At 34.8% G+C, this 230686-nt stretch carries 198 protein-coding genes, 9 tRNA genes, 1 other RNA gene and 1 riboswitch (2 of these 209 only partly in view); of the genes, 120 read left to right on the plus strand and 88 right to left on the minus strand.

From position 1 onward, the window contains the following. On the plus strand, positions 1–187 hold the 3' end of the coding sequence (locus H3T83_RS01100; RefSeq protein ID WP_065578100.1) for a GntR family transcriptional regulator. Its footprint begins 497 nt before the window's first position; only the last 187 of its 684 coding nucleotides appear in the window; its start codon lies off the left edge, out of view; the stop codon is at positions 185–187. Between the two features lie 33 nt (positions 188–220). Beyond that, on the plus strand, positions 221–499 hold the full coding sequence (yccX, locus tag H3T83_RS01105) for an acylphosphatase (protein WP_065578099.1): 279 nt from the start codon (positions 221–223) through the stop codon (positions 497–499). 96 nt (positions 500–595) lie between these two features. Here yccX and H3T83_RS01110 read toward each other — a convergent pair whose 3' ends face one another. Further along, positions 596–1189 carry a CHAP domain-containing protein gene (locus tag H3T83_RS01110; RefSeq protein ID WP_198214840.1) on the minus strand — a complete coding sequence of 198 codons (594 nt, stop codon included), beginning with the start codon at positions 1187–1189 and terminating at the stop codon, positions 596–598. Between the two features lie 412 nt (positions 1190–1601). On the opposite strand from H3T83_RS01110, the gene lptC reads away from it, so the two are divergent. The 4 genes from lptC to H3T83_RS01130 are packed head-to-tail and all read left to right on the plus strand — an operon-like array spanning position 1602 to position 4874. After that, positions 1602–2168, plus strand: coding sequence for an LPS export ABC transporter periplasmic protein LptC (gene lptC, locus H3T83_RS01115; protein WP_198214841.1), 567 nt, complete (start codon positions 1602–1604; stop codon positions 2166–2168). Positions 2169–2171: 3 nt separating this feature from the next. Beyond that, positions 2172–2726 (plus strand): lipopolysaccharide transport periplasmic protein LptA, encoded by a 555-nt coding sequence (gene lptA / locus H3T83_RS01120; RefSeq protein WP_081300035.1) that lies wholly within the window; start codon positions 2172–2174, stop codon positions 2724–2726. Next, complete coding sequence (gene lptB / locus H3T83_RS01125; protein WP_034902834.1) at positions 2727–3452, plus strand: LPS export ABC transporter ATP-binding protein; 726 nt, start codon at positions 2727–2729, stop codon at positions 3450–3452. Positions 3453–3458: 6 nt separating this feature from the next. Then, positions 3459–4874: an RNA polymerase factor sigma-54 gene (locus H3T83_RS01130; RefSeq protein ID WP_110453334.1), complete on the plus strand. Its 1416-nt coding sequence runs from the start codon at positions 3459–3461 to the stop codon at positions 4872–4874. A 137-nt stretch (positions 4875–5011) separates the two neighbouring features. Here H3T83_RS01130 and leuD read toward each other — a convergent pair whose 3' ends face one another. The 6 genes from leuD to H3T83_RS01160 form a co-directional block, all read right to left on the minus strand. Beyond that, positions 5012–5614 (minus strand): 3-isopropylmalate dehydratase small subunit, encoded by a 603-nt coding sequence (gene leuD / locus H3T83_RS01135; RefSeq protein WP_086360200.1) that lies wholly within the window; start codon positions 5612–5614, stop codon positions 5012–5014. An 11-nt stretch (positions 5615–5625) separates the two neighbouring features. Next, positions 5626–7035: a 3-isopropylmalate dehydratase large subunit gene (gene leuC, locus H3T83_RS01140; RefSeq protein ID WP_034884246.1), complete on the minus strand. Its 1410-nt coding sequence runs from the start codon at positions 7033–7035 to the stop codon at positions 5626–5628. A gap of 65 nt (positions 7036–7100) precedes the next feature. Further along, positions 7101–8180, minus strand: a complete 1080-nt coding sequence (gene leuB, locus H3T83_RS01145; RefSeq protein ID WP_086320929.1) for a 3-isopropylmalate dehydrogenase — start codon at positions 8178–8180, stop codon at positions 7101–7103. Positions 8181–8249: 69 nt separating this feature from the next. After that, on the minus strand, positions 8250–9797 hold the full coding sequence (gene leuA, locus H3T83_RS01150) for a 2-isopropylmalate synthase (protein ID WP_065578095.1): 1548 nt from the start codon (positions 9795–9797) through the stop codon (positions 8250–8252). A gap of 333 nt (positions 9798–10130) precedes the next feature. Further along, positions 10131–10862, minus strand: coding sequence for a hypothetical protein (locus H3T83_RS01155; RefSeq protein ID WP_198214842.1), 732 nt, complete (start codon positions 10860–10862; stop codon positions 10131–10133). A 139-nt stretch (positions 10863–11001) separates the two neighbouring features. Continuing rightward, positions 11002–11745 (minus strand): hypothetical protein, encoded by a 744-nt coding sequence (locus tag H3T83_RS01160; RefSeq protein ID WP_198214843.1) that lies wholly within the window; start codon positions 11743–11745, stop codon positions 11002–11004. Between the two features lie 369 nt (positions 11746–12114). Between H3T83_RS01160 and nfsB the strand changes: the two genes are divergently transcribed. Beyond that, entirely contained in the window at positions 12115–12759 is a 645-nt protein-coding gene (nfsB, locus tag H3T83_RS01165) for an oxygen-insensitive NAD(P)H nitroreductase (protein WP_034902671.1), read from the plus strand. A 611-nt stretch (positions 12760–13370) separates the two neighbouring features. On the opposite strand, the gene H3T83_RS01170 is transcribed toward nfsB, so the two are convergent. After that, the gene (locus tag H3T83_RS01170) at positions 13371–13685 is read right to left on the minus strand and encodes a hypothetical protein (RefSeq protein WP_198214844.1); all 315 of its coding nucleotides are present in this window, start codon (positions 13683–13685) and stop codon (positions 13371–13373) included. Between the two features lie 221 nt (positions 13686–13906). Between H3T83_RS01170 and ettA the strand changes: the two genes are divergently transcribed. Next, the gene (gene ettA / locus H3T83_RS01175) at positions 13907–15574 is read left to right on the plus strand and encodes an energy-dependent translational throttle protein EttA (RefSeq protein WP_086320926.1); all 1668 of its coding nucleotides are present in this window, start codon (positions 13907–13909) and stop codon (positions 15572–15574) included. 71 nt (positions 15575–15645) lie between these two features. Here ettA and H3T83_RS01180 read toward each other — a convergent pair whose 3' ends face one another. The 4 genes from H3T83_RS01180 to H3T83_RS01195 form a co-directional block, all read right to left on the minus strand. Beyond that, entirely contained in the window at positions 15646–17268 is a 1623-nt protein-coding gene (locus tag H3T83_RS01180) for a DUF2813 domain-containing protein (RefSeq protein ID WP_198214845.1), read from the minus strand. Positions 17269–17283: 15 nt separating this feature from the next. Continuing rightward, a complete protein-coding gene (rfaP, locus tag H3T83_RS01185; protein ID WP_086357474.1) occupies positions 17284–18087 on the minus strand; it encodes a lipopolysaccharide core heptose(I) kinase RfaP in 804 nt (267 codons plus the stop codon). Further along, positions 18080–19201, minus strand: a complete 1122-nt coding sequence (locus H3T83_RS01190; RefSeq protein WP_198214846.1) for a glycosyltransferase family 4 protein — start codon at positions 19199–19201, stop codon at positions 18080–18082. Before H3T83_RS01190 ends, rfaP begins: the two co-directional genes overlap by 8 nt. A 385-nt stretch (positions 19202–19586) precedes the next feature. Next, positions 19587–20513 (minus strand): TIGR01212 family radical SAM protein, encoded by a 927-nt coding sequence (locus H3T83_RS01195; protein ID WP_198214847.1) that lies wholly within the window; start codon positions 20511–20513, stop codon positions 19587–19589. A gap of 365 nt (positions 20514–20878) precedes the next feature. Between H3T83_RS01195 and glyA the strand changes: the two genes are divergently transcribed. Further along, positions 20879–22135 (plus strand): serine hydroxymethyltransferase, encoded by a 1257-nt coding sequence (gene glyA, locus H3T83_RS01200; RefSeq protein WP_198214848.1) that lies wholly within the window; start codon positions 20879–20881, stop codon positions 22133–22135. Positions 22136–22182: 47 nt separating this feature from the next. On the opposite strand, the gene H3T83_RS01205 is transcribed toward glyA, so the two are convergent. After that, positions 22183–24354: a MerC domain-containing protein gene (locus H3T83_RS01205; protein WP_198214849.1), complete on the minus strand. Its 2172-nt coding sequence runs from the start codon at positions 24352–24354 to the stop codon at positions 22183–22185. Between the two features lie 199 nt (positions 24355–24553). Here H3T83_RS01205 and H3T83_RS01210 point away from each other — a divergent pair, with 199 nt between their 5' ends. Next, positions 24554–26488, plus strand: coding sequence for an ABC transporter ATP-binding protein (locus H3T83_RS01210; protein ID WP_198214850.1), 1935 nt, complete (start codon positions 24554–24556; stop codon positions 26486–26488). A 27-nt stretch (positions 26489–26515) separates the two neighbouring features. Here the strand turns inward: H3T83_RS01210 and H3T83_RS01215 are convergent, their stop codons facing one another. After that, positions 26516–27679: a sugar transporter gene (locus H3T83_RS01215; protein WP_198214851.1), complete on the minus strand. Its 1164-nt coding sequence runs from the start codon at positions 27677–27679 to the stop codon at positions 26516–26518. Positions 27680–28193: 514 nt separating this feature from the next. Between H3T83_RS01215 and H3T83_RS01220 the strand changes: the two genes are divergently transcribed. Continuing rightward, on the plus strand, positions 28194–28934 hold the full coding sequence (locus H3T83_RS01220) for a phosphatase PAP2 family protein (protein ID WP_198214852.1): 741 nt from the start codon (positions 28194–28196) through the stop codon (positions 28932–28934). A 75-nt stretch (positions 28935–29009) separates the two neighbouring features. Here H3T83_RS01220 and apbC read toward each other — a convergent pair whose 3' ends face one another. Then, complete coding sequence (gene apbC / locus H3T83_RS01225; RefSeq protein ID WP_198214853.1) at positions 29010–30077, minus strand: iron-sulfur cluster carrier protein ApbC; 1068 nt, start codon at positions 30075–30077, stop codon at positions 29010–29012. Between the two features lie 254 nt (positions 30078–30331). On the opposite strand from apbC, the gene metG reads away from it, so the two are divergent. Then, positions 30332–32359 (plus strand): methionine--tRNA ligase, encoded by a 2028-nt coding sequence (metG, locus tag H3T83_RS01230; protein ID WP_198214854.1) that lies wholly within the window; start codon positions 30332–30334, stop codon positions 32357–32359. A 795-nt stretch (positions 32360–33154) separates the two neighbouring features. Here the strand turns inward: metG and H3T83_RS01235 are convergent. Next, the gene (locus H3T83_RS01235) at positions 33155–33298 is read right to left on the minus strand and encodes a hypothetical protein (protein WP_198214855.1); all 144 of its coding nucleotides are present in this window, start codon (positions 33296–33298) and stop codon (positions 33155–33157) included. 5 nt (positions 33299–33303) lie between these two features. Here H3T83_RS01235 and H3T83_RS01240 point away from each other — a divergent pair, with 5 nt between their 5' ends. The 3 genes from H3T83_RS01240 to H3T83_RS01250 all read left to right on the plus strand — a co-directional run bounded on the left by H3T83_RS01240 (position 33304) and on the right by H3T83_RS01250 (position 40045). After that, entirely contained in the window at positions 33304–34680 is a 1377-nt protein-coding gene (locus H3T83_RS01240) for a hypothetical protein (RefSeq protein WP_198214856.1), read from the plus strand. An 819-nt stretch (positions 34681–35499) separates the two neighbouring features. Continuing rightward, positions 35500–36933 carry a hypothetical protein gene (locus H3T83_RS01245; RefSeq protein ID WP_198214857.1) on the plus strand — a complete coding sequence of 478 codons (1434 nt, stop codon included), beginning with the start codon at positions 35500–35502 and terminating at the stop codon, positions 36931–36933. Between the two features lie 1735 nt (positions 36934–38668). After that, positions 38669–40045 carry a hypothetical protein gene (locus H3T83_RS01250; protein ID WP_198214858.1) on the plus strand — a complete coding sequence of 459 codons (1377 nt, stop codon included), beginning with the start codon at positions 38669–38671 and terminating at the stop codon, positions 40043–40045. 369 nt (positions 40046–40414) lie between these two features. Here H3T83_RS01250 and H3T83_RS01255 read toward each other — a convergent pair whose 3' ends face one another. Together H3T83_RS01255 and H3T83_RS01260 are read right to left on the minus strand one after the other, a co-directional pair. Continuing rightward, positions 40415–41200, minus strand: coding sequence for an SDR family oxidoreductase (locus H3T83_RS01255; protein WP_198214859.1), 786 nt, complete (start codon positions 41198–41200; stop codon positions 40415–40417). Positions 41201–41316: 116 nt separating this feature from the next. After that, a complete protein-coding gene (locus H3T83_RS01260) occupies positions 41317–41982 on the minus strand; it encodes an NADPH-dependent F420 reductase (protein WP_110453105.1) in 666 nt (221 codons plus the stop codon). Between the two features lie 102 nt (positions 41983–42084). On the opposite strand from H3T83_RS01260, the gene H3T83_RS01265 reads away from it, so the two are divergent. Further along, positions 42085–42975 (plus strand): LysR family transcriptional regulator, encoded by an 891-nt coding sequence (locus H3T83_RS01265; protein ID WP_146207904.1) that lies wholly within the window; start codon positions 42085–42087, stop codon positions 42973–42975. A gap of 112 nt (positions 42976–43087) precedes the next feature. Here the strand turns inward: H3T83_RS01265 and tolC are convergent, their stop codons facing one another. After that, the gene (gene tolC, locus H3T83_RS01270; protein WP_065650751.1) at positions 43088–44434 is read right to left on the minus strand and encodes an outer membrane channel protein TolC; all 1347 of its coding nucleotides are present in this window, start codon (positions 44432–44434) and stop codon (positions 43088–43090) included. A 140-nt stretch (positions 44435–44574) separates the two neighbouring features. On the opposite strand from tolC, the gene nudF reads away from it, so the two are divergent. Continuing rightward, a complete protein-coding gene (gene nudF, locus H3T83_RS01275; RefSeq protein ID WP_034902117.1) occupies positions 44575–45204 on the plus strand; it encodes an ADP-ribose diphosphatase in 630 nt (209 codons plus the stop codon). Between the two features lie 161 nt (positions 45205–45365). Next, on the plus strand, positions 45366–46196 hold the full coding sequence (gene cpdA / locus H3T83_RS01280) for a 3',5'-cyclic-AMP phosphodiesterase (protein ID WP_198214860.1): 831 nt from the start codon (positions 45366–45368) through the stop codon (positions 46194–46196). A gap of 33 nt (positions 46197–46229) precedes the next feature. On the opposite strand, the gene cls is transcribed toward cpdA, so the two are convergent. The 5 genes from cls to fldA all read right to left on the minus strand — a co-directional run bounded on the left by cls (position 46230) and on the right by fldA (position 49846). Next, on the minus strand, positions 46230–47693 hold the full coding sequence (cls, locus tag H3T83_RS01285) for a cardiolipin synthase (RefSeq protein WP_065614485.1): 1464 nt from the start codon (positions 47691–47693) through the stop codon (positions 46230–46232). Between the two features lie 5 nt (positions 47694–47698). After that, a complete protein-coding gene (gene yciA, locus H3T83_RS01290) occupies positions 47699–48157 on the minus strand; it encodes an acyl-CoA thioester hydrolase YciA (protein ID WP_086364318.1) in 459 nt (152 codons plus the stop codon). 27 nt (positions 48158–48184) lie between these two features. Next, positions 48185–48727, minus strand: coding sequence for an inner membrane-spanning protein YciB (locus H3T83_RS01295; protein ID WP_198214861.1), 543 nt, complete (start codon positions 48725–48727; stop codon positions 48185–48187). A gap of 69 nt (positions 48728–48796) precedes the next feature. Beyond that, positions 48797–49255, minus strand: coding sequence for a ferric iron uptake transcriptional regulator (gene fur, locus H3T83_RS01300; protein WP_034902110.1), 459 nt, complete (start codon positions 49253–49255; stop codon positions 48797–48799). 78 nt (positions 49256–49333) lie between these two features. Beyond that, positions 49334–49846 (minus strand): flavodoxin FldA, encoded by a 513-nt coding sequence (gene fldA, locus H3T83_RS01305; RefSeq protein ID WP_034902105.1) that lies wholly within the window; start codon positions 49844–49846, stop codon positions 49334–49336. Between the two features lie 177 nt (positions 49847–50023). On the opposite strand from fldA, the gene sucC reads away from it, so the two are divergent. The 11 genes from sucC to hslU all read left to right on the plus strand — a co-directional run bounded on the left by sucC (position 50024) and on the right by hslU (position 59936). Further along, entirely contained in the window at positions 50024–51196 is a 1173-nt protein-coding gene (gene sucC / locus H3T83_RS01310; protein ID WP_198214862.1) for an ADP-forming succinate--CoA ligase subunit beta, read from the plus strand. A gap of 24 nt (positions 51197–51220) precedes the next feature. Further along, the gene (gene sucD / locus H3T83_RS01315; protein WP_198214863.1) at positions 51221–52087 is read left to right on the plus strand and encodes a succinate--CoA ligase subunit alpha; all 867 of its coding nucleotides are present in this window, start codon (positions 51221–51223) and stop codon (positions 52085–52087) included. A gap of 117 nt (positions 52088–52204) precedes the next feature. Continuing rightward, positions 52205–53776, plus strand: a complete 1572-nt coding sequence (locus H3T83_RS01320; RefSeq protein WP_198214864.1) for a cytochrome ubiquinol oxidase subunit I — start codon at positions 52205–52207, stop codon at positions 53774–53776. 19 nt (positions 53777–53795) lie between these two features. Continuing rightward, positions 53796–54932: a cytochrome d ubiquinol oxidase subunit II gene (gene cydB, locus H3T83_RS01325; RefSeq protein ID WP_065578541.1), complete on the plus strand. Its 1137-nt coding sequence runs from the start codon at positions 53796–53798 to the stop codon at positions 54930–54932. 9 nt (positions 54933–54941) lie between these two features. After that, positions 54942–55052, plus strand: a complete 111-nt coding sequence (locus tag H3T83_RS01330; protein WP_086320090.1) for a cytochrome bd oxidase small subunit, CydX/CbdX family — start codon at positions 54942–54944, stop codon at positions 55050–55052. Between the two features lie 185 nt (positions 55053–55237). Next, a complete protein-coding gene (gene ybgC, locus H3T83_RS01335) occupies positions 55238–55633 on the plus strand; it encodes a tol-pal system-associated acyl-CoA thioesterase (RefSeq protein WP_086365196.1) in 396 nt (131 codons plus the stop codon). A 51-nt stretch (positions 55634–55684) separates the two neighbouring features. Then, a complete protein-coding gene (gene tolQ / locus H3T83_RS01340) occupies positions 55685–56305 on the plus strand; it encodes a protein TolQ (protein WP_065578639.1) in 621 nt (206 codons plus the stop codon). Further along, on the plus strand, positions 56302–56727 hold the full coding sequence (gene tolR / locus H3T83_RS01345; protein WP_370527996.1) for a colicin uptake protein TolR: 426 nt from the start codon (positions 56302–56304) through the stop codon (positions 56725–56727). The genes tolQ and tolR overlap by 4 nt, the downstream gene beginning before the upstream one ends. Positions 56728–56750: 23 nt before the next feature. Next, entirely contained in the window at positions 56751–57887 is a 1137-nt protein-coding gene (gene tolA, locus H3T83_RS01350) for a cell envelope integrity protein TolA (RefSeq protein WP_370527988.1), read from the plus strand. Between the two features lie 165 nt (positions 57888–58052). Further along, positions 58053–58580 (plus strand): ATP-dependent protease subunit HslV, encoded by a 528-nt coding sequence (hslV, locus tag H3T83_RS01355; protein WP_025316169.1) that lies wholly within the window; start codon positions 58053–58055, stop codon positions 58578–58580. A gap of 27 nt (positions 58581–58607) precedes the next feature. Beyond that, positions 58608–59936, plus strand: a complete 1329-nt coding sequence (gene hslU / locus H3T83_RS01360; protein ID WP_034902086.1) for an HslU--HslV peptidase ATPase subunit — start codon at positions 58608–58610, stop codon at positions 59934–59936. Positions 59937–60012: 76 nt separating this feature from the next. On the opposite strand, the gene asmA is transcribed toward hslU, so the two are convergent. The 3 genes from asmA to mltA form a co-directional block, all read right to left on the minus strand. After that, positions 60013–61893, minus strand: coding sequence for an outer membrane assembly protein AsmA (gene asmA, locus H3T83_RS01365; protein WP_198214866.1), 1881 nt, complete (start codon positions 61891–61893; stop codon positions 60013–60015). Between the two features lie 33 nt (positions 61894–61926). Next, on the minus strand, positions 61927–62508 hold the full coding sequence (gene dcd / locus H3T83_RS01370; protein ID WP_198214867.1) for a dCTP deaminase: 582 nt from the start codon (positions 62506–62508) through the stop codon (positions 61927–61929). 68 nt (positions 62509–62576) lie between these two features. After that, positions 62577–63656 (minus strand): murein transglycosylase A, encoded by a 1080-nt coding sequence (gene mltA / locus H3T83_RS01375; protein WP_086354374.1) that lies wholly within the window; start codon positions 63654–63656, stop codon positions 62577–62579. A 201-nt stretch (positions 63657–63857) separates the two neighbouring features. Here mltA and cycA point away from each other — a divergent pair, with 201 nt between their 5' ends. Continuing rightward, entirely contained in the window at positions 63858–65231 is a 1374-nt protein-coding gene (gene cycA / locus H3T83_RS01380; protein WP_198214868.1) for a D-serine/D-alanine/glycine transporter, read from the plus strand. A gap of 48 nt (positions 65232–65279) precedes the next feature. Here the strand turns inward: cycA and H3T83_RS01385 are convergent, their stop codons facing one another. Beyond that, positions 65280–66302, minus strand: coding sequence for a TerC/Alx family metal homeostasis membrane protein (locus tag H3T83_RS01385; protein WP_198214869.1), 1023 nt, complete (start codon positions 66300–66302; stop codon positions 65280–65282). Between the two features lie 179 nt (positions 66303–66481). On the opposite strand from H3T83_RS01385, the gene dacB reads away from it, so the two are divergent. Then, positions 66482–67915 carry a serine-type D-Ala-D-Ala carboxypeptidase gene (gene dacB / locus H3T83_RS01390; protein WP_198214870.1) on the plus strand — a complete coding sequence of 478 codons (1434 nt, stop codon included), beginning with the start codon at positions 66482–66484 and terminating at the stop codon, positions 67913–67915. Between the two features lie 50 nt (positions 67916–67965). Here the strand turns inward: dacB and H3T83_RS01395 are convergent, their stop codons facing one another. Both H3T83_RS01395 and H3T83_RS01400 read right to left on the minus strand, forming a co-directional pair. After that, positions 67966–69801, minus strand: a complete 1836-nt coding sequence (locus tag H3T83_RS01395; protein ID WP_198214871.1) for an ABC transporter ATP-binding protein — start codon at positions 69799–69801, stop codon at positions 67966–67968. A gap of 252 nt (positions 69802–70053) precedes the next feature. Beyond that, positions 70054–70737, minus strand: a complete 684-nt coding sequence (locus tag H3T83_RS01400; protein WP_034902075.1) for a LexA family transcriptional regulator — start codon at positions 70735–70737, stop codon at positions 70054–70056. A gap of 655 nt (positions 70738–71392) precedes the next feature. Between H3T83_RS01400 and tatA the strand changes: the two genes are divergently transcribed. Together tatA and H3T83_RS01410 are read left to right on the plus strand one after the other, a co-directional pair. Further along, positions 71393–71569, plus strand: coding sequence for a Sec-independent protein translocase subunit TatA (tatA, locus tag H3T83_RS01405; RefSeq protein WP_081300038.1), 177 nt, complete (start codon positions 71393–71395; stop codon positions 71567–71569). A gap of 12 nt (positions 71570–71581) precedes the next feature. Continuing rightward, a complete protein-coding gene (locus H3T83_RS01410; RefSeq protein ID WP_198214872.1) occupies positions 71582–72766 on the plus strand; it encodes an FAD-dependent monooxygenase in 1185 nt (394 codons plus the stop codon). A gap of 43 nt (positions 72767–72809) precedes the next feature. Here H3T83_RS01410 and H3T83_RS01415 read toward each other — a convergent pair whose 3' ends face one another. From H3T83_RS01415 to raiA, 5 genes are all read right to left on the minus strand, one after another. Beyond that, positions 72810–73850 carry an NADH:flavin oxidoreductase/NADH oxidase gene (locus H3T83_RS01415; protein WP_198214873.1) on the minus strand — a complete coding sequence of 347 codons (1041 nt, stop codon included), beginning with the start codon at positions 73848–73850 and terminating at the stop codon, positions 72810–72812. A gap of 126 nt (positions 73851–73976) precedes the next feature. After that, positions 73977–75182 (minus strand): MFS transporter, encoded by a 1206-nt coding sequence (locus H3T83_RS01420; RefSeq protein ID WP_198214874.1) that lies wholly within the window; start codon positions 75180–75182, stop codon positions 73977–73979. A gap of 73 nt (positions 75183–75255) precedes the next feature. Further along, entirely contained in the window at positions 75256–76293 is a 1038-nt protein-coding gene (gene mutY / locus H3T83_RS01425) for an A/G-specific adenine glycosylase (RefSeq protein ID WP_198214875.1), read from the minus strand. Positions 76294–76301: 8 nt separating this feature from the next. Continuing rightward, positions 76302–77453 carry a bifunctional chorismate mutase/prephenate dehydratase gene (gene pheA / locus H3T83_RS01430; RefSeq protein ID WP_086357319.1) on the minus strand — a complete coding sequence of 384 codons (1152 nt, stop codon included), beginning with the start codon at positions 77451–77453 and terminating at the stop codon, positions 76302–76304. Positions 77454–77555: 102 nt separating this feature from the next. Next, positions 77556–77882: a ribosome-associated translation inhibitor RaiA gene (gene raiA, locus H3T83_RS01435; RefSeq protein ID WP_065578552.1), complete on the minus strand. Its 327-nt coding sequence runs from the start codon at positions 77880–77882 to the stop codon at positions 77556–77558. 251 nt (positions 77883–78133) lie between these two features. On the opposite strand from raiA, the gene trmJ reads away from it, so the two are divergent. Beyond that, a complete protein-coding gene (gene trmJ / locus H3T83_RS01440) occupies positions 78134–78871 on the plus strand; it encodes a tRNA (cytosine(32)/uridine(32)-2'-O)-methyltransferase TrmJ (protein ID WP_198214876.1) in 738 nt (245 codons plus the stop codon). Between the two features lie 56 nt (positions 78872–78927). Here trmJ and cysS read toward each other — a convergent pair whose 3' ends face one another. The 5 genes from cysS to mog form a co-directional block, all read right to left on the minus strand. Then, positions 78928–80319, minus strand: a complete 1392-nt coding sequence (cysS, locus tag H3T83_RS01445) for a cysteine--tRNA ligase (RefSeq protein ID WP_065614499.1) — start codon at positions 80317–80319, stop codon at positions 78928–78930. Positions 80320–80545: 226 nt separating this feature from the next. After that, positions 80546–80788: a GlsB/YeaQ/YmgE family stress response membrane protein gene (locus tag H3T83_RS01450; protein WP_065578554.1), complete on the minus strand. Its 243-nt coding sequence runs from the start codon at positions 80786–80788 to the stop codon at positions 80546–80548. A 342-nt stretch (positions 80789–81130) separates the two neighbouring features. Next, the gene (lysC, locus tag H3T83_RS01455; RefSeq protein ID WP_198214877.1) at positions 81131–82492 is read right to left on the minus strand and encodes a lysine-sensitive aspartokinase 3; all 1362 of its coding nucleotides are present in this window, start codon (positions 82490–82492) and stop codon (positions 81131–81133) included. Positions 82493–82566: 74 nt separating this feature from the next. Next, positions 82567–82741, minus strand: a riboswitch (Lysine riboswitch). 111 nt (positions 82742–82852) lie between these two features. Further along, the gene (gene argR / locus H3T83_RS01460) at positions 82853–83311 is read right to left on the minus strand and encodes a transcriptional regulator ArgR (protein WP_034905059.1); all 459 of its coding nucleotides are present in this window, start codon (positions 83309–83311) and stop codon (positions 82853–82855) included. 196 nt (positions 83312–83507) lie between these two features. Continuing rightward, a complete protein-coding gene (gene mog / locus H3T83_RS01465; RefSeq protein WP_065614501.1) occupies positions 83508–84086 on the minus strand; it encodes a molybdopterin adenylyltransferase in 579 nt (192 codons plus the stop codon). Between the two features lie 150 nt (positions 84087–84236). Here mog and H3T83_RS01470 point away from each other — a divergent pair, with 150 nt between their 5' ends. Together H3T83_RS01470 and H3T83_RS01475 are read left to right on the plus strand one after the other, a co-directional pair. Continuing rightward, positions 84237–85175 (plus strand): ABC transporter ATP-binding protein, encoded by a 939-nt coding sequence (locus H3T83_RS01470; RefSeq protein WP_065650766.1) that lies wholly within the window; start codon positions 84237–84239, stop codon positions 85173–85175. Next, positions 85168–85938 (plus strand): ABC transporter permease, encoded by a 771-nt coding sequence (locus H3T83_RS01475; RefSeq protein ID WP_065578558.1) that lies wholly within the window; start codon positions 85168–85170, stop codon positions 85936–85938. The genes H3T83_RS01470 and H3T83_RS01475 overlap by 8 nt, the downstream gene beginning before the upstream one ends. A 52-nt stretch (positions 85939–85990) precedes the next feature. Here the strand turns inward: H3T83_RS01475 and H3T83_RS01480 are convergent, their stop codons facing one another. From H3T83_RS01480 to accB, 3 genes are all read right to left on the minus strand, one after another. Next, entirely contained in the window at positions 85991–86629 is a 639-nt protein-coding gene (locus H3T83_RS01480) for a bifunctional 4-hydroxy-2-oxoglutarate aldolase/2-dehydro-3-deoxy-phosphogluconate aldolase (RefSeq protein ID WP_034904782.1), read from the minus strand. 66 nt (positions 86630–86695) lie between these two features. Then, the gene (gene accC / locus H3T83_RS01485; RefSeq protein ID WP_198214878.1) at positions 86696–88042 is read right to left on the minus strand and encodes an acetyl-CoA carboxylase biotin carboxylase subunit; all 1347 of its coding nucleotides are present in this window, start codon (positions 88040–88042) and stop codon (positions 86696–86698) included. Between the two features lie 41 nt (positions 88043–88083). After that, positions 88084–88539 carry an acetyl-CoA carboxylase biotin carboxyl carrier protein gene (gene accB / locus H3T83_RS01490; RefSeq protein WP_065578561.1) on the minus strand — a complete coding sequence of 152 codons (456 nt, stop codon included), beginning with the start codon at positions 88537–88539 and terminating at the stop codon, positions 88084–88086. A gap of 373 nt (positions 88540–88912) precedes the next feature. Between accB and H3T83_RS01495 the strand changes: the two genes are divergently transcribed. The 6 genes from H3T83_RS01495 to H3T83_RS01520 all read left to right on the plus strand — a co-directional run bounded on the left by H3T83_RS01495 (position 88913) and on the right by H3T83_RS01520 (position 95157). Beyond that, on the plus strand, positions 88913–89956 hold the full coding sequence (locus tag H3T83_RS01495; protein ID WP_065562215.1) for a rod shape-determining protein: 1044 nt from the start codon (positions 88913–88915) through the stop codon (positions 89954–89956). Between the two features lie 115 nt (positions 89957–90071). Then, positions 90072–90914, plus strand: coding sequence for a rod shape-determining protein MreC (gene mreC, locus H3T83_RS01500; protein ID WP_065614506.1), 843 nt, complete (start codon positions 90072–90074; stop codon positions 90912–90914). After that, a complete protein-coding gene (mreD, locus tag H3T83_RS01505) occupies positions 90901–91392 on the plus strand; it encodes a rod shape-determining protein MreD (protein WP_065614507.1) in 492 nt (163 codons plus the stop codon). Before mreC ends, mreD begins: the two co-directional genes overlap by 14 nt. Before the next feature lie 12 nt (positions 91393–91404). Next, on the plus strand, positions 91405–92880 hold the full coding sequence (gene rng / locus H3T83_RS01510) for a ribonuclease G (protein WP_065578564.1): 1476 nt from the start codon (positions 91405–91407) through the stop codon (positions 92878–92880). 99 nt (positions 92881–92979) lie between these two features. Next, positions 92980–94437 (plus strand): metalloprotease TldD, encoded by a 1458-nt coding sequence (tldD, locus tag H3T83_RS01515; protein ID WP_198214879.1) that lies wholly within the window; start codon positions 92980–92982, stop codon positions 94435–94437. Positions 94438–94467: 30 nt separating this feature from the next. After that, complete coding sequence (locus H3T83_RS01520; protein WP_198214880.1) at positions 94468–95157, plus strand: DedA family protein; 690 nt, start codon at positions 94468–94470, stop codon at positions 95155–95157. 2 nt (positions 95158–95159) lie between these two features. Here the strand turns inward: H3T83_RS01520 and rnpB are convergent. The 3 genes from rnpB to H3T83_RS01535 all read right to left on the minus strand — a co-directional run bounded on the left by rnpB (position 95160) and on the right by H3T83_RS01535 (position 96598). Beyond that, positions 95160–95548, minus strand: an RNA gene (gene rnpB / locus H3T83_RS01525) — RNase P RNA component class A. Positions 95549–95747: 199 nt separating this feature from the next. Next, complete coding sequence (locus tag H3T83_RS01530; RefSeq protein WP_065578567.1) at positions 95748–96110, minus strand: hypothetical protein; 363 nt, start codon at positions 96108–96110, stop codon at positions 95748–95750. A 215-nt stretch (positions 96111–96325) separates the two neighbouring features. Next, on the minus strand, positions 96326–96598 hold the full coding sequence (locus tag H3T83_RS01535; protein WP_198214881.1) for a helix-turn-helix transcriptional regulator: 273 nt from the start codon (positions 96596–96598) through the stop codon (positions 96326–96328). 178 nt (positions 96599–96776) lie between these two features. Between H3T83_RS01535 and H3T83_RS01540 the strand changes: the two genes are divergently transcribed. The 9 genes from H3T83_RS01540 (at position 96777) to H3T83_RS01580 (ending at position 105613) form a co-directional block, all read left to right on the plus strand. Further along, the gene (locus H3T83_RS01540; protein WP_065578569.1) at positions 96777–97133 is read left to right on the plus strand and encodes a DNA-binding protein; all 357 of its coding nucleotides are present in this window, start codon (positions 96777–96779) and stop codon (positions 97131–97133) included. Between the two features lie 66 nt (positions 97134–97199). Next, positions 97200–97736 carry an RNA chaperone ProQ gene (proQ, locus tag H3T83_RS01545; protein ID WP_065578570.1) on the plus strand — a complete coding sequence of 179 codons (537 nt, stop codon included), beginning with the start codon at positions 97200–97202 and terminating at the stop codon, positions 97734–97736. A 9-nt stretch (positions 97737–97745) separates the two neighbouring features. After that, entirely contained in the window at positions 97746–99818 is a 2073-nt protein-coding gene (gene prc / locus H3T83_RS01550; protein WP_065578571.1) for a carboxy terminal-processing peptidase, read from the plus strand. A gap of 29 nt (positions 99819–99847) precedes the next feature. After that, the gene (locus tag H3T83_RS11480) at positions 99848–99937 is read left to right on the plus strand and encodes a YnhF family membrane protein (RefSeq protein ID WP_198214882.1); all 90 of its coding nucleotides are present in this window, start codon (positions 99848–99850) and stop codon (positions 99935–99937) included. 67 nt (positions 99938–100004) lie between these two features. Then, positions 100005–100092: transfer RNA gene (locus tag H3T83_RS01560), tRNA-Ser, on the plus strand. Between the two features lie 150 nt (positions 100093–100242). Then, on the plus strand, positions 100243–101136 hold the full coding sequence (gene prmB / locus H3T83_RS01565) for a 50S ribosomal protein L3 N(5)-glutamine methyltransferase (protein WP_198214883.1): 894 nt from the start codon (positions 100243–100245) through the stop codon (positions 101134–101136). A 34-nt stretch (positions 101137–101170) separates the two neighbouring features. After that, the gene (gene aroC, locus H3T83_RS01570; protein WP_086363025.1) at positions 101171–102238 is read left to right on the plus strand and encodes a chorismate synthase; all 1068 of its coding nucleotides are present in this window, start codon (positions 101171–101173) and stop codon (positions 102236–102238) included. 2 nt (positions 102239–102240) lie between these two features. Further along, the gene (locus H3T83_RS01575) at positions 102241–102993 is read left to right on the plus strand and encodes a TSUP family transporter (RefSeq protein ID WP_198214884.1); all 753 of its coding nucleotides are present in this window, start codon (positions 102241–102243) and stop codon (positions 102991–102993) included. Between the two features lie 1267 nt (positions 102994–104260). Further along, on the plus strand, positions 104261–105613 hold the full coding sequence (locus H3T83_RS01580; RefSeq protein WP_198214885.1) for a hypothetical protein: 1353 nt from the start codon (positions 104261–104263) through the stop codon (positions 105611–105613). A 656-nt stretch (positions 105614–106269) separates the two neighbouring features. Here H3T83_RS01580 and H3T83_RS01585 read toward each other — a convergent pair. After that, positions 106270–107634 carry an MFS transporter gene (locus H3T83_RS01585; RefSeq protein WP_110453126.1) on the minus strand — a complete coding sequence of 455 codons (1365 nt, stop codon included), beginning with the start codon at positions 107632–107634 and terminating at the stop codon, positions 106270–106272. A gap of 319 nt (positions 107635–107953) precedes the next feature. Here H3T83_RS01585 and H3T83_RS01590 point away from each other — a divergent pair, with 319 nt between their 5' ends. The 8 genes from H3T83_RS01590 to H3T83_RS01625 all read left to right on the plus strand — a co-directional run bounded on the left by H3T83_RS01590 (position 107954) and on the right by H3T83_RS01625 (position 118992). After that, positions 107954–108742: a helix-turn-helix domain-containing protein gene (locus tag H3T83_RS01590; RefSeq protein WP_198214886.1), complete on the plus strand. Its 789-nt coding sequence runs from the start codon at positions 107954–107956 to the stop codon at positions 108740–108742. A gap of 293 nt (positions 108743–109035) precedes the next feature. Then, positions 109036–112188, plus strand: coding sequence for a type I-F CRISPR-associated helicase Cas3f (gene cas3f / locus H3T83_RS01595; RefSeq protein ID WP_198214887.1), 3153 nt, complete (start codon positions 109036–109038; stop codon positions 112186–112188). Between the two features lie 522 nt (positions 112189–112710). After that, positions 112711–113010, plus strand: coding sequence for a hypothetical protein (locus tag H3T83_RS01600; RefSeq protein ID WP_198214888.1), 300 nt, complete (start codon positions 112711–112713; stop codon positions 113008–113010). Between the two features lie 68 nt (positions 113011–113078). Then, entirely contained in the window at positions 113079–114458 is a 1380-nt protein-coding gene (gene csy1, locus H3T83_RS01605; protein ID WP_198214889.1) for a type I-F CRISPR-associated protein Csy1, read from the plus strand. Next, positions 114458–115375 carry a type I-F CRISPR-associated protein Csy2 gene (gene csy2 / locus H3T83_RS01610; protein ID WP_198214890.1) on the plus strand — a complete coding sequence of 306 codons (918 nt, stop codon included), beginning with the start codon at positions 114458–114460 and terminating at the stop codon, positions 115373–115375. Before csy1 ends, csy2 begins: the two co-directional genes overlap by 1 nt. Positions 115376–115409: 34 nt before the next feature. Continuing rightward, positions 115410–116420: a type I-F CRISPR-associated protein Csy3 gene (gene csy3, locus H3T83_RS01615; protein WP_198214891.1), complete on the plus strand. Its 1011-nt coding sequence runs from the start codon at positions 115410–115412 to the stop codon at positions 116418–116420. A 4-nt stretch (positions 116421–116424) separates the two neighbouring features. Continuing rightward, positions 116425–116994: a type I-F CRISPR-associated endoribonuclease Cas6/Csy4 gene (gene cas6f, locus H3T83_RS01620; RefSeq protein ID WP_198214892.1), complete on the plus strand. Its 570-nt coding sequence runs from the start codon at positions 116425–116427 to the stop codon at positions 116992–116994. Positions 116995–117507: 513 nt separating this feature from the next. After that, entirely contained in the window at positions 117508–118992 is a 1485-nt protein-coding gene (locus H3T83_RS01625) for a hypothetical protein (RefSeq protein ID WP_198214893.1), read from the plus strand. 475 nt (positions 118993–119467) lie between these two features. Here the strand turns inward: H3T83_RS01625 and H3T83_RS01630 are convergent, their stop codons facing one another. After that, positions 119468–119635, minus strand: a complete 168-nt coding sequence (locus tag H3T83_RS01630; protein ID WP_198214894.1) for a hypothetical protein — start codon at positions 119633–119635, stop codon at positions 119468–119470. Between the two features lie 64 nt (positions 119636–119699). Between H3T83_RS01630 and H3T83_RS01635 the strand changes: the two genes are divergently transcribed. Continuing rightward, complete coding sequence (locus H3T83_RS01635) at positions 119700–120941, plus strand: hypothetical protein (RefSeq protein WP_198214895.1); 1242 nt, start codon at positions 119700–119702, stop codon at positions 120939–120941. A 470-nt stretch (positions 120942–121411) separates the two neighbouring features. On the opposite strand, the gene H3T83_RS01640 is transcribed toward H3T83_RS01635, so the two are convergent. Beyond that, positions 121412–121564: a hypothetical protein gene (locus tag H3T83_RS01640; RefSeq protein ID WP_198214896.1), complete on the minus strand. Its 153-nt coding sequence runs from the start codon at positions 121562–121564 to the stop codon at positions 121412–121414. Positions 121565–121643: 79 nt separating this feature from the next. Here H3T83_RS01640 and H3T83_RS01645 point away from each other — a divergent pair, with 79 nt between their 5' ends. The 6 genes from H3T83_RS01645 (at position 121644) to H3T83_RS01670 (ending at position 129901) form a co-directional block, all read left to right on the plus strand. Next, positions 121644–122897: a hypothetical protein gene (locus H3T83_RS01645; RefSeq protein WP_198214897.1), complete on the plus strand. Its 1254-nt coding sequence runs from the start codon at positions 121644–121646 to the stop codon at positions 122895–122897. A 240-nt stretch (positions 122898–123137) separates the two neighbouring features. After that, entirely contained in the window at positions 123138–124061 is a 924-nt protein-coding gene (locus H3T83_RS01650) for a LysR family transcriptional regulator (RefSeq protein WP_065578586.1), read from the plus strand. Between the two features lie 147 nt (positions 124062–124208). Then, positions 124209–124478 (plus strand): 30S ribosomal protein S15, encoded by a 270-nt coding sequence (gene rpsO / locus H3T83_RS01655; RefSeq protein ID WP_065578587.1) that lies wholly within the window; start codon positions 124209–124211, stop codon positions 124476–124478. Between the two features lie 317 nt (positions 124479–124795). Continuing rightward, a complete protein-coding gene (pnp, locus tag H3T83_RS01660; RefSeq protein ID WP_110453337.1) occupies positions 124796–126910 on the plus strand; it encodes a polyribonucleotide nucleotidyltransferase in 2115 nt (704 codons plus the stop codon). Between the two features lie 24 nt (positions 126911–126934). After that, entirely contained in the window at positions 126935–127786 is an 852-nt protein-coding gene (gene nlpI, locus H3T83_RS01665) for a lipoprotein NlpI (RefSeq protein ID WP_110453134.1), read from the plus strand. Between the two features lie 348 nt (positions 127787–128134). Then, a complete protein-coding gene (locus H3T83_RS01670; protein WP_198214898.1) occupies positions 128135–129901 on the plus strand; it encodes a DEAD/DEAH family ATP-dependent RNA helicase in 1767 nt (588 codons plus the stop codon). A 50-nt stretch (positions 129902–129951) separates the two neighbouring features. On the opposite strand, the gene H3T83_RS01675 is transcribed toward H3T83_RS01670, so the two are convergent. Continuing rightward, positions 129952–131349 (minus strand): MFS transporter, encoded by a 1398-nt coding sequence (locus H3T83_RS01675; protein WP_198214899.1) that lies wholly within the window; start codon positions 131347–131349, stop codon positions 129952–129954. A gap of 151 nt (positions 131350–131500) precedes the next feature. Between H3T83_RS01675 and H3T83_RS01680 the strand changes: the two genes are divergently transcribed. From H3T83_RS01680 to recB, 3 genes are read left to right on the plus strand one after another with little or no spacing between them, the layout of a single operon-like run. Continuing rightward, on the plus strand, positions 131501–131797 hold the full coding sequence (locus H3T83_RS01680; RefSeq protein WP_086354127.1) for a YfcZ/YiiS family protein: 297 nt from the start codon (positions 131501–131503) through the stop codon (positions 131795–131797). Between the two features lie 25 nt (positions 131798–131822). After that, a complete protein-coding gene (sixA, locus tag H3T83_RS01685) occupies positions 131823–132266 on the plus strand; it encodes a phosphohistidine phosphatase SixA (protein ID WP_232351085.1) in 444 nt (147 codons plus the stop codon). After that, the gene (recB, locus tag H3T83_RS01690) at positions 132245–135724 is read left to right on the plus strand and encodes an exodeoxyribonuclease V subunit beta (RefSeq protein ID WP_198214901.1); all 3480 of its coding nucleotides are present in this window, start codon (positions 132245–132247) and stop codon (positions 135722–135724) included. The genes sixA and recB overlap by 22 nt, the downstream gene beginning before the upstream one ends. A gap of 196 nt (positions 135725–135920) precedes the next feature. Here the strand turns inward: recB and H3T83_RS01695 are convergent, their stop codons facing one another. Beyond that, positions 135921–136925: a substrate-binding domain-containing protein gene (locus tag H3T83_RS01695; protein ID WP_198191824.1), complete on the minus strand. Its 1005-nt coding sequence runs from the start codon at positions 136923–136925 to the stop codon at positions 135921–135923. Between the two features lie 629 nt (positions 136926–137554). Here H3T83_RS01695 and H3T83_RS01700 point away from each other — a divergent pair. From H3T83_RS01700 to H3T83_RS01725, 6 genes are all read left to right on the plus strand, one after another. Next, entirely contained in the window at positions 137555–138169 is a 615-nt protein-coding gene (locus H3T83_RS01700) for a TIGR04211 family SH3 domain-containing protein (protein ID WP_065578593.1), read from the plus strand. Further along, positions 138170–139267 carry a multifunctional CCA tRNA nucleotidyl transferase/2'3'-cyclic phosphodiesterase/2'nucleotidase/phosphatase gene (locus H3T83_RS01705; protein WP_110453138.1) on the plus strand — a complete coding sequence of 366 codons (1098 nt, stop codon included), beginning with the start codon at positions 138170–138172 and terminating at the stop codon, positions 139265–139267. Between the two features lie 117 nt (positions 139268–139384). After that, a tRNA-Met gene (locus tag H3T83_RS01710) sits at positions 139385–139461 on the plus strand. 37 nt (positions 139462–139498) lie between these two features. Next, positions 139499–139583, plus strand: a tRNA-Leu gene (locus H3T83_RS01715). 26 nt (positions 139584–139609) lie between these two features. Then, positions 139610–139684 (plus strand) — tRNA-Gln (locus H3T83_RS01720). Between the two features lie 130 nt (positions 139685–139814). After that, positions 139815–139889 (plus strand) — tRNA-Gln (locus tag H3T83_RS01725). Between the two features lie 266 nt (positions 139890–140155). Here the strand turns inward: H3T83_RS01725 and H3T83_RS01730 are convergent. From H3T83_RS01730 to H3T83_RS01740, 3 genes are all read right to left on the minus strand, one after another. Continuing rightward, complete coding sequence (locus tag H3T83_RS01730) at positions 140156–141553, minus strand: hypothetical protein (protein WP_198214902.1); 1398 nt, start codon at positions 141551–141553, stop codon at positions 140156–140158. Between the two features lie 341 nt (positions 141554–141894). After that, positions 141895–142695: a YdgH/BhsA/McbA-like domain containing protein gene (locus H3T83_RS01735; RefSeq protein WP_198214903.1), complete on the minus strand. Its 801-nt coding sequence runs from the start codon at positions 142693–142695 to the stop codon at positions 141895–141897. 299 nt (positions 142696–142994) lie between these two features. Beyond that, a complete protein-coding gene (locus H3T83_RS01740) occupies positions 142995–143618 on the minus strand; it encodes a CoA pyrophosphatase (protein ID WP_198214904.1) in 624 nt (207 codons plus the stop codon). A gap of 108 nt (positions 143619–143726) precedes the next feature. Between H3T83_RS01740 and H3T83_RS01745 the strand changes: the two genes are divergently transcribed. The 15 genes from H3T83_RS01745 (at position 143727) to H3T83_RS01815 (ending at position 163860) form a co-directional block, all read left to right on the plus strand. Further along, positions 143727–146198 carry a class I adenylate cyclase gene (locus H3T83_RS01745; RefSeq protein ID WP_198214905.1) on the plus strand — a complete coding sequence of 824 codons (2472 nt, stop codon included), beginning with the start codon at positions 143727–143729 and terminating at the stop codon, positions 146196–146198. 203 nt (positions 146199–146401) lie between these two features. After that, positions 146402–146974: an RNA polymerase sigma factor RpoE gene (gene rpoE / locus H3T83_RS01750; protein ID WP_065614532.1), complete on the plus strand. Its 573-nt coding sequence runs from the start codon at positions 146402–146404 to the stop codon at positions 146972–146974. 35 nt (positions 146975–147009) lie between these two features. Further along, complete coding sequence (locus tag H3T83_RS01755; RefSeq protein WP_065578600.1) at positions 147010–147570, plus strand: RseA family anti-sigma factor; 561 nt, start codon at positions 147010–147012, stop codon at positions 147568–147570. 99 nt (positions 147571–147669) lie between these two features. Further along, positions 147670–148578, plus strand: a complete 909-nt coding sequence (locus tag H3T83_RS01760) for a MucB/RseB C-terminal domain-containing protein (protein WP_165754909.1) — start codon at positions 147670–147672, stop codon at positions 148576–148578. Positions 148579–148705: 127 nt separating this feature from the next. Further along, positions 148706–150502, plus strand: a complete 1797-nt coding sequence (lepA, locus tag H3T83_RS01765) for a translation elongation factor 4 (RefSeq protein ID WP_065614535.1) — start codon at positions 148706–148708, stop codon at positions 150500–150502. 20 nt (positions 150503–150522) lie between these two features. After that, positions 150523–151524: a signal peptidase I gene (gene lepB, locus H3T83_RS01770; RefSeq protein WP_198214906.1), complete on the plus strand. Its 1002-nt coding sequence runs from the start codon at positions 150523–150525 to the stop codon at positions 151522–151524. Positions 151525–151535: 11 nt separating this feature from the next. Further along, entirely contained in the window at positions 151536–152210 is a 675-nt protein-coding gene (gene rnc / locus H3T83_RS01775) for a ribonuclease III (RefSeq protein ID WP_065578604.1), read from the plus strand. Then, positions 152207–153112, plus strand: a complete 906-nt coding sequence (gene era / locus H3T83_RS01780; protein WP_065578605.1) for a GTPase Era — start codon at positions 152207–152209, stop codon at positions 153110–153112. The genes rnc and era overlap by 4 nt, the downstream gene beginning before the upstream one ends. A gap of 175 nt (positions 153113–153287) precedes the next feature. Further along, the gene (purH, locus tag H3T83_RS01785) at positions 153288–154880 is read left to right on the plus strand and encodes a bifunctional phosphoribosylaminoimidazolecarboxamide formyltransferase/IMP cyclohydrolase (RefSeq protein ID WP_198214907.1); all 1593 of its coding nucleotides are present in this window, start codon (positions 153288–153290) and stop codon (positions 154878–154880) included. A 27-nt stretch (positions 154881–154907) separates the two neighbouring features. Then, complete coding sequence (purD, locus tag H3T83_RS01790) at positions 154908–156194, plus strand: phosphoribosylamine--glycine ligase (protein WP_198214908.1); 1287 nt, start codon at positions 154908–154910, stop codon at positions 156192–156194. A gap of 384 nt (positions 156195–156578) precedes the next feature. Further along, the gene (gene aspT, locus H3T83_RS01795) at positions 156579–158279 is read left to right on the plus strand and encodes an aspartate-alanine antiporter (RefSeq protein ID WP_198214909.1); all 1701 of its coding nucleotides are present in this window, start codon (positions 156579–156581) and stop codon (positions 158277–158279) included. Positions 158280–158308: 29 nt separating this feature from the next. Beyond that, complete coding sequence (locus tag H3T83_RS01800) at positions 158309–159910, plus strand: bifunctional aspartate transaminase/aspartate 4-decarboxylase (RefSeq protein ID WP_198214910.1); 1602 nt, start codon at positions 158309–158311, stop codon at positions 159908–159910. Positions 159911–160133: 223 nt separating this feature from the next. Continuing rightward, the gene (locus H3T83_RS01805; protein WP_198214911.1) at positions 160134–162152 is read left to right on the plus strand and encodes a TonB-dependent receptor; all 2019 of its coding nucleotides are present in this window, start codon (positions 160134–160136) and stop codon (positions 162150–162152) included. Between the two features lie 185 nt (positions 162153–162337). Beyond that, positions 162338–163552, plus strand: a complete 1215-nt coding sequence (locus H3T83_RS01810; protein ID WP_198214912.1) for an MFS transporter — start codon at positions 162338–162340, stop codon at positions 163550–163552. Positions 163553–163611: 59 nt separating this feature from the next. Next, a complete protein-coding gene (locus H3T83_RS01815; RefSeq protein ID WP_198214913.1) occupies positions 163612–163860 on the plus strand; it encodes an ATP-binding cassette domain-containing protein in 249 nt (82 codons plus the stop codon). Between the two features lie 404 nt (positions 163861–164264). Here the strand turns inward: H3T83_RS01815 and H3T83_RS01820 are convergent, their stop codons facing one another. The 5 genes from H3T83_RS01820 to H3T83_RS01840 all read right to left on the minus strand — a co-directional run bounded on the left by H3T83_RS01820 (position 164265) and on the right by H3T83_RS01840 (position 170031). Next, positions 164265–164726 carry a Mov34/MPN/PAD-1 family protein gene (locus tag H3T83_RS01820; protein WP_110453156.1) on the minus strand — a complete coding sequence of 154 codons (462 nt, stop codon included), beginning with the start codon at positions 164724–164726 and terminating at the stop codon, positions 164265–164267. After that, positions 164714–166426, minus strand: a complete 1713-nt coding sequence (locus tag H3T83_RS01825; protein ID WP_110453157.1) for a ThiF family adenylyltransferase — start codon at positions 166424–166426, stop codon at positions 164714–164716. Before H3T83_RS01825 ends, H3T83_RS01820 begins: the two co-directional genes overlap by 13 nt. Beyond that, on the minus strand, positions 166426–167658 hold the full coding sequence (locus H3T83_RS01830; RefSeq protein WP_110453158.1) for a cyclic GMP-AMP synthase DncV-like nucleotidyltransferase: 1233 nt from the start codon (positions 167656–167658) through the stop codon (positions 166426–166428). Before H3T83_RS01830 ends, H3T83_RS01825 begins: the two co-directional genes overlap by 1 nt. After that, positions 167658–168689, minus strand: coding sequence for a CBASS cGAMP-activated phospholipase (locus H3T83_RS01835; protein WP_110453159.1), 1032 nt, complete (start codon positions 168687–168689; stop codon positions 167658–167660). Before H3T83_RS01835 ends, H3T83_RS01830 begins: the two co-directional genes overlap by 1 nt. A 748-nt stretch (positions 168690–169437) precedes the next feature. Beyond that, complete coding sequence (locus H3T83_RS01840; protein WP_198214914.1) at positions 169438–170031, minus strand: hypothetical protein; 594 nt, start codon at positions 170029–170031, stop codon at positions 169438–169440. A 348-nt stretch (positions 170032–170379) separates the two neighbouring features. Here H3T83_RS01840 and H3T83_RS11485 point away from each other — a divergent pair, with 348 nt between their 5' ends. Both H3T83_RS11485 and H3T83_RS01850 read left to right on the plus strand, forming a co-directional pair. Continuing rightward, a complete protein-coding gene (locus tag H3T83_RS11485) occupies positions 170380–171735 on the plus strand; it encodes an SWIM zinc finger family protein (RefSeq protein WP_198214915.1) in 1356 nt (451 codons plus the stop codon). Next, positions 171725–175039 (plus strand): hypothetical protein, encoded by a 3315-nt coding sequence (locus H3T83_RS01850; RefSeq protein ID WP_198214916.1) that lies wholly within the window; start codon positions 171725–171727, stop codon positions 175037–175039. The genes H3T83_RS11485 and H3T83_RS01850 overlap by 11 nt, the downstream gene beginning before the upstream one ends. Before the next feature lie 752 nt (positions 175040–175791). On the opposite strand, the gene H3T83_RS01855 is transcribed toward H3T83_RS01850, so the two are convergent. Next, positions 175792–176610, minus strand: coding sequence for a helix-turn-helix domain-containing protein (locus tag H3T83_RS01855; RefSeq protein WP_034902177.1), 819 nt, complete (start codon positions 176608–176610; stop codon positions 175792–175794). A 222-nt stretch (positions 176611–176832) separates the two neighbouring features. Here H3T83_RS01855 and H3T83_RS01860 point away from each other — a divergent pair, with 222 nt between their 5' ends. Beyond that, a complete protein-coding gene (locus H3T83_RS01860; RefSeq protein ID WP_198214917.1) occupies positions 176833–177036 on the plus strand; it encodes a hypothetical protein in 204 nt (67 codons plus the stop codon). A gap of 410 nt (positions 177037–177446) precedes the next feature. Here H3T83_RS01860 and H3T83_RS01865 read toward each other — a convergent pair whose 3' ends face one another. After that, entirely contained in the window at positions 177447–178976 is a 1530-nt protein-coding gene (locus tag H3T83_RS01865) for a DHA2 family efflux MFS transporter permease subunit (RefSeq protein WP_198214993.1), read from the minus strand. 8 nt (positions 178977–178984) lie between these two features. Continuing rightward, positions 178985–180160, minus strand: coding sequence for an efflux RND transporter periplasmic adaptor subunit (locus H3T83_RS01870; RefSeq protein ID WP_110453164.1), 1176 nt, complete (start codon positions 180158–180160; stop codon positions 178985–178987). A gap of 599 nt (positions 180161–180759) precedes the next feature. Between H3T83_RS01870 and H3T83_RS01875 the strand changes: the two genes are divergently transcribed. Continuing rightward, a complete protein-coding gene (locus H3T83_RS01875) occupies positions 180760–180915 on the plus strand; it encodes a hypothetical protein (RefSeq protein WP_165755233.1) in 156 nt (51 codons plus the stop codon). Between the two features lie 264 nt (positions 180916–181179). Here the strand turns inward: H3T83_RS01875 and H3T83_RS01880 are convergent. Next, positions 181180–181267 (minus strand) — tRNA-Ser (locus tag H3T83_RS01880). Positions 181268–181460: 193 nt separating this feature from the next. On the opposite strand from H3T83_RS01880, the gene H3T83_RS01885 reads away from it, so the two are divergent. Genes H3T83_RS01885 through H3T83_RS01910 form a run of 6 tightly spaced genes read left to right on the plus strand, consistent with a single transcriptional unit; the run spans position 181461 to position 184964 of the window. Next, positions 181461–181778 carry a TusE/DsrC/DsvC family sulfur relay protein gene (locus H3T83_RS01885; RefSeq protein ID WP_034902173.1) on the plus strand — a complete coding sequence of 106 codons (318 nt, stop codon included), beginning with the start codon at positions 181461–181463 and terminating at the stop codon, positions 181776–181778. A gap of 21 nt (positions 181779–181799) precedes the next feature. Beyond that, positions 181800–182093, plus strand: a complete 294-nt coding sequence (ftsB, locus tag H3T83_RS01890; protein ID WP_065614553.1) for a cell division protein FtsB — start codon at positions 181800–181802, stop codon at positions 182091–182093. A gap of 8 nt (positions 182094–182101) precedes the next feature. Next, positions 182102–182797: a 2-C-methyl-D-erythritol 4-phosphate cytidylyltransferase gene (gene ispD / locus H3T83_RS01895; RefSeq protein ID WP_198214918.1), complete on the plus strand. Its 696-nt coding sequence runs from the start codon at positions 182102–182104 to the stop codon at positions 182795–182797. Positions 182798–182809: 12 nt separating this feature from the next. Continuing rightward, positions 182810–183283 (plus strand): 2-C-methyl-D-erythritol 2,4-cyclodiphosphate synthase, encoded by a 474-nt coding sequence (gene ispF, locus H3T83_RS01900; protein ID WP_065614554.1) that lies wholly within the window; start codon positions 182810–182812, stop codon positions 183281–183283. 26 nt (positions 183284–183309) lie between these two features. Continuing rightward, entirely contained in the window at positions 183310–184332 is a 1023-nt protein-coding gene (truD, locus tag H3T83_RS01905; RefSeq protein WP_086360594.1) for a tRNA pseudouridine(13) synthase TruD, read from the plus strand. A 5-nt stretch (positions 184333–184337) separates the two neighbouring features. Further along, entirely contained in the window at positions 184338–184964 is a 627-nt protein-coding gene (locus tag H3T83_RS01910) for a protein-L-isoaspartate(D-aspartate) O-methyltransferase (protein ID WP_198214919.1), read from the plus strand. Positions 184965–185035: 71 nt separating this feature from the next. Here the strand turns inward: H3T83_RS01910 and pnuC are convergent, their stop codons facing one another. Both pnuC and nadR read right to left on the minus strand, forming a co-directional pair. Continuing rightward, a complete protein-coding gene (gene pnuC, locus H3T83_RS01915) occupies positions 185036–185740 on the minus strand; it encodes a nicotinamide riboside transporter PnuC (protein WP_065614590.1) in 705 nt (234 codons plus the stop codon). A gap of 5 nt (positions 185741–185745) precedes the next feature. After that, a complete protein-coding gene (gene nadR, locus H3T83_RS01920) occupies positions 185746–186978 on the minus strand; it encodes a multifunctional transcriptional regulator/nicotinamide-nucleotide adenylyltransferase/ribosylnicotinamide kinase NadR (RefSeq protein WP_198214920.1) in 1233 nt (410 codons plus the stop codon). Positions 186979–187490: 512 nt separating this feature from the next. Here nadR and recD point away from each other — a divergent pair. Continuing rightward, positions 187491–189347 (plus strand): exodeoxyribonuclease V subunit alpha, encoded by a 1857-nt coding sequence (gene recD / locus H3T83_RS01925; RefSeq protein ID WP_198214921.1) that lies wholly within the window; start codon positions 187491–187493, stop codon positions 189345–189347. 74 nt (positions 189348–189421) lie between these two features. Here recD and H3T83_RS01930 read toward each other — a convergent pair whose 3' ends face one another. The 9 genes from H3T83_RS01930 to rsfS all read right to left on the minus strand — a co-directional run bounded on the left by H3T83_RS01930 (position 189422) and on the right by rsfS (position 196563). Continuing rightward, positions 189422–190147 (minus strand): amino acid ABC transporter ATP-binding protein, encoded by a 726-nt coding sequence (locus H3T83_RS01930; protein WP_034902152.1) that lies wholly within the window; start codon positions 190145–190147, stop codon positions 189422–189424. Then, a complete protein-coding gene (locus tag H3T83_RS01935) occupies positions 190144–190845 on the minus strand; it encodes an ABC transporter permease subunit (RefSeq protein ID WP_034902150.1) in 702 nt (233 codons plus the stop codon). Before H3T83_RS01935 ends, H3T83_RS01930 begins: the two co-directional genes overlap by 4 nt. A gap of 1 nt (position 190846) precedes the next feature. Then, entirely contained in the window at positions 190847–191581 is a 735-nt protein-coding gene (locus tag H3T83_RS01940; protein ID WP_065578633.1) for an amino acid ABC transporter permease, read from the minus strand. Between the two features lie 82 nt (positions 191582–191663). After that, entirely contained in the window at positions 191664–192572 is a 909-nt protein-coding gene (locus H3T83_RS01945; RefSeq protein WP_034902147.1) for a glutamate/aspartate ABC transporter substrate-binding protein, read from the minus strand. Between the two features lie 226 nt (positions 192573–192798). Continuing rightward, positions 192799–194340, minus strand: coding sequence for an apolipoprotein N-acyltransferase (gene lnt / locus H3T83_RS01950; protein ID WP_198214922.1), 1542 nt, complete (start codon positions 194338–194340; stop codon positions 192799–192801). Further along, a complete protein-coding gene (corC, locus tag H3T83_RS01955; protein ID WP_198214923.1) occupies positions 194333–195205 on the minus strand; it encodes a CNNM family magnesium/cobalt transport protein CorC in 873 nt (290 codons plus the stop codon). Before corC ends, lnt begins: the two co-directional genes overlap by 8 nt. 87 nt (positions 195206–195292) lie before the next feature. After that, positions 195293–195757 (minus strand): rRNA maturation RNase YbeY, encoded by a 465-nt coding sequence (gene ybeY, locus H3T83_RS01960; RefSeq protein ID WP_198191794.1) that lies wholly within the window; start codon positions 195755–195757, stop codon positions 195293–195295. Between the two features lie 13 nt (positions 195758–195770). Next, positions 195771–196241 (minus strand): 23S rRNA (pseudouridine(1915)-N(3))-methyltransferase RlmH, encoded by a 471-nt coding sequence (gene rlmH / locus H3T83_RS01965; RefSeq protein ID WP_198214924.1) that lies wholly within the window; start codon positions 196239–196241, stop codon positions 195771–195773. 4 nt (positions 196242–196245) lie between these two features. Beyond that, positions 196246–196563, minus strand: a complete 318-nt coding sequence (gene rsfS, locus H3T83_RS01970; protein WP_034902136.1) for a ribosome silencing factor — start codon at positions 196561–196563, stop codon at positions 196246–196248. Positions 196564–197239: 676 nt separating this feature from the next. Between rsfS and H3T83_RS01975 the strand changes: the two genes are divergently transcribed. Further along, positions 197240–198514, plus strand: coding sequence for a hypothetical protein (locus H3T83_RS01975; RefSeq protein ID WP_198214925.1), 1275 nt, complete (start codon positions 197240–197242; stop codon positions 198512–198514). Positions 198515–198985: 471 nt separating this feature from the next. On the opposite strand, the gene H3T83_RS01980 is transcribed toward H3T83_RS01975, so the two are convergent. Further along, positions 198986–199138 carry a hypothetical protein gene (locus H3T83_RS01980; RefSeq protein ID WP_181414548.1) on the minus strand — a complete coding sequence of 51 codons (153 nt, stop codon included), beginning with the start codon at positions 199136–199138 and terminating at the stop codon, positions 198986–198988. 79 nt (positions 199139–199217) lie between these two features. On the opposite strand from H3T83_RS01980, the gene H3T83_RS01985 reads away from it, so the two are divergent. Then, positions 199218–199508, plus strand: a complete 291-nt coding sequence (locus tag H3T83_RS01985; protein ID WP_198214926.1) for a hypothetical protein — start codon at positions 199218–199220, stop codon at positions 199506–199508. After that, the gene (locus tag H3T83_RS01990; RefSeq protein WP_198214927.1) at positions 199481–200509 is read left to right on the plus strand and encodes a hypothetical protein; all 1029 of its coding nucleotides are present in this window, start codon (positions 199481–199483) and stop codon (positions 200507–200509) included. Before H3T83_RS01985 ends, H3T83_RS01990 begins: the two co-directional genes overlap by 28 nt. 474 nt (positions 200510–200983) lie before the next feature. Here H3T83_RS01990 and H3T83_RS01995 read toward each other — a convergent pair whose 3' ends face one another. Next, entirely contained in the window at positions 200984–201136 is a 153-nt protein-coding gene (locus tag H3T83_RS01995) for a hypothetical protein (RefSeq protein ID WP_198214928.1), read from the minus strand. A 79-nt stretch (positions 201137–201215) separates the two neighbouring features. Between H3T83_RS01995 and H3T83_RS02000 the strand changes: the two genes are divergently transcribed. Then, positions 201216–202511: a hypothetical protein gene (locus H3T83_RS02000; RefSeq protein WP_198214929.1), complete on the plus strand. Its 1296-nt coding sequence runs from the start codon at positions 201216–201218 to the stop codon at positions 202509–202511. Between the two features lie 230 nt (positions 202512–202741). On the opposite strand, the gene cydC is transcribed toward H3T83_RS02000, so the two are convergent. The 5 genes from cydC to H3T83_RS02025 all read right to left on the minus strand — a co-directional run bounded on the left by cydC (position 202742) and on the right by H3T83_RS02025 (position 209494). Beyond that, the gene (cydC, locus tag H3T83_RS02005; RefSeq protein ID WP_198214930.1) at positions 202742–204373 is read right to left on the minus strand and encodes a cysteine/glutathione ABC transporter ATP-binding protein/permease CydC; all 1632 of its coding nucleotides are present in this window, start codon (positions 204371–204373) and stop codon (positions 202742–202744) included. Next, positions 204367–206106, minus strand: a complete 1740-nt coding sequence (gene cydD, locus H3T83_RS02010) for a cysteine/glutathione ABC transporter permease/ATP-binding protein CydD (RefSeq protein ID WP_198214931.1) — start codon at positions 206104–206106, stop codon at positions 204367–204369. The genes cydC and cydD overlap by 7 nt, the downstream gene beginning before the upstream one ends. A gap of 15 nt (positions 206107–206121) precedes the next feature. After that, positions 206122–207075 carry a thioredoxin-disulfide reductase gene (trxB, locus tag H3T83_RS02015; RefSeq protein ID WP_065651774.1) on the minus strand — a complete coding sequence of 318 codons (954 nt, stop codon included), beginning with the start codon at positions 207073–207075 and terminating at the stop codon, positions 206122–206124. A gap of 542 nt (positions 207076–207617) precedes the next feature. After that, on the minus strand, positions 207618–208271 hold the full coding sequence (locus H3T83_RS02020; protein ID WP_034902787.1) for an NAD(P)H-dependent oxidoreductase: 654 nt from the start codon (positions 208269–208271) through the stop codon (positions 207618–207620). 8 nt (positions 208272–208279) lie between these two features. Continuing rightward, positions 208280–209494, minus strand: a complete 1215-nt coding sequence (locus H3T83_RS02025) for an AmpG family muropeptide MFS transporter (RefSeq protein WP_198214932.1) — start codon at positions 209492–209494, stop codon at positions 208280–208282. A 322-nt stretch (positions 209495–209816) separates the two neighbouring features. Here H3T83_RS02025 and H3T83_RS02030 point away from each other — a divergent pair, with 322 nt between their 5' ends. The 4 genes from H3T83_RS02030 (at position 209817) to H3T83_RS02045 (ending at position 215875) form a co-directional block, all read left to right on the plus strand. Then, on the plus strand, positions 209817–210806 hold the full coding sequence (locus tag H3T83_RS02030) for a 2-hydroxyacid dehydrogenase (protein ID WP_198214994.1): 990 nt from the start codon (positions 209817–209819) through the stop codon (positions 210804–210806). Positions 210807–210861: 55 nt separating this feature from the next. Next, positions 210862–211935 (plus strand): lytic murein transglycosylase B, encoded by a 1074-nt coding sequence (gene mltB, locus H3T83_RS02035; protein ID WP_065613446.1) that lies wholly within the window; start codon positions 210862–210864, stop codon positions 211933–211935. A gap of 756 nt (positions 211936–212691) precedes the next feature. Then, complete coding sequence (locus H3T83_RS02040; RefSeq protein WP_198214933.1) at positions 212692–214074, plus strand: hypothetical protein; 1383 nt, start codon at positions 212692–212694, stop codon at positions 214072–214074. A 457-nt stretch (positions 214075–214531) separates the two neighbouring features. Then, positions 214532–215875 (plus strand): hypothetical protein, encoded by a 1344-nt coding sequence (locus H3T83_RS02045; protein ID WP_198214934.1) that lies wholly within the window; start codon positions 214532–214534, stop codon positions 215873–215875. 141 nt (positions 215876–216016) lie between these two features. Here the strand turns inward: H3T83_RS02045 and H3T83_RS02050 are convergent, their stop codons facing one another. Next, the gene (locus H3T83_RS02050) at positions 216017–216823 is read right to left on the minus strand and encodes a sulfite exporter TauE/SafE family protein (protein WP_198214935.1); all 807 of its coding nucleotides are present in this window, start codon (positions 216821–216823) and stop codon (positions 216017–216019) included. A 276-nt stretch (positions 216824–217099) separates the two neighbouring features. Between H3T83_RS02050 and H3T83_RS02055 the strand changes: the two genes are divergently transcribed. The 3 genes from H3T83_RS02055 (at position 217100) to H3T83_RS02065 (ending at position 218769) form a co-directional block, all read left to right on the plus strand. Continuing rightward, complete coding sequence (locus H3T83_RS02055) at positions 217100–217519, plus strand: OsmC family protein (protein WP_198214936.1); 420 nt, start codon at positions 217100–217102, stop codon at positions 217517–217519. A gap of 259 nt (positions 217520–217778) precedes the next feature. Next, positions 217779–218015: a hypothetical protein gene (locus H3T83_RS02060; protein WP_198214937.1), complete on the plus strand. Its 237-nt coding sequence runs from the start codon at positions 217779–217781 to the stop codon at positions 218013–218015. 127 nt (positions 218016–218142) lie between these two features. After that, entirely contained in the window at positions 218143–218769 is a 627-nt protein-coding gene (locus H3T83_RS02065; RefSeq protein ID WP_198214938.1) for a LysE/ArgO family amino acid transporter, read from the plus strand. Between the two features lie 36 nt (positions 218770–218805). On the opposite strand, the gene H3T83_RS02070 is transcribed toward H3T83_RS02065, so the two are convergent. Further along, complete coding sequence (locus tag H3T83_RS02070) at positions 218806–219762, minus strand: SEL1-like repeat protein (protein ID WP_198214939.1); 957 nt, start codon at positions 219760–219762, stop codon at positions 218806–218808. Between the two features lie 397 nt (positions 219763–220159). Here H3T83_RS02070 and H3T83_RS02075 point away from each other — a divergent pair, with 397 nt between their 5' ends. Next, the gene (locus H3T83_RS02075) at positions 220160–222121 is read left to right on the plus strand and encodes a glycoside hydrolase family 3 protein (protein WP_198214940.1); all 1962 of its coding nucleotides are present in this window, start codon (positions 220160–220162) and stop codon (positions 222119–222121) included. Between the two features lie 115 nt (positions 222122–222236). On the opposite strand, the gene H3T83_RS02080 is transcribed toward H3T83_RS02075, so the two are convergent. From H3T83_RS02080 to H3T83_RS02095, 4 genes are all read right to left on the minus strand, one after another. After that, complete coding sequence (locus H3T83_RS02080; RefSeq protein WP_198214941.1) at positions 222237–222854, minus strand: tetratricopeptide repeat protein; 618 nt, start codon at positions 222852–222854, stop codon at positions 222237–222239. Positions 222855–223154: 300 nt separating this feature from the next. Continuing rightward, positions 223155–223230: transfer RNA gene (locus H3T83_RS02085), tRNA-Lys, on the minus strand. 16 nt (positions 223231–223246) lie between these two features. After that, a tRNA-Val gene (locus H3T83_RS02090) sits at positions 223247–223322 on the minus strand. Positions 223323–223357: 35 nt separating this feature from the next. After that, positions 223358–223433: transfer RNA gene (locus H3T83_RS02095), tRNA-Val, on the minus strand. A 203-nt stretch (positions 223434–223636) separates the two neighbouring features. Between H3T83_RS02095 and H3T83_RS02100 the strand changes: the two genes are divergently transcribed. From H3T83_RS02100 to tusA, 6 genes are all read left to right on the plus strand, one after another. Then, positions 223637–224581 (plus strand): PilN domain-containing protein, encoded by a 945-nt coding sequence (locus H3T83_RS02100; protein ID WP_198214942.1) that lies wholly within the window; start codon positions 223637–223639, stop codon positions 224579–224581. Beyond that, a complete protein-coding gene (locus tag H3T83_RS02105) occupies positions 224574–225047 on the plus strand; it encodes a hypothetical protein (RefSeq protein ID WP_065651282.1) in 474 nt (157 codons plus the stop codon). The genes H3T83_RS02100 and H3T83_RS02105 overlap by 8 nt, the downstream gene beginning before the upstream one ends. Continuing rightward, positions 225044–225415 carry a hypothetical protein gene (locus H3T83_RS02110; protein WP_065651281.1) on the plus strand — a complete coding sequence of 124 codons (372 nt, stop codon included), beginning with the start codon at positions 225044–225046 and terminating at the stop codon, positions 225413–225415. The genes H3T83_RS02105 and H3T83_RS02110 overlap by 4 nt, the downstream gene beginning before the upstream one ends. A 29-nt stretch (positions 225416–225444) precedes the next feature. Then, positions 225445–226737, plus strand: coding sequence for a secretin N-terminal domain-containing protein (locus tag H3T83_RS02115; protein ID WP_198214943.1), 1293 nt, complete (start codon positions 225445–225447; stop codon positions 226735–226737). A gap of 116 nt (positions 226738–226853) precedes the next feature. Continuing rightward, positions 226854–227660, plus strand: coding sequence for a Cof-type HAD-IIB family hydrolase (locus H3T83_RS02120; protein ID WP_110453183.1), 807 nt, complete (start codon positions 226854–226856; stop codon positions 227658–227660). 26 nt (positions 227661–227686) lie between these two features. Further along, positions 227687–227917 carry a sulfurtransferase TusA gene (gene tusA / locus H3T83_RS02125; protein ID WP_034902442.1) on the plus strand — a complete coding sequence of 77 codons (231 nt, stop codon included), beginning with the start codon at positions 227687–227689 and terminating at the stop codon, positions 227915–227917. Positions 227918–227956: 39 nt separating this feature from the next. Here the strand turns inward: tusA and H3T83_RS02130 are convergent, their stop codons facing one another. Next, on the minus strand, positions 227957–228361 hold the full coding sequence (locus H3T83_RS02130) for a protein YgfX (protein ID WP_110453184.1): 405 nt from the start codon (positions 228359–228361) through the stop codon (positions 227957–227959). A gap of 437 nt (positions 228362–228798) precedes the next feature. On the opposite strand from H3T83_RS02130, the gene H3T83_RS02135 reads away from it, so the two are divergent. Continuing rightward, positions 228799–230686, plus strand: the 5' portion of a protein-coding gene (locus H3T83_RS02135; protein ID WP_370527991.1) for a penicillin-binding protein 1A. It continues 653 nt past the right edge of the window; 1888 of the gene's 2541 nt are visible here — the first part of the coding sequence; it begins with the start codon at positions 228799–228801; its stop codon lies beyond the right edge, outside the window.

Consider the following 230686-nt stretch of genomic DNA (forward strand, 5'->3'; position numbering starts at 1 on the left):
TCGATATCTCACCTTAGAAGATATATCTCCACCAGAGGATTTAGTCAAGCAGCATGAAAAAATCGTTATTGCACTAAAAAAACATGATCCGGAAATGGCGGCATTGGCGCTGCATGAACATCTATCTACTATTTTACACACAATAAAAATAGTGTCACAACAACGGAATGATTGGTTTGTTGATTAGCTTATTAGTAAATAATAATTGAGACTTTCTATTATGATACGACAAGTTAAAATTCGAGTGTGTGGTCGTGTACAAGGCGTTGGTTTTCGCTTTTTTACTTATCAACAAGCGACCAAACTAGGTTTAGTTGGTTATGTTAAAAATTTAGATAATGGTGATGTAGAAATAGTCATACAAGGGGATAACATATCAATCGCTAAATTAATACAATGGCTTGAACAGGGCGGGCCAGTTTCAGCCCGTATAACTGCAGTGAATGTTATGGAATTAATTCCTGAAAGCCAGTTAGTCGGTTTTCATATCAAATATTAACTTTATAAATTATATGTTTTATTGCAATAATAATTAGTTGGCTAATCAACGCTATGATATATGGCTAATATTTATAAAGCATTATTTAATTAATATTTAACGTTTACGCAAATAGCCGAAAACACGATAACCTTCGATTTTCCATAATCCATCTTTATAAATTAACGGGAAAGTTACTCGGCTACTTGCGTTAGGGCCAGGATTTTGCTGAACAATTTCAATTTCATTGTCGCTAACTTTACTGATAATAGCAACATGACCATATTGAGACCATCCCAGTACGATAATATCTTCTACTTTGGGTTTGGTCGTTGATCCATTACGGAACTGAAGTAAATTACGTCTGGTATTTATTTTACCGTCAGGAATGGAATCATCGAAAAAATCTTTTGCATGGCCATAACTATCTGGCATTTTATGATTGAAACGTTCGTAATAGTAGCGTTTAATGAATTCAACACATTGATATTTAAGACCTAAATTATAACCATCTTTAGCTACATTGCGACTACTAACATGATTGATATTGCCATTATAGTAGACTTTAACACCATTAAACTCGTCGATGACCGTGCCAATTTTACTCTCATTAACATTTAAATCAGCATAAGCATAATGATAAAAACTACCTACTTCCAGCATGAATAAAACAATTAATAAATAGAGACTGTTTTTTAATCTAAATAACATATTGATTTCCTATTGATATTTTTTTTATCCTTATTAGGTGATTATGTCTAAATTTTAGCCTTAAAAATTAATTATAATAGTTATTTATTAGTAAAAAATGTATATATTAATTGCTATATCTGAGCAATTAATTTTTCAATTAAAAAATAATATTTTATTTAAATTAAAAGAAAAGCTCATTGTTATGTATTCATTATTAAACACTGTAAAACGTATCTATTAAGATGCTTTGAGACCGTTATCTTATTAATACTAATGTTTATCAATCATTATCAGAATGTCATTTAACTTCTTGCAATGTCAGATATTAATTTAATAAAAAATAAAGTAAAATGAGCTAATATTTAGATGATTTGTCATAATAGTGTGCCTGCGTTATTGATTAATCTTATAAAGGTAATTAACGTAAAGTATGAATAAAAAAAATTTAATCTGTTTCTTACTTCTTATTTTGATAATTGGTGTTTATTATAGTTATCAAAAAGATGATGAGGTGTCGAGCTCGCCATCAAATGCAAGTCTGCCGGAAACACCAATTTATCAAAGTGATGATATGGTAACCAATGTCTATGATTTATCAGGTAATATGGTATATAAAATTGAATCTGGCAAAGTAAAGCATTTTGATAATAATGAAAGTACTGATTTTGATTTACCTAATGTGACACTTTACGATCAGGATCATGCGGCTACTTGGCATATTAAAGCAAAACGCGCAACTTTGACTAATGATAAATTGATCTACCTTTATCAAGATGTCGTGTTAACAAATTTAACCCCAGAATCGCAATTACAACAAGTGTTAACTGATAATGCTATAGTTGATTTAAAAACACAACTGGTAACGTCTGATGATCCAGTAAAAATTAAGGGAGTTGGTTTTTTCTCAACTGGTTTGGGTTTAATCGGTAATTTACGAGAAAAAACGGCAAATATACTTGAGAATATAAAAACCTTTTATAATAGTGAGGCTCAATAAAAAATGAGATCCAAAAAACAGAAATTTTTTCCGTTATTTTTTATGCTATGTGCATCATTTGCTTGTTTTGCTGATGAGCCTAATGAAGCCGCTTCATCTGCCTCAAAAGATCAAAAGATGTTTGTCGATAATAAACCTATTACAGTTGATGCAGATAATCAGCAAATAGATATTGAAAAAAATATTATTACTTTTAATGGGAATGTCCAGATTATCCAAGAAGGTTTGACCATATGGGCAGATAAAGTGGTAATTACTGATATGCAAGACACCAGTAAACAAAAAATAACTGCATATGGTAAACCGGTAAAATATAAACAAATTCTTCCACAAAATAATAAAATTGTGACCGGTCATTCACAACAGGTTATCTATAATGTTAAGGAAAATAACATAGTATTACAAGGTAATGCAGAACTATTTCAACAAGATAATCATATCAGTAGCTCAATCATTACTTATGATGTGAAAAAACAGCAAATTGTTGCACAACCAGGCAAAAAAGGTCGGGTAAAAAGCACTATTATTCCAAGTCAAGTAAAAGAGATGAATAAATAAATGGCAATTTTAAAAGCGGAAAATCTTGCTAAAGTTTATAAAAAACGACGAGTTGTTGAAGATGTTAGTTTAACAGTAAACTCAGGTGAAATTGTTGGTTTACTTGGCCCTAACGGTGCTGGTAAAACTACCACTTTTTATATGGTGGTTGGCATTGTGACTTTAAATGCTGGTAAAATCTACCTTGATGAGCATGATATCAGTATCTTGCCATTACATGAGCGAGCGCAAAAAGGAATAGGTTATTTGCCTCAAGAAGCGTCAATATTTAGAAAACTTTCAGTTATTGATAATATTATGGCTATTTTAGAAACGCGTAATGATATTGATAAAAATGAAAAGATAAATCGAGCAGAAGAGCTACTTGAAGAGTTTCATATTACCCATATCCGAGACAATGTTGGTCAATCATTATCTGGTGGCGAACGACGACGAGTTGAGATCGCTAGAGCATTGGCAGCAAACCCTAAATTTATCTTACTTGATGAACCATTTGCTGGTGTAGATCCCATTTCGGTTATTGATATTAAAAATATTATTAAACATCTACGTGATCGTGGTTTAGGGGTACTGATTACTGATCATAATGTTCGTGAAACACTTGATGTTTGTGAACGTGCCTATATAGTGAATAAAGGACATTTAATTGCTGAAGGTACACCAGACAGTATATTAAATAATGACTATGTTAAACGTGTTTATTTAGGACATGAATTTAGATTATAGATTATGATAAAACAAGGCTTACAACTGAAGGTTTCACAACAGTTGTCAATGACGCCACAATTACAATTAGCTATTCGATTGTTGCAATTGTCGACTTTAGAATTACGTCAAGAAATTCAAACTGTACTTGAAAACAATCCATTATTAGAGATTGCCGATCAGTATGATGAGGTTAATGTTGAACAAGATGAACTAAACGAAAATATTGATACCCGTGAAGCATTGGATAGTCAAGAAATTCCTGAAGATATTCCGTTAGATGCCTCATTAGATGATATTTACACTGCAGGTACACCCTCAGGAACCTATTCAGATTATCGTACTGATGAATTACCAATCTATCAAGGTGAAACACATGAAACCTTGCATGATTATTTAAAATGGCAATTAGATTTAACACCATTTAGTGACATTGATCGTGCAATTGCTGTTTCGATTATTGAAGCTATTGATGACAGAGGTTATCTAACCGTTTCAAGTGAAGAAATTCTAGAAGAACAAGGTAATAGTCAAATTGAACTTGATGAGGTTGAGGCTGTTTTAAAGCGAATTTGGCATTTTGATCCAATCGGAGTTGGAGCCAGATCGTTACAAGAATGTTTATCTATTCAAACTCAGCATCTAACTCCGCCGGTATTAGTTAAACAGATTATTGATAACTATTTAGATTTATTAGCAAATCATGATTATCGAACATTGAAAAAACGCTTAAATGCTACCGATGAACAGTTAAAAGAGGCGATTGATTTTATCCAGCATTTACAACCTTATCCTGGTGATTCGGTCAATACTTTACCTCCGGATTATGTTATTCCTGATCTTGTGGTAAAAAAGATTGATGGCAAATGGATTGCTGAATTAAATAACGATACTGTTCCGACTCTGCGTATTAATCAACAATATGCGGCAATGGAAAAAATTAGTAATGAAAGCGACAGCCAATATATTCGCGCACATTTGCAAGATGCAAATTGGTTTATTAAAAGCGTCGAAAATCGTAATGAGACACTATTAAAAGTGAGTCAATTTATTGTTGAGCATCAACAAGCTTTTTTTGAAAATGGCGCTGAATATATGAAACCAATGATTTTGTCTGATGTTGCCGAGGCAATTGATATGCATGAATCGACAATATCACGAGTAACAACACAAAAGTATTTACAATGCCCAACTGGCATCTTTGAGTTAAAATTCTTTTTCTCAAGCCATGTTAATACTGAATCTGGTGGCGAAGCCTCGTCCACAGCCATTCGGGCATTAATTAAAAAATATATTTCCGAGGAAGATGCAAAAAAACCTTTGAGTGATAGCAAATTAGTTTCAATCCTTGAAAATCAAGGCATAATTATTGCTCGGCGAACGGTAGCAAAATATCGTGAGGCATTGTCAATACCACCTTCAAATCAACGCAAACAGCTTTAATATCAATAAACTATTTTATTAATTAGATTAAATATTTCTATTCCCTTTGAATGCGATTGTGTTAATAACTGATTGATTTTGATGATTTAAATATATTATCAATAATTGAATTAAAGGCGCTTACGCGCCTAAATAAACTAATTTAAGAATCTAGGAATTTTATGCTCAAATGAGCTGATAGCATCTTCATGTTGTAGGGTTAAACCAATATTATCTAAACCATTTAATAAACAGTGGCGTTTGAAAGCATCAATTTTAAATGAATATTGTTTGTCACCAGCAATGACGACTTCATTAACTAAATCAATAGTGAATTCAATTCCCTCATTGGCTTCAACCAATTTAAACAACTCATCTACTTCTTCTTCGGATAAGTTAACTAATAATAGTTGATTATTAAATGAGTTATTATAAAAGATATCAGCAAAGCTCGAGCCAATAATAGTTTTAAATCCATAGTCGGTTAATGCCCATGGTGCATGTTCACGCGATGATCCACAACCAAAGTTTTCACGAGCTAATAAAATACTCGCACCTGCATATCGAGGTTTATTTAATACAAATTCTGGATTAGGTTGTTTGCCAGCGTCATCCAAAAATCGCCATTCATGAAATGCATGTTGTCCAAATCCGGTACGAGTAACTTTTTGTAAAAATTGTTTAGGAATAATAGCATCAGTATCAACGTTCGCCGCATCTAAAGGAACGACCAATCCTGTATGTGTTGTAAATTTTGCCATGACAAGTCTCCTTAAAACGGTTTGCGAATATCAGTAAAATGACCAGTAATGGCCGCCGCTGCTGCCATTGCCGGGCTAACTAAATGTGTTCTTGCATCACGACCTTGTCGTCCTTCAAAATTACGATTACTGGTAGATGCACAGCGATCACCCGGGGCTAATTTATCATCATTCATCGCTAAACACATTGAGCATCCTGGTAAGCGCCATTCAAAACCAGCATCAATAAAAATCTTATCTAATCCTTCAGCCTCTGCTTGTTCACGCACCGGACCGGAACCCGGTACGACAAGGGCTTGAACGCCATCGGCGACTTTACGACCTTTAGCAACTTCAGCTGCGGCACGCAGATCTTCAATACGGGAATTAGTACATGATCCTATAAACACTTTATTGATCTTAATATCAGACATTTTAGTTCCCGCGGTTAACCCCATATAGGCTAATGCGCGTTCAGCTGAATGTTTTTCAATTGGATCGGAAAAATCTTGAGGATTTGGTACTTGAGAATCAATAGCTGTTACTTGACCAGGATTAGTTCCCCAAGTTACTTGCGGAGCAATATCTTTTGCTTCTAAAGTCACAATCGTATCGAAATGTGCTCCTTCATCGGTTTTTAAGGTTTTCCAGTAAGCAACAGCTTGCTCAAAATCTTCTCCTTTAGGTGAGAATTGACGACCTTTTAAATATTCAAATGTGGTTTCATCTGGTGCAACTAATCCAGCTTTGGCACCCATTTCAATGGCCATATTACATAATGTCATTCGGCCTTCCATTGACAAAGAGGTAATTGCTTCGCCACAAAACTCAACTACATGACCTGTACCACCAGCACTGGTGGTTTTACCAATGATCGCTAGAATAATATCTTTGGCGGTAATGCCATCAGCGACTTTGCCTTTGACCTCAATTTTCATCGTTTTAGCGCGACCTTGTTTCAATGTTTGGGTGGCTAAAACATGTTCAACTTCCGATGTCCCAATACCAAAAGCTAATGCGCCAAAAGCACCATGTGTTGCGGTGTGTGAGTCACCACAAACTATTGTCATACCGGGTAATGTCATCCCTTGCTCAGGGCCAACAACATGCACAATTCCGCGTAATGGACTTTGTAAACCGTATAAAGAGACGCCAAACTCTTCTGCATTTTTAGCTAATTCGGTTAGCTGAATTCGTGCCATCTCACTACAAGCGCTTAAATCATTACTTTTCGTTGAGGTGTTGTGATCCATTGTGGCGAAGGTTTTATGCGGTTGTCGGACTTTACGATTCATTGCTCGTAAACCATCAAAGGCTTGAGGAGAGGTGACTTCATGAACCAAATGGCGGTCGATATACAAAATAGGCGTTTCATTAGGTGCTTCATAGACAACATGTGCATCATATAATTTTTGATACAATGTTTTTGGTTTTGTAGACATTGCTTATATTCCTTTAATATTCTTGCAAAAGGGTTAATACGATCGATTAACCCTTACTTTAAAAATTAAATTAAACGACAAATGGTATCGCCCATTTCATCGGTAGAAACATAACTACCACCACGAGCAAGATCAATAGTGCGAGTACCTTGTTCTAAAGCTTTGTTAACTGCATTTTCAATAGCTTTAGCAATATCATCACGTTTTAAACTATAACGAACTAACAGTGCTAATGATAAAATTTGTGCAGCAGGATTAGCAATATTTTTACCGGCAATGTCAGGCGCACTACCACCAGCAGGTTCGTATAAACCAAAGCCATCTTCATTTAAACTGGCAGAAGGTAACATTCCCATTGAGCCGGTAATCATGGCGCATTCATCTGATAGGATATCACCAAATAAGTTAGAACAAAGTAATACATCAAATTGCGCAGGATCTTTCACTAATTGCATAGTGGCATTATCAATATACATATGCTCTAATGTGACATCTGGGTACTGTTTAGCTACTTCACTTACAACTTCACGCCACAAAATAGAAGTTTGTAGAACATTTGCTTTATCTACTGACGTTACTTTCTTGCGACGGATTTTCGCTGCTTCAAATGCCATACGGGCAATTCGTTCAATTTCAAAGCGGTGATAAACTTCAGTATCAAAAGCACGCTCTTGGGGGCCAGTTCCTTCACGCCCCTTAGGTAAACCGAAATAGATACCACCAGTTAACTCACGCATACATAAAATATCAAAGCCACGTTTAGCGATATCTTCACGTAACGGACATAACTCTTCTAAACCTTGGTATAAACTAGCAGGGCGCATGTTGGCAAATAATTTAAAATGTTTGCGTAATGGTAATAGAGCACCGCGTTCAGGTTGTTGGTCAGGTGGTAAATTGGTCCATTTTGGACCGCCAACCGAGCCAAATAAGATAGCATCAGCTTTTTCACATCCTTCTAACGTCTCTTTTGGTAATGGGCAACCGTGAATATCAATTGCTGCACCACCCACATCATATTCACTTGTTGTAATGGCTAGGTTATATTTTTGACGAATAACTTCTAACACTTTATAGGCTTGTTTCATCACTTCTGGGCCTATACCGTCACCAGGTAGTACTGCAATATGGTAATTTTGTGACATATCTATTCCTTAACAATCTAATTATATTTTAAATATTTCGTCATTAAGTAACGAAACAATATTTACTTTTTAGTATTGGTGCAATTTTTGTTTTTGTTCTGCAACCTGATTTGCTCTATAAACATTATTTAACACATTAATTAATGCTAATGCTGATGAATGAACAATGTCGGTAGCAAGCCCAACTCCATGGAATTTACGTCCTTTATATTCGGCAACGATATCGACTTGACCCAAGGCATTTTCACCCTGTCCTTTAGATGCTAATTGATATTTCACAATTGAAATAGGTTCGCCAGTAATACGATTTATCGCTTGATAAACAGCATCAACAGGGCCATTACCTGTTGCTGCATCTGAATATTTTTGATCGCCAATAATTAAACTAACTGAAGCGGTTGAAACGACAGTAGAGCCAGATTGTACATTAAAATAATCCAATACATAATGCTCTTCATCATCTTTAATTTGATTAATAAAAATTAATGCTTCTAAATCATAATCAAAAACCTGGCCTTTTTTATCGGCAAGTTCTAAAAAGGCTTGGTAAACTTGATCTAAATTATAATCATTATCCTGATAACCTAATTCAGCTAAACGATGTTTTACTGCAGCTCGGCCTGAACGGGAAGTTAAATTTAATTGGATTTGATTTAAACCGATCGACTCAGGGGTCATGATTTCGTAAGTTTCGCGATTTTTTAACACGCCATCTTGATGGATACCTGATGAGTGCGCAAAGGCATTACTACCAATAACCGCCTTGTTAGACGGTATCGGTGTATTGGTAATTTGGCTGACGATTTGACTGGTACGATAGATCTCTTGATGATTAATATTGGTGTGAACGTTTAAGATATTTTGACGGACTTTGATCGCCATAATGACTTCTTCTAAAGCCGTATTGCCCGCACGTTCACCTAAACCATTCATCGCCCCTTCAATCTGCCTAGCACCTTCTTGAATCGCGCTAATCGAGTTAGCCACCGACATGCCCAAGTCATCATGACAATGAACAGAGATAATCGCTTTATCAATGTTCGGGACACGTTCAAATAAGGTATGAATAATGCCACCAAATTGATAAGGGACAGTATAACCGACAGTATCCGGTATATTGATCGTGGTTGCCCCTGCTTGAATTGCTGCTTCAACAATCCGACATAAGTTATCAATTGGGGTACGGCCTGCATCTTCACAAGAAAACTCCACATCATCTGTATAATTACGTGCACGTTTAACACAGTGCACAGCCTGTTCAACGACATCTTCAAATGTCATTTTTAATTTATCTTTAACATGTAACGTTGATGTTGCCATAAAAGTATGAATACGAAATTGATCGGCTACTTTTAAAGCTTCGGCTGCAACATCAATGTCTTTATCAATACAACGAGACAATGCACAAACACGACTATTTTTAATGGTTTTAGCAATAGTTTGTACTGATTCAAAATCGCCTGGAGATGAGATAGGGAAACCAACTTCCATTACATCTACTTGCATTCTTTCTAATGCTAAAGCTATTTGAAGTTTTTCTTTAACACTTAAACTTGCTTGTAACGCTTGTTCACCATCACGTAATGTTGTGTCAAAAATAATAATCTGATCGCTCATTGTTATTTCCTTTATATTTTAGCGCTATCTCGGTATTTCAAGTTAAGAAAACAAAAAACCCGCACTTTAGCGCGGGTTCTTGTTAATTTGTCGAGTTAATTATTAAATCACTTTTACTCCACACACAAGCTATCCGCGCAAACTGATGCGAGGAGGAGGCTGAGTAGGAGGTTAGTAAATTTAATCATTAACTGCTCAATTATTATATTATGAATAAAATATTGACACTATTTCTATCAAAAAAAGGCTCTAATGTCAATAATAAAAATTGATTAAATCAAATAGTCATCTATAACTTATATAGTTATTTTGTTGAAATAGTTCATTCAAACATTAATCAGAAACGCAAATTACTCTTAAACCTTCAATTTCTTGTGGAAGCTTTTTAATACTACCATCGTTGAAATCAATTGCGTAAAACTGGGTTCCTGTTGGGTATCGATTTACAGGGTCTTCATTGCAATTGTCATCATCATCCCATTCATTCCAACCGTTATAACTAATATTGCGTGATTTTATTTTAAATGATCGATTTTTTTTCATTAAATCATGATACTCATCTTGGTCGTTAACCTTTTTCCATGTCCAAAATACATTTGATATTTCATCGCCTTGAGCATTTTTATTAGGATAAACTTCATTAATTGTATTACCCCATTCAGCTAATAAAAAGTTAACTTCACGGATATAATGATTGTTATTATTTTGACCAAATTTGTAATTATCATAAAGAGCATTGGTCAAAATTTCTGGACCTCCAGGATACATAGCTGTTCCTTTACAAGAACAATATTGTTCTGCATATTTTTGTGCTTTGACGGTCTCATTAGAGATATAAAACCAATATTCTATTTCAAAAGAATAAATTACCCTATCACCTACTTTTAATGAAAATTCAGTGTAATTTGCCAAATCAGCATCATCTTCGCTAACTTCTTTCTCAAAATTTGGTCCACTAAATTCAACTCTAAGCTGATTATTTTTACCACTTAATTTTAATTCAACCGGGGAGTCTGATGGTTTTTTTATATAACTAATGTCCTGCCATTTTGCCCCTGATAACACGACATTAAAATATAATTTATCGGCTGCGGTGGTAGGAAACCTCTCCCAAGAATCAATAATCTCGGTAGCTTTAAACCCTTTATTTGGAATCCAAATTTGGGTATCGTCTTTTTCCCATGGATATTTATTAAAAAAATTATCATATTCTTGCTGTGTGTAAGCAAATGGGGGGGGAACCTTTTTCTAATGAAGGTTGTAGCCAACAGACTTTAGGTAAACCAGAACCAGATGATCTAATATAGTAAGTTTTGCTGACGCTAGGATAGTGATTAATATTAGGTAATCCATAAATGGTTGAAAGTTCTGAATCAGTAGTCTCTAAAGTTAATGTATAATAGCCTACACAACTGTCTAATTGATCATTCAGTTTGATCTGATTATTTTTATTATCTTTAATTTCTAGTTTTAAAGTTCCAGTTGCTTTAAATCCATCATCACCATCATTATCTTCAAAATATTGTTTATCAGTTAAAATTGTTTCGAGCTCTACTTGTTCATTTTGATAACCTGAAATTAATGTGACAATTTTATCAAAAGTATCAATAGATTCAGGTAGATCAATTATTTCATCAGGAGAAGAGTTAAAATCAGAGTGATAATAGATTAAGTTTGGGTCTTCAACTGACGTTGGTTCACTACTGGATGGTGTTGTTTGAGAATGATCGCCATTTTTTTTAATAGCTATCCAGAGTAGATCAGAGATATCGGAAGGTGTTCTATCTTGATTTGCTGAAATATAGGGCGGTGTACCATTAATGGCTGAAGCGGTTACTTCAGTTAATGCTGGGACTGAAAAGCTATAAAATAGACTTAATATAACAACAAGAGTATATAATTTTACAGTTACAGTTTTAACTGTAAAAATAACGTATTTTCTATCCATGATGACGTCTTTAAATTAGCACATTTTCCATTGCATTGCTTTTAAGTAAATATTCTTTATAAGTATTTATATTATAATAATATTAATTGTTTTTATTGTAAATCATTTGGCGGTTTATTTTGTTTAAATTATGTTCTTAAAAAAACTAAAATGGCTCGTATCTTTTAGCTACAGTGAATTGTTTAAGTTGACAATATTTCTATATAATAATATTTAATTATAGTAACTAAGTTACTACTAATTAAATTTGATTGATGCTATATTCCTATAAGCATTTAGATCGTAATTTTGGCAAAGATATCTGATTAATCAAATTTAAAATTTCTATTAAGTATTATTTACTCACAATTAATAAGATGGGGTCAAAAGATGAACATTGTCGAAATTTCTCAAAAACGCTATACCACCAAACATTATGATAAAACTAAAAAAATTCCTAAAGAAAAAATAGAACAATTACTAACAGTTTTAAGAAACAGTCCGTCTTCAGTTAATTCACAACCTTGGCATTTTTATATTATTGATAATGATGCTGCTAAAGATAAAATTTTACCGGCCATAGCAGAATTTAATCAGCCACGCGTAACCGATTCATCTCATACTATTTTATTTTGTATTAAATCTCCTTTAGAAGATGCGCATTTAGTTAATTTGCTTAACCAAGAGGAGAAAGATGGCAGATTACCATCATCCGAACTTAAACAAACTCAGGATGAGTCAAGACGTTTCTTTGTCACTAAAAACAGTAAGACAATTGAGTCCCAACAGAGTTGGGAAGGCAAACAAACTTATTTAGCATTAGGACAATTACTTTTTGCCGCCGCTGCTATTGGTGTTGATTCTACCGCTGTGGAAGGCTTTGATTGTGACAAAATGGATGAAATTTTAGAATTAAAACGAAAAGGCCTAAAAAGCCTAGTTATTGCAACATTAGGTTATCGTTCTGAAAATGATGGTAATGCCCATCGTCCAAAATCACGTTTACCAGAAGAACAAATTTTCACTTTTTTATAACAAATTACCGCTATAACTTATCCCACCAGATGAACAGTGGGGTAAGTTTACGAGTGTTATTTTAAATAAAAATTATTATATTGCATTAGTTTATCTTCAAGAACTTGTCGTTGTTGCGGTGTAAAATCCTCGTTATAAAATAGATAACCACTATTACAATTTATAATAAACAGATAACCTTTTTTTACCTTTCTTATTTTGTGTAATTGATCATACTTTATAACAGTAGTACTTAATTGGGTTTTAGCTGTCATTGTAAATCTATCTTCATAAAAAATGACCTTTGAACAAATAAAAATTTTATTACTTGTTTTACACCAATTTTCAGCTGAAAATTTCAAACCAGGTTTGATACTGAAGTAGATTGCAATTGAATATATAATTGTAATACAAACGAAAAATAATGCATGGCTAGAATCTTTTATTAAAAAATAGCACGGTAAAAACATTACAAGTATATAAATAGGAGTCATTATAGATTTTTTAAACAATAAATAATAAAAGCAATAATAGATTCTATTAATATCCATTTTATAGGTGTCTATCTCTGCTATTTGGTTTTCTAAATTTTTTCCTAAATAATCACATAAAAAATCATGAATAATTTCTAGTTAATCTGATTTGAAAGACTGTTGACTAACAAAATAAAAATCTTGATTATTGATAAAAAATAAATAGCCGTTTTCAGTTTTATTAATGCAATATAAATCTTGATAGTAGAAAGTGTTGATTTCATTTTTATCTTTATTAAAAATGACTAATTTTTCATTATTAAACGACATAGTAAAGTGTCGCATATTATCAGGTGTTGAATCATTCAATTTTTGCGCGAACTCATGGTCTAATACGCCATATTTTGCATAATAAGCATCTAACCAATACTGGGTATTAACATAATATTCAATAACTACAGTTTGTTTTTCCATTTTATTCCTTATAAATTATTTAGTATGCTTATACAGATTTTTCAATAAACAATCATATATAAATTGAATATTGAATTATATATTAGTTGATAGTTCTTCCATATTTATAACATAATTCATAAATAACCCTAGACCACACAGCTAGAATCATTACAATATACGCCATCAATCACATAGCAATACTACTTGCTAGTTTTAATTAATTAAACGGATAATGATTTATGGCGCAATATGTCTATACCATGAACCGCGTGGGGAAGATTGTTCCTCCTAAACGCTATATTTTGAAAGATATCTCTTTAAGTTTTTTTCCGGGAGCTAAAATTGGTGTTCTCGGTTTAAATGGAGCAGGTAAGTCTACATTATTACGCATTATGGCTGGCGTAGATACCGAGATTGAAGGTGAAGCTCGTCCGCAACCGGGTATTAAAATCGGTTATTTACCTCAAGAACCTAAACTTGATCCTAAACAGACTGTACGTGAAGCAATTGAACAGGCGGTTGGTGATGCTAAAAACGCATTGGCCCGCTTAGATGAAGTCTATGCCGCTTATGCCGATCCTGATGCCGATTTTGATAAATTAGCGAAAGAACAAGCCGAGCTTGAAGCAATAATTCAATCGCAAGATGCCCACAATCTTGATAACCAATTAGAGCGTGCAGCTGATGCCTTACGCCTACCGGATTGGGATGCGAAAATTGAAAATTTATCAGGTGGTGAGCGTCGTCGTGTTGCTATCTGCCAATTATTACTTGAAAAACCAGATATGTTATTAATTGACGAACCAACCAACCATTTGGATGCTGAATCGGTTGCTTGGTTAGAACGCTTTTTACATGATTATGAAGGTACAGTGGTTGCTGTTACCCATGACCGTTATTTCTTAGATAATGTTGCTGGTTGGATTTTAGAACTTGACCGTGGTGAAGGTATTCCATGGGAAGGTAACTACTCATCTTGGCTTGAACAGAAAGATCAGCGATTAGCTCAAGAAGCGGCAACCGAATCGGCGCGTCGTAAATCAATTGAAAAAGAATTAGAGTGGGTACGGCAAAATCCAAAAGGTCGTCAAGCAAAAAGCAAAGCACGGTTAGCGCGTTTTGAAGAATTAAATAGTAATGATTACCAGAAACGTAATGAAACCAATGAACTCTTCATTCCACCTGGGCAACGTTTAGGTGATAAAGTTATCGAAGTGGCTAATTTAACCAAATCATATGGCGATCGCGTATTAATTGATAACCTCTCATTTAGCATTCCGAAAGGAGCCATTGTGGGTATTATTGGGCCTAATGGTGCCGGTAAATCGACGCTATTTAGAATGTTATCAGGTAAAGAGCAACCGGACTCCGGTACGATCACTTTAGGTGACACAGTACAACTTGCTTCTGTCGATCAGTTCCGCGATAGTATGGATGATAAAAAAACCGTTTGGGATGAAATATCCAACGGACAAGATATTATGCGTATCGGTAATTTCGAAATTCCAAGCCGTGCCTATGTCGGACGCTTTAATTTCAAAGGCGTTGATCAGCAAAAACGTGTTGGTGAGCTGTCTGGTGGTGAACGCGGGCGTGTACATTTAGCTAAATTATTACAAGTTGGTGGTAATGTACTATTACTTGATGAACCGACCAATGATCTTGATGTTGAAACCTTGCGTGCACTGGAAAATGCCTTATTAGAGTTTCCGGGCTGTGCGTTAGTCATTTCGCATGACCGCTGGTTCTTAGACCGTATTGCCACTCATATTTTAGATTACCAAGACGAAGGGCATGTTGAGTTCTTTGAAGGTAATTTTACTGAATATGAAGAGTGGAAAAAACGTACCTTAGGGGCAGAGGCGCTTGAACCTAAACGAGCTAAATATAAACGAATTAGCAAGTAGCTTTTAAGCTCCATTCTATCTACCGCCGATGTTATCGGCGGATTGTCTTATCATAGCCATATAATCAACTTTTAAAGCAATGATTTGGATGTCTTAACCAACTTAGCAAAAGTATCGGTTAATAATCGAGGAATGGCTGTAATACCACGCGCTTTTGCATCATCACAAACCGCAATCGCTAAATCTGGTTTAGAACTTTTGTGGATTGCTTTTTGAATAATTTTCGGTACTGACATATCAATATGGGCAACGGTATTATAAGCAGCTAACTTATATACGTGACTAAAACCATGTTTAAAGAGAAAATTTTCAATGTCACGGGCTGGCAATACGGTGATATAATCATTTAAATTTTCGCCGGGTGCACATTGTGATTGTACCGTCTCAGCATATTTTTTCCCTGCCATATCACCATCAGTAATGACATACCAGCGGATCCCCATTTTATTAGCATAGTGAATTAATGGTTTTAAACCACATTGAGCAAATTCTAACAACTGGATCCCCTCTGAACTTAGATGATAGCCACTTTGTTCGGCAAGCTCTCTGAGTAGCCATACTTCAGTTTCACCTTCAACCAATAACCAACAACGGGCAAATAGCGCAGTAGGGCGTCGATAAAGGACATGGAATAAAATGCGTCGACTATCGCCAACACTTAACCCATGAGGAGCAATATACTTACTGACAATTTGATCGGGTTGGCGGATCAATCGGTAAATACTCTCTAATGGAAACAGAGAAACTAAATCACTTGAGTTAGAGGTAATAATTTTTTGGGTAGGTAAATTTTTTAACAATCGGAAGCCAACCGATAGAATAATTGGATGTAACTGGCTTTCAGGTTCTTCTAAAACTAAAATTGGCACTGAACTGTGAGAGAGAGGATTATCTCCTTTAGCATTAACAATCGAACCAAATATACCTAAAAGTGCGGTGCGAAGATAATCATTATCTAAATCATCTAAGACATTATTGATTCGTTCGAGCGAATTCCAATCCTCGGTTTTCGGGCTATTTTTTTGTGCTAATTGTTTATATTTAGATCGTTGTTGAGAATCAACAAAATAGTATTCTAATAACGAACGAGCAGCTTGTAAGCCACGATTAAGCTCATCTTGACTTAATTGTGCCGAGTGTGCTTTTAATTGATCAGATAGTTGTTCAATAAAGTATTGTGATAAAGGTTCATTTGTGACAGGTAAATCCTTAGCATTCACTGAATTTTTAAGCGGCATGACCGGATTTAAATTAATCAAAATAGCGATTAATAATTTTGGATTATCTAGATTTAACCTTTCACCATATTCATCCAACAAATTATGTTCAGTGATAATAGTATCACCATTTTTTTTGGCATTAATTTGGTAAGTAATTCGATATAGATTGTCTGCTGGTGAGCGATAACTAACTGCTGTCAGAGGCTGATAAGCTTGTTCAGTTAATTGATTTGCATAAGATTCACAATAAACAACATTTATTGAAATGTGATTACCATCATCCTTATCATAATAGAAATCTGAATCTACAAATTGATAAAATTTATTATCTAGAGTTAGCAATTTTAATGCACTGATTAAACTAGATTTACCCCATTGGTTTTCACCAATAAGTACGCTAGATTTAGCATTAAGCTTTAACGAAAGTTGCTTAATCCCCCTAAACCCTTTGATATCAATTTGTTCAATAAACATGCCATTTCCTTATGATTAAAGATGATACTTTTCAGTTCTTTTAGCGATGCGCTCAGCTTTTTGCTTAGCACTAGCAATTAATTTATGTTCATCGCGCAAAATGGTTTTAATTGGTTTATTAAAATAGTTTCTTAAAAAACGCCAAATATCACGTTGGTTAAGTCCAATATTGATTGATGAAAAGTAAAGTCCAATTAAATCTTTATCACGCCAACGGGTAGGAACTTTATTACGTGTTTGTGCACGATGAAGATCAATTACCGAGAGTTTTATTTGCTGATTATTTTCAAATAAAGGTAAATCCAATAAAAAATGACATAAATAACAATCACGATGATTCACGCCTGCTCCATGCATTTTTGCGGTCATATTTGCTAAATAAATAGTTAATGATCGTTTTAAATGGTAGCTAGGTGGGTTAGTTAGCCATGGTTTAGTAAAATCTTCTAAACTGATAGTTGGATTAAGGTCTTTGGTAATAATAAATGAATGTCGAGTAAGTGGATTTAATCCTTTACGCCCAAAAGCTCGCCCATCCATGGTATTGACACCAACTTGCTCTAAACGATGAATTGCATCCCACTCTTGTTTAGCATCTAAAACTGGTAAACGTAGCGAAATGAGGTTTTTTACAATCTCTTTTACCGTTGTACCGCGGTGAATTTTAATGAAATATGATTGATCTTCTAATTGAAAATTAAGGGTTTTACGTTGTTTTACGGCACGGTAAACCTTACCTGAAATTAATTCCACTTCATTAAATGGATCTTTACCTTGCCATAATTGTTGAAAGGGTGATTTAAGTTTAATCTCATTCATAATGACATCCTAAAATAATGTCTGCTGCTCGTTGGGCTAAATGATATAAATCTTCACTATTACCATAAGCAATGGCATTGTTATGCCAATTAAGCCATTGCTCTTTATCTCTAATTGATTGTTCTAACGCTTGATCTAAAATGTTTTGCTTATAAGGTTCTGATAATACAATACCGGCATTAGCTTGGCTAATGTGATAAGCATATCCGGAAATACCTGATACGATCACTGGAACCCCTGCAGCTAACGCTTCAATCAAAACCATACCGGCCGCTTCTTGCCGTGCAGGATGTAGTAATAAATCAGCTGAAAATAAAAAATCAGGAATATCATTACGACCAGAAAAGAATCTCACCTGTTTAGCAATAGCTAATTCATCGGCTAACTTTAGATATGCCTCTGGTTTATCTTGGCCAACCACCAAATAGGTAACTTTTTGCTTGAGGTCATTAGGTAAAGCCGCAATTGCTTTCAATGTGCGATCGACGCCTTTACGTTTAAAATCTGAGCCAATTTGCACAATTACAAAATCATCTTGGCCAATTTGATTAGATTGTCGAAATTGTTGACGTTTTTGAGGAGCATCAACGCTATATTTTCGATCTAAAGCAATGCCGGGCGGTAATAAAAAGAATCGTTCATCTTGAGTATGATAATGGTTTTTAAAATCTTGAATTTGTTGCTTTGTTAACACCATGATTTTGGTGGACGAACTAGGAGCAAATACCGCTTGTTCAAATGCCAAATAGTGTCTACAACGTTTTGATAGTTTATAAAAAAAGCCTTTATGGGCAGCTTTTTCAGCAAAACAAGTATCACCAGCAAAATAGACATCCAAGCCTGGCATTTTGTTAAAGCCTACCACACAATCTACAGGATTGCTTTGTAAGTGAGCCTTTACCCAATGGTAATAAGCTTGATTACGGCTATGGTTAGATAATCCTTTTTTCGGAACGATGATGATATCAAAACCAGCTGGTTTATCGCCTTGCCAATCCAATACATAAACACGGATTTGATGTCCTCGAGCTTGGCAAGCAGTAGCAATTTGCAAAAAATCGCGTTGCAAACCGCCAAAAGGGAAAAATTTATAAATACAAAAAGCTAGTTGCATGCAGATTATCTCAAATAATAAAACATCATTATATACTTGTTGTTAACAAAGGTACAAAAATACCCAGATGTTAATAATTATTTCAAACATATTGCTATGTAGCAATATACAATAAACCTATTGTTTTAACAGTAACGAAACGAAAAAACACTAGATTAAATAGCCTATTATTCCTAATACATAGCTATATTTTAATTTATTAAAACGTATTCTGATGAATTTATAAGTTCAATATCTAACGAGTAAATATGTTGGCTAAAAAATTTGAGGAGAGGGGTTTTTGAAGCGGAAATTTATATAATTTAATTAACAAATTCAGTTTTTATCGCAACTATCAGTATTAAAAATAGGCTTTCCTCAAAATTTTTAAAATATTAATTATACTTTATTGTTTGAAAGAATAGGTATCACCAATAGCACTACCTTGAGCACCAAATTGTCGTAAATTATGATCAACTGCATTCATTGATTGCCAATGGTTTTCACACCAATCAGGGGCTAGTAAGGTTGGTTTTCTGGCATTGGCTGAAATCCTATGGTATAAAATATTGGCTGGTGTTTGTCGAATAATATCACCGGCAATATCGACATAATCTTCAAGAGATAACACATTGATCCGCCCAGCTCGCCATGCTTTGGCCATAATACTGCCTTCAACAATATGTAACGGATGAATTTTTAAACCATCAACGCCACTGTCTAATACTTTGTTTAAAGTGACGAGATTGTCTGGTTTAGTCTCTTTGGGTAAGCCAATAATAAGGTGAGTACACACTTTTATACCTAATTGTCGTGCTTTTTGTACCGTTTGGTGATAATCCGCAAAGGTATGACCACGATTAATATGGTGTAATGTATTGTCATGAGCGGTCTGTAAACCGAGTTCTAACCAAACTTCGTAACCTTGATTTTGATAATCAGCAAGCAAATCTAATGCTTCTTGGGGTACACAATCAGGACGTGTACCAACACAAAGACCAACAATGTCGGCACTGTTCAGCGCTTCTTGATACATATTTTTAAGAATTTCAACTTCAGCATAGGTACTAGTATAAGCCTGAAAATAAGCAAGATAACGTTTAGATTTTTTCATCTGTTGCGCTTGGGACAAAAGCTGATCTGAAATTGATTTAATCTGTATAGACTCATCAATGATCGACGCTACATTGCAAAAGGTACAGCCACCCTGACCAATGGTACCATCACGATTGGGGCAGCTAAAACCACCGTGTAAAGTGAGCTTATAGATTTTTTCGCCATAGCGACGTTGCAAATCGGAACCAAATGTATTAACGACTAAATGAAGTTGCATGCGATACCAAATAAAATTTTTGCTTATTCTACCAATATATTTCAGATACTCAATTGCAATTAAGCTAGAGATAATGATTAATAAGATTATTATTCTCTAATACATTGTTTGCATTATCAAACTAGATAATTTATCAATGATAATGGTTTTAAAAATTTTGAGGAAAGGGGTTTTAGTAGGCTAAATGATATTGTGCTGTAAAGCATTTTAATTATTATTCTAACTATCTATAAATATTATTTATAACTTCAAAAAAAGATTGAAATTAAAGGTCGATTAAGTAAGGATAATAGCTCATGATGTTTTTTTGTGCTAATTAAATACTGAAGTCGTTACGTTGATGTAATTGCTTACAAGGAGCCAATATGTTTAATAAACAAATGACGATTGCCGATTATGATCAAGAGTTATGGGATGCCATTAAAGGTGAAGAACAACGCCAAGAAGATCACTTAGAACTTATCGCATCGGAAAACTATACCAGCCCAAGAGTGATGCAGGCGCAAGGTACGCAATTAACTAACAAATATGCGGAAGGTTATCCAGGTAAGCGTTATTACGGTGGTTGTGAATATGTTGATATTGTTGAGCAATTAGCGATTGAACGGGCTAAACAGTTATTTGCTGCAGATTATGCCAATGTGCAACCACACTCAGGCTCACAAGCCAATTTTGCAGTCTATATGGCATTGCTAAAACCAGGCGATACTGTGCTAGGCATGAATTTGTCTCAAGGTGGCCATTTAACTCATGGTTCACCAGTTAGCTTTTCTGGTAAGCTCTACAATGTGGTTGCTTATGGTGTTGACGAAACTGGACATATTGATTATGACCAATTAGCCCAGATAGCCTTAGATTCAAAACCAAAAATGATTATAGGTGGTTTTTCTGCTTATTCTGGCGTAGTTGATTGGCAACGGATGCGCGAAATAGCTGATAGTGTTGGCGCTTTCTTATTTGTTGATATGGCTCATGTGGCTGGTTTAGTGGCAGCCGGTGTTTATCTAAACCCAGTACCATTTGCTCATGTCGTGACAACAACAACGCATAAAACCCTTGGTGGGCCACGTGGTGGTCTTATTTTGGCCAAAGGTGGCAGTGAAGATCTTTATAAAAAATTAAATTCTGCAGTCTTTCCTGGGGCGCAAGGTGGTCCGTTAATGCATGTCATTGCTGCCAAAGCCGTTGCCTTAAAAGAGGCGATGGAGCCTGCTTATAAAGAGTACCAAAAACAAGTTGTTAAAAATGCTCAAGCGATGGTTGATGTGATCATCAAACGTGGCTACAAAGTCGTGTCAGGCGAAACTCAAAATCATCTATTCCTAATTGATTTGGTTGATAAAAAGATAACAGGTAAAGAGGCGGATGCAGCTTTAGGTAGTGCGAATATCACCGTCAATAAAAATAGCGTACCAAACGATCCGCAAAGCCCATTTGTGACATCAGGAGTGCGAATTGGTACCCCAGCTGTGACTCGTCGAGGTTTTAAAGAAGAAGAGTCTCGCGAATTAGCTAACTGGATTTGTGATGTGTTAGATAACATTGATGATGAACAAGCTATTCAAGCGGTTAAACAAAAAGTATTGGCAATTTGCCGACGATTACCCGTTTATCAACATTAATAAGAAAATTTCGCCGACGTAATGTCGGCGAAAAATATTATAGCCTATTAGTTTTTCTGTTCGTTTTGAGTTTGGTTTTGGGTTAACTGTTGTTGCTGCTGTTTAAAATAATTGGCAATATCATTTTTAAACCAAAAAGCCGTACCGACGATTACGACACCTAGTAAAATTGCTGACCAGAATAGTATTCGGGCTTTTTTATTGCGTTTTTTTAAAGGGTCAGTTAAATTACGTCTTGCATTGGCAGGTAATTCGGCTTTACTGGTAAGCAGACCACCAAGCAGTAAATTGATTTTAACTTGTCCATTTATCGCCCAACCAGAAGCTTCAAGTAATGGCCCAAGTGTTCTCCTGCGTAATTTTAACCAAGCCAATATTACTGATGGTCCAGATATAATCAAGAACAAACCTAAAATTACTAATGGGAATTGCCACCATGTAAGCGAGAAGATAGCTTGAAAAATAGTCGCTAAAGCGGTACCAATGGCGCCAATAGCTAAACCAATAGCTGCAAAGATACCAACACTTTTACCAATATCAAATTTGCTTTCAGGATTTTGTACCGCTTGTGTACTGGTTTTCTCAAGGTTAGCATCTTTATTGCTGGCCCATTTATTTATTTGTTCAGTAATTAAACGGCCAATACGTTGATAAGGTGCCCAAATAGCTTGTTGGATACTAATTGGTTTAGTAATCATCTTAACCACATTTGCATCCCAATCATTACCTTCATTATCAATAAAGACGCCATTGCGGCCTTCGATTAATAAATCACCTTGTCCAGCGGTAATTGCTGCAGCAATTGTCTGTTTTTGACCGTGTCTTGTGCATTCACAATAAAGTAAACAAAGTTCAGAGTAATTGGCCATGGTTGAATGTTTGGCGATATTATCAACGGCAACGCAAAGCGTAGCACAGCGACCATCAATATAAAGCTTACCTAATTGAAAAGCCGCATAATGGTCAAGTGAGAAGAACTCAGCAAACGAAGCAAAGTTAATTAATAAACGATAAAGATGTTTTTGAAATAAGACTAGTTTTTCTAATACAAAAACATCTGAGGCTGAAATAGGTGTTTGGTTATCCTGTTCGACCATTTTTTCAAATTCGCTTAATAAATTATCATTAGCTAAATTAGCGATCTGATTGCTAGGAATATCCTCAATACTCGCAGTAGGTTTAGTTGCTACGTTTAATTGCTGCATCTCAGGTTTAGAACTAATTAACGTGGCATAGGCATTAAGACCCGTTTGAATATCTTGCCACTCTTGTGCTGTTAATTGGTTAGGATCGGCTAAATGGGATGCCACTAAAGCCCTAAATCGAATAATTTTAGTTTTCCACAGTGGATTAAGGCCATTAACCAGATCTAATGCGTTATTGGTATCAATTTTAGATAGAGGTAGCTCAGATAAAGCTTCATCAGAAAGTAATCCATTTTGGGTTGGGACAATATATTTCTCGTCAACATTTAACGCTGTTTGTGCCTGAGGTGCGTATTGTGCTAATTCAACACGCAAAAAGTAGTCATCAATTTTTGGCTTTAATTCTTGAACTAATTTCCATATTTCTGAGCGGTTTTCGCCAAAAGGTGTTTCGGTATTACTGATATCAGTTTGCCATTTTTGCCAACTTTTTAAGTTCTTAACAAAAGTTTGCACAATCTCTAAATTAATTCCATCCTGACCACTCATATCTTTTTCGGCACCAGTTGTTTTTATTGCTGCCTGAATAAAATTTTGCATTTCTGGTGATAATTCGGCTGAAGGTGGAAAAATTAAATCGCCATTGTAGAGTTTGCTGGCATTAATTTTAAGTGATTGCTGGACATCATCTTGCGTTAAATAATCGGCTTGGCTCTTATTTAAATTCGCCAAAATACTATGCGCAGTAACTAATAATTTTTTACCTTGTTCTGTTGAATCATCGATTTGCGATAGTGGCAATGTTTCTGAGGATTGTACTATATTATCGAAAGAGACGATTTTATCTTTTGCCCAACTAATTGCATCTAAAATATCGGGAATACGAATACGGCCATCGTTATCAGAATCTAACAATTGTAATGTTCTTTGATCAAAATCTAAACCGGTTGTCGGGCAACTAAGTGCAACCCATAATTTAGGATCTAAATTGGCTAAGTTAATAATGTCATCGGCATTTTTTAATACGACTTGATCTAATCCACCAACACGTTGAAATGTCCAAGTATGACTCATAATCACCTCCATACCGAAATATTATTAATATATTCAATTATTAATAAGTATAACAGTATTCATTTTTTTAGAAGAGAATTGGAATGCTCACGTTTTAAGAGCCGTTAATTGTATCTTTGATAATTGATTTTGGTTGCCAAGCGCAACTTTATGATAGAATACCGCCTTATTATTTAATATCCAAATAAAAACCACAAATATGTCATTAATTAATCTTACCAATGCCTATTTATCATTTAGTGATGCGCCACTTCTTGATCATATTGATATGTCGATAGAAACTAACGAGCGAGTCTGTCTTGTTGGTCGTAACGGCGCCGGTAAATCAACTCTGCTAAAAGTGCTGAATAAAGAAATACCACTTGATGAAGGACAAATTGTTTATGAAAACAACGTTATTGTCTCTCGATTGCAGCAAGATCCACCTCGCGATATTCAAGGTAATGTTTTTGATTTTGTTGCGGAAGGTTTAAAAGAACAAGCGCAATTATTAAAAGATTATTATGCATTGTCACATCTGGTTGAAGCGGATCCCAGTGAAAGTAATTTATCGAAATTAGCTAAAATGCAAGAACAGCTTGATCACCAAAATGGTTGGCAGTTGGATAATCGAATTCGTAATGTTATTTCTTCACTGTCATTAGATGGCGATGCGTTGCTCTCATCATTATCGGGTGGTTGGCTGCGTAAAGCAGCATTAGCCAAAGCACTGGTTTGCCAGCCATCAGTACTATTGCTTGATGAACCAACTAACCATTTAGATATCGATACCATAAAATGGTTGGAAGAGTTTCTAAAAAGCTTTAATGGCAGTATTGTTTTTATATCGCATGACCGATCTTTTATTCGGCAAATGGCGACGCGGATTATTGATTTAGATCGCGGTAAGGTTGCTTCTTGGGGCGGTGATTATGACAGTTATTTGCTAGGTAAAGAAGAAGCGCTGCGTGTTGAAGAGTTACAAAATGCCGAATTTGATAAAAAGCTCGCCCAAGAAGAAGTGTGGATCCGTCAAGGTATTAAAGCTCGTCGAACTCGTAATGAGGGTAGAGTGAGAGCATTAAAAGCGATGCGGCAAGAATATTCACAGCGTCGTCAAGTTATGGGCAATGCAAAAATGCAGATCGAAGAAGCACTGCGTTCAGGTAAAATTGTCTTTGAGCTAGATAATGTCAGTTATCAAATCGATGATAAAGTGTTGGTTAAGGACTTCACGGTACAAGTGTTACGTGGTGATAAAATTGCTCTAATTGGCCCCAATGGTATTGGAAAAACCACATTATTAAAACTGATGCTGGGTAGTTTAGCACCGACCTCGGGAAGTGTTCATTGCGGAACCAAACTTGAAGTGGCTTATTTTGATCAGTATCGATTAGAGCTTGATCCTGAAAAAACCGTTATGGATAACCTGGCAGAAGGTAAGCAAGAGGTGATGGTAAATGGTCGCTCAAGACATGTACTTGGTTATTTGCAAGATTTCCTCTTTCCACCAAAACGCGCTCGAACACCGGTCAGAGCACTCTCGGGTGGTGAACGAAATCGCTTATTATTGGCAAAATTATTTTTAAAACCAAGTAATCTATTGGTGCTTGATGAACCAACTAATGACCTTGATATTGAAACGTTGGAACTATTAGAAGAACTTGTTAACGATTATCAAGGAACGGTTTTATTAGTTAGCCATGATCGGCAATTTGTCGATAACGTAGTTACCCAATGTTGGTTTTTTGAAGAACAAGGCCGAATTGGTATTTATGCTGGTGGTTATACTGATGCTTTACAGCAACAACAGCAAGCTAAACCAGTGAGTGCTCAAGCTACCAATAGTAAGAGTAATGAATCAGCTAAAAGTGACAGCAACAAAACCAATAGCTCAAACCAAACGCCAGAGCAAGCGGCTAAAAAGAAGGTTAAATTAAGCTATAACGAGCAACGAGAACTCGCCCAGTTACCTAATAAAATCGAGGAATTAGAAACAGCTATTGCCGATCTTCAAGCACAAATTGGCCATAGTGACTTTTTCAATCAACCTCATGAAGTCACCAGCCCAATATTGCAATCTTTAGCTGATAAAGAAGCCGAACTTGAAGTAGTCTTTGAACGTTGGGAACAGTTAGAAGCATTAACTCAATAAGCGCTCAATGTGAGCGCTTATGCATGACTACCAAGTTTTTTTGGATAAAAAGTAAAAGAGTATTAGCGCTATAATCACAAAAATAGCACCAACAAAACCAATATAATGAGTGGATAAGTAAACCAATACTTGGCTGCCGACAAAGGCGCCACCACCGATACCGATATTATAAATACCCGAATAAACCGAGGTCGCAATATCAGCTGCATCAGGTGCAGCATCAATAACTTTACTCTGCATCACCATACCAATAATGGTAATCGCAAGCCCCCAAACCATACCTTGTAGTATTGCGGTTATGAGACTAAAAGAACAAACATAAAGCGATAATAAACAAATAATTAATAATATCACCGGCATAACTAAGATGGCGGTTGGATGTGGTTCGGAATATTTGGCAAAAATTAAACTACCAATCATGCCTGAAAAACCGACAGCTAATAATAAGCTCACGACAATTTGTTCACTAAAGCCACCAACATTAAGCATAAATGGCGTTATATAAGTATAAGCGGTAAAATGGCCGGTAATAATAATAGCAGTTAACAAATAAATATTTAGTAATACAGGTCGTTGAAGTACTTTAGGAATGGCTTTTAGTGAAATTGTGTTCATACTAGGCACAGCTGGTAATAAACAAAGTAATGAAGCCATTACACAAAATGCGATAAACCCGATACATAAAAATGTGACTCGCCAGCCAACCAATTGGCCGATCATTGTTCCAATAGGAATCCCTAATACTGTTGCCATTGAGGTGCCAACCACAATAAAGCCCATCGCTTTAGCTTTTTTACCATTGGGTGCTAATCGAACCGCTAAAGGCGTGGTAATGGCCCAAAATACCGCATGGGCGCAAGCAATACCGATTCTAGCAACCATTAAACTATAAAAACTCCAAGCAAAGCCAGCCAAGATGTGACTAGCAATAAATAAACAAAATAGAAATATAAGTAGTTTACGGCGTTCCATTTTTGCGGTTAATACCGTTAAAGGTAAAGATAATAACGATACCGCCCAAGCATAAATAGTTAATAATAGCCCGGCATGCGCAACATCCATCGAAAAACTTTCAGCAATATTCGGCAGTAATCCAACTGGTACAAACTCTGTGGTATTGAATATAAACGCAGCAAGGGCAAGGCAGAGAATCGACGACCAGATTCGAGACCGTTTATTAGCATTATTCATGATTAATGTTATAGAAGGGATTGAGATTCAATAAGCTGATTATAGCTGAATATTATTGACTATTAAACAATGATGGCAAATAAATCATCAGATTAAATTAGTTATTTTTTTGTTTAATCAGTGAGCTATTTTGCGACATTAAAACATATAAAAGTATTAAAAGAATCATTTAAAACCGATTATATTTGGGCTAGTTTATGCTTGCTCGGAGCAGTGTTTTTTATGTTCAAGGATAAAATTATCGCTTAATAGCAATATTCATAGTCAAAATATTATACAACTTGTTTATTCATCGCCATAAATTATGCGGTTATCAAAAATCTTCAGCAATCAATAGTAATGTGCTGTTCTTCATAAAAAAATTTTGCTAACTAGTGTTTACTGTTTTATTATCAAACTGTACTGTATTTATAATAATTATTGCTAATCCCATTATATAAAACTTGCCGTTTCTTTATTGGTTCTATTAAGTTGCGTTGTCATCACTAATTAAAATAGTACTTAGGAGATATTTATGCGTAAAAAGTTTTTATATTCATTAGTAGTATCTATTTTATTTTGTTTTAGTATCCATGCCATTGAGGTTAAAGATGTAACCACAAATCCGAATGATTTTTATCTTACCCAAGAACAAGCGCCAGATAGTTTACATTTATTACCGCCACCACCAGCCTTTAATAGCGTTGATTTTTTAAGAGATAAAGCCATGTATGATTGGGGAAAATCCATGCGAAATACTGAGCGAGGTAAACAAGCTTATCTTGATGCTGATTCGAGTAAAGATAATGTTACTAAACAGTTTTCAGCCGCTTTTGGATATGATATTTCAATTGATACCTCGCCTGAGATTTATAAACTTATTACCACAATGAAAGAAGATGCTGGCGATCTAGCAACTCGATCGGCTAAACAATATTACAACCGCATTAGACCATTCTCATTCTTTAATGAAGCCACTTGTCGCCCTGAAGACGAAAAAACGTTATCGACCAATGGTTCATATCCTTCCGGACATACTACAATGGGATTTGCTATAGCATTGGTCTTAGCTGAAATTAATCCTGCACGGCAAAATGAAATTTTAAAACGAGGTTACGAAGTTGGTGAAAGCCGAGTTATTTGTGGTTATCATTGGCAAAGTGACATTGATGCGGCAAGAGTCATGGCGGCGGCAGTAGTTGCACAGTTACATACTAATTCTGCATTTATTGAACAATTAGCTAAAGCAAAAGCTGAACTGAATCAATTTCAATAGCTATAGGGTGTTTGTGGTAACTAAATCATTTTCTTATATTGGTTGTTATCCTTTAACAACCAATATTAATTTCCGTTATAGCGCCTTAAATGATATATCCGGCAAAATTGTTTCTCCTTGCCAATACAGTTGACTAGCAACTTGTGCGGCAATATTACAATATAATTGCGTAAATTCACTATCAGGATGACTGACTACTGTTGGTTGTCCAGAATCAAGATCTTGGCGTAATAAACGGTGCAGCGGCATTTGACCAAGTAATTTTGTTTGGTATTTTTCAGCTAGACGCTTAGCACCATCCTCACCAAAAATCGCTTCATGGTGACCACAATTTTCACAGATGTGATAACTCATATTTTCAATAATACCAAGAGTTGGAATATTCACTTTATTAAACATCGTGATGCCTTTTTGCGCATCAATTAATGCAATATCTTGTGGTGTGGTAACAATAACCGCTGCTGTAACAGGAATGTTTTGCGCCAATGTTAATTGGATATCACCAGTGCCTGGTGGCATATCAATAACCAAATAATCAAGTTCAGGCCACAGTGTATCTTGTAAAATTTGCAAAAGCGCTTTACTTGCCATTGGTCCGCGCCAAACCATCGCACCATCGGCAGCAACTAAATAGCCAATTGAATTACTAGCAAGGCCATAAGCCATAATTGCTGACATATGTTTATTGTCAGGCGTTAATGGTTGTTCTTTTTCAGTGCCAAGCATGGTTGGGATTGACGGGCCATAAATATCAGCATCTAAAATACCCACTTTAGCCCCTTGTTTTTGTAACGCTAAAGCTAAATTAACTGCAGTTGAGGATTTACCAACTCCCCCTTTACCGGAACTTATCGCAATAATATTTTTGATATTATTAATAGCATGATGACTATTGGCTCGCTTTAATGTGGCAATATTATAGTTAATATTCCAATTCACATTTTCAACACCATCTAATTTAAGTAATAATGGCGTAACTGTTGTTTTCAGATCTTCAAAACCAGTTTGCCAAGCAAAAGGCATGGTCAAGCTAATCATTAGTTCTTGATTAACCCGTTCACATTGGGAAATAGCCCCAAGTTCAATCAGATTTTTCTGTAGAGTAGGGTGACGAAAATTCTCAAGAATTTTTTTTGCTTCCATGTTAATAGACCTTGTATCTAGCTCGTTGGTATATATTCAGTTATTTTACTTCAATTTGTTATAGATATTATCAATAACTTTAATGGACAATAAATTACAAAATTATCGTTTTTTACATTCCAATAAAAATATAACCAGTCCAAAATTGATTGGTTTTATAAAGAAATTTAGGCAAATTATGGCATAAATCTAGCGATAATCACACGATTGTTGTACTATTTCTGCCATTATGAAATTAAAGGTAATAATTTAACATGACAACTCAACGCAAAATATTGGTGACTTGTGCGCTTCCATACGCAAACGGTTCAATTCACTTAGGTCATATGCTTGAACATATTCAAGCTGATGTATGGGTTCGCTACCAGCGCATGCGTGGCAATGAAATCTATTTTATTTGTGCCGATGATGCGCATGGAACGCCGATTATGTTGAAAGCTCAGCAATTAGGCATCACTCCTGAGCAGATGATCGCTGAAGTAAAAGTCGAACACCAACGTGATTTTGCCGGATTTAACATTAGTTTTGATAATTATCATTCAACCCATAGCCCTGAAAATCGTGAAATATCAGAACAAATATATAAACGTTTAAAAGCGAATGGTTATATTAAAACTAAGGTTATTTCACAACTGTTTGACCCTGAAAAACAGATGTTTTTACCAGATCGTTTTGTAAAAGGTACTTGTCCTCGTTGTAAAGCTCCAGACCAATATGGCGACAATTGTGAAGTATGTAGTGCGACTTATAATCCTACTGATTTAATTGATCCTAAATCGGTTGTTTCTGGTGCGACGCCAATTTTGAAACAATCTGAGCATTTCTTCTTTGATTTACCTGAGTTTGCCACAATGTTACAAACGTGGATACGTTCAGGTACATTACAAGAACAAGTTGCTAATAAGATGCAAGAATGGTTTGAAGCAGGTCTACAACCTTGGGATATCAGTCGTGATGCACCATATTTTGGTTTTGAAATTCCTGATGCACCGGGTAAATATTTTTATGTTTGGTTAGATGCGCCAATTGGCTATATGGGATCTTTCCTTAACTATTGTAATAAAAATAATAAAGCGATTTTTGATGAGTTCTGGAATAAAGATTCAACCACCGAGCTTTATCATTTTATTGGTAAAGATATTGTTTATTTCCATAGTTTATTTTGGCCAGCAATGCTAGATGGTAGTGAACATCGCAAACCATCAAATATTTTTGTACACGGTTATGTAACCGTTGATGGCGCTAAAATGTCAAAATCACGTGGTACTTTTATTCAAGCAAGTACCTATCTAAAACATCTGGATCCAGATTGTTTACGTTACTATTATGCCGCTAAATTGTCGCCACATATTGATGATATTGATCTTAATCTTGAAGATTTTGTTCAACGAGTTAATAGCGATTTGGTAAATAAAGTGGTTAACATCGCATCACGTTCGGCTGGATTTATTAGTAAAAGATTCGACGGCAAATTATCTGATAATATTGCTGCACCAGAACTTTACGCCTTATTTGTCGAAAAATCGCAAGTTATTGCTGATGCTTTTGAAAAACGAGAGTCAGGTAAAGCGGTACGTGAAATTATGGCTTTAGCTGACGAAGCTAACCGCTACATTGATGAAAAAGCGCCATGGGTGGTTGCTAAACAAGAAGGGCAAGATCAGCAATTACAAGATATTTGTTCAATGGGGATCCATTTATTCCGTATTTTAATGACCTATTTAAAACCTATCGTACCTTCATTAGCTGAACGTAGTGAAGCATTTTTAAATAGTCAATTACAATGGCATACAATTGATAAAGCCTTAACCGGTCATAAAATTAACAGTTTTAAAGCGTTATTCAACCGAATTGATATGGATAAAATAACAACCATGATTGAAGAAACTAAACAGCAAGCTGCAGCAACTACACCAGCAAAAGAAAAGGTAGCCGAACCAATTGCGGAAACTATAAATTTTGACGATTTTGCTAAAGTAGATATGCGCGTTGCCTTAATCAAAAACGCCAGTTTTGTTGAAGGTTCAGATAAATTATTGCAATTAACGTTAGATATTGGTGATGAAACCCGTAATGTTTTTTCAGGTATCAAACAATACTATCCTGAACCAGAAGTATTAATTGGTCGTTTAACTATTATGATTGCTAACTTGGCACCTCGTAAGATGCGTTTTGGTGTTTCAGAGGGGATGGTTCTTTGTGCTAGTGGTAAAGATGACAATGAAGGTGTTTATCTATTATCACCAGATAGTGGTGCTAAACCGGGGATGCGAATCTCGTAAAGATATGTAATCAATTCTTTAATCTGCATCTTAACAAGCTATTAGGCTTGTTAAGATGCTTAAGTAAAATAATATTACAAATAGAAGTTAGTTCTGTTGCTCAATTGATCGTTTGCTAAACCCAATAATAAAAGTTTATTTTGGCAAATAAGTTTGGTGTATTTAATTTAGCGACATTGGCAATGTGCTGACAACTGAGAGAGGTTAGCATGGCAAACAGGGATGTTTGGCAAGGAGCGTTAAGACCGAACGAAGGCGGAAGGCAGTCACATCGTGACCACTTGCGTAGTCGCCGCGGGAGATTGTAAAGAGGGTTCGCGGCAACCCTCTTAACTCGGACGTAATCACCGTATAGAAACAACCACCAAACAACAAAACGTCCGAAACTAAAAGAATAAAAAAAATTGAGGAACGGGGTTTTTAAAACGCAAAATCCATCCAATAAATCGCTAACGCTAGTTATAACATCAGCTAGTAACCAAAAAAAGTTGAGGAACGGGGTTTTTAAAGCCCAAAAATCCCCCTAAAGTTTCTCCGAAATTGGTTTTAAGGGCGTAATTAAAACATAATATTACGTTAAACTTTACAAAAATTAACAATTTAACAGCCTAAATAAGTTGCATGGTTTTTTGCAATCACTATACTTCTATAGCATATTTATACGAATGGATAAATTTTATGCCATTAGGCTTAAAATTTTAAATAAATCATAAAATTGGATTGACAAGGATATCTGATATGGATTATAATTTTCAACACGCAACACGCAACACGCAACCTGCCCAACCTATAATTTCACCTCTCTAAAGTTAAGCTCACACCGTTTATTATTTCACCGCAGTTTATTATTTCAGCAATTTCCAAAATTCCCAAAATTTCAGCAAAATTTTTCAAAATTTCTTGGTTTAGCCTTTTTATCTCGGCAGATAGTTTTCGCATTAACCGTGGTTGTTTTACTGTCTATCTCTTTTTCTAATTATGCATTAACCACTAAAACGACCAATATTATTTATGGCTCAGCACCTTATTTAACCTTTGATGGTGGTCGAACTCGGGTCACAAATACTGAAGCGCTACTCGGGATATCGCTTTCTGATGGAAGAACATTTACTCCGACAACCAATAATTCAAGTTTAGACAATCCTATTGAGTTACCGGTTGCTGGTCAGAGTTTTAATGATATTGGTATGTTGGTACCAAGGAATACTGATTCTATTGCATTAAGTTCACTTATTGGCGCACCGTATAATTATTGGGGTGATGATGATGGTGATGGTCAAGGAGTTAATGGTATCACCGCTACCGGTAGTTTAAAATTATCTATTGTTGATAAAGACAATAATCCTGTTGCCCGTAATGAAGTGCTGACTAGTTGTAATAACGATAGAGCACCTTATAGATTAACCTTATCTAATACTAACGGTACATTAAAAACACGTTATGGAGTACCTAATGAAAGTCGTTTTAGTGCAGATAATGCCACTTATTATATTAAACCTAAGCCATCGCCAGTGATTTGTTTTGTATTGCCTTTTTATGTTCATGTGGAAGGTCTTTCTGATGCCATTTGGGTATATGGTAAGGGTTATCTACCACAGTCAGTTACACCATCGTCTTATGGTTTAAACTTCCCGACTACTGGTGCTCATAGGTTGCATTTTAGGTTAGATATTGCCGGCACTAATCAGGCTTTATCTTGGGCGCCGGTTTCTCATGGTGGTATTACTGCTACTATGACCAATGAAAGTATCGGCCTTAATGGACACCACTACGTTCGATTCACCCTAACGGGTCCTGCTGTTACAGACCTTAATCAACAGAAATCAGATAATCCAGATAGAATCGATAGACCATCTTTACCGCAGACATTTGAGTTAGTCGGTCGTGATAGCAGTGGTAATGCGGTGGTCAAATATGGATTTAAGTTAAAGCAGTGGTTTGTTAATCGTGGTTATTATAGAAGTACCTATTCTAATCTAGAATCTTGGTGTAATAAGATTGGAGGATACCGTGTTCCAAAGGTCAGGGATTTAACAAATGCGACTTGTCAGGGATACGGTTCAGGTCCTGACTGTCAAGGTGCAGTAGGTGCAACGCCTTCGTCAGATGGTAATTATTTCCGGCATCACATTGGTGCAGGATTTCTCTCGGAATGGGGGAATGTGTACCGTTATTATGTCAACTTCCACCCCAGAGTTTGGACGCAAGATAGGGTGGGTAGTCGTCAAGAGCCTTTTTATGTTAACGTTGACGCGCATGGTGACGTGCATTCCGATTCCGAATTTTTGTCAAATCCCGGCGGAGTCTGTGTCTATCCTTAGCTATTATTTCTTAGTTCTTAGGAATTGAAGCTGAGGATAAGAAAAATAATGTTAGGACATTAAACAAACATTGCCCTGCCAAGGCAATGGTGTTGACGCTGACGAAGTCGGCGATAAAAAGCGATTTTGTGGCGCGACATTGGCAATGTGCTGACAACTGAGTGAGGTTAGCATGGCAAACAGGGATGTTTGGCAAGGAGCGTTAAAAGCGAACGAAGGCGGAAGGCAGTCACATCGTGACCACTTGCGTAGTCGCCGCGGGAGATTGTAAAGAGGGTTGGCGCCAACCCTCTTAACTCGGACGTATTCACCGTATAGAACTAGTCACCAAACAACAAAACGTCCGAAATTCAAACAACTAAAAAATAAAGAACTAAAAATTTTGAGGAACGGGGTTTTTGAAGCCCAAAAATCCCCTAAAGTTTCCCCAAAATCGGTTTTAAGCGAGTAATTAAGCGGTAATATTACATTGATCTTTACAAAAGTTAACAATTAAACCATCAAAAAAAGTTGCATGGTTTTTTGCAATCACTATACTTTTATAGCATATTTATACGAATGGATAAATTTTATGCCATTAGGCTTAAAATTTTAAATAAATCATAAAATTGGATTGACAAGGATATCTGATATGGATTATAATTTTCAACACACAACACACAACACACAACCTGCCCAACCTATAATTTCACCTTTCTAAAGTTAAGCTCATACCGTTTATTATTTCACCGCAGTTTATTATTTCGACAATTTCCAAAATTTCCGAAATTCCGGCAAAATTTTTCAAAATTTCTTAGTTTAGCCTTTTTATCTCGGCCGATGGTTTTGGTTTTAACCGTAGTTGCTTTACAGTCTATCTCTTTTGCTAATTATGCATTAACCACTACAACGACCAATATTATTTATGGCTCAGCACCTTATTTAACCTTTGATGGTGGTCGTACCCGGGTAACAAATACCGAAGCGCTACTCAGGATATCCCTTTCTGATGGTAGAACATTTACTCCGACAACCAATAATTCGAGTTATTACAATCCTATCGAGTTACCTGTTGTTGGTCAGAGTTTTAATGATATTGGTATGTTAGTACCATGGGATACTAATTCTATTGCATTAAGTTCACTTATTGGAACACCTTATAATTATTGGGGGGATGATGATGGCGATGGTCAGGGAGTTAATGGTGTCACCGCTACCGGTAGTTTAAATTTATCTATTGTTGATAAATTCAATAATCCTGTTGCCCGTAATCACGTGCTGACTTTTTGTGACGATAGAGCGCCATATAGATTAACCTTATCTAATGATGGAGGTAGATTAACAACACGTTATGGGGTACCTAATGAAAGTCGTTTTGAGCCAAGGACTGCCACTTATTATATTAAACCTAAGGCAGCGCCAGTGATTTGTTATGCAAGACCTGCCTTAGGTGGGTATATCGGTTTGTCTGAGGCCGTTTGGAAAACTTGGAAGGGTTTTCTACCACAGTCAGTTACACCGTCGTATTATGGTTCAAACTTCCCAACTACTGGTGTTCATAAAATTGGTTTTAGTTTATTTATTGCCGGCACTAATCAGGCCTTATCTTGGGCGCCGGTTTCTCATGGTGGTATTACGGCGACGATGACCAATTCAACAAGTACCAGCGTTCGAGTCACCCTAACGGGTCCTGTTGCTACATCGTACTCAGATAATCCAGGTAGAATCGGTAGACCATCTTTACCGCAGACATTTGAGTTAGTCGGTCGTGATAGTAGGGGTAATGCGGTGGTTAAATATGGATTTGTGTTAAAGCAGTGGTTTGTTAGTCGTGGATATATGAGCTATTATTACTATCCTAGTATGGAATCTTGGTGTAATAAGATTGGATACCGTCTTCCAAAGGTCAGGGATTTAACTAATGCGTCCTGTCTGAGAGATAATACAGGGATTTGTGAAGATTATGCAAATGAAATAAATGCATTAACGGCAACGCCTTCGTCACCTGATAATATGGTTCGTCGTCACATTGGTGGAGGATTGTTCTCGGAATGGGGGACTATGAACAATAACTTTGCCACCTCTGACGACTCTAGCAAATTCCTTCATAATGCTCCTTATTGTACGCAAGATACGGTGGCGGGTACTAATAACCCGAATTCAACTAATATTCTTTCGGTTTTCGATACTGGTGGTCGTAATGGGAATTTGGGTCAAATATATATATATCCTCACACCTCAGGAGCCTATGGCGGAGTCTGTGTCTATCCTTAGCTATTATTTCTTATTTCTTAGGTATTGAAGCCAAGGATAAGAAAAATAACATTAGGGCGATAAAAATCGATTTTGTGGTGCGACATTGGCAATGTGCTGACAACTGAGTGAGGTTAGCATGGCAAACAGGGATGTTTGGCAAGGAGCGTTAAGACCGAACGAAGGCGGAAGGCAGTCACATCGTGACCACTTGCGTGGTCGCCGCGGGAGATTGTAAAGAGGGTTGGCGGCAACCCTCTTAACTCGGACGTATTCACCGTATAAAAACAACCGCAAAACAACAAACGTCCGAAACTCAAACAACCAAAAAATAAAGAACTAAAAATTTTGAGGAACGGGGTTTTTAAAGCCAAAATCCATCCAATAAATCGCTAACGTTAGTTATAACATCAGCTAGTTCCAATAATTAAAGTGTATTTTGCCAAATAAGTTTGGTGTATTTAATTTAGCGACATTCGCAACGTGCTGACAACTGAGAGAGGTTAGCATGGCAAACAGGGATGTTTGCCAAGGCGGTGCTTTGTCAGGAACAAATCACAGCCGGTGCGTTAAGACCGAACGAAGGCGGAAGGCAGTCACGTAGTGACCAGTTGCGTGGTCGCCGCGGGAGATTGTAAAGAGGGTTCGCGGCAACCCTCTTAACTCGGACGTAATCGCCGTATAGAAACAACCACAAAACAACAAAACGTCCGAAATTCAAAGAACAAAAAAATAAAGAACTAAAAATTTTGAGGAACGAGGTTTTTAAAGCCAAAATCCATCCAATAAATCGCTAACGTCAGTTATAACATCAGCTAGTTCCAATAATAAAAGTTTATTTTTATCAATCAGTTTGATGCTTCTCATTTAGCGACATTCGCAATGTGCTGACAACTGAGTGAGGTTAGCATGGCAAACAGGGATGTTTGCCAAGGCGGTGCTTTGTCAGGAACAAATCACAGCCGGTGCGTTAAGACCGAACGAAGGCGAAAGGCAGTCACATCGTGACCACTTGCGTGGTCGCCGCGGGAGATTGTAAAGAGGGTTCGCGCCAACCCTCTTAACTCGGACGTAATCACCGTATAGAAACAACCGCAAAACAACAAACGTCCGAAACTCAAACAACCAAAAAATTCGAGGAAAGGGGTTTTTAAAGCCAAAATCCATCCAATAAATCGTTAACGTTAGTTATAACATCAGCTAGTAACCAAAAAAATTTGCGGAAAGGGGTTTTTAAAACCAAAATCCATCCAATAAATCGCTAACGCTAGTTATAAAATCAACTAGTAACCAAAAAAAGTTGAGGAACGGGGTTTTTAAAGCCTAAAAATCCCCCTAAAGTTTCTCCGAAATTGGTTTTAAAGGAGTAATTAAGACATAATATTACATTAATCTTTACAAAAGTTAACAATTAAACCATCAAAAAAAGTTGCATGGTTTTTTGCAATCACTATACTTTTATAGCATATTTATACGAATGGATAAATTTTGTGCCGTTAGGCTTAAAATTTTAAATAAATCATAAAATTGGATTGACAAGGATATCTGATATGGATTATAATTTTCAACACGCAACACGCAACACGCAACCTGCCCAACCTATAATTTCACCTCTCTAAAATTAAGCTCACACCGTTTATTATTTCACAGTAGTTTATTATTTCACAGTAGTTTATTATTTCGACAATTTCCAAAATTTCCGAAATTCCGGCAAAATTTTTCAAAATTTCTTGGTTTAACCTTTTTATCTCGGCCGATGGTTTTCATATTAACCGTGGTTGTTTTACAGTCTATCTCTTTTTCTAACTATGCATTAACCACTAAAACGACCAATATCATTTATGGTTCAGCACCTTATTTAACCTTTGATGGTGGTCGTACCCGGGTAACAAATACCGCAGCGCTACTCGGGATATCCCTTTCTGATGGTAGAACATTCACCCCCACAACCACTAATTCAAGTGACAATCCTATCATTTTACCTGTTATTGGTCAGAGTTTTAATGATATTGGTATGTTAGTACCAACGAATACTGATTCTATTGCATTAAGTTCACTTATTGGCACACCTTATAATTATTGGGGAGATGATGATGGTGATGGTCAGGGGATTGATGGTATCACCGCTACCGGTAGTTTAAATTTATCTATTGTCGATAAAAATAATCGAGCTGTTGCCCGTAATGAAGTACTGACTATTTGTAAAGCGCCATATAAATTAACCTTATCTAATGATGGCGGTAGATTAACAACACGTTATGGTGTACCTAATGAAAGTCGTTTTACGGCAGGTAATGCCACTTATTATATTAATCCTAAGGCAGCGCCAGTGATTTGTTATGCAAGACCTAGCTTAGTAGAAATCTACGGCTCTAAACAGGAAGGTCTTTCTGCTGCCGTTTGGAACCCTGATAAGGGTTTTCTAACACAGTCAGTTACGCCGTCGTCTTATGATTTAAACTTCCCGACTACTGGTGCTAATAATGTGTATTTTGATTTAGATATTGGTGGTAATAATCAGGCCTTATCTTGGGCTCCGGTTTCGCATGGTGGTATTACGGCAACGATGACCGATTCAACAAGTACTAGCGTTCGAGTCACCCTAACGGGTCCTTTTTCTACACGCTCGCAATGGTTTTTACGTAATCCAGGTGAAATCGCCAAACCCTCTTTACCGCAGGTATTTGAGTTAGTTGGTCGTGATAGCAGTGGTAATGCGGTGGTCAAATATGGATTTAAGTTAAAGCAGTGGTTTGTTAATCGTGGTGATTATGAAGCTTGGTCTGGTGCAACACGTTGGTGTACTAATATAGGATATCGTATACCTAAGGTTCTAGAATTAACTAATGCGTCTTGTCGCGGAAGGAATAGTGGTTCTTGGTGCCAAGGTGCAGTAGGGGCAACGCCTTCGTCACCTGATAATTATTTCCGCCGTCACATTGGTGGAGGATTGTTCTCGGAATGGGGATGGTTGGGCAGGGATTCTAATTTCTTCATCGCCGGCGGCGGCTATCGGACGGCTGATCGGAATAATAACCCAACAACTAGTGTCGATAAATATTTTTCGGTTGAAGCGGATGGTCCAGTGTGGGGTGCTTCGACCCCCCCCCTCGAAGTCTGTGTCTATCCTTAGCTATTATTTCTTAGTTCTTAGGTATTGAAGCTAAGGATAAGAAAAATAACGTTAGGACGATAAAAACGATTTTGTGGTGCGACATCCGCAATGTGCTGACAACTGAGAGAGGTTAGCATGGCAAACAGGGATGTTTGGCAAGGAGCGTTAAGAGCGAACGAAGGCGGAAGGCAGTCACATCGTGACCACTTGCGTGGTCGCCGCGGGAGATTGTAAAGAGGGTTGGCGCCAACCCTCTTAACTCGGACGTAATCACCGTATAGAAACAACCACAAAACAACAACGTCCGAAACTCAAACAACCAAAAAATTTTGAGGAACGGGGTTTTTGAAACCCCAAAAATCACTTTAATCGCTTATATTCGATTGTTTATTTCTGATTTTCTGCTGGATTACCAGAATAAGGAAAGATACTATCTTTTAAACTGAATGAAAAATCCTTCGTACTGATCTCGCCAATGATTTTGTTGCTATCATAAAGGGCTAATAAAAATTCAGCCATTTGATCGGCAGAATGATATTTAGCAAAACTTTTATCATAATCATATTCATCAACATTATTGGCTTTTTTGCCAAATTCTGTTTGTGTTGCCGCCGGAGCAAGTACTTTTGCTCTTAATTGGGCTTTAGCTTGTATTAGTTCTTGAGCAAGCCCTTCAGTGAATGCATTAACATAAAATTTTGTTGCGCAATAGGTAACAGCATTTGGCACAATGGTATAGCCGCCGCGAGATGATATATTAATCAACTGAGTATTTGCTTGATCTTTATATTTACGTACATAAAGTGTTGATAGAATGGTTAATGCTTCAATATTTAAATGCAGCATGGATTCGATTTTTGTTAAATCTTGATCATTTACACTGCCATAATGACCAAAACCAGCATTATTAATCCAAGTTTCGATAAAATAATTCTCTAATTCATTGAATAAATGATAATTAGACTGTGTGTTGGTTAAATCACAAACTTTTATAATAACTTCAACTTTGGGATTTATTTCTGCTATTTGTTGTTTTAATGATTCTAAATTTTCTTTTCTTCGAGCAATTACTATCAGATTTTTGTTTCTTTTGGCAAATGCGATTGCCGTTGCATAACCTATTCCCGAGCTAGCACCAGTAATGACTGTATATCTTAAATCTGTTTTGTCCATTTTTTTCATATCCATTTTTAAAATTATTACTTAATTTTGCTTAATTATTAAATTAACTTCTTAAAAATCATCTGTAATTGTAAAGATATTAAGATGATAGGGTTTTAAATTTTAACTTACGATTTCCATGAGTTATGCGGTAATTCAAGTTTTCTATCTGCTTTAGATAATGCCTGCTGTAATTGCTTAAGATTGAGTGGTACACAATAAGCTGGTTTAGCACGTTCAAAACGCCAACTTTCAGATAACTCTCCTACATCGATATAGTCAAATCCGACTTGATTAATTAATTCATATACAGTTTGTTTTGCTAAATCATCATTACCTGCGATAGGAAGTGCTCTTCGATTTGTTTTATCATTTGGTTTTGCATCTTTCAATATATCTCTAGCAAGAATGGCATTAAATACTTTAACTATTTTTGATTTACAAAGATGCTGGGCGACTAATTCACTTGTGGTTGTTTGATAGGAATCTAATTGTTCCATGTGTCCATCACGATCTGGGTAGTAATTCATTGTATCAAGAACGATCTTATTACTGAGAAGATCTGTTGGCAATTGTTGATAATTGATAAAAGGAATTGCAACTAGAATAATATCACTGAAATCAATTGTTTCTTCTTGACTACCAATTTCACACCCCAAGCTGCTTGCTACACTAAATAATGTGTTTTTATCTCGTGAGTTACACAACATGACTTGATATCCAGTTTGAATAAATAATTTAGCCCAAGCTTGACCAACAAATCCAGCTCCGATAATTCCAATTTTTTTTAACATATTAATTCCTAAGTCATAAATGAATTTGTTATATTATTCTCTTAAAATAAAAGAGAATAAATGATATCAAAATTGTTTTATTAACAACTGGAGGTTGGTAATGTGGATCTTTTAAGAAGTATGGAAGCTTTTGTATTGACCGTAAAAACAGGTTCATTTGCAGCTTCAGCCATTTCACTAAATACATCACCACAAATGATCGCCAAATATGTGGTATTTTTAGAAGATTATTTAGGCTTAAAATTACTTAATCGTACAACACGGTCGCAAAAGTTAACTGAGTTTGGTAAACAATATTATGAAAAGTGTTTATTCATCCTTGATGAAGTGAAAAGCTCAAAAACATTAGCGCAACAATTTATTGAGGAACCTAAAGGTCGGCTTCGAATTAGTGCGCCAGTGAGTTATGGACATTTTAATTTAATTTCTGTGCTTAGTCGTTTTATGAGATGCTATCCAAAAGTCAATGTAGATCTTCAATTAAGTGATCGCTATGTCGATTTAGTCAAAGATGATTTTGATATTGTTTTTAGAATTGGCGAATTATCTAATTCAAGTTATATTGCTCGTAAACTCAATTCTTACAAACTTATTTTTGCAGCTTCACCAACTTATCTTGCTAAAAATGGTATACCGGTAACGCCTAATGACATAAAAAAACATCAGTGTTTAATTTATCAATATGTCAATGCTACTAAAAAAGATTATCTTTGGCCTTTTAGTATTAATGGAAAGGTAATCAAAATCCCTGTATCAGGAACCTTAAAAAGTAATGATACTTTAGCTTTAGCAAATGCCGCTGTCGAAGGTTTGGGTATAACTATGTTACCCCAATCAATGCTAAGTGAGCTTATTCGTCAGAATAAATTATTTCCAATATTACAAGATTTTTTACCACCAGCAAGAGAAGTTCATCTACTTTATAAATCTGATAAACAGCAACTTCCTAAACTTAAGATGTTTATTGAGTTTATGGTTAATGCTATGTCTTGATATATTTTGCAATACACTTGGTAATAGAGTTAAATTAGATAAATTAATCACCCAAAATAGAAAAAGCGATCTGATGATCGCTTCTTTATGTTTAATCAAACTATATAGTCGATTATTTTATCGTTGCAATGGTACTAACTTCTTTACCTAACATGTTGTTTAAGTAAACTAAATCACTTGCAGTTAAAGTACCAACAGCATATTTCAACTGTAATAAGCTAGTTAAATAGTTGTATTTAGCATCGGATAGATTGCGTTTTGAGCTATAAAGTTGTGTGGTGGCATTAAGTACATCAACAATAGTACGCGTACCTACTTGATAACCAGAAGATGTGGCTTCTAATGAACTTTGTGCAGAAACCACCGCTTGTTGATAAGCTTTAATCGCACTAATTGATGATGAAATATTGTTATAAGATGAGCGAACTTGGTTAATCACACTACGATTAGTACTTTCAAGTTTTTCACTAAAACTGACAAAATTATGTTGTGCTTGTTGCACTTGTGATACGGTCGCCCCACCAGAGAAAAGCGGTAAACTTACACTCACACCAACTCTATTATCCCCTGAATATTTTTTGCCAGCGGTATGACGTTGATAATTGGTGTTACCATAGCTATCAGATTTATTTAAGTTAGTGGAGGCATCAAGACTTGCCGTAGGCATAAAACCTGATTGTGCCATTTTTATTTGATCACGAGCAATCTCTTGATTTAACTTCATAGTTAGTAAGTTAAGATTGGCGGTTTCAGATTGTTTTAACAGTGTGTTAATTTGTGTTGGTGCTTGAGTTTTAAAAGTTTTGGTATCAACACTGGCTAGCTTAGAATAAAAGCGACCACTTACTTGACGCAATGATTCAATCGCGTTATTTAAATCATTTAATGCGTTAACTTGTTGCGCTACCGTTAAATCGTAATTTGCTTGCGCGTTTTGTACATCGGTAATAGCTACTAAACCGACTTGATGTTGTTGACGAGTTTGTTCTAATTGACGACCAATTGCTTTTTTCTGAGCATCGATAAAGCTTAATGCATCAAGGCATTTAAGTACATTGAAGTAAGCAACAGAAGTGTTTAAAATTAATGTTTGGCCTTGGTATTGGTAAGAAATATCTGCAATAGTTGCTTGTTTTTTCGTGATATCTAAAGCTTTCCAATTAGAAAAATTGAAGATACTTTGCGAGACTGCGACTTGATATAAGCTACCGCTTTTAGTCTTAATTCCACTATTGTCTCGACGTCCATGGGCTACTCCATAAGAAGCACTTAAGCCTACTTGTGGCAATAAGCTTGCACGAGAACCTGAAATTGCTGAATAAGCTTTATCTTTTTCAGCCAATGAACTGCGTAAATCTGGATTGGTTTCTTTTGCTTGTTCATAAACTTGAACTAAGTTTTCAGCAAATACAGATTGACTTAATGCTAAGCCAATTAAAAAGGTTAAAGTTTTTTTCATCAATCTTTCTCTTTAAAAGCAATAAAATAGAATAATATTTTTCAATTGCATAATTTTAACAGATAATTAGCATATAGAAAGTGTCCATATTAGTTATTCGCACTTTTTATTAAAATTTAGCTTAAAATCGAGAACTTAATATGAAATATAAACCTACTCCAGTAATTTTTAACAAAAAAGATGTGTTTAATTTAACTAAACGAATTTTATATAAAGGTTTTTTTTCGTTGTTTGAATATCGTTTTCAATATCGTAAATTTGATGGTTCAGTGAGTGAAATGGTTTCGCGTGAAATTTTAGAACGTGGTCATGCGGTGGTACTTTTAGCTTATGATGATAAACGAGATGAAGTCGTCCTTATTGAACAAATTCGTATTGCAGCGATTGATACCCAAGCTAGTCCATGGATATTAGAGTTGATTGCTGGCATGATGGATCATGAGAATGAGTCGACAGAAGAAGTTGCAAGACGAGAAGCTATGGAAGAAGCGGGTATAGTCATTGGACAATGTAAGCCGATCATAAGTTATTTAGCCTCACCAGGTGGCTTAACTGAGCAGTTGCATATTTTAGTTGGTCAAGTTGATTCTTCGACCGCAAAAGGTGTACATGGCTTGGCTGAAGAGAACGAAGATATTAAGGTTCATGTGGTGAGTCGTGAACAAGCGTATAAATGGGTTGAAGAAGGGGTAATAAATAATGCCGCCTCAATTATTGCGCTACAGTGGTTACAACTTAATCATCTGACATTAAAGAATGAATGGAAATAAGCAGTTTTTTGTTAAACTAAGCAATTATTACTTTCCTAAAAATAGAATTTATTTTACAATTTAAGTTAACATCATGATTTAAAAATAAAAATTGTGATGTTGATCACAATATCAATTCTATTGCTGACATGATTTCATATAATAAATGATAGAGGTAGATTTTGGAGTCACTTTTAAAGCTTCAAATACGTAATAAGCATTGTGCAAAAATACTGCATATTACCGATACGCATCTGTTTGCTGATGATAATGGCGCATTGCTAGGCGTTAAGTCAAATGCCAGTTTTTTATCAGTTATTGCTGAAATTGAGCGCAGCAATAAGAAGTTTGATTTGATTGTGGCAACAGGTGATTTTGTCCAAGATGGTGCTAAGAAATCATATGCACGCTTTGCTGAGCAAATTCAAAAGTTTGCTACACCATGTGTTTGGTTAGCGGGTAATCATGATAACTATAGTTATATGCAAGAGGTATTTTCGAATTATCAACTTGCTGAAAATAAAAGTATATTACTCGGTGATAACTGGCTAATTGTGTTATTAAATAGTCAAGTGGTGGGTAAGGCTTATGGAATGCTACCTGAATCTGAATTGCAGTTTTTACAAAATACTTTAACTGCGCATACCGATAAAAATGCCCTAGTATTTTTACATCATCATCCGATTCCTTCGGGTTGTGATTGGCTGGATGAACATATTTTAAAAAATAGTTATAAACTTGAAGAAATTATCAAACGTTTCCCTAATATAAAAGGAGTAGGGTGGGGACATATTCACCAACAACAAGATCATATTTGGCATAATTGCCATGCATTTTCGACGCCTTCTACATGTTTTCAATTTAAACCTAATTGTTATGATTTTCAGTTATCTAATGCAGATGCACCTGGGTGGCGAGAAATTATTCTTAATCAAGATGGAGTGATTGAATCTAACGTTTTTCGTATTGTGGATAATCAATTTTTACCCGATATATCACAAAAAGGTTATTAGGGTATTTTTTGCGCGTTAATTTTTTCAAATTGATTAGAGTAAAGGGGCAAAAAAGTAAAATAATCGTTCAATAACCCGCTGCCAGATCGGTCGCTTTTTCCATTTTTGGATATTAATTTCTTCTGACTGTGATAAATATTGTTTTAGTAGCTGTGATAGTGATTTGGCAAATTGAGCGTCATCAATTACAGTAGTAATTTCAAAATTCAACCATAAACTGCGCATATCTAAATTAACCGTTCCAACTAGACTAAGTTGATTATCAATTAGAACACTTTTTGTATGTAATAAATTATCATTAAATTGATAAAGTTTAACGCCACTACTTAATAATTCCGAAAAGAAAGCTCGACTAGCCCATTTTACCATTAATGAGTCGTTCTTTTTCGGCGTAATGATGATGACTTCAACACCACGTTGGGCGGCAGTACATATTGCATGTAAAATATCATCACTAGGTACTAAATAAGGTGTAGTAAAAATAATTTGTTCTTGAGCAGAATAAATTGCTGTCAATAACACTTGATGGATCATGTTTTCGGTATAACCAGGGCCAGAAGGAATAAGCTGCATAATATGTTTCTTTTCTTCTGGTGGTTCGGCAAAATCAGTGATTTGTGGAAGGGCTAAATATTTACCTGTTTCAAGTTCCCAATCACTAGCGTATATAGCCCCCATTAAGGTGGTAACCGGTCCATTCATTCTAATCATGATATCAACCCATTCTCCAACATGCTTATTTTGTTTGAAGAATCTAGGGTCAACAATATTCATACTTCCGGTATAGGAGATATAGTTATCTATTATGGCTACCTTACGGTGTTGACGCAAATCAAGTCGTCTAAACATAAATCTTAATAGATTAACTTGTAACGCCTCTATAATGATAATACCTGCATCACGCATTCTTTGGCAGGCTTTCGATCGAATAAAATGTCTACTTCCTGCTGAATCAATCATTAATCGACAGGTAACGCCTCTTTGTGTGGCTTGTATTAGTGCTTGTTCAACATCATCCGCTTTACCGCCTTCATTCCAGATATAAAATACCATTTCTATGTTGGAGTTGGCATTATTGATATCGTCAATAAGACGATTAAAAATTGTGTCGGTATCACTTAATAATTCAATATGATTACCTTTTATACCATCAAGTCCTGTTTGATGTTTACAAAGTTGAAAAATAGGCTTACTGACCTGGCTTACTTTAGCAGTAAAAATGTCTGGGAAAGCGCTTAATTGATTAATAAATTTGGCGATAGTTGGGCGCATTTTTTGCGCACGCTTAGCTCGCTGTTGCCCTAAGTGGGTTTCGCCTAAGGCGAAGTAAAGAATAATGCCAATAATAGGTAATATATAAATGACCAACATCCATGCAATCACATAAGTAGTTGGTCTTCTTTTGAAGACAATACGTAGCGTGGTCGACACAATAAGCAACCAGTAAACGAGAAAAATTAATGTACTTATTAATGCATGGAATGATGTAAATTGCATATTTATCAGCTATAAGTTAAGTTTAATTTGCTAATAGGATCTTTAGTACAATCATAATGTTGAAATATTTCTGGCAAAGGTTTTGGATTATTGTGTTTATCTACAGAAACATAGGTAAAAGTAGCATCAGTGATACGAAAACGCTGTGTAGCAATTTCTGAATCGGTTACTTTTTTAATCCAAACTTCAATTTCGATGGTAATCGAGGTAGTGCCAGTTTTTATACAATGAGCATAACAACATACTACGTCGCCAACCATTGCCGGTTTGTGAAAAGTAATACTACTGGCATTAACTGTCACGACTCTTCTTTTGGCAATTTCTTTAGCTAAAATACCACCAGCTAAGTCCATTTGCGACATGATCCATCCACCAAAAATATGGCCATGTGGATTAGTGTCTGCCGGCATAGCTAAGGTTCGTAATACTAATTGTCCTTTAGGGTTGTTATCATTTTGTGTCATGTTGTTAATACTCCTACCAGTATAATCTTATCTATTTTCAGTAGTCTTACTCATATTTCGGTAAATATAAATTCCCGATATTAAAGACATTATTAATGATGCTGCCGGTAAAATAAATATTTTAATAATCCAGAAGAAGTCATCTGCTACATAATATGTTGCAATTAAACTGAAAGTTCCACAGGCAATAAAAAATACAATCCACATCAGATTTAACTTATTCCAGACTGTTATATCAAGCTGTATCTCTTTAGCTAATATTTTTTGTATTAGATTTTTCTTGAAAATAAACTGACTAACAGATAAAGCAGTAGCAAATAAAAAGTTAATAATGGTCACTTTCCATTTCATAATATTTGAATCTTTTGTATAAAGTGTTATTCCACCAAAAATCATCACCATCAGATAAGATATCAGCTCAACTTTATTAACTTTTTTATAGATAATAAGGATAGTTAAAAAAGATATTGTTGCAGCAATCATTAATGCTTGGACACCGACAAAAATATTGTAAATCGTTAAAAAAATAAAAAATATAAGAAGAGGGATATAATTTAAAAGCTGCTTCATGTGATTATTAACCTGACAGATAAAAGTATGTATTATTCTTAATAAGTAAAAAAAGCCTATAAAATAGGCTTATTTTTTAGTATGAAGTTCCGGATGAGCTTTACAGTTACCAGCCTTACAATGTCCGTAAAGGTATAAGCTATGAAAAGTGAGGGTAACGCCATATTGTTCTGCGATTTCTTTTTGACGTTGATTAATTATTTCGTCTCGAAATTCAAACACTTCGCCACAATCTAAACAAATTAAATGATCGTGGTGTTTTTGTGAGGCAAGTTCAAAAACAGCTCTGCCACCTTCAAAATTATGACGAGTTACAATTCCGGCATCGTCAAATTGATTCAATACTCGATAAACCGTTGCAAGGCCAATTTCTTCGCCCATATCAAGTAGTTTTTTATAAAGATCTTCTACAGTAATATGTTGGCATGAAGGGTCTCGTAATAATTCTAAAATTTTTAATCGTGGTAAGGTAACCTTTAAGCCGGCACTTTTCAGTGCTGCATTATTATCTTTATCATGATTCGTCATATTACATTCCAGTTGAGTTGTTTAATAAAACATATTACAAAAATATGTACGGAAAATAAAATAAATCACTTTGATAGATCAAATATTCATTTCGGTTTTTACTTGTTTTACCCAATTATTAATACGTTCTTCGGTTAATTCTGGTTGACGATCTTCATCAATGGCTAAACCAACAAAATGATTATCATCAACTAAACTTTTCGATGCTTCAAAGCTGTATCCTTCTGTCGACCAATGACCAACAATTTTTGCCCCTTTAGGTTCGATAATATCGCGAATTGTTCCCATTGCATCACAGAAATATTCAGCGTAATCTTCTTGATCACCACAGCCAAAAATTGCTACAGTTTTACCATTAAAATTAATTTGTTCTAAATTAGGGAAAAAATCGTCCCAATCAGCTTGAGATTCACCGTAATACCAAGTTGGGATACCAAAAAACAAGCAATCATATTTTTCGATATGTTCTTTAGTAGTTTTTGCAATATCGAAAAGATCTGCTTTATCTGTACCTAAAATTTGTTGGATTTGTTTAGCTACATTCTCTGTATTACCGGTGTCACTACCAAAAAAAATTCCAACTTGTGTCATATTTTTACCTTTACTGTTTTTACAATATCAATATATTTTATGAGTATATCATTGTCGGTAGGTATCAGCAATAATTCTCAATTACTATAAACATAAGTAATTATTTACTACACAATTTTTACATCTTGCATTAAAATTAGCCACTATTTTTGGCAATCAGAGCTTTGGGATTTATTTATGAACCTGCATGAGTATCAATCAAAACACCTATTTAGACAGTATAATTTGCCAGTGCCAGAAGGTTATGTATGTAACTCTATCGATGAAATACAAGATACATTGGCTGAAATTTCCTCGCAAACAACGACTAACGCTTGGGTGGCAAAATGCCAAGTACATGCAGGGGGACGAGGCAAATCTGGCGGGGTCATTTGTACTAAGGATTTTAATGAAATAAAACTGTTTGCTGAAAAATGGTTAGGTCAGTATTTAGTCACTTATCAAACAACATCCAAAGGCCAACCTGTTAATCAGATTTTAATTGAGAAGGCTTCAAATATAGCTAAAGAGCTTTATTTAGGTGCAGTAATTGATCGTAGTAGCAAACGTATTGTGGTGATGGCGTCGACTGAAGGTGGCGTTGAAATTGAAAAAGTTGCTGAAACTTCACCACATTTAATTCATAAAATATCGCTAGATCCATTAACTGGGCCATGTGGTTATCAAGGTCGTGAGCTTGCTTTCAAACTCGGTCTTACTGGTAAACTCGTCAATCAATTTGCCAAATTATTTGTCAATTTTGCTAATCTTTTTATTAATAATGATGTTTCATTAGCGGAAGTAAATCCTTTAGTTATTACTGATTCCCAGGAATTAATTTGTTTAGATGCTAAAGTGGTTTTAGATGATAATGCCATGTTCAGACATCCTGATCTAGCAATATTAAGAGATTCAACCCAAGAAGACGAACGTGAATCAATTGCAGCTAAACAAGGTATTAGCTATGTTTCACTGGAAGGTAATATTGGTTGTATGGTTAATGGTGCCGGCCTTGCGATGGCAACAATGGATATGATCAAACTTTATGGTGGTGAGCCAGCGAACTTTTTAGATGTAGGTGGTGGTACGACTAAAGAACGTGTTGCCGAAGCCTTCAAATTGATTCTTTCAGATAAAAATGTAAAAGCTATTTTAGTCAATATTTTTGGTGGTATTGTTCGTTGTGATCTTATTGCTAATGGCATTATTGATGCCATTAAAGAGATTGGTTTGACAGTGCCTGTTGTTGTTCGTCTTGAAGGTAATAATGCTGAGCTAGCAAGAGAGATTTTGGCTAAAAGCGAATTGAATGTTATTACCGCGAAAAGTTTAGTCGATGCAGCCCAACAAATTGTTGCTGTTGCACAATAATAGTATGGGTGGAGAATAATTACTATGTCAATTTTGATTAATAAAGAAACAAAAGTGATTTGTCAGGGATTCACTGGTAGTCAGGGGACTTTCCATTGTGAGCAAGCAATTGCTTATGGAACAAAAGTCGTCGGAGGTGTAACACCCGGTAAAGGCGGTACCACGCATTTAGGTTTACCTGTATTTAACACGGTTAAAGAAGCTGTAGCAGCAACAGGTGCAACAGCAACAGTAATTTATGTTCCTGCTGCATTTGGTAAAGACTCGATTTTAGAGGCAATTGATGCAGGTATCAAACTAATAGTATGTATTACAGAAGGTATTCCAACTCTGGATATGCTTATCGTTAAACAAAAATTAGTCGAACATGATGTTGTTATGATAGGACCTAATTGTCCTGGAATTATTGTTCCTGATGAGTGTAAAATAGGTATTATGCCTGGACATATTCATTTGGCAGGAAAAGTAGGTATTGTTTCTCGTTCTGGTACTTTGACTTATGAAGCAGTCAAACAGACTACCGATATCGGATTAGGCCAATCAGTTTGTGTTGGAATTGGCGGCGATGCTATTCCGGGTAGTGATTTTATCTCCATTCTAAAATTACTTCAGCAAGATCCTAAGACTGCAGCTATTGTTATGATAGGTGAAATTGGTGGTAGTGCTGAAGAAGAAGCCGCTAATTACATCAAACAAAATGTCACCAAACCTGTTATTGCTTATATTGCTGGTGTTTCGGCACCTGCAGGTAAACGTATGGGCCATGCAGGGGCAATTATTTCTGGAAACAAAGGAACTGCTGCCGATAAAACCAAAGCACTACAGGCAGCTGGAATCATTGTTGTGAATAGTTTAGCGGAAATCGGTGAAACGGTAAAAATGCACCTTTAATTTTATTTAATTTCATTTTTTTGACATTCATCAATTTTTATTCTTAAAATAATATTGTAAAATACAATAAATAACGACAAAAAATTTGTGGGTATTTAAGGATAAAGGGAGCACGTTATGTTTGATATTGTAGAATTATCAAGACTTCAGTTTGCACTCACCGCAATGTATCATTTTATTTTTGTTCCATTAACGCTAGGTATGGCGTTTATGCTTGCAATTATGGAAACAGTATATGTGGTTAGTGGCAAGCAAGTTTGGAAAGATATGACTAAATTCTGGGGTAAACTATTCGGTATTAATTTCGCCGTTGGTGTTGCTACCGGTTTAACCATGGAGTTCCAATTTGGTACTAACTGGTCTTATTATTCGCATTATGTAGGTGATATATTTGGTGCACCGCTGGCGATTGAAGGACTAATGGCATTTTTCTTGGAATCAACTATGGTTGGTTTATTCTTTTTTGGCTGGGATAGACTAAGTCGTGGTAAACATCTAATGGTTACTTGGTGTGTAGCCTTTGGTTCCAATTTCTCTGCACTTTGGATTTTAGTTGCCAATGGTTGGATGCAATTTCCTATCGGTTCTGACTTTAACCCGATTACCTCTCGTATGGAAATGGCCAATTTCTTTGAATTAATTACTAATACTGTAGCTCAATACAAGTTTGTTCACACTGTTGCTGCAGGGTATTTGACTGGTTCAATCTTTGTTTTAAGTATTAGTTCCTATTATCTATTAAAAAAACGAGATTTGCCTTTTGCTAAACGTTCTTTTGCTGTAGCAGCTGTGTTTGGTTTTATTATGTCAATTGTTGTTGCAATTATGGGCGATGAAGCCGGTCATGAGTTGACAACTGTACAACCAGTAAAACTAGCGGCAATTGAAGGTGAATGGGAAACTCAACCAGCGCCAGCATCATTTAATGTTATAGCGTTCCCGTCGCAAGATAAGAAAGAAAATGTATTCGCTTTGGAAATCCCTTACATAATGGGGATCATGACAACTCGTTCATTCGATACTCAAGTTACTGGTTTACGAGATATTTTAACTAACAATGAATCTCGAATTCGTAATGGTATTTTAGCTTATACTAATTTGGAAAAAATTCAGAAAGGTAATCAGGACCCAGCTGTTTTAAAAGCCTTTGAAGACAATAAAGTGGACTTAGGTTACGGTTATTTAGTTAAACGCTATACCGATCGTGATAACTTAACAATTCCTGAAGCGACTGAACAACATATTAAAGCGGCAACTGAAGATTCAATCCCTACTGTATGGCCACTGTTCTGGGCATTTAGAGGTATGGTTGGTTTGGGCTTATTAATGATTTTAGGCACTGGGCTTGCTTTATGGACAACCTATAAAGGTCGAATTGGTGAAAAACGATGGTTATATCGTTTACTACTGTTATCTTTACCATTCCCATGGCTTGCATGTGAATGCGGTTGGTTTATTGCCGAATATGGTCGTCAACCTTGGGCAATTCAAGATATTTTACCAACAGGTGTAGCTAATTCATCATTAACTCCAGGTGAAGTATTATTTACCATGGTTCTTATTTGTGGACTTTATACTTTGTTCTTGGTTGCTGAATTGTTCTTAATGTTTAAATTTGCACGATTAGGGCCAAGTTCATTAGGTACTGGCAGCTACCATTATGAAAAAACACAATCAATATCGGAATAAGGCATAGGGAGTATATACAATGATTGATTACGAAATTGTACGCGTCATCTGGTGGGTGTTGATTAGTGTTGTTTTAATCGCTTTTGTTATCACAGATGGCTTCGATATGGGTGTCGGAATTTTATTACCTTTTATTGGTAAAACCGATACTGAACGCCGAATCATGATAAATGCAATCGCACCACACTGGGATGGTAACCAAGTTTGGTTAATTACTGGTGGTGCAGGTATTTTTGCTGCATGGCCTACGGCTTATGCGGTATCTTTTTCCGGTTTTTATATTGCGATGGTTTTAGTGCTCTGTGCGCTATTTTTTAGACCAATTGGTTTTGATTACCGTAGTAAACTGGAAAATACTAAATGGCGTAATATGTGGGACCTCGCGATCTTTTTTGGTAGTTTTGTGCCTGCTCTTGTTTTCGGTGTTGCTTTTGGAAACTTATTAGAAGGTGTGCCATTTAGATTTGATATTAGTAAACGTGCTTTTTATGATGGTTCATTCTTTGAATTACTAAACCCATTTGCAATATTAGCCGGTATTGTGAGTTTGATGTTAATCGTTGCTCATGGTGGCGCTTGGTTGCAAATGAAAACTTCTGGTGAACTTTATTTAAGAGCAAGAAAAGCAACACAAATAGCAAGCTTGGTAATGCTAATTGCTTTTGTTTTAGCTGGAGTTTGGATTGCATTTGGCATTCATGGTTATGAAATCACAAGTGCTATAGATCATAATGGAGTATCGAATCCATTAGCTAAAACTGTATCAACAGATTCTACATGGTTAAATAATTACATGAATTATCCTATTTTATGGGCAGTTCCAGCATTAGGCGTATTATTACCATTATTAACTATTTTCTTTTCTAGTGTGAATAAAAATGGATTGGTGTTTTTATCTTCTTCACTAACTATTGCTTGTGTATTACTTACCTATGGAATTGCAACATTCCCATTCATTATGCCATCAAGCATTATGCCAAACGCTAGTTTGACTATTTGGGATGCAACTTCTAGTCAGTTAACACTTAATATTATGTTTGGTGTTGTGGTAATCTTTTTACCAATTGTTCTTTTCTACACTATCTGGTCTTACATTAAAATGTTTGGACGTTTAGACAAAAACCATATAGAAAATAATAAACATTCACTTTATTAAGGATTAATTATGTATTACGTTTTATGGTTCATTGGACTAATTGCTGCATGTATGTTAGCTGTTGTTACTGGACTTTGGGTTGAAAACTCTAGTAATGAAAAAGAAACTAATAATAAATAAAATATTAAAAAACTAATATAAAGGTGGCAAATAGTCACCTTTTTACTTATTTATAAGTCTGAATAAAATATAAATAATTCACAAATGATAATTGTTTTCATTTGACTATTTTTATATCATAGTGCAGCGAATTTCATATTCAGATATAATATGGTCAATTTTTTAGTCTAAATTAGATCTAACATATGAAACAATTCAATTGGAATGCAAGAGTCTATTATGAAGACACAGATGCTGGTGGGGTAGTTTATCATGCTCGGTATCTTGCTTTTTTTGAACGAGCTAGAACAGAAATGCTAAGGCAACTTGATATTAGTCAACAAAAGTTACTGCAAGAAGGTATTGCTTTTGTTGTTAAAAAGATGGATATTAGCTACGACTTCCCAGCACGTTTAGATGATATGTTAACTATCAGCACTAAGATTGAGCAAATTCGTAAGGCGTCTATTATTTTTAAACAGACAATTTTAAACCAGAATAAGCAAATTATCAGCAACGCTGATGTGGTGATTGCTTGTGTCAATATGACTAAAATGAAGCCTTGTGCGCTTCCAAAGTCATTATTTTTGGAGTTAATTTAAGTGAATATTATTGATCTATTTTTACAAGCAGGACTTTTGGTGCAAGGCGTTATGCTATTGTTACTTATATTTTCTGTTATGTCTTGGGCTTTCATTTTTCAACGTAGCAGCATTTTAGGCAAAGCTAAAAAACAAGTTGAACAATTTGACAATAGTTTTTGGGCCGCTGATGACTTAAATGTGCTCTTTGATAAAGCAAAATTCAATAAAGAAGAGATCTGTGGTACAGAACATATTTTCTATTCGGGATTTAAAGAGTTTTCTCGTTTATATCAAATTAATCCAAATATGCCAGAAGCAGCGTTAGATGGTGCGTCTCGTTCAATGCGTTTAGCGATGAATCGTGAATTAGATAATTTAGAATTGCATATTCCTTTTTTAGGTACTGTAGGGTCAATTAGTCCGTATATTGGTTTATTTGGTACGGTTTGGGGAATTATGCATGCTTTTATTTCACTTGGAGAAGTCAAGCAAGCAACATTGCAGATGGTTGCTCCGGGTATTGCTGAAGCGTTAATTGCGACCGCTATTGGTTTATTTGCCGCGATTCCTGCTGTTTTAGCTTATAACCGATTATCCTTACGTGTGAGTCGAATGGAACAAAGCTATTTGAATTTTATTGATGAGTTTTCATCAATTTTACAACGTCAAGCAGTAGCTGTTAGGAAATAATTATGAGCAGACGTTCACGTTATTCAACAAAATCAGAGATCAATATTGTACCTTTGTTAGATGTATTATTGGTATTAGTATTGATTTTTATGGCTACAGCCCCAATAATAAGCCAAAGTGTTGAAGTTGATCTTCCAGAAGCGACAGAATCAAAAACTGTATCTCCTTCTGATAATAAACCTATAATTATCGAAGTATCTGGAATAGGGGAGTATGCAATTATTATAGATCAGAATCGACAATCGAATATTCCTCAAGAGCAAATTGTTGCAGAAGTTAAGCAGCAAATGTCACTTAATGATAAAGCTGTTTTTTTAGTTGGTGGTGCGAAACAGGTTCCTTATGAAGAGATTATAAAGGCTTTAAATTTACTTCAATCAGCAGGTGTCAAATCTGTTGGTCTGATGACTCAACCAATTTAACTTAACAATTATTAAAAATAAAAATGTCAGCAATGTCTAATAAGTTAAACTCAAAATTAAGTTTACCGGTTATCATTTCCATTCTTTTACATGGCATATTAATTATTGCCTTGGGATATAAGTTTGTCAGTGATACTGGTGAAAACTACGGTAGTATCAATGGTAATTCGATTGATGCTATCATGATTGATCCATCGGTTATGACCGAACAATATCAAAGACAATTGCAGACACAAGTTAATCAACAAAAAGCAGATCAAAAGACCCAAGAACTGCTAGATAAGCAAATAAAAGAACTCGCTGAAAAAGCAGAAGCAGAAAAAGCCGCGGCTGAGAAAGCTGCAGCAGAAAAAGCCGCTGCTGAAAAAGCCGCAGCAGAAAAAGCTGCTGCTGAGAAAGCTGCAGCAGAAAAAGCCGCTGCTGAAAAAGCCGCAGCAGAAAAAGCTGCTGCCGAGAAAGCGGAAGCAGAAAAAGCCGCTGCTGAGAAAGCTGCAGCAGAAAAAGCAGCTGCTGAAAAGGCTGCAGCAGAAAAAGCCGCTGCTGAGAAAGCTGCAGCAGAAAAAGCTGCTGCTGAGAAAGCTGCAGCAGAAAAAGCTGCTGCTGAGAAAGCTGCAGCAGAAAAAGCCGCTGCTGAAAAGGCTGCAGCAGAAAAAGCTGCTGCTGAAAAGGCTGCAGCAGAAAAAGCCGCTGCTGAAAAAGCTGCTGCTGAGAAAGCTGCAGCAGAAAAAGCCGCTGCTGAGAAAGCTGCCGCTGAAAAAGCCGCAGCAGAAAAAAAAGCTAAACAGAAGGCAGAGCAAGCTAAAAAAGATAAAGCACTCAACGATCTTTTGGGTGGGCTTACCTCTGGAACACCAAGTTCTGGAGGAGTTGCCAGTCGTAAAGGTGTATCTGATGGTGAGCTAGATAAATATAAATCGTTAGTACAAAATGCAATAAGTAATAAATTTATTAACCCACCAAATGTTTATCGTGGCAAAACTTGTGAACTACAAATTCAGATAGCACCAGATGGACTATTACTTAATGTTACCTCAAAAGGTGGTGATGCTGATCTATGCAGAGAAGCGCTTGCTGCAACTAAATTAGCAGTTATACCAAAACCAGCAAGTAGTTTGTATAATGAAGTAAAAACCATGAATATTGAATTCCAACCAAAGTAAATAATTTGATAGTTCTTTGATTTTTAAAATTTATTTATGTTATGTCATTTATTAATGAATAAATATTCCGCATCTTGATAATCTGATATTGAAAATTTACTAATCACCCCAATATATTTCCTATTCATTCCGAATTAAGTTTTTATGTAAAAGAAGGAGCAGAATATGACAACAATTGTCAGTGTCCGTCGTGAAGGTCAAGTTGTTATTGGTGGCGATGGGCAAGTCACATTAGGTGAACGCATTATCATGAAAGGTAATGCGCGAAAAGTTCGCCGATTATATAACAATAAGGTGATTGCTGGATTTGCTGGCGGTACAGCAGATGCTTTCACACTATTTGAATTATTTGAACGAAAATTAGAAATGCACCAAGGGCATTTAACTAAAGCAGCGGTTGAATTAGCCAAAGATTGGCGAACCGATAGAATGTTGCGTAAATTAGAAGCATTACTTGCCGTTGCTGATGAAAGCGCATCATTGATTATCACCGGTACTGGTGACGTAATTCAACCAGAAGATGATTTGATAGCGATTGGATCCGGTGGACCTTATGCTCAAGCAGCTGCAAGAGCTTTATTAGATAATACCTCATTATCTGCACATGATATTGTGCAAAAATCGCTATCAATAGCGGGTGATATTTGTGTTTACACGAATAACTTCCAAACTATTGAAGAGCTTAATTACTAATTAATCTGATTTAAGAGAAAAACTACTATGTCTGAAATGACTCCTCGCGAAATTGTAAGCGAATTAAACCAACATATCATTGGACAAGATAAAGCAAAACGTTCTGTTGCTATTGCTTTACGTAATCGCTGGCGTCGTATGCAACTTGATGAAGCATTACGTCATGAAGTTACGCCAAAAAATATTCTTATGATTGGCCCTACAGGGGTGGGTAAAACTGAAATTGCTAGACGATTAGCTAAATTAGCTCATGCACCTTTTATTAAAGTAGAAGCGACCAAATTTACTGAAGTTGGTTACGTTGGTAAAGAAGTTGACTCGATTATTCGAGACCTTACTGACTCTGCTGTGAAAATGATTCGCCAAGAAGCTATCGAAAAAAATCGTAATCGAGCTGAAGAATTGGCAGAAGATCGTATTTTAGATGTGCTTGTTCCACCAGCTAAAGATGGTTGGGGACAAGTTGAAAATAATAATGATTCAACAGCTAGACAAGCATTTAGAAAAAAATTGCGTGAAGGTGCGCTTGATGATAAAGAAATTGAAATTGAAGTAGCTGGCGTCAATATTGGTGTTGAAATTATGGCTCCTCCAGGTATGGAAGAGATGACTAACCAACTACAGTCGATGTTCCAAAATTTAGGTGGTCAAAAAACTAAAGCACGTAAAATGAAGATCAAAGATGCCTTCAAACAGCTAATAGAAGAAGAGGCTGCGAAGTTGGTTAATCCTGATGATCTTAAACACGAAGCCATTGAAGCTGTTGAGCAAAATGGGATTGTATTTATCGATGAGATCGATAAAGTGTGTAAACGAGGTAATTCATCTGGACCTGATGTTTCTCGCGAAGGTGTGCAACGTGATTTACTACCACTTGTTGAAGGTTGTACCGTTTCAACTAAACATGGTTCAGTAAAAACCGATCATATTTTATTTATTGCATCGGGTGCGTTCCAAACCGCTAATCCGTCAGATTTAATTCCTGAGTTGCAAGGACGTTTACCAATTCGAGTTGAATTACAAGCGTTAACAAGCGAAGATTTTGAACGGATTTTAACTGAACCGAATGCATCATTGACAGTCCAATATAAAGCATTAATGGCAACCGAAGGCGTTGATATTGACTTTACACCGGATGGTATTCGTAAAATTGCTGAATCTGCTTGGCAAGTTAATGAACAAAATGAAAATATTGGTGCTCGCCGTTTGCATACAGTGCTTGAACGTTTAATGGAAGATGTCTCTTTCGAAGCCAGCGAATTGGGCGGACAAACTATCACAATTGATGCTAAGTATGTTAGCGATCATCTAGATAAGCTTGTTGCAGATGAAGATCTAAGCAAGTTCATTTTATAATAAAAGATATTGTTAAATTAAAAGGTGAGTTAAACAACTCACCTTTTTTATATCTATTATTTAGTTAATGATAAGTTTATTTTTTTAGCAATCCGCCTAATATATCGGTTGCTTTAGACTTTAATTTATCTTTGTCTTTGTCTTTGTGATTTTCCAATTTATCACGGAGTTTATCTAAACGTTGTTGTAATTTATCACTTAACACATCAGACAGTATTTGTGCGATATCTAATTGATAGCGTAAATTAGAAAACTGACCATATATACGTAGTGGTATAGTAACTTTCTGTAATTTGGCAATGGTTTCACTTTTACTATTCCAGCCACCAAGTAATTTGATGTTTAAATTAACATCCAAATCATGATTAAGCATTCCTACTTTGCCAGAACCATCTAGTACATCTAAGGTTTCAGAATTGGCGTTGAGCGAATTAAGTTGTATATTACCTTGGCTTAAATTAGCATTGGTTTTGATGGTATGAAACTCTGTATATTTCTTTTGATTTCCAGATTTATCATTACCGTTGCCATATTTTGCAGCTGCATTTTCAATAATATTTTGGATATTAATATTATTTAATTTAGCATTAGTAATGACGATATTCGCATTACCTTTTAGATTTTCTAATAATTTAGCTGTTGATAATGAATTAGTTTCTAATAACCCAGAAGCATTAAATATACCATCTAGATCATACGCCATATCCATTTGTGTAAAAAATGAATTTAAATTGATATTGCTAATTTTGGTATTAAGTTTAATCTGCGGTGTTTTCTGTTTGCCGTTAGCTGTACCTGTTGCAGTTATATGACCATTAGCAAAATCAAAATTTAAATCTTTGAATGTCGCTATTCCATCCTGATTATCAACGTCTAGTTTAAAATTGTTAATTAAAATTTTATTTGCTTTAACTTCTTTGATGTTTATTGTTGCTTTACCATCAAATGTATTAAGAGCACTTAATTGATTATTATCTTTGACAACACTAGAAACAACAGGTGAAGTTTGTTGCATCGGAGTGTCTTTGGTTGATTTTGTATCTTGTTGTAAAAAAGGCGTTAAATCTAATTTTTCTGAATTCAATTGCAAATCGACGTATGGTTTTTTATCAAAACGCGCATTGATTTTACTGGTGAAATTATTGTCGTTAATAGAAAAAGCTAAGTTTTGACTATTTAATTGCATAGGACTTTGCTGATAATTAAATATACCGGTTGCACTTCCTTTGAGTGGTTTTTCGGAACTCTCTATGCCGTTATAAGTGTAATCTAACTTTTTAAGATCGATAATGGTTTTTTCAGGAAATTGAGTTAAATCGACATTGGCATTCATTGAATAAAATAGGTCTTGCTGATTTTTATCAATATTTCCTTTTAATTCGATTAAAAGATTCTTATCGTTATTTTGTTCTAATAACAAATTGATATTTCGGAAATTGATCAGATCATCATGATATTGCAACGCTACTGTACTATCAGCTATTTCAAATTTATTTAAGCTAAATTTCCAATTAGATGTATTCTTTTTATTTTCAGATATATTTGTGTTTTGTTCCGCTGAAGGTGCTAGAGTTTGGGTATATTTTTTAGCATTATCACCTTTACTTTCGTCAGTAATATTGATTAATGCTGATTTGATAAACACATTTTTAATCGCTAAATTTTTGGAAAAAAGCGGTAGAAGTTCAACATCAAGTCGCATATTGTCAGCAGTTAATAGCGGTTTTGTCGCACCGGTATCAGATAATTTAACTGCATCAGTTAATATGCTGACCTGAGGCCAGACATGCCAGCGTAAATCACCTTCGATAGTTAATTCATAACCGGTTTTATCTTTTACTGTTTGAGATATATATCCGCGAAAATGATTAGGATCAACAAATACAATAAGAGAAACAATGCCGATAACAATAACCAAAATTAAGATAAATAGAATAACCAGTATTTTTTTTATCATATGAATGTTCCTTTATTAAGGTTATAAACGTTATTAGTCTTTATCTATACGACTGGCAACAGCGCCATGTTGGTCTTTATACTTAGCATCTTGTCTTCGATTATATGGTCTTGCAGCTGGGCCACTAAGCGTTTCAAAACTTAGTGCACCAATGGTCATACCAGGTCTTAGTGCTACTGGAATTTTTCCCGAATTGTAAAATTCTAAGACAATTTGACCATGCCAGCCAGGATCAATGCGATGAGCGGTAACGTGTACCATAAGTCCTAGACGCGCTAACGAGGAACGCCCATCTAACCAGCCAACTAAATCATCAGGAATGGTTACTGATTCAAGCGTGACAGCTAAAGCAAGCTCTCCTGGATGTAAATAGAAAGCATCACCTTCAGATAATATCATTTCTTCGCTCATGACTCGTTCTAAAGCAGCAGAAACTTCTTCTTTGGGACCACTTAAATCAATATAGGGAGTAGTATGTTCTTTAAAAGTACGAAATTGATTACCAAGTCGAACGTCAACAGTTGCTCCATTAATACAACTTAATTCAGGTTGTGGCGTGATTTTTAATTTACCACTATCTAAATATTCTTCTATATCACGATCACATAATCTCATAAGTTATCCTTAATTCTGCTTTTTAACTTATTCTAGCAGGTTCTTTGGTTGGCGTCGATGTTGGTAAATTAAGGTTTTATAACCCAAGCTCGGCCAAAATGATTGTAGTAACCAGCTTGCTTACCTGCTTTATCGCCAATGCCTAAATAAAGATCAAAATGATGGCCTTTAATTGCACCACCAACATCAAGTGCCACCATCAACCGTACTTCTCGTCTACCTCGATACTGACCATCATCATCAAGGAGTGGTACATCGACTAATACAACAGAACCTGTTGGTATTAATGATTTATCTGATGCCACTGAAGCATTTGCAATTAAAGGTACTGCGGCAGAGCCTTTCACTTCAGCATTATATTGTGGTTTGAAAAAGACAAATGATCGGTTTTGAATTAATAGTGCTTTAAGTTGTTTTTCGCTTTTATTTTTAGCCCAATTTTTAATTGCTTGAATGGACATATCTTCCTTGGCAATTTCACCTTGTTCAACTAATAAACGCCCGATACTTGAGTAACCGTGACCATTTTTACCACCATAACAGAAGAAAACTAATGGTGTGCCATCTTCAAAATCAATATAGGCACTTCCTTGTACTTCCATTATAAAGTTATCCATTAATGAATTACTGTAAGCAATTTCGAGACCTTTACCGGATAATGCTCCATTATATATTTGTTCACGACTAGGTAGACGACCTTTGGACTTAGCCGGCATTCTATAAATTGGATATTTAAATTCACCAGTTGGTTGGTGTCTAGCTTTGATTACCGGAGTATAATAACCAGTTAAATGAACATTGCCATATCCGTCCTTACCTGCCATTTCATAGCTTTTTAACCCTACTTTATGGAATTCTGCCGAACCTAATGAACGATTAATCCAAGCGTCAACCGCTTTATAAATATGTTCATTTTTCTGATACAGTGAAGGTGATGTGGTTCTTAATTTTTCAATTTGGATAGTATAGTCAGAAATATTGACCGGTACGGCTAATTGAGGATGGCTAACATTAAGAGCATTTGGTAGTTTCCCATCTCTAAATTGTTTACTTTTTGCATTTGAATCACTTTGACACCCAGTCAATAATGATAGAATCAATAAAATAGATAATAGGAAGATAGTAGATTTGTGTTTGTTTTCTTTCATTTTAAATAATTTTTTGTAATTAGTTATATGATATAGGTAGCTATGCTACACAATTATATTATAAGAAACTATCAATAATTATTATAATGCCATAAAAAGTTTTGATAACGATTCAGCTTGCGATTTAAAGCCATTAACTTTATAGTCTTTCATTCCTCATAAAAAAACAGAAAATTGTAAAAACGACAGGTAATCAACAAGATGAACAGTACGTCTTCAAATCATGATCTTAAGCGAAATCTCTCCAGCCGACACATTCAATTGATAGCAATTAGTGGTGCAATTGGTACGGGTTTATTTATGGGCTCAGGAAAGACGATTAGTCTTGCGGGACCATCTATTATTTTTGTTTACATGATTATTGGGTTTATTTTATTTTTTGTTATGCGAGCGATGGGCGAAATTTTATTGTCCAACTTGAATTATAAATCCTTCAGTGATTTTGCTAACGATTTATTAGGTCCTTGGGCAGGCTTTTTTACTGGTTGGACCTATTGGTTTTGTTGGGTTATTACAGGAATTGCTGATGTTGTGGCTATCGCCGGATATGCACAGCACTGGTTTCCTGAGTTACAAGCGTGGATCCCGATGTTGCTTACGGTTATCGTTCTATTAACCTTGAATTTGTTGACGGTAAAAATGTTTGGTGAAACCGAGTTTTGGTTCTCAATGATTAAAATTGTCGCTATTTTAGCTTTAATTGCTATTGGCCTTGTTTTAGTCTTTACTGCCTATCATTCTGAACAAACCAATACTACCGCTGCATTTTCTAATCTTTGGCAATATGGTGGCTTCTTTCCACATGGTACTATGGGCTTTTTTGCCGGTTTCCAAATTGCAATTTTTGCTTTTGTTGGGATTGAATTAGTTGGAACAACGGCTGCTGAAACCCTCGATCCAAATAAAAATTTACCTCGAGCGATCAATTCAGTGCCAGCGCGTATTATTTTCTTCTATGTCTTTGCGTTGATTATCATTATGAGCGTAACGCCTTGGCAGTTTATTTCACCAAATAAAAGTCCATTTGTTGAGTTATTTACGTTAATTGGCTTACCTGCTGCGGCCAGTATTATTAACTTTGTGGTACTAACTTCAGCAGCCTCTTCTGCCAATAGTGGTATTTATTCAACCAGTCGAATGTTATTTGGCCTTGCTAAAAAACAAGATGCTCCTGAACCATTTGGTAAATTATCAAGACGTTCTGTTCCTGCTAATGGTTTGCTATTTTCATGTACTTGCTTGTTTGGTGGGGTAGTACTGATTTATTTAGTGCCTAATGTTATGGAAGCATTTACCATTGTAACGACTATTTCTGCAATATTATTTATGTTTATTTGGTCGATGATTTTAATTTCTTACATTGCCTATCGTCGTAAAAAAGCTAAATTACATCAAGAATCACAATTTAAGATGCCGGGTGGCGTTTTAATGTGTTTTGTCTGCCTTGCTTTTTTTGCTTTTGTGATTGTGTTATTAACTTTTGAAACTGACACTTGCCAAGCACTTATTGCAACACCTATTTGGTTCATTATTTTAGGTATTAGTTACTATATTCGATCATTAAAACGGGTATAACTTTTTATTCTTAATCGGCAGGTTGCCTGCCGATTATCTTCTCATATCTTATTTTTTCGTTTGGTTAGGCCAAATAACACTCGCAATAATACCTAACAATAAAATACCTAATACCACATAAAGACTGATGGTTGGGCTAATAATAATTCCATAACCAAATAGATGGTCAGTTGCATTTAAAGCAAGTTTTGCGGCAATAAAAAATAATAGGCAAATTACTGCTTTACCTAAATGAACAAGATATTGTTGCATTGTCTCTAAAACAAAATACATAGTTCGTAAGCCTAAAATAGCGAATATCATTGCACTATATACAATTAATGGCTCTTGGCTAACAGCAATTACAGCAGGGACCGAATCAAAAGCAAACATAACATCACTTAACTCAATCACAACAATACATAAGAAGAGTGGTGTTGCATATAATGCACTCTTGGGCATTTTGTTGATTAGTTCACTATTCTCTGGTTTGGCTAGTTCGTTATTGAGTTGCTTTTGCGTTAATAAGAAATGGTGCCCGACTATTTTAGGATAGGAAGGAAAAATACGTTTAGCAATACGATAAGCAAAATGCTCAGAATAATCTTTTATCTCATCATTATGGCCTTGGTTTTTTAGCATCATCAATCCAGTTAAGGCAACCACGACAGAGAATACCAGTTCCATCCAAGGCCCTAAGGATAATAGACCAGTACCAATAATGACAAAAACGGCTCGGAAGATGATTGCACCAATCACTCCCCAATAAAGTAACCTATGGCGATAATTATTAGGGATAGCAAACCAAGAAAACAGTGCCATAATAACAAATAAATTATCAACAGAGAGTGCTTTTTCAAGTACATAACCAGTGATAAACAGGCTAGCTATTTCACTTCCGTGATGTATATACAGATAAAGCGCGAATCCTAAAGCCACGAAAATCCAAAAGAAAGACCACATAACTGCACTAGTTAAGCTAATGGGCTTATCATTATGATGAGCGTATAAATCAATTATAATCGCTGCTAAAGCCAAAACTATAAACATTAGTACGGTTTCAATGGGAAAGCCTAATGAATGTTGAATCATAGCTATGTTACCTATATTAAGTTATTTTTTTGAAATAAATAGAAAAATATTATGAGTATTGATATTTGGAACATATTTTTAAAAGTGATTGAGTATATATTGATAGGCTCAGCAAAAAAAGATATATTTGTTATCTTTATTTAACTAGTTTTATTCAAAACTCATGTGAGCATACGTTCATGACTAATATAAAGGTATCTTTTTTCTTCATTGTTACTTTTTTTTCATGTTTATTATCAGCACAACCAGTGGAACCATATATCTCATCCTTACCTAAAGGAAGTGATTTATCTATTTTAGTACAAACTGTTGATGGTAATCCTAAAACCTTAGCAAAATATAAAAGTGATCAATTTAAACAACCTGCTAGTACGCAAAAAGTTATAACGGCATTAGCTGCACAACTTGAGCTTGGCGATAATTTTCGGTTTATTACTGGCATGTATACCAATGGTTCTCTAAATAATAAACAGCTTAGTGGTGATCTTATTATCAAGTTGAGTGGTGATCCAACTTTTAATCGTGCAAGATTAAAGAATATGATTACTGCCTTACGTCAGAAAGGTGTAGAAAAGATCTCTGGTAATATTATTTTAGATACTTCTATTTTTGCTAGTCATGATAAAGCAGAAGGGTGGTCATGGAATAATTTAACGGCTTGTTACAATGCACCCGCATCGGCAGCAACAATTGATGATAACTGCTTTTATGCAACCATTACCCCAGGTAAAACCGGTTCTAAAGCTTCGATTTCAGTATCATCCAGTATACCGGTTATGGTATCAGGTGATGTCAGAACAATTGCTGCCAATAGTAAAGATTTAAATGATAAATATTGTGAACTTGATGTTAGTGCTGATAAAAATCGCTACCACTTATCTGGTTGTATCGCGTCGAATGCTGATAAAACACCATTAAAGTTTGCGGTAATGGATCCGACTGAATACTTTTCAACAATTTTAAAAAATGAACTAAAACAACAAAATATTACTTATAATGGTCGAGTTGTTGAAAGAAAACAAAAAACATCAGGTGGATTAACATTACTGACTTCAAGTAAATCAGCTCCACTTTCTGAGTTATTAACCGTCATGCTCAAAAAATCAAATAATTTATATGCTGATACTATTTTTAGAACTTTAGGTGCGCATTATTATAATGTGTCAGGGACTTGGCGTAATGGTGGTGATGCGGTAAAACAAATTTTACGCAAGAAAGCCGGAATTGATTTAGAAAATTTAGTTATTGCCGATGGTTCTGGTTTATCACGTCTAAACTTGGTTAGTGCGAATAAATTAATGGAGATTTTGCAATATATTTCTTTACATAATAATCAATTAGCTTTTATTGAAAAATTACCGATTGCTGGGGTGGATGGAACGCTACAAAATCGTAAAAGTTTTAATCAAGCTCCATTTAAAGAAGCAGTAATGGCTAAAACTGGTTATATTCAAGGTAGCTATAATTTAGCCGGATTTATTCAAAAATCAGATGGTCGTTATATCGCCTTTGTTCAGTTGTTATCAGGTTATCGAGCCGATAGTCAAGGTGAGCCTAAAAATGGTGCAATTATGCGATTTGAATCTGAATTTTATAAAAACTTTATTAATTAATATATCGATTTAGTATAAGGGCGATGTTTATATCGCCCTTATATTTTTAGTTAGAAATTATCCGCTAAGAAGCCACCACTTTGATGTTTCCAAAGTTGCGCATAAAGACCATTTTTACTGAGTAACTCTTGATGTGTTCCTTGTTCAATAATTTTACCTTGGTCTAACACGATTAATCGATCCATTGCCGCGATAGTAGATAAGCGATGGGCAATAGCAATAACTGTTTTACCTTCCATTAAGGTATATAAACTTTCTTGGATGGCTTGTTCAATTTCAGAATCCAGTGCACTTGTAGCTTCGTCTAATAACAATATTGGCGCATTTTTTAAAATAACACGAGCAATAGCAATCCGCTGACGTTGTCCGCCTGATAATTTAATTCCACGTTCACCAACAAAAGCATCATAGCCAGTTCTACCATTAGCATCAACTAAACCTTCAATAAAACTGTCTGCATGGGCTTTTTGGGCAGCGATTATCATCTCTTGTTCAGTAGCATGATTATTTCCATATAATAAATTGTCTCTTACTGAACGATGTAACAGCGATGTGTCTTGGGTTACCATGCCAATTTGTGCGCATAAACTTTCTTGATTTACCTTAGTGATATCTTGACCATCGATAGTGATCTCACCATGTTGTAAATCATAAAATCGCAATAATAAATTGATTAACGTTGATTTTCCGGCGCCAGATCTGCCGACTAAGCCGATCTTTTCTCCCGGTTGAATGGTCAAATTTAAGTTATCAATAATGGCATTTTTTAATTTGGCATCATAACTGAAATCTATCTGTTTAAATTCGATTTTGCCGTCGGTCACTTTAAGTGACGGTGCATCAGGTTGATCGACCACGGTTTTAGCGACCGAGAAGGTGTTAATACCATCTTTAACCACGCCAATATTTTCAAATAATGAAGCCATTTCCCACATAATCCAATGTGAAAACCCATTTAATCTTAACGCTACTGCGGTTGTGGTTGCAATTGCACCGACGCCAACTAAATCATTGCTCCATAACCATAATGACAAGCCGGTGGTGCCCAATACTAGGAAAATAGACAATAAATGATTAACAATTTCAAAGCTACTGACTAAACGCATTTGCTTGTTCACTGTAACCATAAATTCATCCATCGATTCCTGTGCATATTTAGCCTCATTACCAGCATGAGAAAATAGTTTTACCGTCATGATATTTGTATAAGCATCTGTTACACGACCGGTCATGGTTGAACGGGCATCTGCTTGCATACTTGCTACTTTACTTAATCGTGGAATGAAGTAATACATCGCAATACCATAAAAAAAACACCAGACCATAAACGGAACTAATAACCAAAGATCTAACTGACCTATAATGGTAGCCATGGTGATAAAGGAAATCAGAACATAAATAAAGATATCTGCAACTAAAAAGCAAGTATCCCTTACCGCTAGCGCGGTTTGCATGACTTTTGCTGATATTCTGCCAGCAAATTCATCTTGAAAAAAACGCATGCTTTGGTTTAGTACTAATCTGTGCAAATTCCAACGCAAACGCATAGGAAAATTTCCAGCTAAGCATTGATGCTTAATGATGGTTTGTAAGGCAATAATAATCGTGCTAGCTAAAATAATAATGGTAAATGCGATTAAGGTTGTTTTTTCTTGTTGCCAAAATTGATTTGGTGATACAGCAGCGAGCCAATCAACAACTTTACCAAGTGCGGCATATAAAAAAGCCTCAAACGCACCTGCTAGCGCACTCAATATTATTAATAGTAATAAGAAGCAGCGAGTTCCTTTAGTGGATTGCCAAATAAAGCTAAAAAAATCTTTAGCCATTGGTTGTGGTTCATCTTTGGGATAAGGTGATACCAATTTTTCAAAAAATCGATACATAGTTGACCTAATTAGTTAAAAGGTTATTCATTAATAATTTATCAATGATATAAAAAAGCGAGGTTTGTTTTGCTATACACTTATTGCTGTAGTTGCAAATATAAATCTGAAATTAGTAAACTAAAATCACTTGAATATATACCTATTAAACTGTTGTTATGAAAAGAGTAACATTTTGAGGAAAGGGGTTTTTTATACTTTCCTCATGTAATAAATTATATATTGAAAAACTTTAGATTACTAATAAATGTCTTAAAAGACATCTTTGATAACTTGCACAACTCGACCGACAATATTGTATTTTTCAAAGTGAGCTTTAGGTACTTCAATTGTCGGATATTGGTCATTATTACAGATTAATATCCAGTTACCGAGTGTTAAGCGTATTTTTCTTAATAATGTAAAATTTTCATATTCTATTAAATAAATAGCGCCATCAATAATTTCGTTTATATCTGTGTTAATAATTAAGCCATTATTATTTTCGATATCAGGTGCCATCAAATCACCTTTAGCCCAGTAAAGAATTAATTTTTTAATATCTAAACCGCGGTGAGATGCCCAGCCCTCAATTACAGGATAATTCATGACGGGTGGTATTTCACGAACATAACGTTGATTTTGTGCTTCTTCTTTGGTTGGTAGCTGTTTTTTATAAACCGGAATACGATAGATATTTTCATTATAGACTTCATCATCGTCTTGCGGATTTAAAATTTCTAGCTTATAACCTGTAGCTAACCAGTTAAATGATACGTTACATTTCTCGGCAATAACTTCTAAACGGGTCAATGATGGATAAGTTTTTCCTGACAAATAATCACGAATAACAGTTTCCGACATATCACATTTTTTTGCAAAAGCAGATACAGATAAACCTTGCATTGAAGTATGGAGTCTGTCTTTAAAAGTTTTGACATTTTTATTTTTAATCATATTTATTTTTGTCTCGTTTTTATTTATTCATCCAGTTTTTGATTATATTGTATTTTTTATGAGTTTTATATAAGTGATTAAATGAATATTCTCAATATTGTAGTTTTTAAATATGAATATTCTTTAAAATTCGTTTTATATTTTGTTATTTTATTGAATTTTCATATAAAAACCAATATTTATTGTTTTTTTTAATAAAATTATTTCATTGCTTTTTTGTTGAGTTTCTTTGTTTTTCTGCGAGGTTGCTTTTGGGTTTATGAACTGAAAATGGCTTTTTTTAGTGGTTAAGTGCTGAATAAATATGCTTAAATTACATTTTTGTCATTTTTTGTTTGTTATGTTAATATTTTATTAATGCTCTTTATTTTTCGTGTAAATTTAGTTATTTTTGCTGAAATCCAAATAAAAACGTTGACTAGAGCGAAAAAAAATGGATAATAAGCAGCGTAAGGATTTTTCATTGTTTTCTTTCCTTATATTCCTTATATTTCATGTTGGCCTGCATAATTTTTATGCAGGTCTTTTTTTTATTTAAAATTAACTTGTCATGAAATCCTAGTTTAAAAAGAGTATAATTAATTCCATTATTTAAAATCTATTTGCGCAGTAATAGAATCCAAATAGAGATATATTTTTAAAAGAGGTTTTAATTATGTCATTTAGCATTCCACATCTTTTGGTCTTTCTAGCTGTAGTTGTGTTAATTTTTGGAACCAAAAAATTACGCAATTTAGGTTCTGATCTTGGCTCAGCATTAAAAGGTTTCAAAAAAGCAATGAATGATGATGAAGTTGAAACCAAAAATGATAATAAGCTTGATAAGCAATAACAAAATATTGATATGAAAACGCAATTCGATGTCGCCATTGTTGGTGGTGGGTTAGTTGGTTTGGCTACTGCCTGTGCACTAAGCAGATACGATTTAACGGTAGCCATTATTGATACTAAAGTTGATGAGTGGCAAGATTTTAAATTTGATGACATAGGTATAAGAGCGTCGGCGATAAATGGTGCCAGTCAGAGATATTTATCTCAAATTGGTATTTGGCATAATCTTTATGCTAGCAATCGAGTTCATTCATTTAGTGAAATTGGTGTTTGGGAAAAGAATGGTTTAGCTCATCTTTCGGCTCATGCTAAAGATTATGGTTATGAAAATCTTGGCTATGTTATTGAAAATAATCTCATCACTTACTATTTGTATCAACTTGCTCTAGCCACAGATAATATTGCTATATTCAATCAGGTGGCTATAGATAATAATTATACTGATGATTATGCCTTTTTGACCTTAGCAGATAATACGACTTTACAAGCTAAATTGATTATTGGTGCTGATGGTGCTCATTCATGGTTACGCAGACATGAAAAAATATCAGTATTTGAGCGTAATTATCTTCACCATGCAGTGATTACTACCGTCGAAACACAATATCCTCATCAAGCTTGCGCCAGACAGATTTTTTACCCGAATGGTATTGTTGCCTTTTTACCGCTTTGGCAAGCTAATAAAAGCTGTTTGGTATGGTCGACTAAACCTGAACAAGCCGCAATTTTAAACTCTTTGACTGAATCTGACTTTTGCCAAGAACTGTTTAAATTAACTGGTGATAAAGTGGGGCAATGTCAGTTGGCTAATCCAAGAATGGTATTTCCATTAAAAGCTCGCTTTGCCAAACAGTTTATTAAGCACCGATTAGCTTTAATTGGTGATGCTGCGCATACTATTCACCCATTAGCTGGGCAAGGCGTTAATTTAGGTTTTCATGATTCGGCATTGTTGGTGGCTACTATCAAAAAGCTTATTGATGAGCAAAAAGATATTGGTTTAGTGGAAAACTTAAAATCATTCCAATTTACTCGTCGTAAAGATGCATTAGTTATGTTAACAGCTATGCGAACGATCCAAGATATGTTTAATGGTGATAATGCCTTTAAAAAGATAGTTAGAACGGTTGGCATGAATGCTATTGATAACTTTACTCCAATCAAGAAACAGTTGATCAAATACGCCATGCAAATTTAATCTATTACTCATCCTGTATTTGTGAACACAGGATGAGTAGCTATTATTTGAAAGATATTTGATAAGACGTTGGTATAAATGGTGACGATGGAATTCGTAACGGCCAATAAGGATCTTTCAATAAACCCCGACCAATCGCAACTAAATCAGCATCTCCAGTGCTTAACACATAATCGGCAACATAAGGATCTTCAAGCATACCAACAGTGATAATCGGTAAATCGGTAACCTGTCTAATTGCTCGGGCTAGATAAACTTGGTAACCAGCATGGAAATCAGGGGTATGTTTAGGATCTAGTTTTCCATCGCCACCACCACTAACATCTAAAACATCGGCACCAGCTTGAGCTAATCGTTTGGCAATTTGGCAGCCATAATCAATATCATAACCGTTAGCACCATATTCTTGGGCGGAAAAGCGCACAATTAGTGGCATATCTTTTGGCATAACTGATTTTGCAGCTTTAATAACTTGTTCAGCGAATAATAATTTATCTTGACCATATTCATCGGTTCTTAAATTGGTTTTTGGCGAACAGAATTGGTGAATCAAATAACCATGAGCACCATGTAATTCAATGGCATCAAAACCTGCTTCCACGGCTCGTTTAGTTGATTGTTTAAATTTTTCGATGATATCGATAATTTCATTTTTGGTTAATTCTCTTGGCATTTGGTATTGCCATTTTGGATTAGCTTCGACGTTGCCATCATAACGAATAGCGGAACAGGAAACCACATCAGATTCGCCTAACGCTTTTCGACCAGCATGGGCAATTTGGATCGCAATTTTGCCATTTTGTGCATGAACAGCATCGACAATACGTTTTAACTGATCGCGTTGTTCATCATTCCATAATCCCAAACAATTTGGTGATATTCGACCATTTGCAGCAACATTGGTCATTTCTAAAATAATTAAGCCGACACCACCAATCGCCCTAGAAACATAATGAACAAAGTGCCAATCATTAGCTAAACCATCTTTTGCTTGATATTGACACATAGGCGGCATCACAATGCGATTTTTGAGTGATAAATTTTTTACTTTAAATGGAGTATTAAGATAAGATATTTTTGCCATAAGTAATTCCTATTTTAATAATGGTTCAAATATTAACTATTTATATTAGCAGATAAATAATATATGGTGTTTAATACCTAAAATTTAAATGAAATAATCGCTAAAAAACCCCGTTCCTCAAAATTTTTAGTTTAATCTAGCCTTATGTTTAGGATGGTGAACGGTTCTAAGATAATAGATCCAACAGAGTATACCCCAAAATCCTAAAACGGTTCCGGAAATAATTATCGCTATCCAACCATAATTGCTATACAAGTAAGTAGAAGCAATAGAGCCTAACATACCGCCAATAAAATAACTGACCATGTAACCAGTATTCATACGGCTACGTGCTTCTGGACGAATTTGATAAATAGCATTCATATTCGATACATGGGTAACTTGCACCGCAAAATCTAATAAGATTACACCAAAAATTAAGGCCACGAGTGAATACTCGGCAATAGATAGCGGTAGCCAAGCAGCAAGTAATAATGTCAAACCAATGGATGTGGCTAACCAGCCTTTTCCTTGATCTGATAATTTGCCAACGATGGGGGAACCTAATGCGCCTGCTGCGCCAGCCAAGCCGAACAAACCGATAATAAAATCAGAATAATGATAAGGTGCATCAGTTAATAAAAATGCCAGTGGTGTCCATAATAATGAAAATAAAGCAAAGGAAATAATCGCTAACAATGACCTGATGCGTAAAACTGCTTCTTGTTTGTACAATGAACCAATTGACAATAACAGTTGGAAATAGTTAATGTCGATGCTGTTTTTATAGGTTGGTAATGATAACCAAAGTAAGAAAGTGACTAAGGTCATAATTGATGAGGCAATCCAATAAACATAATGCCAATCTGCTATTGATGAAACAAAACCTGCAAATGTTCTACCTAGTAGAATACCTAGCAACATACCGCTCATTAGTGTGCCGACAATTTTACCTCGATGTTCAGGACGTGATAGCGTTGCAGCAAAAGGAATGAGAACTTGGGCAACAGTCGAAAATAGGCCTGTCATTGCAGTACCTAATACCAACATCCATAAATTCTTTGATATTGCACTAATTATTAGTCCACAGATTGATAATATCATTAATGTGAGTATTAGCTGTTTACGTTCAATTTTATCACCGAGAGGGGTAATAAATAGTAAACCGACCGCATAACTAAATTGCGCTGCCATAATGATTAAACCGGCATGTTTAACTGCAATATGTAAATCATCAGTTATTGAGTGCAATAGTGGTTGAGCATAATAATTACTTGCGACGGTTATGCCAATGGCAAAAGCCATCAGGAATACTAACCATGCCGATAGACCTTGCGCTTGTTTGCTATTCATAATAAAAAGTTAACTAATAAATGATGGTTAATTATATATCAAAAGTTTATTAGATACTGTTAAATAGTAGCTTTTAAGCTAATTGATTCAATAAATTATAAACAGGCGTAGCTAAGCCAATTTTCGCATTCTCTGAATTGAGCTTATACCAATAACCGTTTGACTCATCCAAACACTTAGTGTTGTTTGTTATCTCACAGTAGATGGGCACAATATCTAAATGAAAATGGCTAAAGGTATGTCGAAATGCAACTAATTGTCTGGGTTTGCTGGTTTTAATACCATGGTTATCTAGCCAGTCAGTTAATGCTTGCTTGCTGGTAAATTGCGGTAAGCAATATAATCCACCCCAAATACCGGCTGGGGGTCTTTTTTCTAACCAAATCATATTGTCCTGTTCAAGCATTAGAAAATAGGCGGTTTTTTCAGGAATGGTCTTTTTAGGTTTTTTGGTTGGATACTGTTGCCAACTATCAGTCTTATATGCGATACATAATTGATGCAAAGGGCATAGACTACATTTAGGCTTAGAGCGAGTACAAACCATCGCGCCAATATCCATCATTGCTTGATTAAATTTTGCAACGTTATGTTTAGGTGTCACTTGTTCACTTAATTGCCAAAGATGATTCTCAACAATTTTATTCCCAGGCCAACCTTCTATTGCAAAAGATCTGGTTAATACACGTTTAACGTTACCATCTAATATGGGGTAATGTTGATTTTGCGACAAAGATAAAATAGCCCCAGCGGTTGAACGACCAACTCCCGGCAAGGCAATCACATCTTCAAATTTAGTTGGAAATTTACCATCAAATTTGTCGGCGATAACCTGTGCTGCTTTATGTAAATTGCGAGCCCGAGCATAGTAACCCAGCCCCGTCCAAAGATGTAAGATATCGTCAATTGGCGCTTTAGCTAAATCAGTAATTTTAGGGAATTGTGCAATAAAGCGCTTAAAGTATGGAATAACCGTTGCTACCTGTGTCTGTTGTAACATGACTTCGGATAACCACACATGATAGGGGCTTTTTTCAATTTGCCATGGTAGTGATTTTCTGCCGTACTGTTCATACCAATCAAGTACGGCATTTGCAAAATTTTTTGTCATGCTAGTCATTACATAATAGCGGTAATTGAATCACTAGGATAACAGCCAAGTACTTTGGTATATAAAGTGATTGCAGCTAATTCTTTAAGCGCGACTTGCATTTCATAATCATGAACATTACCTTGAAGATCAATATAAAACATCTCTTCCCATGGTGTACCATGGATAGGTCGTGATTCAAGTTTTGTCATAACAATATTATGATTACGTAAAACGGATAGGGCATCAACTAAAGCACCAGCTTGTTGGCCAGTTTTCATTAAGATCGTGGTTTTAGCTGGAATTTGCTCGGAAACTTCAATTGGCTCACGCGCTAAAACAATAAAACGAGTAATATTCTCTTTTTGATTAGCAAAATTGTGCTCAAGAACTTGTAGGCCGTATAATTCCCCACCATCTTTGTTACCCATAGCCGCAATATTTGGTTGATTTAATTTCGCGACAGTTTCCATTGCTGATGAAGTGCTATCACAATAAACGATTTTCCAATGTGGATAATTTTCTAGGAAGTTACTGCATTGTTGAAAAGGTTGCGGGTGGCTATAAATGGTATCTATTTGTTCAAGTTTAGCGCTAGGAATGGCTAAAACGCAGTGATCAATCGGTAATGATAGTTCACCAATAATATGTAAATTGGTTTTTTGTAACAAATCATAAACTTCATTGATAGAGCCGGAACTAGAATTTTCTATCGGTAAAATTCCATAATCAACAACTTTTGATTCGACTTTTTCAAACACATCTTTAAAGGTACTGCAGCTTGATTCTGTTAACTGATCAAAGTGAGTACTCGCATAACGGCGGGTTGCCGAATGTGAATATGATCCTTTAGGTCCTAAAAAAGCAATATTTGCTGAGGAAATAGTCCCTTGATTCAGTTTTTCTTGTAAAAGTTTCTGTTGTAATAGCACTGAATCTTCAATAATGATTTGATATAAGCGCTTAATTAAAAGATCATCAAGATTATATTGTTTACCTTGTTCGATTAATGCCTTAATGAGTGAGCGTTCACGAGCTAAATCACGCAAAGGAATGTTAGCCGCTATTTTGGCGTGAATAACTTCGGTCGAAACTTGACGTCTTTCAGCAAGGATTTCAATTAATTTTTGATCGAGTTGGTTAATTTTTTCGCGTAAAGGCAATAAAGGATTGGCAGTCATGTTCATTAATACAATAAAAATAGATGGACAATATTATAGCAAGCAAAAAAATAAAGGCACTATTAAAGTGCCTTTTTATTACTTTTGGACTATTAATTAATATTATTCTTCAACTACTGCATTTTTAATACTGTCAAATGCGCGACGAGATTCGCCTTTATGTTGGATTTTATTCAGTTGTTTTTCCAGTTTAGCAACTAAATCATTAATTGCAGCATACATATCTAAGTGTTTAGCTGAAGCAACTAGTGGTGAACCTTTGGTTGCAATTGTTGCATCAATAATAAATCCATCTGGTTCTTTAGATAAAATAAAGTGAGGGTTAATTAACAGTGCTCTCCATTTATCTAATTTCGAAAATTTATCTTCGAGATAGCTACGAATTGCAGGGGTAATATCCATTTGTTTACTGGTAATGCTTAAAGTCATAATTGACCTCCACTATGTTTACTTACAAATTGAGCTAATACAATTATTCTATTGATTACATTGACAAATTTTTTACATTTCGTCAATAGGTTATTTCAATTTGATTAAACTTTTTGTGAACTTTGTCTAAAATAGTGAATTTCTAGTTATGATTAACCTTTGTGAAACTGCTTTTAAACTATTTTTTATTATATACTGTGGTTTATTTGTGTTAATTTTAAGTATAAGTTGTGTTATTTAATGAGGAATATGTGAATTATTTAAATAATGTTAAGATTGTTTTAGTTGAAACTTCCCATACAGGTAATATGGGTTCTGCCGCTCGTGCAATGAAAACCATGGGATTAACTAATTTATGTTTGGTTAATCCGATAATAAAGCCAGACTCTCAATCTATTTCATTGGCAGCTGGTGCCAGTGATATTATCAAACAGGCACAAATTTTTTCCTCTTTAGAAGAAGCTGTTGCTGATTGTTCTTTAGTTATTGGTACCAGTGCTCGGCCACGAAGCCTACAATGGCCAAATTTAACCCCAAAAGAGTGCGGTGATAAAATAATTGCTGAAGCATCTCATCATGCTCAAGTAGCTTTAGTTTTTGGTCGTGAACGGGTTGGGTTAACTAACGATGAATTACAAAAGTGCCATTTCCATGTCGGTATTCCTGCTAATCCTGACTATAGCTCTTTAAATTTAGCAATGTCAGTACAAGTTCTTTGTTACGAAATTAGAATGTCGATGTTGTCTGCTCAAGACTCACCGTCACAGTTAGCTGATCAAAATATAAATGATACACAATACCCTAACGATGCGGATATTGAACGATTTTATCAGCATTTAGAGCAGACCTTATTACAAACAGGTTTTATTAATCCTAATCATCCGGGGCAAATTATGGGGCGTTTACGAAGATTATTTACTCGTGCCCGTATTGAACAACAAGAGCTGAATATATTAAGGGGAATTTTAACCTCGATAGATAAAAAATAGTTAGTCTATCCCCTAGTAATTTTTCATTAAATCTAGGGGATTTTAGGTTTATTGCATTAACTTTTTTTACGCCAAGTTGTGCCGTTAGCACCGTCTTCTAAAATAATATTCATTTGATTGAGTTTATCTCGTGCCTCATCAGCTAAAGCCCAATTTTTACTAGCACGAGCATCATTACGTTGTTTAATTAATGCTTCAATGAGTTGTGTTTCACTATCATCCTGATTACTACCTTGTAAAAACTTAACCGGATCTTGTTCAAGTAAACCAAGTACAGAAGATAAATAACGTAACTCAGCAGCAAGTTCATTGGCTAGTTGCATATCATTTTCTGCTTTAGCTTTATTTATCTCTCGAGCTAAGTCAAACAAGGTTGAATAGGCTTCTGGAGTATTGAAATCATCATTCATTGCCTGACAAAATTGTCGATAATAATCACTATCAGGTGTGTTATGTGGATAATTAGCATCGGTATCTCGTAAAGCCGTATAAAGTCTTTCTAAAGCGGTTCTAGCTTGCTTTAAATTTTCCTCGCTATAGTTAAGTTGGCTACGATAATGACCTGATAATAAAAAGTAACGCACAGTCTCGGCATCATAATGCTCTAATACATCACGAATGGTGAAAAAATTATTAAGTGATTTAGACATCTTCTCTTGGTCAATCATCACCATACCTGAGTGCATCCAGTAATTTACATATTGACCGTTATGGGCACAGGTTGATTGGGCTATTTCATTTTCATGATGTGGGAACATTAAGTCAGATCCGCCGCCATGAATATCAAAATGATTGCCTAACTGGTGACTATTCATAGCCGAGCATTCAATATGCCAACCTGGACGGCCTTTACCCCATGGCGAATCCCAACTCGGTTCGTTAGGTTTTGACATTTTCCAAAGCACAAAATCCATTGGATTGCGTTTTACATCAACGACATCAACTCGAGCGCCTGCTTGTAACTGTTCTAAATTTTGCCGTGATAAAATGCCGTAGTTAGGATCACTATCGACAGAAAACATGACATCACCGTTATCGGCGATATAAGCATGCTCTTTTTTGATTAACTCTTCTACAAGCTCGATAATTTGCGACATATGACGAGTAGCACGAGGCTCTACATCAGGACGTTTTATATTTAGTGCGTCAAAATCGGCATACATCTCTTTTAACATGCGATCGGTTAATTCATCACAGGTTTCGCCATTTTCAAGCGCACGTTTAATGATTTTGTCATCAACATCGGTAATATTACGCACATAAGTCAGATCGTAACCTAAAAAACGTAAATAGCGAGTAACGACATCAAATGCGACAAAAGTACGACCATGGCCAATGTGGCAAAGATCATAAATGGTAACGCCACAGACATATAGTCCAACTTTATTAGCTGTAATAGGCTGAAATATCTCTTTTTCTCGAGTTAGTGTATTAAAGATTTTTAACATTATTGATTACTGTTCATGTCAGATTATGATTAATTGTTAATATAACAAAAATCAGAGTATGGCGGAATGACTTTTGCTAATCTTAAAGATTAAAAACAGTACAAATAGTGATTGTATTAAGATTGTTTATGGTTTAATCAGTGCAGATTAAAATTGTCAGAAGAAGATTTGATTGAATTTGATATAAAATGACGAGTAAGTCTACTCGTCATTTTATGAAGTAATTTTATTTTATTAATCGATAAATATAAATCAATAAAATAGCACCAAGAACAGAAATAAATAAACTCGGGAAGTTAAAACCAGTTACACTTCCCCAACCGAAGAATGTACTAATGTAACCACCAACTAATGCACCCGCCACGCCAAGTAGAATGGTTTTAAGCACACCAACTTGTCCTAATGGCATAAAAAACTTAGCAATCCATCCAGCAATTAATCCTAGAATAATCCAGCTTAAAATACCCATGATAGTTTCCTTCGTCTAATTAAGTTAAAAGTTACTTTTTGTATAGCTTAAAACATATTGAAGATGAAAATAATCGTTGTGAAAGATATAACTAATTAATAAAACGTAAAATTTACAGCTTTAAAAAAATTGTTATCAAAGAAAGAAGAAAAATGATTAATACTTAGAACTGTGTATAGCCATAGATGTATGCCTAGGTCATTACCAACAACCTTTCATACAAATATTAAGTGTAGTTTACAATTATTTTTTCAAATATTCTAGAAATTTTTAGTACTGCTTAAGTGAAGATTTATATCATCATTTGCTAGGAGCGATAATATAATCGCTCCCGTTAAGTCATTATTCAAAAATAGTTTTGTGTAAAACTTTGATCACATCTTCTGCATCATTACTTCGTGCTAGTAAGCAAAGATTATGCGTGCTAGCGCCATAACAACATAGACGAATAATGAAATCATCTAAAGCTCCAAAAACTTCTTTCGCAATACCTTTAGTTGTGGTCAGATTATTACCAATTATAGCAATCAGCGCTAAATCTTCTTCAACTTCGACATGGCAAACCGTTGATAACTCATCAAATAATGCTTTAGTTAATAAGCTGTTGCCATTGGTATTTGTGCCTGTGGTATCAATGGTTAATGCAATGCTGACTTCAGAGGTTGTTACCAAATCGACCGAGATATTGTGTTTAGCCAATATAGTAAATACATTTGCTAAAAAACCTTGTGCATGTAGCATATTTAAACTGGTTAAGGTTAATAATGTCTGTTGACGACGAAGTGCTAATGCTCTGAACGAAGGTAATGATGATTTAATACTATGAGTATTATAGACAATAGTTCCTCCGTCTTGTGGCGCTTTACTTGAACCGACAAATACCGGAATATTGCTACGCACAGCTGGTACTAGTGTTGCTGGGTGTAAAACTTTAGCTCCAAAAGTGGCCATTTCAGCGGCTTCGGCAAATGATATTTCATCAATACGTTTTGCAGCAGAAGTGATGCGAGGATCGGTGGTATAAATACCAGCAACATCGGTCCAGATATCAATTTGGGTAGCATTTAACGCTTCGCCAAGCAGGGCTGCGGTATAATCGCTTCCACCACGACCTAAAGTTGTGGTTTTACCTGAACTTTCACTACCAATAAAGCCTTGAGTAACCACGGTAGTTTCTGGATTTAATGATTTTAAATGGGCGCAACAAAGTTGTTTAATTTCGTCTATTTTCGGTACTGCTTTACCAAATTTATCATCAGTGCGCATTACTTTACGGACATCAAACCAAATGGCATTTTTTTGTTTTTCTTTTAATATTTCGACAAATAGTTTTGATGACATGATTTCGCCATAACTGACTAATTCATCCGTCAGCGCAGGGGAGGTAGCTAAACTTGCGGCTTCAGATAATGAAGCAATATTGGCAATAATTTGGTCAATTTCAGTGCGTAGAGCTTGATTTTCAGGTAGATTTTCTAAGATATTATATTGAATTGATTGAATTTTAGCGATATGTTTTGCTCTGACGTTGGCATCACGACCTTCAGCTAATGCTACCAGTAAATTGGTTATACCTGCTGAGGCAGATAATACGACTACTTTGACATTAGGATTAGCTAGAACAATATTAGCACTGTTGACCATTGCTGGGTAATCTGCAACGCTAGTACCACCGAATTTAGCAATTATAAATGATGTTTCCATGGATTCCTCATATTAAAAATTCTTATTTTTAACAGAGATAGAGCGGGCATGTCTTACTACCGTTTAAAAAACACATACCGTGAAGCGCTCCACCTGTTAGGGTGACAACCCAAGGGATTCAGCCCTTGTAGCCGATTCAATTGCTTTCTGGAATAACAATCAAACCTCGGCATTACACCCCATTAATCATCTCTTTACGGCTCCAGTTCCTAAAATGATCTACCTGAGTAATGCGCCTCTTCTTTTTTTTGTAATATTGGTTACAAAATCAGTGTCATATAGGATTAACGATTTAACCAAGTGTGTCAATAGCCTAAATATTAAAAAAAATTATCGGTCTGGCTTAAAATAAATTGTTTTTTATAAGCTTCGCTCAAATAATTCAATAATAGTTTGATACAGTTTCTTAACCGAACAATCTTTAGTTGGAGTGCTAAAAATTGTATCATCACCGGCAATGGAGCCTAAAATCCCTTCTGATTTACCAATTGAATCTAACAATCTAGCAATCAGTTGCGCAGCTCCCGGACTGGTACGGATAACCACCATTGAACTATTGTAATCAATATCCAATACTAAATTCTTCAGTGGACTACTAGTGGTTGGTACGCTCATTTCGGCTGGTAAGCAGTAGACCATTTCAGATTTTGCATTGCGAGTTCTTACTGCGCCAAATTTGGTTAACATTCGAGATACTTTGGACTGATTTATATTATCAAATCCTTGTTCCTGTAAGGCCTGTACGATACCTATCTGAGAACTAAACTTTTCTTGTAATAACATTTCTTTAAAAGTTTTAGTGAGATCATTTTGTTTCATACTGTTCCTTTAAATTAAATTTATGACCAATTACGCCAATAGCGTTTATTAATCATATTAACTAGTTATCTAAAATTATCTAATTATAATCTTAAATAATGTCATTATTGGTCATTAAGGTAATATTGCTATTATCAATCTTACCTGCACGCTTAAAACATTTATTTACATAATTATGCATGATATTTGCATAAAATTAAAGGTTAGATTTGCTAGCATTTTTCGGTCGAAAAGCTTGAACAACATGATTATGAGTTTCGATATAAGGGCCATCTAATAAATCAATACAGTATGGAACACTGGCGAAGATACCTGTAACAATAGTATTTCCTTGATCATCTTTCACGCCTTCAAGGGTTTCTTTAATTGATTTAGGCCTGCCAGGTAAGTTTAAAATTAAACATTTTTTTCTAATGACACCGACTTGTCTAGATAAAATTGCTGTAGGAACAAAATGCAAACTAATTTGCCGCATTTGTTCACCAAAACCAGGCATTAATCGGTCAGCAATTGCTAAGGTTGCATTTGGTGTAACATCTCTAATTGCTGGCCCAGTACCGCCTGTGGTTAATATAAGGTGGCATTGCAACTTATCTACCAATTCGCATAAAGTTTCTTCAATGATTAGTTGTTCATCAGGAATAATACGTTGTTCAGTAATAAATGGTGTTTTTAAGGCTGTTTGTAACCATGATAACAATGCTGGAATACCCTCATCTTGATAAATACCTTGTGATGCTCTATCTGATACTGAAACCAAACCAATTTTGACCATAACCTCTAATCCTTAATCTTATATTTATCTAATAATTATATTGTTAGCCTTGAAAATTGAATTATTCTAAAAATCATAACAATATTGTCGATCGGCTAAACATGATATCATATTATATAAATAACAAATTAAGGATTTAGGATTCATTTTATGTCATCAACGCCCGCACTAGAGCTCATAGCGCTCAAGAAAAAATATAAAAATGGTGTAGAAGCATTAAAAGGAATTAATTTAACCGTACAAGCAGGGGATTTTTATGCTTTGCTCGGCCCTAATGGTGCCGGTAAATCAACCACCATTGGTATAATTAGTTCATTAGTTACCAAAACCTCTGGGCAGGTTAAAATCTTTGGATATGATTTAGACAACGATGTTGTTAATGCCAAAAGGCAATTAGGTCTGGTCCCGCAGGAGTTCAACTTTAATCAATTTGAAGAAGTCTTACAAATTGTTACCAATCAGGGTGGTTACTATGGATTGCCACGCAAATTAGCATTGCAACGAGCTGAAAAGTATCTGCGTATTTTAGATTTGTGGGATAAAAGACATAGTCGAGCAAATATGTTATCAGGCGGAATGAAAAGACGGCTAATGATCGCTAGAGCTTTGGTTCATGAACCAAAATTATTAATTCTAGATGAGCCTACCGCCGGAGTTGACATAGAATTACGTCGTTCTATGTGGGAATTTCTCCGCGAGATTAATCAACAAGGTATTACTATTATATTAACCACCCACTATTTGGAAGAAGCAGAAATGCTCTGCCGTCATATTGGTATTATTCAGCATGGAGAATTAATCGCTAACTCATCAATGCGTGATCTGCTAGCAAAAAGTCAATCCGAAACAATCATCATTGATTATGTACCAACAGCTACACCAATCTCTCTTCAAGGCTATCATTATACCGAGGTCGAATCGGGCATGTTAGAAGTTAGTGTAGATAAACAACATGGACTAAATCAGTTGTTTGAACAACTCAATCAACAAAACATAAAAGTAATTAGTGTTCGTAATAAAGCTAATCGATTAGAAGAATTATTTGTAGATTTGGTGCGCAATGATACTAAAGGAGCTATTGATGAATAATTTATATTGGATTGCCTTAAAAAGTATTTGGCGTAAAGAAGTTAACCGATTTTTAAGAATTTGGCTGCAAACATTGATTCCTCCTGTTATTACCATGTCACTCTATTTTATTATTTTTGGTAATCTAATCGGCTCACGTGTTGGTGACATGGGCGGTTTTAGCTATATGGCGTTTATCGTGCCCGGTCTAATTATGATGTCAGTGATTACCAATTCATATACTAATGTCTGCTCTTCATTTTTTAGTGCAAAATTCCAACGTAATATTGAAGAAATACTTGTTGCTCCGGTTCCTACTCATATTATTATTTGGGGATATGTAGGTGGCGGTGTCATGCGCGGTATATTGACAGGTATATTGGTCACAATTGTGTCGTTATTCTTTGTTCGATATCAAGTTTATTCATGGCCATTTGTTATTTTTACCTTATTATTAACCTCAATTTTATTTTCCTTAGCCGGCTTGCTAAATGCCGTATTTGCAAAATCCTTTGATGATATAAGTATTATTCCCACCTTTGTGCTAACTCCGTTAACTTATTTAGGTGGCGTTTTTTATTCAATCACCATGTTACCCACTTTTTGGCAATGGGTTTCTAAAGTCAATCCAATTGTTTATATGATTAATGGATTTCGATATGGTTTTTTAGGCACTAGTGATGTCTCTTTAGTGATCACTTTTGCAATGCTGTTACTTTTTGTGGCTACTTTATATTTTATCGCGTGGCGAGTTATTGAAAGTGGAAGGGGACTCAGGAGTTAGATTAATCTGGATAAAGCTAAACCGCCGACCAATGTCGGCGGTAGGGTAGAACCTATTTTGCACCAGCAACGGCTTCTTTTGCCATTTCAGTAATTTTAGCAAAATCACCTTTAGCAATCGCATCGGTAGGGATAAACCAAGTTCCACCTACACAAAGGACATTATCAAGTGCTAAATAGTCACGATAGTTTTTCGGATTCACACCGCCAGTTGGGCAGAACTTCATATAACCACAAGGACCAGCAAACGCTTTTAACGCAGCAACCCCACCATTTACTTCAGCTGGGAAGAATTTCAATGCCGTTAAGCCATATTCTTGGGCAGTTAATAATTCAGAAATAGTTGCAATCCCAGGAATAACCGGCACAGTACCTTCAACTGCTGCTTTTAAAATAGAATCAGTAATACCCGGAGTGATGATAAATTCCACGCCTGCTTCAGTTGCTTGTTTAAGTTGTTCAACAGTGGTTACTGTTCCTGCACCAACTACAGCTTCAGGTACTTCCTTGATAATTTTTTTAATGGCATCAAGTGCACATTCAGTTCTTAGTGTAACTTCTAGAACTTTAACTCCTCCTGCAATTAATGCTTTTGCTAATGGAACAGCATCTTCTAGACGTTCAATAACAATAACTGGTACAACAGGGCCTAATGTTAAAATTTCTTCAGCAGTTTTTTTCCAACTCTTCATATGCGTTACCTATACTTTATTTACTTCTATACAGCAATAAGCCCTCAAAGTGGTGAGGGCTTATTTTTACTCATAAATACCTAATTTCTTTTCTAAATAATGAATGTTTGTACCACCTTTCATGAAGCCTTCATCATTCATAATTTCTATATGAAGTTCGATATTGGTTTTTATTCCATCGATAACCAGTTCTGCTAATGCATTTTTCATGCGGGCGATGGCGACTTCTCGGGTCTCTCCATAAGCGATTAACTTACCAATCATTGAATCATAATAAGGCGGAACCGCATAACCAGCATAAATATGAGATTCCCAACGAATACCAAATCCACCTGGGGCATGGAAGCGAGTGATTTTCCCCGGAGATGGCATAAACGTTTTTGGATCTTCAGCATTTATTCGACATTCAATGGCATGACCTTTAATTTCAATATCGTCTTGCTTGATAGATAAAGGTTGTCCTGCAGCAATAAGAATCTGCTCACGAATTAGATCAACACCGGTCACCATTTCAGTAACTGGATGTTCTACTTGAATACGGGTATTCATTTCAATGAAATAGAATTCACCATTTTCAAATAAAAATTCAAAAGTACCTGCACCACGATAACCAATCTCAATACATGCATTTACACAACGTTCGCCGATAAATTTACGCATTTTCGGTGTGATGCCAACAGCTGGTGCTTCTTCAACGACTTTTTGATGGCGTCGTTGCATTGAACAGTCACGCTCACCTAAGTAAACGGCATGACCTTGACCATCAGATAGTACTTGAATTTCAATATGACGAGGGTTTTCAAGGAATTTTTCCATATAAACCATGTCATTATTAAAAGCTGTTTTTGCTTCCAGCTTAGTCATTTTGATTGATTGTTCGAGCTCTTTTTCTTCTCGAACAATACGCATTCCGCGGCCACCACCACCGCCAGATGCTTTAATAATCACTGGATAACCAATTTTCTTTGCAATCTGTTTGTTGGTATCCATATTGCTACCAAGTGGACCATCAGAACCAGGAACACATGGTACACCGGCTTTTCTCATTGCTTCAATTGCCGATACTTTATCGCCCATTAAGCGGATAGTATCTGGTTTTGGACCAATAAATATAAAGCCAGAACGTTCGACTTGTTCAGCAAAGTCAGCATTTTCAGATAAAAAACCATATCCTGGATGAATAGCGGCTGCGCCAGTTACTTCGGCAGCAGAAATTAAGGCTGGGATATTAAGATAACTTTTTGCAGAAGCTGCTGGACCAATGCAAACCGTTTCGTCTGCAAGTAAAACATGTTTTAAATCTTTATCTGCCGAAGAGTGAACAGCGACAGTTTTAATTCCAAGTTCTTTACATGCTCGTAAGATGCGAAGAGCAATTTCTCCGCGGTTAGCAATAAGAATTTTATCAAGCATATTCAATCTCTTAATCGTCTAAGTTAATAAATAATTTCTGATTATTCAATAATGAATAGCGGTTGATCGAATTCAACTGGTTGACCATTTTCAACTAAAATAGCTTTAATAGTCCCTGCTTTTTCTGATTCAATTTGGTTCATCATTTTCATCGCTTCAACAATGCAAAGTACATCACCAACATTTACCGATTGGCCGACTTCAACAAATGCTTTCGATTCCGGACTAGGGGTACGATAAAATGTACCAACCATTGGTGATTTTATTGTGGTACCATTAATTGTATTGGTATCTGCGATGACTTCTGCTTCAACAGTTGGAGCAACCACAACAGGAGCTGGTTGAGGAATTTGAATATTTTGCACTGGCGCAGAATAGTTTGCCGCAGGCATAGATCGACTAATTCGAACTGATTCTTCACCTTCAGAAATTTCAAGTTCAGAAATACCTGACTCTTCTACTAATTCAATTAACTTTTTAATTTTGCGTATATCCATGAATTACACCGTGTTTATTTGATATAAATAACAATTATTTTAATGCATACTCAATACCTTAAAAGTTACCTTTTAATACGATACTAAGTTTGTAACTCAACATTAACGCGGAAGGATACACTGTAAATCGTAATTTGTCATTATATATCTCCTTTACAAACACTTGTTATACTATTTTCTAGGTATTATTTTAGAATTGAGATACAATAGTAACCCTTAATTATTATTGAAGCTAGCTGTGGTTTTTATCTGCTAAAAAATCTCTTATTTATCGGATAAAATATAGAAATATATATATTTTGTAGATGCCTTAGTTTGCTTCTGAATACTCAAATATATTCAAACAAGATTAATTCTAGGAAGAGTTTTTATTATGTTCAAAAAAGTTCGCGGCTTGTTTTCAAATGATTTATCGATTGATTTAGGTACAGCCAATACGCTTATTTATGTTAAAGGGCAAGGCATTGTGCTTAACGAACCTTCCGTTGTTGCCATTCGTCAAGATCGCTCTGGAACACCTAAAAGTGTTGCTGCAGTTGGCCATGCTGCGAAACAGATGCTAGGACGAACACCTGGTAATATTGCAGCGATTAGACCAATGAAAGATGGTGTAATTGCCGACTTTTCCGTAACTGAAAAAATGTTACAGTACTTTATTCGACAAGTTCATAGCCATAGTTTTTTAAGACCAAGTCCACGTGTACTAGTTTGTGTGCCTGTAGGTGCTACACAAGTTGAACGCCGGGCTATTCGTGAATCAGCATTAGGTGCTGGCGCACGTGAAGTTTACTTAATTGAAGAACCAATGGCTGCAGCTATTGGCGCTGATTTACCTGTTTCAGCACCGACTGGCTCAATGGTGGTTGATATCGGTGGTGGTACAACTGAAGTCGCCGTTATTTCGTTAAATGGTGTGGTTTATTCAGCGTCGGCACGTATTGGTGGTGACCGCTTTGATGAAGCAATTATTAATTATGTTCGTCGTAATTATGGTGCATTAATTGGTGAAGCAACCGCTGAAAAAATTAAGCACTTTATTGGTAGTGCTTATCCAGGTGATGAAGTGCTTGAAATTGAAGTGCGGGGCCGTAATTTAGCCGAAGGTGTACCACGTAGCTTTACCTTAAATTCAAATGAAATATTAGAAGCGTTGCAAGAACCATTAAGTGGTATTGTTAGCGCGGTTAAAGTAGCACTTGAACAATGTCCTCCAGAACTTGCTTCAGATATTTCTGAGCATGGTATGGTATTAACCGGTGGCGGTGCATTATTGCGTAATATTGATAAATTGTTATCGGCTGAAACTGGTATCCATGTTGTTGTCGCTGAAGATCCACTAACTTGCGTAGCGCGTGGTGGTGGTAAAGCACTTGATATGGTTGATATGCATGGTGGTGATCTCTTTAGTGAAGAATAACGTTAAATAATTACTAATAAGTAACCAACTATTTCATTTTATCCGCCGACATTGTCGGCGGAGTCATATATTAGAATAGTTAACTACTTAGTATATAACAGGTAAATACTGAACAATGAAATTACTTTTTTCTAAACGTTCGCCTCTGAGTGTACAACTATTTATTGCGCTAACACTTGCTCTGACGCTAATGGTATTAGATATTAATTATCGTCCTTTTAAAGAGATTCGTTATTACTTAGATACCATAATTTCACCACTTTATAATGTTTCAAACGCACCAAAATCATCATTTGACTCTCTTTATGAAATGTCAAAAACACAAGAAGCATTAGTTAATGAAAATAGCAAATTGCAAGAAACGTTAATGCAACAGAAAAGTGATCTACTACTACTTGAACATTTGAAACATGAAAATGATCGCCTAAGAGGATTATTAGGTTCACCATTAAGACATGATGAACACAAAATGGCCGCTCAAGTTTTATTAGCTGATACTGATCCTTATGTTTACCAAGTTGTGATCAATAAAGGTGCAAATAATGGTGTTTATGTTGGTCAACCAGTCGTAGATGAGAAAGGAATTGTTGGACAAATTTATCAAACAGCTCAATCAACCAGCCGTGCGATATTAGTCTGTGATTATCAACATGCAATTCCTGTGCAAGTACTAAGAAATGATATTTCTATGGTAGCAGTTGGTAATGGATGTAGTAATGATTTAACCCTTGATTTTTTACCTAATAATGTTGATATCAAAGTTGGTGATGTTTTAGTTACTTCTGGACTTGATGGTCGCTTCCCTGAAGGCTATCCAGTGGCTGTGGTAAGCTCAGTCAAACTTGATATTAGTGATTCAACCCCAATTATTTCTGCTACACCTACAGCGGATTTAAAACGTTTACGCTATTTATTATTACTATGGGGCGAACAAGGAGTAAAACATGAGGGGGAATAGTCGATTTAGTATTTTGATTATCTGGTTAACACTGTTGATAGGCTTATGTTTACAGATTGTTCCATGGTCAGCTGATTATAATATGCTTAAACCGCATTTATTAATGTTAATCATGGCGTATTGGTTAATAGCGCTTCCTCATCGTATTGGAATGGGGATGGCCTTTATATTAGGAATAGTCTTGGATCTATTTTCCGGATCTATTCTTGGTATTCATGCGTTTATTTTTTCCTGTATAGCTTACTTGCTGCTGTTTAAATTTCAGTTGATTCGTAATTTAGCGCTCTGGCAGCAAGCAATTGTTATCTTTGTTGTATCACTTTGTTACAATTTTTTAATATTTTTATTTCAGGTTACTATTTATCACACCATAACGATTTCGCCTTTAATTTTAATATCTAGTTGTGTTGATGGGGTATTATGGATAGTGATTTATCTATTTTTACGAATAATAAGACGGAACTTTGCTATCAATTAAAAAGGAATCATTATGTCTGTTGAATTATTAATGAATGTAACGCCTTCAGAGACTCGTGTTGCTTATATTGAAGACGGTATTTTACAAGAGATCCATGTTGATCGTGAGTCGCGCCGAGGAATTGTTGGCAATATTTATAAAGGAAAAGTGATTCGTATCTTACCTGGTATGCAGGCCGCTTTTGTAGATATTGGTCTTGAAAAAGCTGCTTTTTTGCATGCTTCAGATATTATGCCACATACTGAATGTGTCTCCGATAGTGATCAAGAACAATTTCAAGTTAAAGATATTTCTGAACTGGTTCGCCAAGGTCAAGACTTAATGGTTCAGGTGGTTAAAGATCCTTTAGGAACTAAAGGAGCTAGGTTGACCACTGACATTACATTACCTTCACGATATTTAGTTTTAATGCCGGGGCCAAATTCGACCCATGTTGCTACATCACAACGAATTGAATCTGAAGAAGAGCGAGAAAGGCTGAAAAAAATCGTTGAGCAGTATGTCTCTGATGAAGGCGGTTTTATTGTAAGAACAGCTGCAGAAGGGGCAAATGCCCATGAGCTTGAACAAGATGCTAATTTTTTAAAACGGCTATGGACAAAAATTCAAGAAAGAATGGCTCGTCCGGTTAGTAAAAATTTAGTATATGGAGAGCTAGCTTTATCGCAACGAGTATTACGAGATTTTGTTGGTGATCCAATCGAACGTATATTAGTTGACTCGAAATTAACTTATGACTTGTTAGTTGAATTTACTCAGGAATTTATGCCTGAAGTAACTAGCAAACTAACCCATTATCGTGGCAATATTCCAATTTTCGATCTGTATGATATTGAAAATGAAATTCAAAGAGCGCTAGATAGAAAAGTTAAATTAAAATCTGGTGGTTATTTGATTATCGATCAGACCGAAGCCATGACTACCATTGATATTAATACCGGTGCATTTGTTGGTCATCGAAATTTAGAAGAGACGATTTTTAATACGAATATCGAAGCAACGATTGCCATTGCCCGCCAATTAAGATTACGTAATTTAGGTGGCATTATTATTATCGATTTTATCGATATGCAAGAAGATATTCACCGTGAACGGGTATTACAATCTTTACAAGATTTTTTAGCTAAAGATCGAGCACGAACATCCGTTAATACTTTCTCCGGTTTAGGATTAGTTGAAATGACCCGTAAACGTACGCGTGAAAGTATTGGCCATATTCTTTGTGAAGAATGTCCATCTTGTAAAGGTCGTGGTATTGTTAAATCTGTCGAAACAGTATGTAATGAAATATTGCGTGAGATTGTTCGTGTTTATAAAGCTCATCGCTCTGAGTACTTCTTAGTTTATGCATCAGCCGCAGTAGCCAATGCACTGACCAATGACGAGTCTCATGCTTTAGCCGAAGTTGAAGTCTTTGTAGGCAAACGAGTTGAAGTAAAAGTTGAACCACTGTATATACAAGAACAGTATGATGTTGTACTTATGTGATTAGTTTAACTGTATTAACCATAAAAATAGGTAAAACCTAATCGATAAGTGATTGTCAGAAAAACATTTTTTATTTTTTATCAATAAATTAAGGAATTTATGAAAGTAACTCAAGTGAGTGAAAGGTTACTCCACCCAAATAACTTAAATCAACAAGATATAGCTAATTTACTTGATATGTTAAGTTCAAGAAAAATTGATTTTGGTGATTTATATTTTCTATCCGGTTATTATGAAAGTTGGTCACTTGAAGATAGTATAATCAAAAATGCTTCTTTCCATCGTGATCAAGGTGTTGGTGTGCGAGCAATTATTGGTGAAAAAACTGGATTTGCTTATACCGATCAATTGTCATTAGCTCGCTTGGAACAGAGTGTATTGGCTGCTAATTCAATTACTAAACAGCAAACACCTATAGCCGTTACACCTTTTAAAACGGCGCAAGATATCACGCTCTATCCTTCGATAAATCCAATAAACAGTTTTGCTCAGGAACAAAAGATTGCCATATTACAGCAAGTGGATAAATTAGCCCGATCGATCGATTCAAGAGTAATTGAAGTATCGGCAAGCTTAATTGGTAGTTATGAAGATATCTTAATCGCAGCTACTGATGGTACCTTAAGTGCTGATGTTCGCCCATTAGTTCGCTTATCGGTATCTGTTCTAGTGGAACAAGATGGTAAACGAGAACGAGGTAGCAGTGGTGGTGGTGGCCGATTTGGTTATGACTATTTTTTAACAACTAACCTTAAAACTGGTGAAAGCCATATCGATAGTTATACTCGCGAAGCGGTGCGACAGGCTTTAGTATTACTTTCAGCTAAGCCAGCACCTGCAGGCACAATGCCGGTGGTGTTAGGCGCAGGTTGGCCCGGTGTATTACTACATGAAGCAGTTGGTCATGGATTAGAAGGTGACTTTAATCGTAAAAATAGCTCGGTATTTTCCGGTAAAATTGGTCAGCAAGTTACCTCAGAACTTTGTACTATAGTTGATGATGGTACTATTGCTAATCGTCGTGGTTCACTTTCTATTGATGATGAAGGCACACCTAGCCAAAAAACGGTATTAATTGAAAATGGCATTTTAAAAGGTTATATGTTTGATAAGCTCAATGCAAAATTAATGAATTGTTCTTCGACTGGCAATGGCCGTCGTGAAGGTTACGCATACTTACCAATGCCTAGAATGACAAATACCTATATGCTTGCCGGAACATCGAGTTTTGATGATATTATTCAAAGTGTTGACTATGGTTTATATGCCCCTAACTTTGCTGGTGGGCAAGTTGATATAACTTCGGGTAAATTTGTTTTTTCAACTTCAGAAGCTTATTTAATTGAAAAAGGTAAAATTACTATGCCAGTTAAAGGTGCAACACTTATTGGTTCAGGCATTGAAACTATGCAACAGATTTCAATGGTAGGGAATGATCTAGAATTAGATTCAGGTGTTGGCGTTTGTGGTAAAGCCGGGCAAAGTGTACCGGTTGGTGTTGGCCAACCGACTTTAAAAGTGAATAATTTAACGGTAGGTGGTACTATTAACCACTAATAATAATACATTAATGAGAAATTAAGCTAAATGGATACAATCATTACACTCTATCAAGCATTTGTTCATATGGATCTTGCAACACTCTCAAATCCGAATGTGTTATGGATATTATATGGCATGCTTTTTGTTATCATTTTATTAGAAAATGGTGTGTTACCAGCAGCCTTTTTACCGGGTGATAGTTTATTGTTTCTAACTGGCGTATTAATTAGTCAAAATGTTTTTCATTTTGGTTTAATAAACTTAATTCTAATTGCGGGTGCCGCATTTGGTACATGGCTTGGTTATGCGCAGGGGCGCTGGCTTGGCAATAACAAAATTGTGCAAAATTGGATGGCGCATTTACCCGAAAAATATCATCGTAAATCGGAAGTTTTATTTCATAAATACGGATTACAAGCCTTATTTATCGGACGATTTATTGCATTTGTGCGTACTTTATTACCGATGATGGCAGGATTATCAGGTTTACATAGCCGTAAATTTCATATTTATAACTGGATCAGTGCGACATTATGGATTTTCTTAATTGTTACATTAGGTTATTTATTCGGCTTATCGCCGATTTTCAAAACCTATGAAAAGCAAATCATGTCATTACTTATGTTAATACCGGTAATTTTATTGCTATTAGGTTTGCTTTTTACAATTTGGCTAGCATTTAAACGTTGGTTGAATAATAAAAAGCAAGTGAAACAAGATACAACAGAAAAGTAAAAAAGCGAAATTAACCGATAAGCCGGGTTCTGTCGTGGACAATCATTCCTCTAGGCTAATACTCACGCATTAGCTCAAGCAGTCTACCCGGATTCAACGCGGGCCGCGCCAATGAATCCCTATTTGACCTTGCTCCGAGTGGAGTTTACCGTGCCACAACTGTTACCAGTTGCGCGGTGCGCTCTTACCGCACCCTTTCACCCTTACCTGATCTTATTACTAAGCCATCGGCGGTATACTCTCTGTTGCACTAGTCGTGAATTTTAGCTCGCGCCAAAACCCCCCAGGCGTTACCTGGCACTCTGCCCTATGGAGCCCGGACTTTCCTCCCCTCTGTTTGTCTCCCTTTTGCAAGGGACTACAACAAAGCAGCGATTGTCTGGTTAATTTCGGCAAAGAGTATAACCTAATCGTTATTTTTGTCCAGAACAGAATAGGGATTATGGTTGCAATCTGTGCAAAAGCATTAATTTGAGTATAAGAAAATTGACGTTTGATGAATAAGTAAGTTTAACTATTCTATGTGGTTTAGAGAACATAAACTAAAAAGCACATCAATTTGATGTGCCTTACTTAATCAGTAATGAGAATTACCATTTTTTCTGTTTATTATTTTGATCGTAATTAAACCAAGTAACTACACCTTGGTTAACAATGACTTCTAAAGTACCTTCGACAATATCATACTGTGTTTCACCTAATAAAACATTATTCGTTGAACTCTTTTTAAGATATTTATAAGTCCATTTAGTCTCATTGCTATTAATAACGGTTTTAGCTGTTGGTTCACCAAAAATATGTAAAAGCTGTGTTTCAGTGGTCGAACCTTCTACTATTTTATTCACTTTTTCGTGACTTAGAGGGGCTCCTTGTTCAAAATAATTTTTTTGTGAACATGCTGCTAATGCCAATATTGAAAAAAGAACGACCAAAATTTTACTAAGATTTTTCATGGATTCTTGCCTATTAATTTATGATTTATAACAAAAGATAGCTAATCATAGCATAGCTTTACTGTTGTAGAAAATGACCGAATCATAAATTTCAATAATAATAATTAACCTTAATAATTGATATAAAAGGATAAAACGAATATATGGAAACATTTTAATTTCTTTATGTTTCCATTTTTTTAAAGTGGATAAGATGTTTATCTCTAGTTATTGTTTTATCCTTTATCGTCTTGTTTTTTTCTTAAAACTCGCTTAATTGGTTGTTTTGTCATGGAATTAATATAACGACTTGGCCAAATTTGCGAAGGTTTCAAATTAAGAGCCTTGGCTATAATAGTTTCTCCTTTGGTCCACGGTCTCACTAGTGCGTTGCTTAATGTTGATGAGCTCAAACCTGATTTACGAGATAATTCAGCCAGTGTAGTACCTTTCTTTTTTAATGCGGCAATTATATCTGCTTTGTGCCAGTCGTTGGATTTTATTTCCATTTTTTCTTCCTTCGTAGTTTATAACATTAAATATCTATGTTATGCTTTCATGTTATTAAAACCAGTAAGTTTATAATTTAACTTTTAACATCATTAATAAGTTGTTTCTTATTATTGTAACAAAGTTTCTTTAATTTCTGTAATTTTTTTCTTGTTTCTTAAAAATAGGGTAATTAAAATGAAAGAGTGGTTCTCTCCCAAAGAACTATTAAGCGTTGCTGGAATGCCTTCAACAACGCAAGGGATTAACCGTAAAGCAAGAGCTGAAAAGTGGACTTCTCGAAAACGATCTGGTGTTCGTGGTAAAGCACTTGAATATCATATAAGTAGTTTATCGATAGATGTGAAAAAAGCTTTATGTCTTGAAGAAGAAAGTGCGACTTACGTAGTTTCGCCAATAGATCCGCTACAACTTTGGATGACTGCTTTTGAACAGCTATCTATTGAAGAACAAACAATTGTTAGTTCATGGCTAATGCGTAACGGCATTAAGGATTTTATTACCTTTATTAATAAACATAAAAAAGATAATTAGTGTTATTGTATAAGCTGATATATACTCTAACGTCAGAAAATTTTAGTTGCTACAATGGAATAACCAATGGAAAATAAGTTTCAATTAACGAATAGTAAAGAGATTATTATTTATTTAGCTCAACAGTTTCCGAATTGTTTTACAATTGAAGGGGAAGCCAAACCTTTAAAAATTGGCATCTTTCAAGATATCCTTTCTCATCTTGAAAATAGTGAAATACTTAGTAAAACCAAACTCCGTGTTGCATTAAGAGCTTATACAATGGGTTGGCGTTACCTATATAGTATAAAAGAAGGTGCTCATCGCGTTGATTTAAATGGTAATCCAACTGAAGTTATCACCAAAGAACAAATGGAACATGCACAACAGCAATTGAAAGAAAGCAAAGAACAAGCTAAAGAACGTGCAAAACAAAAACGCAAAGCGACCCCAAAACCAGCTAGAAAACCTCGTACTTTGAAATTAGGTGATTTTGTTAAAGTTAATGTTGGTAATAAACCAATAAAAGGACAAATCATTACAATTGAAAAGGAACATATCAAAGTTAAAGTAGGTGCTGGAATGGAGTTAATGGTTAAACCTGAGCATATTATTAATAGATAGAGAATTTATATGAATAAGCTACTGAAAAGTTTTGTTAAATTCGGTCTCATTTTATGTATTATTAGTACAACTGCTCAGGCCAAAACGCCGGCGACTGAACAAATTCCTGTTTTAAAGCAAGACGAAGTACATCAAGTGGTTGCTAAACGTGTGACCAACTTTTTTACGCAATCACATTACCGTGACTTTTCGTTAGACGGAGCCTTTTCTGCTAAAATTTTCGATCGTTATTTCAAATTATTAGATGGTAATAAAACCCTCTTTCTGCAAGATGATGTAAATAAATTCCGTGATCGCCAAGAGCAATTGGGACAAGAACTGATTGATGGCGATTTAAAAACCGCTTACGATATTTACAACCTATTCTTGCAAAAACGCTACAATCGTTATCAATACGCGCTTGAGGTCTTACAACGTCCTATGGACTTTAATACTAAAGACCAAATAAATTTCAAACGTGAAGATATGGCGTGGCCAACCTCTGAAAAAGAGCTCGATGAATATTGGGATAAACGAGTTAAATATGATGAGTTAAATTTATCTTTAACTGGTAAAAATGAAAGCCAAATTCGTGAAGTTCTAACTAAACGTTATCAACGAGTATTAAAAACGATTGTTCAATCTAATAATGAAGATTGTTTCCAAGTATTTATGAATGCTTTTGCGCGAGAAATTGACCCGCATACCAGTTATTTAGCACCACGTAAAAAACGTGATTTTGATTCAGAAATGAGTCTGTCTTTTGAAGGTATTGGTGCAACGCTTAGCCAACAAGATGATTATACTGTTATTATGTCTTTTGTCACTGGCGGCCCTGCTGAGAAAAGTAAATTATTATCAGTCGGTGACCGAATTATTGGTGTAGGGCAAAGCAATTCTGCTATTGAAGATGTCATCGGTTGGCGTTTAGATGATATTGTTGACAAAATACGTGGACCTAAAAATACCGTAGTAAAATTAGAAATTTTACCAGCGGGTAATAATAGTAAACCGAAAGTGATCGAAATCACTCGTGATAAAATTCATTTTGAAGATCGTGAAGCTAAATTAAAAACTATCAATAATAGCCGTGGAAAAATCGGTGTGATTGAAATACCAAGTTTTTACATTGGCTTGACCAAAAAAGTTGAATCATTAATCTTAGAAGCCAATAGTGAAAAACTACAAGGTCTAGTTATTGATTTACGAGATAACGGTGGTGGTTCATTAGCTGAAGTTATCGAATTAACAGGGTTATTTATTGACAGCGGTCCAGTTGTACAAGTACGGGATAATTTACAAAAGATCACCACTTACGATGACAAAAATAAAGGTATTGAATACACAGGCCCAGTTGTTGTCATGATCAATCGTTATAGTGCATCAGCATCAGAAATCTTCTCAGCAGCGATGCAAGATTATGGCCGAGCAGTTATTGTTGGTGAAACGACTTATGGAAAAGGTACCGTACAAACTTCTCGTAACATTTCATATCCAGTAGATGCGCGATTACACCCTAAATGGCCAGAACTTGGCGGTGCACAATACACGGTACAAAAATTTTACCGTATTAATGGTGGTAGTACTCAGTTAAAAGGTGTTGTACCTGATATCGAAATGACGAAAAGCCAATATGTCGATGAAATGGGAGAAAGATTCTTAGATAATGCCATGCCGTGGGATAAAATTCCATCAGCTGATTATCTCACTGTTGCTAACATTAAACCTTTATTAGCTAACTTAAAATCACAGCACCAAGCTCGAATTGCTAATAATCCTGAATTTAATTATATAGAAGAGGATATTAAGCGGTTTAATGATAAAAAAGATGATCAATATGTGGTTTCTTTAAATAAAAATGAGCGAGAAACCGAACAAAAAACTAACGATGATCGTGATTTAAAAAGAATGAATGAACGTTTAAACCGTGCTGGTTTAGCGCCAATTACTAAATTAAAAGATCTACCTAAAGGTTATAAACAGCCTGATGCATTTCTAGATGAGGCAGTCGAAATCTTACTTGATTTAATACCAAATTATCCTAATCTTGAAGCTAGTAAGGTTAGAGGTGGATTTCTTTCTTTAGATAAACCAATTGAATAGTTATAAACAAAAAGTAAGGAATAAGTATTATGAGTATCAATTTAAAATATGCTTTAGTTACAACGGTTCTTATTTTAGCTGTTTTATTAGTATTCGGAACCATCGTTTACATGAATTAACACTTGATTAATTGTTTGCAGATAATTATAGTATGCACCCTGCTTTCAAAAAGCAGGGCTAAATTAAGGTGAGGTGTCCGAGTGGTTGAAGGAGCACGCCTGGAAAGTGTGTATACGGCAACGTATCAAGGGTTCGAATCCCTTCCTCACCGCCATGAATATTTATTCAGTCATCGAAGGAAAGAGCCATTAGGTTCTTTAGCATTGCCAACCAAATCTATTAATATGGTCTTGGCATTTACCTCAGCTTTAATGACCTGACGTGACGATTAATCTCTTCCTCTCCACGATCTTTCGGAGTTACTATGGAAAACTTACGCACTGTTCAGGATTATATACGCTGGACCACTTCACAACTTAGTCAATCAGACATCTTTTTAGGCCATGGCACCGATAACCCTATCGATGAAGCCAAACAACTTATCTTAGCTACGCTCGGCTTATCACTATTTATTCCTCCAGAATTTTATGCTGCAAATCTGACTAATGATGAAAAACAACAACTAAATGAGATCATCAACAAACGTATTAATGATCGCTTACCAACACCTTACCTAACTAATCAGGCGTGGTTTTGTGGTCATAGTTTTTACGTTGATGAACGAGTCTTAATCCCACGTTCTCCTATTGGTGAACTGATTAATAATCAGTTTAAAGATATAATTAGCAGTAAACCAAAAAATATTTTAGATCTCTGCACCGGTAGTGGGTGTATTGGTATTGCTTGTGCTTATGCATTTCCTGATGCTCAAGTTGATATTACTGATATTTCATTAGAAGCGTTAGATGTCGCTCAAACTAATATTGAACTGCATGATATGCAATATCAAGTTACACCAATTTTATCCGATCTATTTAATCAATTAGAGAACAAAAAATACGACCTAATTGTGACTAATCCTCCATATGTCGATGATGAAGATATGAGTGATCTTCCTGACGAGTTTTTATATGAGCCAAAACTAGCTCTCGAAGCAGGATTTGATGGATTAGACTTAGCAAAAAGAATTCTACACGATGCTTGTGATTATTTAACACCTGATGGAGTATTAGTCTGTGAAGTTGGTAATAGCTGGGTGTCTTTACAACAACAATATCCAGATGTACCCTTTAACTGGATCAGTTTTGAGCATGGTGGATTTGGCGTATTTGCAATCACTCAGGCTGACTTGAAGACTTATCAGCATTATTTTAAATAAATTAACTATAAAATAAAAAATTGGAATAAGAACTATGGCAGGAAATTCAATCGGTAAATTATTTAAAGTCACAACCTTTGGTGAATCACATGGTACTGCACTAGGTTGTATTGTTGATGGTGTGCCACCAGGAATGAATTTAAGCGAATCCGATATGCAACACGATCTTGATCGCCGTCGTCCTGGTTCATCTCGTTACACTACGCAACGTCGAGAAGCTGATCAAGTAAAAATCCTATCCGGGGTATTTGAAGGTGTGACTACTGGTACTAGTATCGGATTATTAATTGAAAACACCGACCAACGTTCACAAGATTACAGCAAAATAAAAGATATTTTTAGACCGAGTCACGCCGATTATACCTACCAAAAAAAATATGGTATTCGGGATTATCGCGGTGGTGGTCGCTCATCGGCACGCGAAACTGCCATGCGTGTTGCGGCCGGTGCTATTGCTAAAAAATATTTACATGAAAAGTTAGGTATTACCATTCGTGGTTATTTAGCACAAATGGGTGATATCCAGTGCCAATTAAATGATTGGCAACAAGTTGATCAAAATCCTTTTTTCTGTCCAGATGAAAGTAAACTAGAGGCTCTTGATCAACTATTAAGACAGCTCAAAAAAGAGGGCGATTCAGTTGGCGCTAAAGTCTGCATTGTTGCTGAAAATGTTCCAGTAGGTTTAGGTGAGCCCGTCTTTGATAAGTTAGATGCTGATCTTGCCCATGCATTAATGAGCATTAATGCAGTAAAAGGGGTTGAAATTGGTGATGGTTTTGCTGCGGTTAATAAACGTGGTAGTGAAAATCGTGACGAAATAACCCCACAAGGATTTTTATCAAATCATGCTGGTGGTATTTTGGGGGGAATTAGCTCGGGTCAAACTATCATTAGCAGCATAGCATTAAAACCAACCCCAAGTATTGAAATTGCCGGACAATCAATTAATATTAATGGCGAAAGTGTCGAAGTTTCAACCCATGGTAGACATGATCCTTGTGTCGGTATTCGAGCAGTGCCTATTGCTGAAGCAATGGTCGCTATCGTATTAATGGATCATTATCTTCGCTATCGGGCCCAATGTAGTGATGTAAAATAATCATGAGTTACGAATTACTGGCTTTACTTTTTTTAATTGCGACGTTAGCAGGCTTTATTGATTCAATTGCTGGTGGGGGTGGACTATTAACGGTACCGGCACTACTGGCTGTAGGATTACCACCAGCTAGTGCGTTAGCCACTAATAAATTACAAAGTTGTGGCGGTTCTTTTTCTGCTAGTTTCTATTTTATTCGCCAACGTATGGTTGATTTAAAACAGCAAAAATGGGCGATTGCTTGTGCATTCATTGGTTCCGCTCTTGGCACATTATCAGTCATGCATATACAAGCGGATTTCTTAAAATTATTATTACCAATATTAACCATTAGCGTCGGACTTTATTTTCTACTATCACCAACAATCGGAGATAGTGATCGTAATAGTCGGCTTTCAATTTTACAGTTTGCTTTGATTCCTGCGTTGGTTATCGGTTTTTATGATGGATTTTTTGGCCCCGGCGCCGGATCATTCTATGCGCTCGCATATATTACTCTGGCTGGATTCAATTTAACTAAAGCAACCGCCCATACCAAAGTACTCAATTTTACCTCTAATTTAGCAGGATTAATCTTCTTTATTGCTGGCGGTGAAGTAGTATGGTCAATTGGTTTAGTTATGTTAGTTGGCCAATTTATCGGCGCAAGATTAGGGGCAAAAATGGTTATAGCTAAAGGACGAAAATTAATAAGACCAATGTTAATTACCGTTTCAACCATCATGAGCATCAAATTAATCTATGAAAACTTCTTTTAATCATCGCTAATAAAATTTAGAACCAGTTTTAGTACCATCAATAAGCTAACAACCAAGAATACATTAGCCAATTAAAAACCCCGTTCCTCAAAATTTTGCGGAACGGGGTTTTTAAAGCCAAAATCCCGCCCAAGTTTCCCCGAAATTGGTTTTAAAACTAAAATTAGCTCGCTATAAACATAAAAGTTTATTTTGGCAAATAAGTTTGGTGTATTTAATTTAGCGACATTGGCAATGTGCTGACAACTGAGAGAGGTTAGCATGGCAAACAGGGATGTTTGGCAAGGCTGTGTTTTGTCAGGAATAAATCACAGCCGGTGCGTTAAGAGCGAACGAAGACGGAAGGCAGTCACGCAGTGACCACTTGCGTGGTCGTCGCGGGAGATTGTAAAGAGGGTTGGCGCCAACCCTCTTAACTCGGACGTAATCACCGTATAAAAACAACCACAAAACAACAAACGTCCGAAACTCAAACAACCAAAAAACTTGAGGAACGGGGTTTTTAAAGCCTAAAAATCCCCCTAAAGTTTCTCCGAAATTGGTTTTAAAACTAAAATTAGCTTGCTATAAACATAAGAGTTTATTTTGGCAAATAAGTTTGGCGTATTTAATTTAGCGACATTCGCAATGTGCTGACAACTGAGTGAGGTTAGTATGGCAAACAGGGATGTTTGCCAAGGAGCGTTAACAGCGAACGAAGGCGGAAGGCAGTCACATCGTGACCACTTGCGTAGTCGCCGCGGGAGATAGTAAAGAGGGTTGGCGGCAACCCTCTTAACTCGGACGTAATCAGCGTATAGAAATAACCACAAAACCGAAAACGTCCGAAACTAAAAGAATAAAAAATTTTGAGGAAAGGGGTTTTTAAAGCCTAAAATCCGCCTAAAGTTTCTTCGAAATCGGTTTTAAGGGCGTAATTAAAACATAATATTACATTAATCTTTACAAAAGTTAACAATTAAACCGCCAAAAAAAGTTGCATGGTTTTTTGCAATCACTATACTTTTATAGCATATTTATAAGAATGGATAAATTTCACGCCATCAGGCTTAAAATTTTAAATAAATCATAAAATTGGATTGACAAGGATATCTGATATGGATTATAATTTTCAACACGCAACACGCAACACGCAACCTGCCCAACCTATAATTTCACCTTTCTAAAGTTAAGCTCACACCGTTTATTATTTCAGCAATTTCCAAAATTTCTGCAATTCCGGCAAAATTTTTCAAAATTTCTTGGTTTAGCCTGTTTATCTCGGCCGATGGTTTTGGTATTAACCGTAGTTGTTTTACAGTCTATCTCTTTTACTAATTATGCATTAACCACAAAAACGACCAATATTATTTATGGCTCAGCACCTTATTTAACCTTTGATGGTGGTCGTACCCGGGTAACAAATACTGAAGCGCTACTCGGGATATCCCTTTCAGATGGTAGAATATTTACTCCAACAACCAATAATTCAAGAGGCAATCCTATCGAGTTACCTGTTGCTGGTCAGAGTTTTAATGATATTGGTATGTTAATACCAAGGAATAATTATTCTATTGCATTAAGTTCACTTATTGGCACACCGTATAATTATTGGGGTGATGATGATGGTGATGGTCAGGGCGTTAATGGTGTCACCGCCACCGGTAGTTTAAATTTATCGATTGTTGATAAAGACAATAATCCTGTTTCCCGTAGTGAAGTACTGACTATTTGTAAAGCTCCATATAAATTAACCTTATCTAATGGTGAAGGTAGATTAACAACACGTTATGGAGTACCTAATGAAAGTCGTTTTACGGCAGGTAATGCCACTTATTATATTAATCCTAAGGCATCGCCAGTGATTTGTTTTGCAAGACCTGACCTAGGAGAGAGAGCCACAAGGCAAGGTCTTTCTGCTGCCGTTTGGGAATATGGTAAGGGTTTTCTACCACAGTCAGTTACGCCGTCGTCTTATGGTTTAAACTTCCCGACTACTGGTGCTAATAATTTGTATTTTGATTTAGATATTAGTGGTAATAATCAGGCCTTATCTTGGGCGCCGGTTTCTCATGGTGGTATTGCTGCAACGATGACCGATTCAACAAGTACCAGCGTTCGAGTCACCCTAACGGGTCCTGTTGCTACATCGTACTCAGATAATCCAGGTAGAATCGACAGACTATCTTTACCGCAGACATTTGAGTTAGTCGGTCGTGATAGTAGTGGTAATGCGGTGGTCAAATATGGATTTAAGTTAAAGCAGTGGTTTGTTAATCGTGGTGGTTATAAAAGTACCCCTTCTAGTCTATCATCTTGGTGTAATAAGATTGGAGGCTACCGTGTCCCAAAGGTCAAGGATTTAACAAATTCGGTTTGTCAGGGAGCTGGGTCAGATCGTTATTGTCGAAGTGCAGTTGGTGCAAGGCCTTCGTCACCTGATGCTTATTTACGTCGTCACATTGGTGCAGGATTTTTCACGGAATGGGGGAGCACTGGAACCAACGTCAGTACCATTAGATATTGGACGAATGATAGTGTTAATTGTGATTATCGTATTTGCCACTTTTTTGTTAATCATATGGGTATTGCAAATCTCACGAATTATAGAGAGTTAAACGGACTCTGTGTCTATCCTTAGCTATTATTTCTTAGTTCTTAGGTATTAAAGCTAAGGATAAGAAAAATAATGTTAGGACAATAAAAGCGATTTTGTGGCGCGACATTGGCAATGTGCTGACAACTGAGAGAGGTTAGCATGGCAAACAGGGATGTTTGGCAAGGCTGTGTTTTGTCAGGAACAAATCACAGCCGGTGCGTTAAGAGCGAACGAAGGCGGAAGGCAGTCACATCGTGACCACTTGCGTGGTCGCCGCGGGAGATTGTAAAGAGGGTTGGCGGCAACCCTCTTAACTCGGACGTAATCACCGTATAGAAACAACCACAAAACAACAAACGTCCGAAACTCAAACAACCAAAAAATTTTGAGGAGAGGGGTTTTTGAAACTTAAATTCCTCCTTATTGCTAACCCTTTTTTTAACTTAAAATAAAATAATTAAAAATCAATATGTTGAAAAATGGATCAAAAAAAGGGTTTTTAATAGTAAAATTGCGCTTTGCCTTTTTGCCAACTGCATTTATAGTATATTGGATTCTAGTTTACTGCCGTGTAGGTAGTTTAGAAAATCTAGAGCCGAATCTATTATGCGTACAATAGGTTCACTGCCGTGTAGGTAGCTTAAAGCTATTGCTAAATAAGCTAAAAACTGAACTCATATGTTCAGTTTTTTTGTATACTAACTTTTTGTATTCACTCGATAAGAGAAAATATAGGCAATAACAGCAATAATACCAAATACAAGAGATAGAAAAAACATTATCTGATAGGCGCAATTTACTGAAATTATTTGATCTAGAGTTAGGTTGATTAATATTCCTGATAATACGCTTCCAAATGCACCTCCAATTTGCTGTATAACACGAGTGATAGCACTTGTGTCCTTAATCTGATTTTTTTTACAAAACTCGAATGGAGAAGAGAGAACAGCAATCGTGGCAACGCCTAATCCGGAGCCTCGAACAGTAAAACCGATGATTTCAGAGACGCTGCCACCAACTTGAATTATTAATATACTTATTGCTGATATTATTAAACCTATACCAATAATTAGAAATGAATTTATCTCACTTAGTGATTTATAAACAAATTTTCTCGCCAACCAAGCTCCTACACCTTGTAGGGCAAGCAACATTCCAATATAAGTAATCGATATATGATCATTTATTGCTTGTATTAAAGGAAAAAAAATCATAAAACCGAAAAAGATAACTGATGTCAGAAATCCCATAATTATTGCCAGAGAGTATTGATGGCAATTAAATGCACTTAAATCGATTAGTTTATTGTCTGACTTATTATTAGTAATAAGTGAAACCATCATCAAACCAATACCTAAAACCAGCATAATAATATTAGAAATATCAAAAAAATGCCCAGAAGTAATATTTTTAATAGAGATAAAAAATAATATTAAAGCAATTAAAAATGTCATAAATACATAAATATTCATATTATATTTAGATGTTTTATTCTCTGGTATTGTCGTCCCACCAAAGAAAAAAGCTAAAAGCGCCAAAGGTATGTTGATAAAAAAAGCTATTCTCCAATTTAATTGTTCCGATAAGATTGCGCCAAAAACTGGTCCTAGTGCTGGGGCAAAGACTGACGGAATAGCAATCAATGCCATAACCGGCTTTAGCCTTTGCTTAGCAAAATGAGTCGCTATTATCGATTGAGTGATAGGTATTAATATTCCTGCACCAAAACCTTGTAGGCATCTAAACAGGATTAAAGAAACCAGATTATATGAAAATCCAACTAATATAGAACTAATAAGAAAAATAAAAATTGAGCTGACCCATGCGTTCTTGAGCCCAAAATTTTCATGTATATAAGGTGATAGCAATATGCCAGCTGCGCAAGCAAGCATATATATGGTAATCGCCAATTGTATATAAGCATAAGAGGCATTAATGTCATTCGAAATTGCGGGTAAAATAACATTAACAATACTGCTATCTAATAATGGCAATATACTAGATAGCGTCATCGCAAATACTAACTTTTTTTCTGAGATGGTCAGGTCTAGCGATTGTTTCATATTAAACCCTTTCCATATTATATTTAGTTGCGCCTTGTGTATCTATTCCGTCGAATGTTGATGATGTAATTTCTTTATAATTTTTATGTTTTCCTTTCATGTATCTGTTTCCTTATTAAAACCAGATTATTAAGCAATTAATAAATTTGAAAATTACCAATTAATTCGTCTAAAAAACGATTATTTTGTTGATTTACAACTTATCTATTTATTGCTAACGTGTTACCTTCAATTTAATTGAGAAGATTTTAGGATAGCCAGTAGAATAGTGTTTTACTAGCCAATTTAAGCCACAAAATATCCCATCGGGGCCATATAAATGAATACTCCACTCATTTCTCCACTGCTTGCTTCTTCTGATAGCGAACCGATGATCATATCGACAGCCAGCCACTCTTCACAAAGAGTGACACAACGTCATGGTCATTCGAGAGGACAGTTACTTGGCACATTACAGGGATTAATTTCAATTGAAGCAGAAAGTAGTCAATGGATAGTGCCCGCAACTCATGCTGTCTGGATCCCCCCGAATGTACAACATAGTCTTCTTGGAACGCATGGACAATTTGAAGGATGGAGCATCTATATACAAAAAAATGCATGTTCTAAACTACCTATCAAACCATGCATTTTAGAATTATCTGATTTATTGCGCGAAGCAATTAACCGAACCATGTCATGGCATAACTCAGAACTGCAACCAGAACAGAAGCGATTAATTGCCGTGATACTTGACGAGATTAGAATCAGTCCGCAAGTTGAGTTAGCACTGCTAATGCCAAAAGATATGCGTCTGTTAAAAATCGCTTTAGCTTTGTCTGATAATCCTAGTGATGATAGAAACGTTAATGAATGGGGCGTTTGGGCTGGTATTTCCCGACGTTCATTAACACGTCGATTTACCAATGAAACCGGATTTAATTTTACCGAATGGCGTCAGAAGCTGCGCATGTTAAAAGCGTTAGAATTGCTAGCTACTGGAAAATCAATTACAGAAATATCTTTATATTTAGGTTATGACAATATTAGTGGGTTTATTGCTATTTTCCGACGAAATTTTGGGGTAACACCAGGTAATTATCAAAGAACCATGCGAAACCGTCTCTGATGGCGAAACTTTACTTATACTACTATTCAAAATGATAATCATATTAATGATAAATTAATCAAATAAATTTTTTCTAAGTCTCGTAATATAATTAGCAAAAACCTCAATTAAACAATTTATTATATGATTTAAGTATTAACTTAAAAAGAAAATAGCTTACTATGAGATTCACGCCATATAGGTGGTAAAATCATTTACTGAATCTCTTAGATAATTATTTAAAAGACTCGTTTTATACATAAAACAATGTTAATTTATTGCTATCTAGAACTTGAGATTATTTTCTTATTATCATGGATTTGATTCATTCGTCTGATCTTAAAACGACTCTACTCTGGATTGTTGGTGATAAAAGCCAATTTAATCAACAAGGACGAGTGCCAACTAATCGTACTAAGCGTAATATATTACGCAATGATAGTGAAAATAGTTGGCAATATGCCACATCTATCCAACTTATCGCAACCATTGCTGCGCTATTGCATGATTTGGGCAAAGCAACAGTCGGTTTTCAAGATAAATTACGGAAAAGTCGACCAGCAGGTAATCCGTTTCGTCATGAGTGGATTTCATTACAGTTATTTTTATTGATGATTCGTGATTGTACCACTAATCAAGAGGTTTTAACCCGTTTAGCTAATTTTGCCGATTATCAACAACTTAAACCAGATTGGCATCATGATCTTACTAGCACAGAGAATAATGACCTCTCTCAATTACCATTATTAGCCCAATGGATTGGCTGGTTAATTGTGTCACACCATCGTATGCCGTTTTTAAAAACTTCATTAGGAGGTGATAAAGATAAGAAGCTACTGAGAGATATGTTTCTATCTGGTCTAAAACTAAAAAGTTTTTTTAGCACTTTTACTGCTGTTGAAAACTGGGTTAGAAATAGTAATATTGAAGACAGCACCGATTTTTGGCAACTTAAAAGTGATATAACCTTAAGCCAATCTTGGCTTAAAAAATTAAGTCGTTATGCAAACAAGGCAATTCATCACACTCCTTTAATGCAACTAACCAATGTTGATTCATTATTATTACATTTATCACGATTAAGCCTTATGGTTGCTGACCATAACTATTCCAGCATATCAATCAATGACAAAGAAGCCCAAAGGGTTGAAGATATTCTTATCGCCAATACCAATAAAAGCCAGCACGCCAATCAACGCTTAGATGATCATCTATTAGGTGTTGCTAATTTTGCCGCTCGTTTTGCTCGCTTACTTCCTAAAATCAACACTGAATTACCAGCAATTAATCAGCATAAGCCATTTACGCAACGCACTATCATTAAACGCTTTCAATGGCAAAACCATGCTTTTGATTTAGCTAAAAGTTATCAACAATTAAGTGATGATAATGGCTTTTTTGGCGTCAATATGGCATCGACCGGCTGTGGTAAAACCTTAGCTAATGGGCGAATTATGTATGCATTATCAAATCCACAGCGTGGGGTTCGATTTACGGTTGCTTTAGGATTACGTGTATTAACCTTACAAACTGGTAAAGCATTACGTGAAAGATTGCATTTAACCGATGAACATTTAGCTATTTTGGTTGGTGGTCGGGCAACAAAGACCCTATTTGAGTTAGAAAATCAACCGCAAATTACTAAAAATGCAAACAATAACGAGATTAGTCCCGAAACTCTTGGTTGTGAATCGACAGAATCATTAGTCGATGAATATATTGATGTGGCAGAGAGTGGTATTGCTGACTGTGAACTCGGTACCATTATCGAAAACAGTAAGGCCCGTCAGTTGATCTATGCGCCAATTGTGACATGTACTATTGATCACTTAATGCAAGCTAGCGAATGTCTCAGAGGTGGCAAATATATTGCCCCAACCTTAAGGTTGCTTACCGCAGATTTAATTTTAGATGAACCGGATGATTTTGATCAGCGAGATTTACCTGCTTTGGCAAGGTTAGTTCATTTAGCCGGGCTTTATGGCAGTAAAGTGTTACTCTCATCAGCCACCTTAACGCCAGATCTTATTGCTGGTTTATTTGATGCTTATCAAGCCGGTCGCAAAATTTGGAATCAGAATACAGGAAGGTCTAATCAGGAGATTATCTGTGGATGGTTTGATGAATATCAGCAGTCAGTCGAACAAATAGCTGATACTGTTAATTTTAAACATCATCATACGAAGTTTATCGAAAAAAGAATAGCGAAGTTGCAACAAGGGACAATTCGCCGTCGAGGGCAAATTTTAGAATTATTAAATTACCCATTCAATAAAAAAGGAAATTCAGATCTAGGCTATGCTCTATTGGCGCAACAGTTATTAGATCAAGCTTATCATTTTCATTTACAGCACCATCAACAAGATCCGCAAACCAACAAAAAAATTAGTGTCGGTTTAATGCGCTTTGCGCACATTGATGATGTGATGTCGCTCACTAAGCAAATCTACCAGCAAACTGAGTTACCGGCAAATGTTGAATTTCATCTGGTGGTTTATCATGCCAGACAGCTGCTACTATTGCGCAGTCAATTAGAAGAAAAATTGGATAGAATTTTAAATCGTGGTGATGCTAATAAATTATTTCAACAACCTGAAATCCGTGCAGCAATAAAAGACAGTGATAAACAACATCATATTTTTATCGTCATCGGCACACCGGTTACTGAAGTTGGGCGTGACCATGATTATGATTGGGCAATTGTTGAGCCATCTTCAATGCGTTCAATTATTCAGTTAGTAGGACGAGTTTGGCGGCATAGACCGGAAAAAACGGCCGAAAGTGCCAATGTGGCGATTTTAGGCAGTAATTTAGAAGCGATGAAAAACGGCAATAATTTAGGTGTTAATAGCGCTTGTTTTACTAAACCGGGGTTTGAGCAAAAACCATTATTTTTATTAAAAACGCATAAGACTGAACAACTGATAACGTCAGAACAATTAAAAAATATTAATGCGACTCCTCGCATTATGACTGATTCGCAAGCAGGCTTAACATTAGCAGAACTAGAACATAAGGTTATGGCAAATTTATTTCCAATCAATGCGCGCAAAAGTAATTATGTTACCAGTTATTGGCAAACTGATTTGGCACATCACCATTGTGTCCATCTACAGTTAATCTCGCCTTTCAGGCTGCAAGAGCAACCACAAGAGGAGTATATCTGCCAACTTGATGACAATGGCGAATACCGATTTAGTTATGCCGAAATCGCTTGGCAAACGCCAAATGAACTTTGTGGTGATCCGCAAAACGAAAATTTTAAATATGATAATTGGCAATTTAGCAATCCATTGATACAGCCATGGCTTACTAATACCGTTGAGCAAGCGATTACTCAAATAGTGGAATATTTTCCAGATAAAAATCATTATCGGCTAGCTAATGAATTTTGTACTATTAATCTGAATAGCAAAACACGCTGGTGCTTTCATCCCTATTTTGGTTTTTATAAAGATAGAGGTTAAAAGAAGAGGTTATTTATTATTTTTTAGAAAAATTTTATCTTTAAAAAAGGTGTTTCCTCAACTATTTTTATAGAAAATAATCAGCTGAGTTATGCGTGCTAGTAATGTTTGAGTAATTACTCTATACTTAACTGCCCGTTGTATTGGTGGTTTAGAAACAAATCCACTCGGTGCGATAATTTTTTAAATTGTTCACTGCCGTGTAGGTAGCTTAGAAATATAAAATTCTTTTTGTTTCAAATTAATGTGATCACCGCCGAATAGGCGGTTTCTAGTTATTATTGCTATAATTAAATTAATTTGTGTCCCTATAATATTCTTTTTGGTTTTGAAATTTTATTGACTTGTATTTTTTTTATAGTTAACATGACAAACATGTAATGAAAATTACATGTTATTATTTCTATAAAATTAGATGTAATATAAAAGAAAACCCCAAATGTTCGAGATTTGGGGTTGTTTGAATTTTATCCAAAAATATGACAGGAGGACAAAATTTTGTTCAAGGATAAAACGTTGACAATGCAATGTCAAATTTCAATTGACCAATTTGTATTAAATAAATTACAAAAATTTGTAATTGATAATCAAGCTGCAAATGATGAACTTATTCTAGATTTAGCATCAAATTCTAATTATTATTCAATAAAAGATATTATGAAAATACTTAATATCTCAACTAAAAAAGAAGTTGAATTATTAATTAAAAATTTGCAGTTAAATAAAGAAAAATATCGTCATTTAAACGCTAATAATCAGTGGAAATATAATAATGACGCACTTAATATTTTAAAGTTATATTTGATTTATAAAGTAGCATAAAAAAAAAGGCTTATACTAAAAAGTATAAGCCTTTTTTTGTTTCATTTTTACAAATATAAGGAGGGCCAATGAATAATATTTCTTGGCAAGATATAAGAAAGGTTATTGTCGACTTTCTTCAGCAACGGCTTGCTAATAACAGCAGTTATAAAAGTGAACTGACCAAATTAGAAAAAGCTACACAAGCAGGCGATCAAAAGGCTGTAAATGAATCTCAACAGAAGATATTAGAACTGAGTAAAAGATTTGATTTTGAAAATTGGATGGAAGATGCTGCAACGCGTAGATTGTTTTGGATATCCATTTGTCACCACTCTTCTAAAGCTATTCATTCTTCAAGTTTAGGTGATAACGTTAACAATTTTACAATTGTCAAACCAAATGAACAGCAATATGTATCTTCATCAACACCAACACATTTAGTAGCTGATAGTTCAGGAAATGCTGCCGGTCTAGATATATTTTCTCTATTGAATCAATGTATTAATGGAGATAAAACATTATTAGAATTAATTATTGACGATCATCCAGCTGTATTAAAAGCGCTATCTGATGATGAGCAGAAAGCAGCAATCTATTTAGCCAATTTTAAAAAAGTTATCTTTAATGATTTTGAAAAACCAAAAGCTGACGAACTTAATAAGCAATTTTATTGGCCGAATAGTGAAGAGAGTTATTTGTCACAACAAGAAGATAATTATCGTTTGCTTGTTCCTTTGCATCCCACATCTTTGTGTAATGTAGTCTATCAAAAAGTACAAACCCGCTTTTCCGAAGAAAATAAAAAAGCTCGTGAACAACGGCGCTTGAAAGGAGTAGAACATCAACCTTATTTTACTTTCCATCACTTAGCAGTGGTAAAACTTGGTGGTAGTAATCCACAAGGGGTAAGTCAATTAACCAGTAATCAAGGCGGTCGTAATTTTTTATTACCTTCAATGCCACCTAAATTCGAGCGCTCTCAATTTCCGTCAATTGGTCAAAAAAAAGAAAGTGTATTTGACAATTCCTTACAGTATTTCTGCCGATTTGGTTTTCGCTTACTGTTCGATATGGTTGCTGCACCCAAAAATGTAGTTGAAGAGCGGGATAATCGAAAAGATGCCTTTGCGGTTATTTTAACTTTATTGCTTAAATTTGCTCGGAATATACAAACTTCCATGCCGGCAGGTTGGAGTCGTGATTATTCGTTACTGATGTCACAAAAACTTTGGCTTGATCCTAATCGGGCCGAACTTGAAGATGAAGAAAACTTTAAACATCAGTATGAGCAAGGTAATTGGGTTGTTGAATTAGAAAAGGATTTTGCTTTTTGGATTAAAAATGCCTTAATAGAAAAATTCGACAATACTAAAAAACAATTCTCTGATGCTGAATCTCAAGAGTGGCGTCGCGAATTTCGCGAAGCAGTAAAAGCCAGTCAACGTAGGAAGGAGGGGATCTTCTAATGGCAGATTTAACATTCTATCTCTTTTTTGATCATGTCAAAATTCATAATGCCAATGCCATCTCCAGTCCGTTAACTTATGGTTTTCCGGCTATTTCGGGATTTTTAGGGGCGATTCATGCTTTAAATCGAAAAATTGAGTCGGATCATCCTATCTATCTGGATGGTGTATTAATCGCTTGTCATGATTGTGATGTACAAGTTTATCGACCTAATAATTATGCGGATTATACATTTCGACTTACCCGCAATCCGTTAGCTAAAAATGGTGATACTCGTTCAATTATTGAAGAAGGTCGAGTTCATCTTGATGTCTCATTGCTAGTAGAGGTGAAAATAGACGATATGGAAACCTTATACAATACTGAGCAACAACAATCATTTATTAAGCAGATGAAGCAAAAACTTTATCAGCAACGTATTGCTGGTGGTCAGGTTATATCAATTGAAAATGTCTCATTACTTTCTTCAGATGAGTCAGATAAATCCTTATCAAAACTTTTATTACCAGCATTTGTTTTAGTAGAAGCACAGCAAGAGTTACAGGAAATCACCGCCGAGCTACAACAAAAAGATCCGAATGCTACTGCACTTGACGCGTTAGTTGAAACTGCCATGTTGCATCATCATCCGCAAGAAAAAGAGCATTGGCAAACCACATCGGTCAAGCAGGGACGAGGTTGGTTAGTACCGATACCCCTTGGTTATCAAGCTATTTCACCACTGTTTGACGCAGGAATGGTTGAACATGCCCGTAGTAATCAACATCCAACACAATTTGTCGAATGTATTTATGGATTAGGCAAGTGGGTATTTCCACTAAGATTACAAGATAATTTATCACAAGCGTTTTGGCGTTATAAATGCAGCGAACTGCAATCGAATGACGCAGATATTTATATTATTAATCAAGATTAATTAAACAAGTTTAGCATTAAAAAAGGAATGAATTATGAGTAAAGATAAAATCACTACCGCATCAGTATTAGCCTTTGAACGTAGTTTTGATATTTCTGATGCCATTTTTGCCCAGCAAAAGAGCCATGATGACCAAAAATTAACGCCAGTTTTATTATCTGAAAAATCTGTTAGAGGTACCATTTCGAATCGGCTTAAAAATGCTTTAGCAAATGATCCGGCTAAATTAGATGCGGAAATTCAAAAAGCTAATTTACAAACAGTCGATGTTGCAGCGCTTGATGCCGATAAAGATACCTTAGTGGTTAAATGGAGCTGTAAAGTACTACCTTTCTTAGGTACACCTTCAGTTTGTAATAATATTGACTATCAAGAAGCATTAATAAAAACTACTCAAAGCTATATCAAAGCAGAAGGGATGCAAGCATTAGCTAAACGTTACGCTATCAATATATTAAATGGCCGTTGGTTATGGCGTAATCGTATGGCTGCCGAACAAATTAGTATTGCCATCACTTGTAAAGATGACGATAAAGTCATGATTGAAATTAGTGATGTTAAACAATATCAATTAAATTCATTTGATTATGATGATAAATCAGTAAACGAGCTTGCCGCTCTGATTGAAGCTGGCTTATTAGGCAAAGAGTTTGTTATTTTCGATATTCAAGCCAAATTAAAAATGGGATTGGGGCAAGAGGTCTATCCATCACAAGAATTGATTTTGGATACTGGTAAAGAAAAAAGTAAAGTCCTGTATGAAAAAAATGGTCAGGCAGCAATGCACTCGCAAAAAATCAGCAATGCCATTCGAACTATTGATACTTGGTATGCTGAAAACGCCGAGTTTCCGATTGCTATTGAACCTTATGGTGCAGTTACCACTATGGGACATGCTTTTAGACAACCTAAACAAAAACAGGATTTTTATACCTTATTTGATAATTGGGTACTCAAAGGTGAAAAACCAACGCTTGAACAACAACATTATGTTATCGCTGTTTTGATTCGTGGTGGTGTATTTGGTGCTAGTGGTAAGGAGTAATATTATGCTTACTCACTATTTTGAACTACGGGCAATTCCACAACTGGAGATAACTGAAACTGAAGTGATTAATCAAGTTATGCAATCACTGCATCAGGTATTAGTTAACCATCAAGGCAATATTGCGGTTAGCTTTCCTTGTTATAATGTCCAGCGAACATTAGGCGGAATTATCCGGTTATTTGGCGATGAAGCGCAGTTACAACAATTTAGAACTGCCTTACTACAGCAAACTGTAATTAATGATTACACCTTAGCCCTGCCAATAGCATCTGTACCGACAAGTGTTAAAGGTTACCTACGCTTAATTCGTATCAATCCTAAAGGACAAAGTGCTTTAAGACGAGCCGAAAAACGTTTAACTGCACAAGGTAAATGGTCAGCCGAGGTAAAAAGCAAAATGGTTGAAAAATGGGGCAGCGTTCATTTGAACTATCCACACCTTCATTTTGCTAGCAAAAGCACAGGGCAACATTTTATTATGTGGCTGAAACAACAAAAATGTGCAACGGCTGTTCAAGGTACATTTAATAGTTACGGACTCAGCAAAACTGCTACTGTTCCTGATTTTTAACTAAATAATAAGGGCATTATTATAATGCCCTTAGCTACCAATATCTAACCATATTAACAGCATAAATTTTGAGGAGAGTACTTTTTGAAACTAAAAAATTTGAGGAACGGGGTTTTTTGAGTTTAAAATCCTTAATAACTGAAATGATCAGAATAGGTAAAAATATCTAAAACTAGGTAGGCAAGAATTATGAAATAAGGTTTTTGTGTATTGATGTTGTTGAGATTAAACTTTACAAAAGTTAACAATTTAGACTTTAAAAGAAGTTGCATAGATTATTTTCAATCACTATACTTTTAGATTATTTTTAGCTCAATAATAGGCTGTTATTTAGTCAAATTAACTTAAAAAAGCGAAATAAAACATGGAATTACTTGACAAGGCTGTCGTTATGAACTATAATGTTAAACACCAAACACCAAACACCAAACCTGCCCAACTTATACTTTAAAATCATCTCGTTATTGCAATCAACGTTTAGTTTTTTCTAGTAGTTTATTTTTTCCTCGATTTTTGAGGTTATTTTTATTCTCGCCACTTTTTAGTGTTTTCGCCGTTACTTTAGTTTTATTCTTTTCATCAAGTAGTTCTGCATTAACATCTCTAAGAGCCAGTACCGTAAAAGTTATTGCCGGCAATTCTCCCTATATTATATTAGGCGATGGTTTTAATCCTTTAACTGATTTGCGTCAAATAATAGGTTTGAATTTTCCTAATGGTCAAGGTGGTTATAATTGGATAAGCGCCTGGGATGCGGGGATTACCATAAAAGCACCGCCAGGTATGCATTTTAATCAAGTCATGTCCCATAGTGTCATTAGTGATGGTAATGCTCATCATATCCCTTATCTTACTATAGGTGATGCAGATGGTGATGAGGCGGGGGGGTATGTGTCAGGTTATCTAAAAGCGACATGGTATGAAAATGGCGTACAAATTCCGTATGATTGGTTAGGTAATGAATTGTGGGGTTGTGGTGGGCCGTATAAATTAAGAGTAGAGGTTTGGGATATCCAAGCTAATACCCCTTATGGTGCACCGAATAATCGTTATTATGGTAATAGTTGGGTGGAATATACCGTTATTCCCCATAATCCCAGTATCTGCTATTTAAGACCAAATGATATGGGTAATTATGGCGGTTATGATGGAAATGTATTTCATAACTTTTGGGGCTTTTCTCGTTGGAGTGGCTTTCCGACCACGGGTTTTCAAAATGCGGCATTTACGTTAATAGGTGCAGGTGCAGACCAAAGTCGTTATCGCTGTTATTCACATAATGGGGGTGGCAAAATATGGTTATCGACCATCAATGGTTATGGTGCAAACTGCACGGTTAATTATGCTGCAGAAAAAAAATGGCAATTTATTCAAAATGGTACGCCGGTAATAACCATGGAGTACTTTAACGGTCGAGATTGGATTTGGATGGATAGTTTTACCATACCGGTACCGAGTAAATGGCCAGCGAAAATAAATCAAAACCTTCTTGAATTTACTAACCAGTTATCAGACGATATTAGCGATCCCGGAGATCGAAATATTTGGCATGGCGGTGCAGAACATGGACATTGGGAGCATATTCCCAAAACAACTTATAAAACATTAGATTATTGTCGTAACGATGACCACTCATCGCTCTTAAGATATAAAACAACAAGAGATGAAGCTTTAGATGATAATTTTCGTAGGGGATTGCTATATACACTAGAAGAATATAAAGGAAATAGTGATTGGAATCCAAATTTTATACGAGGAGTAGGCAGTTTTATGGGCGAATGGGGGGTATTGGGTAATTATAACTCTCTTTTTGCAAACGAGATATGGACCGCTACTAAAGCGACTTTTAATCCCGGTATAGGTCCTGCACGTTTTTATCCGCTTGGTTTGAGACAAAATGGTCAGGTTGTATTCAATACGGGCGGCAAAAAACAAGGAAATTCTAATATTATTAATATGGCTATTTTTAACAAAAGAGCGATATGCCGTGGAGATTAATTCTATAAAGTTAACGATTGATAATCTGGCAAATACAACGCAACAAATTGTACCTATCAATAAATGTATAAATACAATCAGTTGCGTTCTGCCTTTAATAAATCAGGTATCGAAGGTAGAATTAACTGCATAGCAAATATATCTTTGAAGAGCGCACTTTTTAAACCCAAAAATTTACGGAAAGGAGTTTTAAAAAGGTTAAAATAGTGCGTTAACGGCTTATCTGACTAATAATATTTACAAAAGTTAACAATTTAGACTTTAAAAGAAGTTGCATAGATTATTTTCAATCACTATACTTTTAGATGATTTTTAGCGCAATAATAGGCTGTTATTTAGTCAAATAAACTTAAAAAAACGAAATAAAACATGGAATTACTTGACAAGGCTGTTGTTATGAACTATAATTTAAAACACCAAACACCAAACACCAAACCTGCCCAACTTATAATTTAAAATCATCTCGTTATTACAATCAACGTTTAGTCTTTTCTAATAATTTATTTTTTCCTCGATTTTTAAGGTTATTTTTATTCTCGCCGCTTTTTAGCGTTTTCGCCGTTACTTTAGTTTTATTCTTTTCATCAAGTAGTTCTGCATTAACATCTCTAAGAGCCAGTACCGTAAAAGTTATTGCCGGCAATTCTCCCTATATTATATTAGGCGATGGTTTTAATCCTTTAACTGATTTACGGCAAATAATAGGTTTGAATTTTCCTAATGGTCAAGGTGGTTATAATTGGATAAGCGCCTGGGATGCCGGGGTTGCCATTAAAGCGCCGCCCGGTATGCATTTTAATCAAGTCTTGTCCCATAGTGTCATCAGTGATGGTAATGCTCATCATATCCCTTATCTTACTATAGGTGATGCAGATGGTGATGAAGGGGGGGGATATGTGTCAGGTTATCTAAAAGCAACATGGTATGAAAATGGCGTACAAATTCCGTATGATTGGTTAGGTAATGAATTGTGGGGTTGTGGTGGGCCGTATAAATTAAGAGTAGAGGTTTGGGATATCCAAGCTAATACCCCTTATGGTGTGCCGAATAATCGTTATTATGGTAATAGTTGGGTGGAATATACCGTCATTCCCCATAATCCCAGTATCTGCTATTTAAGACCAAATGATATGGGTAATTATGGTGGTTATGACGGAAATGTATTTCATAACTTTTGGGGCTTTTCTCGTTGGAGTGGCTTTCCGACCACGGGTTTTCAAAATGCGGCATTTACGTTAATAGGTGCAGGTGCAGACCAAAGTCGTTATCGCTGTTATTCACATAATGGGGGTGGCAAAATATGGTTATCGACCATCAATGGTTATGGTGCAAACTGCACGGTTAATTATGCGGCAGAAAAAAAATGGCAATTTATTCAAAATGGTACGCCGGTAATAACCATGGAATACTTTAACGGTCGAGATTGGATTTGGATGGATAGTTTTACCATACCGGTACCGAGTAAATGGCCATCAAAAATGGGCAATAAGAGTAATTTTACCAATCAAGTGATTCTTGACGGTATGAACGAGCCTGGAGATCGAAATGTTTGGAATGGAGGTGCTGAACATGGACAATGGGTACATGTTCCTAAAACAATTTATTACATATTGGATTATTGTAGTGGCAGAAATAGTAACAATGTAAAACGCCGAACCCAAACAGCGGAAGCGATGGATGACAATTTTCGCAGGGGATTGCTATATACGCTTGTAGAGCTTAAAGGTAATAATAATACACGAGGTTTTGTTCGTGGTTTAGGTAATTTTATGGGCGAATGGGGGGCATTGAACAGTTATAATTCACTTTGGGGAGATAAAATGTGGACAGCAGATAGAAATGATGCTTACAAGCCTTTTTATGTTCAAGTCGATGGATATGCTATTACACCAAGTATAAACCGTAATGGATTGACAATTTCAGCCAATTCAATATGTCGTGGAGATTAATCCTATGATGTTACCATTGATAATCTAGCAAATATAACGCAACAAATTGTACCTATCAATAAATGTATAAATACAATCAGTTGCGTTCTGCCTTTAATAAATCAGGTATCGAAGGTAGAATTAACTGCATAGCATATCTTTGAAGAACGCACTTTTTAACCTCAAAAATTTGCGGAAAGGAGTTTTAAAAAGGTTAAAACAGTGCGTTAACAGCTTATCTGACTAATAATATTTACAAAAGTTAACAATTTAGATTCTAAAATCAGTTGCATAGATTATTTTCAATCACTATACTTTTAGATGATTTTTAGCGCAATAATAGGCTGTTATTTAGTCAAATTAACTTAAAAAAACCAAATAAAACATGGAATTACTTGACAAGGCTGTTGTTATGAACTATAATTTTAAACACCAAACACCAAACACCAAACCTGCCCAGCTTATACTTTAAATTCATCTCGTTATTGCAATCAACGTTTAGTCTCTTCTAGTAGTTTATTTTTTTCTCGATTTTTAAGATCATTTTTATTCTCGCCGCTTTTTAGCGTTTTCGCCGTTACTTTAGTTTTATTCTTTTCATCAAGTAGTTCTGCATTAACATCTCTAAGAGCCAGTACCGTCAAAGTTATTACCGGGAATTCTCCCTATATTATATTAGGCGATGGTTTTAACCCTTTAACTGATTTACGGCAAATAATAGGTTTGAATTTTCCTAATGGTCAAGGTGGTTATAATTGGATAAGTGCCTGGGATGCTGGGGTTGCCATAAAAGCACCGCCAGGTATGCATTTTAATCAAGTCATGTCCCATAGTGTCATCAGTGATGGTAATGCTCATCATATCCCTTATCTTACTATAGGTGATGCAGATGGTGATGAAGCGGGTGGGTATGTGTCAGGTTATCTAAAAGCAACATGGTATGAAAATGGCGCACAAATTCCGTATGAGTGGTTAGGTAATGAATTGTGGGGCTGCGGTGGGCCCTATAAATTAAGAGTAGAGGTTTGGGATATCCAAGCAAATACCCCTTATGGTGTGCCTAATAATCGTTATTATGGTAATAGCTGGGTGGAATATACCGTTATTCCCCATAATCCCAGTATCTGCTATTTAAGACCAAATGATATGGGTAATTATGGCGGTTATGATGGAAATATATTTCATAACTTTTGGGGCTTTTCACGTTGGAGTGGCTTCCCGACCACGGGTTTTCAATATGCGGCATTTACGTTAATCGGTGCCGGTGCGGACCAAAGTCGTTATCGATGTTATTCACATAATGGGGCCGGCAAAATATGGTTATCCACTATTAATGGTTATGGCGCAAACTGCACTGTTAATTATGCATCAGAACAAAAATGGCAATTTATTCAAAATGGTACGCCGGTAATAACCATGGAGTACTTTAACGGTCGAGATTGGATTTGGATGGATAATTTTACGATACCGGTGCCAAGTAAATGGCCATCGAAAGGAGGTAATAAGAGTAATTTTACCAATCATCTGGTGATTAACGCTATAAATGATCCTGGAGATCGGGATGTTTGGAATGGCGGTGCTGAACATGGACAATGGGTACATATTCCTAAAACAATTTATTACGTATTGGATTATTGTAGTGGCAGAGATAGTAACAGTGTAAAACGCCGAACCCAAACAGCGGAAGCGATGGATGACAATTTTCGCAGGGGATTGCTATATACGCTTGTAGAGCTTAAAGGTAATAATAATAGAGCAAGAGGTTTTGTTCGTGGCTTAGGTAATTTTATGGGCGAATGGGGGACATTGAACAGTTATAATTCATTTTGGGCAGATAAGATATGGACAGCAGATAGAAATGATGCTTACAAGCCTTTTTATGTTCAAGTCGATGGATACGCTGATTTACCAAGTATAATACGTAATCCTAAAGACGCATGGACAATTGCAGCTAGTCCATTATGTCGTGGAGATTAACCCGAGATTATGTTAATGACTACCAAAATTGCAAATATAACTTTATTTTAAAAACAATGATAAGTTGTGTTAACAATTTGAGGAGCGTACTTTTTAAAGCCCAAAATCTTCTAAAAAAACAATTCTACGGTATTAGGTTGCGCAAAAACAGCTATTTGCCTTTTGCTGTACAATCTCCCAGACTATGTTTATAGTAGTTTATATTTTGAATTAATATTGGTTTTAATTACTAACGATATTATGAAGCTTCAACAATTACGTTACATTTTAGAAATTGCCCGTTCAGGCTCAATCAATGAGGCTGCTAAAAATTTGTATATTACTCAACCAAGTTTATCAACTGCAGTGAAGGAGTTGGAAGCTGAATTTGGTATTGAAATTTTTGTACGGACATCTAAAGGAGTTTCATTATCGACTGATGGAGTTGAATTTTTAGGTTATGCAAAACAGGTTTTAGATCAAGCTCAGTTGCTAGAACAGCACTATGCTAAAAAAGTACCTTCCAAACAATTGTGTAGCATATCTACCCAACATTATGCATTTGCGGTAAACGCTTTTGTTAATTTAATCAAAAAGAATCATACTGATGAATATGAGTTTACCCTACGTGAAACTCGTACTTACGATATTATAACTGATGTGGCTAATTTACGTAGTGAAGTAGGTATTTTGTATCTAACTGATTTTAATCAAAAAGTTATTTTACGTTTGCTTAAAGAACATCGTTTAACTTTTAATCCACTATTTGAGGCTGATCCACATGTATTTATCAGTACCCATCATCCTTTGGCGGCCATGAAGTCTTTAACATTAGATGATTTAGAGGATTTTCCCTATCTTTCATTTGAACAAGGTGAATATAACTCTTTTTATTTTTCCGAAGAGATTTTAAGTACTGTGTATCATAAAAAGAGTATTCATGTCAGTGATAGGGCAACTTTATTTAATTTATTGCATGGATTAAATGGTTATACCATTAGTACCGGTGTGCTCAGTACTGATTTAAATGGTTCAGACATTCTATCTATCCCTTTAGATGTCGAAGAAAAGATATTAATTGGCTGGATAACATCACAAAAAGCACAGCTAAGTTTATCGGCACAAAATTATATCGAAGCGTTGAAAAAGCTTATTCAAGAAGAGTATGGTTTTAAGCTCAAATAAGCGTTTGCGATTAATAAATCAAATTGCTATTTCAGTAAATTCCAGTATAATTGCGCACGATTCATATATTTATTATATGGATGCCGAGGAATGTCTGAATTAGAGATCGGTCATTCCATTTTTTATATTTATTTTAAGAGGTTTATTATGTCTCTAACTGTAGAAGCTAAAGCGAAAATCGTTGCTGAATATGGTCGTGGTACTAACGACACTGGTTCAACTGAAGTTCAAGTTGCTCTTTTAACTGCACGCATTAATGACTTACAAGGTCATTTTTCTGAGCATAAAAAAGATCACCATAGCCGCCGTGGTTTATTACGCATGGTGTCTAGCCGTCGTAAATTATTAGATTATTTACGTCGTAAAGACTTTGAACGTTATAGCCAATTAATTCAAAGACTAGGTTTACGTCGCTAATTATTTATCTACTTGAAAAGAGGCTTAGGCCTCTTTTTTCGTTGTGAAAATTCAAGGCTTTGATATAATGCAGAGTCCGAAAAGCTAAATAAATGCTTTGAAGATAGAAATTAATAAAATAAAAGATTGTATCTCATGTTTCGCGCGACTAATGAGAGCTCTATAATTTATAGATTTGTCATTAGTCGTGACAGTGAAATAATCTTTTGTTTAGTATCCCACACATAGTTGAAGTGTGTATCAATATGTTCCAGCGTCATGCTGCTTCCTGTCGAAATATCAAACTTCAACGTGATTTATTACAAGAGGACATTATTTTGTTTAATCCGACATATCAAAAATTCCAATATGGTCGCCATACTGTTACTTTAGAAACTGGTATTATGGCGCGTCAAGCAACTGCTGCAGTTATGGTTAACATGGACGATACTGCGGTATTTGTCACTGTAGTTGCTAATAAAAAAGTTAAAGAAGGACAAGACTTTTTCCCGTTAACCGTTAACTATCAAGAACGTACTTATGCTGCTGGTCGTATTCCTGGTGGCTTTTTCAAACGTGAAGGTCGCCCAAGTGAAGGCGAAACATTAATTGCCCGTTTAATCGACCGTCCACTTCGTCCATTATTTCCTGAAGGTTTTGTTAATGAAATTCAAATCATTGCAACAGTGGTATCAGTGAATCCTGAAGTAAGCCCTGATTTAGTTGCTATGATTGGTGCATCAGCTGCACTTTGTTTATCTGGCGTTCCTTTCCATGGCCCAATTGGTGCTGCTCGTGTAGGCTTTATCAATGATGAATTTGTGTTAAATCCATCAGTAAAAGAGTTAGCATCAAGCCGTTTAGATTTGGTTGTTGCCGGTACCAAAAGTGCGGTATTAATGGTTGAATCAGAAGCTGATCTGTTAACTGAAGACCAAATGTTAGCGGCAGTGGTATTTGGCCATGATCAACAACAAGTTGTAATTGATAATATCAATGAATTTGTTGCTAAAGCGAATTGTGAAAAATGGGATTGGGTTGCACCAGCTAAAAATGAAGAGCTATTTAATGCGGTTTCTGAGTTAGCCAAAGATCGTTTAGGTGAAGCCTATCGTATTACTGAAAAACAAGCTCGTTATGCGCAAATCGATTTAATTAAAGAAGAAGTGTTAGCCACACTTAAAGAAAAAGATGAAGAACTTGACGAAAATGAAGTTATTAACATTATTGTTGATTTAGAAAGCCAAATCGTTCGTCAACGTGTTATTGCTGGTGAGCCACGTATCGATGGTCGTGAAAAAGATATGATTCGTGCTCTGGATATTCGTACCAATGTATTACCAAGAACTCATGGTAGCGCATTATTTACTCGTGGTGAAACGCAAGCATTAGTTACCGCTACTTTAGGTACTGAACGTGATGCACAGATCATTGATGAGTTAACTGGTGAATATACCGAACGTTTCCTTTTACATTATAACTTCCCTCCATATTCAGTTGGTGAAACAGGTATGGTTGGTTCACCAAAACGTCGTGAAATTGGTCATGGTCGTTTAGCTAAACGTGGTGTCGCTGCGGTAATGCCAAGCAAAGAAGAATTTCCCTATACTGTACGTGTAGTTTCTGAAATTACTGAATCTAATGGTTCTTCTTCAATGGCTTCAGTTTGTGGCGCATCATTAGCATTAATGGATGCTGGTGTACCAATTAAGTCTTCGGTTGCTGGTATTGCCATGGGCCTTGTTAAAGAAGGTGATAACTTTGTAGTATTATCTGATATTTTAGGTGATGAAGACCATCTTGGTGATATGGACTTTAAAGTAGCTGGTACCCGTGAAGGTGTAAGTGCACTACAAATGGATATCAAAATTGAAGGTATCACTAAAGAAATTATGCAAGTTGCCTTAAACCAAGCTAAAGGGGCTCGTTTGCATATTTTAGGGGTAATGGAACAAGCGATTAATAAACCTCGTCAAGAGATATCTGAATTTGCTCCTCGTATCTATACGATGAATGTTAATCCAGATAAAATTCGTGATATCATCGGTAAAGGTGGTGCAACGATTCGTGCATTAACTGAAGAAACCGGTACTACTATTGAAATTGCAGATGATGGTACAGTGAAAATTGCAGCATCGGATGGTAATAAAGCACAAGATGCAATCGCACGTATCAATAATTTAGTTGCTGATGTTGAAATTGGTAAAATCTATACCGGTAAAGTAACACGTATTGTTGATTTTGGTGCTTTCGTTTCAGTTATTGGTGGAAAAGAAGGACTTGTTCACGTTTCACAAATCGCTGATCATCGAGTGGAAAAAGTTGCAGACTACTTAAAAGTAGGTCAAGAAGTGAATGTTAAAGTACTAGAAATTGATCGCCAAGGTCGAATTCGTTTAAGTATGAAAGATGCGGTTGAGTCAGCGCCAGAAGTTGCGCCAACAGCTGAATAAAATATGATTCACTAGGAGCTTAATATGAGATTATTCAACCTGCGAATGTTGTGCTGTATTTTTGCAGTCATTATCTTGTCAGGTTGTTCTAATTCTCTGCCTTTACTTGCTGTTCCTGAGCAAGTTTCGTATGATGATGAGTTGAAAATAGCTGAAATTAGTCAACAGTTATCAAGACGAGATCTTGATACTGTTTCTCGAATGCAGTTGATTTTTGAACGAGGAATTGTTTACGATTCATTAGGTTTTAAAGCATTTGCACAAAGTGATTTTAATCACCTTTTAAGCTTCAATCCTGAGATCCCAGATGTTTATAATTTTCTTGGTACTTATGCGCTAAGAGATGGTGATTTCGATAATGCTATGATGGCATTTAATACTACACTAGAATTAGATCCTTCTTATGCTTTTGGTTATTTGAATCGAGCAATTACTTTATATCGTACAGGACATTATCAAGCTGCACAGCTTGATGCACAAAAATTCTATCAATATGACGTCAACGAACCTGTTCGCGTTTTATGGCTTTATTTGATTGAAAAAGAAATAGATAAACAAGCTGCCTTAACTCAGTTACAAAATCGTTACGATAAACTAAACGATAAAATGAGTTATGGTGGTGATATCATTGCATTTTATTTAGGTAATATTAGTGAATCTAAATTAATGCAAAACCTTCAACAAGGTGTTGAAAATGACCGGCAATTAGCCGAACGCCTATGTGAAGCGTACTTTTATTTAGGTAAATATTACCAAGGTAAAGGTAACAATGAGCGTGCCAAAATATTATTTAAATATGCTTTAGCTAATAATATTTATAACTTTGTTGAACATCAACAGGCACTCTACGAAATTAAGTTACTTGAAGAAAAGTAACAAGGGTCATGCCAGTTTTAAAAGTGAAAATATTGTTATAGCGTAGTTCTGATTTGCCCATAATATTCTCAATTATTTTTATGCTATCTATCTTTTGTATTAAATAAAGTAATTATTTAAGCAACAGTTATGCATGTTTGATTGTGTGATTATTGGCAGTTAGTTATTGGGGTGAGTTGTAAATTTTCAATTTAGTGAGCTGGCATAAATTTATATAGTGTTTTATTTAGGTAATGTAATATTTTATGAGCAATATTGTAATCCTCATAAATTATCTTGATTAGTAATTATCAGGTTTGTTGCTAACCGAAAAGTAAGCCTATATATCCAATTTGCAAGCGAGTTTACATGACAACAGAAATATCTTTTATTGACCTTGGTTTATCTGAGGAAATCCTTAACGCATTAAATGATCTTGGTTTTACTAAACCATCGCCAATCCAAGCAGAATGTATTCCTTTACTTTTACAAGGGAACGATGTGTTGGGTATGGCACAAACTGGTAGTGGTAAAACTGCTGCTTTTTCCATTCCTTTTTTGATGAATATTGATGCTAATTTAAAAGCACCACAATTATTGGTTTTAGCACCAACTCGTGAATTGGCAATTCAAGTTGCTGATGCCTGTGCTGAATATGCAAAATATGTGAAAGGAGTAAAAGTTTTACCACTGTATGGTGGTCAACGTTATGACGTGCAATTACGTGCATTAAAACAAGGTCCACAAATTGTAGTGGGTACTCCAGGTCGATTATTAGATCATTTAAATCGTAAAACGTTAGATCTTTCAAACCTTAAAGGTTTAGTTTTAGATGAAGCCGACGAAATGTTAAGAATGGGCTTTATTGATGATGTTGAAAGTATTATGGCTACGATCCCAGAAGATCATCAAACAGCACTGTTTTCAGCAACAATGCCGGCACCAATTCGTCGTATTACTAAACGTTTTATGCATAATCCGAAAGAAGTACAAATTAAAGGTACTAATCAAACTGCACCTGATATTGATCAAAGCTATTGGTTAGTACGTGGTATGCGTAAAAACGAAGCAATTGTACGCTTTTTAGAAGCTGAAGATTTTGATGCAGCAATTATTTTTGTTCGTACCAAAACCGCTACTTTAGATGTCGCCGAAGTATTAGAAAAAAATGGTTATAGTTGTGCGGCATTGAATGGTGATATGACTCAGCAACTTCGTGAGCAAACGCTTGATCGTTTGCGTAATGGCCGATTAGATATCCTAATTGCAACTGATGTGGCAGCGCGTGGGTTAGATGTTGAGCGTATCAGTTTAGTTATTAACTATGATATTACTCTTGATTCAGAATCTTATGTTCACCGTATTGGGCGAACTGGTCGTGCAGGTCGTGCAGGACGAGCAATTTTATTCGTTGATAGTCGTGAACGTCGTTTACTTAAGAATATTGAACAAACAATTAAAAAGCCGATTCCTGAAGTAGCATTACCTTCGAAAGAGTTGCTTGAAAAACGTCGTTTAGCGAAATTTACTCAGAAAATTCAGCAACAATTAGAAAGTGCCGATTTAGATCAATATCAAGCGTTATTAGAGCAAATCCAAGCAGATAGTGGCGCAGATCTTGAAACGATTGCAACAGCATTATTGAGATTAGCTCAGAGTGATCGTCCGTTGATTCTACCGCCAGATCCAGTATTTAAACCATCAAGAGAATTTCGTGATCGTGATAATCGAAGTGGTGAACGTCGCTTACGTGGCGATAATCGTGAATCACCAAAACGTCGTGAACGCCGAGATGTGGGTGAAATGGATATGTATCGTATCGAAATTGGTAAAGAAAACGGTGTTGAAGTGCGTCATATTGTTGGTGCAATTGCTAATGAAGCCGATATTAGTAGTCGCTATATTGGTAATATCAAACTTTATGAAACTTATTCAACCGTTGAGTTACCAAAAGGCATGCCGAAAGATATCCTTAAGCATTTTGAACGGGTTAGAGTACTTAATCAACCAATGAAAATGAGCTTGGTAGCAGGTAAGCCATCTGAAGCTAAACGTGGACGTAAAAGTAGTAAACCAGAATCTAATGACAAAGGTTTTGCGAAAAAACGTGGCCGTCCTAGTGCACCTAAGTTCTAATACTTTTTAGGTTAGATTCTTAAGAACCTCTGCCAAATGGCAGGGGTTTTTTATTGCTTATCTTTGAGATTATTACCAGCATTTTTTGGCAAGGTAATAAAGTCAATCATTGCTAACAAGGTCATTGCTGCTACCATTAATAGTGCTAAGCTAAAATCTTCCACCATTAAACCAGTTTGGCTATGGCCATTATAGCTAGATGCAATAAATAGAAATAAAGCACTTAACACAATGCCGAGTACGTTATTTAGCTGCTGGAAAATGGTAGATAAAATGTTAGCGCTTTGTATTTCTGTTTTATCAATTTCTGAAAAACTAAGCGTGGTGATGGTAGTAAATTGAATAGAACGAGCACCACCGGAAAAGAATAGCACTAATATAATCCAGATGATAGGTGTTTGTGGCGTGAAAAGGGCACATAACACAAAACTTGAAGATAATAACAATCCATTGATAATCAGAATTTTGCGGAAGCCAAACTTATGAATTAAAGGTGTATTTACTGTTTTAAGCAGAATATTGCCGGCAAACAATGATAGCAGTAGTGAACCTGCAGTTAACGGCGACCAACCAAAACCGACTTGAAACATTAGCGGTAAGATAAACGGGGCACTATTTAAGCCAATTCGTATTAATGAACCACCAAAAAATGTCATTCTAAATGTACGTTTAGAAAAAGCATATAGACTAATTAATGGATGTTGAGTATGAGCTAAATGATAGTAGGCAAAGATTAATATTAAGCTACCGACCAAAGATATTGTTACGCCTATCCAGAGACTACTACTTGAATGAGAAATTATTTCAAGTCCATAAACAAATAGTAGTAGGCCTAAACCACAGGTGATAAATCCAACACCGTCAAATGTACGTTTTTCAGGTGATTCTTTGGGCAATAATCGCTGAGCAAAAAATAGGGCGATAAAACCTAATGGAATATTAAGAAGAAATATCCAGTGCCATGTTAGATATTGCGCAAAGAAGCCACCAATAATCGGCCCCATTAATGGCGCAATTAAGCCTGGCCAAACTAAAATAGAAATAGTGCTGACTAAATGTTGTTTTTCCGTTCGACTTAATACCACCGTTCTGCCTACCGGTACCATTAATGATCCACCTAAACCTTGAATTAATCTTGCGACGGTAAACATGGTCAGATTAGTCGATATGGCACACAATATTGATGCTAACATAAATAAAATAATCGAAATCGAAAAGACTCGATAGGCGGTAAAACGGTTAGCGATCCAGCCACTGGCCGGTAAACCAATGGTAAGTGCAAGCATATAGGCACTAATCCCAATAGATAAATCTTGAGGATTGGTTAGAAATGATTTTGCCATAGCTGGAATTGCCGTGGTGATCACTGTAGCGTCTAGATTTTCCATGAAAAACGTTGCAGCGACTAAAATCGCCATTTTTCGGACGTGACTATTTTGTTGCATCATGTGGTTTGATTAATTCAGAAAAATAACAATAAAACTTTAATATACGCCAAAAATTTGTGTTGTGGTAAAGGTTTTTAACATTTTGCCCTTAATAGTGATTAAGAGTATACTAATGCCATATTAATCGGTAAAACAGAGGTAGAGGTACACAATGACAGATTCTTTAAATAAATGTAAAGCTAACGAAACACCTGCATGTTGTTGCGTTGATGTAGGTACAATTATAGACAATGAAGATTGTAGTGCAGAATATGAGCATGTTTTTACATCTGAATCAGAAGCAAATGCCAAATTAGCTAAATTAACTCAAGCGGCAAAAGCTGTTGAAACAGAGCCTTGTGAAATTAACAGCAGCATCGATAAAGTTGAAAATGGTTATAAATTAACAGCTAAATTTACTTTCTGCTGTGGCGCTGAATGTATGATTTTCCAATTGAAATTACGTTAATCATTCTTTTATGAAAGTTTGTATTATGAGACATGGTGAGGCAGGTTTTGCTGCTTCATCTGATGCAAGTCGTACTTTAACTGATTTTGGTTTAAAACAAGCCAGTCAGGCAGGGCTATGGCTTAATCAACAAAGTTTTAAATTTGATTTAGGGTTAGTCAGTCCTTATTTAAGAGCCCAACAGACTTTCACTGAATTATCCTCACACTGCCGAGTTTCTCAATTCGAAACTGATAATCTTTTGGTGCCTGGCGGTAGCCCTTCTCATATTGCTGATTTATTAATGACACTACCCGATCGTGGTATCGAAAATGTGATTATTGTTTCGCATCTACCTCTAGTTGGTTATTTGGTTAATGAGTTATGTCCAGATGTTTCACCACCAATGTTTCCTACAGCTGCTATTGCTTGTGTTGATTTATTCGCTAATACGGCAGGAAAGCTAGAATGGTTTCATGTAGTGAAATAAAAAAGCTTAATTTATTTGATTTACCTTTAACTGGTCGAACGCTAATCGAAGCGTCAGCAGGAACAGGTAAAACCTATTCGCTCGCATTTATTTATCTGCGATTATTATTGGGGATTGGTAAAAACAGTTATCCCACACCTCTTGATGTTAATCAGATTTTAGTGGTGACCTTTACTAAAGCCGCTACTCAAGAACTGCGATCTCGTATCAGGCAAAATATTCAAGAATTACGATTAGGGTTGTTACAAGGTCATCATGATGATCCAATTTATCAACAATTAATTGATTTAGTTGATGATAGCAACCAAGCAATACAGAAATTAACCCAAGTACAACAATCAATGGATGATGCGGCGATTTATACGATTCATGGTTTTTGTCAACGTATATTGACTAGTCATGCTTTCGAATCAGGTGTACTGTTTGAACAAACATTGATAACCGATGAACAAGATCTAAAGTTACAAGTTGTGCAAGATTTTTGGCGTCACTACTTTGTTCCTCTCGACAAAGCATTAGCCTACCTGATTCTTGACTATTGGCAGGATCCAGAAAGATTGCTATCCGACATCAGACCTTATTTAAATTTTGAATTTGATGAGCAGCAAGAAGAACATATTGATATCAGTGGCAAGATTCAGCAATTTTATCAAAAATATTTTCAGCAGATCAGTCTGATCAAAAAACAGTGGTTAGATTCAATTGCCGATCTGCCAGAAATAATTGCTCAATCAGGCGTTAATAAACAATCCTATAGTAGCCGTAATTTACCTAATTGGTTGGCTAAAGTTACTGCCTGGGCGCAGATGCCAATCCGTTCATTTAAACTGCCTAGTGAGTTAACTAAATTTAGTCAGTCGATTTTAATTGAAAAAACTAAGCAAGGTAAAAATCCTCCGACTCATGCCATTTTTGAGAGTATTGAAGCGCTATGTAATAGTTCTATTGATTTACGCGGCGAAGTTCTAATGGATATCGTTAAAGTCATTCAAAAGCGTATTTATATTCAGAAGATCAAACGTGGTGAAATGAGTTTTGATGATCTCTTAAGCCAGTTGAACCGAGCTCTACGTGCTAGAAATGGTAATCGATTAGCAGAGAGTATTGCGAAAAAATACTGTGTAGCGCTGATTGATGAATTTCAAGATACCGATCCGGTGCAGTATAAAATTTTTGATCGTATCTATAATCGTTATCCGAAAGAGACTGGGTTACTGTTTATTGGAGATCCTAAACAAGCGATTTATAGCTTCCGTGGTGCAGATATTTTTACTTATCTAAAAGCAAAATCATCAACTGGTGAAAATAATTTTACTATGCAGGTTAACCACCGTTCTTCATCATTGATGGTGAATGCAGTTAATTCGTTATTTAATTATCATGATAATCCGTTTATTTTTGAAAATATTCCATTTTTACCAATGGAAAGTGCCGAACGTAATCAACAAAAAGGTTTGATTATCAATAATCAAGAGGTTAATGCTTTAGCGGCATACTTATTACCTGATGAAGTTAGCACAAAAACCGATTATCAAGAGCATATCGCCAACTGTTGTGCCAAGCAGATTGTGACGTGGTTGACTGATCCGACCATTTTATTGAAGGATAAAGATGGTCAAAGACCAATTACAACTGCTGATATTGCCATTTTAGTCCGTACCGGATACGAAGCAGAGATCATCCAACAAAAGTTAACCAATGTTGGGGTTAAAAGCGTTTATTTATCTAATCGCAGTAGTGTCTTTCTAGCTAAAGAAGCACAGGAGGTCCTGTGTTTGTTACAAGCAGTGCTTATGCCAGAAAATGAAACCGCTTTGCGCTTAGCTTTAATGACGACACTGTTAGGACAAACCATGACTGAACTTGAGCAAATAACTGATGATCAAGATAAATGGGAAGGTTTGATAGAGGAGTTTAAGCAATATCAGATTATCTGGCAATATTATGGTGTGTTAGTCATGTTGCGCCGGATGATGAAAAAACGTCAGTTAGCTGAAAATATATTAGCTAGCCCAAATGGTGAACGGACTTTAACTAATTTGATGCATCTAGGTGAGCTATTGCAAGAAGCGGCCGACGAACTTGATAGCCCACATGCTTTGGTTCGCTGGTTATCAAGACAAATTGTCAGTCCTGATGCAAATTTAGAAAATCATGAGCAACGATTAGAAAGTGATGAAAATTTAGTAAAAATTATTACTATTCATAAATCTAAAGGTTTAGAGTTTCCTATTGTTTGGTTACCATTTGCTGCTCAATTTCGAAATTCAGATAGTCAGTTTTATCATGACAAAAATAATGATTATCAACCAACTTATGCTTGGCTATTAACCGATGAAATAAAACAACAGATTGAAGATGAACGTTTAGCCGAAGATTTACGTTTACTTTATGTTGCTATGACACGTTCAATCTTTCATTGTAGTGTTGGCTTAGCATCATTAAAAAACAGTCAATCAGCGATTGATTATTTATTAAAAGGTGACTTGCGTTCAATTGCTAAATTTGCTGATTTGGTTGAATTACAATTACCTATTTTAGGTGAGCAGTATAATGCTGAATTAGCCGCCAATCTTTCACTTACCGCCAATGTATTTAAACGTAAATTATCTAATAGTTGGCGTGTAACCAGTTATACCGAATTACAAAAACATAATAATGTAGTTGGTCTTAATTCGACTATGCTTAGTGATTGGCGTGAAAATAATCTCGAATCCGCCGATTCATTATCAACTGAAGAGCAATATGATATCCATCATTTTCCAAAAGGTGCATATGTTGGTACATTGTTGCATTCCATTATGGAAAATTTAACGCCAACTAATGCCGAGGATTTGTGCGCTAGTACGATTAAAAAATTGAGTTTACCACCGCATTGGTTAACAGTGCTAAATGATTGGTTACAACAGGTTTTAGCAACGAAACTAAATAAAAGACAAGATCAAGATGGGCCGTTATTAGCCGATGTTTTAAATAGCCAATGTATTAATGAATTACAATTTTATTTTCCCATTCGCAGTGCTGTGACCAGTAAGCAATTAGATAGTTTATGTAAAGAGTATGATGATTTATCCAAACAATGTCCTCCTTTGGATTTTGAAACTGTACAAGGCATGCTAAAAGGATTTATCGATTTAGTGTTTGAGTACCAGGGTAAATATTATATTGTAGATTATAAATCAAATTGGTTAGGTGATGGGGTAGAGGCTTATACCGAGTCAGCATTAAATCAAGTTATGTGTGAGCATCGTTATGAGCTGCAGTATCAAATTTATTGCTTAGCCCTGCATCGATTTTTACGCAGCCGTTTAGCTGATTATCGATATGAAACGCATTTTGGTGGTGTTTATTATCTATTTTTACGGGGACTTCCTAAACAAGGGATCTTTTATCATCTACCAAAGCAACAGTTTATAGAGAAACTCGATAAATTATTTGATGGAAAAGATTTAACTTAAATAACTCGGCACAAATACTTGTGATTTTGCGATATCTGGACAACTTAATGGCAAAGAAAATCAAATTAGTTTTGGTGTGCAAACTGAAGTTTGGTTTTAGCTAGTCTTATATGGGTAAATAGCTCAATGTCGAAAACTGTTATTATAAAGTTTTCGACATTTCTTAGGGCCTTGTTCGTTTTAAGTTTAATATTAATTAGCGAATATTATTAACGGAGTATCGTTTAGTTAACGTTGGAATAAATACATTGATTAAGTTAGCTGGCGGAGGTTCTCCTTTTGCTAATTGTAATGCAAGTTCAGCTGCTTGTTCGGCCATTGTGTGTAATGGATAACGAATAGTTGTTAGCTTTGGATGTAAATATCGAGCAATTAAAAGATCATCAAAGCCAATGATCGAAATGTCATCCGGAATTTTTATATCATTATCGTATAATACTGACATAGCACCAGCAGCCATTGAATCATTGTAACAGGCAATCGCCGTAATTTGTCGATTACGTTCTAAAAGAGACATCATTGCTTGTTCTCCTCCTTCTTCATTAGGAGAGCCGAAGGCAATGAAATTATCATTAATATCAATGTGATGCTCGATTAATGCATCTTTATAGCCTTGTAATCTATCTGCTGAGTCAGAGATGCTATGGTTGGAACATAAATACCCAATATTAGTATGACCATGCTGAATTAAATGTTTAACGGCTAGGTAGGAACCATAACGACTATCAAGAGCAATACAGCGTTTTTCAAAACCTTCCAATATTCGATTAATTAGAACCATACCAGGAATTTGCTGCATCAGCTTTATTAATTGATAATCCTCTAGCATTTTTGCATGCACAACTAAAGAAGAACAACGATGTTCTATAAGATTAGTTATAGCATTATATTCTTGTTTTTTATTGTGGTAGCCATTACCAATCAGCAAAAAATGGCCGTTTTTCGCTGCAACTTTTTCAACAGTACTAATCATCGCGCCAGAAAATGGATCGGATAGGTCTGCCACCACAATGCCAATAGTCTTAGAGTTTTGTTGGGATAACGCTCGGGCGTTAGCATCAGGGTAATAATTTAATTTTTCCATGGATTTTTTTACTGTTTCACGTGTTTTATTACTGACATTGTCAGCGTTATTAATTACCCGTGATACCGTTGCAACGGAAACCTTTGCTAATTTTGCAACATCTTTTATTGTCGCCATAAAAAATCCTTTTAACTTTTTTTAACTTATTGCCAATATAGAGTTTTCAAATTATCGATTGATTAGAATAAATAGCTCGTAAATTGGCTGAAAACCTAAGATTCAAATATTACTATTACATTTGCTATTGTTGTTGCCCGTAATATTCTGAATATCAACTTAACTGGTTATAATAGAACAAAATTTTTAGTTTGCCAATAAGCTCATTTTTATATGAATCGTTTCAGTAAAAATATATTAATGATGAAGATTGAAAATATTTAGCTGTAAAAATTAACGAAAAAAGTAAACATTTTTGTTTGTTACTACTTCTATTCACATGGCGTAACTGGGGGGTAGTTCTTGTAAATAAATATTTATTAACCAATGGTGTTGGATAATAAATTGCATAGCATAATGATTGACTATTAACTCTATATTTTGCTGAGTCCTAAATAATGTGATGATTTTTTTTATTTATTCACATCATTGGATTATTGTTTTTTGATTTATATTTTTAATGAATGTAATCGATTTCATTTATTATTGATAAAATTTGAGATTATCAAATTTTTATTATAAATGGTTGTGCGAAAAGGCTACTTTTTGTGTTATCATGTTTTTATTATGGGTAAAAAATATAAAATATCATGAAAAAACAGAATATTATTACATTACTTTCTTTTATTGCTGTAGCTTTTAGTGCAAATGCAGTTGATAAATATGTTACTGAAAATGTTGATATTTATCTACGCCGAGGCCCTAGCTCTCAATATGCTTATTCAAACGCAGTTAAAGCCGGTCAGAAAGTAATTGAACTTGAAAAAAGTGCTGATGGTAAATATACACGAATACAGCTTCCTAATGGTAGTTCAGCTTGGATTGAGTCTAATAAATTAAAAGATCAACCTAGTTTTAAAGAACTTGTGCCATTATTAGAAGCACAACTTGCTGAGTATAAAGATAAAGTTGATAATGCAGAAAAAAATCAACAAAATGCCATCCAAGATTATGCCGAAAAACTACAAAAAGCTGAACAATCGATTGAAAGCTTACAAGCTAAGAATAATGAGTTAGAACAACTTAATAAACAGCAAGAGATGAAGCTTGAGTCTATGTTAAATCAAGTTGATGATAAGCGCCGTGATCTGATTGTAACTTGGTTTACTTATGGTGGATTAGTTGCTGGTGGTGGTTTCCTTCTAGGTCTTATTTTGCCGGCTATTATGCCTGGCCGTCGTAAAAAAGATCGTTGGATGCGTTAAATGAGTAAAATCTATCTTGTTGGCGGTTCAGTTAGAGATAGATTGTTACATCTCCCTGTTGTTGATCGAGACTGGGTTGTGGTTGGTGCAACCCCAGATGAACTTTTAGCATTAGGTTATCAACAGGTTGGTAAAGATTTTCCTGTTTTTTTACATCCCAAAACTAAAGAAGAGTATGCTCTAGCTCGAACAGAGCGGAAATCAGGTAAAGGCTATACAGGCTTTATTTGTGACTTTAGTAAAGATATTACTTTAGAGCAAGATCTTATTCGACGAGATCTTACTATAAATGCGATTGCCATGGATCAAGAAGGCAATATAGTCGATCCTTATCATGGTGTTAATGATATTAAGCTTAAATTATTACGCCATGTTTCTCCTGCATTCAGAGAAGATCCCCTACGAGTTTTGCGAGTGGCCCGTTTCGCTGCCCGTTATCACCATTTAGGTTTCAGAATTGTTGATGAAACGAATAATTTAATGAAAGAGATGGTCTCTGCTGGTGAAATAAATACCCTTACAGCAGAACGGGTATGGAAAGAGACTGAAAAGGCGCTAGCGACTGAGGATCCGCAAGTTTATTTTCAAGTACTGGAACAATGTGGTGCTTTAGCGTTATTATTTCCATCACTCAAACTTTCCAGCACTATTACTGATGCATTAAAAAAATCGACTTTACTGACGAATGATCTGACCGTGCGCTTTGCAGTCTTGTGTGGTGAATTTGTATCCAAAACTGAGCTAGAAAAACTTTGTTTACAAATTAAAGCCCCTAATCAATATACGAAATTAGCAATTATGGTGCAGCAATTTCATAATAGTGTTACTAACGTGATACAATTAACTGCGGAACAAATTATCGAATTGTTCAATAAAATAGATGTATGGCGCAACCCAGCCCATCTTAATCAATTGATAATTGCTAGCCAATCTTATGCTAAAACGGAATTATTTCCTCAAGCTCAATACCTTGAACAAGCATATAAATTAGCTCAAGCAGTCGATGTTCAAAATATAATTGCCGAAGGTTATACTGGAAAGTTAATTCATAATGAGTTACAAAAAAGGCGAATTGAAGTGATATTAAACGGTATTTGATTGCATCTTAATCAATCGTCACTTTTTTTTAAAATATCTAAAAAAAAGGGTTGACGATTTGCCGTAACACAAGCATAATGCGCCTCGCAGTGTTGGTTATGACGTTGCGAATGAAATGGCTACGTAGCTCAGCTGGTTAGAGCACATCACTCATAATGATGGGGTCACAGGTTCGAATCCCGTCGTAGCCACCATTAAGATTAGTTTGTACTTTTACCGAAAGTATACAGTGCGGGTGTGGCGAAATTGGTAGACGCACCAGATTTAGGTTCTGGCGCCGCAAGGTGTGTGAGTTCAAGTCTCTCCACCCGCACCATTTTAATCTTAATGTCTATCCTTTATTGGGGTATAGCCAAGCGGTAAGGCAGCGGGTTTTGATCCCGCCACGCCCAGGTTCGAATCCTGGTACCCCAGCCATTCCAATCTGCTCATATTTTTATATCCGACTTTTTAGTCTATTTTTATATTGGAACTTTGCCACTATAATCAATTCTATAAAAATATGCGGAATTAGTATATTTATCAGATATCTAATCTCCATTCATATTGGGGTATAGCCAAGCGGTAAGGCAGCGGGTTTTGATCCCGCCATGCCCAGGTTCGAATCCTGGTACCCCAGCCATTTAATTTTCAAACATTATCTATGTATCACTCTTTTGAGTGAATTGATTAATGTCAATTGATAGTCATAGTTGAAAAATCAGCCACTAGTTATTTTTTGGATTAAGTTTATTTATCTTATTTAATATATAAATGATGAGTTGCTTTTAACAGTAAATACTAAAGTGGATTATCTGCTTTTTAAAAGCGAAATTAAAATTATTTTAACTATAATAACAATGAAAATTGCGTTATATCATCTTATAACGCAATTTATGAATAAATTTTCTATTTCAGCACACAAACAAAATATAATTCATTATCTTTCAACTGCCATTCAATAGCCCCTTTTGTTGAACCTACTGCATATTGGTTATTACTATCTCTTTCGTCTGAAGTCCAATATAAATGTCCTTTAGGGAAATGGTTACCGGGATAGGTGTGATGATAATAGTTTTCTTCGTTAGTTACATCACCCCATTCAGCTAGAAGATTGTTTCCAACCTGACGATAATAGTGATTTGTTGTAATGGCTAGGCAATTATCTGAGTTATTATCAGATTGGCAAGCACCGCCACTAGTTATAAGACCTTGGTCACTGTTGGTTAAATCTTCAATAGATGGAACGATATAGTTTCCCTGACAAACACTTCTACTTTGATTATAAGGATAAAAATCTTGGCTGGGTGCGGAGAACCATTTCTTAATAGTAAACGAATAAATATCTTCACCGTTGGATTTTATAGAAAATGTAGGATTTGCTTCAGTGGCTTCTCCTAGCAATTTAACTTGTACAGCCGTGTTAGCTAGGTGGCTATCTACATCATTATCACTAATTGTGTTTATTTGAACATTTACTCCTTTTGAACTATTTGATGATGTTATTGTCGATAAATCAAAAGGTGCACCAGCTATAAACATGAGAAATCGTGCTTGATCAAATCCAGTAGTTGGAAAACCACCAGCACTGACTTTATTGACGAAGCCAGAATCAACTATGTGTTGATTGTTATCACCCCAAGTTAAATGTGCCCAGTCACCAGTGTAATCTCGATTTTCGAAAGGGAATGAATATACAATTGATGGTCGATTTGCACAAACGGTAGGTTTGATCGCATTGTAAATCAAAAAGTCACTTTTAGGCGTAGAATAAATTGTATAATTTGGCATGCCATATTCAGAGACTAAAGCGATAGTGCCTGAAATTCTGATATATGGGTTCCACCCCAACCGTGCTAGCTCACAAAAGGTTCTATTTCTATCTGGCTCCAATAACAAATAGGATATATTGGCAGCTCGATAGAACCAATCTATTTTAAAACCGCCATCAGGTGGGGTTATTTTAGTTATAACATCGCCGTCATCATCAGAGACGTTCTGGCTATCAATTGGATTAGTAGGTGAAAATGGCATTATTATAGGTTCAAAACCATAATCAGACTTTAACATAGTTAACAATTGATTTGGTGTGGTTGTATTAGGATCAACTTGAGGGAAATTTATGGACTTTATTGTGTCGTTTAAACTATTTAATTCAGAGTTTATTGTTGTTTGTAATTTTACTCCAAAATAGTGAAAGTTTTGTTGATTATATTCTCGAGATCCATTTATGCCTATCGCATCTGGGTTAGTAAAATAGGGAGCGGAACCATGAATAACCTCTACTGTTTTTGTATCCAATGCCAAAGCTAATCCGCTCATTAAAAACACTGAAATTAAAAAGAATATGATAAATCGTGTTAAGCATTGAAATTGAGAACACAGAATAAATTTAAATCCTTTCAATAACATCATCTTACCTTACCTTTTAATTCTTAAATTTAAATAAAAAAGATACATTTATTGTGTTTAAATTATGCTGATACTTATTACTAAAAACTTAAATCGTGAAAAGCTTAATTCTTGGATAAAAATCTTTTTTATGAATTGCATTGTTAGGTAGAGCTTGAAACTAAAAGTTAATTTTTGTAAAAAATCCATGTGTAAAAATATGATATTTAACACATGGATAATTATGTAGTGGATCGTTATTTATATAAATTTACATAAACTGTTTGAGCGGTGCCGGCACGATTGGCAGAGACTTCTTTGACATAATAGAAATGAGCATCATTAGCGATAGCATATTTTTGTGCAGCAGCACTAATTTCGCTAGTATTATTGAATGTGCCATGGAAAACAATAGTTTGATAAGGTTTCATCACTTTGAAAGCATCACTAGTGATCTCATAAGCATCTTGACCTGCAATAGCTTTAGAGATAATAAAGTCACGGACTGGCGCATCTTTTTTAAATAAAGCAACATCAATTTCCTGCTCATTATTTTTAACATCATCGGCAGTAATTGAATACACATAAAATGCATAAGCATTTTTTTCTGCTGCTAATTTACTTGCTGAATCCATTATTTCAGCGGTATTGTTATAGCTACCTTTGTATTTAACTATTTCAAATGGTAAATAATAAAGTGCTTTAGAGCGAGGATAAAGCACAATGCCATTATGGGTAGCTTCATCTTTGCTGACAGCAATTGGCGCATTTGATAAATAAATATCCGCATAAACAACAGCGCGATCGGTTGAAGTACCAGTGGCTGGTTGTTCAATACCAGTGATATGATAATATTTTGCTCCAGCTTCATCAGCAGCTTTAGATATATCATCTGCTGCATTTTGTGCTTGTAAATAGCTACCAGTTACTGAAATTTCTTTATAAGGAATGAGGTTATGACTTTCTTCTGCTGTTAATGGTGATGCCGCATAAATATTGGCAACAGGTAGAGATAATAGTAAAGCTAATGCAATAGATGATTTATTAAAACGTTTCATAATAATGTCCTTCATATTTATGTTATAAAAATTAAAAAACAATTTGTAACGCTTATTTTATGGGGGTATTGCATGAGAGTTTTGAAAAACGAATAACGCTCTCGAAATAAATCTTTTACTAATTCTTTCAGACAGCTAGATAAAACAGGGTAGAAATGATAGAAATGAGAAATAACCGATTAATAGTATATATTAATCAAAATATTTGTGTAGGTACCACTTGGTTTTTTTTGAAAAAATTTTTCTTAAAGCATTTTATGTTAAAGTCAGAACTGAAGCATATTTAATTTAACTGTAATTTATAATTGAGTATTACTTTTGATGGTACTTATAAAACTATTAATAATTTGTGCAGTCAATCCCCAAATAACAAAATTATCATATTGATAAAAATGAACATTATGTTGCGACTTTTGTTGCCAATTTGCGGTTCGATTAGGTACCAATTCAAATGGAAAATTGTCATCAGGCTTGAAACCGACTAACATGTTAGCTTGTTTCGGTGGATAGTTAATAAACCATTCAAGTGGAACCGTAAAAACAGATTCAACTTCATCTTGATTAAGTAGCAAGTTATCTAAGGATTCAATTTTTGCGACAAATGGATAAATTATCATACCTAATGAAGCAATAAATTTCGGCAATTGCCCCAAAATAGTTATTTGATCAATAGGAATGCCTAATTCTTCAAAGGTTTCACGTTTAGCTGTATATTCAGGGCTATCATCAGTTACTTCAACTCGACCACCAGGAAAGCAAAAATCACCGGGTTGCCATTTAAGTTTCTTTGAACGTACTTGAAGAAGTAGGTGTAATTGATTTTTGATAGAGATAATGGGTATTAATACTGCTGCTTTATTAATGGTGTGAAATTGTTTTTTGGTTTTTTTTAAGGATTGTGATATTTTTTCGATTGTGGTCATAATATTTATTTCGTTTTATTTTTAGGTTTACATTCTTTTTACGTTATAATATAAAATTATTGGAGAAATTGTTCGTCAATAGTACATCTGTTTCACCTGAATAATACTATGCAATACGATATTAATAACATAAAAAAAGAACTTGATGATCTTGCTATTCTGAAACATGAGCGAGCTCGAAGTGGAATGCCTTTGGAATTCCAACGAGTTTTTACATTGTTACCAGTGCTTTTTCATTTTCATCATCCAGATCTTCCCGGTTATCAAAATATAGATACCCCATCAGGTATTGCATACTATCAACCTTCAAATGAGATTATTGAACAACTACAACATTGTTTCAATTTTAAGAGCGCTACACAGACAAAATATTCTGACATATCTGCACTATATTCAATGGGGAGTACCTGCTCTATAGGACAGGCGGTTACCTCTGATCTTGATATATGGGTTTGTATCGAAAATAATTTATCTACAGTTAAAAAGCAAGCTTTAATAACAAAGTGTCAATTGATTGAAGAGTGGGCTGAGGAATTAGGTGTAAAACTTACATTATTTGTCGTTGATGTCGATCGATTTATCAACCAACATCATGAATGTTTGATGGGTGAAAACTGTGGTTCAGCACAACATATTTTATTGCTGGAAGAGTTCTATCGTTCCGCTAATCTTTTAGCTGGTAAACGACTACTATGGTTTGCAGTTCCAGCTGATTTTACTATTAATGATGTTACTTACCCAACTTATGAAAAATGTGTTCAAGCATTAGTGGTCGCTAATATAATCAAACGTGAAGAATGGATCGATTTTGGACCACTCACAGGATTGTCTGCTGAAGAGTATTTTGGTGCAAGTTTATGGCAACTCTATAAAAGTATTGATTCGCCATTTAAAGCTGTATTAAAAACATTACTACTTGAAGCTTATTCTTCAATCTATCCTGAAAATAGACCAATTGCTTATGAAATGCGCGAGTATATTCAAAAAGGTGAAATCCACGTTCATCATTATCTTGATTCATACTCTATGTTATTGGATCGAATTACTAATTATCTAATTGAAATTAGAGATTTTCAACGTCTTGAGTTGGTAAGGCATTGCTTTTATTTAAAAGTAAATGAAAAATTATCAGATAATGATCAGCCATTGTTATGGCGTCGAAAAATATTAAATGAATTAGTACAACAATGGGGATGGACGCATAAGTTATTGGTAAAATTGGACGCCAGTAAAACATGGAAAATAGAACAAGTACGTGAAATACACGAAATATTGCTTCACACCATGATGACAGGTTATCGTAATTTACTCAATTTTGGTCGTCGTAATAACTTAGATTCACTTATTAGTCCACAAGACTTGGCTATACTGACTCGTAAATTATATGCCTCTTTTGAAGTTCTACCGGGTAAAATTTCAACATTAAAACTTAATATTTCGGATAATCTGCAAGAAGATGTATTAACTTTTATCCATGTCAAAGAAGATCGTATCAATCGAGCTGGTTGGTATGTTTACAATCAAACACCTAAACTAAATTCTATTATTGGTCATCAATACTTAGAATATAGTAAATACTTGGTTAAATTAGTTGGTTGGTGTTACTTTAATGGTTTAATTTCTGATTCAACCAATTTTTATTATTACGATGGTGATGAGCGAGATAATCAAAAAATAACCAAGCTCATCGAAGATCTGAAAAATTATTTTCCGATAGATGTACCTGCCGCAACTGAAGAACAGTTATATGGGCCTTGTGAAATACGCCATTTGGCTATCATCTTGAATTTAGAAGATGATCCAACTATTAATTTAGAACTTGAGGATGAAATTAGTACTAATGTTTTAAATTATGGCAAGCAAGAGTTAAGTTTAGTTGGGTCTATAGATTTACTTTATCGTAACTCATGGAATGAAATTCGGGTATTACATTTTAGTGGTTCTTTATGTGTGCTGGAGGCCATAAAAGCGTTACTTAATCGTATGCATAAAGATGCCGATTTACCTAATTCGGTCGAAATTTTTTGTTATAGTAAACATCTTAGTCATGAAATCTGTAAACAAATGAAAAAACTGATGGATGACTGTGTTGATTTACGATTGACGACTACTAAAAATAACTTAACCCAAGTCAAACCACTTAGAATAGATGGTGCTTCATGGTATCTATTTTTTGAACGATTTGGCGTTTCATTTCATCAATTTGAAAATGCTATTGATTTTTATGGAGCGGTATCGAATAATAAAGTTCAAGGTAGGCCGTTAAATATCTTAGATGAAAGTAATGAATTACCTAAAGAGATAGATAGCGTCGCTTATGAAGGTATTATTCAATTCTTCTTTGAAGATACCACTACAGGATTTGATTTATATATTTTAAATGAACATAATCAAATAGAAATATACCGTAATTGTAATGGTACTAAAGAAAATATGGTTAAAGATATCAATGATTTTTATGTATTATCTGATGACCGTTTTACTTTCACTACCAGTAGTTCAGTTAATTTTAATTTACCGCAATTTTATCAAATCACATATAACGATGCGGGCGAGCGCGAAATCTTCTTATTGAATTAATTATCTAAAAAATTTTTTATCTAAAAATTTAATAAAATCATTGTCTTTTAGTATATAAATAATTAAAAATGAAAATGATTGATTAAAAAAATGAAATTTCTATTAAAATAATGGGAACTTTTTTTAAATTTACGAATCTAACTGTTAGAGTGCACAGTTTTGGGCCAACTAATAGTTATTAACATAATGAGGAATGGCCTTTAATGGGGGAGCAAATAACAGACCAAGTTTTAGTTGATCGCGTTTTAAACGGAGATAAAAATGCGTTTAATTTACTTGTCGTTCGTTATCAAAATAAGCTAGCTCATTTGGTATCACGTTATGTTTTACCTTCTGAGGTCCCTGATGTTGTGCAAGAAACCTTTATCAAAGCTTATCGTTCGTTAAGCTCTTTTAAAGGGGAAAGTATTTTTTATACTTGGTTGTACCGAATTGCGGTTAATACAGCAAAAAATTATTTAATTTCGCAAGGTCGACGACCGCCATCTTCGGATATTGATGCTAGTGAAGCTGAAAGTTACGAAGGTGCCGACTCATTGAGAGATGTCGATAACCCAGAAAGTTTAGTTCTTTCTAAAGAAGTTGAAAAAGTTGTATTTGAAGCAATTGAAGCATTACCTGATGATTTGAGAACTGCTATCACATTACGTGAAATTGATGGTCTAAGTTATGAGGAAATTGCCGAAATTATGGGAACACCGGTTGGAACAGTTAGATCACGTATTTTTAGAGCTCGTGATGCTATTGATGAAAAAATTAAACCTTTAATTGGTTAAATAAATTAAGTAGCAAGAAATTTAAGGTATCTACTATGCAAATAGAACAGAAACAGCAACTTTCATTATTAATGGACGGTGAGTTAACTGATCAACACTTTGTTGAGATGGTTAGCCATGATGAAAGTTTGCAATCCTGCTGGCATCGTTATCATATTGCAAGAGACGCAATGCGAGGAGAATTGCACGGTAGTTCATTAACATTAGATATTACCAATCAAGTTGCTATGGCGATTGCTGATGATGACTTATATCCACAATTAACTGAGCAGCCATCCCAAAGTGAGATTTCAATTCCAAAAGCCGAAAATCTATTCTGGATTCGAATGAAAGATATTATGGCTAAAGTTAGTCAAATTGGATTAGCGGCTTGTGTTACCTTAGCTATTATTGCTGGAGTCCAATATCATCAAGGTCAATCAGATGATGTTAGTGGTGCGCCTACGCTAAATACTATCCCTATGGGAGTAAACGTTGCGCCTGTTGGTGGTATACAACAACATAATGATCAGCAACTTCTTGAAAAAAGACAATATGATAAGATTAGGTTGTTGGTTCAAGATTATGAATTACAAAAAAGGTTAAATGCCCGTTAACTAAAAATGAATTTTCTTTATTCTTTGATAAAATTTATGTTAAAACAGAGTAATAATTTTTTTATTACTCTGTTTTTTATATTTTTTTCCGCATCTGTTATGGCGGAAGAAACGCATGATGCTTTGAGTTTACTCAATAAAATGACCAAAGCTGTGCAGACGCGTGACTATCAAATTCATTTTATTGCGCAAGATAAAGATCAATATGCAACTACCTTTGAATATAATCATTTAGGTGCTGACAAAAAAGAAAATATCAATGCTCAACTGCTTTATCTTGAAGGTCCAGCTAAAGAGATAATTTTACATAATAATACCACTAGTTATTTTCAACCTGATAGTCCTTCTTTTTCGATTTCAAGTTCCCGCATTACAGAGGCTTTTCCTGACGTTATTTATAATGATTTTAATTCATTAGCTAATATTTATGACTTTATTTTATTAGGTAAGACTAGAACGGCTAATCGAGGTGCTCAATTAGTCAAAGTCATTGCTAAAGATAAAGATCGTTATAGTTATGTTATATGGATCGATGATGAAAATTTTTTACCACTACGCATTGATTTGTTAGATGAAGATAATGATATTATTAATCAATTAAAAGTGGTTGATCTTGATAGAGATTTTGATGCAAAAAAATTTAAAAATTATATTGATAATCGAACCTATCCAATTTTATTATCAATTGATAAACAGAATAATCTTCTTGATGCTTGGCGTTTAGCATGGTTACCTAAAGGGTTTAAAGAGATTGCTGCTTATAATGTTAACTTTTATAGTTCTGATATAGCGACTAAGCTGTTTTCTGATGGTGTATTTTCATTTACTGTAAATGTTTCTTTAGAGCAGGCCAGTCAATTAAATCAAATTATTCAGCAAGGTGGCCGAACGATTTTCTCAACTAACATGGGTAATAAAAATATCATAATTATTGGTAATTTACCTCAAGTAACAATAGAAAAAATTGCACAAAATATTGTTGAGAAATCACCGGAAAACTCTCGATAACACTATGCTTACTCACTATTAATGTGTAGAATGTCTGCTTTCAAATTCGTGATTATTTGACTTGTTATTTATAGCCGATAACATTAATGATAATTAACAGTACATAACTAAAATATAACTTATTGATATGAATAAAAATATCCGCAATTTTTCAATTATTGCTCATATTGACCATGGTAAATCAACGCTTTCTGATCGTATTATCCAAATTTGTGGTGGACTTTCTGATCGCGAAATGGAAGCTCAAGTTCTAGATTCGATGGATTTGGAACGTGAACGAGGTATTACGATTAAAGCTCAAAGTGTTACTTTAGATTTTCATGCTAAAGATGGCCAAACATATCAGCTGAATTTTATTGATACTCCTGGACATGTTGACTTCTCTTATGAAGTATCACGTTCGTTAGCAGCATGTGAAGGAGCATTATTGGTAGTCGATGCTGGACAAGGTGTTGAAGCGCAAACACTTGCCAATTGTTATACGGCACTTGATATGGATCTAGAAGTTGTACCAGTACTTAATAAAATCGATTTACCTGCGGCTGAACCTGAACGAGTGGCAGAAGAGATTGAAGACATTGTTGGTATAGATGCTAGCAATGCAGTTAGGTGTTCCGCGAAAACCGGTGTTGGAGTGGTTGATGTACTTGAACAACTTGTTCATGATATTCCTGCACCTGAAGGTGACTCAGATGCACCATTACAAGCGCTAATTATTGACTCATGGTTTGATAACTATCTAGGAGTTGTATCACTAATTCGTATAAAAAATGGTGAACTACGCAAAGGCGAGAAAATCAAAGTTATGAGTACTGGAATGACTTATAATGTTGATCGTTTAGGTATCTTTACACCAAAACAAGTTGATAAAGACTGTTTACATTGTGGTGAAGTAGGTTGGGTGGTTTGTGCTATTAAAGATATCTTAGGTGCACCAGTCGGCGATACCTTAACATCGGCCAGAGCACCTGCTGAGAAAGCATTACCAGGTTTTAAGAAAGTAAAACCACAAGTCTATGCAGGTTTATTTCCAACTAGCTCAGATGATTACGAAGCATTTCGTGATGCATTAGGTAAATTAAGTCTTAATGATGCTTCACTTTTTTATGAGCCAGAAAATTCAGGCGCATTAGGATTTGGTTTCCGTTGTGGTTTCCTTGGCTTGTTGCATATGGAAATCATTCAAGAACGGTTAGAACGCGAATATAACCTTGATCTTATTACTACAGCTCCAACGGTAGTTTATGAGGTTTTAACTACTCAAAATGAGATCATTTATGTTGATAGCCCTGCTAAACTACCGGCCGTAAACAATATTCAAGAACTACGTGAGCCGATAGCTGAATGTAACATTTTAGTACCACAAACTTACTTAGGTAATGTAATAACATTATGTGCTGAAAAACGTGGTGTACAAGTTAATATGGTTTATCATGGCAATCAAGTTGCATTAACTTATGAAATACCAATGACCGAAGTTGTATTGGATTTCTTTGATAAACTTAAATCGACTTCACGTGGCTATGCATCTTTAGATTATAGTTTTAAGCGTTTCCAAGTTGCTGATATGGTAAGACTTGATGTATTAATCAATGGTGAACGAGTTGATGCATTAGCGCTTATCACGCACAAAGATAATGCACCTTACCGTGGCCGAGAACTAGTGGAAAAGATGAAAGATCTTATCCCTCGTCAACAGTTTGATATAGCAATTCAAGCGGCAATTGGTAATCATGTAATAGCACGTTCTACAGTAAAACAATTACGCAAAAACGTATTAGCCAAATGTTATGGCGGTGACGTTAGTCGTAAAAAGAAACTTTTACAGAAGCAAAAAGAGGGTAAAAAACGTATGAAGCAAGTAGGTAATGTTGAACTACCTCAAGAAGCGTTTTTAGCAATTTTGCATGTAGGAAAAGATTAATCAGTTAAAGAGGAAAACAAATGGCTGGAACATTTGCCATCATATTAACATTAGCAACTTTTATTACCGCTATCTTCTGGTTTTTAGAAAAATTTAGATGGAAACCAGCTAGACAACGTAAAGTAGAAGAAGTGCGTAAAGCCCATAATGGTGAGGTTGATGGGCGAGTCCTTGCTGAGGTTGGAAAACCAAAAGGTTGGGTTGAAAGCTTAGCATCTTTTTTTCCGGTTTTGTTTGTGGTTTTTGTTATTCGTTCATTTATCTATGAACCCTTTCAGATTCCTTCAGGGTCAATGATGCAAACTTTATTAATTGGTGATTTTATTGCGGTTGAAAAATTTTCTTATGGCTTAAAAAATCCAATTAACAATAAAGTACTAATTGCTACAGGAAAACCTCAAAGAGGTGATGTAGCTGTATTTAAGCACCCTAACATACCACAAATGGATTTAATTAAACGTGTGGTTGGTTTACCTGGTGATAAGATTGTTTATCTGGTTAATGAAAAGAAAGTAGTTATTTATCCTGCTTGTCAAACAACGGATAGTAATTGTGTTGGTCAACGATCTGAGCCATTAGATTTGCACTATACTCAACCACAGCCAAGCAATTGGAAACAAGTACACGAAAAAGATAAATCTAACCCAAGTTTTTATACCTTGGAACAATATAAGGACAAAGGTATTGTTGATTCTCAATCCATAAGAACGTTTGATATAAAAATTCAACAAGAAACCTTGGGTAACAAGTCGCATGATATTTTAACCACGTCAGGAATAGAGGAAGATCCGAGTTATTATTATCATCAAAAAGGTCAACCTGTTGCTACTTGGGTAGTACCACAAGGTAATTACTTTATGATGGGCGATAATCGTGATAATAGTGGTGATAGCCGATATTTTGGTTTTGTTCCCGAAGAAAACTTTGTTGGTCGTGCAACCGCCATTTGGATTAGTTTTGAAAAACAACCTGATGAATGGCCTACAGGAATTCGATTCAGCCGTATCGGTGGGCTCCATTAACTGTGATAACTATGAAAAATTTGAATCAAATACAACAATCGATTGGTTATCAGTTTAAAGATACATCTTTACTACAACTCGCACTGACTCATCGCAGTGCGAATAAAATGCACAATGAGCGGCTAGAGTTTTTAGGTGATTCAATCCTTAGTTTTGTTATTGCTGATGAGCTTTATCATCGATTTAGTAAGCAAGATGAAGGTGATCTTAGCCAAATGAGAGCAAGTTTAGTTTGTGGTCAAACTCTTGCTGAAATGGGCAAAGAGTTTAAATTAGGTGATTATCTTATTTTAGGTCAAGGCGAATTAAAAAGTGGTGGTTATCGCCGTGAGTCGATTATTTCTGATGCCGTGGAAGCTATCATCGGTGCTGTTTATTTAGATAGCGATATTGAAAATATTCGTCAGTTAATTTTAGCTTGGTATACAACACGTTTAAACGAAATTAAACCCGGCATTAAGCAAAAAGATGCTAAAACACGATTACAGGAATATTTGCAAGGTATTCGACATGAACGACCATGCTATTTAATTCTTGAAGTTACAGGAGATAATCATGAGCAAGAGTTTCTCATTCAATGCAAAATTGATAATGATGATCATCAATATTTAGGACGAGGTTTAAGCCGTCGCAAGGCTGAACAAGCCGCAGCTCAAGAAGCACTAAACCAATTAGGAATAAAATGACAGAATCAAAACAACATTGTGGATTTGTTGCCATAGTCGGTAGACCAAATGTCGGCAAATCAACTTTATTAAATCAATTACTTGGTCAAAAGGTATCGATCACTTCACGTAAGGCACAAACTACACGCCACCGTATTGTAGGTATTGATACTCAAGGTGATGATCAGATTATCTATATTGATACTCCCGGTCTTCATATTGAAGAAAAAAGAGCAATTAACCGTTTAATGAATCGTGCTGCTAGCAGTTCAATTGGCGATGTTGAATTGGTTATCTTTGTTGTTGAAGGTACACACTGGACTGATGATGATGAAATGGTTGCAGGCAAACTTAAAGATTGTAAAGCGCCTGTATTACTGGTGATTAATAAAATTGATAATGTGACAGATAAAACCGAGCTATTGCCTCATATTCAAGAAATCAGCCAAAAAATCAAATTCTTGGATGTTGTGCCCATTAGTGCTGAAAAAGGTGAAGGCGTTGATATCATCAAAGACATTGTAAAAAAACATTTACCTGTTGGTGAACATCATTTCCCCGAAGATTATATTACTGATCGTTCACAACGGTTTATGGCTTCAGAAATCATCCGTGAAAAACTAATGCGCTTTTTAGGTGATGAACTACCTTATTCTGTCACGGTTGAAATAGAACAATTTAAAGTCGATGAACGTACCGGCATGTACCGTATCAATGGGTTAATTTTGGTTGAACGTGATGGTCAAAAGAAAATGGTCATTGGTAATAAAGGTGAAAAAATCAAAAAAATTGGCATAGAAGCACGTAAAGATATGCAATTATTTTTTGATAATAAAGTTCATTTAGAATTGTGGGTAAAAGTTAAAGCTGGCTGGGCTGATGATGAGCGAGCTCTTCGAAGCTTAGGCTATAGTGACGATTAATCCAAATCCTTTTGTATAAAGATCAGGCAAAGATTTTGCCTGATGATTACTTTCTAATTTATCAACTTCTGTTCCGATTTATTTTTCAAAAGTTAATGCTAAACATCTACTCTGGTTTTATATATAATAGCCCTTCACTGACTTGGATTTAGAATTTTAATTTCGGAGCTTTTTCATGCAGCAGTTTCGTCCTATCCGTCGTGCTCTACTTAGTGTTTCTGATAAAACAGGAATTATTGAATTTGCCAAAGCTTTATCAGATCGTAATGTAGAACTCCTTTCCACTGGTGGTACCGCCAAACTATTACTTGACAACCATATTCCTGTTACAGAAGTATCTAATTATACTGGTTTTCCTGAAATGATGGATGGTCGAGTTAAAACCTTACATCCTAAAATACATGGTGGTATTTTAGGTCGTCGGGGTGTTGATGATGACGTCATGCAACAACACCAGATCGATCCAATTGATATGGTTGTTGTGAACTTATACCCTTTTGCAAAAACTGTTGCTGATCCAAATTGTAGTTTAGAAGATGCGATAGAAAATATCGATATTGGTGGGCCAACCATGGTACGTTCTGCCGCCAAAAATAATAAAGATGTTGCGATTGTGGTTGATTGTCAGGACTATAACACAATCATTGATATGTTGGATAACCAACAAAATTGCCTCTCTTTTAAATATCGTTTTAGTCTAGCAATAAAAGCTTTTGAACATACTGCTCAATATGACGGTATGATTGCTAACTATTTTGGTAAACTTGTCCCACCATATTATGGCGACACTGATAAGCCTGCTGGAGAGTTTCCTCGAACTTTAAATCTGCAGTTTATTAAAAAACAAGATATGCGATATGGTGAAAATGCTCATCAACAAGCTGCATTTTATGTTGAAGAACAGCTTGAGCAAGCCTCTATTGCAACTGCTAAACAGTTACAAGGTAAGGAATTATCTTATAATAATATTGCCGATACTGATGCCGCATTGGAATGTGTAAAATCCTTTGATGAACCTGCTTGCGTAATTGTTAAACACGCCAATCCATGTGGTGTTGCAGTGAGTGATAATATTTTAACTGCATATTTAAATGCTTTTAAAACTGACCCAACCTCTGCATTTGGTGGCATTATTGCTTTTAATCGACCTTTAGATGCTAAGACCGCTCAAACTATTGTCGATAAACAATTTGTTGAAGTGATTATTGCACCTTCAATTGACCAAGATGCTTTAGCTATCACACAAACTAAAAAGAATGTTCGTGTACTTGAATGTGGTAGTTGGTCGAGTAATTCTACAACTAGTTTAGATTTTAAACGTGTTAATGGTGGGGTTCTTGTACAAGAAAGAGATTTAGGTATGGTCACTAAAGATCAGTTAAAAGTTGTTACCAAACGTCAACCAACTGAAAAAGAACTATCCGATGCACTATTTTGCTGGAAGGTAGCAAAATTTGTTAAATCTAACGCCATTGTTTATGCCAAAGATAATATGACAATTGGTATTGGTGCAGGGCAAATGAGCCGTGTTTATTCAGCGAAAATTGCCGGTATTAAAGCAAAAGATGAGAACCTAGAAGTTGCTGGTTCAGTAGTTGCTTCTGATGCATTCTTTCCATTTAGAGATGGCGTAGATGCAGCCGCTGCGGTGGGCGTTACTTGCGTTATTCAACCGGGTGGATCGATTCGTGATGATGAAGTGATTCAAGCCGCAAACGAGCATAATATTGCGATGATTTTTACCAATATGCGTCATTTTAGGCATTAATCTTTAAAAGTATTGAAAGGACCTTGTATGAAAGTTTTAGTTATCGGTAATGGTGGGCGTGAACATGCCTTAGCATGGAAAGCAGCACAATCACCATTAGTGACCAAAGTATTTGTTGCGCCGGGTAATGCAGGTACCGCACTTGAAGCAGATTTAGAAAACATCAATATAAAAGCAACCGACATTGCCGGACTATTAAATTTTGCACAGGAGCAACAAATAGACTTAACCATAGTCGGACCAGAGGCGCCATTAGTAATCGGTATTGTTGACAGTTTTCAAAAAGCTGGATTGAAAATTTTTGGCCCATCTAAAGCTGCTGCTCAGTTAGAGGGATCAAAAGCTTTTACTAAAGACTTCTTAGCTCGTCACAATATCCCAACGGCTGAATACCAGAATTTTACCGAAATTGAGCCTGCTATTGCATATATTCGTCAAAAAGGTGCGCCAATTGTAATAAAAGCCGATGGGTTAGCTGCTGGCAAAGGCGTAATTGTCGCTATGACGCTAAAAGAAGCCGAAGATGCTGTACATGATATGTTGGCTGGTAATGCCTTTGGTGATGCAGGTCATCGAGTTGTCATTGAAGAGTTTCTTGATGGTGAGGAAGCCAGTTTTATTGTTATGGTTGATGGTGAACATGTTGAACCAATGGCAACCAGTCAAGATCATAAACGAGTGGGCGATGGGGATACAGGTCTTAATACTGGTGGAATGGGTGCATATTCACCAGCGCCAGTGGTAACTGATGATGTATTTACTAAAGTGATGGAACAAATCATCTATCCAACAGTTAATGGCATGGCACAAGAAGGTAATGTGTATGTCGGCTTTCTTTATGCTGGTTTAATGATAGATAAACAAGGTAATCCAAAAGTTATTGAATTTAACTGTCGATTTGGTGATCCTGAAACCCAACCAATCATGATGCGAATGCAATCTGATCTGGTTGAACTCTGTTTAGCTGCCGTAGAAGGTAAATTAAACACAGTTAAATCACAATGGGACCCAAGGCCTTCTTTAGGGGTAGTTCTTGCTGCTGGTGGATATCCTGGTGATTACAATACTAAAGATGTCATTTTAGGCTTATCTTCTGAAACTAATCAAAATTGTAAAATCTTTCATGCCGGAACTAGCTTAGAAAATGGACAAGTATATACTAATGGTGGGCGAGTTCTTTGTGTCACTGCATTAGGTAACTCGGTATCAGATGCTCAAAAAAATGCTTATGAACAACTTAAAAATATCTATTGGCATGGTTGTTACTATCGTCATGATATTGGTTACCGAGCTATTGAAAGAGAAAAAAAATAGTTAGAAGACTAATGAATAAAATAGCGCTGTATAGCGCTATTTTTTTATCTGTTAATAAGAAGTTAAAAAAGTTGAGGAGAGGGGGGGTATTATTGCTACTAAGTAATTATCGAATTGATACTATTTACCACTAATCACAAAATTTTCCTGAACTTTTTTATGTTCAATTCATTATTGATATTATATTTTTCCATTCACTACTTTAGACAATATAATGTTATTTACTGACAATAATATTAATCGTTAAAATTAACTATCTATTCTTGGTATTGAAGTTTAAAATATATCCATATTCATAAATTAGTATGAATATTATTCAAGTTCCAATCTTTTCTTTTCTATCTTTTTCTATTTCATAAATCTTAGCACTTGAGGACAATTATTATGTTTCAATGGCTTTCAAATTGGATTTTAGATGGACTTAAGCATTCACCCGAAATACTTTTATTTCTCTCTTTAAGCTTAGGGTATTTGATTGGTGGAATTCGAATTGGTAAATTTCAATTAGGTGGTGTTGCTGGTTCATTATTGGTAGCAGTGGCATTAAGTGTATTTGGTGTTACTGTCGATGCTGGCGTTAAAGCTGTGCTTTTCGCTCTATTTATTTATGCAGTCGGGTTCGAAAGTGGACCACAATTCTTCCGTTCATTAGGAGTTAAAACTCTACGTGAAATCTTTTTAGCGCTATTTATTGCTGTTGCTGGTTTTGTAACGGTAGTTGTGTTAGCCAAATTATTCCATTTAGATAAAGGTCTTGCTGCTGGTTTAGCTGCAGGAGGATTAACACAATCTGCCATTATGGGTACGGCATCTGATGCGCTAACTCAGCTAGGCTTAAGCCCAGAAGAGTTAAGCCGATTACAAAGTAATGTAACCATTGGTTATGCAGTGACTTATATATTTGGTTCACTGGGCGCGATTATTGTCTGTGTTAACATTTTGCCGAAAATTATGGGGCGAGAAATTAACGACGATGCAATTAAGGCCGAAGCAGAACAATTACATGGCTCACTTTTATTAGGTAGTGGTCAAAACTTTGCTTTATCTGATGTAACTGGTCGTTTATATCGTATTACTAATAAGGTTAATCAAACCGTTGAAAGTTTAGAAAAGGTGATTAATGGTATTAGTATTGAGCGAATCAAACGTGGCAATCGTATTATTGAAGCTGCACCAGAAACTTTATTAAAAGCCAAAGATATTATTTTAGTTGTTGGTCATCGTGATGCCATGATTGCTGCAACTGATTTATTGGGTGAAGAAGTGAATTCAGCACAGGGTATGGATGTGGTGATGAATACCCAAGATGTTGAAATGCGTAATACTCGATATGTCGGTCAAAATTTAACGCAAGTGCTTTCCTCTGATGAAGTGATGAAGTTAAAGCATGGTATTTATTTAATTGCTGTTCATCGTGATGGACAACCATTGCCATTAAATAATGATATGGTATTTAAGTTAGGTGATGTTATTACCATTTATGGTACCGATGGTGATTTAAGGCGTGTGGTTGACAGAATTGGTGCGCCGATTACCAAAAGTGAAAAAACTGACTGGATATTCCATGGGTTAGGTCTTGTTGTTGGACTTATAATTGGTCTTATTGTGATCAGAGTCAGTGATATTCCAATTACTTTAGGTGCAGGTGGTGGTGCATTATTATCAGGATTATTGTTTGGTTGGTATCGCTCCTTACATCAAACAGTTGGAAATATTCCAACTGGAGCAGTGCAATTACTTAAAGACTTTGGTCTAGCTGGCTTCGTAGCCGTGGTTGGGCTAAGCTCAGGTTTACAAGCCATTAATACGATTAAAGATCAAGGTCTTTCATTATTCTTAATCGGTGTTGTGGTGACTTTATTGCCGATGTTACTTGGTATTTATTTTGGTAAGTATGTGCTAGGTTATAAAAATTCGGCTGTATTTGCCGGGGCTTTAGCTGGCTCTCGCAGTGCGAATCCTGCTTTTGGTGAAGTACTTAATAAAGCGGGTAACTCAACTCCTACCAATTCTTTTGCTATTACCTATGCTTTAGCTAATGTTTTCCTAACGTTATTAGGACCATTAGTTGTTGCTTTTGTTTAATTGACATCTCAAATTAAGGATACATGGTTATGAAAAGTAATAATGAATATGCAAAATATGCGAATTTAAGTCCTTTTGAATTGAAAGATAATTTAATTAAACTAGCACAAAGCCATACTGACCGTGTGATGTTAAATGCGGGGCGTGGTAATCCTAATTTTTTGGCAACATGGCCACGACAAGCATTTTTTCAACTAGGTGTGTTTGCGCTACAAGAATCTGAAATGTCTTTTTCATATATGAATGAAGGTGTTGGTGGCATGCCAATTAAGGCTGGTTTAACTGGTCGTTTTGAACATTTTGTTCGTCAAAATTATCAAACACCTGGGGTGTCATTTTTAGGTAAAGCATTTTCTTATATTCGCGATCAGCTAGGCTTAGATGAAAATGCATTCTTACAAGAGATGGTGGAAGGTATTTTAGGCTGTAATTACCCTGTTCCAGACAGAATGCTGCGTTATAGTGAAGAGGTAGTTAAAGCATATGTGCTTACTCAAATGGGGGCACAATATCTAAGACGTGATGATTTGGATCTGTTTGCCGTTGAAGGTGGTACAGCGGCAATGGCCTATATTTTCAATTCTATGAAAGAAAATAACTTAATCCAAAAAGGTGACAAAATTGCCATTGGCGCACCGATTTTTACACCATATTTAGAAATTCCAGAGCTTAATGATTATCAATTAGTAGAAGTATTAGTTAATTCTGATCCGGATACGAATTGGCAATATCCAGAAGCTGAATTACGTAAATTAGAAGATCCTACTATTAAAGCTTTCTATTTAGTTAACCCATCAAACCCACCATCAGTAAAAATTGATGATAAAAGCTTGCAGATCATTGCTGATATTGTGAAAAAACGTCCGGATTTAATTATTTTAACTGATGATGTTTATGGCACATTTGCTGATAACTTCCAATCCTTGTTTGCTATTTGTCCAAAAAATACCATTTTAGTTTATTCATTTTCTAAATACTTTGGTGCAACTGGTTGGCGTTTAGGTGTTATTGCAACAGCACGTGATAATATATTCGATAAAAAAATTAAGGCATTACCAACCAAAACGAGACAGATTTTAAATAAACGCTATAGTTCTATTGTAACTGATCCTGAAAATCTAAAATTTATTGATCGTTTAGTGGCCGACAGCCGTGCAGTGGCGTTAAATCATACTGCTGGGCTTTCAACTCCACAACAAGTACAAATGGTGTTATTTGCCTTGTGTGAGATGATGGATACCGATCAAAGTTATAAAGCTGCATTAAAATCATTGATCCGTCGTCGAGCGGCTTCGTTATATCAACATTTAGGGCTTGCGCATCATACTGATGAAAACAGTGTTGATTACTATACCTTAATTGATCTAGAACATATTTGTCGTGAGCTTTATGATGACAAATTTGCTAAATGGATCTTAAAAAATAAGAATCCATCTGAGATGTTATTTAGAATTGCCGATGAAGCAGGGGTTGTTTTATTACCTGGTAAAGGATTTGCTGTACAGCATCCTTCGGCTCGAGCTTCATTAGCCAACTTAAATGAATATCAATATGCAGCGATTGGCTTATCAATGCGAAAACTTGCTCAAGAGTATTATGCTGAGTATCAAGGAAAAGCGAAGAAAAAATAGTTAATCACTTAGATTTATTCATCTATCTACATATCAAACCCTAGTTTAACTAGGGTTTTTTATTTTATATATCATTTAACTTGATTATAAATTTTAGTTATTCCTTCTGAATAAAATCAAGTTAATTTAATAATATTGATTTTTTTAAAACAGCTATTTGACAGCTTATTTTCTAATCTATATGATCGCAAATGAAAATCATTATCAATTGAGGTGTGTTCGGATGAAAAAATTAGCTGTAAAATTTAATCTATTTAGTTTGTGCCTTATGAGCTGTTACAGTTCTATTGTGCTAGCTGAAAGTAATATTAAAGATATTAAGGAAGATAATGAAAAAGATAAATTAGAAACAATCACTGTCACAGGTGAAGGAGTACAACGTAGTGAATTACAAACCAGTTCAAGTTTAAATGTCATAACAATTAAGGATATCGAAAGACGTCCCGATCTTTACTCTTTAACAACTGTACTTAAACAAACTTCCAATATATTAGAAACCGGATTAGGCAATGAATTACCCACAATTCGGGGTGTTGAGGGCTCATCAGCTCATGGTGCAATATCTTTTTTAGCAGGTGCTCGCCCTAGAGTTAATGTACAAGTTGATGGTGATAATTCTAATTATAATGAATTAGCATTCGCAACTAAATCGCTATGGGATATCAAGCAAATTGAAGTTTTTCGCGGGCCACAAAGTTATGCTCAAGGACGTAATTCTATAGCTGGCGCTATTGTTATGCAAAGTAATGATCCCATCAATAAATTTGAAGCAGCAGCAAAAACGGATTATGGTAATCAAAATAAACGCCAATTTGCTGCCATGCTGTCTGGTCCATTAGTTGATGAGCAATTACTCTTTCGTTTTACGGTAGATGATCAAAGTCGTAAATCTTATGAACATTTAGCAAATTATCATCCAGCAGGTGATTCAAGGAAATTTAAAGCCACCACAACTAAGGCTAAATTGCTTTGGTTACCTTCAGCTGTGCCAGATTTTTATAGCCGTTTAACCTTTAAACATGTAGATTCACGAAATCCTCAGGGTGAGTTTAAACCAACAACAAATTATGATACCTATCGCTCTGTATTCAAAATTCGGACTTCAAGCACAATTTGGGATTCAGGTTATCAATTTAATGATACATGGGAATTTGAAAATAAAGTTGTTTATTCAAATTATATTCATGACCGTTTTTCTCTGCCTTCTGGAGCACCATCAAGAGTTGAGGGGCACAAATGGCAAGTTCAGCCAATTTTAAGATACAACAATGGTACATACAAAGGTTTATTGGGTCTATTTTATTTTCAGTCACCACAAGATGACAGTATTTTATTAGGGGTTCGCAACCGTTATCATGATGTTACTAAGACTAAAGCGGTTTTAGGGGAATTTACCTTTAAACCAATTGATGTTATCGAAGTTAATCTATCAGCTCGTTATGAGCAAGAAAAACATACCCGTAAAGGTGGTAGCTTATTTACTTTAGATTATGATAATAAAACAAATGTTTTCTTACCGAAATTTGATATCGCTTATCTAATCAGTGATGATCAGCGTATTGGTGCTAAAATTGCTCGTGGTTATAATCCAGGAGGGGCTGGAATTACATTTACCTATCCTTTTTTAACATACAATTATGGTACTGAATATCTTTGGAACTATGAACTTTATCACCGCTGGCTTTCAGACGATAAGCGCCTAAAAATCAATACCAATATTTTTTATAACGACTATAAAGATATGCAAATTGAGTATACTCATCCACTAGGAATAACTATTGCTAATGCCGATAAAGCGATAACTTATGGTGCTGAATTTAATGTTGAGTGGCAAACAACACAAAATTTAAATTTAACCTCCGGTTTGGGCTTACTTAAAACCAAAATAGAAAAATACAGCGACAGTAAAAGTTATAACGGCAATAAGCTAACGCGTGCTCCTGGCTATACATTTAATCTAGGCGGTTACTATAACCTACCATATGGATTGGAAACCGGATTAAATGCATCGTTTGTGGATAGTTACTATACTGATGCATCAAATAATAGGACATCTAAAATTGATAGTTATTACCAAGCAAATGCTTACTTAGCTTATAACTTCAAACAAGGTCGAATCATGCTTTATGCTGATAATGTTTTCAATTCTCATGACAAAATAAGCCTGATGTCTTCATCTTCTCGATATAGTACTTATCAACAACCACGACAAGTAGGTATTTCTGCACAAATAAACTATTGATAAATCAGTTAAATATTAGATGCATAAAGGATATAAATTTGTTTTTGTTTTACAAAACTGATTGTTTTAAATTTACCGAATTATGAGTGGTAAAGGGTTATTAAAATATATTTGTACTATTAAAGAATGATATTAATGAAAATATTATGACCACAAAATAGGTACTGCAAAAGGAAAATTAGTAAATGAATGACAAAGCAACAATTAAATTACCTAACAATGTATGGTTATTATTTGTAAGTCTTTATATTACAGAATATGTTGGTATTGGCTTTTTGACTATCGCCTTAGCTTTAATCCTAAGAAAAGATGGCATGGAGTTAGACCAGTTAAGTCTTATTCCTTTAATGATGTTACCAATTGGTTTAAAAATTTTATGGGCACCTGTTATTGATAAATATTTAAAAAGACGGATATCTCATTATCGCAATTGGTTATTTATCTCTTTAACGCTAATGTTAGTATGCTTAATATTTATAGCTTTTTTAGATCCTATACAACAGTTTTATATCATTTTACCCATCATTTTTATTTTTTCGACCATGACTGCAACTCAAGAATTAGCCATATCAGGATTAGCCTGTAATATTTTTTTAGCTCAGCAACGTTATCTAATTTCAAGTATCAAAACCAGTGGTTCTATGATAGGGAATATTTTAGGCGGCGGAGTAATTTTACTACTTTATGCCTATATTGGTTGGATGGGTTGTTTATTATTAATTGCTATTTTAATTGGATTTACATTAATTCAACTTTTCTTTTTTGAAGAGTACCGTTACTGTCAAAATAAGCCAACATATGAAAATATGGATCCTAAATATTGGAAAGATCTGATTATCATCTGGAAAGGTAGAATTAATTGGTTAATTATTTTGATACTTATGCCGTTTAGTTTCCTACCGGCTTATAATCTATTATCACCAATACTTGTCGATGATGGTTGGGCATTATCAGATATTGCTATTTTATTAAAAGTATTTGGATCTATTGTTAGCTTAGTGGCGGTTATATTAGTTGCAAAAATCCTCAAGCGATTATCTAGGAAACAAAGTTTAACCTATTCATTACTTTTTCAGGCGTTTGCTTTACTTGCATTCATCCCGATCTCGTTAGGTTATGTTAATATTTTTAATGTCTATTTAGCCTGTTTTCTTTACTTCTTTAGTTTACCTTTAATGTCTATTGCGATTACTGCCATCATAATGGACAACTCAGATAGTTCACAGGCACGTTCTACTGCCTGTAATGCTCAATCGGCACCAAGTTTTATATGTGGATTTATCGTGATATCACTGAGTTATTATCTTGCACAAAAATTTGGTTATTTTCCAGTTGTAATCGGCTCAATAGTATTGGCATTTTTAAATGCATTCTATGCAAGCCGAACAATGGGAAAATAGGATCAGAATAGGTAGATAGGATAACTTTATAGTGTAATTGGATGGATAATTAAATTAGTATGCTTATTGCTCAAGATATTGAATACCAAATTCAAGATACCCTTGTTGTTAATCATGTAACGACTCAATTTCAACCTGGGCTTGTCTATGGTATTGTTGGTCATAACGGCTCTGGCAAATCGACATTTATTAAATTATTAGCCAAGCAAATTGCCGCAACATCTGGTGTTATCACATTAGATGAAAAAGAACTCACTCACTATTCACATAAACAGCTTGCGAGAATACTAAGTTATTTACTGAAATGAAAGTCATAATGATATTTAATTTATTGAAATTATATTTTTATCAGCAATAAAGTAGTCTTTTCTAATTGTTTTATTCATTTGTAGTAAATAAAAAATATTATGGAAAAATTATTTTTTTTATCAAAGGTTCTTTTCCCGAATTTGAAAGGAGAATAAAATTGACTATTGCAAATGAGTATAAACAAGGTAACAGTGAGTAAACTGTAGGAAAATGTAATATCCATTAAATATTTTTATCTATGAGATTAAATTTTGATACAGATAACTGAAAGTCAGGAACGTTATTTATTACTAAAAAGGTATTGTATCTCTAAATAATAAACTTTTTAGTATTTATAAGAACGAAGTTAAGGATAAAGGAAATAAAAAAACATTCAAGTTTAATGAGGAAAAATAAATTTTAGTTAGTATATCAAATAATTATTCAATTTGTTAATTGTATGACCATTCCAATAACCTAACCAAATATCAGTAATTCCTTGTATGATTAAAATCATATTTCTATTTGGTAAACAATTTTTCCATAAGGAAATATCTAGAGTTGATGGAGAGGGAATATTTTCCGGATGTGTATGCCATTCACCTATCCATACTTGTGTTTTGCCTGAATTAGCCCAACATTTTTGTACATAATTATTATGGTGAGGACTACATCTATTGAAGAAAGTTCTTTTTTGTACATCTGGCTTTCTAGGCGTAGTTAAATCAAAAATATACATATGTTTTTCTCTATATTGACCAATAAGAACTCCTCCGGACTCGGGAATATTTATCTTATTTTGTTTTTTTGTAGCAATGATATCGAGTACTGATTGCTCAATCAAAACAATTTTATTCTTATCTAATTTATAAGCTATTTTTGACATATAGGGCAGTTTTTTGAGAATGTCAATTTTTTAGCTTTATATTGTCTTACATCAGTAGTCAAACTTTGTTGGCAAAAATTTGAACTATCCTTGTTTATTACAGAAAGAGTCATTGTTTGTATCATTCCTGCTAGAGTTAAACTAGGTTGGCTATTGAAAGGCATATATGTTTTGCCACATTTCCTTTTAAATTTTAGATTATGTTCAGGTATATTATTTTTTCCAAATAGAGGAAACCGTTCTTTTCTTTCTTGATTTTGGTAAGTAAATAGACATCCATAACAGCCACCTTCTTTATTATCTTTTAATATTCTGACAGCTTTACCATAAGCATCTATCCATCCATGAATAATACTGCAAGGATAGTTTATTCGATCTGTTCTAAACCAGTACGCCAATAACAAAGAAAATGTTTCATCGCCTGTTACATCAATAATTATATCCCATTTTTTAGTCATATCATTTTTAGTAAATTTAGCTGGATGATGATATATTTCAATAGAGAAACCTTGTTCTTCTAAATAATGTTTTAATGCTTTTGATTTTATTTCTTTTAGATATTTAACTCCAAGAATATGACGACCTAAATTTCCTGATGTAAGAATATCATCATCAAATAAGTGTAAACTTCCATTACCACTACCGGCACCACATTGTATTAATGAATGAGCAGAGTAGCCGCCAATAGTACCACATCCAATGAGAGCTATTTTTTTATTTTTTAAAGAAATATCATCTAGTGAATTTCGTTGAAATAGAAAGTCAGGGGAAACATCAGCTACTTCTACTCTAGTGAATTTCTCAATAAAATACATTCCAGATAATACATTAATAACATTCTGTAATTTAAAAAGAGGTTGCCCTTTTTGTTTCCTTTTCCTTTTTATCCTTTCAAACATTTTTTTTGCGGCATTGGATAATAAGATTTTTATGCCGATACTCTCATTGTCTTTACGTAAGACAATAAAAATATCATGTTGTTTTTTTATATTATTAGCTATTTTATGAATCAAATTTTGTAAAGCATTGCGATCTATTGTATCCAACCAATGCAAAAAATCTTTAAAAGATTGAGGTGGCCATATTGTCTCATAAGGAACATATAAACTCTTTCGTATATAAACTATTATGGCTAGATAATCTTTTAATATTGATTTGGCTCCTCGAAACTTTGCCCATTGTTGAGCTTCTGTAATATCTTTAGCTATCACTGTTTCTAAAATTTCGTTACCATCTAAATTTGTTCTTTTATAGTTAGCGGCTATTCCAATAGGGTCATCAGTCATAATAAAAGAAAAATTTTCATGTTCCCAGTATGATGAAAACTCTGCTTCAATTTCTTCTTTATAATCTCCGGAAACCCAAAGTCCAATAATACGTTCTATTAATTGAATACAAGTAGCTATTGCTCTTTTTGCATCTATAGGATTTAAATTGGTTGTTTCAGGATCTAAATAGCAAATAGATTTATTGGCATTAAGATGGGGGAGCCTAATTTTTTTTAAATGTTCAGGTAAAGCCAAAAGATATGCCTCGGGTAATTGCGACATATCTGTATGAATATTACTGAAACCAATTCTAAAAATACCGAGTTTAGTGTCAAATTCACGCCAATAACTAACTTCATATTTAGGTGGTTTTCGCTCAGCTTTAAAATTATATGCTAAAAATGTCTGGCGAATTTCACTTGTAAAACTCATTATCCAGCCTTTATGTTAGGCACGATTTCTTGTGCTTGAGGAATTGCAGGTTTTAATAGTACAGAATGAACGGGTTCCTCTGATATTAAATCTATCCTATTAGGAAGCCTATCACCAAAAATATCTCTTAAATATTTTATAACGGTTTCTTTTCTATCCGCAGTTAGTAAACTTAGTTTAACTAGTCTAGCAAACTCTTCAGACTTATCAATTATTTTCTTGATTTCCTCTTCACTCATTTGTTTTCTAGGGAATAAAGGCGCTTCTTCTTTGTCAACAGGGCTATCAACGCGGCTTCTTAATTGGTCATGTAAATTTTGTGCGCAGAAAAAAAATGCTTCACTATCATTTTTAAATTCATGAGCTGTGTTATCAAATGTATTAACAGCACAAGCCATTAAAGTAATTGACGATGGCCCACCATTTTTAAATACATGATCTCTCCATGCTTTTAAATATCTACATGTACGACGTAAAATCTCTCCATGTTCATAGACAGCTTTTTGAAACCAAATACTAATTTGTGAAGGGTCTGATTTAACCCAATGTTCTTCGTTTCTCATAGCTAAGTAAACCTCATCTTTGTCAAGATATTTTTTAGATATTTCTTTATAATAATCAATTGATTCTAATACGATTCCAGACTCGTTAATTTCATTTAAGATAGCTTGATACTTTTCTCTGGGGATAGCATACAGAGGGACATCAATATGCATATCTTTTCTTATTACTAATCTTGAACAAGTTGGTTTGTCACCAATAAATCTCCAATCATTTTTTTTAGCTAACTGATTTAATGTATTATCAATGATAATAAAAAATAGATTTTTACCAATGATAGGTCCATCTCTCATCATATCTATTGGTAAATAAACTCCATCATCAAGATCTATTTGTTGTGGTGGTTGATGACAAGGAGTATTCATTGTTTTATATACAAAGGATCCTTGACTCAAAAATTTGGGTTGAACTTTTTTAAGAGCTTCTTTTTGATCTGTTTGTAATTTACGAATTGCTTCTATATAACAATATGGAATACTTTCCTCATTTATAAGCCACTTTCCTAAATGATCTTGATTTAATGCGTTAGATATTAAATCAAATGTTTGTTTTATCGAATCCCTAATTAGTTTTCTGGCTTGCTTGAGATATTTAGTGTCATTTGAATTTGGGGTTATCTTTGGGATAAATCCTTCCGAAGATTTTAACAGCTCTGTTGCATTAAATTTCATTACATTGTACCTTTATAAAAATTAGTTTCTGTTTTTGGATAATTATAAAAAAAAGCCATAACATTTTGATCTCCTAATGCTGATTGACCTTTATCGTAACCACGTCCTTTAAGCATTTGTGCCGCTTTATCATTTGCATTATCTAAAGTAATACTATTACTTTGATTAGGTGTGTTATGATCATCTAACTCCACAAATCTTTCCTTTAATAAATGTTTAGTTACAAAGTTATGCAAACTTTCATTTGTACTCAAAGTTAAATTTACGAGTTTACTACCCATTCCCCATCCAGTTAGATATCCCCATTTAGATGACAAAAAACGATCTGAATTTAAAGTCTCTTGAACTCCCATTGTTCCAATTGATAATAAATAAATATTTTCTTTTTGAACATCTAAAAAATTAGTGGCTTCATGATAAGCGATAAAAGAAGGGCTATTCGCAATTAATCCACCATCAACCATTACACAATTATTAAGTAAATGCGGATTAAAATAAGTTGGAGCAGCACTTGTTGCCATTCCAACATCTACTAGTGATAGTTGTTGATCAGTAACAAACTGGGTACAATGTGGTGTTTTGTATACTTTAGGTAAACCTGTTGTTGCATTTACAGACGGAATTACAACTTTCACATTTAAATCTTTAATTATTTTATCTCCAAAAGTATCCATTAAAACTTTTTTTAATGGTTCTGATTGATACAAAGAACAAAAGGCTAGCTTAAGATAATTTAGAAAACTTCCCAAAAAAGGAATATTTTTAATATTATTTTGAGGAAATATTTCAAGGCGGTGTTTATCTATGATTTTTTGTAATTCTCTTGCATTAATTCCAGAAGCAAGGCCAAGTGCAAGAATACCACCTATAGAAGTACCACTAATAAGATCAAAATGTCGAGCTATATTATAGTTATCATCATTATTTTTCTTCGATAAGATGTGTTCAATAGTTGCTAAAACAGAAATCGTATATAGTCCTCTGATACCACCGCCAGACAAAGATAAAATTTGAAACCGTTCTTCTTTCATTTATATATTTCCTTTATTTAACCCAATATATGGGATATTTTTTATTTTTTATTACTATATGTGGTATTTTACATGGTTTCATTTATATGTGAAAATATTTCGTTAGTTTTAACTAAATTTTCAACAATTTTGCATATAAATAGCTGGCTTAGAAAATTTCAAAATTTATGAAGATGTTTCTATATTATTTGAAAAACCGTCAAACCATGAATTTACAGAAAATAAAATCATGACCATTTAAGTATTTGTAATTAAGCTTACAAAATATTATATATGTTGAATTAGCTAGTGAAACTCTGGCTGGCAAAAAAGTGCAAAGCAATGCTCTGACAGAATTAATATTGATAATATTGAATATTAAAAATTATATTGACAGATTAGTTAATTCAAAATGGTATAATGAAGATAGATTGACAAAACTACTTTTTATATTCATTTGTTTTTGAATTGTTTATAAAGACAATGTAGAAACGAAGAAAAAATGAAGGCTGAGTGATTTTTTATATAACACATTAATTTTTTGTTTTTTTATTTTAAAAAATCCCAATAAAATATCATTATATGTTTGTATACAAACTTATTACTAGCTAAAGTAATATAGTACTTAATAAAAGTCAAACATTAAGCATAATAAATTATCTGTTTACTAACTATTTTAACTTTTCTTTTGAGGGAATTAATTGTCTTATTAAAGATTATCTCCTTGTTGATACATTTGAACAGTTTAAAATGAAATTATCTTTCTATATTATGGTTTGACTTTTGGTCCATAGCCCCAATCTAGAATGTATGGTTTATAATTAATATCTTGTTCATTATACTTTATAGAAGAGTCCATACCTTCCTCTTCATCTTCCTCTGACGGAATTTTACCAACAAAATCATTCAAATCACCTACTTTAGGTATTGTAGAAAATTCTTCAATAGTGACTAATTTATCATTTTTGACGTAAGTGATCTTCCAAATGTAATTTGTAGGATCTTCACCATGATAGAAAGTATCAGCAAATTTTTCTACCGGGGTTAATAATGTAGGTAATTCACCACATAGATCAGTTTCGTCGACACAAAACTCAACTAAAACTACACGATAAATATTGTTACCGACGATATATCTCGCAACCGCTTCTCTGGAATAATCGTTTTTATCAGAATAATTATTAACAATAAATACAAAGCGACCATCATCAATATCTGCTGAGTAAGTTAAATATTCTATTCCATCATTTAAAACTTCCTTCTGTTTTTTAAATATGGATATGTTTTCAGTAGTTGGGTTGGCAAATAATGGGGTGGCAAACAACAAAGATAATATAGTGATTTTTTTTAATAGTTCTTTCATGTGTTCTATTCCTATATTTTTATATGCAACAAATAATCTAAGTATGCATTTCAGTAAAGATCGTTGTTTATTGCATTTTAATTTGGTTATTGTACAAATATTTGGCGTTCAATATTGCCAATAAAATTGGTAAATAAGAGTTAAAAATAGATATTTTTCATAAAAATTCTAATATAAATAATCTTCTAATAAATAGATGCTAAAAGCAATGTTTCCCTTTAAAAAAACTCACTTTTTTGTTGGTTTTTGATAAACTAATTATCAATAAACTATATAATCGTAACAGATATCATATGTAGCATTGGTTCTATTTTAGTATTTGTTTAAATTTTTTATTTAGGAAAAACCGTGCGAGCTTTTTTTCAGCAATCAAATTTTACTGATGGAGCACTAGCTTTAGCGCTTTCGCCTGCTTTGACGCCAACCGGTATTGTTCATCACCCGGTATTTTTTTCTGGTTTTTCGCTTTACCCGCAAATTATTGCAAGAGGATTGCTTGTATTAGCAGACATTACCTCTACGAACTATTTCCAGTATAAGCCTGAGTTTCAAAAAGATCCGGTACTTTCAGCGCAAGGTGATCGTGTAAGAGCAGAGTGTTTTTCTGCCTGTAATGGGGTATATGCACGTTTAGATTTATTAAGAGACGGCCTTGATGGAGAGATTCATCGAGGTACTACTAATGTTGATATTGGTATTGGTTTAAGACAAGCGCTTGCTAAGGTTAATAGTAAAGACAGACTTCATTTAAATATAGGTGATCGAGGGTTAGCAACACGGCATATAGAGGATAAAGTAAATCATCTCAATGGGTTAGCAAAAATCATATTACAACGGCCAGTTCAAATGCCTAATCGATGGATAAGAGCTTTAGGCAATATCGCTGAAATTCATAAAAACATGAAGCCAGTTTTTACAATAAAAGGAACTCAAGCACAAATGTTTGTGAGTACTCTACCTAATGTAACGAGTAAAAATCGATCTGGTTGGCTTGTATTATCGCGTTCAGGTATTAAATTAATGTCTAGAAGCGATACGCATAGTGTTTATATATCTGGCTTGCATCGTCTCAATGCACTTAAGCGCCTAATAACTAATATTAAAAGTTTAACCTTTTACTGTTTGCAAAATAACGAGCAGGGGCCATGCATGATTGAAGTAAGCCTTTTGGGTGCTCGTTTAACACTTAGCTTAACAGCTGAAGCATGGCAAGGATATTCTGGTGAAGGAGCATTGTTAACCTCTTTAGTTTCATCAGCAGAACAAAAAGATTCAAAAATAGTGAATGATCTTTTACAGTTTGATGCGCTTATTAATAAAGAACAATTGTCAAATGCTTCAGCATTAGAGGCTTATCGTATTGAGCGCGCACTTGCTTATCTTGCCGTTTCTGGAAAACTTGGGTTTGATGCATATGAAGGTTCTTATTTTCATCGCGAGTTACCAGAAGATCCGAACCGAGTTTTAAAAGATAACCCACGGCTTATTGGTGCGCATAAATTAGTTGATCGGATCGAAAAAATTGATGAGATGACATGGATAGTCAATTCTACAGATGATAGTTATCGTGTGTCTATTCCTATAAATCAACTGAATTGCAATCCACAATGTACATGTACTTGGTATCTTAAAAATCAACAGAAAAAAGGCCCTTGTAAGCACGTTTTAGCTGTACAAATCAAGGAAGGTATTTATGAACTCTAAGCTTGAAGAAGCCGTCGCTATTTTTAACTCTTTGGGATGGGAAAAAGTAACTATAGATACCATATTACAGCAACCACTAGGAACAAAAGAACAACAAAAAATAGCGCTGAATGGTCTAAAAAATGGAGACTGGGAGCGTCTTATTAAAAGAGAGGCAAACAGCGATTACAGCAATGAAGGATATATTGAATGCAATCTCAAACATATCACATTGTATGCCATTAGGATTGGCGTTTCTATCACCCGTGCTCTAGAGTTTGCTTATTTTGCTGATAGGCCCTTATTACTGCCTATTATTAAGGATAAAGGTGAAAAATATGCGACTAACTTTATCAGCAAAGCTTGCGTATCCAGAAGAAGAGTATTTGAACACTCTTCAAGTGTATTTGGTGATATTGCCGTTCAACTTGTTGATCAGTTAAATTTAGCTATTCCTGAAAGCTACGAATATATGAAAGATTGGGCTGTTTATGCTGCTTTGTCTATGGGATTACCTGCTGAAGACTATTCTAGAGCAGTATCGACTCAAGAGTTACCAACACAAGAACAAATAAAACGCAGATTTTCTGAGCATATTAAAATAGGGATTGCCGTCAATGTACCTGCAACTGGACCATTCTTTTCTGTATTTATCGAAGGTGTTAAACAAGGTTGGCTCTCAAAACACGATGCAATAGAGTTTATCTTTTTTGCGTTAGATATTGCCAGTCGACCTGGGGATAGAAAGGTTTGGATTAGTGCAATAGAGGGGTTGGGGATAAGTACTACAACGTTATGTGAAAGAACAGCTGTTTTGATTCCTTTACTTGCCAAAGGTGAATCAGATGTAATTGCAAAAATTGCGCCTATATTGATAAAGAATGTTGATGATGAACTTTTAAATGAGGTAATGATAGCTTCATTCTCAGCAAAGGTTAAATCAACAAAACAGTTAGTTTTAAAAACAGCAATGACAAGAAAAGCCGCTAGTGATGTAGCGCAACTCACACCATGGCTGGCGATATGGTGTGACGATAAAGATAAATCTATTGCAAAGCTAGCTCGTCAATTGGCTTACCATTGGCAACTCAATTATGCACAAATTGAAGAAAGTCATACACAGGACATTAAATATCTTTGGCAAAAAACACCATCTTTGTGGACATGTCCTCAATTTGATTGGGGAGAAGTTACACCTCAAGCACTAACAGAGCTTGCCAGTGAACTGGTTAGTCGAAGAGAGTTTGTTTGTGATACTGTTGCTGAAAGATTTTTAGCTGTTGCAAATAAGATCGCTTATAACGATCCTCAATCGGCTAGAACAAGTTTGACGGGGGTGAAACCAACATCTGTTGATGTACTACTTAATTTGATTGCTTGTTGGGTGAAAGGAATTGAACCTGAAGGCTATTGGGGAGCAGATCAGAAAGATATGGTACATGAAGTACTGCATGCTCGTAATTATGTAGTGTGCAAAAATTTAGATCAATTGCCTTGTATTTTATCAACTCCCAGTAAGAATGACCTTTCAATTACAGTAGATGATCTTTGTAAACGACTAGAAAAATACCAGAAAAATAATATTGATGCACTTGAAGCGGATATATTTTTAGCTTTAACTCGTTTGGATACCAAAACACAAAGTAGTAAAAATTTAAACTTATTAAAAACGTTAAATGTTGATGTCATTTTACAATCAGGTAAAAAAATGCCTGTTAACGCTGGTAACATAGTTTTAGCTTATCTTGATTGCCCTGTAAAAGAAGTTTTATTAGATTATAATGAGGAATATTTTTGGGATATAAAAATTCCAACCACTCCATCATTACAATATTTCCCTAAACGATTTGATTCTTTAGGTGATTTGACTAATGCGTTTTCAGTGTTTCCGCTCTGGGGTGATGCTGCTATACGACTGAGTGTTTCTTGTTTCAATGAAACGGAACATGTCAAGGGTCTCATTTTTAGACAAATTGCTAGGAGGCAAATACCGTTAACTGCTGGCGCGGCAATGAATTTTCTTGCAGCACAGCGTTCAGCATCATCTCGTGCTATAGCTGATATAGCCTTAGCCGTGAATGAGGCATGGGAAAGAGGCTTACTTATCCCAGGAATTGCTGATGTTTTCTTGCTAGATTGGGCAAATAGAACCCCTTCTAAATTAGTGAGCTTAGTTGCAACGCTGTCAAATATTGCTCAGCAAGGGCTTTTATCCGTTGTATGGCCAATTTTAGATGAATTAATTTTAGCATCTGTACATGCACCGAGATTACTAGTGGGAACTGATGAAATTGTAAATGCTATGGCAGAATTTTTACCCGAAGTTCAGTTTGCAGTTACCAATGGACTCGCGTCGCCAAACCAACTGGACCTTTTAGGTTTGAGAGCTTTAGCTGAAAAAACAGGTAGTTCACGAGCAATCAGTGTAGCAAAATATATTATTACCCAATTACCAGACATTAAGTCTGTTAAATCAAAAAATTCTGATGAAGTTAATATAACTGATTTTGATAAAATTTGGCCTAAAAAAGAAAGAAACATTCCGGTACTTGATGATGGCGCTATTATCTCAATTGATTTATTTGAGCAAAGCAAATCTAATTCCGCTTTCATTTTTACATTGAAACTACCAGATATTAATGACCGTGTTTTTCATATAGTAAAAACAAATTGGTTTTTTGATTTAGAAATAGAAGGGCAATGTCAAGCATATCCGGCTCCCATGGAACATCCTAAATTTACAACAGATAGCCAGAAAAGTGTTTATTTGCATTGGGATAATGATAAAAAAGCCTTACTGGTGAGCAAATATCGAAATTGGTTAAAAAATGAAGATGGCCCATTGTCTAGTACAGAAATACCAGCATTATCGAATACTTTATTAATAATTGTTATTGGACTTCTCGCTCAAGATGGCGAGGGTGCCTATTTTGCTGAAAATTATGTTTTAACGAGTCGCATTGATGAAGAAACTGTTCGTAGAGCAATTTTACTATTTTTAAAAAATCCCATTGTAAGTCCTGCAAAACTTATTAGGTCACTAGAAAAAGAAATTAAATTTTTACCGTTACTTTGGCCTATCTTAATTGAATGTGTTCGTTTTGTTGGTAATCTCGTTAGCCGAGGAGAAAAAATACCAGTCTGGACAAATCGTATTTTAGATATATCGTTACAGTATGCCGCTTATTTGAAAGAAGCTGCATTGCGTGGTTACATCAAAGATGCTAAATGGGAAGGTCTGCACGAAATAGCTTCATCAAAATTAAAGTCAACAGCGGTGGCGAAAGCAAAACAGTTGCAAGAGGCTTTGAATATTAACCTTTAATCAAAGATTGTTACAGCACTATTAAATCTATATTTATATACTTATTTATAGTGCATTATCAATTTTAATGCCTAAGTAGGATGTTATACTTTTGTAGTAGTATGCCTATTTAGGTAATAGTTTTAGTTAAAATGAGCCTTAAGCATAGCTAATTCCTTTATCCATAATCATCCAAACGAGAGTGCTTTATTAATCCCCAAATATTAATTTGATGGTATACACTCCTTAATTATTTTTACAAATAAATGGTGAAGTGATACTACAGGAAAGAAAGATAACTAACACTACAATAAAAATGACTTATCCTGAAATCAGTTATTTCTTTACCAAAAAATTCCAGATAGAATACTTGCAAATATATATTTTTTATATAGTTATATTCTCGGTTCAACGTATATTGATTAAATTTAATTTTTTATCATAATAACGATGTGTATGAGGAATAGGTGTTCCTCTAGTTTTGTACTCAATATGAAAATGTAACATACTATCTTCAATATTTATCAAGTGTATTTTTTCCATATTCGGATGCATTGTTAATTGTTTACATAATGCTTCAAAAGAGCAATTAGTCATTTTATCTAATCTGCAAAGTATTAACTCAGTCTTAATTCATCAAGGTATAAGTGCTTGCGAACGCTTGATACAACTCAATGGTATTGCGATTAATCAAATACAATCTTTGGTCAATATTTCTGAAACGAAGAATCTTATATTCAGTTAGTAGTATATAAACGATAATACAGTGTATTTTAGGTATGTAATGCCTGAAATACGCTGTACAAACAGTAATGTTTTCCGCATATAGTGTCTTTATTATCAATTATTAAAGCTCGTTTGAGTTGTGATGGTCTCAGCCCCAAACTAGATAAACATGTTCTACTAAAATGAGCCGAATCAGAAAATCCCATATCATTGGCTAATTTTGTCAGCGTTGTATGGGAGTCGAGTGTATCAATTACATCCTGCAATCTTTTCCACAATAGGTAACCCCTGAAATTAATACCCAACTCAGAACGAAAAAGATGAAGAAAGCGACTTTCAGAAAGGTGTATTTTTTCGGCGATTTCCCTCGATGAAATTTGCTTTATGGGTAATGATGAAATAATAGAGATTGCTTTATTAATGCGGTTATCTTGATCACATGAACAATTAGGATCTGACTCACATAATAACTTATAGACGTGATAAAGCTCAAATGGTTGGCTTATAGTAACAGACTTCATAAAATAACTGGCAATTTTTAATGCTTCTTCTTTAGTAAGAAAATAAACAGGATTAGTTTCAGTAAAATGCGATAATAAGTGATAATAGGGATCTTCTGGGTCAATAAGCAAATTAATACAACAGACATCTGGTGCGCGCAGTTTATGGGGAACATTTGATTGAATAATAAAACCAAACACCTCTTTTTTTTCATCTGGTGTTTCTAGCTCAAAAGACATATTGTGCAATGATATTGTCAATTGAAGAGAAGGGTGACGATGCCAATCCGTCGTGATATTGTTTATGAAAAGCAATGTAGATAAATTTTGTCGGTGCACTTTAACTAACAAATCATTGTCTAACATGATATTTTATCCTTGCTAAATAAACATCCTTGTCATTAAAAACAGTAACATAAACCATATTTAAAGACTATATATATACGTAATTCGATTAACTTTAACTAACTAAAGGATAACACACATCATATATAAAGTTAATCAAGAACAATACAAACGTATTTTTGGCTATTTTAAACCTATCACCAAAAACTTTATTATAGGATCGCAAAATATTTCGCAATCTTTTTGCCATTTTCAGTAGATAATTTTAATATTAATAATTTTGATGATTTACCATTAAAATTAAAAAAAGATATTCAATACATTCCAGTAAGGAGAAAAATAGAGTTCTTAGCTGGTAGAGTGTTTTCTGCTATGGCATTAGAAAACTTATTGCGTGAGGGAGAATATTACTGGAGACTAAAAAGTTCCAACGGAGCCATTTTATGACCTAAAAACATAGCTGGTTCAATATCTCACTCTAATAATTTTGTAACTGCGGTTACAATAAAACACTCAAATGAGGTTTAAAGCATAGGCGTTGATATAGAAAAAATAATGTCCACTCAAAAAACAATTGATTTAAGTCAAACGATCTTAAAATGCCTACTCCCAGTGACATGATAATGGACATAACACATTACATTACTTTAGTATTTTCAGCCCAAGAGAGTTTATATAAGGCGTTTAGCTCAACTGGTATTACACTTTCATATGAAAATATTTTTTGCATAGGTATAAACAAAGAAAAAAAACATGTACATTACATGTAGGTAATCCGATCAATAAAGTTTTTGAAGTTCATTTTTATTTTTCAAAATATCATAATCTTGTTATGACTTACGTACTTATCTAACCAACTATTTTTCTATTTCATTCTTTGATGTAATGGTTGATTTTGCAAACCAAACAACTATGATTAATAGTAGAAAAATAATTCCATATAGCCAAAAAATTTCGTTGGTTGCGATTACCAGCCCCTGATTAGTAATATTTTGTGCTAGTTTTGCCGAAGCTTGAGTTTCAGAAAAACCTTGCAACTGAAACTGCTGATAAGTGTATTCTAGCGTTTGTATATTTTGATTCATTAGATCAGTTAGTTGGTTGTGATGAATTGCTTCACGATGTTCCCATAATGAATTTGTTAAAGAAGTACCAATGGAAGTAGATAATGTTCTAAAAAAATTAAATAAACTTCCTGCTGCCGCTAACTTGTGCGAAGGTATATCAGTTAAAATTATTATATTCAAAGGCATAACAAAGCAAGCTATCGCAAATCCTTGAAAGAATTGGGGCCATGCTGAACTCGAAAAATCCATATTAGGCTCAAACGAGTAAGCTCTCCAAAAAAAGCACAAAGCAAAAACAATGAAACCAAAAGTCACAAGCTTCCTCATATCTAAATAAGGAACCAAACGGCCGACAATTGGAGCAAGAACGATAGGAACTAAACCGATGGGAGACAATGCTAATCCTGCCCACGTTGCAGTATAACCAAAAACTCGTTGTAATAGCTGTGGTTGCATAACTAATGTTCCTATATGTAGCAAAAATGCCAAACTTATGCAAATCGTCCCTACTGTAAAATTTCTTGATCTAAATAAAGATAGATCAACAATAGGATGATTCGATGTCATTTCCCAAAGAACAAAAAAAGAAAGTGTTACTAACGCTATCACAGATAAAATAATAATTTCAGATGAATTAAACCAATCCAGTTCTTTTCCTCTATCTAAAATAAGCTGTAAACTACCAACACCAAATATTAATAAAGCAAGCCCGATAGTATCTATTCGAGATTTACTTATTTCTGTTTCTCGTCCTTTTAATAATATTCTAATACTTATCCATGCTATTAGACCAATTGGCACATTTAGTAAAAAAATCCAGCCCCAAAATAAATTGTCACTTATCCATCCACCCAAAATAGGTCCGCAGACGGGAGCAATAATAATAGTCATCGACCATATTGCTAAAGACATATTTTTTTTGGAATCTGGAGAGTTAGCTAATAATAAGCTTTGAGAAAGAGGAATAATTGGTCCAGAAACCGCACCTTGTAGTACTCGTGAAATAATTAACATTTCAAGGCTGTTGGAGACACCACATAACCAAGAAGCAAATACAAACAACAAAATTGAAAACAAAAATAATTTAACTTCCCCAAAGTACTTAGCTAGCCATCCAGATAAAGGAATTGAAATGGCATTGGATACGGCAAATGATGTAATTACCCATGTTGCTTGGCTACTTGATGTTCCTAGGTTTCCAGCAATAGTAGAGAGAGCTACATTGGCAATTGTTAAATCTAAAATTTGTAAGAAGGCCACTGTTGCCAATGCAACAATAAGCCCAATTAATTTTGCACCTGATAGATATAATGGTGACATTTTATGATTCACTGAATATTACTCTCTAAAATTAAGTTATTTTGCATAATTTCTCGTACTAGTTGCTCGAATTCATCTAAGTCGTAAGCAAGTACATCTGTTTGATATTTAATTTCTTGAGGTGAAATATCAGTAAGTAATTTTCCACTTACATCACTGGTATCCACTGTTACATACATAGATAACCCTACCCGTAATGGATATTCCTTAATTTGCTCTTTATTCAATTCAATACGAACAGGTAAACGCTGAACTACTTTAATCCAATTTCCTGTTGCATTTTGTGCTGGTAATAACGAAAATGCACTTCCCGTTCCCATAGCAATTCCTGTAATCACCCCGTCGAATTTAATATCATCTCCATAAAAATCACTAGTTAACTTAACTTTTTGTCCTATTCGAATGTGTTTTAATTGAACTTCTTTAAAGTTAGCTTCTACCCAAACTTGATCCAAAGGAACAATAACTAATAATCGTTCTCCTCTATTAACCTGTGTTCCAACTTGGACTTGGCGCCTCGAAACATATCCAGTGACAGGGGAAACAATTGTTACTCGTTTTAAGTTAAGCCAAGCTTCCTTTAGTTTAGAAATAGCTTGCTGAATACGTGGTTGTTCTAATAATGAATTCTGCATTAATAGGGCATTATTAATTTCTAACTCTTGCTTGGAAATTTTTAAGTCATTTAACGCAATTAATACATCTTGCCTAGCATGCTCTATTTCTTCTTTTGAAATAGCATTACGAGACCAAAGGCCTTCTCTCCGAGCTAAATCTTTTTCTAATTTATCTAATGTCGCTTGCTTTAATTGAATACTTGCTGACAATTTTTCAGTTGTCAGTTTGATCTGTTGAATTTCTCTTATTACCTTGGCTAATTCATTTTTTGCATAACTAAAATTATTTTCAGCATCAATTGATTCTAATTGAGCGATAACATCTTTTTTTCTCACAAAGTCATTATCATCAACGTAAATGGAGGAGATTCCTCCGCTTATTTGAGTATGAATTGGAATTTGATTTCCCATAACATACGCATTATCTGTAGATTCTGTAAACCGAGAAAACATGAACCAAAAAATGAAGTATCCTATCCCTGAAACTAGGAAAATAACAGATAAAATAATCAATTTTTTATATCGTGTTAAACCATTGAATTGTCGGCCATCGGTGTTGTTTTCCATCGTACACTCCATTTACATCTTTTATTTTAATCATTGCTTCTATGAACAGCATCACAAAATGCTGTTTCATTAAGCAGACATTCCACCATCAATAACTAGAGTTTGACCCATAATATAATTACTCCCACAACCGAGTAAAAAATTCACAGACATAGCCACTTCCTTATTATTTTCCATTATGTTACTCCATCCCTTGTTTGGTTATTAGATTGTGAAAAGTTAATGGCATTATATAAATGGGTGAGTAATATTGTCTTGAACAAATAAGCTGACTTCATTTTATAAAAAAAAATTATTCATTTATTTAACTCTCTATATTTCAAATAGTTATTTATTCTTTGACAATTATTTTCATTTAAAAAAAAGAATGAGAGATTTAATATAGCTAGTTTATTCAATTAAATAACCATTGAATTGATATATGCTCACCCAACATATATCTATTAAAGGATATAATTCATGACTTACGACTGTGTAATCATCGGTGCTGGACAAGCTGGACTGTGTTTAGCATCGTTTCTGACTAAAAAGATATCACAGTTCTTATATTAGAAAGAGATGAACGTATAGGAGACGTCTGGCGTAGACGACCAGATAGTATGCGGTTGTTTACACCAAGAGCAATGAATCAGCTACCAAGTTTAATTATGGCTGTTGATCAAAAAGGGTATCCAGATAAGCATGAAGAGGCTGATTACTTAGAGTTTTACGCTCAACATAACAAATTACATGTATTGCTAAATAAAAACCAATAAAATTCCGAATAAAAAAGGAGTTAGGCTTTACTCTAAACTTACTTTTTTAATTAGTGTTTTAAATTTAAAAAAATTTCATTATTTTTTTGCTAATTCGGCTAATTTAGCCGTTTTAGCCATAAGTTAGTGCGTATTGACTTAAAATATTGGCAGATGAGAACTTATTTAAGATTGTAAGATTATTTAACTAAAGTGGTATATTAGATGGAATACTAAAAAAATTCTATTTCAACTTTTTGATTTTTAGATAATATTTAAAGAAGATGGCGGAAGCGCAGAGATTCGAACTCTGGGAGGGTCGCCCCTCGCCGGTTTTCAAGACCGGTGCTTTCAACCGCTCAGCCACACTTCCGCAATGGCTGTGAATATTAAAGGAGACGGACTTGTTTGTAAATAGTAAATTTAATATTTTTTATCGACTGCTTTAATTTTCGCCAAATTCGGATGAAATTCAGCAAAACTAGATTGTTTACTCGCCAAAACTAGTGTTGCAATCTTATTAATCGAGTATAATACGCAGCAAATATTAAGTTATGTTTTGAAAAATGTTAAATCAAATAGACACTGATGATAAAGGGTATTTAAAAAATTGGCAGGATTGGACTGTTGATTTAGTACCTGAATTAGCTACTTTAGAATCTATAGAGTTAACTGATGCTCACTGGGAAGTGATTTTATTTGTTCGTGATTTTTACTTAGAATATAAAACTTCACCGGCAATTCGTGCATTAGTTAAAGCAATGGAAAAAAAATTTGGTCCAGAAAAGGGCAATAGTAGGTATTTATATAAGTTATTTCCTGATGGTCCAGCTAAACAAGCAACTAAACTAGCAGGCTTACCAAAACCTGTTAAATGTATTTAAGTTAAGAGATAAATTAAACTTATGATTAGGTGGAAAATTCCATTTTTATTACTACTAGTGCTGGGTTATTTACAGTACTCATTGTGGTATGGGAAGAATAACATTTATGATTATCAAGAAAATGTGCAAATGTTACAGAATCTGCATCGAGAGAATGATATGTTGAAAGCACGTAACGAACAGATGTTTGCGGAAGTTGACGATTTGCAAAAAGGCTATGAAGCGATTGAAGAAAGAGCGCGCAGTCATTTAGGCATGGTTAAAGCCAATGAGTATTTTTATCGAATAATTATTGATTCTAAAGCAAAACAATAAGGTATTACGTGACAAATAATAGTGATATTATCGCAATCGTTCCTGCTGCAGGTGTGGGTTGTCGCATGAAAAGCCAATTACCTAAACAATATCTAAAAATTGGTCCAATGACAATATTGGAACATACTATACAAAAATTGTTAACTCATCCCAATATTTCCTGTGTAGTGGTGGTCATCAGTCCTGAGGATAAATTTTTTAATACACTTGAACTCGCATCGCAAGATAATGTTAAAGTGGCTTATGGTGGTGAAACTCGAGCTGATTCTGTTTTAGCAGGTTTAAATTTAGTTAATGATAACCAATGGGCCTTAGTTCATGATGCTGCAAGGCCATGTGTTACTCATGAAGATATTACAAAATTAATTAATCGAGTATTACACGAAAATAAGGGTGGAATATTAGCAACACCACTAAGTGATACGATTAAACAAGCTTATAAAGATAATCAAACTGTTATTGATCACTCTATCGATCGAACTTATCTATGGGGAGCTGCTACGCCGCAATTATTTAATGCTGGTGAACTTAAAATGTGTTTAAGTAAAGCCTTAAAAAATAACATTGCAATTACTGATGAAGCATCGGCTATAGAGTATTGTGGTGGTCATCCATTATTGGTGGAATGTCGTCGAGATAATATAAAAATTACTCGACCAGAAGATTTAAACTTAGCATCATTTTATTTAACTAATCAAAATTAATATAGGTAGATTATGCGAATCGGTCATGGGTTTGATGTCCATAAATTTGGTGGTGAAGGGCCAATTACATTAGCTGGAGTGAAAATCCCTTATCAGTTTGGTCTTGTTGCTCATTCTGATGGTGATGTGGTATTACATGCTATTACTGATGCATTAATTGGTGCATTGGCTTTAGGAGACATTGGTAAATTATTTCCAGATACAGATCCTAAATACAAAGGTATAGATAGCCGATTATTATTGAAAGAAGTGTATGGTATTATCCAATCTAAAGGTTATAAATTAATTAATTTAGATACGACCATTATTGCACAAGAACCTAAAATGAGACCTCATGTAGATCAAATGCGGGTTAATATTGCTGAAGATTTGCAAGTTCATTTTGATCAGATTAGTGTCAAAGCAACGACGACTGAACAATTGGGTTTTACTGGCCGTAAAGAAGGCATAGCTTGTGAAGCCGTAGTGTTATTAGCAAAGAAATAGAGATAAATTAGACAATAGGCGATTACGTGTTAGCAGAGCTCAATTATTTTTATGGTAAACCTACAAGCCATGGTTTATATAAGCAACAATATGAAGATTTTATTGTTATCGAAGAACTAGGTTTTGATTTAACTGGTGAAGGTGAACATGTTTTAGTTTATCTCGAAAAGATAGATTGTAATACGGTATTTGTGGCTGAACAGTTAGCTAAATATGTTGGCATTTCAGCCAAAAATGTCAGTTATGCAGGCCTTAAAGATCGCCAAGCTGTTACCCAACAATGGTTTAGTTTGCATATGCCTGGCCAAGATACCCCAGATTTTTCACAATTTGATTTAATTGGCTGTCAAATATTGCACGTTACTCGGCATAATAAAAAATTGAAAATAGGGGCTTTAAAAGGTAACCGATTTAAAATTGTTTTAAGAAATTTGACTGGTCAACAAGAAGTCGAATCAAAATTAGACTTAATTAAACAACATGGTGTTCCTAATTATTTTGGCGAACAACGATTTGGACGTGAGCAAAATAATATTAATCAAGCAATAAAGTGGGCTAATGGTGAAATGTCAGTTAAAGACCGTAAAAAAAGAAGCTTTTATCTTTCTGCTGCACGTAGTGCTATTTTTAATGATATAGTCAGTCAAAGGATTCAACGCCAGATTCAGCAAACAGTTGTTGATGGGGATATATTACAATTATCAAAAAGTAATAGTTGGTTTTTGTCTAAAACAGAGGAATTATCACTTTTACAACAACGTTTACAAAATGGTGAGATTAATATTACCGCTCCTTTGGTGGGGGATTCAGGATTAGGTACTGAATCTATTGCTTTAACATTTGAACAAAATTGTTTGGAAAATTGGGCTTGTTTTGCTGAGTTATTTAGAAAGGAACGGGTTGAAACGATGCGACGCTCAATATTGTTGCGTCCTGAGCATCTAGAGTGGCAATGGCGAGATGAAAATAACTTGGACATCAGTTTTTATTTACCTTCAGGTTGTTATGCAACAAGTGTATTACGTGAATTGATTATTGGAAATGAGTAATTTAAATGCAAAGTTTAAAAAGGCAGCAGTTGATTGACTTATTACGCCAGCAGGGCATAAAAGATGATCGTGTTTTAGAAGCTATAGCTTCAATACCACGTGAAAAGTTCGTTGATGAAGCGCTTTCACATCAAGCTTATGATGATCGCTCGTTACCTATTGGTAGTGGTCAAACTATTTCTCAACCTTATATTGTTGCTAAAATGACCGAATTATTAAACTTAACGCCTAATGCTAGGGTACTTGAAATTGGTACTGGTTCAGGATATCAAACAGCAGTTTTAGCCAAACTAGTTAATCATGTTTTTTCAGTAGAAAGAATAAAAAGCTTACAATGGAATACCAAACGACGATTAAAGTTACTTGATATCCATAATATTTCAACTCGGCATGGTAATGGTTGGCAAGGTTGGCCAGAACGTGGGCCATTTGATGGCATAATTGTAACTGCAGCAGCAACCGAAGTGCCTTCAAGTCTGCTGACACAACTAGCCGACAAAGGGCGACTAGTGTTACCTGTAGGTAAAAACCAGCAAACGTTACAATTAATTGAGCGAGATGGTGATAATTTTATTACTCAGAATATCGGTGAAGTGAAATTCGTACCGCTTGTAGATGGCGATACAGAATAATGAAAAAGGAGCAAATAATTTGATTATTTGCTTCTTTTTCAATTTAACTATTCTTTTTCTTTTATCGAAAATTAATTTTTCTTCTCTTTTTCTTTTTGTTCGGAAAGTTTCCACTCACAAATACCGTATACTGCATTAAACAGATAAATTAAATACTGAGTTGCGATAACAATATTGTCAGTATAAATATTTAAACTAATAACTAATACATTTAATAAGACCCATAAATACCAATTAAAAGCATATCTCATCATTAATAAAAGTTGAGCAACTACGCCTAGCCCGAATATAAAGCAGTTGGTAATAAGTTGGTAGGAGGTATTTATTGCGCCGATTTCATTAGTTAAATAAATATTGAAAAAAGCAGCCGCAATGAGGAATATTAACGCATATAAAAAGGCATTTTCATTTAAAGTACGAACTTTAACGCTTTTATTATTATCTAGATTTTTTTGCCAAGTTAATATGCCATATATATGTGAGCCAAAATAGTAAAACGTTGGTAAACCTGCTCCAATATTGCCACCAAGGAAATTTGCACAACATTCAGCGATTACTGCTAGCATACCAAGCACATTACCTAAATTTTTTCGTTTAGCTAATAAGATTACACATAACAATCCTAAAAATGCGCCAGCGTATGATACTGCATAGCGTATATTGAAATCATTAATTGGATCCGTATATATATATGCTCCGGTGACACAAATAATACAAAACAATGGATAAAATTTATTGCGGCCAATAGCTATGACAAAATGGCTTAATTTATTCATAATCATTACCCTTCATCATTAATAAGTTGATTGACTAATTCGATACTTCGCAAATATCGCTCTTCATAATCGGGTGAATCAATTTGGATGTATTTAATATGATTTTTTTTTAACAATGAGATCAGCAATTGTTGAAAATCTTTTCGCTGTTTTGGACTACCTAAACTTCTTAATCCGTCAGCAACCCACGGTGTGTTATTACCTAATAAGATAACTAAATCGAATCGATAATTATTGATCATAGCTTGTAAAAAAGGATGTTCTTTACCTTCATATTTTTTACAAAATGCTTGAGTGGTAATAAAATCGGTATCAATAAATGACACTTTGTTAGCATGTTTGATAGCAAAATCAATATATTGAGCATGCCCTAATGCAATTTTATCATAGTCAGCATATTGCAATGCTCGTTCATCGCCACCAAGGTGAGAAAATACATAATCACGGCCATATTCCCAAGCACTAGTGGTATTAAACATATTGGCTAATTTATTTACTAATGTCGATTTACCGCTTGATTCACCACCAAGAATAGCTACCGTTCTCACAAAAAATGGTCTCACTTCTGTTGGTATATATTGCCAATTTTTTAATGGGGCTTGACGAATTTGAGTACCACTGACTTGCATAAATTGCCGAGTAGGATCGATAAGTACTGTGTCTAAATCGAATAAATCTTTATACATGGCTACATCTTGTGGTTCACTTGAATAGACGCAACTAGGATTAATGCCTTTTTCTTTAAATAATTTTTTGACTCTATCACTCCATTCATTCCAACCATTTGGATAAGCCGGAATACCATCTTCTTCTAAAAGTTCAATATGGATATTTTTTTGATATTTGAATGTTTGTAACAACCAACGAATCCTATCATTGATCGTTGGTTGGCGTGACATAGCACTTTCTTCAAATAACGCCATATCCCGGATAGTATCGGAACAAAGAATAATATAAAGTTCATCAACTTGGCTAATTGCACGTTGAATCAAATAAATATGACCAGTATGCAATGGATAAAATTTTCCAAAAATCACTCCAACTTTTTTATTTTTGCTAGCTAAGTCTATTTGCAAATAATGATGCAGTGATTGTAATTTCTGTGCGCTTGGATTTTTAATTTTATCATTGATCAATTGACTCAAATAACCTTTAGTCATCTGACAAGCATCAGCAACAGTCTGTAATGATAATTTTTTGCGTTTTATGGCTGCTTTTAAATAATTGAAACCATCCATACCGCCTCCTTTTTGTTTTTTATCTGTAACAAAATTTACATCATTTTTTATAAATGTTCAATATACTAAACAAAAAATAAATATTTTTGATTTGTAATTTAAATCTTATGCTGAATGAATAATGATTTATCATAAAAACTGTAAATAACTATTTTTTATAAGATTAATTTAATCATCTACAACCTCAATGTTAAAGAAACTTCAACTACTTCGTTATTTAGTAATGATATTTCACAAAAGTATGCTTATACTATTGATGTTAAAATAACAAAACATTGCTAATTGATATTGTAATTAATGATCAGCTATCGGTAATTTTAAATAAAATAGTAATACTAGATGATGACAAATATGATGGTGTTCAATATTATAAACAAACTAAATTATTAACTTGGCAATTTACTTTAACATAAGTGAAACTAAAGATCTTAATTTAAGCTTTAAACTCACTTTTCCAAATGATAAAGAAATATCTTTATGGATGATATACCTTATAAAACAAAGTATAAACTATGTTAACTAATTGGTTCGAGCAATTTAAGCAAAACAGTCAGATCAGTTTACTCGATCTTCATTTGGCACAATTTTTGGTCAATAAAGTTGATGGCAACGATGAAATTATTAGTAAACGTTTTGCCTTTTTAATTATATCGTTAAGTCAGGAAGTCAGGTCAGGTCATGTTTGTCTTGATATTACTCGCCTGAATCAACATATTATCGATCCACAACTTTGGCAGGAACTCAATGCTCCAACAGTTGAAGATTGGATTAATGTACTCTGTGTAGCTTCAAATAAACAGGTAGTAAGTGATGGCAAACAACTTGCGCCACTTATTTTTATTGAGAATAAGCTTTATTTTCAACGTATGTGGCTAGATGAACGTCATGTTGCTCAGTATTTTAATCAACCACAATTGAATGTTACATCAAGTAAATCGATCGACTTAAAAAATATTCTCGACCAACTATTTGTTGATGATAATACAACTATTGATTGGCAAAAAATTGCGGTTGCGGTGGCGCTAACTCGTAAAATTGCCATTATTTCAGGTGGCCCAGGTACAGGTAAAACAACTACAGTAGCTAAAATCTTAGCAGGAATAGTGTTAAATGATCCTACCACGCGAATCGTGGCAGCAGCACCAACTGGCAAAGCTGCATCAAGGTTAACCGAATCTCTCAGTCGAGCAATTGAGCAGTTATCTTTTGAATCATTAAATATTCAAACTGAAGCCGTGACTCTGCACCGTTTATTAGGTGCAAAAACTGATAATCGCTCATTTAATTATAATAAACACAACCAATTACATATTGATGTTCTTGTAGTTGATGAAGCGTCAATGGTTGATCTGAATATGATGGCAAGAATTATTGAGGCTCTGCCTAATTGTGCTCGCTTAATCTTATTGGGTGATAAAGATCAGCTATCTTCTGTTGAAGCCGGTGCAGTATTTGGTGACTTATGTGACTTTATTTTAAATGGATATAGTCAATCTAGGGCTGATGAACTAAGTCAATTAACTGGCTATACTATTCCAATCGCAGACCAACCAGCAAGTATGATCACCGATAGTATCTGTTTATTGAAAAAAAGTTATCGTTTTAACGAGTCTTCAGGAATAGGCTTGTTGGCTAATGCCGTTAAAGAAGGTCAATTGCAAGCGGTTAAAAAACTGCTAGCCAATAAAGCTTTACCAGATGCTTGTTATTATGAATTATCTTCAAGTCAAACTTACCAAGCTGTTTTAGATGATTGTGTAGCACATTATAAAAATTATCTAAATGCTATTAAACATCATCAAAATAATGATATTGCCAATGTTTTAAATAAATTTGCTGAGTGTCGTTTACTGTGTGCTGTACGTGAAGGCAGGTTTGGGGTAGGAGGGTTAAATAAGCAAATTGAATTATTATTAGCCAAACACAAATTGATTAAATTAAATAATCGGGATCAATGGTATATTGGTCGACCAATTATGATCTTACGTAATAGTACCTCATTAGGTTTATATAATGGTGATATTGGTATCACTCTTACGGCTGAACATGATCACTCAAAATTACGGGTTTATTTCCCTTTTTCTGATGGTTCTATTAAAGGTTTTTCTCCCTATCGATTACCGGAGCATGAAACTGCCTATGCAATGACTATCCACAAATCCCAAGGTTCTGAATTTGATCATGTCAATATTATTCTACCAACAGAATTTTCACCACTACTTAATCGATCATTACTCTATACGGCAATAACAAGGGCTAAAAAAACAGTCTCAATTTATTCTGATGCTAAAATTTTAGATCGTGTAGTGAAAAGTCAAATACATCGAGAAAGTGGCCTAGTTGAACAAATAAAAAATGTTCTACAATAGTAGCGACACTTAAATTATTGCTGATATAGATAAAGCACCAACTTATTGTATTATAGCTGGTGCTTTTTTATCTATTAGTGAATGATCTTAGCTAAAAAGTCTTTAGCACGATCTGATTGTGGATTGGTAAAGAATTGTTCTTTTGAGGTATCTTCAATGATTTCACCAGCATCCATAAAGATCACGCGATGTGCAACTTTACGTGCAAAGCCCATCTCATGGGTAACAACCATCATTGTCATGCCTTCATAAGCTAATTCAACCATAACATCTAGTACTTCATTAACCATTTCTGGATCAAGAGCCGAGGTTGGTTCATCAAATAGCATAACGACAGGATCCATACATAGTGCTCGAGCGATTGCAACACGTTGTTGTTGACCACCAGATAGTTGAGCTGGGAATTTATCTGCATGAGCCAATAAGCCAACACGATCTAATAGCGATAGCGCTTTTTCACGCGCTTCTTCGTTTGATCGGCCTAATACCTTAATTTGAGCAAGTGTCAAATTTTTCAAAATTGTTAAATGAGGGAAAAGCTCGAAGTGTTGAAATACCATTCCCACTTTTGAACGCAGTTTTGCTAAATTAGTCGATGGATTTGTAATCTCAGTACCATCAATAATAATTTTACCTTGTTGAATAGGTTCTAGAGCATTTACGGTTTTGATTAGTGTTGATTTACCTGAACCAGAAGGCCCACAAACAACAACAACTTCACCTTTACCTACTCTTGTAGTACAGTTTTTTAATACTTGAAATTTTCCGTACCATTTTGATACATTTTCTAAGGAGATCATCGACTTATCCCTTTCTTGAAATAATTAACTAAACGAGAAGCAGTATAACAAATTATAAAGTAACTTATTGCTGCAAAAATAATCATTGAATATTTAACAGTGCCACCCTGAACCGTACCGATTTGGGTAACACTGGCACCAAATAAATCAATTAAGCTCATCACATAAACCAAAGAGGTATCCTGGAACAAGATAATACCTTGTGTTAACAACAATGGCACCATTGATCTAAATGCTTGTGGTAATATTATCAAGCGCATTGCCTGACTTTTGGTCATACCTAATGCGTAAGCCGCATGATATTGACCTTTAGCAACCGCATTAATCCCTGCACGAATGATTTCAGAATAGTAAGCTGCTTCAAATAAAGCAAACGCGATCATCGCTGAAACAATCCTAACATCAGCATAAGGCGGTAAATTAAATATATGTTTAATAACTTGTGGTAATGCTAAATAGAACCATAACAAAACTAACAGTAATGGAATGGAACGGAATAAATTGACATAACATTTAGCAAAAATATTTAGTATTTTATTATTTGATAAACGCATTAAAGCTAATACTGTCCCCCAAACAATACCAAATACGACGGCGGTAAATGTAATTTTAGCGGTTAACCATAACCCACTTAATAGTAGATGATAATTGTCTGATACCAATGAAGGTATATCTGCAATCCAATTTAATAGTTGCATGTTATCCTCCATGATTCATATTAGGTAAGCGGGTTTGTTTTTCAACAAAACGCATAATGGTTAGTACGGCATAGTTTATCAACATAAATGCAATCGTTACTCCACATAATATTTCAACAATGCTGTTGGTTGCATCGTTAATGCGATCTATTTGACCAATCAAATCTATCAATCCAATGGTGGATGCAACTGATGAATTTTTAATGATATTGGTCATTTCAGACGTTAGTGGTGGAATAATACGACGATAAGCATTAGGTAGTAGAACATACATATATGCTTGTCGATTTGTTAAACCAAGTGCAATAGCGGCATAACGCTGACCTATGGGTAAAGTTTGAATACCGGTTCTAACTTGTTCTGCAATACGTGCAGAAGTAAACAGACCTAAAGCAATTGCCGCCGTGATAAATGCACTGACATCAGGTGATAAACCAGATATAAACCATGTTTTTAAACTTCCAGATAGAATTTCTGGAAATAACATGTACCATAAAAACATTTGTACTAGTAATGGGATATTACGGAATAGTTGGATATAACCGGCTGCAAAACGATTTAGAAATTTATTTTCTAATGTTCGGCAGATTCCCACTAGTGATCCTAGTATGAATGCAATAATCCAAGCAGTAACTGCTAATGAAACGGTTACAATAATACCGTCAAAAAGCCAGTTTAAATAAATTCCATCACCATACGGGGTGGATTCAAAAAATAGTGTCCAATTGAAACTCATAATATATTTATTTCACTAAATTAGATTATGTACTAAATGCAACATACATTTAGTACATAGGATTAGAAAGATGAGAAAAGTATTAATCTAATGCTTTATCATTTGGATTTGCAAAAAGCTCAACCATTTTTGGTGAAATTGTTAGAGCCATATTCGCTCCTTTTGGTGGAACAGGTTGAGTGAACCATTTGTTATAAGATTCTAATGCTTTTCCTGATTTTTGGGCATCAGCAATGGTTTTATCCATTAATTGTTTAAATTGGGTATCGCCTTTTCTTAACATACAACCATAAGATTCATAAGATAATGGCTCACCGACAATTTTCCATTCAGCTGGGTTAATTGCACGTGAACGCTCACCGGCTAAAAGTGCATCATCCATTAAAAATGCCTCAGCACGACCAGTTTCAAGAGCATTAAATGCATCACCATGATCTTTTGGTGTAATAATACGAATACCTAATTTTTCTTTATTGTTAATTTGATTTAAACGGACTTCAGATGTAGTACCAGCGGTAGTCACTACATTTTTTCCTTTTAAATCTTCAATACTATTGATATTACTATCTGCTTTAACAAGGAATCGGGTACCTACAATAAAAATACTGTCAGAAAAATCTACAGTCTTTTGACGTTCAAGATTGTTTGTTGTGGAACCACATTCAAAATCATAGGTATAGTTATTTAGTAATTGAATTCGAGTCTTAGAGGTAACTGGTAAATATTTAACTTTAAGATCCGGTAAGTTTAGTTCTTTTTTAACTGCATCTATAATTAGGTTAGAGTAATCTTGAGAATAACCGATAACTTCTTGTTTTTCACCATAGTAGGAAAATGGGATAGAAGACTCTCGATGACCAACAACAATCACACCGCTTTCTTTGATTTTAGCCAATGTACCACTTAGTTCCTCTGCAACAGCGGCACCACTCATTAGGCCTAGCATTGCTAATGATAACACTAATTTGGTTAGTTTTGTCTTTTTGTACATACTCATCTCCTACTGTTTAATTTGTATCATATTAAATAAATTTAATATTTTTACAAAGGGCGTATATTATAACTTATTTTTTAGCATAAAAGTACTTTTTACTGTTTATTTATCGTTTAAAAGGACAAGCTATCGTCAAGAAATTCGATGATTTTTACCAATTCTTAACATAGCCAATTTTTTGAATTTCAATATTATATAAGCAATATTTATGCCAAAATATTGCTTAGCGACGATTTCTTACAAAAATCAAAATAAATAATAATGAAATAATCAGATAATAGAAAAGGTTTCCAAACCTTGCATAAGGGGTTAAACCAACAGTGGGGGATAATTTGTAATTTAAAACCTGAGTTTGAAATTGTGGTAATTGTTCAACAATTTGACCATGATGATCAATAATTGCTGTAATACCTGTATTGGTACTACGAATCATTGGTCTGCCAAACTCTAAGGCTCTTGCTTGCGCCATTTGTAAATGTTGTTTGGGGCCAATACTGTTACCAAACCAAGCATCGTTAGACACAGTTAGTAAAAAATCTGTGTCTGCGGTAAAGTTTTTTAAAATCAAATTGGATAAAATAACTTCATAGCAAATTGCTGTAGTAAATTTGAAGCCTTTTATCTCAAGTGGTGGTTGTTTTTCAGCACCAGCCTGCATGGATGACATTGGGATATCAAGCATTTGCGCAATAGGATCAAGTAATGATTCTAAAGGAGTAAATTCACCAAACGGTACCAGATGATGTTTTTGATAACGGTTGGTGTTAGGGTATTGATATGGTGTTTTTCCACCTAACACTAGCAATGTGTTATAAATATTAGGGTTCTCTTGATAACCGTAATTTCCTAAACGGTAATCAATAATACCAACAGCTATTTCACTATTATTTGCCCTTGCTTCGTTATCTAAAAACTGGAGGAAAGGTTGCTGATTGATTTCGTAATCGGTAATGCTTGCCTCAGACCAAATAATAATTTTATCTTTAGCAAGATTTTGTTCTGTCAATGAGCCATAAGTTTGCAGAGTTTTATTTAGTTGCTCTTTAGTCCAGCGGAGAGATTGTGAAATATTACCTTGAATTAAGCTAAAATCAGCAGAACGGCTGTGGTCAATTGTTGTCCAATTAATTAAATTGAATGATATTGGTGCAATAAAGAGCATTAATAGTGCGAAAATTGCACCAATTGTGTGCTTTTTAGGGGAGCGATTCAATGCCATATTTAAACAATAGATGATTAAACCACAGCAGATAGTCAATATTAATGTGACACCATTTATTCCAACTATCGGGAAGTAGCCTCTCAATGGACTATCTAGTTGACTATATCCTAGTTCTAACCATGCAAAACCGGTTAAAATATAGCCTCGTAAAAATTCAGTAAGCTGCCACAAAATAGGGGTGAGCAAAACCAATTGTTTTATCGAGAATTTTGGTGCGAAACGATCACATACTCTTAGCAATAATGCAAATAACATAGGATAAAATGCTAAGTATGCGATTAGTAGTCCTAAAATAATTACTGCTACCGATGTTGGTACTTCACCATATTGTTTAATGCTTATATAAACCCAATGAGTACCCGCTAAAAAATAGCCAATACCCCAGCTAAAACCAATAAGCATTGCTCTCTTTTTCGGTTTATCAGCGATTAACCACAAAAGGCCGGCAAATGCTACAAATGCAAGTGGCCAGATATGAAAGGGTGCGTAACTAAATACCGCAATTGCACCAAAGATAAAGCTTAATAAAATTTGTTTAAGCATTTTCTGATTGCTCTAAATTAGGTATGTTTGCATCTTCAGGGATCGTGACATGCAATTGAATAATACGTCTTCGGTCAACAATGGTTACTTTAAATTGATAACCATCAATAGTAATCGTTTCGCCTCGGATTGGTAAACGTCCAAAATGTTGCATGATTAATCCGCCAATGGTATCCATTTCATCATCACTAAACGTGGTGGCAAAAATTTCATTAAAATCTTCTACAGGAGTAAGGGCACGGACAGAATAAACTGATGGCGATAAACGGCGAATATCGCGATCTTCAACTTCATCGTATTCATCTTCGATATCACCAACTATAAGTTCTAAAATATCCTCGATAGTGACTAAGCCTGAAACACCACCAAACTCGTCAATGGCCATTGCCATATGATAGCGTTGCATGCGGAATTCTTTTAACATATGGTCAACGCGTTTACTTTCAGGAACGACAACAGTTGGTCTTAGGATCTTTTTCAAATCAAAATCCTTGACACCTTGTCGAATATAAATGAGTAAATCTTTGGCTAATAGTACCCCTTCGATATGGTCTCGATCTTCACTAATTACTGGATAACGTGAATGACCATGTTCAGAAATAATATCTAAACATTCATCAAGGGTGAAATTATCTTTGATTGTTACAATTTGAGAGCGAGGTATCATGATATCACGAACGCGTTGATCGGCTATATCCATTACACCTTCGATCATATCGAGGGTATCAGGATCAATGAGTTGATTTTCTTCAGCCTCACGAATAACTTCGATCAGTTCTTCTTTATCTTTTGGTTCTGAATTGAATAATTGACTTAACCATAATGTAAACCCTTTTTTGGGTCTCCGGTGATTATCATCACTCATTTTGCTCTCTTCCTTTTTGTAATATCAAATATAGTTCGATTTATAGTTATTGTTCTAATATCTAAACAGATTATTAGTCACATTTATTTAATCAATTAGTTGATAAGGGTTATCAAAACCTAATTGTGCCATGATGTCGATTTCGATATTTTCCATTTCTTCAGCTTCTTCGTCAAGGATATGATCATATCCTAATAAATGCAAACATCCATGAACAATCATATGTGCCCAATGTGATGTTAATGATTTATGTTGTTCGTTAGCTTCGATTTCAACCACTTGCTTACAAATCACTAAATCACCGAGTAATGGCACATCAATTTCAATTGGTGATTCAAATGGGAATGATAAAACATTTGTCGGTTTATCTTTATTACGATAAGTGTAATTAAGATGTTGGCTCTCTTCTTTATCGACAATACGTATAGTAATTTCGGCATTATCCATAAACTGCGGTAAGATCACTTCTAGCCATTGCATAATTTGTTGTTCTGTTGGTAGATTCTCATGATGCTCACAGGCAATTTGCAAATCTAAAATAATAGTACTCATTTTATTATCCGATCTATTCACGATGATAAGGATGATTAGCCGTTAAACTCCATGCACGATAAAGACTTTCAGAAACAATTACTCGTACTAATGGATGAGGCAATGTTAAAGGTGATAATGACCAACTTTGTTCAGCCGCCGCTTTACATGCTGGCGACAAACCTTCAGGACCGCCAATTAACAAACTGACATCACGACCATCGGTTTTCCAACGTTCAAGTTGTTTTGCTAAATCCTGGGTTGTATAAGGTTTACCTGGAATATCCAGTGTGACAATGCGATTACCTTTGCCACATGCAGCTAGCATTAATTCACCTTCTTTATCTAAAATTCGCACAATATCAGCATTTTTAGTCCGTTTTCCTGCTGGTATTTCAATCAGTTCTAAAGGCATATCTTTGGGGAAACGGGATTGGTAATCATTAAAAGCAGTGGTCACCCAATTGGGCATTTTATTGCCAACAGCAATAAGCTGTATTTTCACGTCACTAACTCCAAAGTTTCTCGAGTTCGTAAAGTTGCCGACTCTGTTCTTGCATGATATGTACAATGACAGAATCCATATCAACTACCACCCAATCAGCATCATTTTGGCCTTCACTACCTAATACAAGATGGCCTTGTTTTTTTGCTTCATCAAGTAAGTGTCCTGCTATTGATGCAACATGACGGTTAGATGTGCCTGTACAGATAATCATATAATCGGTAATACTTGATTTACCTCGAACATCAAGGGTAACAATATCTTTGCCTTTAAGGTCATCAATTTTATCAATAATAAAATCTTGTAATGATTGTTGCAAAATAATCTCTCTACTATTTTAAATAAAGTTGTAGTATAGCATATTTTTTCTAAATCGCCTTGAAAATAGTGTGTCTCAGCAATAGCCCTCTATATTTAAAAAGTCACAAAAATAATTTTATGGAGAGCTATTTTAATCAAAAAAAGTTGAGGAGAGAGGGTTTTTAAAAGGGAAAAATATGATTAAACCGCTTATCTCACTAATAATATTTACAAAAGTTAACAATTTAGCTTTTTAAATCAGTTGCATAGATTATTTTCAATCACTATACTTTTAGATGATTTTTAGCGCAATAATAGGCTGTTATTTAGTCAAATTAACTTAAAAAAGCCAAATAAAACATGGAATTACTTGACAAGGCTGTTGTTATGAACTATAATTTTAAACACCAAACACCAAACACCAAACCTGCCCAACTTATAATTTAAAATCATCTCGTTATTACAATCAACGTTTAGTCTTTTATAGTAGTTTATTTTTTCCTCGATTTTTAAGGTTATTTTTATTCTCGCCGCTTTTTAGCATTTTCGCCGTTACTTTATTTTTATTATTTTCATCAAGTAGTTATGCATTAACATCCCTAAGAGCCAGTACCGTCAAAGTTATTACCGGCAATTCTCCCTATATTATATTAAGTGATGGTTTTAACCCTTTAACTGATTTACGGCAAATAATAGGTTTGAATTTTCCTAATGGTCAAGGTGGTTATAATTGGATAAGCGCCTGGGATGCGGGGATTACCATAAAAGCACCGCCAGGTATGCATTTTAATCAAGTCATGTCCCATAGTGTCATCAGTGATGGTAATGCTCATTATATCCCTTATCTTTATATAGGTGATGCAGATGGTGATGAAGCGGGTGGATATGTGTCAGGTTATCTAAAAGCGACATGGTATGAAAATGGCGCACAAATTCCGTATGAGTTGTTAGGTAATGAATTGTGGGGTTGCGGTGGGCCCTATAAATTAAGAGTAGAGGTTTGGGATATCCAAGCTAATACCCCTTATGGTGTGCCGAATAATCGTTATTATGGTAATAGCTGGGTGGAATATACCGTTATTCCCCATAATCCCAGTATCTGCTATTTAAGGCCAAATGATATGGGCGATTACGGCGGTTATGACGGAAATGTATTTCATAACTTTTGGGGTTTTTCACGTTGGAGTGGCTTCCCGACCACGGGTTTTCAAAATGCGGCATTTACGTTAATAGGTGCAGGTGCGGACCAAAGTCGTTATCGATGTTATTCACATAATGGGGGCGGCAAAATATGGTTATCGACCATCAATGGTTATGGCGCAAACTGCACGGTTAATTATGCATCAGAACAAAAATGGCAATTTATTCAAAATGGTACGCCGGTAATAACCATGGAGTACTTTAACGGTCGAGATTGGATTTGGATGGATAGTTTTACGATACCGGTACCGAGTAAATGGCCATCGAAAGGAGGTAAAATTTTGGGATTTACCAATTTTACTGAAACATCAGAATCATCAAGTATACCTTTAAGAACATTCGAAAGTTTTACTGATGGACAGACTTTTCGTGTATTAGATTATTGTACAGGAAGAGAGCTTCCTCCTCATAATGGAGGAATATATAATCCTAAACGAGTGCGATTACATGAAGCATTGGATGACAACTTTCGTCAACAATATTTGTATAAAGCAGATGAAATAAAAATGAAAAATCCTAATAGTAATTACGGTTGGGTACGTTCAGTCGGTAATTTTATGGGAGAATGGGGGAAATTAAAGGGATATAATATAGGACTGTGGGGCGATAGAGGAATATGGACAGCAGATAGAGGTATAGACAGGAATGATGCGGGAAATGGTCTAGTAATAACGCATACAAGTCCAGTTTATGTTTACCATGATGGCACTATTTATCATGATAATTGGAAAAATATATATCATGCTGTAGAAGCAGTTTGTCGTGGAGATTAATTCTATGATGTTATTCATTGATAATCTGGCAAATACAACGTAACAAATTGTACCTATCAATAAATATATAAATACAATATGTTGCGATCTATCTTTAATAAATAAGGCATCGAAGGTAGAATTGACTGCATAGCATATCTTTGAAGAGCGCACTTTTTAAACCCAAAAATTTACGGAAAGGAGTTTTAAAAAGGTTAAAATAGTGCGTTAACGGCTTATCTGACTAATAATATTTACAAAAGTTAACAATTTAGATTCTAAAATCAGTTGCATAGATTATTTTCAATCACTATACTTTCAGATGATTTTTAGCGCAATAATAGGCTGTTATTTAGTCAAATTAACTTAAAAAAGCCAAATAAAACATGGAATTACTTGACAAGGCTGTTGTTATGAACTATAATTTTAAACACCAAACACCAAACACCAAACCTGCCCAACTTATACTTTAAAATCATCTTATTATTGCAATCAACGTTTAGTCTTTTCTAGTAGTTTATTTTTTCCTCGATTTTTAAGGTTATTTTTATTCTCGCCACTTTTTAGCGTTTTCGCCGTTACTTTAGTTTTATTATTTTCATCAAGTAGTTCTGCATTAACATCCCTAAGAGCCAGTACCGTCAAAGTTATTACCGGGAATTCTCCCTATATTATATTAGGTGATGGTTTTAACCCTTTAACTGATTTGCGGCAAATAATAGGTTTGAATTTTCCTAATGGTCAAGGTGGTTATAATTGGATAAGCGCCTGGGATGCCGGGGTTGCCATCAAAGCACCGCCAGGTATGCATTTTAATCAAGTCATGTCGCATAGTGTCGTTAGTGATGGTAATGCTCATCATATCCCTTATCTTACTATAGGTGATGCAGATGGTGATGAAGCGGGTGGATATGTGTCAGGTTATCTAAAAGCGACATGGTATGAAAATGGTGCAAAAATTCCGAATGATAGGTTAGGTAATGAATTATGGAGCTGTGGTGGCCCTATAAATTAAGAGTAGAGGTTAGGGATATCAAAGCTAATACCCCTTATGGTGCACCAAATAATCGTTATTATGGTAATAGTTGGGTGGAATATACTGTCATTCCCCATAATCCTAGTATCTGCTATTTAAGACCAAATGATATGGGTAATTATGGTGGTTATGACGGAAATGTATTTCATAACTTTTGGGGCTTTTCTCGTTGGAGTGGTTTCCCAACCACGGGTTTTCAAAATGCAGCATTTACGGCAATTGGACCAGGAGCGAATCAACTTTATTATCGTTGTTATTCACATAATGGGGCCGGTAAAATATGGTTATCGACCATCAATGGTTATGGTGCAAACTGCACGGTTAATTATGCGGCAGAAAAAAAATGGCAATTTATTCAAAATGGTACGCCGGTAATAACCATGGAATACTTTAATGGTCGAGATTGGATTTGGATGGATAGTTTTACGATCCCGGTACCGAGTAAATGGCCAGCGAAAATAAATCAAAACCTTCTTGAATTTACTAACCAGTTATCAGACGATATTAGCGATCCTGGAGATCGAAATGTTTGGAAAGGAGGCGCAGAACATGGACATTGGGAGCATATTCCCAAAACAACTTATAAAACATTAGATTATTGTCGTAACGATGACCACTCATCGCTCTTAAGATATAAAACAACAAGAGATGAAGCTTTAGATGACAATTTTCGTAGGGGATTGCTATATACACTAGAAGAATATAAAGGAAATAGTGATTGGAATCCAAATTTTGTCCGAGGTATAGGCAGTTTTATGGGCGAATGGGGGGCATTGGGTAATTATAACCCTCTTTTTGCAAACGAGATATGGACCGCTACTAAAACGGCTTATAATAGTCTTGGTGTTACACGTTTTTATCCGCTTGGTTTGAGACAAAATGGTCAGGTTGTAATCAATATGGGTGGCAAAAATGAAGGAAATCCTAATATTATTAATATGGATATTTTTAACAAAAGAGCGATATGCCGTGGAGATTAATTCTATAAAGTTAATGATTGATAATCTGGCAAATACAACGTAACAAATTGTACCTATCAATAAATGTATAAATACAATCAGTTGCGTTCTGCCTTTAATAAATCAGGCATCGAATGTAGATTGCCTGCATAGCAAGTATATCTTTGAAGAGCGCATTTTTTAAACTCAAGAATTTGCGGATAGGGTTTTGGGGAGGGTTTAAACAGAGCGTTAACAGCTTATCTCACTAATAATATTTACAAAAGTTAACAATTTAGACTTCAAAAGAAGTTGCATAGATTATTTTCAGTCACTATACTTTTAGGTGATTTTTAGTGCAATAATAGGCTGTTATTTAGTCAAATTAACTTAAAAAAGCGAAATAAAACATGGAATTACTTGACAAGGCTGTTGTTATGAACTATAATGTTAAACACCAAACACCAAACACCAAACCTGCCCAACTTATACTTTAAATTCATCTTGTTATTGCAATCAACGTTTAGTCTTTTCTAATAATTTATTTTTTCCTCGATTTTTGAGGTTATTTTTATTCTCGCCACTTTTTAGTGTTTTCGCCGTTACTTTAGTTTTATTCTTTTCATCAAGTAGTTCTGCATTAACATCTCTAAGAGCCAGTACTGTCAAAGTTATTACCGGGAATTCTCCCTATATTATATTAGGTGATGGTTTTAACCCTTTAACTGATTTACGGCAAATAATAGGTTTGAATTTTCCTAATGGTCAAGGTGGTTATAATTGGATAAGCGCCTGGGATGCGGGGATTACCATAAAAGCACCGCCAGGTATGCATTTTAATCAAGTCATGTCCCATAGTGTCATTAGTGATGGTAATGCTCATCATATCCCTTATCTTACTATAGGTGATGCAGATGGTGATGAGGCGGGGGGGTATGTGTCAGGTTATCTAAAAGCGACATGGTATGAAAATGGCGCACAAATTCCGAATGATAGGTTAGGTAATGAATTATGGGGCTGTGGTGGGCCGTATAAATTAAGAGTAGAGGTTTGGGATATCCAAGCAAATACCCCTTATGGTGTACCGAATAATCGTTATTATGGTAATAGTTGGGTGGAATATACTGTCATTCCCCATAATTCCAGTATCTGCTATTTAAGACCAAATGATATGGGTAATTATGGTGGTTATGACGGAAATGTATTTCATAACTTTTGGGGCTTTTCTCGTTGGAGTGGCTTTCCGACCACGGGTTTTCAAAATGCGGCATTTACGTTAATAGGTGCAGGTGCAGACCAAAGTCGTTATCGCTGTTATTCACATAATGGGGGTGGCAAAATATGGTTATCCACTATTAATGGTTATGGCGCAAACTGCACGGTTAATTATGCGGCAGAAAAAAAATGGCAATTTATTGAAAATGGTACGCCGGTAATAACCATGGAGTACTTTAACGGTCGAGATTGGATTTGGATGGATAGTTTTACCATACCGGTACCGAGTAAATGGCCAGCGAAAATAAATCAAAACCTTCTTGAATTTACTAACCAGTTATCAGACGATATTAGCGATCCCGGAGATCGAAATATTTGGCATGGAGGTGCAGAACATGGACATTGGGAGCATATTCCCAAAACAACTTATAAAACATTAGATTATTGTCGTAACGATGACCACTCATCGCTCTTAAGATATAAAACAACAAGAGATGAAGCTTTAGATGATAATTTTCGTAGGGGATTGCTATATACACTAGAAGAATATAAAGGAAATAGTGATTGGAATCCAAATTTTATACGAGGAGTAGGCAGTTTTATGGGCGAATGGGGGGTATTGGGTAATTATAACTCTCTTTTTGCAAACGAGATATGGACCGCAACTAAATCGACTTTTAATACCGGCCTTGGTCCTGCACGTTTTTATCCGCTTGGTTTGAGACAAAATGGTCAGGTTGTATTCAATACGGGCGGCAAAAAACAAGGAAATTCTAATATTATTAATATGGCTATTTTTAACAAAAGAGCGATATGCCGTGGAGATTAATTCTATAAAGTTAACGATTGATAATCTGGCAAATACAACGCAACAAATTGTACCTATCAATAAACATATAAATACAATAAGTTGCGTTTAACCTTTAACAAATCAGGCATCGAATGTAGATTGCCTGCATAGCAAGTATATCTTTGAAGAGCGCACTTTTTAACCTCAAAAATTTACGGAGCTGAATTTTTGAATTCAAAAGGGTTGATAAATGGATGAAATATTAATACTTACAACTCAACTACTCGATCAAACAATGGACTATCGGTTAATCTATGGGTGACCATTAGTAATGTTTTATTTTTACAGGTTTGTTTAATCAGCTTGATGATCTGCTGTTCGGTTTGTTGGTCGAGGCTTTCAGTTGGTTCGTCCATTAGGATTAGTGGTGAGTTATGTAGTAATGCTCGAGCAATGCCGATACGGCGAATTTCCCCGCCTGATAGAGCGCGCCCACCTTGTCCTAATGGTAAATTTAAACCTTGATCGTTCGCTAATAATTTTGATAGTTCAACTTGATGTAATACATCGATCAACTGTTGGTCAGATGCCTGTTGATTACCAATTAGCAAATTTTGTTTAAGTGTATCACTAAAAATAGTAATAACCTGAGGTACAACCGCAATGATTTGCCTAAGTGTAGCCTCATCGAGTTGATCAACCGGAATATCATTGATCAAAATTTTGCCGGAATTTGCTTCCCATGTGCGTGTAACTAAATTAAGCAGTGTTGATTTGCCACAGCCAGTTTTACCTATTAAACCAACATGTTGACCGGAATTAATGGTTAATGAAAAGTGACTTAAAATAGCAAAAGGTTGATGAGGATAACTAAAACTAATGTCATCGAATTGTAGTTTAGCAATAGATAAATCAATAGTTTTGCCTTGTTCAATAAATTTGATATCAGGTGTTTGGTTAAATAAGACTGTTGTGCGTGTTGCGGATGTTAATACCTGCCCTAAAAAGATAAATGCTCCTGGAATGGGCGCTAAAATTTCACTACTAGCCAAGCAAACAAAAACAAATAAGGCAACTAAAGGTGATAATGTGTATTGAGTAATCAACCACAGCACCAATAAAGTTAAAAAACCAGCAATCAACACGACGAGTGCACTTGATAATGCCATTAATGTTGATTGACGTTGTTGATGAAAAAGCCAGTCTGATTCAAGTTTATCTAGTTTTGTGCGGTAACGATGTTGCGCATTAAATAACGTTAGTTCAGCTTGACCTTGTAAATAATTAATTAATGACGCCCGATATTCACTTTGTTGTTTAGCTAATGTTTCTCCTAACTGTTTGCCTGCATGATAAAAAATGACAGGTATAGCAAGTAAGGTAATTGTTAACACGATAGTAATGATTAAGGCAATGGGTAAATTGATATAACTTAGCCCGACAAACAGCAACAAAATTATGACTAATGCTGTAACAATTGGTGAAAATAGTTTTAAGTAGAGATGATCAAGTGCATCAATATCGACAATAAAACGGTTAAGTAAATCAGCTTTTTGATATTGAGCTAATTGGTTAGCACTGAGTGGTAAAATCTTTCTAAATGCTAACGTTCTTAAGTAAGCTAAAATTTTAAAGGTAGTGTTATGATCAACTAAACGCTCAACATAGCGTGATGCTGTTCGGGTAATTGCTGCTGCTCGTACACCAGCTGCAGGTAACATGTAATTAAAGGTATATAAACCGGCAACACTAACAACGGCTGTAGAGGCTAAAAACCATCCCGATAATGAGAGCAAAAAGATACTGGCAAATAGCGTAAGAATAGATAAACCAAGTCCAATAACTATTTGCCAAAAGTAGTGCTTATAAAGTGCAATATAAGGGCGTAATAGCGTTAGCATGAACTCTCCTTAATGGCGTTAATTTGTCCTTTTGACAGTTTCCAAACTAGCTCAAAATCATGCATATCATCATGTTGATGAGTTATGGTAATACTGTTAGTGGCAATATCATATGGTGCTAACAATTCTACTGTCTGTTTATCTAAACTTGCGGTTGGTTCATCTAGGATTAGTAATTGGCAAGGTTTTAGCATTGCTCTGGCGAGCGCTACACGTTGGGCTTGTCCTACTGATAATCGTACCGCATCTTCGCCGACCTGTGTCTCCACTCCCTCAGGCAGTTTAGCGATAACATCAGATAATTGTGCTTTGGCTATCACTTCATCAAGCTCATTAGTGGTTGCTGTGGGTTTACCAAGTAGAATATTTTCACGAATCGAACCGTTAATGAGATAAGGATTTTGGCCAATCCAACTGATTTGTTGTTGCCAACTCTTTAAATCTAAATGATTAAATTCAATACCATTAATTTTAAGTGAACCTTGATAAGGCAAAAATCCAAGTAATACTTGCATGAGCGAGCTTTTTCCTTCACCACTAGTGCCAATTAAGGCTAGTTTAAAGGGCGCATGTAATGAAAAGCTAAGTGGCCCAACAATTGGCAGAGCTTCATTGGATAGTACGATCAGATCTTTGGCTTCAATTGTTTTTAAAACTCCAATATCTAGATAATTGTTTGCTTGCAATTGGTTCAAGTTATTTTTTGGCTGAGCGTTATCAACTTGTTGCGGTAAATTTTTATTTAAAAAAGTTTCGATATTATCAGCAGCAGCAATAGCTTCGGCTTTAGCATGATAATAGACTCCGAGATCTCGTAAGGGTTGAAAATACTCAGGTGCTAAAATTAATGCAAAAAAACCAGCAAATAAAGTAACAGTTCCATTATAGGCACCAAAATCAAATTCGCCTAAATATGAAAAACCAAAATAGACTGCCACTATAGCAATTGAAATTGAGGTAAAAAACTCTAACACAGCAGAGGATAAAAAGGCCATTTTTAACACTTGCATGGTTTTAACTCGGAAATCTTCAGATGCTTGAGCGATTTCTTCCGTTTGTTGTTCACCTTGATTGAATAAACGAATGGTGTTAAGTCCTTTTAATCGATCTAAAAAATGGCCACTTAAATAAGCTAACGCTTTAAAATGGCGTCGATTAATGTCAGCTGCTCCCATTCCCACTAAAATCATAAAAATAGGGATCAGGGGGGCTGTGCAAAGCAAAATAATGGCCGCAGCCCAGTTGAAAGGGAAGATAGCAATACAAATTAATATTGGTACCATGCTGGCTAAACGCATTTGCGGTAAATAACGAGCAAAAAAGTCATGTAAATTATCGACTTGTTCAATAACTAACGTACTCCATGCTCCGGTAGTGCTTTGATTTAAATAAGCTGGACCAAACAATTCAAACTGATCGATTAATTTTTGTCTAATTTGCTTACGGATCTTTTGCCCTAAAGCAAAGTTAATCTTTTCACGAAAATAAATTAACGATCCTCGAGCCAGTAAAATGATAATTAAAGATAAAAAGTAAGGAATGACCGTCAAAAAAGACTGTTGTTCAATAATTAATCTTTGTAAAATAATCGCCAAAAAAGCTGCTTGAGCAATCATTAAAATACTTAACATAAATCCAGTCAAAACCGAAGCCCGTAAATCTGACTTGTGTATTTTGGTGTGTTGTTTTAACCAGTTAAGTAAATAAGTTTGGCGTTGTTTATCTAAAGACATATTATTTAGCTGATTCTATTTTAAATTATCTAAATAATGTTCAGCATCTAACGCTGCCATACATCCCGTTCCAGCCGATGTAATTGCTTGTCGATAAATATGATCCATAACATCACCGGCAGCAAAAATACCCTCAATGCTAGTTTGAGTTGCATTACCTTGAGTGCCTGATTGCACTTTTATATAGCCATTATTTAGTTCAAGTTGGCCGTCAAAAATAGCAGTATTAGGTTTGTGGCCTATAGCAATAAAAACGCCCATTACATTAATTTCTTCGCAAATATTGGGATCTTGGCTACTACGAATTCTAACACCTGTCACGCCCATATTATCACCTAGAATTTCATCAATAATTTGATGAGTATGCAATATAACTTTACCTTCTTGCACTTTTTCAGCTAAACGGTCCATTAATATTTTTTCAGCCCTAAAACTATCACGACGATGGATCAAATGAACTTCGCTAGCGATATTGGCTAAATAGAGGGTTTCTTCAACAGCAGTATTACCACCACCGACAACAGCAACTTTTTGGTTACGATAGAAAAAACCGTCACAAGTAGCACAGGCTGATACACCTTTACTTTTAAACGCTTCTTCCGATGGTAAACCAAGATATTGTGCTGATGCGCCTGTAGCTATGATTAATGCATCACAACTATATTCGGTATCACTACCAAAAAGTTTGAATGGTTTTTGGCTAAAGTCAACACGATCAATATGATCTAAAATGATTTCTGTATTAAATCGTTCTGCTTGTTGCTGCATTTTTATCATTAATTCTGGTCCGGTAAGTTCTGGATCGCCAGCAGGCCAGTTTTCGATTTCGGTGGTTGTAGTCAGTTGTCCACCTTGTTGTGTACCAGTAATTAATACTGGTGATAAGTTTGCTCGTGCAGCATAAACAGCAGCTGTATAGCCAGCAGGTCCTGACCCTAGTATCAATAAGCGGGCATGTTTGGTGTTCATGTAATATCCTTCTTTATTCTGATATTCTGGCTAATTTAAATATGGTTAGCGCAATTTATAGTTGATAAGTCTAACATTATCAAGCATTATCGTGCAAAAAAATTGGTTATCATAGCGATAGGTAGCATTGATAATTTGAATCGCTATTGAATTTTTTATTTCTTTATATTTTTATTTTTTTAATTAGGTTTTTCTTTATACGTTTTGTGTTGTTTATATTAATTTTTTAAGTTTTCAATTAGATCTTAAAAATTATTTTTATTAAATAATGAGATTAAATCAGTTTTATTTAAAAGCAAATACTATGATCACATCCTCACAATAAACAGTGAACGCTCTATTAGCTGAAATAAAATGGGTAAAAACTCCAAATTCCACGCAAAAAATATTAGTGATCTGCAAATTGGTAATATTTTATCTGGTATTGAATTTATTTTGCAGTCGTTATCAACTGATGTTGAAATACTGTAAACGTAGATGATGAGTTTTTAGGCTTTGATCTTCATGCCGCCAATTGGCGACAGAAGAGATTTTGTTATTAATTATGATAAATAAGTCGTCACATCTTGAAGTGACCAACGAATATGCGGTTGCTGTTCATTAACTCGATAACCAAATGCTAAACAGAGTCCAACTCCAAAAGTTTCACCACTAAACTGTGGAATATGTTTTTCTAAAATCTGGATGACTTTATCATGTTCAAATCCACCAATAGCACAAGAATCAATACCATGATAAGCCGCTGCTGTCATCATATTTGCTGCCGCTAAGTAATCTTGCATTTCTGACCAATGATTTACCGTTAAACCATTTGCTAAGCCAAATTTAGTAAAATTAATAAAATCTTGGCAAGCAATATCAATGGCGGTTTGATCATTTTGATTAGGTAACGTTCTTGCTACCGCTTGACGTAAATAATGACTTTGTGAAGTAAAGTTATTGGCTTTACGGTAAAGTATAATCACATAGTGTGAGCAACTAGTAACTTGCTCTTGGTTATAACAAGCAGCACGTAATTCAGTTTTAATATCTGCATTATCGACAACTACAAAATGCCAAGGCTCCATCCCAAATGAGGAAGGAGATAAACGACCAGCCTCTAAAATTGCTTCAAGATCTGTATGATTAATTTTTTTTGATTCATCAAACAGTTTACAAGCATGTCTAAACTCGAATGCTAGAGATAGTTTGTCCATAAAGTCTCCTAAGATTTTAAATTCCATGGTGCTACTTTTAATAATAACACCATACCAGGTATCGCTAACATCGTACATAAACCGAAAAAGCTTGTCCAGCCTAAATAATCAACCATAATTCCTGTTGTCGAATTAATAAGTGTTCGAGGAATAGAGGCAATACTGGTAAATAACGCAAACTGTGTTGCGGTATATAATGGATTAGTGGTCTTAGCAATAAAGGCAACAAAAGCAGCTGAACCAAGGCCAACACCTAATGCTTCAAATCCTATTACTAATGCTAATAAAATTTTTTGATGAGTATTAATCTCATCAAAAGGTCCTTCAATTGATAACCAAGCAAAACCTAGAATAGAGATAACTTGGACAAAGCCAAAACACCATAAAGCGCGATTAATTCCTATTTTTATCATTAATATACCGCCAAATAGAGCTCCCAATACACTTGGCCATAATGATGCATTTTTAGCAATCCAACCCACATCAAAACGGCTGAAGCCCATTTTTAGATAAAATGGGGTAGCTAAGGACGTTGCCATGCTATCCCCTAATTTATATAAAAAGATAAAAGCTAAAATCAATACGGCACTTTTAACACCTTGGCGTGTAATAAATTCACTAAAAGGTTTAATAATAATTTCATCCAAACTATGAGTCTTGGGAGTTTGATTGATTGGTTCTTTAACCAGTAATGTCATAATAATTGCTGGTAACATAAATAATGCGGTAATGAGAAAAACATTGTTCCACGGTAAATAACTTGATAGTATCAATGATAGTGAACCAGGTACTAATCCGGCAATACGATAAGCATTAGTATGAATACTATTACCTAATCCAAGTTCATTATCGAGTAACAATTCACGCCGAAAAGCGTCTAAAGCAATATCTTGGGTTGCTGAAAAGAGTGCGATAATAAAACAGATATTAGCTATTAACCAAATATTTAACGTAGGTGACAAAATACCTAAAATTGCAATCGAAAAGAGTAAAACTAGTTGTGATATAAACATCCAACCTCGACGTCGCCCAAGTTTTAATAGAGAAATATTATCCATAAATGGTGCCCAGAGAAATTTGAAAATATATGGCATCTGGGTTAAAGATAAAATCCCAATAGTTTTTATGTTGATATCTTCGCTAGCTAGCCATGCAGGTAATAGTTGTATTAATAAATAAAAAGGCAATCCTGACGCAAAACCTGTGAAAATGCAGATTAGCATTTTTGTATTAAAAATAGTTTTGAAAATAGAATTTTGCGGGTTATTCATTACATAACATTATTGGTGAGTTTTTAGGGAAGTGCTATCATAGCATAATAAAAAAAAAAGTAATTGCTAAAGCCATCATAAAACGTTTTACTATATATGTAGATTTGTTGATGCCCAGTTTTCAAGGCTAAAATAGCCAATTAAATCAAAATAAATCAAAACTCAGCATTCAATGTTGTCAAAATTAGCATGTGACAATGTGTTTCAATCATCATTTAAAATCAAAACAATACATCAATTTATCTTAAAGGGAGTAGCCATTATGAAGAAAACTGTGAAAGTTGCTGTTTTTAGCAGTAAACATTACGACAAAGAACATCTAGAAATCACAAATAAGCATTTTGGATTTGAAATTGAATATTATGAGCATAAATTAAGTCATAAAACAGTGGTTACTGCTGAAGGATATGATGCTGTATGTGTGTTTGTAAATGATGAAGTGGATAAACGAGTATTACAAAAATTAGCTCATTATGGGATTAAAATATTAGCCTTACGCTGTGCTGGTTTTGATAATGTCGATCTGGCTGAAGCTAAGAAATTAGGCATTACTGTAGTTCGTGTTCCTGCTTATTCGCCAGAGGCAGTGGCCGAACATGCTGTTGCATTAATGATGACATTAAATCGTAGAACACATAAAGCTTATCAACGTACACGTGATGCTAATTTTTCTTTAGAAGGATTGACAGGTTTTAATATGCATAATCGTACGGCTGGGGTTATTGGTACAGGTAAAATTGGTCAAGCTGTTATTCGTATTTTAAAAGGATTTGGCATGAATATTTTAGCTTATGATCCTTATCCTAATGATATTGTCGTTGAATTAGGTGCGCAATATGTTCAGTTAGATGAACTCTATACTAAATCCGATGTGATTACTTTACACTGTCCGATGTCACCAGAAAATTATCATCTACTCAATAAAGAGTCATTTAATAAAATGAAAAATGGTGTGATGATTATTAATACTAGTCGTGGTGGTTTATTGGATGCAACCGCAGCCATTGAAGCTTTAAAACAAACTAAAATTGGTGCGTTAGGCATGGATGTGTATGAAAACGAGCGAGATCTTTTTTTCGAAGATAAATCTAACGATGTTATTTTAGATGATGTATTCCGTCGCTTATCATCATGCCATAACGTGCTGTTTACTGGTCATCAAGCATTTTTAACCCAAGAAGCATTGTTAAATATTTCCGATACAACATTAAATAATATTGCTCAAATTTCAGAAGGGAAAGAATGTCAAAATATTGTTAAATAACAATAAATAATTTAATATGTCGCCGTTATTTTAATTAATTAAATATGGATGATTTATGCAACGTATCGTTATTTGTCTCATGATGATTTTATGGCTTGCTGCTTGTTCTAGTGGCGGTTCTTCTAAAACACCTATGCAGAAACATCGAGGGCATTCAGATGTAAAAGGTGGTGTTTATTTAGAGAAACAGCATGAACAGCCGAAACCTATTAGTGCACCTTTATCTGTTGATAAAGAAAAGTTCATTACCATGATGGTAAAAAAACATGGTTTTAATCGTCAACAGCTTCGTACAGTTTTAGAGCAGACAAACAAACTTGATTGGGTAATTGGTCTAATGGATAAGCAAGCACCTAAATCAGGCTCTTCAAATGTACCTAATGGCGCATGGATTCGGTATAAAAATAAATTCATTACGCCAAATAATTTGCCTAAAGGTGTCGATTTTTGGAATAAATATGACAAAGATTTACAACGAGCATATAAAGAATATGGTGTGCCACCTGAAATCATTGTTGGTATTATTGGTGTTGAGACAGGTTGGGGCCGAGTAATGGGCAAAACCAAAATAATTGACGCATTATCTACATTAGCATTCCACTACCCAAGACGATCACAATATTTTGCTAAAGAGTTGGAAGACTTTTTAATTATGTGTCGTGATGAAGGAGTAGACCCCTTTGATTTAAGTGGTTCATTTGCCGGCGCTATGGGATATGGCCAGTTTATGCCATCAGCATTTAGAAATCATGCTGTTGACTTTAATCATGATGGTCATATTGATTTATGGGATCCTGTTGATGCGATTGGTAGTGTGGCTAATTATTTCAAATCACATGGTTGGCAACGCAATAAAAAAGTGGCGGTCATTGCTGATGGACAAGCGCTTTCTCTTGATACAGGTTTTAGTACCAAATATTCAATTGAGCATTTAGCTCAATCAGGATTAAAGCCAAAAAGTTCATTAGAAGGTCATAAAGAAGTTAGTTTGTTACGTTTAGATATGGGCGATAGTTATCAATTTTGGTATGGTTTACCTAATTTTTATGTAATTACTCGTTATAATCATAGTACACATTATGCTATGGCGGTATGGCAATTAGGATTGGCGGTTAAACAAGCCAGATAAAATAACGTTAAATCACAAAATTAAAGGCCGCAAAATGCGACCTTTTTTATTAATTCCAGTAAACTCTGTTCAAAATTTGAGGAGAGGGGTTTTTACAACTTTAAAATTAGTTAAATCAAAGCAAATAACTATTCAAGTTGTTGGTAAAAATACAATCAGTTCTCGCAATATTTTCTTTTACTGTTAAAAATAATTTTTTCAAGGCTTATGCTATTAAATTGCCCTGACAATCAAGGACATTAAGGATAGAAAATATCAAAGGCTAGTTTGTTAATATCTAATAAAAACTGGTTAATCAAATAGTGGTTAATTTTCAGTATAACTATATTAATAAAATTTAATGAACGTTAAATAATCCTGGTAAAATTAAACTGTCTTTAATAATCAATCTTAAAAAGATAAAATAGCTTAAGATTATCCTAATTACTGAGAATCAATATCAATTTATTCTGCATCAAAATAGTTGTTTTTACAAAACTTAACAATTTTTAGACAAAAAATTGTTGCGTAGTTTTTCCTAATAATTATACTTCTTCAAATCACATAAAAAGTGATTGGATAGGCTATTATTTAGTCGTTTAAACAGGAAAAGTTTAAATTAAACATAAAGTTACTTGACAGGATTGTCGCGATGCGTTATAATTTTAACACCAAACACCAAACACCAAACCTGTAAAACCAACTTTATTCTTATCGAGTCCGCTTTATTTAGTTTCAGTACTATTTTTTTTATCGCTTCCATTTAGTAGCTATGCTTTGACTGCTAGTACAACAAATTTTATTCATGGTAATGCACCTTATTTAACCTTTGATGGTGGTCAAACTCGCGTTACTGATATGAATAATTTACTTGGTATCAGTTTATCTGATGGTAGAACTTATTCGCCAAATAATAATTCGGCGACCAATCCGATTGTATTGCCGGGTATAAATGAGACATTAATTAATGTTAATATGTTAGTACCAACCAATGCGAATTCAATTGCATTAAATACGCTTATTGGAGCGCCCTATAATTATTGGCGGGATGATGATGGCGATGGTCAAGGTAGTAATGGTATTGCAGTTACTGGTAATTTAAAGCTTACTATTACCGATAAAAATAATCAAAAAGTATCACGTAATACCGCATTAGATCTTTGTAATGCACCCTATAAAGTTGTATTGAGCAGTGATGGCGGTACATTATCTACCCGGTATGGTTTACCTAAAAGTAGTGATTTTAGTGGTAGTCGTGCGACTTATTATATTAATCCTAAAGCGCCGCCAAAATTATGCTTTGTTCGTCCTGAATTGAAATTTGGCTCGGATAAGGTGATTAGTGGTATAGATTTTGGTGGTCCGGCTTCAATGTGGAATCCGAATAAAGGTTTTATTGTCCAGTCTATGAATCCTTCATCTTACGGTTTGAATTTTCCAACAACTGGTGCTAACAATCTATATTTTTATTTAGATTTAGCAGGTAAAAACTCTTTATCATGGGCGAGTCCTATTTCTCGAGGAGGTATTACTGTTACCATAACACCTAATTCATCAGGTACCAGTATTCATGTTAAATTGACCGGTCCTTTCGCGAATGAATCTCAATGGAACTCAGATTCACCAGGTCGTATTACTAAACCAACATTACCACAGACATTTGAATTAGCTGGTAAAGATAGTAAAGGTAATGTAGTGGTTAAGTATGGTTTTCAATTAAAAAAATGGTTCGTTAATCGTGGAACTGTTTATCATAACTATTCAAATACATTGTCATGGTGCAATAGTATCGGTTATCGTCTCGTAAAAGTTCAGGATTTAACTAACGCATCTTGTAATGGCAAAGGTTCTGGTTCTCATTGCCAAGGTGCTGCGGGTGTTAAACCATCATCACCTAACAATAATTATCAAAGAAGAATTGGTGGGGGATTGTTTTCGGAGTGGGGCTACATGAATAACTATACGGGAGCTAATTTTGACTCTGACTATCACGACAATAATGCTAAAGGTAAGCAGAATAATTCTAATTCAAGCGTTGGCCACGCCTATTGGACGGGTGATTCTATCGGTAATGATAAATTTGTTGTATCTTCTAGTAGTGGTTATATCAATCGTTTTAGTTTGGATTATGGTCATGATGGCGTGTGCACCTATCCTTAATGGTAAAGATCCTCAGCGTTCTAGAACAGGTATATTTCTATTTAGGGTGATTAAATTTTGAGGAAAGGTGTTTTTAGATATTAAGATTTTTAAAATCTAGAAACACCGAAATATCATGTACCAATAGTAATTTCATTTGTACACTAGCTGCGTATCTTTACAAAAGTTAACAATTTTTAAGCAAAAAAATTGTTGCGTAGTTTTTCCTAATAATTATACTTCTTTAAATCACATAAAAAGTGATTCGATAGACTATAATTTAGTCATTTAAGTAGGAAAAATCTAAATTAAACATTATGTTACTTGACAGGATTGTCGCGATGCGTTATAATTTTAACACCAAACACCAAACACCAAACCTGTAAAACCAACTTTATTTTTAAGTTCATTTTTATCGAGTCCGCTCTATTTAACTTCAGTATTACTTTTTTTATCGCTTCCATTTAGTAGCTATGCTTTGACTGCTAGTACAACAAATTTTATTCATGGTAATGCACCTTATTTAACCTTTGATGGTGGTCAAACTCGCGTTACTGATATGAATAATTTACTTGGTATCAGTTTATCTGATGGTAGAACTTATTCGCCAAATAATAATTCGTCGACCAATCCGATTATATTGCCGGATATAAATGAGACATTAATTAATGTTAATATGTTAGTACCAACCAATGCGAATTCAATTGCATTAAATACGCTTATTGGAGCGCCCTATAATTATTGGCGGGATGATGATGGCGATGGTCAAGGTGGTAATGGTATTGCAGTTACTGGTAATTTAACGCTTACCATTGCCGATAAAAATAATCAAAAAGTATCACGTAATACCGTATTAGATATCTGCAATGCACCTTATAAAGTTGTATTGAGCAGTGATGGCGGTACATTATCTACCCAGTATGGTGTACCTAAAAGTAGTGATTTTAGTGGTAGTAGTGCGACTTATTATATTAATCCTAAAGATCGTCCAAAGACCTGTTTTGCTAGGCCAATATTAAAATATGGTTCAAATACTGAGATTAGTGGTATAGACTTTCGTGGTCCGGCTTCAATGTGGGATCCAAGTAGAGGTTTTATTGTGCAGTCTAGGGATCCTTCATCTTATGGTTTGAATTTCCCAACAACTGGTGCTAATAATCTATATTTTGATTTAGATATTGGTGGTGTAGGGCCATTGAGATGGGATCCGGTTACTCATGATGGAATAACTGCTACCATGACGCCGAACTCTTCCGGTACCACTGTTCGCGTTACACTTACCGGTCCTGTTGCTAACGAAGCTCAATGGCAATCAGATTCTCCTGGTATTATATATAGACCTTCTTTACCTCAGACATTCGAGTTGGTTGGTAGAGATAGTTTAGATAATGCAATTATTAAATATGGTTTTCAATTAAAGAAATGGTTCATCAATCGAGGTAATAAAAGTTCTAATTATAGTTTAGCATTATCATGGTGTAGGAGTATTGGTTACAGTGTACCTCAAGTTAAGGACTTAACTAATGCGGTTTGTTCAGGACCATGGAGTGCTGATAACTGTCAGGGTGCTATCGGAGCCATACCATCATCTACTGGTAATCACTACCAGCGTCGAATAAATGCTGGATTTTTTACTGAATGGGGATACCTAACCAACTACATTGGTGCGGGTACAGGTCACTATTATTTGTATTGGACTAGAGATCAATCAGGAAGTGAGCAGTTTATCGTTTACCCTTATGGCGGTGATGTTTATATGTACAATCCAGCCATTAACTTTTACGAACCCTACAGTTTTTATGCTCTGTGTACTTCATCTTAGTTGTTGTTTCTCGAATCGAGATTGAATAACTAAAATAGAGTCAGGTAAAATTATTCTTGTTTAGAATAAATAGAGAAGTCATATTAATCGCTCCAAATAAGAGCGATTAATATTTTTGAGAACAGGGATTTTAAGTATAAATCAAGAAACGATAAGTTTGACTGAAATTAATAATAAGAAGATACCAAAATATCTAATTAGTTTATTTATAGATAATTTTTGAGCAATTTGAACTCCGACTTTTGCCATGGGTATGCTAGCTAACATAATTGATAATACTGCGGGTAAATAGACGAACCCTAAACTGTATTCTGGCAGTTCTTGGATATTCCATCCAGCAATGATATAACCAATAGTTCCACCTAAGGCGACAGGTAAGGTAAATGCCGCAGAAGTACCGATCGCTTTTCGCATATCCACGCCGCATTTCTTTAAAAAAGGTACCACTAACACACCACCACCTACACCAACTAATGCGGCGAATACACCAATTAATCCGCCGATGAATATATAGATTATGTTAGGTAATGATGTCGCTTGGTTATCTTGTTTTTTCGCAACTTTTCCAGTTTTTAGAATAAATTTACTCCCTGTGTAAATGAGGAAGATAATAAAAATCCATTTAAGCCAAATACCGGGAATATAAGGTGTCATGTAGGAGCCACCAATAGTGCCAATAATGCAACCTAACACCATCTTTTTTAAGATCGACCAGACAATATTATTATTTTTATTCTGAACCCAACTTGATGATAAACTAGTACCAATGATCGTTGCTAGAGATGAAGCCACAGCGATATGGTTTATCCATTGCCCGCCATGACCAAAATAATCGAGTAGCATAAGTAATGCTGGTACAATTAACGCTCCACCACCAATACCAAACATACCTGCCAGTAATCCAGCCAATGCGCCTATACAAAGCAAGATAATAAATTCAATAATCATACTCTATCCTTAAGTTGTGAATTCATAAAACTAATTATTTGATTATTTATTAGTTATAATGACTTTTTTGGCAAGTCTATTTAAAATAGTATTGGTTCTGTACTATGGCAATATTGTACTGAGGCTAGCTAAAAATACCAGTAGATAGTTAATTATTGATGACTTATATCAGAAAAAATAATTCAAAAGATGACATATCGTTTAAAAAGACTTATGTTATTTAGCAATTAATATGAATAAATATGTTTAGTTAATTTTTGATGAAAGGGGAAAATAATGAAAGATCGTTTGAAATGGATTGATGAGTTTGGTTTTTTAGCTGAAACTGCAAGTGGGCATTCCTTGGTAATGGATGGCGGTCTTGAACATGGCGGTCGAAACCGAGGTGCTAGACCTATGGAGCTTTTGTTACATGGTGCTGCAGGTTGTATGGCTTACGACATTATTGCTATTTTGAAAAATAATAAAAAGGATGTTCGAGATCTTTGGATCGACATTGATAAAACTCAAGCCACCTCTTCGCCAAAAGTGTATACCTCAATTAATTTTCATATTGTAATTACTGGTAATAATATCGATAACGAGGCTGTTGAAAAGGCGATTAAACTTGCATCTGAAAAATATTGTAGTGCTTCAATTATGTTAGGTAAGACAGCCAAAATGTCCCACACTTATGAAATAAGGGATCATGTTTAATAACTTTTTTATAACTAATAGTTATAAAAAACTAGCTGATATTAGTCTGAACTGCATTAATCCTTTAAGATTTCATCCTTTATAAGGAAGAAAACAACGAGAGTGATTATGCAACAATTAAGTAAAAATATGCGGTTTCGAGATTTAGTTATTTTCTGCATTCTTTAATCTATTGTTGGTATTTATTGCTGCCAATCATGCTAAGGGATTACCAATGCTAGTTTCATTTGTCGATGTTGGTGCTTTATGAGTATTTATTATGTTACATGTATCAGTAATAGGTTATTTTAAATTTAAAAAACGTTCGAATGGTTGGCGAGCTAATTTATTTGATATTTTAATCCCTATTATTGGCATTGCAGTATTGTTACCTGTATTGTTACATATTGATAATTATGCAAAAATCATCGGTGGTATTTGGTTAATTATAGGAATGATTATTCTTATTTTAAATAAAAATAAAGGCCAAATCGGTTGGTTAGAAGCAAATAAATAATCAAGATTTTGTTTAATCATTTTAGATGCAAAATTTTTTATGAAAGATTCATAATCATTGTTGTTTTAATAGTTATACTCATAACATTTTTGTATAATACTTCCTTTTATTTAGTAATTTAGGTTCAATGCTGACAGAAATATTACGTGGCTCGATGATCTCGGCAAGTTTAATTATAGCCATTGGAGCACAAAATTTGTTTGTACTTAAGCAGGGGTTATTAAAAAATCATATCTTTTTTGTCGCTGGTATTTGTTTTATCTGTGATTTTACCTTGATGGCTATCGGTATTTGGGGAGTCGGAGTATTTATTAGTAGTAATCCTATCATTACCGACGTGCTTGCCATTTTTGGCGCTTTATTTTTGATTTGGTATGGATTTAATGCCTGCAAGAGTGCCATACAAGGTAACAGCACTATGCAAATTGATTCTACTCAGCAACAAAAGAATGCGTTAACTAAGGTTATATTGTCTACTTTTGCTGTTACTTTACTTAATCCCCATGTTTATTTAGATACAATTGTAATTGTTGGTGGTATAGCTGGCACTTTATCGACTGAGCAAAAATGGGCATTTTTAATTGGTGCTGTTTGTGTTTCTTTTATTTGGTTTTTTGGTATTGGTTATGGTGCTCGGTTACTTATACCATTATTTAAACAAAAAAGAATGTGGGTTATATTGGACTCAATTGTAGGCGTCGTAATGTTCTATATTGCTTACCGACTTATTTTTTATGTTATTTATGGCAGTTGAATGTTGTTAATTTCCCCACAACACTCAACTTGAAAATTAATTAGCGTTAGCATGAGTACAACTTTCTTCATAGCCATTTTGGCAAGCTAGATAATAATAATGTTTGGCTCGTTCTGGATCTTTATCAACTCCCAGCCCTTGTTCATAGATAATTGCTAACATGTATTGGGAGCCTGCTTCATTTTGAGCGGCTGCAAACTCAAATGATTTTCTGGCTTTGGTATAGTCTTGCTTAAAATAAGTACCTTCATAGAAAAATAAGCCTAAATTGTATTGTGCTAATGGTGATCCTTGTTTGGCAGCTTCGATATCCAATTTTACACCTTTAGCCAAATCTTTGGTTAGTCCAGCATAACCATTGTAGTACATTATAGCCAAATTATGCTTTGCATGACGATCACCACCTTTTGCAGCTATTTCATAATATTTTCTTGCTTTAAATTCATCTTTTTCAACACCACGACCATTTGCATAAAGAACGCCTAAATTATAAGTTGCTTGCATATTTCCTTGTTGTGCGGCTTTTTCATACCATTCTCTAGCTTTGACAAAGTCTTGATAAAATCCACTATCATCTATATTTTTTTCAATTCCTTTGTATGTCTTTTGGGGTTCGGCTTCTTCATATAGAACACCAAAGTAAAATTGACCGATGGGATCTCCACTTAATGCTGATTCTTCAATCAGTTCTTTACCTTTTTGTTTATTTTTATCAATTCCATTACCAAAAAAGTACATTGAACCCAAAACTGCTTGTGCACTCATATGATGTTGTTCGGTTGCTTTTTCAAACCATTCCTTTGCCTTGGTAAAATCTTGTTTAACTCCTTCACCCTTTAGATACATGCGGCCTAAATAGAATTGAGCTTCAGCATCATTTTGCTGCGTTGCTTTTTTATATTGCTCATCAAAAAAAGCCTCAATATTTTCAACTGCAAAGCTGGTATTTATTGCAAATAAAAATAAGCTAATCATTACTATTAATCGGGTCATAATTTTACCTTAATTGTCTATGAAATTTAAAATCTATTGTTACTAAATATATTCATATATGTAGCATTATTTAGTTAATTGGCATTAAAAATTTTTATCATTATCAATGTATAACTGGAATATGTTTAGTTAATCTAATAATAACGTGATATTTATCACAATTATAATATTTTTTGTTTATGACAAGATTAAGTTTTTAATATTATGCTAATTTATAAATTTGGATTGTTACTGTTTAGTTTACATAACTTTTCGGGCAAAACCTAAACATCTTACTCAACAAGGTGTTTAGGTTTTTTTGCTTTAAGAAAGCCAAATATATTAACAACTAGGGAATATCAGTTTTAGCGGGTATGCAAAATTAATTGGATACTGAGTAAATAGACAAGGAGTTCTTATGACAAATAAACTAGTGAAATTCGCATTATTGGTTAGTGCGGCTTTGGCTGTTGGTCAAGCTGTTGCTATTGAGCAGGTTGAGATTAAAAGTCATCAATTAAAGAAAATTGTAATTGATAATCTAGAATTTAAAGACTTTGATAAAGATGGCAAATTGTCTCCTTTTGAAGATTGGCGTTTGTCGCCTGAAGTTCGTGCTAAAGATCTACTTAGCAAATTGTCATTAGAAGAAAAAGCAGGGCTGATGATGCATGGTAATGCCAGAAGTTTAGGCGATGAGCTTGGTCATGGAGATAAGTATAATTTAGAAGAAATTAAACAGTTAGTGCTTGATGATAAGGTAAATAGTCTAATTACTCGTTTAGAAGTGAATCCAAAAGATTTTGCTGAGCAAAATAATCAATTACAACAAATTGCTGAGTCCTCTCGTCTGGCTATTCCTCTGACCATTAGTGTTGATCCGCGAAACACTTTCTATTATGGCAATAAAGTAACGAATAACGCTGGATTTAGCCAATGGCCAGGAACATTAGGTATGGCTGCGATTGGTAACGAGTCTATTATAAATGAGTATGGAAATATTATTCGACAAGAATATCGTTCACTAGGGGTAACTCAGGCTTTATCTCCTATGGCAGATTTAGGAACTGAGCCACGTTGGTCTCGTTTTGAAGGTACATTTGGCGAAGATCCAATGCTAAGTAAAAGTATGGTGCGTGGTTATATTTCAGGTATGCAAAATGGCAAACTTGGCTTAAATTCACAAAGTGTGGCTGCCGTCGTTAAACATTGGGTTGGTTATGGTGCTGCAGAAGAGGGGTTAGATAGTCATAACTCTTATGGTAAATATGCACTCTATACTCATAAAAACAGTTTAGAACAACATATCATACCATTCACTGGTGCATTTGAGGTCAATGTGGCTGCAATTATGCCGACTTATTCTATTTTAAAAAATGCCCAATTAAATGATCATAAAATTGAACCTGTCGGCGGAGGTTTTAATCGCTATTTATTGAAAGATCTATTACGAGATACTTATCAATTTAAAGGGGTGATTATTAGTGATTGGAATATTACAAAAGATTGTAATGAAGTTTGTATCAACGGTAACCCACCTGATATAGCCCCTAAAGCGGAAGGAATGCCATGGGGAGTAGAAGACCTCACTGTTGAACAACGTTTTATTAAAGCTATTCAAGCCGGTGTTCAACAATTTGGGGGAGTGAGTGATAGCTCTGTTATTGTGTCAGCTGTAAAAAACAATAAACTAGATGAAAAAACTATTGATAGTGCAGTTTTAGCAATCTTGACGCAAAAATTTGCTTTAGGACAATTTGAAAATCCTTATGTTGATCCTGCTGAAGCAAGCCGTTTCGTTGGTAATCAAGATTTCCAAAAAGTTGCAGATAAAGCGCAATTTGATTCATTGGTGTTATTAGAAAATAAAGATAAGATTCTGCCATTGAAATCCAGTAGTAAAGTCTATTTATATGGTTTTACCGAGGATGCTAAAAAGTCCTTAAAAGGTAAAATTAAAATTGTTGATAAATTAGATCAAGCTGATGTGGTTGTTGCTAGAGTTAATGCGCCTTATGAACAAAAACATAAAAATTACTTCTTTGGTGCAAGATATCATGAAGGTTCACTAGAATATACTGCTGATGATAAAGATATAAAATTTATTAATGACGCAAGTAAAAAACATCCCGTTGTAGTCACTGTTTATTTAGATAGACCTGCAGTTTTAACTCCAGTAAAACAAATAGCAAATGCAGTGGTTGCAAATTTTGGTGTAAATGATGATGTGTTATTTAAACGTTTATTGGATAGTAAACCATTCAGCGCTAAATTACCATTTGCATTACCAGACTCAATGAATAGTGTTATAAAACAATCTTCTGATTTAGCAAACGACATGCAAGCATTATATCCATTAGGTTATGGTTTAACGCTTTAAGTTGTCTATTTTGTGCTATTGAATTAAGTTAAGGCAATAGCACAATTATTATTTTCAGTGGAGTTTTTAACTATAAATAAGCAATAAATTAAAAAATATGATAATTTTTTCAACATTAACTACATCCACAATCTACACTGCTAGTTTTTTGTTTTTTTGCTTGATTATTTTTCTTGATAATTGCCTGAACTTTCTTGGAAACTACTGCCAAATGGTCTTTAGAATCTAAATAGTTTTGTTCTGCAGCTTTAGCAAACCATTGTTTAGCTTTAAAATAATTCTGTTTAACACCGGTGCCTTTATAATACATAGTTGCTAAAGTATATTGTGCTACAGGATCTCCTTTTTGCGCTGCTTTAGTATCCCATTCAATACCTTTTAGATAATTTTGCTTTGTACCTTGTCCGTTATAATACAACATAGCTAAACTATGTTGAGCGCCAATATGTCCTTGTTTAGCTGCTTTTTCAAACCATTCTTTTGCCTTGCTATAATTCGGTTCAGTTTTTTGTTCGGGCTCATTAATTGCCCCTTGTTCAATACCTTTAAATATCCGTTTTTTAACTGTATAACCATTAAAATACATTATTCCAACATGATATTGAGCCTCAGGATCATTTTGTTCTGTAGCTTTTTGATATTCACTTTCAAAATTTAATTCAGGTTGTTCATCAGCAAAAGCCGAACTATAAGTGAACAAACCTAATAATAGGATTAGAATTAATTTTTTCATTATATACCCAGTAATTTTATTACTGTAAAAGGACTGTAGCGAATTTATTCGTTATAGATAAATCTATTGTCGTTATGTAATTTAGCTATTTTATAAGCAAGTTTACAAAAGTATCAATAGTTTTCTTTTGGTTAGTAAAATGTTGGGTCGTGAGCTAGATTATTCGGCACATCGTGTGCCTCACCCTTTCAGGGCCAACACTTTGTGTTGTTCAAATTCGTTCCAGACGAATTTGTCGAACGCAGCGTTCTCATCGCTAAGTAATTTATCTGTAATGGAATAGGTGAAAGAGAAAAAAAGTGGTGGGTCGTGAGCGATTCGAACGCTCGACAAACGGATTAAAAGTCCGCTGCTCTACCGACTGAGCTAACAACCCATTAAGAAAGTAAAAGTGGTGGGTGATACCGGGTTCGAACCAGTGACCCCCTCCTTGTAAGGGAGGTGCTCTCCCAACTGAGCTAATCACCCCAAGTGTTTTATTTCTAAAACATCACGGTAAGAATTGGTGGGTGATACCGGGTTCGAACCAGTGACCCCCTCCTTGTAAGGGAGGTGCTCTCCCAACTGAGCTAATCACCCTTACCGTGTGGATGTGCATTATAAGGCACGTCTTATTTCAGTCAACCTTTTTTTTTAAATTTCCTTAAAATTAACCCTGTTCGGTTTAATTTTAGACATTTTTTGGATAATACTTCGCAAATATGCATATTGTTGGCTTATCTTCAGCTAATTATGATTATGATTTTTGATATCACCAATCAACATTATTTAAGATTCATATGATGTTTTTTAATAAAAAATGTGCTGTTATTACAATCGAACCAGAAATATTAAGCTATCAAGTGGTAACTATTAAAGCCCTTAACCAACATTCTAATAATAAAAATTTAGCTGATATTCCTTATCAAAATTCGACTGATATTGAACAACTGATACAAAATTTAAAAAAACAGCAGCCCAAATTAACCGCAATAGCACTGAATTTAGGCCAAAGTTACGTTCAGTTTCAGAAAACGGCTTATCCTGAGGTGAAGTTAAATTCAGCAGAATTAACTTTATATGTAAAATCAATAATCAGTAAACAATTTCAGTTACCGGCAAACAATATGTTTTTCGACTTTGTGTCATTAGTAGACCATCCGAAAACTATTATGATTGCTATTTGTGAGAGTGATACAGCCAATTATTGGATAGATTTATCCAAAAAACATGGTTTAACTTTGCTTTCTATTAATAGTAAGTTTGAAAATATAAGATTTAATTTTTTACCCTGGCGCCAGCAAAAAGCAAGGCAGCATCAGTTTCAATTACTACTTTTCATGGTTAGCTTTATTGGTTTATTGAGTTGTTTCTTCTTTTATCTTTTACTTGATAGCCAAACTACATTTACTCAATATTCGAAACGGCTATCAACACAACAAGCGCTAGAACAGCAATTGTCTGCTCAATTAGCAAGTTTTATTCCTAATCCTTCACCAAGTCAAAAACAGATTCAACAATCGCTACAAATGTTTGCAGAAATTCTGCCGGAGACAATTTGGTTAAGATTGTATGAATATGAAGCACAAAAGATAAAAATTACCGGTCAAAGTATTAATTATGTAGATATTATTAATTTTAATCAGCAACTTTTATCCAGTCATGAGGTAAATAGTAGCCAGGTGAAAAATATTGAAAATATTGGAGACAGTTTGTTATTTCAAATGGATATTGAATTAAATGAATAATGATTTTTTTTATAGACCTATTTGGCAACAATATTTAATCAGCCTTTTGTTACCTTCAATTGTGTTTTTTATCTGTTATCAGTTTTTTATTCAAGAATTAAAACAACAAACTGAGATGCAAATTACAATATATGAAGAAAAGAAAACGACAATTAAATTACTTCAATCAAAAATTGAACGTTATCAATCTGCTAAAAATAGTTCGCTAACTTTACTAACAGAACTTGAGTTTGCTAAAGCAATCAAACGTAATCAATTGCACTTAACTTCCTTTAAATATGAGAAAAATGAATCGTCAAGTTATTGGCATATTGAGCTACAAGGGCAGTTTATTAATTTTATGCAATTTATTAGTGAATTAAATGACAATTTTTATTATTTAGATTTTCAGAATTTTATTATTGATAAACAAGATACTTATTTACTAATTAAATTTAGCATATTGATTAAAAGGGATATTAAATGAATCATTATCTTATTATCAGTTCTTTTTTATTAATGATTTGTTGTTTTAATGTTAATGCAGATATTCATTTAACAAGGGATCCTTTTTTACAAACTATTAATTTTAGTTGTCAGGAGCAGACAGATATTCTTAATAAACAGATTCAAGTTTGGCAATATAAAGGTTATATCCAACGCAGAGAGAACCATTACCAACAATTATGGCTTTTTTCTGAAAATAATTGGGTAGCAATTACTGATAATACCGTACCGCATATTTTGTTTCCATGGACTATAAGTGCTGTATTAGACGATAAACTTTTATGGCAAGCAAGTTTACCTAACTATTGCAATCATAATGTGTTATGGACAATGCCGTTGACAAAATAAGTGACTATTCAAGTTTAAGGTTATAATTAATGTTTAAAATTAGTCAAATATTAAAAAAATCAGCAAAAAAATATTTAAATATTATTATTTTAGCTATTCTTTTTTCTATGTCATGTTGGGCAAATCCTAAAACTTTATCAAGTGCTGAATCGGACGATCTAGTTTCTATAAATTTTTATCAAACAGACATTGCCATAATTTTGCAAGCACTTGCTGACAATAAACAAATGAACTTAGTCATGGTCGATGATTTGTCAACGAAACAAACCATTAAACTACAAAATGTTACATGGCAAAAAGCATTAACAGTTGTTTTAAATTCTGCAAATTTACGCGCTGAAATTGACGATAATATCTTATTTATATCAAAAGCTGATGATCCAGAGGAGTTGCTTCAAAAAAAATTACTAGAACAAAAAGAACTGCAGTTAAATGAGCCTCTAACTTTACTAACTATTCCAGTTAATCATGCTGACCTTAGTAATCTAGTTGAAACAATTCAATCACAAGGATTATTATCTGAGCGAGGTAAAGCGATTATCGATAAAAGAACTAACTCAATTATTATTACCGATATGTCTAAACAATTTTCTAACATTAAAAAATTAGTTAAAAGTTTGGATCAGCCAATTCCTCAAGTACATATTTCGGCTCATATTGTCACAATGAATAAGCAAAGTATGGATGAGTTAGGTATAAAGTGGGGATATACGGGGCACTCATCACAAGTATTGAGTAAGTTTGATGTTGACTTTGGTGTCACCAATGCAGCATCTTCGGTTGGCTTCAATTTAGCAAAACTTTCCGGTAGTTTGTTAAATCTTGAACTTTCGGCACTAGAATCAGAAAACCAGTTAGAAATTATAGCAAGTCCGAATTTGTTAACGGCAAATCAAAATATGGCTTCGATAAAACAAGGCACAGAAATCCCTTACGAAGTTTCAAATGGTGGTAATGGATCAACATCCATCGAATTTAAACAAGCTGTATTAGGTTTAGAAGTTACCCCGAAAATTATTGCTAACGATCAAATGATATTAGATTTATATATCACACAAAATACGGCTGGTCGTTCAATAAAGCGACGTGATGGGGGCGAAGCGCTAGCTATTGAAACACAGGAAATTAGAACACAAGTCAAAATTAAAAGTGGCGAAACTGTTGTATTAGGTGGAATTTTCCAACAAATTAATAATGTTAGTAAAAATAGCGTTCCAGGCATTAGCAATGTACCCATTATCGGTAATGCTTTTAAAAACAAAGCAAAAAAACAACAAAAAAGAGAATTAGTTATCTTTATTACGCCGCAATTAGTTGAGTAAATAGTCATGGAGTTGTATCATACTCAATCTTATTTTGTTACTTTGTTTTGAGCATATTAACTCACAGCAAAATATAGTCGCTAAAATTACAATTTATTATAAAAGTTGAGAATATCATGTTTCATTTTGTCGCTTCTGATTTAGATGGTACTTTGCTAAATACTGAGCATAGCTTATCGCCATTTACTAAAAAAATTCTTCAAGCTTTACGTCAAATGGGAATTCACTTTGCCTTTGCTACTGGTCGACACCATATCGATGTTGGCCAAATGCGCGAAAATATGGAAATCGATGCTTTTATGATAACCGCAAATGGCGCCAGAGTTCATGATAGTCGTGGTAATTTAGTTTTTAGTCGCAGTTTTGAAGCTAATATAGCTTGTGAATTAGCACAAATTTGTCAGGACAGTCCATATATTTATACACATGTTTATCGTGGTGATGATTGGTTAATTAATAAACCAGATGCATATTCGCTTAGTTTTTTCACTGATACAAAATTTAAATATCAATTCTTCGACCCGCGTAACTTTGCTGCTGATGATATTGCCAAAATTTATTTTACCACTTCTGATGTTGCACATAACCATCACTTAGTCGAACTAAAACACAAAATTGAACAACAATTTGGTAAAAAAGTTAGTATTGCTTTTTCCACAGCAAACTGTCTTGAAGTAATGGCGGAAAATGTAACTAAAGGTAGTGCATTAAAGTTAGTGGTTGAAAGCTTAGGTTATCAACTTAAAGACAGTATTGCCTTTGGTGATGGTATGAATGATTATGAAATGTTAAAAATGGCCGGGAAGGGCTGTATTATGAAAGATGCGAGCCCTGAACTTAAGTCGTTACTTCCTGAACTTGAAGTAATTGGCTCTAATGCTGATGATGCTGTATCTCACTATTTAGCTAATCTTTTACTTTAATTTGAATAGTTATATTAACGATAAATATGATTGTTGATAAAGATCTTAATACTCTGGGCCTGCGTTGCCCAGAACCCATTATGTTAGTTCGTAAAGCGATTAGAGAATTAGCTGTTGGCCAAATCCTACATGTTATAGCTGATGATTTGGCTACAACTCGTGATATTCCTAGCTTTTGTCGGCATATGGACCATCAATTAGTTAACGCGCAAATTGAATCAGTACCATTTGAATATTGGATTAAAAAATCACATTAATAAATTGATCTGAATAATTCTCAATTAAATTTATTTTCATTATGATAAATCAATTTGTTTTAAATGATAGTGTAGTGTGCGCCAATCATTAGGCGCAAGGTTATCGATCATTAAAAACAGTACTCTTCTTTTGCCATCGCGACATGATTTTAGATTTAAAATTACCATATAACGTAAAAGTAGTGGTTTTCGCATTAAATGCCAACGTTGTTTATGCCAATAAATTTGGTGTATATATTCAAATAATGCCAATTCACCTTTAATAGTTTTGAAATAATTGACACTACGCCACCATTCAACGATTAAAACTAAAATTAAAATATAGGTATAACAATTTAGTGATGTATTGGCAAACTGAATTAAGCTGATGATAACTAAAATTAAATAAAAACAGCAAGAACCTAATAATTGTAAAAAAGATGGATTAAGGTTTGTGCTCCACATATTGTTACTCTTTAATTAGATGTAAAACACAATTATTTAATCAATTTATTTGTTTTATTTAAAAATATAAAAATATTGTGAGATAATACGCAAAATCCTTGAATAATTTACTGGCAATACAGTTAAAATCGACAATTTGTTCGCAATTTTGGCACTGTTCGATAATGTATTGATGGTAATTTATTAATCAACGTATTAGTAACGAAATATAAGAATTGCAATTAATTTTAAGCTAAATTTCTCATTTAAATTAAAAGAGTTAATGGTTAAAAATCTGATTCAAATATTATTTGAAATAAAGATAATTACTGCTTTTTATTTTGAGTCTTATCGAGTAAGTAGTATACTCGTCGGTTAAAAATGATTTGATATAATAAATATAACAACAGTTTTATTATCTTTTTTTGATCAAAAAATCAATTGGATAGGAATGATTTGTGATAATACTAAAAATATTAAAATTTTGTCTTAAACTTTTTATAGGTTTATTTCTTTGTGGCTTAATTATAGGTATAGCTGGTTATAGCTATTATTCAAGAGATTTACCGGATGTTGCAACATTAAAAGATGTTAGATTACAAACACCTATGCAAGTGCTAAGTAAAGATGGTGAATTGATTGCTGTCTTTGGTGAACGTCGACGAATACCATTAAAATATGATGAAATTCCACCAATTGTTGTAAATGCTGTTATTGCTACCGAAGATGCTCGTTTTCATGAACATTTTGGCATTGACCCAATTGGTATTGTGCGAGCAATGTATGTAGGATTAAAACAAAAAGGCTTTTCACAAGGTGGTAGTACTATTACTCAACAAGTTGCTAAAAACTTTTTCTTAACACCGGAAAAAAGCATATCTCGTAAAGTAAAAGAGATGATTATTGCTATTCGTATGGAGCAAGAATTATCTAAAGACGAGATAATGGCGTTATATCTTAATATGATCAATTTTGGATCGCGAGCATATGGTATTGCTGCCGCATCATTTACCTTTTTTGGTAAAACACCTGATCAGCTAACCGTAGATGAAGCCGCGTTACTTGCTGGTTTACCAAATGCTCCTTCAGCGTTTAATCCGATTTCTCATCCAGATAAGGCGCTAATTAGACGTAACTGGGTCTTGGGACGAATGTTAGACCAATCTTATATTACTCAAGCTGAATATGATGAAGCAATTAAGAAACCTTTAAATGCAAGTTACCATACACCAAAAATTGAATTTTCTGCACCATATGTTGCTGAAATGGCAAGACAATTTATGTACGATAAATTTGGTGAAAATGCCTATACTGACGGTTATAAAGTTTATACAACCATCTCTAAAACTGATCAAGTTGCAGCAACTGAAGCAGTTCAAAAACATATTATTGATTATGATATGCGACATGGCTATCGAGGCCCCGAAAAAGTCTTATGGGAAAATAATGAGCCAGCATTAAACGAAGAGCAAATCCAAGAAGCCTTACACAAATATATTTGCTATAGCGGTATGTGCCCAGCAGTGGTATTAGAATCGAATGATAAGGAAGCAAAAGCTGTATTATCTGACAAAAGTAATATTACTATTGCTTACCAAGATATGAAATGGGCAAGAAAATTTATTAATGATAATCAACAAGGTGCTTTGCCAAGAAAAGTTAATGATACGTTAAAAGCAGGTCAACTAATTTGGGTAAAAAAATCTGGTGATAATTGGGGCTTAGCGCAAATACCAGCTGTTAATGCCGCATTGGTTTCTCTTGATTCGGATAATGGTGCTATTAAGGCAATTGTTGGTGGTTATGATTTCAATTTAAGTAAATTTAATCGTGCAACACAAGCATTACGTCAGTTAGGTTCTAATATAAAACCATTTATTTATACAGCAACTTTAGAACAGGGCTTAACCATGGCTACGCTACTTAATGATGCACCTATTGTGCGGACTACTGGAAGTGTAACATGGCGTCCAAAAAATTCTCCTCCTAACTATGCAGGTCCTTTAAGAATGCGAATCGGTTTAGGAATGTCTAAAAACGTGATGATGGTAAGGGCGTTACGTGCTATAGGTATTGACTATGCGGCAACCTATTTAGAACGTTTCGGATTCCCGAAAGAAAATATTTCTCATAATGAATCGTTGGCCTTAGGTTCTGCATCATTTACACCTTTACAAGTTGCTAGAGCATATTCAGTAATCGTGAACGGTGGCTATTTAATTACGCCATATTTAATTGAAAAAATTGAACACGACAATGACAGTGGTGTGATTTATCAACACCAACCATTAATTGCTTGCCATAATTGTAACGATGAGGTTGTTAAATTTGATTCAGTTTCTGTAT

It is taken from the genome of Gilliamella sp. M0320, from assembly GCF_016101635.1.
Taxonomy (GTDB): Bacteria; Pseudomonadota; Gammaproteobacteria; order Enterobacterales; family Orbaceae; genus Gilliamella; species Gilliamella apis.

Coding starts and splice junctions, on each gene's coding strand:
- yccX (WP_065578099.1), top strand. CDS start 221: ATGATACGACAAGTTAAAATTCGAGTGTGTGGTCGTGTACAAGGCGTT.
- H3T83_RS01110 (WP_198214840.1), bottom strand. CDS start 1,189: ATGTTATTTAGATTAAAAAACAGTCTCTATTTATTAATTGTTTTATTC.
- lptC (WP_198214841.1), top strand. CDS start 1,602: ATGAATAAAAAAAATTTAATCTGTTTCTTACTTCTTATTTTGATAATT.
- lptA (WP_081300035.1), top strand. CDS start 2,172: ATGAGATCCAAAAAACAGAAATTTTTTCCGTTATTTTTTATGCTATGT.
- lptB (WP_034902834.1), top strand. CDS start 2,727: ATGGCAATTTTAAAAGCGGAAAATCTTGCTAAAGTTTATAAAAAACGA.
- leuD (WP_086360200.1), bottom strand. CDS start 5,614: ATGGCAAAATTTACAACACATACAGGATTGGTCGTTCCTTTAGATGCG.
- leuC (WP_034884246.1), bottom strand. CDS start 7,035: ATGTCTACAAAACCAAAAACATTGTATCAAAAATTATATGATGCACAT.
- leuB (WP_086320929.1), bottom strand. CDS start 8,180: ATGTCACAAAATTACCATATTGCAGTACTACCTGGTGACGGTATAGGC.
- leuA (WP_065578095.1), bottom strand. CDS start 9,797: ATGAGCGATCAGATTATTATTTTTGACACAACATTACGTGATGGTGAA.
- H3T83_RS01160 (WP_198214843.1), bottom strand. CDS start 11,745: ATGGATAGAAAATACGTTATTTTTACAGTTAAAACTGTAACTGTAAAA.
- nfsB (WP_034902671.1), top strand. CDS start 12,115: ATGAACATTGTCGAAATTTCTCAAAAACGCTATACCACCAAACATTAT.
- H3T83_RS01170 (WP_198214844.1), bottom strand. CDS start 13,685: ATGGAAAAACAAACTGTAGTTATTGAATATTATGTTAATACCCAGTAT.
- ettA (WP_086320926.1), top strand. CDS start 13,907: ATGGCGCAATATGTCTATACCATGAACCGCGTGGGGAAGATTGTTCCT.
- H3T83_RS01180 (WP_198214845.1), bottom strand. CDS start 17,268: ATGTTTATTGAACAAATTGATATCAAAGGGTTTAGGGGGATTAAGCAA.
- rfaP (WP_086357474.1), bottom strand. CDS start 18,087: ATGAATGAGATTAAACTTAAATCACCCTTTCAACAATTATGGCAAGGT.
- H3T83_RS01190 (WP_198214846.1), bottom strand. CDS start 19,201: ATGCAACTAGCTTTTTGTATTTATAAATTTTTCCCTTTTGGCGGTTTG.
- H3T83_RS01195 (WP_198214847.1), bottom strand. CDS start 20,513: ATGCAACTTCATTTAGTCGTTAATACATTTGGTTCCGATTTGCAACGT.
- glyA (WP_198214848.1), top strand. CDS start 20,879: ATGTTTAATAAACAAATGACGATTGCCGATTATGATCAAGAGTTATGG.
- H3T83_RS01205 (WP_198214849.1), bottom strand. CDS start 24,354: ATGAGTCATACTTGGACATTTCAACGTGTTGGTGGATTAGATCAAGTC.
- H3T83_RS01210 (WP_198214850.1), top strand. CDS start 24,554: ATGTCATTAATTAATCTTACCAATGCCTATTTATCATTTAGTGATGCG.
- H3T83_RS01215 (WP_198214851.1), bottom strand. CDS start 27,679: ATGAATAATGCTAATAAACGGTCTCGAATCTGGTCGTCGATTCTCTGC.
- H3T83_RS01220 (WP_198214852.1), top strand. CDS start 28,194: ATGCGTAAAAAGTTTTTATATTCATTAGTAGTATCTATTTTATTTTGT.
- apbC (WP_198214853.1), bottom strand. CDS start 30,077: ATGGAAGCAAAAAAAATTCTTGAGAATTTTCGTCACCCTACTCTACAG.
- metG (WP_198214854.1), top strand. CDS start 30,332: ATGACAACTCAACGCAAAATATTGGTGACTTGTGCGCTTCCATACGCA.
- H3T83_RS01235 (WP_198214855.1), bottom strand. CDS start 33,298: ATGCGAAAACTATCTGCCGAGATAAAAAGGCTAAACCAAGAAATTTTG.
- H3T83_RS01245 (WP_198214857.1), top strand. CDS start 35,500: ATGGTTTTGGTTTTAACCGTAGTTGCTTTACAGTCTATCTCTTTTGCT.
- H3T83_RS01250 (WP_198214858.1), top strand. CDS start 38,669: ATGGTTTTCATATTAACCGTGGTTGTTTTACAGTCTATCTCTTTTTCT.
- H3T83_RS01255 (WP_198214859.1), bottom strand. CDS start 41,200: ATGGACAAAACAGATTTAAGATATACAGTCATTACTGGTGCTAGCTCG.
- H3T83_RS01260 (WP_110453105.1), bottom strand. CDS start 41,982: ATGTTAAAAAAAATTGGAATTATCGGAGCTGGATTTGTTGGTCAAGCT.
- tolC (WP_065650751.1), bottom strand. CDS start 44,434: ATGAAAAAAACTTTAACCTTTTTAATTGGCTTAGCATTAAGTCAATCT.
- nudF (WP_034902117.1), top strand. CDS start 44,575: ATGAAATATAAACCTACTCCAGTAATTTTTAACAAAAAAGATGTGTTT.
- cls (WP_065614485.1), bottom strand. CDS start 47,693: ATGCAATTTACATCATTCCATGCATTAATAAGTACATTAATTTTTCTC.
- yciA (WP_086364318.1), bottom strand. CDS start 48,157: ATGACACAAAATGATAACAACCCTAAAGGACAATTAGTATTACGAACC.
- H3T83_RS01295 (WP_198214861.1), bottom strand. CDS start 48,727: ATGAAGCAGCTTTTAAATTATATCCCTCTTCTTATATTTTTTATTTTT.
- fur (WP_034902110.1), bottom strand. CDS start 49,255: ATGACGAATCATGATAAAGATAATAATGCAGCACTGAAAAGTGCCGGC.
- fldA (WP_034902105.1), bottom strand. CDS start 49,846: ATGACACAAGTTGGAATTTTTTTTGGTAGTGACACCGGTAATACAGAG.
- sucC (WP_198214862.1), top strand. CDS start 50,024: ATGAACCTGCATGAGTATCAATCAAAACACCTATTTAGACAGTATAAT.
- sucD (WP_198214863.1), top strand. CDS start 51,221: ATGTCAATTTTGATTAATAAAGAAACAAAAGTGATTTGTCAGGGATTC.
- H3T83_RS01320 (WP_198214864.1), top strand. CDS start 52,205: ATGTTTGATATTGTAGAATTATCAAGACTTCAGTTTGCACTCACCGCA.
- cydB (WP_065578541.1), top strand. CDS start 53,796: ATGATTGATTACGAAATTGTACGCGTCATCTGGTGGGTGTTGATTAGT.
- H3T83_RS01330 (WP_086320090.1), top strand. CDS start 54,942: ATGTATTACGTTTTATGGTTCATTGGACTAATTGCTGCATGTATGTTA.
- ybgC (WP_086365196.1), top strand. CDS start 55,238: ATGAAACAATTCAATTGGAATGCAAGAGTCTATTATGAAGACACAGAT.
- tolQ (WP_065578639.1), top strand. CDS start 55,685: ATGCTATTGTTACTTATATTTTCTGTTATGTCTTGGGCTTTCATTTTT.
- tolA (WP_370527988.1), top strand. CDS start 56,751: ATGTCAGCAATGTCTAATAAGTTAAACTCAAAATTAAGTTTACCGGTT.
- hslV (WP_025316169.1), top strand. CDS start 58,053: ATGACAACAATTGTCAGTGTCCGTCGTGAAGGTCAAGTTGTTATTGGT.
- hslU (WP_034902086.1), top strand. CDS start 58,608: ATGTCTGAAATGACTCCTCGCGAAATTGTAAGCGAATTAAACCAACAT.
- asmA (WP_198214866.1), bottom strand. CDS start 61,893: ATGATAAAAAAAATACTGGTTATTCTATTTATCTTAATTTTGGTTATT.
- dcd (WP_198214867.1), bottom strand. CDS start 62,508: ATGAGATTATGTGATCGTGATATAGAAGAATATTTAGATAGTGGTAAA.
- mltA (WP_086354374.1), bottom strand. CDS start 63,656: ATGAAAGAAAACAAACACAAATCTACTATCTTCCTATTATCTATTTTA.
- cycA (WP_198214868.1), top strand. CDS start 63,858: ATGAACAGTACGTCTTCAAATCATGATCTTAAGCGAAATCTCTCCAGC.
- H3T83_RS01385 (WP_198214869.1), bottom strand. CDS start 66,302: ATGATTCAACATTCATTAGGCTTTCCCATTGAAACCGTACTAATGTTT.
- dacB (WP_198214870.1), top strand. CDS start 66,482: ATGACTAATATAAAGGTATCTTTTTTCTTCATTGTTACTTTTTTTTCA.
- H3T83_RS01395 (WP_198214871.1), bottom strand. CDS start 69,801: ATGTATCGATTTTTTGAAAAATTGGTATCACCTTATCCCAAAGATGAA.
- H3T83_RS01400 (WP_034902075.1), bottom strand. CDS start 70,737: ATGATTAAAAATAAAAATGTCAAAACTTTTAAAGACAGACTCCATACT.
- tatA (WP_081300038.1), top strand. CDS start 71,393: ATGTCATTTAGCATTCCACATCTTTTGGTCTTTCTAGCTGTAGTTGTG.
- H3T83_RS01410 (WP_198214872.1), top strand. CDS start 71,582: ATGAAAACGCAATTCGATGTCGCCATTGTTGGTGGTGGGTTAGTTGGT.
- H3T83_RS01415 (WP_198214873.1), bottom strand. CDS start 73,850: ATGGCAAAAATATCTTATCTTAATACTCCATTTAAAGTAAAAAATTTA.
- H3T83_RS01420 (WP_198214874.1), bottom strand. CDS start 75,182: ATGAATAGCAAACAAGCGCAAGGTCTATCGGCATGGTTAGTATTCCTG.
- mutY (WP_198214875.1), bottom strand. CDS start 76,293: ATGACAAAAAATTTTGCAAATGCCGTACTTGATTGGTATGAACAGTAC.
- pheA (WP_086357319.1), bottom strand. CDS start 77,453: ATGACTGCCAATCCTTTATTGCCTTTACGCGAAAAAATTAACCAACTC.
- raiA (WP_065578552.1), bottom strand. CDS start 77,882: ATGACTTTAAGCATTACCAGTAAACAAATGGATATTACCCCTGCAATT.
- cysS (WP_065614499.1), bottom strand. CDS start 80,319: ATGTTAAAAATCTTTAATACACTAACTCGAGAAAAAGAGATATTTCAG.
- H3T83_RS01450 (WP_065578554.1), bottom strand. CDS start 80,788: ATGGGTATTTTAAGCTGGATTATTCTAGGATTAATTGCTGGATGGATT.
- lysC (WP_198214877.1), bottom strand. CDS start 82,492: ATGGAAACATCATTTATAATTGCTAAATTCGGTGGTACTAGCGTTGCA.
- argR (WP_034905059.1), bottom strand. CDS start 83,311: ATGAAACAAAATGATCTCACTAAAACTTTTAAAGAAATGTTATTACAA.
- mog (WP_065614501.1), bottom strand. CDS start 84,086: ATGGTCAAAATTGGTTTGGTTTCAGTATCAGATAGAGCATCACAAGGT.
- H3T83_RS01470 (WP_065650766.1), top strand. CDS start 84,237: ATGTCATCAACGCCCGCACTAGAGCTCATAGCGCTCAAGAAAAAATAT.
- H3T83_RS01475 (WP_065578558.1), top strand. CDS start 85,168: ATGAATAATTTATATTGGATTGCCTTAAAAAGTATTTGGCGTAAAGAA.
- H3T83_RS01480 (WP_034904782.1), bottom strand. CDS start 86,629: ATGAAGAGTTGGAAAAAAACTGCTGAAGAAATTTTAACATTAGGCCCT.
- accC (WP_198214878.1), bottom strand. CDS start 88,042: ATGCTTGATAAAATTCTTATTGCTAACCGCGGAGAAATTGCTCTTCGC.
- accB (WP_065578561.1), bottom strand. CDS start 88,539: ATGGATATACGCAAAATTAAAAAGTTAATTGAATTAGTAGAAGAGTCA.
- H3T83_RS01495 (WP_065562215.1), top strand. CDS start 88,913: ATGTTCAAAAAAGTTCGCGGCTTGTTTTCAAATGATTTATCGATTGAT.
- mreC (WP_065614506.1), top strand. CDS start 90,072: ATGAAATTACTTTTTTCTAAACGTTCGCCTCTGAGTGTACAACTATTT.
- mreD (WP_065614507.1), top strand. CDS start 90,901: ATGAGGGGGAATAGTCGATTTAGTATTTTGATTATCTGGTTAACACTG.
- rng (WP_065578564.1), top strand. CDS start 91,405: ATGTCTGTTGAATTATTAATGAATGTAACGCCTTCAGAGACTCGTGTT.
- tldD (WP_198214879.1), top strand. CDS start 92,980: ATGAAAGTAACTCAAGTGAGTGAAAGGTTACTCCACCCAAATAACTTA.
- H3T83_RS01520 (WP_198214880.1), top strand. CDS start 94,468: ATGGATACAATCATTACACTCTATCAAGCATTTGTTCATATGGATCTT.
- H3T83_RS01530 (WP_065578567.1), bottom strand. CDS start 96,110: ATGAAAAATCTTAGTAAAATTTTGGTCGTTCTTTTTTCAATATTGGCA.
- H3T83_RS01535 (WP_198214881.1), bottom strand. CDS start 96,598: ATGGAAATAAAATCCAACGACTGGCACAAAGCAGATATAATTGCCGCA.
- H3T83_RS01540 (WP_065578569.1), top strand. CDS start 96,777: ATGAAAGAGTGGTTCTCTCCCAAAGAACTATTAAGCGTTGCTGGAATG.
- proQ (WP_065578570.1), top strand. CDS start 97,200: ATGGAAAATAAGTTTCAATTAACGAATAGTAAAGAGATTATTATTTAT.
- prc (WP_065578571.1), top strand. CDS start 97,746: ATGAATAAGCTACTGAAAAGTTTTGTTAAATTCGGTCTCATTTTATGT.
- H3T83_RS11480 (WP_198214882.1), top strand. CDS start 99,848: ATGAGTATCAATTTAAAATATGCTTTAGTTACAACGGTTCTTATTTTA.
- prmB (WP_198214883.1), top strand. CDS start 100,243: ATGGAAAACTTACGCACTGTTCAGGATTATATACGCTGGACCACTTCA.
- aroC (WP_086363025.1), top strand. CDS start 101,171: ATGGCAGGAAATTCAATCGGTAAATTATTTAAAGTCACAACCTTTGGT.
- H3T83_RS01575 (WP_198214884.1), top strand. CDS start 102,241: ATGAGTTACGAATTACTGGCTTTACTTTTTTTAATTGCGACGTTAGCA.
- H3T83_RS01580 (WP_198214885.1), top strand. CDS start 104,261: ATGGTTTTGGTATTAACCGTAGTTGTTTTACAGTCTATCTCTTTTACT.
- H3T83_RS01585 (WP_110453126.1), bottom strand. CDS start 107,634: ATGAAACAATCGCTAGACCTGACCATCTCAGAAAAAAAGTTAGTATTT.
- H3T83_RS01590 (WP_198214886.1), top strand. CDS start 107,954: ATGAATACTCCACTCATTTCTCCACTGCTTGCTTCTTCTGATAGCGAA.
- cas3f (WP_198214887.1), top strand. CDS start 109,036: ATGGATTTGATTCATTCGTCTGATCTTAAAACGACTCTACTCTGGATT.
- H3T83_RS01600 (WP_198214888.1), top strand. CDS start 112,711: ATGCAATGTCAAATTTCAATTGACCAATTTGTATTAAATAAATTACAA.
- csy1 (WP_198214889.1), top strand. CDS start 113,079: ATGAATAATATTTCTTGGCAAGATATAAGAAAGGTTATTGTCGACTTT.
- csy2 (WP_198214890.1), top strand. CDS start 114,458: ATGGCAGATTTAACATTCTATCTCTTTTTTGATCATGTCAAAATTCAT.
- csy3 (WP_198214891.1), top strand. CDS start 115,410: ATGAGTAAAGATAAAATCACTACCGCATCAGTATTAGCCTTTGAACGT.
- cas6f (WP_198214892.1), top strand. CDS start 116,425: ATGCTTACTCACTATTTTGAACTACGGGCAATTCCACAACTGGAGATA.
- H3T83_RS01650 (WP_065578586.1), top strand. CDS start 123,138: ATGAAGCTTCAACAATTACGTTACATTTTAGAAATTGCCCGTTCAGGC.
- rpsO (WP_065578587.1), top strand. CDS start 124,209: ATGTCTCTAACTGTAGAAGCTAAAGCGAAAATCGTTGCTGAATATGGT.
- nlpI (WP_110453134.1), top strand. CDS start 126,935: ATGAGATTATTCAACCTGCGAATGTTGTGCTGTATTTTTGCAGTCATT.
- H3T83_RS01670 (WP_198214898.1), top strand. CDS start 128,135: ATGACAACAGAAATATCTTTTATTGACCTTGGTTTATCTGAGGAAATC.
- H3T83_RS01675 (WP_198214899.1), bottom strand. CDS start 131,349: ATGATGCAACAAAATAGTCACGTCCGAAAAATGGCGATTTTAGTCGCT.
- H3T83_RS01680 (WP_086354127.1), top strand. CDS start 131,501: ATGACAGATTCTTTAAATAAATGTAAAGCTAACGAAACACCTGCATGT.
- sixA (WP_232351085.1), top strand. CDS start 131,823: ATGAGACATGGTGAGGCAGGTTTTGCTGCTTCATCTGATGCAAGTCGT.
- recB (WP_198214901.1), top strand. CDS start 132,245: ATGGTTTCATGTAGTGAAATAAAAAAGCTTAATTTATTTGATTTACCT.
- H3T83_RS01695 (WP_198191824.1), bottom strand. CDS start 136,925: ATGGCGACAATAAAAGATGTTGCAAAATTAGCAAAGGTTTCCGTTGCA.
- H3T83_RS01700 (WP_065578593.1), top strand. CDS start 137,555: ATGAAAAAACAGAATATTATTACATTACTTTCTTTTATTGCTGTAGCT.
- H3T83_RS01705 (WP_110453138.1), top strand. CDS start 138,170: ATGAGTAAAATCTATCTTGTTGGCGGTTCAGTTAGAGATAGATTGTTA.
- H3T83_RS01735 (WP_198214903.1), bottom strand. CDS start 142,695: ATGAAACGTTTTAATAAATCATCTATTGCATTAGCTTTACTATTATCT.
- H3T83_RS01740 (WP_198214904.1), bottom strand. CDS start 143,618: ATGACCACAATCGAAAAAATATCACAATCCTTAAAAAAAACCAAAAAA.
- H3T83_RS01745 (WP_198214905.1), top strand. CDS start 143,727: ATGCAATACGATATTAATAACATAAAAAAAGAACTTGATGATCTTGCT.
- rpoE (WP_065614532.1), top strand. CDS start 146,402: ATGGGGGAGCAAATAACAGACCAAGTTTTAGTTGATCGCGTTTTAAAC.
- H3T83_RS01755 (WP_065578600.1), top strand. CDS start 147,010: ATGCAAATAGAACAGAAACAGCAACTTTCATTATTAATGGACGGTGAG.
- H3T83_RS01760 (WP_165754909.1), top strand. CDS start 147,670: ATGGCGGAAGAAACGCATGATGCTTTGAGTTTACTCAATAAAATGACC.
- lepA (WP_065614535.1), top strand. CDS start 148,706: ATGAATAAAAATATCCGCAATTTTTCAATTATTGCTCATATTGACCAT.
- lepB (WP_198214906.1), top strand. CDS start 150,523: ATGGCTGGAACATTTGCCATCATATTAACATTAGCAACTTTTATTACC.
- rnc (WP_065578604.1), top strand. CDS start 151,536: ATGAAAAATTTGAATCAAATACAACAATCGATTGGTTATCAGTTTAAA.
- era (WP_065578605.1), top strand. CDS start 152,207: ATGACAGAATCAAAACAACATTGTGGATTTGTTGCCATAGTCGGTAGA.
- purH (WP_198214907.1), top strand. CDS start 153,288: ATGCAGCAGTTTCGTCCTATCCGTCGTGCTCTACTTAGTGTTTCTGAT.
- purD (WP_198214908.1), top strand. CDS start 154,908: ATGAAAGTTTTAGTTATCGGTAATGGTGGGCGTGAACATGCCTTAGCA.
- aspT (WP_198214909.1), top strand. CDS start 156,579: ATGTTTCAATGGCTTTCAAATTGGATTTTAGATGGACTTAAGCATTCA.
- H3T83_RS01800 (WP_198214910.1), top strand. CDS start 158,309: ATGAAAAGTAATAATGAATATGCAAAATATGCGAATTTAAGTCCTTTT.
- H3T83_RS01805 (WP_198214911.1), top strand. CDS start 160,134: ATGAAAAAATTAGCTGTAAAATTTAATCTATTTAGTTTGTGCCTTATG.
- H3T83_RS01810 (WP_198214912.1), top strand. CDS start 162,338: ATGAATGACAAAGCAACAATTAAATTACCTAACAATGTATGGTTATTA.
- H3T83_RS01815 (WP_198214913.1), top strand. CDS start 163,612: ATGCTTATTGCTCAAGATATTGAATACCAAATTCAAGATACCCTTGTT.
- H3T83_RS01820 (WP_110453156.1), bottom strand. CDS start 164,726: ATGTCAAAAATAGCTTATAAATTAGATAAGAATAAAATTGTTTTGATT.
- H3T83_RS01825 (WP_110453157.1), bottom strand. CDS start 166,426: ATGAGTTTTACAAGTGAAATTCGCCAGACATTTTTAGCATATAATTTT.
- H3T83_RS01830 (WP_110453158.1), bottom strand. CDS start 167,658: ATGAAATTTAATGCAACAGAGCTGTTAAAATCTTCGGAAGGATTTATC.
- H3T83_RS01835 (WP_110453159.1), bottom strand. CDS start 168,689: ATGAAAGAAGAACGGTTTCAAATTTTATCTTTGTCTGGCGGTGGTATC.
- H3T83_RS01840 (WP_198214914.1), bottom strand. CDS start 170,031: ATGAAAGAACTATTAAAAAAAATCACTATATTATCTTTGTTGTTTGCC.
- H3T83_RS01850 (WP_198214916.1), top strand. CDS start 171,725: ATGAACTCTAAGCTTGAAGAAGCCGTCGCTATTTTTAACTCTTTGGGA.
- H3T83_RS01855 (WP_034902177.1), bottom strand. CDS start 176,610: ATGTTAGACAATGATTTGTTAGTTAAAGTGCACCGACAAAATTTATCT.
- H3T83_RS01865 (WP_198214993.1), bottom strand. CDS start 178,976: ATGTCACCATTATATCTATCAGGTGCAAAATTAATTGGGCTTATTGTT.
- H3T83_RS01870 (WP_110453164.1), bottom strand. CDS start 180,160: ATGGAAAACAACACCGATGGCCGACAATTCAATGGTTTAACACGATAT.
- H3T83_RS01875 (WP_165755233.1), top strand. CDS start 180,760: ATGCGGTTGTTTACACCAAGAGCAATGAATCAGCTACCAAGTTTAATT.
- H3T83_RS01885 (WP_034902173.1), top strand. CDS start 181,461: ATGTTAAATCAAATAGACACTGATGATAAAGGGTATTTAAAAAATTGG.
- ftsB (WP_065614553.1), top strand. CDS start 181,800: ATGATTAGGTGGAAAATTCCATTTTTATTACTACTAGTGCTGGGTTAT.
- ispF (WP_065614554.1), top strand. CDS start 182,810: ATGCGAATCGGTCATGGGTTTGATGTCCATAAATTTGGTGGTGAAGGG.
- H3T83_RS01910 (WP_198214919.1), top strand. CDS start 184,338: ATGCAAAGTTTAAAAAGGCAGCAGTTGATTGACTTATTACGCCAGCAG.
- pnuC (WP_065614590.1), bottom strand. CDS start 185,740: ATGAATAAATTAAGCCATTTTGTCATAGCTATTGGCCGCAATAAATTT.
- nadR (WP_198214920.1), bottom strand. CDS start 186,978: ATGGATGGTTTCAATTATTTAAAAGCAGCCATAAAACGCAAAAAATTA.
- recD (WP_198214921.1), top strand. CDS start 187,491: ATGTTAACTAATTGGTTCGAGCAATTTAAGCAAAACAGTCAGATCAGT.
- H3T83_RS01930 (WP_034902152.1), bottom strand. CDS start 190,147: ATGATCTCCTTAGAAAATGTATCAAAATGGTACGGAAAATTTCAAGTA.
- H3T83_RS01935 (WP_034902150.1), bottom strand. CDS start 190,845: ATGCAACTATTAAATTGGATTGCAGATATACCTTCATTGGTATCAGAC.
- H3T83_RS01940 (WP_065578633.1), bottom strand. CDS start 191,581: ATGAGTTTCAATTGGACACTATTTTTTGAATCCACCCCGTATGGTGAT.
- H3T83_RS01945 (WP_034902147.1), bottom strand. CDS start 192,572: ATGTACAAAAAGACAAAACTAACCAAATTAGTGTTATCATTAGCAATG.
- lnt (WP_198214922.1), bottom strand. CDS start 194,340: ATGCTTAAACAAATTTTATTAAGCTTTATCTTTGGTGCAATTGCGGTA.
- corC (WP_198214923.1), bottom strand. CDS start 195,205: ATGAGTGATGATAATCACCGGAGACCCAAAAAAGGGTTTACATTATGG.
- ybeY (WP_198191794.1), bottom strand. CDS start 195,757: ATGAGTACTATTATTTTAGATTTGCAAATTGCCTGTGAGCATCATGAG.
- H3T83_RS01990 (WP_198214927.1), top strand. CDS start 199,481: ATGGAGCTGTGGTGGCCCTATAAATTAAGAGTAGAGGTTAGGGATATC.
- cydC (WP_198214930.1), bottom strand. CDS start 204,373: ATGCTAACGCTATTACGCCCTTATATTGCACTTTATAAGCACTACTTT.
- cydD (WP_198214931.1), bottom strand. CDS start 206,106: ATGTCTTTAGATAAACAACGCCAAACTTATTTACTTAACTGGTTAAAA.
- trxB (WP_065651774.1), bottom strand. CDS start 207,075: ATGAACACCAAACATGCCCGCTTATTGATACTAGGGTCAGGACCTGCT.
- H3T83_RS02020 (WP_034902787.1), bottom strand. CDS start 208,271: ATGGACAAACTATCTCTAGCATTCGAGTTTAGACATGCTTGTAAACTG.
- H3T83_RS02025 (WP_198214932.1), bottom strand. CDS start 209,494: ATGCTAATCTGCATTTTCACAGGTTTTGCGTCAGGATTGCCTTTTTAT.
- mltB (WP_065613446.1), top strand. CDS start 210,862: ATGCAACGTATCGTTATTTGTCTCATGATGATTTTATGGCTTGCTGCT.
- H3T83_RS02050 (WP_198214935.1), bottom strand. CDS start 216,823: ATGATTATTGAATTTATTATCTTGCTTTGTATAGGCGCATTGGCTGGA.
- H3T83_RS02055 (WP_198214936.1), top strand. CDS start 217,100: ATGAAAGATCGTTTGAAATGGATTGATGAGTTTGGTTTTTTAGCTGAA.
- H3T83_RS02060 (WP_198214937.1), top strand. CDS start 217,779: ATGTTACATGTATCAGTAATAGGTTATTTTAAATTTAAAAAACGTTCG.
- H3T83_RS02065 (WP_198214938.1), top strand. CDS start 218,143: ATGCTGACAGAAATATTACGTGGCTCGATGATCTCGGCAAGTTTAATT.
- H3T83_RS02070 (WP_198214939.1), bottom strand. CDS start 219,762: ATGACCCGATTAATAGTAATGATTAGCTTATTTTTATTTGCAATAAAT.
- H3T83_RS02075 (WP_198214940.1), top strand. CDS start 220,160: ATGACAAATAAACTAGTGAAATTCGCATTATTGGTTAGTGCGGCTTTG.
- H3T83_RS02080 (WP_198214941.1), bottom strand. CDS start 222,854: ATGAAAAAATTAATTCTAATCCTATTATTAGGTTTGTTCACTTATAGT.
- H3T83_RS02100 (WP_198214942.1), top strand. CDS start 223,637: ATGTTTTTTAATAAAAAATGTGCTGTTATTACAATCGAACCAGAAATA.
- H3T83_RS02105 (WP_065651282.1), top strand. CDS start 224,574: ATGAATAATGATTTTTTTTATAGACCTATTTGGCAACAATATTTAATC.
- H3T83_RS02110 (WP_065651281.1), top strand. CDS start 225,044: ATGAATCATTATCTTATTATCAGTTCTTTTTTATTAATGATTTGTTGT.
- H3T83_RS02115 (WP_198214943.1), top strand. CDS start 225,445: ATGTTTAAAATTAGTCAAATATTAAAAAAATCAGCAAAAAAATATTTA.
- H3T83_RS02120 (WP_110453183.1), top strand. CDS start 226,854: ATGTTTCATTTTGTCGCTTCTGATTTAGATGGTACTTTGCTAAATACT.
- tusA (WP_034902442.1), top strand. CDS start 227,687: ATGATTGTTGATAAAGATCTTAATACTCTGGGCCTGCGTTGCCCAGAA.
- H3T83_RS02130 (WP_110453184.1), bottom strand. CDS start 228,361: ATGTGGAGCACAAACCTTAATCCATCTTTTTTACAATTATTAGGTTCT.